The organism is Streptomyces sp. NPDC091287 (genome assembly GCF_044768525.1).
GTDB lineage: Bacteria > Actinomycetota > Actinomycetes > Streptomycetales > Streptomycetaceae > Streptomyces.
Map to the genome: position 1 here is coordinate 112,673 of NZ_JBIVUV010000006.1, position 227,298 is coordinate 339,970.

Genomic DNA, 227,298 nt, shown 5'->3' on the forward strand with positions numbered 1-227,298 from the left:
CGACACCGATGGCCCGTATGCACCTGGGGTTCGTCCTCGGGCTCCAGGGGAGGGTCGACGAGGCCCGCCGGCAGGCGCACCTGGTCCGCGAGGACTTCAGGTCCCGCGATGTCGCCATCTTCGGCGGATTCGTCTACGGCGTGCTGGCCTGGCTGGACAACCTCGACGGCGCCCACGCCTCCGCCCTCGACAACGCGCTGATCGCGCTGGAAGGTGCTCGGGAGCCGCTGTCGATGATGGTGGCCCCGCAGATGCCCTCGGCCCACCTGACGGCCATCGCCCACGCGCTCGCCGGATTCGGCGGCCCCGGAGCGGCCGAGGACGCCGCCCGACTGCTGGCGTTCCAGGCGACCCTCCTCCCGAAGGGGCACGTGCCGAGCATGATGGAGCAGCGCAACTCGGTGCTCGCCGAGCAGGCCGCCCGGGACCGGCTCGACGACGACGCGGCGTACGCGGCGGCGTACGAGGAGGGCGGCGGCCTCACTCTCGACGAGGCCACCGCCCTGGCGGAGACGTACCGGCGCAGCCCTCCGGCGTAACGCTTCTGCGCTCGGGCCCACTTGCTCAGGCCACTTGCTCAGGCCCACTCGCTCAGGCCACTTGCTCAGGCCCACTCGCTCAGGCCACTTGCTCAGGCCCACTCGCTCAGGCTCAGGCCACTTGCTCAGGCCTGCTGGCTCAGGCCCACTCGCTCAGGCCTTCTTGCGGAACTTGGACACCGCCAGCGGAGCCATCACCAGCGTGATGCCCGCCGCCCAGGCGAGCGTCACCCAGACGGAGTTCGCGACCGGGCCGCCCATCATCAGGCCCCGCACCGCGTCGGCCAGATTGGACAGCGGGTTGTAGTCGGTGAACGTCTGGAGCCAGCCCGGCATGGTCGTGGGCGGCGCGAAGATGGAGGATCCGAACTGCAGGGGCATCAGCACCAGCATTCCCATCCCCTGGACCGCCTGGGCCGTCTTCATGGCCAGCCCGAGCACGATGAAGATCCACATGATGGCGGCGCCGAACACCGCCGACAGTGCGACCGCCGCCAGGAGTCCGAGCACGGACGTGCCGAGGCTCATGCCGAGGGCGAAGCCCATCGCGAGCAGGATGGTGATGGCGACCATCATCCGGCCCAGCTCGACCACGATCTTGGCGATCAGCACCGAGGAGCGGGCTATCGGCATCGTCCGGAACCGGTCCATGACGCCCTTGCGGAAGTCGTCGTTGACCCCGGTGCCGACGGCCATGGCGATGTTCATGCCCATCATCGCCATGAGCCCGGGAACCAGATAGTTCAGGTAGTCCTGCCGGTTCCCGCCGAGGCTGCCGCCGACCGAGCCGCCGAAGACGTACACGAACAGCAGGGTGAAGATGATCGGCATCAGAAGGACGTCGAACATCGACTCGGGGTCCTTCTTGATCTGGAGCAGATTGCGCCGCGCCAGCGCCCCGATGTGCCGCAGATTGGCCCGCAGACCGATGCGGCCCTCGTCGGCCACCGCGGGCTTCGACGGCGCGGGGCCCGCGGCCCCGGCGGGGGCGGGGGGCAGTGTCGTGGTGCTCATGCGGCGACCTCCTGGGGAGCCTGGTCGGAGAGGGGCGTGGCCTTGTCGCCGGTGATCGCGAGGAACACCTCGTCGAGGCTGGGCAGGGCGGTTGCGACATGGGCGAGGGAGAAGCCCCGGACGCCCAGCAGCCCGATGACGGCGGTCAGCTGCTCGTCGCTGAGGATCGGCACGTACAGCAGGCCCTCGTCCGGCACCGCCTGCGCACCGGCGACGCCGTCGAGGCCCGCCTCCCGGATCGCCTGCGCCATCGCGGCCAGCTCCGACGGGTCCGAGGGCCGGATCTGGAGGGTGCGTCCGCCGACCTTCGCCTTCAGTTCGTCGACCCCGCCCCGGGCGATGATCTTCCCGCGGTCGATCACGGTCAGCTCCTTGGCGAGCTGCTCCGCCTCCTCCATGTACTGGGTGGTCAGCAGGACGGTCGCGCCCTCGGCGACCATCCGCTGCACCTCGTCCCAGACCTCGTTACGGGTCCGGGGGTCGAGCCCCGTCGTCGGCTCGTCCAGGTAGAGAACGGAGGGGCTGCCGATCATGGAGGCGGCCAGGTCGAGCCGGCGGCGCATCCCGCCGGAGTACTCCATGCAGGCCCGCTTGGCGGCCTCGGTGAGCGAGAACCGCTCCAGCAGCTCGTCGGCGCGGGCCCGCGCCTTCTTGCGGGGCAGATCGAGCAGCCGCCCGATCATGTAGAGGTTCTCCCAGCCGGAGAGCTTCTCGTCGACCGAGGCGTACTGCCCGGTGAGGCCGATGGTGCGGCGGAGCTGCCGGGGCTGCCTCACCACGTCGAAGCCCGCGACGACCGCGTGGCCGGAGTCGGGGGTGATCAGGGTGGACAGGCAGCGTACGAGGGTGGTCTTGCCGGCGCCGTTGGGGCCGAGCACACCGAGGACGGTGCCTTCGCGGACGTCGAGGTCCACGCCGTCCAGTGCTTTGGTCTCGCCGTAGTGCTTGACCAGCCCCCGCACCTCGACGGCGTTCCGGCCGCTGCTGGGGTTCTTGTCGATTCGTTCCATGTCCACCAGCAGACCAGCGCCCACCGACAGCTCGCCGACAGGCCGCCGACACGGCCGGGAACCGGGCGTCGGACGGGCGACAGCCCGCCGATGGGGGATGTCGGCGGGCTGTCGGTGGTGCGGGAAATGGCTGGTGGGCGCGGGACGAAAGCGCGTCGGAAGGCCCGTGGGTCAGTGCGCGGGCATCAGTGGAAGGTGTGCTCCGGCGCCGGGAACGTGGAGCCGACGACCTCGTCCGCGAACTCCTTCGCGGCGTCGCCGAGCACCTGGCGCAGGTTCGCGTACTGCTTGGTGAAGCGCGGCACCTTGCCGCCGGTCAGTCCGACCATGTCCGTGTAGACGAGGACCTGGGCGTCGGTCGCGGAACCGGCGCCGATGCCGACGGTCGGGATGTGCAGCGTACGGGTGACCTCGGCGGCCAGCTCGGCGGGCACCAGCTCCAGCACGACGGCGAACGCGCCCGCGTCCTGCACGGCCTTGGCGTCGCGCAGCAGCTGCTGGGCGGCCTCCTCGCCGCGCCCCTGGACCCGGTAGCCCATCGCGTTGACGGACTGCGGGGTCAGGCCGATGTGGCCCATGACGGGGATGCCGGCCTCGACCAGCAGCCGGATCTGCTCGTGGGACCGCTCGCCGCCCTCCAGCTTGACCGCGCCGACGCCCGACTCCTTGACCAGCCGGGTGGCGTTGCGCAGCGCCTGGACGGGACCCTCCTGGTACGAGCCGAAGGGCAGGTCGCCGACGACGAGGGCGCGCTTGGTGCCCCGGACGACGGCGGCGGACAGCATGGCGATCTCGTCCATCGTGACGGGCACGGTGGTCTCGTAGCCGAGGTGGCAGTTGCCCATGGAGTCCCCGACGAGCATGACCGGGATGCCGACCTCGTCGAAGACGGACGCGGTCATCGCGTCGTAGGCGGTGAGCATCGGCCACTTCTCGCCGCGCTCCGTGGCGGCGGCGATGTCGTGAACGGTGATGCGGCGGGTGGACTTCCCTCCGTACAGCGCCTTGCTGCTGTCGGCGGACGCACCTGCGGGGGAGGCTGAGGTGCCCGTGGGGGAAGTGGGAGTGCCCGTGGGGGAAGACGGATTCTGTGCAGCCTGAAGCGACATGGCCGGTGGCTCCTTCGTCATCTCGAGGCGCCCTGACGGCGTCCCCGGATCCCTTCCATGGTGGCATCCCGCCCCATCACTCGGGAAGTGGGCCCGCACACGTGTCCGAGCGGTGGCCGACGGGAGAACTTTTAACAATACGAGACGGTCTCGTATCGAAATGAGGCTAGGATCCTCCCCATGTCCATACCGTCCGGCGCTCCCGCCGCCGCGCCCCGTGTTCCCGAGGCGATCCACCGCCGCCGCTGGTGGATCCTCTCCGTCCTCATGTTCAGCCTGCTCATCGTGGTGCTGGACAACTCGATCCTGAACGTCGCGGTCAAGACGATCGCGAGCCCCGCCCCCACCGGCATCGGCGCCACCCAGAGCGAGCTGGAGTGGGCGATCAACTCCTACACGCTCGTCTTCGCCGGGCTGCTGTTCACCGCGGGCCTGCTCGGCGACCGGATCGGCCGCAAGAAGGTCCTCCTCGCCGGCATCCTGGTCTTCGGCATCGGCTCGGCACTGGCCGCCTTCTCCGCCTCGCCCGGTGAGCTCATCACCTGGCGTGCGCTGATGGGCTTCGGCGCGGCCTTCGTGATGCCCGCCACCCTCGCCGTCCTGATGAACGTCTTCGAGCGCGACGAGCAGCCCAAGGCCATAGGCATCTGGGCGGGCAGCGTCGGGCTCGGCATCGCCATCGGCCCGATCACCGGCGGGCTGCTCCTGGAGCACTTCTGGTGGGGCTCGATCTTCCTGGTGAACGTCCCGGTGGTCGTGATCGCCCTCGTCGCCATGGCGATCCTGGTCCCCGACTCCCGCGACCCGAAGCCCGGCAAGGTCGACCCCGTGGGTGTCGCGCTGTCCATCGTGGGCCTGGTCCTGCTGGTGTACGGGATCATCCGGGGCGGCGAACTGGCCGACTTCACCGACACCACCGTCCTTCTCGCCATCGTGGGCGGACTGCTGGTGCTGGCCGGATTCGTCTGGCACGAGAAGCGCAGCAGCCACCCGGCCATCGACGTCACGTACTTCCGCGAGCCCGCGTTCTCCGCCGCCGTCGCCGCCATCGCGCTGGTCTTCTTCGCGCTCATGGGCGTGACCTTCTTCTCCGCCTTCTACCTCCAGAGCGTGCGCGGTTACACCGCCCTGGAGTCGGGCCTGCTGATCGTTCCGCTCGCCGCCGCCCAGATGATCTTCGCGCCCCGGGCCCGGCTGGTCGTCGACCGCTTCGGCGCCCGCGCGGTCTGCACGGTCGGCATGCTGCTCGTCGCCGCCGGACTCGCGTCGTTCGCCCTGTTCGACACGGGTACGCCGGTGTGGGTGATGTGCCTCGTCTTCTTCGTCCAGGGCACCGGGATGGCGCACATCATGCCGCCCGTCACCGTCGCCGTGATGCAGGCGCTGCCCCGCGAGAAGGCCGGTTCCGGATCCGCCGTCAACAACACCTTCCGCCAGGTCGGCGGGGCGCTCGGGATCGCGGTGCTCGGCTCGGTGCTGTCCACCGTCTACCGGGGCGACATCGAGGGTCACCTCGGCGCCGTCCCGGCCGGGGTCAGGGACGTGGCGGGCGAGTCCATCGAGGCCACCCTCGGCGTCGCCGAGAAGCTCGGCCCGGTGGCCGGAAAGCCGCTGGTCGCCGCCGCCAACGACGCGTTCATCAGCGCCATGCACGTGACCGCGCTCGGCTCGGCGGCCGTCGCCCTGATCGGCGCCGTCGTCGTCGGCCTGTTCCTGCCCGGCCGGACCCCGGCAGCGACCGGGGCCCCCGGGACCGCGGAAGCCCCGCCCGCGAAGGAGAAGCTGCACCGCTGACGCCCGGTGCGCCGGGGCGGGTCCTGTGGGCCGCGGCCGGCCCCGTGGGAACGGCCGCGGCTGTTCCCACGGGGACCGGGGCAGGCGGGCCCCGCAGGCCGCGGTCGGCCGGCGGGGCCGTCGCTCCGGGCCTCCCGGGTCGGCGAGAATCGGGGCGATGTACGTACCGGGGCGACAGCCGCGGACGTACGCGGGACGACAGCGCGGCGAGAGGCGGCTTCAGGTGCAAGGCCAGGACGGCGAGCGGGACCGGTGCGGGGCACGGGACGGCGGCGAGCCGCCGGCCGGGGCGGCGGATCCGGAGCCCCGCCGCGGACGGCCCCGCTCCGCCGCGGCGGAGCGGGCGATTCTGGACGCCGTCATCGCCCTCCTGGAGGCGGGCGAGCCACTGGCGGGCCTCTCCATCGAGCGCATCGCGCGCACCGCGGGCGTCGGCAAGGCCACCATCTACCGGCGCTGGAGCGGAAAGGAGGAGCTCTTCGTCGACGTCGTACGCGACATGGAGCCCACCGACCCGCCCGTCTCCGGCACCGCCGGACTCGCCGACGTGCGCGTGATGCTGGAATCGATGCGCACCCGGGGCCTCGCCCAGCGTTCCTCGGTGCTCCTGGTCAACATCTTCGCCCAGATGAAGAGCCATCCGAAGCTGTGGGAGGAGTACTTCGGCACGGTGATCGCCCCCCGTCGGGTCGCGATGCTGGAGGCGGTGGGGCGCGCCGTCGCCGCGGGGGAACTCCGCGACGACCTCGACGTGGAGCTGATCGACGACCTGTTCGTCGGCCCCATGCTCGTCCGCACGGTGCACCGCCCAGACGCGCCGCTCCCCGAGGACCTCGTGGACCGTGTCATCGCCGCCCTGCTGGGAGGGCTCGCCCCCGTACGAGTGTGACCGTTCTGTCACAGGAGCCCCCTGGCCGGCCCCGTACCGGAACCCGGCGTCCCGCCTCCGTCGTCCTGCTTTCCGTACGGGCACTCCGTACGGTCGTGGGGACGTCGGGCGGGTCCGGGGGCCGACGGCCGGAAAGACGCCGCTCATCGCCTAGGGTCGAGGGCGCGGCGATGTGCAGGGCAAGGCAGTGAGGACAGCGCGATGGTGCAGGCGTACGGAGCGGACACGGACCACGGCAGCACGGGGCAGCCGGAGGCCGGCGGGTCCCGCTTCCGGGGCCTGTGGGACAGGCTGAGGTCCGACCGGGGTGTCTGGCGGCGCGGGATCGTGCTGGCCCTCTGCTCGGTGCTGCTGACCCTGCTGATGGTCGTCCACGCGCAGATCCCCAACCGGCTCGGCAACCTCGGCAGCCTCGTCGAGACGTTCCTGCCGTGGGTCGCGCTCTTCATCCCGGTGCTGCTGATCCTCGGCCTGCTGCGGCGCTCGGCGACCGCCGTGATCGCGCTGCTGCTGCCCGCCGTGGTCTGGCTCAACGTCTTCGGGGGCCTGCTCACCGACAAGTCCGGCGGCGGCGGCGACCTCACCGTCGCCACCCACAACGTCAACGCGGGCAACCCCGACCCCGACGGCACCGCCCAGCAGGTCGCCGGTTCCGGGGCGGACGTCGTGGCCCTCCAGGAACTCCCGGGCAGGCAGGTCTCCACGTACGAGAAGTCGCTGGCCGACCGCTACCCGTACCACTCCGTCCAGGGCACCGTGGGCCTGTGGAGCAAGTACCCGCTGGCCGACACCAAGCCCGTCGACATCAAGATGGGCTGGACCCGGGCGATGCGCTCGACGGTCAGGACCCCGCAGGGCGACGTCGCGGTGTACGTGGCCCACCTGCCGTCCGTCCGCGTGAAGCTGCACGCCGGGTTCACCGCCAACCAGCGCGACAACAGCGCCGACGCGCTCGGCGAGGCCATCGCGGACGAACGGGTGGAGCGCGTCGTCCTGCTCGGCGACCTGAACGGCACGATGAACGACCGCTCGCTGAACGCGGTCACCGCGCAGATGCGCTCCACCCAGGGCGCGGCGGGCGACGGCTTCGGATTCAGCTGGCCGGCCTCGTTCCCGATGGCCCGGATCGACCAGATCATGGTCAAGGGCGTCGAGCCGTTGGCCTCCTGGACCCTCGCGGCGACCGACAGCGACCACCTCCCGATCGCGGCCCGCGTGGAGCTGTGACGTATCCGGCGGGTCCGGTGGGCCCGGTGGGTCCGTGGGCCGGGTGGGTCCGTGGGCCGGGGTGGGTCCGGCGGGACGGCCGCAACGAGCCGTTCACCTGCCGGTAGGCGCCCCGGCATAAACATCTGCGAGAATTTGTTCCGGTAACTTACATATGGCGTGAGCCGTTGTCCGGCACCCCGCGTGCCCCGGCAACGGCTTCCTGCTGTTCCCGGCGCGCGCCCCGGGCCTCCCGCGTCCCCAGCCTCCCGTTTCGATGAAAGGTCCCCTCCCCATGCCCCTGGCTCTCCTCGCCCTGGCCGTGAGCGCCTTCGGCATAGGCACGACGGAGTTCGTCATGATGGGGCTGCTGCCCAACGTGGCGGACGACCTCGGCACGTCCGTGCCCACCGCCGGATACCTCGTGTCGGCATATGCGATCGGCGTCGTCCTCGGTGCGCCCCTGCTCACCGGCCTCGGCTCACGGGTCCCGCGCAAGCGGATGCTCCTGCTCCTGATGGCACTGTTCACCGTCGGCAACCTGGCCTCCGCGCTCGCCCCGGACTTCGGCTGGCTGATCGCGGGCCGCTTCCTCGCCGGCCTCCCGCACGGCGCGTTCTTCGGCGTCGGCGCGGTCGTCGCCGCCCGGCTGGTCTCCGAGGGCCGCCAGGCGCGGGCCGTCGCGACGATGTTCCTCGGCCTGACCGTCGCCAACATCGTCGGCGTCCCCGCGGCGACCCTGCTCGGCCAGCACCTCGGCTGGCGGGCCACCTTCCTCGTGGTCGCGGCGATCGGCCTCGCCGCGATGGCGGCCCTCACCCGTCTGGTCCCGCACATCCCCGTCGAGGCGCACCAGGACGTCCGCCGCGAACTGCGCGCCCTCGGCAACCGTCAGGTGATCCTCGGCCTGCTCACCGCCGTCTTCGGCTTCGCCGGGGTCTTCGCGGTGTACTCGTACCTCTCGGCCATGACCACGAAGGCGATGGGCTTCGGCGAATCCTCGGTCACCCTGGTCCTGGCCCTCTTCGGCATCGGGATGACCCTGGGCGCCCTGGCCGCGGGCCCCCTCACGGACCGGGCGCTGCGCCCGACCCTGTACGGATCGCTCGGCGCGCTCGCGGTGATCCTGGTGGTGTTCCCGTTCACGGTGCACGTCCAGTGGGCGGCGCTGGTGATGGTGGTGCTGCTGGGCGGAGTCGGCTTCATGACGACGACCCCGCTCCAGATGCTGGTGATGAACAAGGCGAAGGACGCCCCGACGCTGGCCTCCGCCTCCAACCACTCCGCGTTCAACCTGGCCAACGCGGGCGGCGCCTGGCTGGGCGGCGTGGCCATCGCGGCGGGCTGGGGCTGGACATCCCCGGCCCTGGTCGGCGCGGTGCTGGCCGTGATCGGCCTGGCCGTCGCGGCGACAGCGGGCTACCTGGACCGGGACGCGCCGAAGACGTCACGGGTGGTCGCCGGGGCCGGCCCGGCACCCACTCCAGCCCGTCCGGCGTTTGAGGACGGAACCGTTACGGCGGACGGGCGTGCGGCGAAGTAGGCCCGGCCCCGACGGGCCACTCGGGCCGGCCCGGCACCCACTCCAGCCCGTCCGGCGTTCGAGGGCGGAATGCCTGGGCGGGGTGGGCCCGCACGCTCGCCCCCGCTGGGCCCGCCCGGCCATTCCAGCCCGTCCGGCGATTGAGGACAGAACGAAGCGCCGGACGGGCCAGGTACACACTCAGCCCGTCCGGCGCTTGAGGACAGAGGCGGCCACCGGACGCCCCCGGTAACCGCCCGCCACCCGCTACGACGACTCGCGCCAGCGATTCGTGATCGGCAGCCGCCGGTCCTTCCCGAACCCCTTGGGCGAGATCTTCGTCCCCGGCGGATACTGCCGCCGCTTGTACTCGGCCGCGTCCACCATCCGCAGCGTCTTCGCCACCAGCTCCGCGTCGAACCCGGCCGCCACGATGGCGTCAAGACCCTGGTCCCGGTCCACGTACATCTCCAGGATCGCGTCCAGGACGTCGTAGTCCGGCAGCGAGTCCGTGTCGACCTGCCCCGGCCGCAGCTCCGCGCTCGGCGGCTTGGTGATCGAGGCCTCCGGGATCGGCGGGGTCTGCCCCCGCTCCTCGGCGGCCCGGTTGCGCCACTTCGCCAGCCGGAAGACCGACGACTTGTAGACGTCCTTGATCGGCCCGTACGCGCCGACCGCGTCCCCGTACAGCGTGGAGTAGCCGACCGCCAGCTCGGACTTGTTGCCCGGCGCCAGCACGATCTGCCCCTCCTGGTTGGACAGGGCCATCAGCATCGTGCCGCGCAGCCGCGCCTGGAGGTTCTCCTCGGCGAGCCCGGTGAGCTGGAGCGACCCCATGTACGCGTCGAACATCGGCTCGATCGGCACCGTGCGGAAGTTGAGCCCGGTCCGCCGCGCCAGCTCGGCCGCGTCGCCCTTGGAGTGGTCCGAGGAGTACTTCGACGGCATCGAGACCCCGTACACGTGCTGAGCGCCGAGCGCGTCGCAGGCGATGGCCGCGCAGATCGCCGAGTCGATGCCGCCGGAGAGCCCGATCAGCACGCTGCTGAAACCGTTCTTCGCGGCGTACGCGCGCAGCCCGACGACCAGCGCGGAGTAGATCTCCTCCTCGTCGCCCAGCCGCTCCGCGTACCCGCCCGCCAGCTCCGGCTCGTACGCGTCCAGGGGCCGGTCGGACAGCACCACATGGTCGATGCGCAGCCCGTCGTCCACCACACCGGAGGGCGCCACGGCCTCGGCGGCGGGCAGCTCCAGATCGAGGATGACGCTGCCCTCGGAGAACTGCGGGGCGCGGGCGATGACCTCGCCCTCCTTGTCGACGACGATCGAGTCGCCGTCGAAGACCAGCTCGTCCTGGCCGCCGATCATCGCCAGATAGGCCGTCGTGCAGCCGGCCTCCTGGGCCCGCTTGCGGACCAGCTCCAGCCGGGTGTCGTCCTTGTCCCGCTCGTACGGCGAGGCGTTGATCGACAGCAGCAGCCCGGCCCCGGCGGACCGGGCGGCCGGGACGCGCCCGCCGTCCTGCCACAGGTCCTCGCAGATCGCGAGGGCCACGTCGATGCCGTGGATCCGGACGACGGGCATCGAGTCGCCCGGCACGAAGTACCGGAACTCGTCGAACACCCCGTAGTTCGGCAGGTGGTGCTTGGCGAAGTTGAGCGCGATCCCGCCGCGGTGCAGCACGGCGGCGGCGTTGCGCGGGGAGCCGGCGGGCTGCCCGTAGCGCGCCGCGGCGTGCTCGGAGCGGTCCAGGTAGCCGACGACGACCGGCAGTTCGCCGAAGCCCTCCGCGTCGAGCCGGGCGGCCAGCGCGCGGAGCGCCTGACGCGAGGCCTCGACGAAGGACGACCGCAGGGCCAGGTCCTCGACGGGGTATCCGGTCAGCACCATCTCGGGGAACGCCACCAGGTGAGCGCCCTGCTCGGCGGCGTGCCGGGTCCAGTGGACGATCGCCTCAGCGTTGCCGGCGAGGTCGCCGACGGTGGAGTCGATCTGATTCAGTGCGAGGCGTAGTTGAGGCACGCCGCCCAGTGTAATCGTCTTTCTGACGCGATGTCCCGGTGGGCCGGGCAAAATCTGCTCCGGCCCACCGAAACCGCAGGTCGAAGCGGCTATCAGCCCCGACCCGCCAAGAATCGCAGGGTCAGCCGCGATACCCGATGACCGTCATCATCCCCGCCTCCGCGTGGTAGACGTTGTGGCAGTGGACCATCCACAGCCCCGGGTTGTCCGCGTCGAACTCCACGGTCAGCGACCGGTGCGGCAGCACGATCGCGGTGTCCTTGCGGGCCCCGGCGGCGTTCCCGCCGAGCGCGAAGGTGTGCCCGTGCAGATGGAGGGGATGCCACATGGCCGTCCCGTTGTCGAAGACACCCGCACCCGCTCGCCCGCCTCCACCGGCCGCCGGTGCTTCGCGCTGTACGGCTGCCCGTCGAAGGCCCAGTCGTACTTCGCCATCCCGCCGGTGAGCCGCATCCGGATCGTCCGGTCCGGCGCCCGGGCGGGCAGCGCCACCGACGGGTCCGGCGCCAGCCGCCCCGCCTCCACCAGCTTCCCGTCCAGCTCCTTCGGCCGTACGGAGGCGGCGGGCGCGGCCCCGCTGCCGGTCCGCAGCAAGGCCAGCGCCGACGCCTCCTTCTTCCCGGCCTTCTTCCCCTCGGCCAGCGCGGTCAGAGGGAAGACCCCGTCGCCGGCGGTGACGAGGACGTCGTACCGCTCACCCATCCCCAGCAGCAGCGCGTCACCCGTGGTGTGCCGGACCGGGAACCCGTCGGTGTGCGTCACGGTCATCCGGTGCCCGCCGAGCGCGACCCGGAAGGCGGTGTCGCCACCGGCGTTGATGATCCGCAGCCGGATACGGTCGCCGGGCCGCGCGGAGAAGGAGGACGGGTCCTGCGGCACCCGCCCGTTGACCAGGTAGTGCGGGTAGGCCACATCACCGGCGTCCCCGCCGAGCAGGTCACTGGTGGCCCCCATCATCATCCGCGAGGGCCCGTCACCGCTCCCGGCCGCCGCGTCCGTCTCGTCCCCCTCGCCCGACATGGTGTGCGCGCCGTGATCCATCCCGCCGCCCATGCCCCCGGACAGCTCCTTGAGGACGGCGTCCGGAGTGGACCCGTCCACCCCGTCGACCCAGTCGTCGAGGACGACGACCCACTCCTTGTCGTACGCCAACGGCTCCTTCGGGTCCTCGACGATCAGCGGCGCGTACAGCCCCCGGTCCTGCTGGACGCCGGAGTGCGGGTGGAACCAGTACGTCCCCGGGTGCGGCACGGCGAACCGGTAGGCGAAGTCGGCCCCCGGCGCGATGTCCCGCTGGGTCAGCCCGGGGACCCCGTCCATGTCGTTGCGCAGGGCGAGGCCGTGCCAGTGCAGGGAGGTGGGCTCCGGCAGATGGTTGGCGAGGGTGAGGGCGAGCGTGTCGCCGGCCGTCACTCGCACCTCGCGCCCGGGAAGCCGGTCCCCGTACGCCCAGGAGGCGACGGTCCGCCCGCCGCCGAGGTCGAGCCGGGCACGGGTGGCGGTGAGGGAGACCTTGCGCACGGGTCCGGAGCCGCGCGCCGCCTCGGCCGCCTCGACTTCCTTGCCGCCGGGCGAGACGTACCTCTGGGAGTCCTGCGCTCCGCCGGGGGAGTGGCCTCCGCCGTGATCGCCGCCGCCGTCGGAACAGGCGGCGAGGGCTCCCGTGCCGGCGACGGCGAGAGCGGCGCCGAGCACGGCGCGTCGAGTGGGTTGCGTGGGCATGCTGAATACACCTCGGAAGAACTGAAGAACTGAAGGACTGTTGTGACGGAGATGTCACGTGTCAAGGAGGGAGGGCGGAGGTGAAACGCCCACTCCTAAATACGCAGCACCGAGACGCTGGCCAGCACCGATATCCGGGGCGGCGGAACCGGCCGCAGGGCCCGCAGCAGCCCCGCACCCACCGGCGTACCGAGAGGCCGTCCGTCGGCGCGCAGCCCGAGCAGCCAGGAACCGAGGAGAGCGAGGCCCCAGGCACCGAGGACGGCGAGGCAGACGGAGAGCGGATCCATGCCGCTCATGGGCGCGCCGGAGCCGGGGGAGTCGTGCGGCGGCTGCTGCTGCTGAGCGTCGGCGACGCCCGAAGGCAGGGCGTGGGCCGGGCCCTGGGCCGGGCTTTGAGCCGGGATCAGGGCCCGGTCCTGAGCCGGGTTCATGACCGGGTTCATGACCGGGTTCATGACCGGGTTCTGCGCCGGGCCGGGGGCCTGGGCCATGTGCTCGCTCAAGGCGGGGGGCGAGGGCGTCGAGCCGCCGTGCTCCGCCGGATGCCCGACCGTATGCATGGTGACGATGCCGAACAGCAGAGCGGCGAACAGCATCAGCTGCCCGTACGTCACGCTCCTGCTCCGCGTCCTGCCCGCCATGCGGGCCACCCTACCCCCGGCGGGTATGCGGCCCCGGGGTGGGGGCGGCCCGGCATCTTCCCATCACACTTCCGTCACTCCGCCGGAGCGGGGTGGGCGCCGGGCCGTAGTCGTACGGGCGCTCAGCTGCGGGAGTAGACCTTCTCCGCCCAGCCCGCGATCTGCTCCTCGGAGAGGTGCTGCGCGAGGTCGGCCTCGCTGATCATGCCGACGAGCTTCTTGTTCTCGACGACGGGCAGCCGGCGGATGCGATGGGTCTGCATCTCCTCCAGGACCGCGTTCACATCGGCCTCCGCCTCGATCCAGCGGGGCGTGCCCTGCGCGAGATCGCCCGCCGTGACCTTCGCCGGGTCGTGGCCCTTGGCCACACAGCCGACGACGATGTCGCGGTCGGTGATGATGCCGACCATCCGGTCGGAGTCACCGTTGGCGGACACCGGGAGCGCGCCCACGTTGTGCTCGCGCATCAGCTGCGCCGCACGGTCGAGCGTCTCGTGGGCCGGGATCCAGCGGGCCCCGCTGTGCATGATGTCTTTGGCGGTCGTCATGGGGGATTTCCTCCTGCGTGCCGATGGCACTGCCGTACGGCCCCGAGCGCAACCCATCGTCACCGGCCCGCCGGGGCCGCGCGACCGCAATCACCCGTTCGGGTGCGCCGACGCAAGGACGAAAGCTGACACACCCGTCGTCCGGCGGGCTCAGGGTCGTCCGGGCCGCGGCCCGGACGACGGGCTCCAGGGCCCGGGGCTCGGGGTCGAGGCTCGTCTCAGGGCCGCGGGCTCAGGGCGCAGGGCCGCAGGCTCAGGCTCCCGGAGCCCCAGCCCCCGGGCTCCGGCTCAGGACCGAGGCGTGGCACCCCGCTCGGCCAGCATGTCCCGCATCAGCCCCAGCTCGGACTGCTGGCCCTCGACCATGCCCCGGGCGAGCCGCCGCTCGGCCGGGACCGCGCACAGGGACGCACAGGCCTCGGCCATGTTGACACCGCCCTTGTGGTGATCCGTCATCAACTGGAGGAAGAACACCTCGGCCTGCTCACCGTCGAGGCGGTTGAGCCGCGCCAGCTCCGAGCGGCTCGCCATGCCCGCCATGAGCACCCCGTCCGCACCGGAACCCGCTTCGGCGCCGCCCGAGCCGTGCCCACCGTGCCCGTGCCCGCCCGTATCGGTCCCACCGTGCTCGTGCCCACCCGTACCGGCCATCCACGCCATGGGCTGCTCCCCGCCCGGGGCGACCTTCGGCAGCTCCCACAGGTCGAGCCAGCCCAGCAGCATGCCGCGCTGGTTGGCCTGGGTGTTGGCGATGTCGTAGGCGAGACGGCGTACGTCCTCGTCGTCCGTGCGGTCGCGGACGATGAACGACATCTCGACGGCCTGCTGATGGTGGACGGCCATGTCCCGGGCGAACCCGGCGTCGGCGGACGAGGCCCCCGGAACGCGAACAGGGTCGGCTCCCACCCCCGCTCCCGCTCCCGAGCCGTCCCCGTCGCCCCGCGCGGAGGCGACGGTGGCCGCCCCCGCGAAGAGCAGGGCGAGGGCCACGGCGGCACCGGCCGCCCGGCGGACACGCCGGGTCTTCCGCCGCTCCACGAGGGAGTGAGAATCCTCGGTGGCGTCGCTCTCGTCCGTCCGTTCCCCGGCCGTCACCGCGGCACCGTCGCCAGCCCGCCGGTGCAGGGTGCGCCGGGCTCGGGGGTCTGCGCGCCCTGGACGTACTGGGCGAGGAACTGGTCCACCCGCTTGTCGTCGGCGGAGTCGACGGCGACCTGCTTGCCCCAGGCGCTGAGCATGATCGCGCCCTCCTGACCCGCGTACGGGCTCATCAGCGTGAACGGGGTCTTCTTGACGCGCTCGGCCAGCGCGGCGACATCGGCGTCGGCGGCCTTGCCGTTGTAGGTGACCCAGACCGCGCCGTGCTCCAGGGAGTGCACGGCGTTCACGTCCGGGAGGGCCTTTTCGTATACGTCGCCGTCGCAGTTCATCCAGGACTGGTTGTGGTCGCCGCCGACCGGAGGCTTCATCGGGTAGTCCACCGAGCCCGCGACGTGCTCGCGGCCGAGCTTCGCCGCGTCCCAGGACTTCAGCCCCTCGATGGCCCCGCCCGTGGCGTTGCCGTGGGAGTCGCCGTGACCGCCCGGGTGCTTGCCGTCCTGCGCCGCCGAGGCGTCGTCGGACTTCTCGTTCGCCTCGGAGTTCTCCAGCAGCAGGTACGAGCCGAAGGCGACGAGACCGGCCACGACGGCAGCGCTCAGCCCTATGGCGATGGCCCGGTTGCGGGTGGCGCGGGCGCGCGGGTCGGGGGCCTGCGGCTGGGGGGACCGGGGGTCGATGCTCATGTCGTCGAGTCCTTCTGCGAAGGGGCCGGGAGGAGGGGGGACGGTCCGTGAACCGATGCGGGCGCACGGGCGGAAAGCCGGGAGAGAAGCCGGGCGGAAAGCCGGCCACTGCTCGGCTGCCGCCCCCGTGCGCCACGGTCGCCGATCGTAGTGGGTGGCCGAGTGCTCTCTCTCACACCGTGTGCGTAATCTGGGGGAAATCCCGGGTCGCGATACTGAAGTGTCCCCCTACCCCGGGCGGTGGTGCACGGACCGTCTGAACTGCAAGGATGTGGCAATGGACAAGCAGCAGGAATTCGTCCTCAGGACCCTTGAGGAGCGCGACATCCGCTTCGTGCGGCTGTGGTTCACCGACGTCCTCGGGTTCCTCAAGTCCGTCGCCGTGGCTCCGGCCGAGCTGGAGCAGGCGTTCGACGAGGGCATCGGCTTCGACGGCTCGGCGATCGAGGGCTTCGCCCGCGTGTACGAATCGGACATGATCGCCAAGCCGGACCCGGGCACCTTCCAGATCCTGCCCTGGCGCGCGGAGGCCCCCGGAACGGCGCGGATGTTCTGCGACATCCTGATGCCGGACGGCTCCCCGTCCTTCGCGGACCCGCGCTACGTCCTCAAGCGCATCCTCGCCAAGACGTCCGACCTCGGCTTCACCTTCTACACCCACCCCGAGATCGAGTTCTTCCTGCTGAAGAACAAGCCGGTCGACGGCACCCGTCCGACCCCGGCGGACAGCTCGGGCTACTTCGACCACACGCCGCAGAACGTCGGCATGGACTTCCGCCGCCAGGCGATCACCATGCTCGAATCGATGGGCATCTCGGTCGAGTTCAGCCACCACGAGGGCGCCCCCGGCCAGCAGGAGATCGACCTGCGGTACGCGGACGCGCTCTCCACGGCGGACAACATCATGACGTTCCGTCTGGTGATGAAGCAGGTGGCGCTGGAGCAGGGCGTCCAGGCCACGTTCATGCCGAAGCCGTTCTCGGAGTACCCGGGTTCGGGCATGCACACCCACCTCTCCCTCTTCGAGGGCGACCGCAACGCCTTCTACGAGTCGGGCGCGGAGTACCAGCTTTCGAAGGTGGGCCGCTCCTTCATCGCGGGCCTGCTGACGCACGCGGCGGAGATCTCGGCCGTCACCAACCAGTGGGTCAACTCCTACAAGCGCATCTGGGGCGGCTCGTCCCGCGCGGCCGGCGCGGGCGGCGAGGCCCCCTCGTACATCTGCTGGGGCCACAACAACCGCTCCGCCCTCATCCGCGTCCCGATGTACAAGCCCGGCAAGACCGGCTCGGCCCGGGTCGAGGTCCGCTCCATCGACTCCGGCGCCAACCCGTACCTCACCTACGCGGTCCTGCTCGCCGCGGGCCTCAAGGGCATCGAGGAGGGCTACGAACTCCCGGCCGGCGCCGACGACGACGTCTGGGCCCTCTCCGACGCCGAACGCCGCGCGATGGGCATCGAGCCCCTCCCGCAGAACCTGGGCGAGGCGATCTCGCTGATGGAGAAGAGCGAACTGGTCGCCGAGACGCTGGGCGAGCACGTCTTCGACTTCTTCCTCCGCAACAAGAAGCAGGAGTGGGAGGAGTACCGCAGCGAGGTCACGGCCTTCGAGCTGAAGAACCTGCTGCCGGTGCTGTAGCCGCGGGGCAGCGGCTCGGAGAACGCACTGCGGGCGGGGCGCCTCGGTTCAACCGAGGCGCCCCGCCCGCAGTCATGAGCAACTCTGGTCCGCCCAGGGGCCGTCAGGCCCGGACGGGCGGCCAAGTACATGCAGGAACCGGGGAACATGCCGCATCGACCAGCGCGGATTGCCGTTCAGCCAGCTCTGCGGAGTGTGTGCCAGGCGCTGGAGGCAGTCGCGAGGCGCAGGGTCCACGGGGTGGGGTCGGTTTTGCTGATCTCGGACCAGAGAGTGGCGTTGGCGGTGGCGAAGGCGGTGATGCCTTCGGCGGGGGCGGTGTGCCAGGAGGGGATCTCGGCGGCCCACTGCTCGGCGGATGCGGGGGTGTGGCCGGTGGCGATGAGCCAGATGATCCAGTAGCCGGCGTCGAGCCAGGCTGCTCCGCGGGTTGCCCAGGCCCAGTCGACCAGGCGGGCTCGAATGCCTTGGGGGGCATGGTCGTCGACGAGGGCGTTGGCGTTGTTCAGGTCGGTGTGCAGGAGATGGGTTCCGGCGAAGAAGCGGAGGTCGTCGGGGTGGGCGGCGTAGTGCTCCAGGCGCTGTTCGGCATGGCGCAGTTCGATGCCGGGGCAGGGGGTCTCGCCGAGGCGGCGCAGGAGGGCAGCGACTTCGGGGAGGTCCGGTGAGCCGGGGGCGTAGTCGGCGTGGTGGCCGCCGAGGGCTTCGAAGCCGAGGAGGTTCCACCCGGCGGTTTCGACTTGCCAGCGGAGGACGGGGGCCAGGCCGGCGAGGAAGGGGGCGACGGCGGCCTCCCGGCGCTGGGTCCAGGCGCGGGGGTGGTCGGTGCGCAGGCCCTTGATGTGCCAGGTGCCCGTGGCGGAGCTGATGCGGGCCGCGATCTCGCTGTTGAAACCCTCGTCTGCCTCCTCGACCGAGAGAAGGGGGCCGGTGTGCTCTTCGACGGCGGCGCGGGCGGCGGACGGCAGCCGGCCGAGGCCGATGCGGGCGGTGGCCATGGGGCTTCACTCTTCCTCGGGTGCGGGCATGTGGGTGCGCGGTGGTGCGGGGGCTTCGGGTGGAAGAACGTCCCGAAGCCCCCGCGGTTCTTCCGGCCGGGTGTCTACCGGTACGGGTTGTCGTCGTTGCAGCCCGGGATGGCGCCTTCGGTCAGCACCTCCAGGTCGTCCAGGAGGATCACTCCCTCGGGCTCTTCCGGAGCCGGCGGCCGGGGGCTGATCTTCACCATGACAGCGGTCATGACGCTTCCTCGCTTCCGTGTTGGCAGTAGGTGTTCAGTGGTGCCTTCGCCTCCTGGTAGGCCTTGGCGAGCGGTCGGCAGACCCGGCAGGTGCCGGAGAGCTGACAGCCGCCGCAGCCACCGGTGCGAAGCATCTGGACATCGGCGATGCCGGGCAGACGGAGGAGCCCGTCCAGGCCCTCGGTCATGAGGTCGATGGGGTTCTCGCGGCCGACCTTGCACATGGTCGCCAGGCCATGCGGGTCGACGTGGAAGAAGGTATGGCCGGCCGGGCAGCCCTTGAAGACGCTGTTCTTGTCCAGGAAGCCGGGTGCCTGCGCGGCCAGCGGTTCGGGCGTGCCGGTGTACGTGGGGGAGATCGTGCCGTACTCCTGGCGGTCCGCCCCGTACTGATCGGCGAGGGCGCGCATGGCGTCCAGCTCGTGAGCGTTGTGCCGGGTGATGATCAGCGCCAGTTCCAGCGCGATGCCGGCCTCGCGCGCCGCGACGAGCCCCTTCTCGACCAGCTTGAACGCTCCCGGCTTGCGGGTGAGCGAGTCGAAGCTGTCCGGGGTCGCCCCGTAGAGGGAGACGGTCACCTTGTGCGGCGGCAGGTCGCGCAGCAGGTCGATGATCTCGGGACGGTGGAGCCGGGAGCCGTTGGTCAGGATCTCGATCAGCATCCCGGATCCGTGAGCGAGCGTGTACGCGTCCACGAAGTCTCGGTCGATCAGCGGCTCACCGCCGGTGAACTGGAGCCACAGCACCCCGGCATCCCGCAGCAGGTGCAGGAGTCGGACCTTGTCCGGCCAGGGCAGCCCCTCGAACTTCCGCTCCGCTAGGTAGCAGTGCTCGCAGTTGAAGTTGCAGCCCTTGTTGATCTCGTACGTGGCGCGGCCATAGCCGAGACGGGTCTCAGGGCGTACGAGAACAGCGTCGCGCATCACCGCGTCGGCCAGGCTCAGGCCCCAGACCGTACGGGCGTGGGTGAGGAGCCAGATGGGCAGAGGGCTATTGCTCTCGGCGGTCGAGGCCAGTTCTTCGTACAGTGCCCGGGGGATACGCATGCCGCCCTTGGAGCCGGGGCGGGCGATCAGGAACGTTCCGTTGTACGGGGTCGCGATCAGCTGGTGCACAGGACCTCCTCCGAGGTGTCGTCCCAGCTGTGCTGTTCGGTGTGGCCGGCGAACAGACAGCAGCCGTCACCGTCGGGACCCGGCCCGGCCACCGGGCAGTCCCGCAGTACGACCAGGTCCGCGTGGGCCCCGCGCCAGCGGAGCCAGAGGGCGGTGCCGTACGTGTCGAGTTCGGCCAGGAGGCCGTAGTGCTCGTCGCCCTCATGGGCCGACAGCTGGCACTGGGCAGCCCGGTCGACGCATCCGGTCGGGGCCTTCTGCCGAGCCTCCTGCGCCAGTCGGCGCCAGTGCTTGCACCGCATCACGACACCATCCGCAGGCAGCTAGCGAAGTTCCGCTCCGCGCACCGAGTGCATGCGCAGGGCGGGAAGCCGCCGGGGTTGTCGGGGAGCACGGGGTGGTCGCCCACGCGTACCTCCGTGAGAGATCCCCACGTCCGGCCCGAGTCACGCGAGACCCGCAGCGTCATCCGTACCTCAGCAACCTTGATCGACTGCATGAGCACCTCATATGCAAGAGACAATCTCCTTCACTCATGTACATGAGTGATAGCCGAAAGAGTGCCTCACTCCTGTATATGAGTCAAGTGGTAGTCAACGGCGCTGCCGTCGGGTCCGCGGCCTCTGATGTCGCCTCAGTCTTCGGCTGCGAAGCGGTAGTCCAGGACGAACTGGTCGGCAGCCATGATGGTGTCGCACACCTCCACGACACGTCCGGACTCCGTTTCCGCGTTCCGCACGAGGTGGATCACGGGGGAGCCCGGGCTCAGTGCGAGTGCGGAGGCCTCGGCCTTGGTCGCGAGGCGCGCCCGGACGGTTTCGCTGAACTCTGCGAGGATTTGGCCGTGCTCTTCGAGGCGGGCGTAGATCCCGCCGCCACCCGGGTTCTCGGCGAACATCTCCGGGATGTTCTTTGCGACGTCCCACGGGATGTACGAGGTGGCCTCCTCCGTGGGTACGCCTTCCCGGAAGTAGCGGCGCTTGCGGGCGAGTACCTGGGAGCCGGCGGGAACGCCCAACCGCTCAGCGATCTCCGCAGGTGCCTCGGTGGGGCCGATGAAGAGGACGGTCACGGACGGCTTGCCGCCGGACTGCTCCGCTTCCGCGAGGTAGGCCGCCTTGCCCGCCTTTCGGTGCGTACGACGGAACCGGTCGGATGACTTCCGCTGCACGGGTGGCCGGGAGCGGACGAACGAGCCCCGCCCGTGGTGAGTCTCGATCAGCTGGGTCGCCCGTAGTTCGGCAACTGCCTTGCGTACGGTGCCCGAGGCGACGCCGTAGCGTTCCATGAGCGCCGTCTCGCTCGGCACGGAGTCCCCGGCTCCCAGGACGCCGGACCGAATCTGTGCGGCGAGATCGTCGGCGATCTGGAGATACTTCGCCTTGGCCGAAGAGGTCACATCGCTACTCGCCATAGTCCTTCTGAGTCTCCTATTCTCATGTACATGAGTAGCATCAGCCCCGAGTCCCCGTCAACGCCGCTCCACTCCGTGTCCGTAGCCGGAATCGTCGTCCGGGAGGACGGCCGCGTGCTCACGATCAAGCGGGCCGACAATGGGACCTGGGAGCCGCCTGGAGGCGTGCTTGAACTGGCCGAGGCTCCTGAGGACGGCGTCCGACGCGAGGTCTACGAGGAGACCGGCATCAAGGTCCAGGTGGACCGGCTTACCGGGGTCTACAAGAACACCTCCCGCGGCATCGTTGCTCTGGTCTTCCGCTGCCGCGTCGAAGGCGGTCATGAGCAGCTGTCCGACGAATCCGCGGCAGTCGAGTGGCTCACCCCCGACGAGGTGACCAGCCGCATGGCCGAGGTCTATGCGGTCCGGGTCACCGACGCCCTGCTGGACGGCGCGCCCCGGGTGCGCGCGCATGACGGCCGGAAGCTCGCCCGGAACCTGTGAGCTGGTCCAGAACTACGGCTCTGCCCCGCTCGCGTGTGTCTCGTCGCCAACTCACCCGATCCGTGACGAGCGTGCTGCCCACTCCGATGACCGCACCCACCACTGCGGCCACTAACGCTGTCCACTCCATGGCTCGGAGACCAGGAGTTCGCCGGGTCGGTGGCCAGAGGCTGTGAGTTCTCTGCCATCTCCCGATCGAGCGATCTCGGGGCGTCGGCCGGGAGTAGCCCCACGTGGGTGCTGGGCAGTGCGCGCAGTTGGTAGTCGCCCAGGGTCGGCGAGGGTTGCTCAGTAGATGCCGGTCCGTTGTCAGTGCTCGTTCGTATGCTCCTGCTATGACGGAGGCGGAGACCGCAGAGACCGCAGCACCACGCGAACAGGGCAGGGCCTGGTCGTTCCTTGTTGCAGGGGACGACCGTCAATTCCAGGGGAATGCCGGCTATGAGGACATCGTCGAGGAGTCCTACAGCTACGACTCGACCGTGAGCAACCATCAACACGTGGCGGTCGGCGACCTGGTGGTGGTGCGGAACGGCAAGGAGGCCCTCGGGGCGGGATACGTGGAAGCGTTGCAGGTGCTGCCCCACCAGGAGAAGGTGCGCAGCCGGTGTCGCTTCTGCGGAAGTACGGGTTTCAAGGAGAGAGCCACGATGCTGCCCCGCTTCTGGTGCAGCCGTTGCAAGAAGGCCTTCGACGACCCCGTGGTCGAAACGCTTCCGATCACTGCGTTCCGAGCGCACTACGGAGGGACCTGGCAGCCGCTGGACGGCTGCCTGGACAAGGTGCAGTTGAGCGAGCTCAGCCCGAGCCGCTCCCACCAGCAGTCGATCAGGAAGATGCACCGGCACCGGACCTTGGAGGCCATCAAGGCCCGGGGCGTCCGGTTTCCGGGCCAACGCGAAGTGGATGGTGAGGGAGGACATCGACCACAGGAGCTGCCGGGTGGAAGCCGACGGGCGACCGCATCGGTACGGCGTGGCCAGGATGCCTTCCGCAAGGCGTTGGTCCGTCAGTACGGATTGATCTGTGCCGTTACGGGTGCGGCGCCCGCGGAGGTGCTGGAAGCGGCTCACTTGCGGCCGTTCTCGAACACGCAGCATCACCGCCTTGAAGAGGGGCTGATGTTGCGGTCGGACGTGCACCGCCTGTTCGACAGCGGCCTGCTGGCCATCGACTCCCGTTTGGTGGTGCACGTCGCGCCGAGCCTGGCGGGGCACGAGCTGTACAGCGCGCTGGAGGGAACGCCTCTGCGCATTGCGCATGACGCACCGGTAGACCGCGCAGTCATCGCGGATCACCACGCGGCGACCGTCGCCACTTGGTGAGGTCTGGCGTGGCCGTGACGCGATCTCCGCGCCTGTCGGCCCGCACCCGTGCTGCGGAGGGTACGGGCCCACGGGCGGGCCTGGGCGCTACACCGGCGGTGTTCCTCGCGGCGACGGCGCGGGTGGCGGGTTCGGCAGGGGAGGGCCCGGGTTCGGCGGGGTTTTCGGGGGGCCGCTGCCGTGTTTGCCGTCGTTCAGGAGCTTGCGGGTCGTCAGGCCGTAGATGCCGAACGGCGGGAAGAGGTCGACGCGGCGCGGGTAGTCGCCCGCCGCGCACTCCTCGCAGAGCAGGTCGCGGCCGGTGGGGGTGTGGCGGGCGGCGGTGACCGGGGCGTTCCAGCATGCCTCGCAGTCGAGGACGTCCGCCGTGGAGAGGGCGATCATCCGGGCCTCCCGGGTGGTGCCGGTAACGCCTGGTGGGTCCTGCGCATCAGGTGCCTCCGTCTCTGGTGAGGGGGTGGCGATCCGGCCCGGCCGTTGTTCTGCCGAGGAAGGGACGGCCGAAGGATGGACGGCCGGGGGCGGGTCGGATCGGGGGTTCGCCCGGGCGTGCGCCGTCGGGTCGCCGTGGCCGCGGCCCGTTCCCGTCGGCGCACCGCACCGCGTCTCATCGGCGGGTCTCCCGCCAGACGCGGACGAGCTTCGCCGCGGCGGGGCAGATCGCGCCGGTCCGGCACGCGGTGCAGGTCATGGTGTGGCCGAGCAGGGCGCGGTACGCCGTGTCCGGGGATTCGGTCGTGGTCACGTTCGCCTCTCTGCTGATCTCGGCCCACACGTATTCGGCGGTGCGGTTGAGCGTGTGGCCGTAGCGATCCGCCGTGGCCAGGGCGGCCAGGACGGCCGAGTGCGCGGTCGCGCTCAACTCGGAGGGGAGGTCGGCCTCGACACGGAACGTGTCCAGGCCGGTGGTGACGCGCGGTTCGGTGCCCGTGGCGGCGGCGAGCATGCCGGTCAGCGCCGCGACCCGCGCTTGTGCAGAGCGCACACTTCTCCCCTGATGACCCGAATGTCACTCCATGTAATGCTGAATACTCAGCTTCAACCTGATGGGTTAGCTTTGTCAACAGCGACGCCCCTATCGACGCCGAACACACGGAGCTGCTCAAATGCCACGTGATACGCCGTACTTGCAGGTGGCGGATGCTCTGCGGGCTCGTGTCCGGGCCGGTGAATGGGCAGTGGGGGACAAGCTGCCGTCCCGGGCCCGGTTCGCGGAGGAGTACGGCGTCGGTCAGTCCGTGGCGCAGCGGGCCATGGAGCGCCTGATCATCGAGGGCATCCTCGAAGGTCGCGCCGGCTCCGGCACCTACGTTCGCCGGGCCCGCGAGCGCCGGCGCATGGTCCGCTCGCGCCACCGTGAGCAGCGCGGCAACAGCCCCTTCGCCTCGGACATGAGCGAGCTCGACCACGAGGCCGACTGGGAGTGCACCAGCACGGCACGCGTTCCCGCGCCGGAGGACATCGCCGAACGGCTGGCGATCGAGCCCGGCGACCTCTGTGTCGTGACCGACTACGAGTTCCTCGCCGACGGCCTGCCCGTACAACTCGCCAAGAGCTGGGAGCCGATGGCCATCACCGACGGCACCCCGGTCCTGCTCCCCGAGATGGGTCCGCACGGCAAGATCGGTGTCGTGGAGCGGATGCGGTCGATCGGCGTGAACATCGCCACCGGCATCGAGCTTCCCCGCCCGGCCCGCGCGACGCGGGAGCAGGCGAATCTGCTCGGGATCACCATCGGTGACCTGGTCATCGAGGTGGAGCGCACGTACTTCGACCGCGAGGGGCGCCCCGTGGAGACGGCCGACATCATCGTGCCGGACATCCGCTGGGAGATCGCCTATGAGATCCGCGTGGACCAGCCTGATTCCTGAGCCGGGGGCTGAAGGCTGGGCTCCCGGTGGAGCCCGGTGCGGCGCGCCGACGGGTCGCTGAGTTGTTGGTCGTGAGCGGGGAGGCCGGGGGCTGCCCCGGCCCCTCTCTCACGCGAACCCCCGCCCCATCTCGTCCAGGATCTCGTCGATCACCGCCGCCGGCTCCCGTGCCAGGTCCTCCTCGATCCACATGCGCATCGCGATCCGCAGTGAGGAGAGGAAGCCCGCCGCCAGGACGATCGGGCGGACCGGGGCCGACGGGCCGGGGCGGGCGGCCACCGCTTCGGCCAGGTCGCGTTCCAGGGTCGCGTGGTTGGCCAACTGGCGGGCCAACAGCGAGGGGTGACGCATTGCCAGACGTGTGCGCACCGCCCACTCGCGCTCCGGGGGCGCCACGCGTTCCGCGAACTGGGCCACCGCCGCGCGCAGGGCCGGCCAGGCGGGTTCGTCGGCGGGCCGGTCCCTCACCGTGCGGACCAGGGCCCTGATCTGCTGCTCCTCGCCGTAGAGGAGGGCGTCCTCCTTGTTGGTGAAGTAGTTGGAGAACGTCCTGCGGGAGATCCCGGCCGCGTCCGCCACCGCCTCGACCGTGACCTGGTCGAAACCGTGCTCCACCGTCAGGCGCAGGGTCGCCTCGTGCACGGCCTGCCGGGTGGCTTCCTTCTTGCGTTCCCGGAGTCCCGGTCCCGCGGTGCTGCTGTCCATGGGGGCATTATCCCCCGAGCGTGAGATTGTTGCGCAGTGGGCAAAATTGCCCAGTGTGCATGTATGGTGAAGCCTTCTTCCTCCCGTACCCGGCGCGCGGAAATCGTGACGACCGCCCCGTACGGGCCTCTCGTACGAACCTTCCGGAGGTTGCGCGTGAGCGCAGCAGACACCGCCACCGCCCCGGCCGGGGCCCCCGCCGCCGCACCCATGGATCACCGGCACGTCCTGCGGGCCCTGAGCGGACTGCTCATCGTGCTGTTCGTGGCGATGATCAGCAGCACCGTGGTCTCGGTCGCGCTCCCGCAGATCATCGGGTCCCTCGACGGCACGCAGTCGCAGTACACCTGGGTCGTCACCGCGACCCTGCTCGCCTCCACGGCCTCCACCCCGATCTGGGGCAAGCTCGCCGACCTGTTCAGCAAGAAGCTGCTGCTCCAGATAGCCATCGGGCTCTTCGTCGTCTCGTCGGTCGCCTGCGGATTCGCCCAGTCCACCGAGCAGTTGATCGCCTTCCGCGCCGTACAGGGGCTCGGTATGGGCGCGCTCCAGGTGCTCGTCCAGGTGATCATCGCCGCGATGATCAGCCCGAAGGAGCGCGGCCGCTACAACGGCTACCTCGGCGGTGTCATGGCCGTCGCCACCGTCGGCGGGCCGCTGCTCGGCGGGTTCATCACCGACGCCTCCTGGCTCGGCTGGCGCTGGTGCTTCTTCATCGCCGTGCCCTTCACGCTGGTCGCCTCCGTGATCCTCGCCCGCACCCTGCACCTCGCCGAGGTCCGCAGGCCCGACACCAAGGTCGACTACCTCGGCGCGTCGCTGATCGCCGCCGGGGTCAGCCTCCTGCTCCTCTGGGTCACCTTCGTCGGCACCGACTTCGACTGGATCTCCTGGCAGAGCGGCCTCATGGTCGGCGGAAGCGCACTCATCCTCGGTGCGGCCGTTCTCGTCGAGACCCGGGTCAAGGAGCCCGTCGTCCCGATGCACGTCGTCCGCCGCCGGGACCCCGCCCTCGCCATCGTCGCCAGCCTCGCCGTCGGCATGGCCATGTTCGGCGGCGCGGTCTTCCTCGGCCAGTACTTCCAGATCGGCCGCGGCTACTCACCCACCGAGGCCGGACTGCTCACCATCCCGCTGATGGCCGGCGTACTCGTCTCCTCGACCGTCGCCGGACGCCTCGTGTCGAAGACCGGCAAGGTCAAGCCGTTCATCGTCGCGGGTGTGATCGTTCTCGCCCTCGGCTTCCTCGGGCTGTCCTTCATCGACCACCGGACCTCGCTCGTCCTGGTGTCGCTGGGGATGCTGGGCGTGGGTGCCGGTGTCGGTCTGTCGATGCAGAACCTGGTGCTCGTCCTCCAGAACACCGTCCCGCTCAGCGAGATCGGGGCGGCCAGCGGGGCGATCACCTTCTTCCGTTCCCTCGGCGGCACCATGGGCGTCTCGGTGCTCGGCGCGGTCCTCGCCCACCAGGTCGCCACCAGGATCACCGACGGGCTGACGAAGCTCGGCGTCGACCCGGCCGCGTCCGGCTCCAGCGGCTCCACCCTCAATGTCGCCGCCATGCCGCCCCAGGTCCAGGGCGTCGTGCGGGCCGCGTACGGGGAGGCGACCGGCCACATCTTCCTCATCTCGGCCGGCATCGCCGTGATCGGTGTGATCGCCTCCCTGTTCCTGACGCCCACCAAGCTGCGGGACAGCGTCGATCTGTAGGACAGCGACACCGGATCCGGGCCAACAGCCCGTTCTCGCGCCCCGTACGGGCGCGGGAGCGGGCTGTTGTAGTGTTACCACCCCCGTACGCCACGGGGATCGACGAGATCGACCGAGGAGGTGAGACCCATTACCGCTGGATCAGGCTGGGTGCTCACCCGCGCGATCGCGTCGTACGACCGGCAGTAGCCGACCGGACGGTATAAGTCGATCGCGGAGCGCCCATCGGTTTTCCCGAAAGGCTTCGCTCGTATGCCGGTTCACCCGCTGAGCTCCCTCTCCTCCACCGTCCACGCCCTCCGCCGCGCCGGCTGCGTCTTCGCCGAGGACGAGGCCCGTCTCCTCCACGAGGCCGCCGCCTCCGTCGACGAACTGTCCTCCCTCGTCGAGCGCCGCGCCGCCGGGCTGCCGCTCGAACACGTCCTGGGCTGGGCGGATTTCCACGGCCGCCGCTTCGCCGTGGACGCGGGTGTCTTCGTGCCCCGCCGCCGTACGGAGTTCCTGGTCGCGCAGGCCGCCGCCCTCGCACCCCGCCGGGCCGTCGTCGTCGACCTCTGCTGCGGTTCCGGTGCGCTCGGCGTCGCCCTCGCCTCCGCTTCGGACGCGGCCGAACTGCACGCCTGTGACGTCGAACCCGCCGCCGTGCGCTGCGCCCGGCGCAACATCGGCGACCTGGGGCACGTCTACGAGGGCGACCTGTTCGCCCCGCTGCCCGCCACCCTGCGCGGCCGGGTCGACGTACTGCTGGCCAACGTCCCCTACGTCCCCACCGACGACGTCGAGCTGCTGCCCGCCGAGGCCCGCATCCATGAACCCCGCGTCGCCCTGGACGGGGGCGGCGACGGGCTCGACGTCATGCGCCGGGTCGCCGCCGAGGCGCCCCGGTGGCTCGCGCCCGGCGGCAGCCTGCTCGTGGAGGCGAGCGAGCGGCAGCGGGACACGGCGGTCGAGGTCCTGCGCGCCGCCGGGCTGACCCCCCGGGTCCTGGTCTCCGAGGAGTTGTACGCCACCGTCCTCGTCGGGACGGTCCCCGCCGGGGAGGCGGAACACCTGGGGTTTTCTCCGTGGGGCGACCCCGCCACCGCCCCGAATCCGCCGGCACAGGACTAGGCTCGGAGGGCCCCTGGGCGGCGACGGAGCCGCGCCGGGGCGACGCACGGGGACAGGGTTCGGTTCGGCTGGCGGGAGAGCACGGAATGACGACGGTGCCGGGGCGCAGAAGCAGTACGTTCACCAGACTGCTGCGGCACGGATTCACCGACCCGTCCGCAGCGGACCAGCTCCTCAACCTGGACGCGCTGGCCTCCGTACGGTCCGATCCCGTCCTCCTGGAGGCGCTCGGGGCCACCGCCGACCCGGACCTGGCCCTGCGCGGCCTGGTCCGGATCGCCGAGGCCGAGGAGGAGAACGAGCGCCAGGTGCTGCTCGACACCCTCGTCACCGCCAAGCCCCTGCGCGACCGGCTCCTCGGCGTCCTCGGCGCATCGGAGGCGCTCGGGGACCATCTGGCCCGGCACCCGCGCGACTGGCAGGCGCTCGTGACCTACGAGGCGGTCGACCTGCACCCCGGGGTCGCCGACTTCGAGCGCGGGCTCGCCGCCGCCGTCGACCCGGACTCGCTGCGGGTCGCCTACCGCCGGTGTCTGCTCACCCTCGCCGCCCGGGACGTGTGCGGTACGACCGACCTCGCGCAGACCGCCGCCGAACTGGCCGACCTCGCCACCGCCACCCTGCGCGCCGCTCTCGCCATCGCCCGGACGGCCGCACCCGAGGACGCGGCCCGGTGCCGGCTCGCCGTCGTCGCGATGGGCAAGTGCGGCGGGCGCGAGCTGAACTACGTCTCCGACGTCGACGTGATCTTCGTCGGGGAGGCGCGCGACGGGGTCGACGAGACCAAGGCCATGCAGGCCGCCACCCGGCTGGCCGCCCACATGATGAGGATCTGCTCCGAGACCACCGCCGAGGGCACCATCTGGGAGGTCGACGCCAACCTCCGCCCCGAGGGCCGCAACGGGCCGCTCGTGCGCACCCTCACCTCCCACCTCGCCTACTACCAGCGCTGGGCCAAGACCTGGGAGTTCCAGGCCCTGCTGAAGGCCCGCGCGGTGGCCGGCGACCCCGAGCTGGGCGCGGCGTACGTCGAGGCGGTGTCGCCGCTCGTCTGGGGGGCCGCCGACCGGGAGAACTTCGTCCCCGACGTGCAGAGGATGCGCCGTCGAGTCGTCGACAACATCCCCGTCGACCGGATCGAGCGGGAGCTGAAGCTCGGCCCCGGCGGACTGCGCGACGTCGAGTTCGCGGTGCAGCTCCTCCAGCTGGTGCACGGGCGCAGCGACGCCTCCCTGCACAGCGGCTCCACCCTCAAGGCGCTGGGGGCGCTCGCCGAGGGCGGGTACGTGGGGCGCGCGGACGCCGCCCAGCTCGACGAGGCGTACCGCTTCCTGCGCTCCATGGAGCACCGCATCCAGCTGTACCGGCTGCGCCGCACCCACCTCGTCCCCGACGACGAGGCGGATCTGCGGCGGCTCGGCCGGTCGCTCGGGATGCGTACCGATCCGGTGACCGAGCTGAACAAGGCCTGGAAGCGGCACGCCTCCGTCGTGCGGCGGCTGCACGAGAAGATCTTCTACCGGCCGCTGCTGGACGCCGTCGCCCAGCTGGCCCCCGCCGAGTCCCGGCTCAGCGCGAAGGCCGCCGCGATCCGCCTGGAGGCCCTCGGGTACGCCGACCCGGCGGCCGCCCTGCGGCACCTGGAGGCCCTCTCCTCGGGGGTCTCCCGCAAGGCCGCCATCCAGCGCACCCTGCTGCCGGTGCTGCTCGGCTGGTTCGCGGACTCCGCCGACCCGGACGCCGGGCTCCTCGGCTTCCGCAAGGTGTCCGACGCGCTCGGCAAGACCCCGTGGTATCTACGGCTCCTGCGCGACGAGGGTGCCGCCGCGGAGAACCTCGCCCGGGTCCTCTCCGCCGGCCGCCTCGCCCCGGACCTGCTGATGCGGGCCCCGGAAGCGGTGGCGATCCTCGGCGACCCGGAGGGGCTCAGGCCCCGCACCCGGGCCCACCTGGAGCAGGAGGTGCTGGCCGCGGTGGGGCGTGCCGGGGACGCGGAGTCGGCCGTCGCGGTGGTACGCGGGGTGCGCCGCCGCGAGCTTTTCCGCACGACGGCCGCCGACCTCATCGGCTCGTACGGTACCGAGGACAACCCCGCCGAGCAGGATCACGGGGCCCTCGTCGACCGCGTCGGCTCGGCCGTCAGCGACCTCAACGCCGTCACCGTCGCGGGCGCGCTGCGGGCCGCCGTCCGCGCGCAGTGGGGCGACACCCTGCCGACCCGGTTCGCCGTCATCGGCATGGGCCGCTTCGGCGGGCACGAGCTGAGTTACGGCTCCGACGCCGACGTCCTCTTCGTCCACCGGCCGCGCGAGGGCGTGAGCGATGAGGAGGCGGCCCGGGCCGCCAACACGGTCATCGCGGAGATGCGCCGGCTGCTTCAGCTGCCGACCGCCGATCCGCCGCTGCTGATCGACGCCGACCTGCGCCCGGAGGGCAAGAGCGGGCCGCTGGTCCGCACGCTGAAGTCGTACGGGGCCTACTACCGGCGCTGGTCGCTGGTCTGGGAGAGCCAGGCGCTGCTGCGGGCCGAACCGGTGGCGGGCGACGAGGAGCTGGGGCGCGACTTCATCGAGCTGGTCGCTCCGCTGCGGTATCCGATGGAAGGGCTCGGCGAGGACGCCGTACGGGAGATCCGCAGGCTCAAGGCGCGGATGGAGTCCGAGCGGATGCCGCGCGGCGCGGACCCCACGCTCCACACGAAGCTGGGGCGGGGCGGGCTGAGCGACGTCGAGTGGACCGTGCAGCTGATGCAGATGCAGCACGGCTGGGCGGAGCCGGGGCTGCGCACGACGCGTACGCGTGAGGCGCTGGCCGCCGCGTGTGCGGCGGAGCTGATTCCGGCGGAGGACGCGCAGACGCTGGACGAGGCGTGGGTCCTGGCGACACGGGTCCGCAACGCGGTGATGCTGGTGCGGGGGCGGCCGGGCGACACGTTTCCGTCCGACCCGCGGGAGATGGCGGCGGTCGGGCGGTACCTGGGGTACGAACCGGGGCATGTCGGGGACATGCTGGACGACTACCGGCGGATCACGCGGCGGGCGCGGGCGGTGATGGAGGAGCGGTTCTACGGGGCGGCTTCATAAGGGCTGTCCGGATCGAGCCCGGCATGATCCGAACGAAAGGCCCCGGGCGCCCCGCAGTCCTGCGCCGCCTGCTCACGCGCTCCGTCACGACCTGCGCGTTCTTCGACCGCCACCCCGACCGCCGACCACGCCTCCGCCCACGACTGTGACGTTGTGGACCCCGCCCTCGAAGCGGTGTCGGCGGTCCTCGCCCGGGAGTACCCGGGCCTCTGTGCTGAGCACACCGAGGGGCTGTGAGGCCGGCGCCCTGTGAGGAACCCGGGGTTCCCCGCTGTCGATCCGGTGATCCCGCTGACCCGCCCCCGGCCCGGCTGCCATCATCGGAAGCCGGTCGGCGAGGCGTCCTGCCCGTGGACCGTGGGCACGGGTGACGACGGGGCGGCGAAGTTGAACACCATCGCGTGCGCCACGGCCGACGGCCGGTCGTTCGCGGTCACCGGCTATTTCGGCGGGGCCGTCAGCGGGCGCGCGCGGGTCGAGCCCGTGCCGCGGATCTGGGACCTGACCCGCCGCCGCCCGGAGCCGGTGCCGCTCCTCGGGCACACCGGATGGGTGACAGCCACGGCGTTCACGGTGCGCGGCGGGCGTCCGGTGGCCGTGACGGGCGGCCAGGACGCATCGGTGAAACTGTGGGACGTCGACGGCACCTGTCTCGCCACGCTGGAGATGCCCGCGTCCGTGTCGCGCCTCGCGGTGGCCGAGTCCGGCGAACTGGCCGTGGTGGTCCGCTCTGGAGACCTGATCGTCATGGAACCTGCCTGGGAGAAGCTGTGACCCGAGTCGTCGGCGTACACGGGATCGGGAACTACCGGCCGGGCGAGTCCGCGCGGGAGGCGGCCGTGCGTCTGGCCGCGATCTGGGACACGGCGCTCGACCGGGGGCACACAGCCGCGGGCCACGACGGCCCCGCCCGCCGGGCGCCCCGCGACATGCGCGTGGCGTACTACGCCGACCTGCTGCACGCCGCCGGGCGGCAGAGCGGCCCGGCGGACCTGGAGAGCCTGGACGGTTTCGAGCGGGAACTGCTCGACGCCTGGCTGGCGGAGCTCCCGCTGCCCGGCAACACCGCTGCCGGGCGGGCCACCTGGGCTCCCCGGCAGGCCGTGTCCTGGCTGGCCCGCACCCGCTTCCCCGGCAGAACGGTCACCGAGTGGTTCGTGGCGACCTTCGTGCGCGAGGTCGCCACGTACCTGCGGGCCGACGCGGGCGTGCGCGACGCGGTGCGCGACCACGTGGCCCGGGTCATCGACGAACATCGGGCGGACGTGGTGATCGCGCACTCGTTGGGCTCGGTCGTGGCCTACGAAGCGCTCTGGAGGCACCAGCACCTCACGGTCCCCTCGCTGATCACCCTGGGCTCCCCGTTGGCCCTTCCGCACGCGGTCCTCCACCGGCTGGACCCGGCGCCCGTGCCCTCCGGAGCCCCCGGGTCCTCCGGGCTCCCGCAAGGCGCACGCCCGCCCGGGGTGCGGCACTGGACCAACCTCGCCGACCCCGGGGACATCGTGGCCATTCCGCCGCGCGGGGTGGGCCGCCACTTCGACCGGGTCGATGTGGACGAGCACACGGTGATCAACGCCTTCGACTTCCACACCGTCCGGAACTACCTCGCCTCCCCGCTGGTGGCCCGCGCGCTGCTGTGGGAGACCGGCTGAGGGGCTCCGGCCCGAGCCCCTACGCCCTTCGTGCCCCGGCCGTCTCCGGCTCGGGCTCCGGCTTCCGTTCCGAAGCCGGACGTGGCAGCCGGGCGGCGCGCAGGCCGGTCAGCCGCCCCCGCCCGGACCCGGCGGGCACCCACTTCGGCAGCCGGTGCGGCAGTGAGCCGTACCAGACGCGGGAGACCGTGTAGCCGAACGCGAGGCAGGCCATGCCGCCCACCGCGTCCAGCCAGAAGTGGTTGGCGGTGGCCACGATGACGACCAGGGTGAGCGTCGGGTAGAGCAGGCCCAGGATGCGGGCCCAGGGCGCCGAGGCCAGGGCGAAGATCGTCAGGCCGCACCAGAGCGACCAGCCGATGTGCATCGACGGCATCGCCGCGTACTGGTTCGACATGTTCTTGAAGTTGCCCGAGGCCATCGAGCCCCACGTCTCGTGCAGGAGCACGGTGTCGATGAAGTTCGCGCCGTTCATCAGACGGGGTGGCGCCAGCGGGTAGAGGTAGTAGCCGAGCAGGGCCACGCCCGTCGTCGCGAAGAGGACCAGCCGCGTCGCCGCGTAACGACCCGGGTGTCGGCGGAACAGCCAGACGAGGACGCCGATGGTCACGACGAAATGCAGCGTCGCGTAGTAGTAGTTCATCGACACGATCAGCCATGTCACGGAGTTGACCGCGTGGTTGACCGTTTCCTCGAAGGCGAGGCCCAGGGACTTCTCCGCCGACCAGATCCAGTCCGCGTTGCGCAGCGCCTGGGCCTTCTGCTCCGGAACGGCATTGCGCACGAGTGAGTACAGCCAGTAACTGACCGCGATGAGCAGGATCTCGAACCAGAGCCGGGGGCGGCGGGGCATTCGCAGGGAGCGGAGCCGGGCGAGCAGCCGGCCGGTCTTCCCGGAAGCGGGGGGAGGGGTGGACGCGGTGGCGGCCTCGGGGGCCGTCCGGGCCGCGATGGGTGAAGGATCGGCCGTTGACCGGCCTTCGTGCGTGCTCACCTGTGTTTCACCCATAGGCAGAGAGTCTTCCATAGTGGTTCCCCTGCCCCCGATCATCCTCCGGTCGGGTTCCGGTCGCACATTCTGCGTCTCAAGGACGAGAGGCCGACCCTGAGCCGCCTGCGGGGCCCGAGGCCGTCGAGCCGCGAACCACCAGCTCAGGCATGAAGACGAACTCGCTGTGCGGTGCCGGGGTTCCGCCGATCTCCTCCAGGAGCGTGCGGACGGCGGCCTGGCCCATCGCCGTCACCGGCTGCCGGATCGTCGTCAGCGGCGGGTCCGTGAACGCTATGAGCGGCGAGTCGTCGTAGCCCACGACCGAGAGATCGCGCGGCACGTCCTTCAACAGCCGACGGGCCGCCCGGATCGCCCCGAGCGCCATCATGTCGCTCGCGCACACCACCGCCGTGCAGCCGCGCTCCATCAGGGCGGAGGCGGCGGCCTGGCCGCCCTCCAGCGTGTACAGGGAGTGCTGGATCAACTCCTCCACCTCGTCCGGGGCGAGGCCGAGCTGCTCCCGCATCGTCGAGTGGAAGCCCTCGATCTTGCGGAGCACCGGCACGAAGCGCTTGGGGCCGACCGCCAGGCCGATACGGGTGTGGCCCAGGGCCACCAGATGCGTCACCGCGAGGCGCATCGCCGCCCGGTCGTCCGGTGAGATGAACGGCGCCTGCACCTTGGCGGAGAAGCCGTTCACCAGGACGAACGGGACGCCCTGGCCGCGCAGTTGCTCGTAGCGTTGCATGTCGGCGGAGGTGTCCGCGTGCAGCCCGGAGACGAAGATGATGCCGGAAACGCCTCGGTCCACCAGCATTTCGGTGAGTTCGTCCTCGGTGGAGCCGCCGGGTGTCTGGGTCGCCAGCACCGGGGTGTAGCCCTGCCGGGTCAGCGCCTGGCCGATGACCTGCGCCAGCGCCGGGAAGATCGGGTTCTCCAACTCCGGGGTGATCAGGCCGACCAGTCCCGCGCTGCGCCTGCGCAGCCGCACCGGGCGTTCGTACCCCAGTACGTCGAGCGCCGCGAGGACGGATTCGCGGGTGGTCGCCGCGACTCCGGGCTTGCCGTTCAGGACCCGGCTGACCGTTGCTTCGCTGACCCCCGCCTGAGTTGCGATATCGGCAAGCCGTGCGGTCATGGGATGGGACTGTACCGGGCCCGTGTCGGATTGCCCACCGTGCGCGAGGTGGCGCGGGGGAGGGCGCCGGAGCGTTCTCCGGCAACACCTTGCAAGGACTTGCGGCCCCGGATCGCGGGCTGCGGTCGGATCGTCGCACTGCGGATATGCCGTGCCCCGCCTGCCCCTGCCAGGGGTGAGTGCCCCTCGTCAAGGGGCTTGACGGCAACCTTGAGGACACGCGAATGTAACGATCACCAAGGCTTGCAGAAATCTTCCGCAAGGTCTTTCGGTCGTCTTTCATCCTTGTTACGTTCACGTCGACCCGGCGCCGCGACGGAGCGGTACGGCAGTTGAAGGAGTTCAGATGCGACGTGGCATAACGGCCACCGCCCTGGTCGCGGCCCTGGCGCTCGCGGCGACCGCCTGCGGCAGCGACGACGAGTCCGCCGGCGGCAAGAGCTCGGGCGAGCTCTCCGGCACGGTGACCTGGTGGGACACCTCCAGCGTCGGCAGTGAGGACAAGGTCTTCAAGAAGCTGGCCGAGGGCTTCGAGAAGAAGCACCCGAAGGTCGACGTCAAGTACGTCAACGTGCCCTTCGGCGACGCCCAGAACAAGTTCAAGAACGCCGCCCAGGCCGGCGACGGCGCCCCCGACGTGATCCGCTCCGAGGTCGCCTGGACGCCGGACTTCGCCAACCTCGGCTACCTGGCCCCGCTGGACGGCACCGCCGCCCTGAAGAACCAGGACGACTTCCTCAAGCAGGCCGTCGCCTCCACCAAGTACGACGGCAAGACCTTCGCCGTCCCGCAGGTCATCGACTCCATGGGCGTCTTCTACAACAAGAAGCTGTTCAAGGAGGCCGGCGTCGAGGCGCCCGCCAACCTGGACGACCTCAAGACCGTGGCCAAGAAGATCAAGGACAAGACCGGCAAGACCGGCCTCTACCTCCGCGGCGACGACCCGTACTACTTCCTCTCCTTCCTGTACGGCGAGGGCGGCGACATGGTCGACGCCGGCTCCAAGAGCGTCACCATCGACAAGCCCGAGGGCGTCAAGGCGTTCAAGGCGGTCAAGGCACTGGTCGACGACGGCACCGCGAAGACGGACGCCTCGGACGGCTGGGAGAACATGATGCAGTCGTTCAAGAACGGCGACGTCGCGATGATGATCAACGGCCCCTGGGCCGTCGCCGACACCCTGACCGGCAAGGAGTTCACGGACAAGGACAACCTGGGCGTCGCCCCGGTCCCGGCCGGCTCCGCCGCCCAGGGCGCCCCGCAGGGCGGCCACAACCTGGCCGTCTACGCCGGCTCCAAGAACCTCGAAGCCTCCTACGCCTTCGTCGAGTACATGACGTCCGTGGACAGCCAGGCCACCGCCGCCGGCGAGCTGAACCTGCTGCCCACCCGCACCTCCGCGTACGCCAAGCAGGAGGCCGTGGACAGCGAGATCGTCGGCTTCTTCAAGCCGGTCGTCGAGACCGCCGTCGAGCGCCCCTGGATCCCCGAGGGCGGCAGCCTCTTCGAGCCGCTGCGCATCGAGTACACCAAGGTCCTCACCGGCCAGACCACGCCGGAGAAGGCCGCCAAGGCCACCGGCGACTCCTACCGCAAGCTCCTCGAGGGCTGGAAGTAACAGGAAGGTTGGCCGACTGATGGCTGTCCACACCAGCCAGTCGGTGGTGAAGGCCGCGGGCGAGAACGTCGCCCGCGGCCGGAGCCGCGGTACTGGCACCCCACCACCGAAGCCCGGCCGTCTGAGGCGGGCGCTGTCGGTCCACTGGTACGCCTGGGCCATGGTCGCCCCGGTCGTCGTCGTGATCGGCGTGATCATCGGCTATCCGCTGGTCCGTGGCATCTACCTCTCGATGACCGACGCGGACGAGCGCAACGTCGCCCGCTCCATCGGCGTCAACGAGATCCCCGCCACCTACGAGTTCGTCGGCGCGGACAACTACATCGACGCGCTGACCGGCTCGCAGTTCCTCGGCACGCTCGGCTGGACGCTGGTGTGGACCGTCTCCTGCGTGAGCGTCACGTTCGTCCTCGGCATGGCCCTGGCGAACATCCTCAACCGCCGCATCGCCGGACGCTCCGCCTACCGCATGGCCCTCATCCTGCCCTGGGCCATCCCCGGCTTCGTCTCCGTCTTCGCCTGGCGCTTCCTCTACAACGAGGAGCGCGGTCTGCTCAACAAGGTCCTCGGCGGCGCCGGCATCGACGCCGTGCCGTGGCTGAACGACCCGACCTGGGCCAAGTTCGCGGTCATCGCCGTCAACGTCTGGCTCGGCATCCCGTTCATGATGGTCGCCCTCCTCGGCGGACTCCAGTCCATCCCCTCCGAGCAGTACGAGGCGGCCGAGATGGACGGCGCCACCGCCTGGCAGCGCTTCCGCCACATCACGCTGCCCGGACTGCGCCCGGTCTCCACCACGGTGGTCCTGCTCTCCACCATCTGGACCTTCAACATGTTCCCGGTGATCTTCCTGCTGACCCGCGGCGGACCCGGCGAGGCCACCCAGATCCTCGTGACCCAGGCGTACAAGTTCTCCTTCGAGATCAGCCCGCGCGACTACGCGCAGTCCTCCACCTGGGGCGTGCTGATCCTCGTACTCCTGATGCTCTTCGCCGTCGTCTACCGGCGAGTCCTGCGCTCCCAGGGAGACAACTGGTGACCACCGCGACCGACACCCCCGCCCGGCACGGCGCCCCCAAGGTCCGGCTGCGCGGCGAGCGCTCCCCGCTCGCCTCCGTCGCCCTGCACCTCACCCTGATCATCGCCTCGGTGATCGCGGTCTTCCCGGTGCTGTGGGTCCTGCTGACCTCGCTCAAGCCCGCCAAGTTCGCGACCACCACGGACTTCTTCCGCGAGACGACGTTCGTCAACTACACGAACCTGATCCGCGACACGGAGTTCCTCAACTGGTTCGCCAACTCCGTGATCATCTCCGCGCTCTCCACCGTGATCGGCGTCTTCGTCGCCGCCACCACCGGATACGCGGTGAGCCGCTTCCGCTTCCCCGGCAAGCGCGGGCTGATGTGGACGCTGCTGATCACCCAGATGTTCCCGGTCGCCGTCCTCATCGTGCCGATCTACAACATCATGTCGAGCCTGGGGCTGCTCAACCAGCCCATGGGACTCGTCATCACCTACCTCACCATCTCGGTGCCGTTCTGCGCCTGGATGATGAAGGGCTTCTTCGACACCATCCCGCGCGAGATCGACGAGTCGGGCGAGGTCGACGGCCTCACCCCGTTCGGCACCTTCTTCCGGCTGATCCTGCCGCTGGCCAAGCCGGGCCTCGCGGTCACCGCGTTCTACTCCTTCATCACCGCCTGGGGTGAGGTGGCGTACGCCTCCGCCTTCCTGGTCGGCGACGAGAACCTCACGCTGGCCGGCGGACTCCAGAAGTTCGTCAACCAGTACGGAGCCCAGTGGGGCCCCATGACCGCGGCCTCCGTGCTCATCGCCATCCCGGCCGCCCTGGTGTTCCTCTTCGCCCAGAAGCACCTGGTCACCGGAATGTCCGCCGGAGCCGTCAAGGGCTGACCCCCCCTGGCCACCCGCACCAGCACCCGCACGCACCACCGCACCCGTCACGGCGGCGCCGGAAACCCCGACCCGGTCCCCGGCGCCGCTCCCCACCCAGACACCCCAGGGACGACATGACCCAGCACCTCGCTGCCCCCTCCACCGGCACGTCCGACGACGCCCCGGGCCACCGCACCGGCTGGTGGCAGGACGCGGTGATCTACCAGGTCTATCCGCGGAGCTTCGCCGACGGCAACGGAGACGGCATGGGCGACCTCGCCGGCGTCACCGCCCGCCTGCCCCACCTGAAGGACCTGGGCGTCGACGCGGTCTGGCTCAGCCCCTTCTACGCCTCCCCGCAGGCCGACGCGGGCTACGACGTCGCCGACTACCGGGCCATCGACCCGATGTTCGGCAACCTGCTGGACGCCGACGCGCTGATCCGCGAGGCCCACGGCCTGGGCCTGCGCATCATCGTCGACCTGGTCCCCAACCACTCCTCCGACCAGCACGAGTGGTTCAAGCGCGCCCTGGCCGAGGGCCCCGGCTCCGCCCTGCGCGAGCGCTACCACTTCCGCCCCGGAAAGGGCGCCGACGGCGAACTCCCGCCCAACGACTGGGAGTCCATCTTCGGCGGCCCCGCCTGGACCCGTACGGTGAACCCGGGCGGCACCCCCGGCGACTGGTACCTCCACCTCTTCGCCCCCGAGCAGCCGGACTTCAACTGGGAGCACCCGGCCGTCGCCGACGAGTTCCGCTCCATCCTGCGCTTCTGGCTCGACATGGGCGTCGACGGCTTCCGCGTCGACGTCGCCCACGGCCTCGTCAAGGCCGAGGGGCTGCCCGACCTCGGCTCCCACGACCAGCTCAGGCTGCTCGGCAACGACATCATGCCGTTCTTCGACCAGGACGGCGTGCACGCGATCTACCGCAGCTGGCGCACCATCCTCGACGAGTACCCGGGCGAGAGGATCGCCGTCGCCGAGGCCTGGACCCCGACCGTCGAGCGCACCGCCAACTACGTGCGCCCCGACGAGATGCACCAGGCGTTCAACTTCCAGTACCTCGCCACCGCCTGGGACGCCGCCGAACTGCGCGAGGTCATCGACGTCTCGCTCGCCGCGATGCGCCCGGTCGGCGCGCCCGCCACCTGGGTGCTCTCCAACCACGACGTCACCCGGCACGCCACCCGCTTCGCCAACCCGGCGGGCCTCGGCACCCAGATCCGCACCCCCGGCGACCGTGAGCTGGGCCTGCGCCGGGCCCGCGCCGCCTCCCTGCTGATGCTCGCCCTGCCCGGCTCCGCCTACGTCTACCAGGGCGAGGAGCTCGGCCTGCCCGACGTCACCGACCTGCCCGACGAGGCCCGCCAGGACCCCTCGTTCTTCCGCGCCGACGGCCAGGACGGCTTCCGCGACGGCTGCCGCGTCCCGATCCCGTGGACCCGCGAGGGCAGTTCGTACGGCTTCGGCGAGGGCGGCAGCTGGCTCCCGCAGCCCGCCGGCTGGGGCGAGCTGTCCGTCGAGGCGCAGACCGGCGTGGAGGGCTCCACCCTGGAGCTGTACCGGGCCGCCATCGCCGCCCGCCGGGAGCACCCGGGCCTCGGCGCGGGCACGGACGTCGAGTGGCTGGAGGGCCCCGAGGGCGTCCTCGTCTTCTCCCGCCCGGGCTTCGTCTGCACCGTCAACACCACCGGCGCCCCCGTCCGCATCGCCGCCCGCGGCCGGGTGCTGCTCGCCAGCTCCCCGGTCACCGTGGACGGCGCCGAGGCCGAGCTGCCCGCCGACACCACGGTGTGGTGGACGGTGTGACACTGCCCGCGCCCAGGGCCGCGGCCGCGCCCCGCCTCTCCGACATCGCCGCTCAGGCGACGGTCAGCGAGGCGACGGTCAGCCGGGTCCTGAACGGGAAGCAGGGCGTCGCGGACTCCACGCGTCAGCGGGTGCTCGCGGCGCTCGACATCCTGGGCTACGAACGGCCCGTACGGCTGCGGCAGCGCAGCGCCGGACTGATCGGTCTGGTGACGCCCGAACTCACCAACCCGATCTTCCCGGCGTTCGCACAGTCCGTCGAACAGGTGCTGGCCGGCCACGGCTACACCCCCGTGCTCTGCACTCAACTGCCGGGCGGTGCGACGGAGGACGAACTCGTCGAGCAGCTCGTCGAGCGCGGCGTCGGCGGCATCGTCTTCCTCTCCGGGCTGCACGCGGACACCTCCGCCGACCCGGGCCGGTACGCCGCGCTCACCGAGCGCGGCGTACCGTTCGTCCTGATCAACGGCTACAACGAGCGCATCAGCGCCCCGTTCGTCTCGCCCGATGACAACGCTGCCGTACGGATGGCCCTGGGGCACCTCGCCGACCTCGGCCACCGCCGGATCGGCCTGGCCATCGGCCCGCAGCGCTACGTCCCCTCCCGCCGCAAGCGCGACGGCTTCGTGGAGGCGGCGGTCTCGGTGCTCGGCATGGACCGGTCCGAGGCCGAACTGCTCGTCTGCTCCACGCTGTTCAGCGTCGAGGGCGGCCAGGTGGCGGCCGGCGCCCTGCTGGACGCGGGCTGCACGGGCATCGTCTGCGGCAGTGACCTGATGGCCCTCGGCGTGGTCCGCGCCGCCCGGGGGAGGGGCCTCGACGTGCCCCGTGACGTCTCGGTCGTCGGCTTCGACGACTCGCAGCTCATCGCGTTCACCGACCCGCCGCTGACCACGGTGCGTCAGCCCGTGCAGGCGATGGCGGCGGCGGCCGTGGGCGCGCTGCTGGAGGAGATCGGCGGGAGCCCGGTGCAGCGCACCGAGTACGTCTTCCAGCCGGAGCTGGTGGTACGGGGCTCGACGGCGGCGGTACGCAACAGCTGACCGCGACGCGGAAGCGGGCCCGTACGGGAACGGAAAGCGGAAGCGGGCACGTCCGGAAACGGGAACGGCCACGTACGGCAACGGACACGTGCAGGAGAGGCACCAGGAGTCGGCCCAGGGAGGGCCGGCGGGGAGTTGTAGCGACTCCGGGTGCCTCTCTTGCCGTGACCGGCCCGGCCGGCCGGGCGCGTGGGGTCCGACGACGTGAAGCGGTGCCGGATCCCCCGGCCGACCGGACCGGAGTCGGGATGAAACGTAACAGGCCCGCAATATCTTGCGAAAGACCTTGCAGCGAGAAATCGCGGAGAAGTCAGGAAGAAAACTCCGCTGTTTCGCGGATGTGAGCGGGAGATGTCCAAAGGGTTGACCGGTGACGGGAGGGCTCGTACGGTCTGCTCCGCAGCAAGGTTTGCATTCTTGCAGCAAGAACCTTCAGGAGCCTTGAGGGCACGGCGCGTTGCCGACCGAGGCTGCACCGTCATCCCCGTTTTCCCCCACCCGCAGGAGGAAAGACATGGCACGCAGACCCCTGTCTGCCGCGCTCGCCCTCGTGGCCGCCGCAGCAGCCGCCCTGGTCGTCCCCACCGGATTCGGCGCCGCGGGCACCGCGCGGGCCGCCGCTCCGGGCGACAAGGACGTCACCGCCGTGATGTTCGAGTGGAAGTTCTCCTCCATAGCCAAGGCCTGCACGGACACCCTCGGTCCGGCGGGCTACGGCTACGTCCAGGTCTCGCCGCCCCAGGAGCACATCCAGGGCGGCCAGTGGTGGACGTCCTACCAGCCCGTCAGCTACAGGATCGCCGGCCGGCTCGGCGACCGGGCCGCCTTCTCCGCCATGGTGAACACGTGTCACTCGGCCGGGGTCAAGGTCATCGCCGACTCGGTCATCAACCACATGTCGGCGGGCAGCGGCACCGGCACCGGAGGCTCCGCGTACTCCAAGTACGACTACCCGGGCATCTACTCCGGCAACGACATGGACGACTGCCGGGCCCAGATCAACAACTACAACGACCGAGGCAACGTCCAGAACTGCGAACTGGTCGGCCTGGCCGACCTGGACACCGGCGAGGACTACGTACGCGGCAGGATCGCCGGCTATCTCAACGACCTGCTGTCGCTCGGCGTCGACGGCTTCCGGATCGACGCCGCCAAGCACATGCCCGCCGGCGACCTCGCCAACATCAAGTCCCGGCTGAGCAACCCGAACGTCTACTGGAAGCACGAGGCGATCTTCGGGGCCGGTGAGGCCGTCTCGCCCTCCGAGTACCTCGGCAGCGGAGACGTCCAGGAGTTCCGGTACGGACGGAGCCTCAAGCAGGTCTTCCTCAACGAGAACCTCGCCCACCTGAAGAACTTCGGCGAGGGCTGGGGCTTCATGGAGTCCGGCAAGTCCGCCGTCTTCGTCGACAACCACGACACCGAGCGCGGCGGCGACACCCTCAACTACAAGAACGGCTCCGCCTACACCCTGGCCGGCGTCTTCATGCTGGCCTACCCCTATGGCTCCCCGGACGTCCACTCCGGCTACGAGTTCAGCAACCATGACGCCGGACCGCCGAACGGCGGCCAGGTGAACGCCTGCTACAGCGACGGCTGGAAGTGCCAGCACGCCTGGCGCGAGATCTCCTCCATGGTCGGCTTCCGCAACACCGCACGCGGTCAGGGAGTCACCAACTGGTGGGACAACGGCGGCGACCAGATCGCCTTCGGCCGGGGGAACAAGGCGTACGTCGCCATCAACCACGAGGGCTCCGCACTGAACCGGACCTTCCAGACCTCGCTGCCCGCCGGTGACTACTGCGACGTCCAGTCCGGCAGGGGCGTCCAGGTCAACGGCTCCGGCCAGTTCACCGCCACCGTCCCGGCCGGTACCGCCGTCGCTCTGCACACCGGCGCCCGGACGTGCGGGGGCGGCGGCACGAACCCCGACCCGGACCCCGGCAACGGCACCTCCGGCGCCTCCTTCGGCGTCAACGCCACCACCCAGCTCGGCCAGAACATCCACGTCACCGGCGACCAGGCCGCCCTCGGCAACTGGAACCCGGCGAACGCGCCGAAGCTCGACCCGGCGGCGTACCCCGTCTGGAAGCTGGACGTGAACCTGCCCGCCGGGACCACGTTCGCCTACAAGTACGTCCGCAAGGACGCGAACGGCAGCGTCACCTGGGAGAGCGGCGCCAACCGCACCGCCACCGTCCCGGCCTCCGGGAAGGTCACGCTGACCGCCGACGTCTGGCGCAGCTGACCCCCCCAGCGGGCCGGTGGCACCGCCACCGGCCCGCTTCCCCGCTGATCGACCCAGCGCTCGACCCACCGATGGACCGACCGATCAAGCCCTGAGGAGCACCCTCCGTGTCCCGAACCATCCTCGGACGATGGACGGTGGCCGCCCTGTGCGCGGCGCTGCTGCCCGTCGTCCCGGCGGCCACCGCCGCCGCGTCGCCCCGGCCGCCGGCCCCGCCCTCGGACGCGAAACTCGCCCGTGAGGCGGACCGGCACGACCTCACGCGCGAGCAGTTCTACTTCGTGCTGCCCGACCGGTTCGCCAACGGCGACACCTCCAACGACCGGGGCGGGCTGACCGGATCGCGGCTGGAGCACGGCTACGACCCCACCGACAAGGGGTTCTATCAGGGCGGCGACCTCAAGGGCCTCACCCGGAAACTCGACTACATCAAGGAGCTCGGCACCACCGCCATCTGGATGGCGCCGATCTTCAAGAACCGGCCCGTGCAGGGCACCGGCAAGGACGCCTCGGCGGGCTACCACGGCTACTGGATCACCGACTTCACCCAGGTCGACCCGCACTTCGGCACCAACGCCGACCTGGAGAAGCTGATCGACAAGGCCCACGCCAAGGGCATGAAGGTCTTCTTCGACGTCATCACCAACCACACCGCCGACACCGTCGACCACGCGGAGAAGGCCTACGGCTACAAGCCCAAGGGCGCCTTCCCCTACCTCGACGAGGACGGCCGCCCCTTCGACGACCGCGACGGCGTCGAAGAGGTCGACGAGGACTCCTTCCCGTACACCCCGGTGCGGACGCCCGGCACCGGCGAGAAGGTCCCCTCCTGGCTCAACGACCCGACGATGTACCACAACCGGGGCGACTCGACGTGGGCCGGCGAGTCCAATGAGTACGGCGACTTCTCCGGGCTCGACGACCTGTGGACCGAGCGTCCCGAGGTCGTGAAGGGCATGGCGAAGATCTACGAGAAGTGGGTCCGCGACTTCGACATCGACGGCTTCCGCATCGACACGGTCAAACACGTCGACCTGGACTTCTGGACCCAGTGGGCCACCGCCCTCGACACGTACGCGGCGAAGCGCGGCCGGGACGACTTCTTCATGTTCGGCGAGGTCTACTCCGCCGACACCGAGGTGACCTCCCCGTACGTCACCCGGGGCCGCCTGGACTCCACGCTGGACTTCCCGTTCCAGGACGCCGCCCGGCAGTTCGCCTCCCAGGGCGCGCCCGCCGACCGGCTCGCCTCGGTGTACGGCAACGACTACCGCTACACCACCGACAAGGCCAACGCCTACGAGCAGGTCACCTTCCTCGGCAACCACGACATGGGCCGCATCGGGACCTTCCTGAAGCAGGACAACCCGAAGGCCGACGACGCCGAGCTGCTGAAGCGGGCCCGGCTCGCCAACGAGCTGATGTTCCTCGGCCGGGGCAACCCGGTGATCTACTACGGCGACGAACAGGGCTTCACCGGAGCCGGCGGCGACAAGGACTCCCGCCAGACGCTCTTCGCCTCGAAGACCGCCGACTACCTCGACGACGACCAGCTCGGCACCGATCGGACGCACGCCTCGGACGCGTACGACACGGAGCACCCGGTCTACCGCTCCATCGCCGCCCTCTCCAAGCTCACCAAGGCCCACGCGGCGCTGCGCGACGGCACCCAGATCGAGCGGTTCGCGGAAGGCTCGGTGTATGCCACCTCGCGCATCGACACCGAGCGGCCCTACGAGTACCTCGTCGCCTCCAACAACGGCACGAGCCCGAGGAAGGTCCAGCTGGCCACCGAGTCGGCCGGCATGAACTTCCGTACCCTGTACGGCGGTTCCGGCTCGGCCCGCAGCGGCGAGGACAAGAAGGTCACCGTCACCGTGCCCGCCCTCTCCAGCATCGTGCTGAAGGCGGACCGGATCGTGGCCGCTCCCGCCGCCAAGCCCACGATCGCGCTGAAGGCCCCGGCCGCCGGCGCCACCGGCACCGTCGAGATCACCGCCGACGTGGACGGCGGACAGCTCAACCGGGTCGTCTTCGCCGCCCAGGTGGGCAACGGGAAGTGGAAGACGCTCGGTTCGGCCGACCACGCCCCGTACAAGGTCACCCAGTACCTCGACGAGACGGTGAAGGCGGGAACGCCGCTGCGCTACAAGGCCGTCGTCGTCGACCGGGCGGGCCGCACCGCCGGCGCCCTCGCCGCGACCACCGCGGGAGCGACCCCGCCGAAGCCGAAGCCCGTCGCCGTCGAGCGCGACCGGGCGGTCGTCCACTACCAGCGCCCCGACGGCGACTACGAGGGCTGGCAGCTGAAGTCCGGCGGGAGGACCGCCGAGTTCATCGGCCGTGACGCCTACGGCGCGTTCGCCTGGCTCGACCTGGAGAAGGGCACCGACTCCGTCCCGTACACCGTCGAGAAGAACGGCACGGCCGACGGCCCGCAGCGGACCGTCGACCTCGGCGTGACCGGACAGGTCTGGATCGAGCAGGGCAAGGACGGGCAGCGGGCCGAAGCCCCCGAGACCCCGCCGCAGGACACCGGCAAGGCGGTCCTCAACTACCACCGCCCGGACGGGAACTACGACGGCTGGGGGCTGCACACCTGGGCCGGGGCCAAGGAACCCACCGACTGGTCCAAGCCGCTGATGCCGGTGAAGAAGAACGCCTACGGGGTCACCTTCGAGGTGCCGCTCGTGGACGGGGCCACCACACTCAGCTACATCCTGCACAAGGGCGACGAGAAGGACCTGCCCAGCGACCAGTCCCTCGACCTCGCCACCTACGGCCACGAGGTCTGGATGCTCGGCGGCAAGCCCGGCTACCTCCTGCCGCAGACCGGCGGCGGCGCGGCCCCCGACCTGTCCAAGGCCGAGGCGCAGTGGATCGACACGGACACCGTCGTGTGGAAGGTGAAGGCCACCGACGCCACCAGCCAGCAGCTCGTGTACGCGGAGAAGGGCGGCATCTCCGTCGTCGACGGGGCGCTCTCCGACGAGGGCCAGTGGCTGCGGCTGACACAGTCCGCGCTGAGTGACGCGCAGAAGGCCGAGTACCCGCACCTGAAGGACTACCCGGCGTTCACCGTGGACGCCCGCGACCGGGACCGCGTCCGCGCGTCCCTGCGCGGCCAGATCGTCGCCACCCAGCGCGCCGCCAACGGCGCTCTGCTCGCCGCCACCGGCGTACAGACCGCCGGCATCCTGGACGACCTGTACGGGAAGAAGGCGGCCTCCTCCGAACTCGGCCCGGTCTTCCGCAAGTCGACGCCCACGCTCTCCGTGTGGGCCCCCACCGCCCGGACCGTCTCGCTCGAACTCGACGGCCGCACCCACCCGATGAAACGCGACGACCGCACCGGCGTCTGGTCGGTAACCGGAAAGAAGAGCTGGCGGGGCAAGCCCTACCGGTACGCCGTGACCGTCTGGGCTCCCACCGTCCAGAAGATGGTCACCAACAAGGTCACCGACCCCTACTCCACGGCCCTGACCGCCGACTCCGCCCACAGCCTCGTCGTCGACCTCACCGACCCCAAGCTCGCCCCGCGCGGCTGGTCCGGTCTGAGGAAGCCCGCCGCCACCCCGCTGCGGGACGCCCAGATCCAGGAGCTGCACGTCCGCGACTTCTCCGTCACGGACCGCACGGCGACCCACCCCGGTGAATACCTCGCCTTCACCGACACCCGCTCCCAGGGCATGAAGCACCTCAAGAAGCTCGCCGACTCCGGCACCAGCTACGTCCACCTGCTGCCCGTCTTCGACATCGGGACGATCCCGGAGAAGAAGAAGGACCAGCAGAAGCCCGCCTGCGATCTCGATGTCCACGCCCCCGACTCCGAGGAGCAGCAGGCCTGCGTCAGCAAGGCCGCCGCCAAGGACGGCTTCAACTGGGGCTACGACCCGCTGCACTACACCGTCCCCGAGGGCTCCTACGCCTCCGACCCGGACGGCACCGAGCGCACGGTCGAGTTCCGGCAGATGGTCCAGGGCCTCAACCAGGCCGGACTGCGCACCGTCATGGACGTCGTCTACAACCACACCGTCGCCTCCGGGCAGGACGACAAGTCGGTCCTCGACAAGGTCGTGCCCGGCTACTACCAGCGGCTCCTGGAGGACGGCAGCGTCGCCACCTCCACATGCTGCGCCAACACCGCGCCCGAGAACACCATGATGGGCAAGCTCGTCGTCGACTCGATCGTCACCTGGGCGAAGGAGTACAAGGTCGACGGCTTCCGCTTCGACCTGATGGGCCACCACCCCAAGGACAACATCCTCGCCGTCCGCGCGGCGCTGGACGGGCTGACCCTCGCGAAGGACGGCGTCGACGGCAAGAAGATCATCCTGTACGGCGAGGGCTGGAACTTCGGCGAGATCGCGGACGACGCCCGCTTCGTCCAGGCCACCCAGAAGAACATGGCCGGCACCGGCATCGCCACCTTCTCCGACCGGGCCCGCGACGCCGTGCGCGGCGGCGGCCCCTTCGACGAGGACCCCGGCGTCCAGGGCTTCGCCACCGGCCTCTACACCGATCCCAACTCCTCCCCGGCCAACGGCACCCGCGCCGAGCAGAAGGCCCGGCTGCTGCACTACCAGGACCTGATCAAGGTCGGCCTCACCGGCAACCTCGCCGACTACACCTTCACCGACACCTCCGGCCGCACGGTCAAGGGCTCCGAGGTCGACTACAACGGGGCGCCCGCCGGATACGCGGCCGCACCCGGCGACGCGCTGGCCTACTCCGACGCCCACGACAACGAGACCCTCTTCGACACCCTCGCCTTCAAACTCCCGGCCTCCACCACGGCCGCCGAACGGGCCAGGGCCCAGGTGGTGGCGATGGCCGCCTCCGTCCTCTCCCAGGGGCCCTCGCTCTCCCAGGCCGGCACCGACCTGCTGCGCTCCAAGTCCCTGGACCGCAACTCCTACGACAGCGGCGACTGGTTCAACGCCCTGCACTGGGACTGCCGCGACGGCAACGGCTTCGGCCGGGGCCTGCCGCCCGCCGCCGACAACCAGGACAAGTGGGCGTACGCGAAGCCGCTCCTGGCCGCCACCGGCACCATCGCCCCGAAGTGCGCGCAGATCGACGGAGCCTCGGCCGCCTACCGCGACCTGCTCACCATCCGCTCCACCGAGAAGGAGTTCTCCCTGCGCACCGCCGGCCAAGTGCGGTCCGCCCTGTCCTTCCCGCTCTCCGGCACGACCGAGACCCCCGGCGTGATCACCATGCGCCTCGGCGAGCTGGTCGTCGTCCTCAACGCCGGGCCGACCACCGCCGACCAGCGGCTCGCCGCGCCGGAGGGGAAGACGTACGCACTGCACCCCGTCCAGGCCAAGGGTGCGGACCCTACTGTCAAACGAGCCAGGTACGACGGGAAATCGGCCACTTTCACCGTCCCGGGACGCACGGCGGCCGTCTTCACGCTGCGCTGACCTCCGGCAGCACTACGGTGACGGCAGACGTCGGCAATGGAGCCGCGACAGCCGTCCTGGTTCACCGGGCCGGTCCCGCTCTCCCCCCTCGGGGAGGCGGGGCCGGCCCGGTGCGTGCGGCAGGAGCCCCACCCGGGGCGGTCGGCTCGCCGGCGCACCCTGCCCCAGCGCCCGGACGGTGATGATGACCAAGGTGGGATACCTTCCCGACGAGACGAGCAGCTTCGTCGGGAGGCGGGCCGAACTGGCCCGGCTGGGGACCGCGTTGACCACCCGGCGGATGACCACCCTGATCGGCCCCGGCGGCGTCGGCAAGACCCGGCTCGCGCTCCGGGCCGCCCGCGCCGCCGCCGACCGTTACCCGGACGGCGCCTGGTGGGCCGACCTCTCCCCGCTCTACGACGACGGGCTGCTGCTCCCCACCGTCTCGGACGCGGTCGGACTCGCCGACCACACCCTGCGGATGCCCGTCGAGGCGCTCTGCGAATGGCTCGGCGACAAACGCCTCCTGCTGGTCCTCGACTCCGCCGAACACCTCCGCGCCGCCTGCTCCCATCTGCTGGCCGAGATCCTGACCACCTCGTCCGGCCTGACCGTCCTGGTCACCAGCAGACAGCCGCTCGGCACCCGGGGCGAGTACGTCGTCGAGGTGCCGCCGCTCCCGGTCGACGGCGCGCCCGACGCCCTCCAGCTCTTCGCCGACCGGCTGCGCGCGGCCGACCCCCGGGCCGGTCTCGACGCCCCCGGCGACGAGGCGGCCGCCGCCGAGATCTGCCGCCGCCTCGAAGGCATCCCCCTCGCCATCGAACTGGCCGCCGCGGGCATCGGCCGGCACAGCGTGGCCCAGCTCGCCACCCGGATCGGCAGCCGCTTCGACGCCCGGAGCACCGGCCTCGCCCTTGCCCCGGGCTTCGGAGCCCCCGGCTTCGGAGCCCCCGGCCACGGCGCACCGGGCGCGATCGGGCCGGACGGGGCCGACGAGAGCCCGGACACGGCCCGCCTCGACCTCCTCGCCGACGCGACGGTGTGGCCCCGCCGCCACCGCACCCTGCGCACCGCCATCGGCTGGTCCCACGAGCTGTGCACCCCGCTGGAGCGCCTCCTGTGGGCCCGCCTCACCCCGCTGCGGACCGACTTCGACGAGGCGGTCGCCCGCGAGGTCTGCGCGGGCGGCCCGCTCACCCCGGACGAGGTGGACCGGGCGCTCCAGGGCCTCGTCGCCCAGTCCGTCGTCCAGCGCGACGGCGACCGCTACCGGATGCTCGACACCCTCCGCGAGTACGGCCGGATGTGGCTCACCGAGCTGGGCGAGGCCCGCGACGCCGCCGACCGGCACGCGAGAAGCTTCCTCGGCCTCGCCCGCCGCGCCCACGACGGCTGGACCGGCCCGGACCAGGTGTCCTGGTACCACAAGGTGTCCGACACCCACCTCGACCTGTGCGCCGCCCTGGAGCACCTGCTCGTCCACGACGTCGGCGGGGCCCAGGAGATGGCGGGTCGCGTCGGCTTCTTCTGGGCCTGCTGCGGCCACCTCTCCGAGGCCCGGAGCTACGCCCAGCGCGCCCTGGACGCGGGCCCCGTCGACGGACCCCACCGGACCAGGCTGCAATGGGTCCTCGGCGTCGCGGCCCTGCTCCAGGGCGACTTCGCGACCGCCGAGAAGTACGGCGCGCTCTGCACGGCCATCGCCCTGTACGACCGGGACGACGAGGGCATGCTCGGCGCGGCCTATCTCTCCGGCCTCACCCAGCTGATGACCGGGGAGCCCGAGGCGGCGCTGGAAGCGGCCGGGCGGGTGCTGCGGATGACCGAGGGCGTCCCGGTGGACTCTGCCCACCGGCTGCGCTGCCACCTCATCACCGTCTTCGCGCTCACCGCGCTCGGCCGGCTCACGGAGTCCGAGGCGGCGGCCACCACCCTGCGCCGGGCCTGCGAACGCGGCGGCGAATACTGGACCCGCTCCTACGCGGACTACCAACTCGCCCTGATCGCCCTGTTCCAGGACCGCCCGGCCGCCTCCGCCGCGCACGCCCGGTCGATGCTCGCGGGCAAGCACCGGCTCGGCGACAGCTTCGGCATCGCGCTGGGACTGGACATCCTGGCCGCCGCCATCGCCGCCCAGGGCGCCGGCGCGCAGGCCGCCCGGGTCTACGGCACCGGACACGCGTACTGGCGCATGGTCGGCCATCCCCAGCGCGGTACGCCCGAGCTGGGGCCGGTCCGCGAGAGATGCGAGCTCCAGGCGCGGGCGGCCGTCGGCGACGAGGCCTACCAGCGCGCCTTCGAGCGCGGCCAGTCGGACAACGCGGAGGTCGGCCTCGCCGCCGCGCTCCGCACCGAGCTACAGCTCTGACCCGGGCGGGAGCGGGGGCCGGAGCACGGATGGCGTCCCCGGACTACCCACACCCGGACCATGTGAGTAAGGTTAGGCATACCTAAGTAGCTGCTTGGGTTCCGCTGCCCCCTCCTGGAGAACTCGGATGCGTCTTTCCCGCCCCCGCGCCACGCGGCCGACCCGCGCCGAGCGCGTCCGGTCGATCCTGACCGTCGCCCACTCCATGACGGTGGTCAGCGACGGACTGCACACCGAAGTCCGCCGCCTCGACGGCACGGGCGCGATGGGCCACATCCACCTGCACGCCCCGAACGACGGCGGCCACGCGCCGAGCGCCGAACGCGTCCCGGCCCGCCTGGAGTTCACGGACATCGCCCCCACCCCCGTACGCGACCGGCTGCGCGCCCGCGTCACCGTCACCGGACTGCTCGCCGCCCCGTACGCCACCGACACCGAGCAGAGCACCTGCATGGAGTTCGGGCAGGCCGTCCTGGAGGACGCCGAGGGACGCACCTTCATCACCCTGGAGGAGCTCGAAGAGGTGGAGACCGACCCGATCGCCGCCTGCGAGGCGGGCATGCTCACCCATCTCGTGGACGACCACGCCGAACTCGTCCCGCTGCTCCTGCGCCTCGTCCACCCCCGCCCCGAGCGCGGCATGACGCGGGCCGTGCCGCTGGCGATGGACCGCTTCGGGCTGACCCTGCGGCTCGAATACCCCAACACCCACGAGGACGTCACGCTGCCGTTCCCGCGCCCGGTCACCGAGATCGACCAGGCGGGCCCGCAGATCCACGCCCTGCTGGCCGCCGCCCGCCGCGTCTCCCACCGCAACGGCCTGCCGGCCTGACCCCGCTTCCCGCCCGGGGTGCTCAGTGCGGCAGTCGCTGCGCGGGCACGGCGGGCACGTCCGGGGCGAACGCGGAGAGCCGGGCGAGCAGGTCCCCGAACGGGCCGTCCGCCGGCTCCTGGGACAGCACCCGCAGCACGATGCCCGCCATCTCCTGGTCGTACGCGGCGCTGACCGCGGCGAGCGCCGCGAAGTCGTGCACCAGCTGTGTCTCCAGCTCGGCGCGCGGGATGCGCCGCCCGTCCAGCCAGATCAGCGCCGTCGACTCGGCGAGCGAGACCCAGGAGCGGACCACCAGTTCCAGCCGGGCAGGTGGTTCGGTCACTCCGAGGTGCGTGATGATCTGCTCGTACGCCGCCTGCCGCACCCCGTCGATCATGGCGTTCGCCGTCGAGGAACCGACCGCAGGCCCGCCCCGCATCAGCGCCGAGAAGCCGGGGCCGTGCTCGTCGACGAAGTCGAAGAACCGCCCCATCACCCGGAGCAGCCGCGCGCCCAGGGGCCCCTCCAGAGGCTCCAGGAAGCGGGCCGCCAGCTCGTCCGCGGCCCGCCGCAGCGCCGCCTCGTACAGGCTCTGCTTCCCGGGGAAGTAGTGGTAGACCAGCGGACGGGAGATACCCGCGGCCGCGGCGATCTCGTCGATCGACACATCCTCGGGCGAGCGACGGCTGAACAAGTCCAGCGCCACGCCGATCAGTTGCTGTCTGCGCTCGTCGACGCCCATCCTGCGCCGCACCCCGGTCGTCATACGGACAGCCTATCCGGGAGCGCGTGCGGGCGTCGCGGGGCCGACGCCCGGCCCCGAGGGCCCTACAGATCCAGAACGAGACGCCCGCGGCACCGCGAGACGCAGATCAGCATCGAGTCGCCCCGCTCGTCGTCGGTCAGCAGATCGTCCCGGTGGTCGATCTCGCCCTCCAGGACTCGCTGTTGGCAGGTCCCGCAGAACCCCTGCTCGCAGGAGTACGCGACATGGGGCGCCGCCGTGCGGACAGCGGCCAGCACCGACTGCCCGGCCGCGACCTGCACCGTGCGCCCGCTGCGCCGCAACTCCACCTCGAACGCCCCGGAACCGGGGTCGGCCGCGTCCCCCGTCGCGGCCGAGAACCGCTCCAGGTGCAGGGGGTGTTCCTCCGGGAGGGCCGCGGCCACGGCGTCCATCAGCGGCTCGGGCCCGCAGCAGTAGACCGCCGTGCCCGGGGCGAGTTCGGCCAGCGCCGCCGCGACGTCCGGGTGGCCCGCCTCGTCCTGGGCGACGACCGTGACCCGGTCCCCGTCCGCGCCGAGCTTCTCGATCTCCTCCAGGAACGGCATCGACCCGCGCGACCGGCCCCCGTACAGCAGCCGCCAGTCGGCCCCCGACGCGGACAGCGACCGCAGCATCGGCAGGACCGGGGTGATCCCGATGCCGCCGACGACGAAGACGTAAGCCCTGGCCCCGGTCAGCGGGAAGCGGTTGCGCGGCCCGCGCACCTCGACCTCCAGTCCCTCCTGGAGCTGTTCGTGCACCTCCCGCGACCCGCCCCGGCCGTCCTCCACCAGCCGGGTCGCCACGGTGTACGCACCGGAGTCCTCCGGGTCGCCGCACAGCGAGTACTGCCGCACCAGACCGGACGGCAGCACCAGGTCCAGATGGGCCCCCGGCTCCCAGCGCGGCAGTCCGGCGCCCTCCAGCCGGAGCTGGACGACACCGTCGGCGACCTCGCTCCGTCCGGTGATCAGCAGTCGGCGGACCGAGGTCGCGCGCCGCTTCGAGTGGCCCGATATCGGCTCGGGCAGGGCGGGCAGCGGCCACAGCGGGGACCGGGCGATCCGGCGTTTCAGGGCGCGCCGGGTGAGCAGGGCGGCGCCGGAGACGAGCACGACGGTACGCAGACGGGGCAGCGCCATGGGTCAGGCCCCTCCCGTCGTGGCGGCCTCGGCGGCGAGCGCCGCGGGGGAGTGGGCGAGGTAGTCGACGGCCTGGGCCGTACTGCCCTCCCGCGACGGGTGGTACGACCGGCTGAGGTAGCTCGGCACGGACCGCAGGATCGCGCCCGTGCTGGGCAGCGTGCCCTGCTTCCCGCTCGCGTGGAACGCCTTGAGCGAGGCCTTGCCGCCCAGCAGTGTGGGGTCGTTCTCCATGAAGAAGCGGGTGCCGCGCTGCCAGAGGAACACCAGCGCGGAGAACGCCGCCGCCCAGGTGCGCACCCGCCGCCGGTAGCCGCCGTCCACGTGCATGAAGACGTCGAAGGCCACCGACCGGTGCTCGACCTCCTCCGCCCCGTGCCAGCGCAGCAGATCGAGCATCGTCGGATCCGCGCCCCGGCGGTCCAGGGCATCGGCGTTGAGGATCCAGTCGCCGAGGAACGCGGTGTAGTGCTCGATCGCCGCGATCGTCGCCACCCGCTCCATCAGCCACCACTTCGAGGCCCGCCCCGGCGGCAGTGTCCGGTCCCCGAGCAGCTTCTCGAAGAACCAGTCGACCTGCGCGGTGTACGGGGTCGGGTCGAGGCCCAACTCCCGCAGATGCGGCAGCACATCGTCGTGGGCCTGCGAGTGCACGGCCTCCTGGCCGATGAACCCGATGACGTCCTCGCGCAGTTGGTCGTCGTGTATGTACGGGAGTATCTGCCGGTAAACGTGGATGAACCAGCGTTCCCCGGCCGGGAGCAGCAGGTGGAGCACGTTGATGGTGTGCGTGGTGAACGGGTCGCCCGGCACCCAGTGCAGGGGGGTCTTCTCCCAGGCGAAGGACACCTTGCGGGCCTTGAGGGGCGTCCGCTCCGACGCGACCGCCGCTGGCTGCGTGTTAGACATGGTGTCAATGTACTGACGGGTATGCGGCGGGACCAGAGGCGTGCGGAGATTTCCGTGCCGTTCCCGGAGGTCCCGCGCGATGATCGCTTGCATGACGAAACCTGTGCAGGCCCGCTCCTTCGACGCCATCGCCGCCGCCTATGACGCGCACCGCCCCTCCTACCCGCCCGCCCTGTTCGACGCCGTCGAGGAGCTGGCCGGACTGCCGCTCGCCGGAGCCCGGGTCGCGGACGTCGGAGCGGGGACCGGACTCGGCACGGCACGGCTGTACGAGCGCGGGGCCCGGGTCACGGCGGTGGAGCCGGGCGACGGGATGGCCGAGCAGTTCCGCCGGGGGCTGCCGGACGTGCCGCTGGTCCGGGGCGACGGGAACAACCTTCCGCTGCGGACCGGTTCCATGGACCTGATCACGTACGCCCAGGCCTGGCACTGGACCGACCCGGCACGCTCGATACCCGAGGCCCGCCGGGTACTGCGCCCGGGCGGGGCGCTGGCGCTCTGGTGGAACGACGGCGACCCGTCCGTGGAGTGGCTCGTCGACCAGGAGAACCGGATGCGGGTCTTCTTCGGGGTGGAGGTCCCCGCCGTCCCGTCCCACCGGGCCCGCTTCCGGGCCGCACTGCCCGACGGGCTCGACTTCCGCACCCGGCAGGTGGCATGGAGCCGTCGCGTACCGGTCGACGCCCATGTCGCCAACCTGGCCACCCACTCCGACTTCCTGATCGGCGACCCGGTCGAGGTCCGCGACTTCTTCGACCGCGAACGGGCCCTGCTGGCCGCCCTGTTCCCGGACGGCGAGGTCGTGGAGGCCTATGTCGTGAGTCTCGCCGTAGCCCACCCCTGAGCCCGGATCCGGGTGCAGGATGGGCCGATGGCGATACAACCGGAAGGGCGAGGCACACGGCACGGCGGTGCCGTCGCGGCCGTCCTGGCAGGGCTTCTGCTCCTGGCCGGGTGCAGCACGGAACCGGCCGACGACGGCGACGGTGGCCGGGAGCGGCCCACGCCGAAGCCGGCCGCGACGGGCACGCTGGAACAGCTCGCGGAGAAGGCCGGCTGCGACCCGAACGTGCAGACCGACGCCGCCGAGCTGCGTCAGGCCAACTGCACGACGGGCGAAGGCCGTTACGTACTGACCACCTTCGCCACCGACCGCGGCCAGCGCGAGTGGATCAACGAGGCCAAGGATTACGGCGGCACCTACCTCGTCGGACGGCAGTGGGTGGCCGTCGGTGATCCGGACGTGGTCGCGGCGCTGCGCGGCCGGCTCGGGGGGACGGTGGAGACCGCCTCGCCGCACCACTCGGGGGACAGTGGTGGAGGGGGGAGCGAGGACGGGCACTCCGGTCACCGCGGGAGCTGACCGCGCAGGTTCACGGGGGCCGTGCGCGCCGCGTCAGCGGCAGCGGCGGCCGTCGTTGATGCACCGCACCACGTTCCTCATCAGCCGTTCGTCGAAGACGTTGATGAAGTCACCGTGGTCGGTGATCGGCTTGTGCAGCTGCTCGGGGAAGGAGTCGACGGCGAAGCCCGGCCCCGGCGGAACGTCGTAGACGATGCGCTGCACCAGCTGCGGCACCGCCCGGAACCCGCTCGGGCACCGCCCGTCGTCCTGGGCGAACGCCACATGGGTGCGGTGGTTGGCGCTGTCGGTGTTCTGCCCGTCCCAGCAGTTCTGGAAGGCGAACGTACGCACCACCTGACTGCCCTCGGGACAGATCGGATACTTGTCCTTCACCTGCCGGTCCTCGAAGCCGGTGCAACTCCATGAGGCGTTGGCGTTCGCGTCGCCGTTGGTGAACGCCTTCGCGTCCCCGGTGATGATCCGCAGGAAACGCGGCATCGCCGTGACCCTGCCGACGGGCGAGCCGACGAACTTCAGCGTCACCCGGGACGGGGTCTGGATCTCCCCGACGTTCTGGTCCCGGCCGCCGCCGTCGGCGTCCACGTCGTTCTCGTCCTGCCCGTTCTGCAGGCGCAGGACCGGCCAGTAGTAGGTCGACCGGTCGCCCTGGTTGCGGCAGGTGGTCGCGCCGTCCGCCAGATCGTCGTCGCTCGCGAAGGCGTCGTTGGCCTGGTTGCCGACGTAATCGTGCATATGGTGCGCGCCGTTGCTCACGCCGGGCGCGACGATGACGTTGTCCGGGTTGAACTTCCCGTTCTCGTTACGGCCGCAGTCGGTGGTGAAGGTGCCCCGGGACGCGCCGCGGCGCTTGCGGGGCCGGTCGGCGTCGGGCTGGACGGACCGGATGTCGACGAAGTCGGCGGCCTCGGGCCCATTGCCGCCCTGTCCCCGGCCGGGATCCTCGCCCTGGCCGGGGTCCTGATCGCCCGGGTCCTGATCGCCGGGGTCCTGGCCAGGGTCTTCCCCTTGACCGGGGTCCTGATCGCCGGGGTCCTGATCGTCCGGGTCCGGACCCTGTCCCGCGCTCTGCCCCTGCCCGTCGTCGGCGCGCAGGCTGCACCCGGCGAGGCTCTCCAGTCCTTCCGGCCGCTGCGCCACGCGGCCGATGGCGATGCCGATGCGGTCGAGGCTCGCGGCCCGCTTGCCGCGCAGCGGGCCCAGGACCGCGTTCTCCGCCAGCCCGGGGTCCCGGGCGAGCTGCTCCTTCCGGTCCGCGAACTGCCGGTAGGCGTCGGTGATCTGGGTATCCATCGCCGCGAGTTCGCGGTCGACCTCCTCGCGTGCCTGATCCGGCACCTCGGGCAGTCCGTTGACGGCTTCGGGGCAGTCGATGGTGGACAACTGGCGGCCGGCGTTCTGCGCCCGGGTGGGCGGAGAACCGGACGGTCCTTCCCCCGCGGAGGCGTGGACGTTGACCGCGACCAGCCCGCCTCCCCCCAGGATCAGGGCCGCGGAGGCGGCGATGGCCCGGTTGGCGAGCGTGGAACGTTTCTTGCGCGATGTGCGTCGCATGGGACTCCTCTGCTTCGAGGGAGAAGCGTGACGTCCCATACGTGAGGGCCGGGCGTCCCGTTCAGCGTCCCGGCCGATTCGTGGGAAGCTCCGGCCCGAAAGCGGACCGGACCACCGACTCTCAGGCGAAGGCGGCCAAGGGGGCGTCCACGGGGGCTCCGGTGAGCCGGTTGGCCAGGGTCGACAGGGTGTACGCGCCGATCCCCAGGACCACTTCGAGGGCGTTCTGCTCGGTGTAGCCGTACGCCAGGAAGTCCCGCAGGGTCGCGTCGTCCACCGCGCCCGCCGAGGCGAGCACCGCCAGGGTGAACCGCCGCACGGCTTCCAGGCGTTCGTCCGGAAGCGGAGCCCCGGCGCGGTCGCGCAGGGCGGTGACGAGCGCCGGATCGGCGTCCAGGGCGGTCAGCTTCGCGGTGTGCATCGCGACGCACAGGTGACAGCCGTTGCGGGTGGCCATCGTCATGATCAGGATCTCGCGGGAGAGCGGGTCCAGGGTGCAGGCCTCGAAGATCGCGCTGATCTTCAGGAAGCCGTCCAGGGCATGGGGCGAGGCGGCGAGCCGGGCGATGGCGGCGGGCCGGTAGCCCAGCCGCTCGGTCACCGCCTCCATGGCACGCCGGGAACCGGGCGGGGCGGTCTCGGGGGTGAGATCGGGAAAGGGCATGGCGGGGCCTCTCTACGCAGGGCGGATCGGGCAGGGCCAGCTACGATCGACAACATGGTTGACGAAAAAAAGGTAAACCAGGTTGTCGAATCTGGCAATGGCTTCGAGCTGCCGCTGCTGCTCCTCGCCGGCTTCCGCTCGATCATCGATGCCCTGCACCGGGACCTGGCCGAGCACGGACACCCCGAGACCCGGCCCGCGTACGGCTTCGCCCTCCAGGCGGTGGGACGCGACGGCGCGGCCATCAGCGAGATCGGACGGCGGCTCGGGGTCTCCAAACAGGCCGCCGGAAAGACCGTCGAGAAGCTGGAGGCGCTCGGTTACGTGGAGCGCGCCCCGGACCCCGCCGACGGCCGGCGCACCCTGATCCGCCTCACCCCGCACGGCGACGACCTGCTGGCCCGCTCCGCCGACGGCTTCGACCGGCTGCGGGCGGACTGGGCCCGGACGCTCGGCGAGGAGCGGCTGGCCGCCCTGGAGCGGGACCTGCGCGCGATGGCCCCCACCGGCGCGTTCCGGCTGGACGCGGCGGGCTGGTTCACGGGCTGATCAACGCCCTGCGCACCCCGGCCGCGTACGACGGATCAGCCGTGGTCCAGATAGGCCAGCACCGCCAGCACCCGGCGGTTGTCGTCGTCCGACGGCGGCAGGTCGAGCTTGCCGAAGATGTTCGACGTGTGCTTGGCCACCGCCCGCTCCGTGATCACCAGTTGCGAGGCGATGGCGGCGTTCGAGCGGCCCTGGGCCACCAGCTCCATCACCTCCCGCTCGCGCGGGGTGAGGCCGCCCATCGGCCTGTCCTGCGAACGGCGCGACAGGAGCTGGGAGATGACCTGCGGGTCCATCGCCGTGCCGCCCGCCGCCACCCGCCGTACCGCGTCGATGAACTGGTCCGCGTCGAAGACCCGGTCCTTCAGCAGATAGCCGATGCCGCCGTCGCCGTCCGCCAGCAACTCCCGTGCGTACAACTGCTCCACGTGCTGCGAGAGCACCAGCACCGGAAGCCCCGGCCGGGCCCGGCGGGCGGCCAGGGCACACTGGAGGCCCTCGTCCGTGTGGGACGGCGGGAGCCGGACGTCGACGACGGCGACGTCCGGCTTCAACTCGGCCAGGGCCTTGGTCAGTTCGGGCCCGGTCTCCACAGCCGCGGCGATCTCGAAGTCGTACGCCTCCAGCATGCGCACCAGGCCGTCGCGCAGCAGGAAGAGATCTTCGGCTAGGACAACTCGCAAGGAATCTCCATGGTCACCATGGTGGGACCGCCCGCGGGACTGCTGACGGCCAGTACGCCGTCGAATGTACCCAGTCGCCGTTCGATTCCGCTCAGCCCCGAGCCGGACCCGACGACCGCACCACCCCTGCCGTCGTCCGTCACGGAGATCCGCAGCATTCCCTCCGCGTGGTGCAGGTCCACATAGATCCGCTCCGCCTCCGCGTGCTTCACCGTGTTCGTCAGGGCCTCGCTGACCGCGAAGTACGCCGCCGACTCCACCGGGGCCTGCGCCCGCCCCGGCAGCTCCACCGTCACCTCGGAGGCGACCGGCAGCCGCAGGGCCAGCGCCCGGACCGCGTCGCCGAGGCCCCGCTCCGCGAGGACCGGCGGGTGGATGCCCCGGACCAGGTCCCGCAGCTCGGTGAGAGCCTCCGCGGACGACTCCCGGGCCATCGCCAGCATCTTCTTCGCCTGCGCCGGGTCCTTCTCGATCAGCGCCTCGATCGTGCCCAGGTTCATACCCATCGCGACCAGCCGGGCCTGCGCCCCGTCGTGCAGGTCCCGCTCGATGCGGCGCAGCTCGGACGCGGCGGTGTCCACCGCCTCGTGCCGGGTCTCGGTGAGCCGCTGGACGCGCTGCGCCAGCTTCTCGTCCCGGCTCGGCCCCAGCAGCGTACGGGCGAGCAGGAAGTGCGCCCGGAGCACCGGCTCGGTACCGCGCAGGCCGAAGTGGAAGAGCACGATCCCCAGCGCCAGGGCGGCCAGACCGGTCAGCTGGCTGCTCACCGGCACGAACATGTACCAGTACGGCTCGTCCTGGAACACCCGCCACAGCCCCGCCGCCAGGACCACCGATTCGATCGGGTAGAGCATCAGCCCGGCGGCCACCACGGCCAGCACCGTGCCTGCCGTCATGTCCATCAGCAGCCACAGCAGGTCCCGCCAGGTCGCCGGGTCCTTCAGCATCAGCGTGGTGCGCTCCACCTGACCGGTGACGCCCGGCCGCAGATCCTTCGGGAACGGCCGGTACGGGACCGGAATCCGCACGTACGACCACGTCGCCGCCCACAGCCGCCGCTGGTTGGCGTGCTTGCGCACCGCCTCCAGCACCACCGGGGTGGTGAACACGCCGATGCCCAGCAGGATGAAGGCGATCGAGAGCACCGCGAGCACGAACAGGGTGATGGACCCCGCCAGACCGACCACCGACAGGAACAGCCCCCGCCCCGCCGCCAGCATCGACGACCGTAGCCGCCCCGAGAACACCTTCATCGCGATCCCTCTCCCCTCACCGGAACCAGGACGGTTCTCCCGGGCCCCACTCCCCGTCGGAGCCGGGCGGTCCCCGGTCCGGAGCCAGTCTCACCCGGCCCCGCCCCGCCGCGTCAGCCGGTCCGCCACCCGGAGGGGGTGTACCTGGCACCACCCCCGCACCCGCCCCCTACGCCTCCGCGACCGGGGACTCCGACGGCTGGGGCGGACCGCGTCCGGTTCCTAGATTCGAAGCGTCCCGATCACTTACCTGACGCTTACCTCCGGGGGAGAACCGCATGAGGCGCAATCTCGCCGCACGCATCGGCGTGTGGAGCACCCACCATCGCAAGACGGCCGTTCTCGGCTGGCTGCTCTTCGTCGTGCTCGCCACAAGCATCGGCGGGGCGACCGGCATGGTCGAGATGACCAATGCGGAGAGCGGCGCGGGCGAGTCCGCCCGCGCCGAGCAGATCCTCCTCGACGCCGGACTCGACAAGCCCGCGGGCGAACTCGTCATGGTCTCCGCCCCAGCCGCGGGGGACTGGAAGCCGGCCGCCGAAGCCCTCGCCGACGCCGTACGGCAGACCGGCGAAGCACAGAACATCGCCCCGCCCGTCGCCTCCGAGGACGGCAAGGAGGCCCTGATCGCCTTCGAAATGAAGGGTGAGGCCGCCACCTCCTCCGACCGGATCCAGCCCGTCCTGGACGCGGTCGCCGCCGTGGGCGAGGACCACCGGGACGCCGAGATCCACCAGTTCGGCGAGGCCAGCGCGGGCAAGTGGCTCGGCGACCTGCTGGCCGAGGACTTCAAGAAGGCCGAGTTCACCGCCGTACCCCTGGCCCTCGGCATCCTCCTCGTCGCCTTCGGCGCGGTGGTCGCGGCCCTGCTCCCGGTCGGGCTCGCCCTCACCGCGTGCATGGCCGCCTTCGGCCTCCTGTCCATCGCCAGCCACCAGCTGCACCTGTTCCAGACCACCTACTCGGTGATGTTCCTGATGGGCTTCGCCGTCGGCGTCGACTACTGCCTTTTCTATCTGCGTCGCGAACGCGACGAACGCGCCGCCGGACGGGACGCCGAGACCGCGTTGCGCATCGCGGCCGCCACCAGCGGCCGGGCGGTGCTCGTCTCCGGCCTCACCGTGATGGTCGCGATGGGCGGCATGTTCCTCTCCGGGCTCCTGCTGTTCAAGGGGTTCGCGCTCGCCACGATCATCGTCGTGTTCATCGCCATGCTCGGCTCGGTCACCGTCCTGCCCGCCCTGCTCTCCTGGCTCGGCGACCGGATCGACGCGGGCCGCATCCCGCTGCTCAACCGCCGCGCCAAGCACGGCCAGGCCGGCAGCGGCCGGATCGTCGGCCGGGTGCTGGGCCCCGTACTCGCCCGGCCCCGCGCCTTCGCCGTCGCCGCCGTCGTCCTGCTCCTCGCGCTCGCCGCGCCCGCCCTCGGCATGAAGACCGAATCCCTCGGCCTGGAGAAGCAGTTCGGCTCCGACTCGCAGCTCTCCATCGCCCACAGCCGGATCACCGAGAGCTTCCCCGGCGGCCCGGCCCCCGCCCTCGTCGTCGTCACCGCGCCCGACATCACCGCCCCGGAGGTCACCAAGGCCCTCGGCGGCTTCAAGGACGTCACCGTCCACCAGGACAAGAACGTCGCCGAGATCGAGATCCCCCTCCCGGACGGCACCGCCGGCCTCACCGAACTGCGCGAGAAGATCCTGCCCACCGCGTTCGACGGCACCGGGGCGAAGGCTCACGTCACCGGCGAGACCGCGGGCTCCGTCGACTTCAACGACCAGCTGCGGCGCGGCATCGTCCCGGTCTTCGCCTTCATCACGGCGGTCACCTTCCTGCTGATGCTGTTCTGCTTCCGCAGCTACGTCATCGCCGTGACGTCCATCGCCCTCAACCTGCTCTCGGTGGCCGCCTCCTACGGCGTGATGACCGCCGTCTTCCAGCACGGCTGGGGCGCGTCGCTCATCGGCTCGGAGGGAGTCGGGGCGATCGAGGCCTGGATGCCGCTGTTCGTCCTCGTCGTCCTGTTCGGCCTGTCCATGGACTACCACGTGTTCGTCGTCTCCCGGATCCGGGAGGCGCGCGGCGGTGGCCTGGACAACCGGGCCGCGATCGAGACCGGCATCCGGCGCACGGCCGGGGCGGTCACCGGAGCGGCGGCCATCATGGTCGCGGTGTTCGCGGTGTTCGGCACCCTGTCCATGCAGGACATGCAGCAGATGGGCGTCGGCCTGGCCGTCGCGGTGCTGCTGGACGCCACCGTCGTACGGATGGTGCTGCTGCCCTCCGTGATGCTGCTTCTGGGCGAGCGCAACTGGCGTACTCCGCGCGGACTTTCGCGCCTGCCGAGCCTGGAGGACGACGGCTACGACAGCCATGACGGCTACGACGGCTACGACAGCCATGACGGCCATGCCGGCCACGGAGATCCGACCGGGCCGGTGCACGCGCCCGCCCCGGCGGCCCCGCAGCTCTGAGACGCCCGTACGGCCCCGGACCACGGTGAGGAGGAACCGTGGTCCGGGGCCGCCGGACGTGCCGGGTGGACCGAGCGGGTCAGGGTGTGTACTTGTACCCGACCCGCCGGACCGTCTGGATCGAACGGCGGTACTCCGCACCGAGCTTGCGGCGGAGCCGGGCGACATGGACGTCGACGGTGCGCCCGTCGCCCACATGCCCGTAACCCCACACCGTCGTCACCAACTGGTCGCGGGTGTGCACCCGGTGCGGGTGCGCCACCAGATGCGACAGCAGCTCGAACTCCAGGTACGTGAGGTCGAGGGCGACGCCGTCGACCGAAGCCGTACGCCGGGTGGCGTCGATCCGGACCGGGCCGCCGGGCGCCCCCTCGTCGGCCGCCCGGTCGGGCTCCGGCTGCTGGGTGAAGGGCGTGCCGCCGGGTCGGAGCCGGGAGGCCGCGACGGCCCCCGCGAGCGCCGGCTGCTGATCGGCCGGCACGAGCACCAGGTAACCGATCATCGGCGGCTGACCGGGCAGGGCGGGCAGGGTGTGCTGCGGGGCGGGCAGCCAGGTGGCCCCGGGCGGGAGGAAGTCCGCCACGTCGGCCGGCCCGGCGACCTCGTCACGGTCGACCGCGCGCAGCCGGTGCCGGTTCGGGTGGGCGGGGAGGGAGCGGGCGGTGGGACGGGCCGCAGCGGGCGCCGGGGACGCCGCGGTGGCGGCGGACGCGGCGGAGAAAGTACGGGTGTTCGCCATGAGGGTCAGCTCTTTCGCGCGAGGAGTCGTCAGGGACGGACTTACGTCGTGCGCGCGGACCGAAGGCCGGGGTGAGCGGCTTTAGTGGGCCTGCGCGTTCCACGCGCGGCAACACACCCGGTCGAAATCATGGTGCTGACGGGAAGGCCAGAACGGTTCGAGGTCGCTGCGACCCGACGCGATGTGCTGGTAGCTGGCCATGTGCACCATTGAAGCAGACATCGCGGCCGTGCATCAGACTCCTCTCACCCGTCGATACGGACCCTTTGCGTTACGTTCCTCACGCCCGGCCCACACCACACGTGCCGGAGGGGCCCGCCGAACCGGCGGGCCCCTCCTTGCGTGAACGGCGTCGGGATCAGACCTGGCCGGCCTTCTCCAGCGCGGCGCAGCAGGTGTCGACGATCAGCCGTGTGACGACGTACGGGTCGACGTTGGCGTTGGGACGGCGGTCCTCGATGTAGCCCTTCCGGTCCTGCTCGACCTGCCACGGGATACGGACCGAGGCGCCGCGGTTGGAGACGCCGTAGCTGTACTCGTTCCACGGGGCGGTCTCGTGCAGGCCGGTGAGCCGGTCGTCGATGCCCGCACCGTAGTTCTTCACGTGGTCCATCGGCTTCGAGCCCTCGCCCAGCGACTCGCAGGCGGTGATGATCGCGTCGTAGCCCTCACGCATCGCCCCGGTGGAGAAGTTGGTGTGCGCGCCCGCGCCGTTCCAGTCGCCCTTGACCGGCTTCGGGTCCAGGGTGGCGGAGACGTTGAAGTCCTCGGCGGTGCGGTAGAGCAGCCAACGGGCCACCCACAGCTGGTCGGAGACCTCCAGCGGGGACAGCGGGCCCACCTGGAACTCCCACTGGCCGGGCATGACCTCGGCGTTGATGCCGGAGATGCCGAGCCCCGCCACCAGGCAGTTGTCGAGGTGCTTCTCCACGATGTCCCGGCCGAAGATCTCGTCCGCGCCGACACCGCAGTAGTAGCCGCCCTGCGCGGCCGGGAAGCCGCCCTCGGGGAAGCCGAGCGGCCGGTGGCCGTCGAAGAAGGTGTACTCCTGCTCGATGCCGAAGATCGGGGCCTGGCCCGCGAACCGCTCGGCGACCGGACGCAGCGCGGCACGGGTGTTGGACTCGTGCGGCGTCATGTCGATGTTGAAGACCTCGCACAGGACCAGGATGTCCGCGCCACCGCGGATCGGGTCCGGACAGGTGAAGACGGGCTTCAGCACCCGGTCGGACGCGTGGCCCTCGGCCTGGTTGGTGCTGGAGCCGTCAAATCCCCAGATGGGCAGATCCGCCACGTCCCCCGACGGCGCGCCGTCCATGATCTTCGTCTTGGAACGGAGCTTGGCGGTCGGCTCGGTGCCGTCTATCCAGATGTACTCAGCCTTGAACGTCACGGACGCCATCCTTTGCGGGTGCAGCGGTCTATGCGCCGCAGCTTGGCAAGACGCGATTTCCCGTCCGTTGCCCGGATGTGAACCCCGTGTTACCGAGGTTTCCTGCGATACGGAAGAGCCGCATCCGGACCGTCGCCCGCTGCCCGGGGGCTCGGGGGGCTGCCTCGGACGCTACGGGGGTACGCCTCGGAGGCTGCGGGGGCACGCCTCAGACACCGCCCTTGAGCAGGGCCGAGAACCCGGCCGCCCGCATCCGGCGGATCAGCTCCTCCCGGCTCGACCCCAGCGCGGCGGCAGCCCTGTCCAGCTCCCAGCCGGCCCCGGCCAGGGTCCGCAGGAGGTGGCCCCGGCGGATCTGGGCGTCGGAGAGCCGGAACGTCTTGAGGTAGGCGACCCGCCCCCGGTGATCGGTGATCGTCTCCCCGATGTGCTGCCCGCCCCCGTCCCGGACGAACGGCGGCAGGAAGCGCCACAGGGTGAAGGACTTCATCCGGTACACCCGGTCGAACGCGTACGAGGTGTCCAGCAGCTCCCGCGCGAACAAGGTCTCGTGCGCCTCCTCCCACGCCCGCTCCTGCGCCCGCGCCGCCGACCGCAGCTCGCCGAGGTCACGGATGTGCTCCTCGCCCCCGATCCGCACCGGCACCCGGGGCACCGGCGCCCCGTACAGCGCGTACTGGTGCACCAGCTCCCCGTAGAGGTCCTCCACCAGCGAGGCGTGCAGGAGGCGGTAGTCGTCCGGGTGCGGGACGACGAAGGCGGCGGCGAGCGCGTCGGAGACGTACACCATCACCCCGCACTGGCCCGGGTGGATCTCGAAGATCCGCAGCGCGTCCGCGAGCCCGCGCACCGACCGCCCGAGGTAGGCGTCCTCGGCGCGCGGCGACAGCCCGTCGCGCAGGGCCGTCCGCGACCACTCCTCCCAGGCGGTCGACGGGCCGCCGAAGTGCAGTGCGAGATACCCCTCCAGCGCCAGATGCAACGGCAGGAACCGCAGCCGGTCGCCGGGGCGCCGCTTGGCCGGCCGGTGATGCGGCAGCGGCGGCAGTGGGACGGCCCGGGGCGCGCCGCCCCCGCCGAACTGGGTGCCGTACGCGGCCGACCGGCGGCCCGCCTCCGGGGCCTGGCCGTCCTCGCCCGACCAGTCGGCGACCAGACCGTGCGGGATGTACGAGACATAGCGGGCCCGGGGCCCGAGTTCGACGATCCCCGCGCCGAGACCCTCGTACACCTCGCGGTGCAGCCGCAGCCCCTCCACCGGCGTCCCGCGGACCAGCGGGACGAGACGGACACCGCCCCACACCTGCGAGGGCCGGGCGGTGAGCCCGGTCAGCTCCAGCCGGTTCACGGGGCCACCCCTTCTTCTTCGTCTTCTCCGGTGAACTCTTCTTCGCCTTCTCCGGTGAACCGGGCCACCTGCCGGTCCAGATACGCGTACAGCTCCGCCGGCCCCGTGCGCCCCTCCGCGAACCGGGCGATCTCCACCAGCGCGGGCAGATCCTCCGCGTCCCTGATCCCGGCCGTCGCGACCCCCGCCGCCAGCCGCCGCACGTCGAAACCCTCCGCGTCGTATACGGGGTTGACGTGCACCACCGCCGTCCGCCGCTCCGGATCCAGCCGACGCCGCCACACCCGCAACACCTCGCCGGCCAGGCCCGCCGGAGCGTTGTCCCAGCCGTCCGACACGATCACCAGCCGGTCCGGCCCCGCGCCACCTGGGCCCGGCTCCAGCGCGTCCAGGACCCGCATTCCCAGCGGGGTCGGCCCCCACGGGCGTACGAGCAACGCGTCGCCCGCGCCCGAGGTCCACAGCCCCCGGTAGGCGCCCGGCGCGGCGAGCGCCTCCAGCAGGTGGTGGCAGGCCAGCGCCACGGCGAGCGGCCGCCGCCGCTTCTGCCCCGAACCGGACGAGGAGAAGCTGTCGTCCAGCACCGCGTGCACCCGCCCCCAGCTCCCCGCGTGCCCGCCCGCCGCCCGACGGGCCGCCGCGCGCAGGGTGCCGGTCAGCTCGGCGCGCCGCTCGGCACGCTGCTCGAAGCCGAGCGACAGCACGTACAGGGCGAGCCGGGTCAGCGGCATCACGGTCAGATCCACCCGCGCCGTCGCCGGGGCGTCTCGCCGCCGGACCGCCGCCCGCTGCTCCTGGGTGCGCAGCCGCTCCAGCCGGGTCATCCGGGGCGCGGCCCGCTTCAGGAGCACCTCGCGCTTCATCCCGTGCTTGGCGGCGAACCCCTCCGCCACCGTGAACGGCAGCTCGGCCAGAGCCCCCTGCTCGTAGTGGGCGCGCCGCCAGGCATCGAGCATCCCGTGCTCGTAGCGCGGCAGCCGGCCGGGCCGGAACAGGAACGCCCCGACCTCGGCGAGCGGTTCGCCCCCGTCCGGGCAGGGCAGGTGGATGTGGCGGGCGGCCGTCTTCAGACCGGCCCGGTACTTCACCGCGTCATGGCCCAGGTCCGGCCGGGCCGCCAGCCAGTCCCGCATGATCGCCCGGGTGCGCCGGTTGTTGACCTTGCCGCGGCGCAGCTCGCCGAAGAGCCGGTAGACGCGCGGCGGCGGCAGCAGCGCCAGCCGGGCGGCGATGAGCCGCCCTTCGGTACGCCGCTCGTCGGGGCTCGCCTCGCCCGCCGTCTCCAGCAGCCGGCGCACGATGAGGGCCGCGTTGTGGTGGTTGATGTCCAGGGCCAGCGAAGCGGCGTACACCCGGCGGTAGTTGACCCGTACGTAGGTGTGCAGGAAGTCCAGGGACAGCTGCTGGTCGGCGGCGCCCGAGCGGAACTCGCGCTGCCCGGTCGCGGTGATCGCCGCGTTCACGAAGAGCAGGACGTCCTCGGCGGCGACGAGGTCGGCGACGGTCGCGGCCGCGCCTACGACCGCGGCCGCGCCTACGGACTCGGACGCGCGTACGGACTCGGACGCGCGTACGGACTCGGACGCGCGTACGGACTCGGGCGTGTTCATGGAATCCCCCGGGAGAAACAGAGAGGCCGGCCGGGGAATGGAGGCACGAACAACGAAATCATCGCTTCATAGGCACGTCTCGGAAGTCGCGCCGGAGTCCCGCGGCCGGCCCCGGAAACGTAACGGGGCGGGGCCGCTCCGCGCCACCGCATTCGGTGCCCGGCGACGTCCCGCGCGAAGAGCCGGCTCCCCGTGCCCGGGCGGGCCCGTTCGCGGGCGGCGGACGCCCCGGCCCCGCGCACGGCCGGCCGGCGCACCCGGCACACTGGCCCCATGGACTCACCTGCCGGCATCACCGCCCCCCTCCGCATCGGCCTCCTGGGCACCGGCCCCTGGGCGCACAACACCCAGGCCCCCGCGCTGGCCGCCCATCCCGGCGTCGAACTGAGCGGGGTGTGGGGCCGCAGGGCCGAGGCGGCGGATGCCCTCGCCGCCGCCCACGGGACCCGCGCGTACACCGGGGAGGAGGGCATCGACGCGCTTCTGGAGGCGAGCGACGCGGTGGCCTTCGCGCTGCCGCCGGACGTGCAGGCCCCGCTCGCGGTCCGCGCCGCCGAGGCGGGCTGCCACCTCCTGATGGACAAGCCGGTGGCCACGACGGTGGAAGGGGCCCGTGCGGTGGCCGGGGCGGCGGAGAAGGCGGGGGTCGCCTCGGTCGTCTTCTGCACGCTCCGGTTCGCGCCCGAGACCTCCGCGTGGATCGCCGAACAGGCCGCGGTGGGCGGCTGGTTCACGGCTCGCGCCCAGTGGCTGGGATCGCTCTACGCGGCGGGTTCGACCAGCGCGTACGCGGACTCCCCGTGGCGGCGCGAGAAGGGCGGCCTGTGGGACGTCGGCCCGCACGCGCTCTCCGTGCTGATCCCGATCCTGGGCGACGTGGAGCACCTGACCGCAGCCCGGGGACCGGCCGACACCACACACCTGATCCTGCGCCACACCTCCGGCGCGTCCAGCACGGTGACCCTCGGGCTGAGCGCCCCGCCCGGCGCGGCGGGCGTCGAGATCGAGTTCCGGGGCGAGCGGGGCACGGCGTCGGTCCCCGGCTGGGACGGCGCGGAGACCGCGTTCCGGGGCGCGGTGGACGCCCTGGCCGAAGCGGTACGCACGGGGGTGCCGCACGCCTGCGACGCGCGCTTCGGCCTCCACCTCACGGAGCTGCTGGTGGCGGCGGAGACGCAGGCACAGGCGGGCTGACCGGCGGGATCGAGGGGCGTGGGCGTGCGGCACCCACGGGGCGCGGGCGTGCGGCACCCACGGGGCGTGGGCGTGCGGCACCCACCGGCGTGGGCGTGCGGCACCCACGGGGCGCGGGCGTGCGGCGCCCACGGGGCTCCTGGGCTCCGGGACTCCAAGGCCTCCAACGCCTCCAGGCACGCGGGCGCGCGCTCCGCGGCCCCCGGCCGGCTCACCCCGGCGGCAGGGCCCGGCACAGGGCCTCCAACGCCTCCGGGTAGGCGGGCTCGGCGGGCGTCGCGTATCCGATGACCAGCCCGTCCCGGGAGCCCTCCGCCTGCCCCGCGCCCGGATGCAGGTAGTCGGCGAGGCCCTCGACCGCCAGCCCCTGCCAGGCCGCCGCCCGGACCGCCGAGCGCTCGGAGCCGGGCGGCAGTTCCAGCACCGCGTGCAGGCCGGCCGCGATCCCGGTGACCCGGACGTGCGGGGCGCGCCGCTCCAGGGCCGCCACCAGTTGGTCCCGGCGGCGGCGGTGGCGCTGCCGCATCCGGCGTACCTGCCGGTCGTACGCGCCCGACTCGACGAAGTCCGCGAGCGTCAACTGCTCGGTGGCGCTGGAGAACTGCTCCCGCTCGCCCTTCGCCGCGACGACGGGGCCCACGAGCCGCTGGGGCAGCACCATCCACCCGATCCGCAGGGTGGGGGAGAGACTCTTGCTCACCGACCCGACCAACACCACATGCTCGGGATCGAGCCCTTGAACAGCACCCACGGGCTGCCGGTCGTAGCGGAACTCCCCGTCGTAGTCGTCCTCCACGACGAGCCCGCCGGTGGCCCGGGCCCAGTCGACGACGGCTGCCCGCCGCGCGGGGTGCAGTGGTCCGCCGGTGGGGAACTGGTGGGCGGGTGTGAGGAGTACGGCACGGTCGTGGCGGGTGAGCCCGTCGACCCGGGCGCCGTCCGCGTCCACGCCGAGCGGCCGGGTGCCGACCCCGTGGGAGGCGAGCAGCGCGCGGTGGAAGGGCAGGCCGTACTCCTCCGCCGCCCACGGACCGCCCACCACCTCCGCCAACAGCCGCAGCCCGTGCGCGGCCCCCGAGCACAGCACGATCCGCTCCGGCGCGGCCCGCACCCCGCGCACCCGGGCCAGATAGCCGGCGAGGGCCCGCCGCAACTCGGGCCGCCCGTGCGGATCGCCGGGCCCGAACGCGTCGTCGGGGGCGGCGGCGAGAGCACGCCGCGCCGAGGCCAGCCAGGCGGTGCGCGGGAAGACCGAGGGGTCCGGCTGCCCCTGGACCAGGTCATGGACCGGGCGGGCGGCGCGCTCGGGGGTGCGCGGCCGGTGCACGGGGGTGACCGGGACGGCCCGCTCGGCGACCCGGGTCCCCGAGCCCTGCCGGGCGGCCAGCCACCCCTCCGCGACCAGCTCGGCGTACGCGTCGGCGACGGTGTTGCGGGCCAGGCCGAGATCGGCGGCGAGGGAACGGTAGGGCGGCAGCCGGGTACCGGGGGCGAGCCGTCCGCTGCGCACGGCCTCGCGCAGCGCCGCCATCAGCAGGGCCCGGCGGTTGCCCGTGCCGGAGAGTTCCAGCGGCAGATCGCTGCCCAGGATCTCCGCGGAATTGACCCATGAATCCGTCATAGAAATGCACCCCACACCCAGTCGCCCGTCGCTCTAGATTCGTACCCATGACGACGACGCAGATCAAGACGAACGACCGCACCACCACCCCGGCCACCACCGTCCGGAGCAACACCGCCACAGGCAGGCTCGACTTCGCGAGGAGCGCCCCGAAGGTCTTCCGGGCCGTGATCGGCCTGGACGCGGCGGCCCGCGCGGGCCTGGACCCGACGCTGGTCGAACTGGTCCAGATCCGCGCCTCGCACCTGAACCGCTGCGCGTACTGCCTGCACATGCACACCACGGACGCGCGGAAGGCGGGCGAGAGCGAGGAGCGCCTGCACATGGTCGCGGTGTGGCACGAGGCGGACCACTTCTTCACCGAGCAGGAACAGGCCGCCCTGGCCCTGACGGACGCGGTCACCCGGATCGGGGACGCCGGCGTCCCGGACGAGGTCTACGACCGGGCGGCGGCCCACTTCGACGAGGAGGAGCTGGCCCACCTGCTGGCCCTGATCTTCACGATCAACACCTGGAACCGCATAGCCCTGTCCACCGCCAAGCGCGCGGGCACGGACGAACGCTGAGGGCCCCCGCGGGGGGCCGCCCCGGGCGGCCGGGCCCGGATCGGCGCCGGGCGCCGAGGTCACTTCCAGCGGGGCCGGGGACCGCTACCGCGCCAGCGCGTCCCGCACCGCTTCCTCGCTCCGCGCCACCACGGCCGTGCCGTCCTCGGCGGTGATGATCGGCCGCTGGATCAGCTTCGGGTGCTCCGACAGCGCGACGATCCACCGCTCCCGCGAACCGGCCTCCCGCGGCCACTCCTTCAGCCCCAGCTCCTTCGCCGCCGCCTCCTGCGTCCGCGTGATGTCCCACGGCTCCAGACCGAGCCGCTCCAGCACGGCCCGGATCTCCTCGGGCGAGGGCACGTCCTCCAGGTAACGGCGGACGGTGTAGTCGGCCCCTTCGGCGTCCAGCAGAGTCACCGCGCTGCGGCACTTGGAACAGGCGGGATTGATCCAGATCTCCATGGGGCCAAGGGTACGCGAGGGACTGCCGAAAACGCCTCTGGCCAGGGGCGATTGTCAGTGGGGGGCAGTAAAATGGAGGGAGTTCGTGAGGGTTCCACCACGCTGCCAGGAGGATGCCGAATGGCTGTTGCCACAGTCACGACCGAGCCGCTCGACCGACAGCTCCCGATGCCCTTCCACCCGCCGCTTCCCACCCCGCCGACGAAGAAGCGACTGCCCGCGGGCCGCCCCCGCGAGTGGTACGTCTCCCACAACCGCCGCCTCAAGGCCATGCGCCTGGCCATCGCCCTGCTCGACAGCGGGGTCTACCAGCCCTCCAGCGCCGGTAACCACCGGATACGGGTCACCGCCGAGCGCCTGGGCATCCACCCGCCGTCCGACACCACCTGCCGCATGGTCCGCGCCCTGATCCGTTACGGCCGCTGACCGGAGCGGATCAGCCCGGCCCGTCGATCGCCCTGTGCCCCCGGCCCGCTCGTCCGGCCGGGGGCACAGGCCTGCCCCCCACCCGCCCCCGGTAGGCTCCCGAACCCATGAAGGCACTCATCTCGGTCGACATGGAAGGCATCTCGGGGATCGTCCACTCCTCCGAGACGAACCCCGAGCGCTACGACTACCAGCGCGGCCGGGAGTTGATGACGGCAGAAGCGAACGCGGTGATCGCGGGCGTCCTGGACGCCGAACCCACGGCCGAGGTGCTGGTCGCCGACGCGCACGGCACCTTCCGCAACCTCCTGCCGGAACGGCTCGACCGCCGGGCCCGCCTGGTCCGGGGCAAGCCGCGCGCGCTGAACATGCTCGCCGGGCTCGACGAGGGGACCGACGCGGCGCTGTTCGTCGGCTACCACGTCCGCGCGGGCGAGGGGCCGGGCGTGCTGGCGCACACCATGAACGGCGAGATCCTCGACGTACGGGTGGCCGGCCGCTCCCTGGGCGAGACCGGGCTCAACGCCGCCATGGCCGGCCACCTCGGCGTACCGGTCGTCCTGTTCAGCGGCGACGACGCGGCCTGCGCCGAGATGACCGGCCTGGTCCCCGGGACGGTCACCGTCGCGGTCAAGGAGGCCCTGGGCATGGCGGCCGCCGTGACGCTGCACCCGGAGGAGGCCCGGGACCGGCTGCGCGGGGCGGCGGCGGACGCGGTGACCCGCCGCGCGGCCATCGAGCCCCTGACGCTCGCCCCCGCCCCGCTGGACGTGGAGGTCGACCTCGCGAGCCCCCACACCATCGATCTGGCGACCCTCGTGCCGGGCGTCTCACGCGCCGGGGGAGCTCGTACGGTCACCTTCACGTCCCCCGACTACGCGACGGCGTACCGGCTGATCCTGCTGCTCGCCCAGCTCGCCACGATCAAGCCCGCCTGAAGGGCGTGCGGCCGTCCTCGGCGGGACGGTGCTCAGGGGGTGCCGAAGTCGAGTGCCGTCCCGTACAGCCGGGACACCGCGAGCCGGATGACCACCCGCCGCTCGGCCACCAGCTGTTCCAGGAAGGCTGCCTCGTCCGCGGGCCGAACGGACGTGAGAGCGATGTCCAGCAGCTCCCGACCGGTCGCGTCTCCCGGGACGGTGGTGATGTCGGAGATCTCCGCCTCGCCCTCGGCCACGGCGAACGACCACACGTCACCGCCCGGGACGTGCAGGGCCGCGCGCGGGTCCCGCCGTAGCTGCTTGACCTTGACGCGGTCGGCGGTACTGGAGAACCGCAGGATGCGCGCAGCGGCGTCCCAGTGGTAGCCCATGGTGGTCAGGTGAGGATGACCACTGCGCTTGTTGGTGGCGAGGGTGCCGAACTGCTGCGTGCCCAGTAGTTCGGACAGCTCGTCCTCCGACAGGGCGCGGGGTGCGGGGCCTTGAGTCATGCCGGCCTCAACTCCTGCCTGTGCGGGTGTATTCCGCGTGGTGCGGGCCCTGCCGGCCGGGGCAGGTCGAGCCGACCACGCCTCGGGAGCGAGTGCCGGATCCACCACCGGACCGAAAGTGCCTGGGACACCGCCCGGGTTGCCTCTACGATCACCGGATGACGACCCAGGTGATCGTGGTGAACGGTGGCTCCAGCTCGGGCAAGTCCGGCATCGTCCGCTGCCTCCAGGCGGAGCTGCCGGACCCCTGGCTCGCCGCCGCGATCGACACGTTCGTGGACTCGCTGCCCGCGTCGCTGCGCACGACGGAGGCGGGCATCGCGTTCGCCCCGGACGGCGGCGTGGCCGTCGGCGAGCAGTTCCGCAGGCTGGAGGCGGCCTGGCGCGAGGGCGTCGCCGCGATGGCCCGGGCGGGCGCGAGGGTCATCGTCGACGACGTGTTCCTCGGCGGCCCGGCCTCCCAGGAGCCGTGGCGCAAGGCGCTCACGGGCTTGGACGTCCTCTGGGTGGGCGTCCGGTGCGAGAGCAGCGTCGCCGGGGCCCGCGAGATCGCCCGGGGCGACCGCCCGAGGGGCATGGCCGCAGCACAGGCGGAGAAGGTGCACCGAGGGGTGTCGTACGACGTGGAGGTGGACACGACACATACGGAGTCCCTGGCCTGCGCACGGGCCATCGCGGCCCACGTAGCCCGACCGACCGACTGACCGACCGACCTGTCCCTGCACCTCACCTACCTGGCTGGAGCGAGATGACCGACCTGTGGACCGGCGAGAGGGTACGCCTGCGGGGCGTCGAACCCCAGGACTGGGAGGGCTTTAGGGCCCTGGCGCTGCACACCGTGGACGCCCGCAACGCCGATGTGGTCGAGCCACCCCGCTCGGACGAGAGCTTCCGCGCCTGGGCCACCGAGCGCGCCGGCCGGACCCCGAACCCGGCCGCGTACCAACTGGTCATCGAGACCCGCTTCGAGCACGCCTTCGTCGGCGCGGTGTCGGTCGGCGAGACGGACGCCCGGGCAGGCCGCTTCCGTACGGGCATCGAGGTCACCCGGGAACACCGCCGTCAGGGTTACGCGGCCGAGGCCTCCGAACTGGTCCTCACCTACATGTTCGCCGAACAGCGCTCCCACAAGTGCGAGGTGGAGGTCTACGCCTTCAACGACGCCTCCCTGGCCCTCTACCGCAGACTCGGCTTCGTGGAGGAGGGCCGCCTGCGCCAGCACGAGTTCTTCGCGGGCACGTACCACGACGTGGTCCTGCTGGGCATCACGGCGGACGAGTACTGGGCGGGACGGGCACGGCCTTCGTTGCGGTGAGGCGGTGCCGCCGGCGGCGTAGGCCCGTCCAGGGACGACCGTACGGGGAGCCTCAGTCGGCCCACTGCTCGGCGGTGCTGCGCGGGTCCTCCGCCAGGATCGCCGCCGGGCGACGGTGTCCATCGGCTCTTCCCACGTCAAGTCGGCTGCTGCGCCGGCCAGTTCGGCGTCGTACTGGGCGGCGTCGAAATGGAGGTCGTCCGAAGCGCGGCGTGGACGCTGCTGGTGTTCTTCCAGGACGACCAGAGCACTCGGTCGCCCGCACGCCGGATATCGACGAGGAGCGCTCCGCAGCACCGCGGACAGCAGTCGGGTTCGCCCAGATGACGAGCCCGGAATTCTGCGTCGGCGCTAATGACTGCTGAACGGCCGCGAAGACGCTCCTCGGCACCAGGCCATCGACGCGGCGTTCGGCCCGGCCGCCGAGGACGACGGCGACGACGGTGCGGGGCCCGTCGCGGTGCGACGGAAGGAGAAAAGGCCGTCGGCCGTACCCCCGGAGGGATACGGCCGACGGCCCACAGACGGCCCAGGTGCGAGGAGAACCCCCTGACCTGCGGCGGTCCTAGATGTCGAAGTACAGCTCGAACTCGTGCGGGTGCGGCCGCAGCTGGATCGGGGCGATCTCGTGCGTGCGCTTGTAGTCGATCCACGTCTCGATCAGGTCCGACGTGAAGACGCCGCCCGCCTGGAGGTACTCGTTGTCCGCCTCCAGGGCGTCGAGCACCGCCGGGAGGGACGTCGGGACCTGCTGGACGTTGGCGTGCTCCTCGGGAGCCAGCTCGTAGAGGTCCTTGTCGATCGGCTCGGCCGGCTCGATCTTGTTCTTCACGCCGTCCAGGCCCGCCATCAGCAGAGCCGAGAACGCGAGGTACGGGTTCGAGGACGGGTCCGGGGCGCGGAACTCGACGCGCTTGGCCTTCGGGTTCGAGCCGGTGATCGGGATGCGCATCGCGGCGGAGCGGTTGCGCTGCGAGTACACCATGTTGACCGGGGCCTCGAAGCCGGGGACCAGGCGGTGGTAGGAGTTCACCGTCGGGTTGGTGAAGGCCAGCAGCGACGGGGCGTGCTTCAGGATGCCGCCGATGTAGTAGCGGGCCATGTCCGAGAGGCCGGCGTAACCCTGCTCGTCGTAGAAGAGCGGAACGCCGCCCTGCCACAGCGACTGGTGCACGTGCATGCCCGAGCCGTTGTCGCCGAAGATCGGCTTCGGCATGAAGGTCGCGGTCTTGCCGTTGCGCCAGGCGACGTTCTTCACGATGTACTTGAAGAGCATGAGGTCGTCGGCCGCGGCGAGCAGCGTGTTGAACTTGTAGTTGATCTCGGCCTGGCCGGCCGTGCCGACCTCGTGGTGCTGGCGCTCGACCTGGAGGCCGTTCTTGTCCAGCTCCAGGGAGATCTCGGCACGCAGGTCGGCGAAGTGGTCGACCGGAGGGGTCGGGAAGTAGCCGCCCTTGTAACGGACCTTGTAGCCGCGGTTGTTCTCCTCCGACCCGGTGTTCCAGGCGCCGGCCTCGGAGTCGATGTGGTAGAAGCTCTCGTTCGCCGACGTCTGGAAGCGGACGTTGTCGAAGACGTAGAACTCGGCCTCCGGGCCGAAGTACGCGGTGTCCGCGAAGCCGGTCGAGGCGAGGTAGGCCTCGGCCTTCTTGGCGATGTTGCGCGGGTCACGGCTGTACTGCTCGCCCGTGATCGGGTCGTGGATGAAGAAGTTGATGTTGACGGTCTTGTCACGGCGGAAGGGGTCCACCCGAGCCGTCGACAGGTCCGCGCGCAGCGCCATGTCCGACTCGTGGATGGCCTGGAAGCCGCGGATCGACGAACCGTCGAAGGCCAGTTCCTCGGCCGGGTCGAAGGTCGCTGCCGGGATCGTGAAGTGCTGCATCACCCCGGGCAGGTCGCAGAACCGGACATCGATGAACTTGACGTCGTTGTCCGCTACGTACTTCTGCACTTCGTCGGCGTTCTGGAACATCCAACTCCTCCTACTCCCGGCCCGGGAGGGACGGGGTTGTAGCTCGTGGTGCGGCCAGTGCGGTGGCACACGCTGGACCCGACCATAGGCAGGCGTGATTTCTCAAGCGTGACCCATTTGTTTCGCCCAAGTTAACCGGGGCGGTGGCGGGCGGCATCTCCGCGACTGTTTCCGGTGCCCCGCCCGGCCGGGGGCAAACATGGGCGCAGTACCGTGGACGGGTGGACAACAGGCAAGCAATCGGATCGTGGCTCTCGGGGCCCCGCGCGGCCGCCGAGGAGATGGGCGCCGACTTCGGCTACCGGGGCAAGGGGCTCGGGCTGCCCGAGGAGGGGCCCGGCTCGGTCGCTCCGCTCGGACGGCGCTTCGGGGCCCTCTTCATCGACTGGACGCTCTGCATGCTGATCGCATACGGGCTGCTCGCTCGCGGTGACCAGCAGGCGGCGGGGAACTGGGCGCTCGGGGTCTTCCTCGTGATGAGCCTGCTGACCGTCGGCACCATCGGCTGCACGCCCGGGAAGCGCCTCCTGGGCGTACGGGTGGTCGCCGACGACGGCGGGCGGCTCGGGTTCGTGCGGGTCGTCGTGCGGACCGTCCTGCTGCTGCTCGTCATTCCCGCGCTGGTCTGGGACCGCGACGGGCGCGGACTGCACGACCGGCTGTCGCGAGCCGTGCAGGTCCGGATGTGACACCCCCGGTACGGACATGAGAAACGGGAGTTGACACCCCCGGTACGGACATGAGAAACGGGGCGGCCCCGGGACCGTTCACCGGTCCGGGGCCGCCCCGTTTCACGTCTGTCGCCGTGGTCAGCGCATCTTCCCGCCGCGCGGCATCCGCATGCCCTTGGGCATCGGGCCCTTCGGCAGCGGCATGTTGCTCATCAGGTCGCCCATCGCGCGCAGCCGGTCGTTGGTGGAGGTCACCTGCGGGCCGGTCAGGACGCGGGGGAGCTTCAGCATCTTGGTGCGGACCTTCTTCAGGGGCACCTGGCCCTCGCCGTTGCCGACGATGATGTCGTGCACCGGCACGTCCACCACGATGCGGGCCATCTTCTTCTTCTCGGCGGCCAGCAGGCCCTTCACCCGGTTCGGGTTGCCTTCTGCCACCAGGACGATGCCGGCCTTGCCGACCGCCCGGTGGACGACGTCCTGGCTGCGGTTCATCGCCACCGCGGGGGTGGTGGTCCAGCCGCGTCCGATCCGGTCCAGGACGGCGGCCGCCGCTCCGGGCTGGCCCTCCATCTGTCCGAAGGCCGCCCGCTCGGCGCGCCGGCCGAAGATGATCGCCATCGCGAGGATGGCCAGGACGAAGCCCAGGATGCCCAGATAGACCGGGTGTCCGATCGCGAAGCCGATGCCGAGGAGGACACCGAACGTGACGATTCCGACACCCGCGACGACAAGACCGATCTTGCTGTCGGTCCGCCTGGTCATCTTGTAGGTCAGGGCGATCTGCTTGAGCCGCCCTGCGTTCTCGGCGCTGTCCGCGCCTTCAGTTTTTGCCTTCCTCGCCATGTACTGAAGTTTACGTGGCGTGGGAGCGACCTAGGAACGGTGGTCGGCCACGGCTTCCAGCACGTGCTGGGCCTCCACTCGGTCCTTGGCACGGCGGCGGTCCTCCAGGACGGCCGTCCAGGCGTTGCGGCGGGCGGTGCGCTGGCCGCTGCTCAGCAGCAGCGACTCGACGGCGCGCAGGGCGGTGGTGACGGACGGAAGGGCGTGGGCGCGGACCGGTGCGGCCTGCATCGTGGTGTTCCCCCTCGGAATGGATGCGCCCCCGGGGCGCGGATGAGTGTGGGAAGCAGTGACGGCGGCGGCTGCTGGAGTCGCTGCCGCACGTGTACCTAGGGTCACTGCTTGGTGTTACCAGCGCATGACCGGACGGTCAAACACCAATGAAGCCTTGATTCCGGCGCCGCGCACGCCGAAGCGGTCCGTACGCGTCCCCGACCTGCGGGGAGCGTCCGGACCGCTTCGACGGTGCGGTTACTGCTCGGTATGCGCTCGTGAGCGGATTCACACGGCCTGTGCGGCCTGAGTGCTGCCGGCGGCGGCGACGCCGCGCGCCTCCATCGCCTGCTGGAAGAGACGTCCCGCGCGGTACGAGGACCGCACCAGCGGGCCCGACATCACGCCGGAGTAGCCGATCGCGTCGGCCTCGTCCTTCAGCTCGACGAACTCGTGCGGCTTCACCCAGCGCTCGACCGGGTGGTGCCGTACGGAGGGGCGCAGGTACTGCGTAATCGTGATGAGCTCGCAACCTGCGTCGTACAGGTCCTGGAGCGCCTCGCTGACTTCCTCGCGGGTCTCGCCCATGCCGAGGATCAGGTTCGACTTGGTGATCAGACCGGCCTCGCGGGCCCGGGTGATGACCTCCAGGGAACGCTCGTAACGGAAGCCGGGGCGGATCCGCTTGAAGATCCGCGGCACCGTCTCCACGTTGTGCGCGAGCACCTCGGGGCGCGAGGAGAAGACCTCGGCGAGCTGCTCGGGCTCGGCGTTGAAGTCGGGGATCAGCAGCTCGACCTTGGTCGCGCCCGCCTCCCGCTCCGCGGTGAGCGTGTGGATCTGGCGGACGGTCTCGGCGTACAGCCAGGCGCCGCCGTCCTCCAGGTCGTCGCGGGCGACGCCGGTGATGGTGGCGTAGTTCAGATCCATCGTGACGACCGACTCGCCGACGCGGCGGGGCTCGTCACGGTCCAGCGCCTGTGGCTTGCCCGTGTCGATCTGGCAGAAGTCGCAGCGCCGGGTGCACTGGTCGCCGCCGATGAGGAAGGTGGCCTCGCGGTCCTCCCAGCACTCGAAGATGTTGGGGCAGCCCGCCTCCTGGCAGACCGTGTGCAGCCCTTCGCCCTTCACCAGCTGCTGCAGCTGCTTGTACTCGGGGCCCATCTTCGCCCGCGTTTTGATCCACTCGGGCTTGCGCTCGATGGGGGTCTGGCTGTTCCGGACCTCCAGGCGCAGCATCTTGCGCCCGTCGGGTGCGACAGCGGACACTCCGGCTCCCCTTTGCTCTCTGCTGCGTTGGATTCGCGTCGGGTTCGCGTGGGATGCGCGAGCGATGCGCGAGGGAATCGCTTTGGATTCTTTGGCGAACACCAGGGTACGCCCGTACATCAAACGGCCTTACGCCTGCCCAACCTGCGGCCGACGGGGCCTATTCCCCGGCCGGCGGCGGCGGTCGGTGCTACTGGTCGGTACGGCCGGCAGGGTCGGTACGGCCTAGGCGGGGGCCGGAGCCGGAGCCGGAGCCGTGGATGTGGCCTTCGGCTGCTCGACCACGCGAGGCGTGAGCTCCGCGTTCTCCAGGATGTCCCGCAGATGTTTCTCGGCGACCGGCAGCACCTCCGCGATGGTGATCTCCCGGCCCAGTTCGTTCGACAGGGACGTGACCCCCGCGTCGCGGATGCCGCACGGCACGATCCGGTCGAACCAGGTGTTGTCCGGGTTCACGTTGAGGGCGAAGCCGTGCATCGTGACGCCCTTGGCGACCCGGATCCCGATCGCGGCCAGCTTGCGGTCCTCGCGGCGCTGGCCCGCGTTGGACGGGGCGTACTCGGGGCCGTTCAGCCGCGGGTCGAACTCCTCGTCCTGGAGTCTCGGGTCGAAGTCCAGCGAGAGGCCGCCCAGCGCCTGGCGCTGCTCGACCGGGTCGCCGAGCACCCAGACGCCGCTGCGGCCCTCGACCCGGGAGGTCTCCACGCCGAAGTCGGCGGCCGTACGGATCAGCGCGTCCTCCAGCCGACGGACGTGCGCGACGACGTCGACCGGGCGCGGCAGCTTCTGGATCGGGTAGCCGACGAGCTGCCCGGGGCCGTGCCAGGTGATCTTCCCGCCGCGGTCCACGTCGATGACCGGGGTGCCGTCCAGCGGGCGCTCGCTCTCCGCCGTGCGGCGCCCCGCGGTGTAGACGGGCGGATGCTCCAGGAGCAGACAGGTGTCCGGCACCCGGTCCTCGAACCGGTCGGCGTGCACCTCGCGCTGCTTCTGCCAAGCCTCCGTGTACTCGACGGCCTGTTCGCCGAAGCCCAGACGGACGAACCGCAGTTCGCTCACCGATGCCTCCCTACGTGGGTCCCGCGTGCCCGGAGGGGTGTCCCCGGGGTGACGGAACCCTGCACTGATCGCGCCCACATCCACTGTACGACCGTCGCCCGAACAGCCCCCCGGCAGGTGCGGGGGCTGGTGCGGGGGCCCGGGCCCGGACCGTCCACAGGCCGGACGTTTCCGTCAGCTCTGTCCGGAATCCTCACACGATCGGATGAACGTGGAGCAAAGGGGGACGGTGACCGCTCCGGTGGCCGCTAAATTCGCGCCGTTCCCATGAGGGCTGCCCGTCCGGCCCCGAAGGCAGGAGACCGTACAGCTGATGTCGGAACGACCCCCGCAGCGCACGCCCAACCGCCGACTCGCCTCACTCATCGCGGAAGCCGGTTTCTCGCACGCCGGCCTGGCCCGCCGGGTCGATCAGCTCGGCCTCGAACACGGCCTCGACCTGCGGTACGACAAGACCTCGGTCACTCGCTGGCTGCGGGGGCAGCAGCCGCGCGGCACCACGCCCGCGCTGATCGCCGAGGTGTTCACCCGGCGGCTGGGGCGGCGGCTCTCCGCGCAGGACCTCGGGCTCGACGCCTGTGCGCCCGTCTACGCGGGTCTGGAGTTCGCGGCCACCCCCGCCGAGGCGGTCGACATCGTCAGCGGTCTCTGGCGCAAGGACTCCGGCACCCACATCGAGCTGCGCAAGATCGCCTTCACCCCGGCCGGACTCGTCGTCCCCAGCCGTGACTGGCTGATCGGCCGGGCCGACGAATGGGTGGCCCGGGACGCCGCCGCCGCCCGCCGGGCCGGGGGAGAGGCCACTGCCCCCTCGCCCGGCCGCCCGGACGGGGCGCCGCGCACCGAGGCCCGGGTACTCCCGCGCCCGGCCTCCGGGCCGCTGCGGCCCACGCCCCCGGGCCCGTCCGCCACGCACCCGTCCGCCACGCACCCGTCCGCCACGCACCCTTCCGTTACGCACCCGCCCGCCGCCGGGGCGTCGCCCGGGGCAGGGGTGCTGCCCATGGTCCCGCGCCAGCGCCAGACGGACCGCGGCCCAGGCCAGCGGGTCGGCGGCGGGGACGTCGCCGCGCTGCGCTCGGTCGGCGAGCTGTTCCGCACCCTCGACCACGCCTACGGCGGCGGCCATGCCCGGCAGGCTCTCGTGCGGTATCTGGAACACGAGGCCGAGCCGATGCTCCGGGGCACGTACGGCGAGGCCACCGGACGGCGGCTGTTCGCCGCGGTGGCCGACCTGACCCGGCTGGCCGGCTGGACCTCGTACGACATCGCCGCCCACGGCCTGGCCCAGCGGTACTTCGTCCAGGCGCTGCGGCTCGCCCAGGCCGCCGGGGACCGCGGGTACGGCGCCTACGTCCTGATCACGATGAGCCGCCAGGCGGTCTACCTGGGGCACGGCAGGGAGGCCGTCCAGCTCGCCCGCGTGGCCCAGCAGGGCGTCGGCTCGGCCGCCCCGCTCCTCGTCCAGGCGCTGCTGCACGCGGTCGAGGCGCGCGGGCACGGCGTGCTCGGCGAGGCGCGCTCCTGCACGGCCGCCCTGACCCGGGCCGAACACGCCCTGGAGACCGCACGCCCCGGCGACGAGGTGCCGCACTGGGCCCGCACCTTCGACGAGGCGCAGCTCGCCGACGAGCTGGGCCACTGCCATCGCGACCTCCAGCAGTACCGGGCCGCCGCCCAGCACGCCGAACGCTCGCTCCAGCTGCGCGCACCGGCGTACGCCCGCAGCAGGCTGTTCTGCCGGGTGGTCCTCGCCTCGGCCCGGCTGGGCCTGGGCGAGCTGGACCAGGCCTGTGTGCTGGGCGCGGAGGCGGCCCAGCAGGCGGCCGAGATGCGCTCGGTGCGCGCCACGGAGTACGTACGCGCCTTCGAGCGCAGCCTGGAGCCCTACCGGGACGCGGTCGCCGTACGCGGCTACCGCGACCGGGTCGCCGCCCTCGGCTGAACCGCCCTCGGCCGCACCGGTCGGGTTTCGTCACGCGGCCTCCGGCAGGCGCGGGCTCCCCTCGTGCGTGCCCGGGACCGCCAGGTCGGTCAGGATCGCCTCGGCCGCCCGCCGCCCCGAGTGCAGCGCGCCCTGGACCGTGCTCGTGTCGCGGTGGTCGCCGCACACGTACAGCCCGGCCAGCACCCGCACCGGGCGGCGCGGATCGTGCGGGGCCTCCATCGCGGGCACCGCCTCCGGGTCGTGATGGGCCGCCAGCAGCTCCCAGCCGTACGTCGCAACGCCGTACAGCGCCGCCAGGTGGGCCCGCACCGAGCGGTCCAGGTCCGGCGGCGGGGTCCCGAGCACCGTCGAGGTGATCAGCGTCCGGCCCTCCGGCGCCCGCGAGGGGTCGACCTCGCTCATCACCGCGGTGTACGCCACCGGGCCCGACCGGTCGCCGTCCAGCACCAGCGACCTGCCCGTGGGCGGCGGGGCGGGCGCGGTGTGGTGAAGGACCGTCACCGGATGGAAGGACGGCACCCGCAGACCGGGCAGCAGCTCGGCCGCGGCCCCCGCGCCGGTCGCCAGCAGCAGGGAGCGGCACCCCAGTTCACCATGCTCCTTGGTGCGTACGGAGGTGATGTCGGCGGCCGTGACATGCACCCCGGTCCGGACCGTGCCCGGCGGCAGCGCGGCCGCCAGCAGCTCCGGCAGCGCGGACGACCCGCCCGCCGGTACGCACAGGCCGCCGCGCGCGTAGTCCCGCAGGGCGAGATCGGCGCGCCGGCTCGACGTGGTGAGGACGGGGTCGCTGAGCAGGGCCGTGAGCAGGGGGCGCAGGACGACGTCCACCGTACGGGCGGGCAGGCCGACGCCGGGCAGGGCGCCGACGACGGTCCGCTCCGGGCGGGCCAGGAGCCGGGCCTCCGGGGTGGCCGCCAGCCGGGACAGCGCCGCGCCCAGCCGGGCCCGGTCGATCGCGCCGGTCACCACGCCGCCCCGGCCGCCCCCGCGCGCCGGGGCACCGTGCTCGTGCCCGTACGCGCTCTGCGCCGCCCAGGGCGCGCGGGGAGCCCGGGCGGCTCGGGGGGCGCTCGAACGGGTGCGCACTGCCTTGAGTGCGCCCCTCGCGCTCCGTATGTCGCCGGTGAGCTGGCGACGACCCTCGCTGTGGACCAGGACGCCCGGCGCGAACTCCCGCAGCTCCGGAGCGCCGAGCCCGGGGGTGCCGGTCAGCTCGGGCCAGGACGTGCAGAGGAGCGGGCCGAGCCGGTCGAGCCGGAACCCGTCCATCTCGTCGGTGGTGAGCCGGCCGCCCACCCGGGGCTCGGCCTCCAGGACACTGACGCCGAGCCCCGCCCGGATGAGCAGGTGGGCCGCTGACAGGCCGGCGATTCCGGCTCCGATGATGACCACGTCTGCGTGGTGTGCCGTGCTGCGCACGTGCCCCTCCCCGAGTCGGTGCGACTGGTGGGAGGCTCATGCCCCCAACAGGCCCCCGGAATGCCGGAGTTCGCAACGAGGCTAGGAGGATGGCTGATACCGCGTCAGACGCGCGCGCCGGGGAGCACCGGGGCACGGGGTCGCACGCACCGCGCCCGGCAGGTGGTGAAGGGCGCGCGGACCCGGTCCTCCGGCACGGAAGCGGCCCCCTCGCCCCGCCCGCTCAGCGCAGCGCGGCGCGGATCGCCCCGTCGATGCCGGGGAAGGCGAACGAGAAGCCGGAGTCCAGCAGCTTCGCCGGGATCACCCGCTGGCTGCCCAGCACATCCTCCGCGAAGTCACCGAGCGCGAGCCGCAACGCGGGCGCCGGCACGGGGAACAGCGTCGGGCGGCGCAGCACCCGCCCCATCGCGGCGGTCACCTCCGCGTTGGTGACGGGCTCCGGCCCGGTCAGGTTCACCGGGCCGGTCAGCGCCTCGGTGTCCAGGATGTGGCGCAGCGCCGCGACATGGTCGTGCAGCGCGATGAAGCTCCAGTACTGGCGGCCGTTGCCCAGCTTCCCGCCCACCCCCGCCTTGAACAGCGGGAACAGCCGCCCCCAGGCCCCGCCCTCGCGGCCGACGACCAGCCCGGTCCGCGCGTGCACCGTGCGGACACCCGCTTCCTCGGCGGCGGCGGTGGCCGCCTCCCACTCCTCGCAGACCGAGGGCAGGAACCCGTCCCCGGGCGGCGCGTCCTCGTCCACCGGGCGGTCCCCGGTGTCGCCGTAGAAGCCGATGGCGGACCCGGCGAGCAGCACGCGGGGCGGGGTGTCGAGCGAGGCGACGGCCTCGGCGACGGCGGCGGTTCCCAGGACCCGGCTGTCCCGGATCTCCCGCTTGTAGGCGTCGGTCCAGCGGTGGTCGCCCACCCCGGCCCCGGCCAGGTGCACGACGGCGTCGCAGCCGACGAGGCCGGCCGCGTCCACGTAACCGCGCTTGGGGTCCCACTCGACCTCGTCGCCGGTTCTGGCGGGGCGGCGCACCAGGCGGGCCACCTCGTGCCCGTCGGCGCGCAGCGAGCGCACCAGCGCCGCTCCGATGAGTCCGGACGATCCGCTGACGGCGATACGGGAGCTCGGCATGGGCCCATCCTGCCCCATGAAATGCCTCGAACACCGGGCGCACCGCGTGACAAAGTGACCCCATGGCCGTACTCACCCTCCGCCCCGTCCGCACCGCCGTGCCCGCCGACGACGATCAGCTCGCCGAGCTCGACCGGTCCACCTGGTCGACGCTGCACGCGGTCCTGCCGAAGCCCGTGCCCCCGTTCGACCCCTTCTTCGGGGAGCGGAACCCGCCGGAGGACGTCCTCGTGGTGGAGGCGGACGCGGAGACAGAGGGCGGCACCGCCCGGATCGCCGGGTACATACGTCTCGTCCCGCCCACCCCGCTCGCCGCCAACGCCCATGTCCGCCAGATACGGGGCCTCGCCGTGGCGACCTGGGCGCGCGGGGCCGGTGTCGGGCGGACCCTGCTGCGGGCCTCGTTCGCCGAGGCCCGCCGCCAGGGCGCCAACCGGATCACGCTGCGGGTGCTCGCGCACAACGACCCCGCCCGCGCCCTGTACGCCTCCGAGGGCTTCGCCGTCGAAGGGGTGCTGCCCGGGGAGTTCTTCCTGAACGGACGTTACGTCGACGACGTCTGCATGGGGCGCCCGCTCGGCCCCGCCTGAGCGCCGGGTGCCCGAGCACCGAGGATCTGAGCGCCGGGGGTCACCGGGGCCCGAAGCGGTCCCACAGCTCGGGGAAGCGGGCGGCGAGCGCCTCCTCGTCCTCGAAGTCGACGGGGGAGCCCAGCGGCTCCGCGGCCTGCGGCGGCAGCCCCAGGTCCGGCGCGACCACACCGGTGAGCTGCTCGTACGCCTCGTCGGCCGCGTAGCCCAGCTCCTCGCCGTCCCCGTCGATCTGCTCGTCGAAGTCCTCCAGCAGCTCCGCCAGGCCGTCCGGATCGTGCAGCGCCCCCTCGAAGACCTCCCGGCCCTGGCCGATCAGCCAGCAGCGGAAGTAGTCGAACGCGTCGTCGCTCGCCCCGCCCAGCAGCACGGCCGCCGCGCCCCACAGATCCCAGTGGTAGGCGCGGTTGTAGCGGGCCTCGAAGTGCCGGGCGAAGTCCAGCACGGAATCGGGATCGAGCTGCACCAGCCGTTCCACCAGCAGGTCGGCGTGGTCCTCGGGGTCGCCCTCGGCGGCCTCGCGGGTGCTGTCGATGATCTCCCAGAATTCCGTTTCGTCCATCACGGGTCCAGCATCGTGCCTGCCGGGGGCTCCCGCACGCGCAGACACCGAATTGAAGCCTTTCAGCGATACATCTCGCGCAGGCGTTCGGCGGCGTCCGCGAACCGGACCCGCAGCGACTCGGGCGCCAGGACCTCCAACTCGGGCCCCAGCGCCAGCAGCTGGCCGTAGGCCACGTCCAGTGATTCCACCGGCAGCGTGAGGGTGCGCAGGCCGTCAGGACCCGGCTCGGAGGCCTCCGCGAGCGCGGCGGCGGCCGCCGCCCGGTCACCGGTGTACGCCAGCATCCGCGCCCCGCGCCCGGACACCCGTACGGTCACCTCGGTACGCAGCAGGGACCGGGCGAACCCGGCGGCCCGCTCCTCCCAGAACCCGGGCAGGTCGAAGGTCTCGTCCCGGTCGAAGCGTGTCTCGGCGGGCTCCACGGCGGTGAAGCGGTCGATCCGGTAGACCCGGAAGTCCTCGCCCGCCCGGGCGCAGAGGTACCAGACCCCGGCCTTGAGGACGAGACCGTACGGAGCCAGCTCCCGTGCCACCTCCGGCCCCTCCTGCGCGCGGCCCCCGCCCCGGCGGTAGCGGGCCCGCAGCAGCCGGTCGTCCCAGACCGCGTCGGCGATGACGGGCAGCAGTTCGGGGGTCTCCGGCTCGTGGTACCAGGAGGGGGCGTCCAGGTGGAAGCGCCGGGCGGCGGAGGAGGAGGCGTCACGCAGGGAGGGCAGCAGCGCCGCCGACACCTTGAGGCGGGCGGCCGACCCCGCGTCCTCCAGCCCCATCTCGCGCAGCGCGGCGGGCAGCCCGGAGAGGAACAGCGCCTCCGCCTCGTCCCGGGCGAGGCCGGTCAGCCGGGTCCGGTAGCCACCGACGAGCCGGTAGCCGCCGGTCCGGCCGCGCTCCGCGTACACCGGGACGCCCGCGTCGGAGAGCGCCTGCGCGTCCCGGGTGACCGTACGCTCCGACACCTCCAGCTCGGCCGCCAACTCGGCGGCGGTCATCGCGGGGCGGGCCTGAAGGAGCAGCACCATCTTGATCAGCCGGGCAGCACGCATGGGCCCATTGTGGCGGCAGCGGCACGGTGGACCACGCCGGAACCCCCAGCCCCCACCCCGCGCCGATACGCCGGAACCCCCGACCGCCGGGGCGGAAGCGCTGTCGGGCACTTCCGCCCCGGGGACCGGGGGTCAGGGTCGGGCTGACGGCTCAGAGCCCGTAGCGCTCCCGGGCCTCCTTGATCGCGGAGGCCGGGACCTCGCCGCGCTTGGCGAGCTGGGCCAGCGAGGCCACCACGATCGACTGGGCGTCGACGCCGAAGTGGCGGCGGGCCGCGGCGCGGGTGTCGGAGAGGCCGAAGCCGTCCGTGCCGAGCGAGGACCAGTCCTGCTCCACCCACTGGCTGATCTGGTCCGGGACCTGGCGCATCCAGTCGCTGACCGCGAGCACCGGGCCCGGCGCACCGGAGAGCGCCTGCGTCACGTACGGGACCCGCTGCTCACCGCGGAGCAGCGCCTCGTCGGCCTCCAGCGCGTCGCGGCGCAGCTCGCCCCACGAGGTGGCGGACCAGACGTCGGCCGTGACACCCCAGTCGGCGGCCAGCAACTCCTGGGCCTCCAGGGCCCAGTGGATCGCGGTACCGGAGGAGAGCAGTTGGATACGTGGTGCGTCCGCCTTCGCGGGCGTGCCCTCCTTGAAGCGGTACAGGCCCTTGACGATGCCCTCCTCGACGCCCTCGGGCATCGCGGGCTGGGGCTTCGGCTCGTTGTAGACCGTCAGGTAGTAGAAGACGTTCTCGGCCTCGGGGCCGTACATCCGGCGCAGACCGTCCTTGACGATCACCGCGACCTCGTACGCGAACGCCGGGTCGTAGTTGAGCGAGGCCGGGTTGGTGGCCGCGATCAGGTGCGAGTGGCCGTCCGCGTGCTGGAGGCCCTCACCCGTCAGGGTCGTACGGCCCGCCGTCGCGCCGACGATGAAGCCCTTGCCGAGCTGGTCGGCGAGCTGCCACATCTGGTCGCCGGTCCGCTGCCAGCCGAACATCGAGTAGAAGATGTAGAACGGGATCATCGTCTCGCCGTGCGTCGCGTACGACGTCGAGGCGGCGATGAAGTCGGCCATGGCCCCGGCCTCGGTGATCCCCTCGTTGAGGATCTGGCCGTCCTTGGCTTCCTTGTAGTACATCAGCTGGTCGCGGTCGACCGGATCGTACGTCTGGCCCATCGGCGAGTAGATGCCGGCGGACGGGAAGAGGGACTCCATACCGAAGGTACGGGCCTCGTCGGGGACGATCGGCACCCAGCGCTTGCCGGTCTCCTTGTCCCGCATCAGGTCCTTCACCAGGCGGACGAACGCCATGGTGGTGGCCATCTCCTGCTTGCCGGACCCCTTGTACAGGGCCTTGAACGCGCGCTCCTCGGGCTGCGGAAGCGGCGCGGAAGCGTGCATCCGGCGGGCCGGGGCGGGGCCGCCGAGGGCGGCACGGCGCTCCTGGAGGTAGCGGACCTCGGGGGAGTCGGCGCCGGGGTGGCCGTAGGGGACGAGACCGTCCTCGAAGGCGCTGTCGGGGATCGGGAGGCCGAGCAGCTCGCGCATGCCCTTGAACTCGTCGATCGACAGCTTCTTCATCTGGTGGTTGGCGTTCTTGGACTCGAAGCCCTTGCCGAGGGTGTAGCCCTTGACCGTCTGGGCCAGGATCACGGTCGGCGCGCCCTTGTGCTCCACGGCCGCCTTGTACGCCGCGTACACCTTGCGGGCCTCGTGGCCGCCGCGCGAGGTGTAGAAACACTCGCCGATCTTCGCGTCCGTGAGCAGCTTCGCCAGCTCGGCGAGCGCGGGCTCGGCGCCGAAGAAGTGCTCGCGTATGTAGGCGACGTCGCGGGTGGCGTACGTCTGGAACTGCGCGTCCGGGACCTCGCGCAGGCGACGCAGCAGCGCGCCCGTGGTGTCCAGCTGGAACAGCTCGTCCCAGGCGTTGCCCCAGAGCGTCTTGACGACGTTCCAGCCGGCCCCGCGGAACTGCGCCTCCAGCTCCTGGACCACGCGGAAGTTGGCGCGGACCGGGCCGTCGAGACGCTGCAGGTTGCAGTTGATGACGAAGGTCAGGTTGTCGAGCTGCTCACGGGAGGCCAGCGCGAGGGCCGCGGTCGACTCGGGCTCGTCCATCTCGCCGTCGCCCAGGAAGGCCCAGACGTGCGAGTTGGCCGTGTCCTTGATGGAGCGGTGGGCCAGATAGCGGTTGAAGCGCGCCTGGTAGATGGCCGAGAGGGGGCCGAGGCCCATCGACACGGTGGGGAACTCCCACAGCCAGGGCAGCCGCCGGGGGTGCGGGTAGGAGGGCAGACCGTCGCCGCCCGCCTCCTGGCGGAAGTTGTCCAGCTGCCGCTCGCTGAGCCGGCCGTCGAGGAAGGCGCGGGCGTAGATGCCGGGGGAGGCGTGGCCCTGGATGTAGAGCTGGTCGCCGGAGCCGTCCCCCTCCTTGCCGCGGAAGAAGTGGTTGAAGCCGGTCTCGTAGAGCCAGGCCGCCGAGGCGAAGGTGGCGATGTGGCCACCGACCCCGTACCTGGCGCCCCGGGTGACCATCGCGGCCGCGTTCCAGCGGTTCCACGCGGTGATCCTCGACTCCATCTCCAGGTCGCCGTCGAACTCGGGCTCGGCGGCGGTCGGGATGGAGTTGACGTAATCGGTCTCCAGCAGCTTGGGCAGCGCGAGACCGGCGCCCTCGGCGTGCTGCAGCGAGCGGCGCATCAGGTACGTGGCACGGTGCGGGCCGGCGGCCTGGGTGACGGCGTCCAGGGAGGCCGCCCATTCGGCGGTCTCCTCGGGGTCACGGTCCGGGAGCTGGTCGAGCTCGCTCGGAAGCTTTCCTACGGGGTCGGTCATGATCGCCGCCTTCCGGAGAGGAGGGGGGTGGAGAAGGCCCTGGCTGGCAGGACAGGGCGATGGGGCCGGTGGGCCCGCGAGATGAACTGTAAGGCGCTGATCGATGATCGATCAAAGGATTGAAGGCAAAACTTCTCGATACGAAGAAAAGTGGCATGGGGTGCCTCGAAAGGGGGCACGGAGTGACGCGAAATAGCGTGCAAATAGGGCGCTGACCTGCACGGAAGAGCAGGCCGGGCGCCAGATGATCGGAGCCTCGCAGGAGGGGTCAGGCGCGGGGCGCGCAGCCCAGCACGTGCGCCTTCACCAGGGCCCCGATCTCCGGGTCCTCGGCGAGGAACGCGTCGATGAGCGCCTGGTGCTCCTCCGCGTACGACTTCTGCACCGTGCCCAGCCAGCGGATCGACAGGGCCGTGAACACCTCGATGCCCAGCCCCTCCCAGGTGTGCAGCAGCACCGCGTTCCCGGCCGCCCGCACCATCTCCCGGTGGAAGCCGACCGTGTGCCGCACCTGCGCCTCGCCGTCGGCCAGCCGGTCCGCTTCGTACAGCGCGGCCACGTGCGGGGCCAGCGCCGAGCAGTCCCGGCCGAGCCGCGGGGCCGCCAGCTCCGCCGCGATCTGCTCCAGGCCGGCCCGGACCGGGTAGCTCTCCTCCAGATCGGCCGCGGTGAGATTGCGGACGCGGACGCCCTTGTTGGGGGCCGACTCGATCAGCCGGAGCGTCTCCAGCTCGCGCAGCGCCTCGCGCACGGGCGTCTGGCTGACCTCCAGCTCGGTGGCGATGCGGCGCTCCACGATCCGCTCACCCGGCTTCCAGCGCCCGCTGACGATCCCCTCCACGATGTGCTCGCGGATCTGTTCGCGCAGCGAGTGGACGACGGGCGGGGTCATGAGGGGCTCCTTCAGGGCAGACCGGTGCTGCCTACATCATCACGGCCGCGCGGGCGGCCGGGGGTGCTTAGACAATACGGCGGCGCCCCCGCCCGGAAGAGTTCCGGACGGGGGCGCCGCTGGTGAGGCTGGTTACAGCAGGGGAGTTCAGAGGCCGAGCTCGACCTCGAACTCACCCGCCTCAAGGATCGCCTTGACCGACGTCAGGTAGCGGGCGGCGTCCGCGCCGTCCACCAGACGGTGGTCGTAGGAGAGCGAGAGGTACGTCATGTCGCGCACCGCGATGGTCTCGCCGAGGTCCGGGTGGTCGATGACCACCGGGCGGCGGACCGTGGCGCCGATGCCCAGGATGGCGGCCTGGTTCGGCGGCACGATGACCGTGTCGAACAGGGCCCCGCGCGAACCGGTGTTGCTGATGGTGAAGGTGGCGCCGGACATGTCGTCCGGCTTCAGGCCGCCACCGCGCGCCTTGCCCGCGAGCTCCGCGGTCTTCTTGGCGATGCCGGCGATGTTCAGGTCGCCCGCACCCTTGATGACCGGGGTCATCAGACCCTTCTCGGCGTCCACGGCGATGCCGATGTTCTCCGAGTCGAAGTACGTGATGGTGCCCTCGTCCTCGTTGATCCGGGCGTTGACGACCGGGTGGGCCTTCAGCGCCTGGGCCGCCGCCTTCACGAAGAACGGCATCGGGGACAGCTTGACGCCCTCGCGGGCGGCGAAGGAGGCCTTCGCCTGGTTGCGCAGCTTCATCAGCTTGGTGATGTCGACCTCGAGGACCGTGGTCAGCTGGGCCTGCGAGTGCAGCGCCTTCATCATGTTCTCGCCGATGACCTTGCGCATGCGGGTCATCTTGACCGTCTGACCGCGCAGCGGGGACGCCTCCAGCTTCGGCGCCTTGGCAGCTGCCGGAGCAACGGCCGGGGCCGGAGCGGCTGCGGCGGCCTTGGCGGCCTCCGCTGCGGCGACGACGTCCTGCTTGCGGATACGGCCACCGACGCCGGTGCCCTTGACCGAGCTCAGGTCCACGTTGTTCTCGGACGCGAGCTTGCGGACCAGCGGCGTGACGTACGCGCCGTCGTCACCGGAGGGCGCGGCCGGGGCGGCCGGCGCCGGGGTGACCGGGGCGGGCTGCGCCGGAGCCGGGGCGGCGGGAGCCGCCGGGGCCTGGGCCGGAGCGGCCGGAGCCGGAGCCGCGGGGGCGGCCGGAGCGGCGGGGGCGGCCGGAGCGGGAGCCGCGGGGGCCTCCTGCTTCGGCGCCTCGGCCTTCGGGGCCTCCTGCTTCGGGGCCTCCTGGGCCGGGGCGGCGGGCTGCGCCGGAGCGGCGGCCGGAGCCGCGCCCGGAGCGCCGATGACGGCGAGCTTGGCGCCGACCTCGGCGGTCTCGTCCTCGCCGACCACGATCTCCAGCAGCACACCGGCGACCGGGGCGGGGATCTCGGTGTCGACCTTGTCCGTGGAGACCTCCAGCAGCGGCTCGTCCTCGGCCACCTCCTCGCCGACCTCCTTGAGCCAGCGGGTGACGGTGCCCTCGGTGACGCTCTCACCGAGCGCCGGGAGGGTGACGTCGGTGCCCTCGGCGGACGAACCACCGGTGGTCGCCTCGGCGGTCGGGGCCTGGGCCGGAGCCTCGGTCTCGGTCGACGGGGCGGTGGGCGCCTCCTCGGCCTGCGGGGCCGGGGTGGAGGCGGGCTCGGCGGCCGGGGCCTCGGCTGCGGGGGCCTCGGCTGCGGGGGCCTCGGCCTCGGCCGGAGCGCCCGAGCCGTCGTCGATGACGGCCAGCTCGGCGCCGACCTCGACGGTCTCGTCCTCGGCGACCTTGATGGAGGCCAGAACACCGGACGCGGGGGCCGGGATCTCGGTGTCGACCTTGTCGGTCGAGACCTCGAGCAACGGCTCGTCGGCCTCGACGCGCTCGCCCTCGGCCTTCAGCCAACGGGTGACAGTGCCCTCGGTGACGCTCTCGCCGAGCGCCGGAAGGGTTACGGAAACCGACATGGTTTCAGTTGCTCCTTACGAAATTGCGGAAGTGGTCGGTCGTCGCGCCCGGGACCGGGGGATCAGTCGTGGGCGTGGAGAGGCTTGCCGGCCAGCGCCAGGTGAGCCTCGCCCATCGCCTCGTTCTGCGTCGGGTGTGCGTGGATGAGCTGGGCGACCTCGGAGGGCAGCGCCTCCCAGTTGTAGATCAGCTGGGCTTCGCCGACCTGCTCGCCCATGCGGTCGCCCACCATGTGGACGCCGACCACGGCACCGTCCTTGACCTGGACGAGCTTGATCTCGCCCGCGGTCTTCAGGATCTTGCTCTTGCCGTTGCCCGCGAGGTTGTACTTGAGGGCGACGACCTTGTCCGCGCCGTAGATCTCCTTGGCCTTGGCCTCGGTGATGCCGACGGAGGCGACCTCGGGGTGGCAGTACGTCACCTTGGGCACGCCGTCGTAGTCGATCGGAACGGTCTTCAGACCGGCGAGACGCTCCGCCACCAGGATGCCCTCGGCGAAGCCGACGTGGGCGAGCTGGAGGGTAGGGACGAGGTCGCCCACGGCCGAGATGGTCGGGACGTTGGTCTGCATGTACTCGTCGACCAGGACATAGCCGCGGTCCATCGCGACGCCCTGCTCCTCGTAGCCCAGGCCCTGCGAGACCGGGCCGCGGCCGATGGCGACGAGCAGCAGCTCCGCCTCGAAGGTCTTGCCGTCGGCGAGCGTCACGCGGACGCCGTCCTGCGTGTACTCGGCCTTCTCGAAGAAGGTGCCGAGGTTGAACTTGATGCCGCGCTTGCGGAACGCGCGCTCAAGAAGCTTGGAGCTGTTCTCGTCCTCGACCGGGACGAGGTGCTTGAGGCCCTCGACGATGGTGATCTCGGTGCCGAAGGACTTCCACGCCGAGGCGAACTCGACGCCGATGACGCCGCCGCCCAGCACGATCGCGGACTTCGGGACGCGGTCCATCTTCAGCGCGTGGTCCGAGGAGATGATCCGGTTGCCGTCGATCTCCAGGCCGGGCAGCGACTTCGGCACGGAGCCGGTCGCCAGCAGCACGTGGCGGCCCTGGACACGCTGGCCGTTCACGTCCACGGAGGTGGGGGAGGAGAGCTTGCCCTCACCCTCGATGTAGTGGACCTTGCGCGAGGCGATGAGTCCCTGGAGACCCTTGTACAGGCCCGAGATCACCTCGTCCTTGTACTTGTTGACGGCCTCCATGTCGATGCCCTCGAAGGTCGCCTTCACGCCGAACTGGGCCGACTCGCGGGCCTGGTCCGCGATCTCGCCCGCGTGCAGCAGTGCCTTCGTGGGAATGCAGCCGTTGTGCAGGCAGGTGCCGCCGACCTTGCCCTTCTCGATCAGGGCGACGTCCAGGCCCAGCTGCGCTCCGCGCAGGGCCGCGGCGTAACCGCCACTGCCACCGCCGAGGATCACTAGGTCGAAAACGGTGCTGGCGTCGTTCGCCACGTCACGTCCTCCATGCATGTGCGCCGTACGCCGGGCCCCGTCGCTGGGGTGTGACCGGCCGGTCGGCTGGTGTGCGGCCGCTTGTCTCGGCCCTGTGGTGGGGGCCCTGTCCTGCCGAGAACCCATCTTCGCACTTGTCGACGGCGGGCGGGACGCGGGGCCCGGGTCCGGAACGGATGATCGTCCGTTCCGGAGGGTTACTGCTGCGTAGATACCTACGGATTCGGGCGGTGTTCGTCGAGAGCGAAACCCGCTCGCCCTTCGTCGTCCATCCGTCCTGTCCCGCTCATCCTTGCCGCTTCCGCTCGGAGAACACGTACGGCCCCGGACCTATGCCCGGGGCCGTACGTGACGGAAGGCGGGAACTCAGCCGAGGTCGCCGGCGGCGGTGCGCTCGGCGAGCCGCACCAGGGTGCGGACCGCGGAGCCGGTGCCGCCCTTGGGCGTGTAGCCGTACGGCGCGCCCTCGTGGAAGGCCGGGCCCGCGATGTCCAGGTGCGCCCAGGCGATGCCCTCGCCCACGAACTCCTTCAGGAACAGGCCGGCCACCAGGCCGCCGCCCATCCGCTCGCCCATGTTGGCGATGTCGGCGGTGGGGGAGTCCATGCCCTTGCGCAGGTCGGCGGGGAGTGGCATCGGCCAGGACGGCTCGCCGACCTCCTCGGCGATCTCGTGGATCGACGTGCGGAAGGCGTCGTCGTTGGCCATCACACCGAAGGTGCGGTTGCCGAGCGCCATCACCATCGCGCCGGTCAGGGTCGCCACGTCGACGATCGCGTCCGGCTTCTCCTCCGAGGCGCGGGTCAGCGCGTCGGCCAGGACGAGCCGGCCCTCGGCGTCGGTGTTGAGGACCTCGACGGTCTTGCCGCTGTACATGCGGAGCACGTCACCGGGGCGGGTGGCGTTGCCGGAGGGCATGTTCTCGGCCAGCGCCAGCCAGCCGGTGACGTTGACCTTGAGGCCGAGGCGGGCGGCCGTGACGACGGCGGCGAACACGGCGGCGGCGCCGGCCATGTCGCACTTCATCGTCTCGTTGTGGCCGGCCGGCTTGAGCGAGATGCCGCCCGAGTCGTAGGTGATGCCCTTGCCCACCAGGGCCAGGGTCTTCTCCGCCTTGGGGTGCGTGTAGGCGAGCTTCACCAGGCGCGGGCCGCGCTCGGCGCCCTGGCCGACGCCGAGGATGCCGCCGTAGCCGCCCTTGACCAGGGCCTTCTCGTCGAGGACCTGGACCTTGACGCCGTGCTCCTTGCCCGCGGCGGTGGCCACGGCGGCGAAGGACTCCGGGTACAGGTCGTTCGGCGGGGTGTTGATCAGGTCGCGGGCCCGGTTGATCTCCTCGACCAGGGCGAGGGCGCGCTCGACGGCGGCCTTGTAGGCCTTGTCGCGCGGCTTGGCGCCGAGCAGGGTCACCTCGGCGAGCGGCAGTTTCGGGCCACTGTCCTTGGACTTCGCGTCCTTGGGGGCGAGCTTGTTCTCGCCGCCCTGGTAGGCGGTGAAGGCGTACGCGCCCAGGAGCGCGCCCTCGGCGACGGCGGCGGCGTCCTCGACGGAGGCGGCGGGCAGCGCGAAGCCGGCCTTCTTGGAGCCGGTCAGCGCACGGGCGGCGGTGCCCGCCGCGCGGCGCAGCGCCTCGGCGTCGTAGGCGTCCTCCTTGTCCGGGACCGGACCGAGACCGACCGCGACGACGACCGGGGCCTTGAGGCCGGACGCGGCGGGCAGCTTGGTCAGTTCGCCCTCGGCACCGGTGGCACCCAGGGTCGCGAGGACTGCGGCGAGCTTTCCGTCGAACGCCTTGTCCACGGCCTCGGAGCCGGGTGCCAGGACCGGCCCCGGCTTCGACCCAGCGCCCTTGGCGACGCCGACGACGAGTGCGTCGGCGCGCAGCGTCGCCGCACCGGCAGTGCTGAGAGTGAGAGCAGTCACGGTGGTGAAATCTCGCTTCCGTTGAGTTCGAGTTCGGTCGAGGGGTGGGCCGACCGTGCCCGGCGCATCGTAGACGCCCCGACGATGTGCCGGGAATGAGCCTACGCGCGCGGTTCCTGCTCCGTGACGTCGGCGGGGCTTCCCGGACCTTTTCCGGCCGTTGCGGCGGTCCGGAACGGCCCTCGGGAAGCACGGCGGACGATGTGCCCCTCCGTCAGGTCCCGAGCGCCAGCGCCACCAGGGCCGCCGTCGCCGCCGTCTCCTCGACGCCCCCGAAGACGTCCCCGGTGACCCCGCCGAACCGCCGCACGCAGTGCCGCAGCAGCAGTTCGCCCGCGGCGAGCGCGACGAGCACCGCGAGCGCGTGGTGCAGCGCCCCGTACGGGCCCAGCGGCGCGCCCGCCACCGCGCACAGCGCCACCGTCACCGCCGCCGCGAGCAGCGCCCACCCGGCCGGGACGGTGGACGCCACCACCGCGCCGAGCCCCTCCGGCCGGGCCGCCGGGACGCCCTGACGGGACGCCAGGGTCAGCGCGAGGCGGGCGGCGACGCCCGCGACGACGGCCCCGAGGGCCCCGTGCGCCCAGCCCTCCCCGTACAGCTCGAAGAGGACGGCGACCTGGGCCAGCAGGACCAGGAGCAGCGTGATGACACCGAACGGCCCAATGTCGGACTGCTTCATGATCCGCAGCGCGTCCTCGGCCGGCTTCCCGCTGCCGAGGCCGTCCGCCGTGTCCGCCAGACCGTCCAGGTGCAGCCCCCGGGTGAGGGCGGCGGGCACCGCGACGGAGACGACCGCCGCGAGCAGCGGCCCCGAGCCCGCCAGCAGCGACAGCGAGCCGAGGGCCCCGGCGAGCAGCCCCACGACGAGCCCGGCGAGCGGGGCGCAGAGCATTCCGGAGCGGGCGGTCGCGCGGTCCCAAAGGGTCACGCGGACGGGCAGCACGGTCAGGGTGCCGAAGGCGAAACGTATGCCGTGGCTGTTCAGGGAGGTCACCGCGCGCAGGCTAGCCGCTGGGCCCCACCGATAGATTGGGCGAAACGCATCAATCGCCGTGAAACCTGACGTATCGGGAGTGGGTGGCATGGGTCACTGGTGGCACGACAACATCGCGGAGCCGGGCAAGATGCCGCTGCTCCTCGCACTGGCCGCCTTCGTCCTGACCTTCGCGATCACCCGCACCATCACCCGCATGATCCGCGCCGGCAAGGGCCCGTTCCGCAACATCACCCCGGGCGGGGTGCACATCCACCACGTGGTGCCCGGGGTCGTGCTGTCGGTGATCGGCGGATTCGGCGCGGTCGCCGGCGGGCGGCACGGCGTGACCGCCGGGATCTGCGCGGTGGTCTTCGGGGTGGGGGCCGGTCTGGTGCTGGACGAGTTCGCCCTGATCCTGCATCTGGACGACGTGTACTGGACCGAGGAGGGCCGCCAGAGCGTGGAGGTGGTCGTGCTGACCGTCTCGCTGGTGGCGCTGGTCCTGGCGGGCTTCTCGCCGCTCGGCGTCGACGACGTCACCGACGAGGAGGAACAGGGGAGGCTCAGCCTCATCACGAGCTACGTGATCAACTTCTGCTTCGTCCTGATCGCCCTGTTCAAGGGCAAGCTGCGGATGGCGGTGCTCGGCACCCTCGTCCCGTTCGTCGCCCTGGTCGGCGCGATCCGGCTGGCCCGCCCCACCTCGCCCTGGGCCAGGCGCTTCTACCGCCACCGCCACCGGGCCCGCTCCCGGGCACTGCTGCGGGCCTACCACCACGACGTGCGCTGGGCCGGGCCGCGCCGGAAGTTCCAGGACCTCATCGGCGGCGCCCCGGACCGCGCCCCGCAGCCGCCCGCGCCCCGGTCCTGAACGCGCCGCCGCCCGCGCCACTCCCGTACGCGGCACACCACCAGGACGACGACGATGGCGGCCAGATGCTCACGGCCCGCCAGGTTGTCCTTGACCAGGACCTCCACGACCATCGCGAGGACCACCAGCGACCCGGTGAACCGGGCGCGATGCCGGTGGCAGACGTACACCGCGAGCCCCACGACGGCCGCCGAAGGGCCGGTGTCCACCACCTGCGCGTCGGATGCGGGCAGCCCGAGGAACACCTCCGGCCCGAGCGCGATGCCGATCCGCGCGTACAGCGTCCCGGCCAGCGTCGCCAGATACGCCACCGCGAGCGTGCGCCGGCGCCCCAGGCACACCTCCGCGACGCCGAACACCAGCAGGATCTGGGCCAGCGCGCCCCACACCGGCAGATCGAGCGCGGGCACGAACAGGGACAGCGGGGTGCGCGCGAGGGCGAGCCAGAGCGGGTCCTCGGCCCGTACGGCTCCGAGAAGCCGCACCGGCCGGTAGCCCCAGGGCTGGTTCTGCACCAGCTGCACGGTCGCGGTCAGCGCCACCGCGACCGTCGTCAGCGCGAGCGCCCGCGCACCGCGTCCGGCGAGCCCCCGCCGTACGGTCGTGAACAGCGGGCCCCACTCCCGTACCGCCGCCCGGCGCAGGGCGGGGAGACGGCTCATCCGCTCTTCTCGAACAGCATGGAACGGGCCCCCGGTCGGTCGGTACGCGGCTTCGGCGAGGAAGCGCGCCGAGCCGCGATCCCCTCTCGAAGACGGACCGGGAGACGGCGCAGTTGAGCGACACCCGAGTGATGCCGATCTCGTCCGCGCGGTGGGGAGCCGGGAGCCTCGGACCCCGTCGAGGGCAACTGCCTCCTACTCGGGCCCCGACTCCGGGGCTTCCACGCCTTCCGCGTCCTTCTCGTCCTTCTCGTCCACAGTCTTCTCCGGTTCCCGCTCCGGCAGTTCGGCGGCCAGCGCCGCCGCCGCCTGCACCAGCGGCAGCGCCAGCAGCGCACCGCTGCCCTCGCCCACCGTCACGCCGTGGTCCAGCAGCGGGGTCAGCGCCATCCGGTCCAGCGCCTTCGTCTGCGCGGGCTCCCCGCTGACCTGACCGGCCAGCCACCAGTCCGGCGCCCGGAACGCCGCCCGCTGCGCCACCAGGGCGCAGGCCGCCGAGACGACCCCGTCCAGGATCACCGGCATCCGGCGCACCGCGCTCTGCAACAGGAAGCCCGTCATCGCCGCCAGATCCGCCCCGCCCGACGTCGCCAGCAGCTCCAGCTGGTCGCCGAGCACCGGCCGGGCCCGGCGCAGCGCGTCCCGGATCGCCGCGCACTTGACCATCCACGCCAGGTCGTCGATGCCCGCACCGCCGCGACCGGTCACCACGGAGGCGTCCGTTCCGCAGAGCGCCGCGACGAGGGTGGCCGCGGCCGTGGTCCCGCCCACGCTGAGGTCGCCGAGCACCACCAGATCGGTGCCGGAATCCGCCTCCTCGTCGGCGATCGCCATGCCCAGACGGACCGCCTGCCCGGCCTCCTCCGCGCTGATCGCGTCCTCGACGTCGATCCGCCCCGAACCCCGCCGCACCCGGTGCCGCACCACGGACTCGGGCAGCAGCTCCGGATCGCAGTCCAGGGAGACGTCCACGATCCGCATCGGCACCGAGAAGCGCCGCGCCAGCACCGAGACCGGGCTCGCTCCGTCGAGGGCGGAGCGCACCAGCTCGTACGCGCTTCCCGCGGGCCGGCCGGAGACGCCCAGTTCCGCCACCCCGTGGTCACCGGCGAAGAGCACCAGACGCGGCTGCTCGACGGCCCTGACCGGCACGGACTGCTGCGCGGCGCTGAGCCACTCGGCCAGCTCGTCGAGCCGTCCGAGCGCCCCCGGGGGTACGGTCAGCCGCTCGCGCCGCTCCTCGGCATCGCGCCGCACACCCCCGTCGGGGCGTTGGATCAGGTCGGAGAAGTCGTCCAGGTTCACGGAGGTCTGCCTCGCGGGTCGTCACGTCGGGTCCGGTCCGGGAACCCGGCGGCGGGCCCCCGGGGCGTGTCCGGCGGATCAGGACCGGACAGCCCCCAGCCGGAACAGTACCGGTCGGCCCACCCCCGAGAACCGTGCCGTGAACCGGGAGAGGGCGGGAGGCCGGGCGGCCCACGGCGCCCCCGGCAGCCGCCCTCACCGCCGCAGCACCAGCACCTGCCCCGCCACCACCAGCAGCACCTGCTCGCACTCGGCCGCCACCGCCGCGTTCAACCGCCCCAGCTCGTCCCGGAACCGCCGCCCCGCCGACGTCGCCGGCACCACCCCGGACCCCACCTCGTTGGTCACCAGCACCACCGGCCGCCGGGTCCCGCGCACCGCGGCGACCAGCTCCACGACCCGCTCCCGCAACGCCGCCTCGCCGCCGTCGTGCCAGCGTTCGTCCTCCCAGGCCTCCACCCGGTCCATCGCGTCGGTCAGCCACAGCGACAGGCAGTCGATCAGCAGCGGCGGCCCGTCCGCCCGCAGCAGCTCCGCGATCTCGCAGCTCTCCTCGGTCCGCCAGGCGCCGGGCCTGCGCTCCCGGTGCAGTCCGATCCGGGCCGCCCACTCCCGGTCCCCGTCGCGGCGGCCGCCGGTCGCCACGTACACCACCTCCGGGAACGTCTCCATGCGCTGCTCCGCCTCCAGCGACTTCCCCGACCGCGCGCCCCCCGTCACCAGCACCCGGCGCGGCACGTCCGGCACCGCGTGGTACTCGCCCACCACCAGCGTCGTCCCGTCCGGCACCGCCCGCGCACCGGCCGCCGCCAGCCGCCGGTCCAGCGCCGGGCCCGGCGGGGCGTCGTGGTCCAGGTGGACCGCGATCACCTCGGTGGCCGGCCCGACCGCTCCGGCCGCCCGCAGCCGGGCCACCGCGTCGGGCCGCCCGATCACATCGAGGACGACCATGTCCAGCGGCCGGTCCACCTGTTCGGACAGGCCGGAGGGGGCGGCCCCCGGCGGCAGGTACAGCAGCCGCTCGCCCTCCGGGGCGGTCACCTCGTACCCGGTCCCCGGGGCGTCCATCGCCATCGCCCGCACCCGGTGCCCGCTGATCAGCGTCAGGACCTGGCCGTCCGGCACCCGGCCGGCCGCCGGCAGCAGGGCGGGCAGCTCGACGGCGGGCCCGTCGTGCGGGTGCGTGAGCAGCACCTGCCGGACCGCGCCCAGCGAACGCCCCGCACGGGCGGTGGCGAACACCGCCCCGGGCGTGAGGTCCAGCAGCAGCGCGTCGTCGACCAGCAGCGCCGTCGCGGCCCGCGCCCACGGGCCGCGGGCCGAGGCGCAGGCGGCGCAGGGACAGGAGGGGCGCGGCAGCCCGTCGGGGGCTCCGGTGCCGAGCAGAGTCAGTTCCACACCTTGATCCTCCCGTGTCCCCGCGCGAGGTGCGCGTCCGGCTACGCTTCGGGAAGCAACGTGACCCAGGAGGCTGGCATGGCGTGGACGTGGCGGTTCGAGAAGTCCGACGGTACGGAGACGGAGCCGGCGTTGCAGCCGGAGGAGTTCACCACCCAGGGCGACGCGGAGTCCTGGATCGGTGAGTTCTGGAAGGAGCTCCTGGAGGGCGGCGCCGCACAGGTGACGCTCTTCGAGGACACCACCAAGATCTACGGCCCGATGAGCCTGAAGGCCGACAGCGCCTGACCCTCAGCGCCCCCGGGGCGGGAACGGGCGGTGAAAGGGCGGGCGGTACGGGGGTCTCCCCGTACCGCCCGCCCTTTCGGCCGTACGGGCTCGGCTTTCCCTGAGCCTTTGGCTCTCCCTGAGCCCTCGGCTCTCCCCGAGCGCTCAGATCTCCCCGAGCGTGACCTCCGCCGTCCGGCTGTCGCCGTCGCGGGTGTACGTCACGGTCACCTTCTGTCCCGGCTTGTCGCCGGCCAGCGCCTCGGAGAGCGAGGTGATCGTGGTGACCTCGCTGTCCCCGATCTTCGTGATGGTGTCCCCGGGCCTCAGCCCCGCGTCGTCCGCCGCGCCGCCCCGGTCCACGCTGACCAGCGCCACCCCGGCGGGGCGGTAGTTGTCGTCGACGACCGTACGGCCCGTGATGTTCAGCGCGGCACGGCCCGAATCGGTGACCTTGCCGTCCTTGATGATCTGGTCGGCGACCGTCTTCACCATCGAGACGGGGATCGCGAAGCCGATGCCCGGCGCAGCGCTGTCGCCCATCTGCGGGTCGGTCGCCGCGAGGGTCGGAATGCCGACCACCTGGCTGTCGAGGTTGACGAGCGCCCCGCCGCTGTTGCCCGGGTTGATCGCCGCGGACGTCTGCACCATGTTGGCGATCGTCGCGCCCGTGCCGCCGCCCGCCCGGCTCTCGCTCACGGTCCGGCCGAGCGCCGAGACGATGCCCTGGGTGACGCTGCTGGACAGGCCCAGCGGCGAGCCCATCGCCAGCACGATCTGCCCCACCTCGACCTGCTCCGCGTCGCCGAACGTCGCGGGCTTCAGCCCGTCCGGCACCTCGTCGAGCTTGATCACGGCCAGGTCCTGCTCCGGGTAGGAGGAGACCAGCGAGGCGCTCAGCACCGCCTCCCCGGTGGCGACGCTGACCTTGAACGTCTTCTCGTCGCCGACCACATGGGCGTTGGTGACGATGTGCCCCTTGTCGTCGTAGACGACCCCGGAACCGAGGCCTTCCGAGGCGTCGATCTGCACCACCGACGGCAGTACGTCGTTGATGACGTCCTGGTAGGCGTTCTCCAGGTCGTCGGGGGCGCGCTTCACCGAACCCTGCGCCGTACCGGACGCACTGGTTTCGGGGGCCGGAGCCGCCGGACTCGTACCGGAGCAACCGCCCGCCAGGGCGATGGCACAGACGGCCGCGGACAGGGGAAGCAGCAGCCTGCGCGCCCGGCTGCGGGAGGGGGATACGTCCATATCCGGAGTCTGGGGCCCGCCCCGTTCGGGTGCCCGAACTGATGAGCCGAACGGGCCCGCCCCCGTGATGCCCGCGTCAGCCGCGCACGCCGCACAGATGCAGCAGCGCCGCCACACCCCGGTAGGGGTCGGTCCGCCCGGCCCGGTCCTCCAGGGTCAGGGCCCGCTCCAGCTCCTCGGCCGGCAGCTCGGCCCCGTCCGGCACGTTGTCCGTGAAGACCCGCACCCCGTACCAGGCGTGCAGCGGCGCGGCGATCCCCGCGAGCGTGGCCCGCAGCGCGTCGAGCCGGTCGGCCCGCACGGTGAGGCCGAGGCGGTTGGTGTACGTGGCGGTGTCGAAGGCGGTCAGGGCCGCGCCGAAGTCACCGGCGAGCCCCGGGCGCATCGCGAGCGCGTCCGCGTTCCGTACGAGCAGGGAGAGCAGGCCGCCGGGGGCCAGCATCCGGGCGAGCCCGGCCAGCATCGGGTCCGGCTCCTCGACGTACATCAGGACGCCGTGGCACAGCACCACGTCGAAACTGCCGGGCAGGAAGTGCACACCGGTGTCCCGGCCGTCGCCCTCGATGAGCCTGACCCGCTCCCGGATGCCCTCCGGCTCGGTCGCCAGGGACTCACGGGCCGCCGACAGCATCTCCGCGTCCGACTCCAGGCCGGTCACCGAGTGACCGGCCCGCGCCAGGCGCAGGGCCTGGGTGCCCTGGCCCATACCGACGTCCAGGACGCGCAGCCGCCGGCCCACCGGGAAACGCCCGGCTATCTGCTCGTCCAGCTGCCGCGCGACGAGCTCCTGACGGACCCGGTTGCGTACGCCGCCGAGACCTGCCATCCACGCCGAGGAGACCCCGGTGAAGCCGGAGGCCTCCGTGCTCAGGGCCGCTCTCCGCGCTTGACCTGCGGCTTCGGAAGCCGCAGTCGGCGCATCTGGAGCGTGCGCATCAGGCCGTACGCCACGGCTCCGCGCTTCGGCGTGTCCGGGAAGCGCTCGCGCAGCTGCTTCTTCAGGCGCATCGACAGACCGATCGAGTCGATCACGATCAGGATGATCACGCCGAGCCAGAGCAGCAACGAGATGCTCTGGATGTTCTGCACCTGGATCACGCTGAGGATCAGGATGATCACGGCGAGCGGCAGGAACCACTCGGCGATGCAGAAGCGCGAGTCCACGTAATCGCGGACGAAGCGCCTGACCGGTCCCTTGTCGCGGACCGGGAGGTAGCGCTCGTCGCCCGAGGCGAGCGCCTCGCGCTGCCTGGCCAGGTCGGTGCGCCGCGCTTCGCGCTGGCGCTTCATGGCCGCCTTGCGGTCGGTCGGCGCACTGGACGCGGCGCGACGGCGCTGCGTCTGGGCCTCGCTGCGCTTGGGGGTGGGGCGACCCTTGGGAGCCTGCGGGTCGCGGGGCTGCTGGGAGAGGTCCGCCGTCACCTTGTCGGTGGGGGCCTTCTCTGTCTTGGCACGGCTACGGAACACAAAACCCAAGGGTACGGGGTCGGCGCGCGGGCCCGGAGACCCGGGCGGGAACGATCCGGCAACGGACGGCATCCCCACAGGTGTCCCGCCGGGGCGAGACGGGGTGATACGGGTGTCAACCGCCCGTTCCCGCACTCGTCACCAGAATGTCCCGGGGCCTCACCTACACCCTGGGCGGGAGTGTTCACGGGGCGCACTCGTCCTTGGGGAGGAGCACATCGGGTCTCGGACAGTGCGGTAATAGAGACAGGGCCCGTACTGTGGGTTCTATCGGGAGTGCTGGAGCTCAGTCCGTCAGAAGGGGGCGCGCGAAGCCCATGAGCGGTGTCATGAAGCGTATGGGGATGCTTTTCCGCGCGAAGGCAAACAAGGCCCTTGACCGGGCCGAGGATCCGCGCGAGACCCTCGACTACTCGTACCAGAAGCAGCTGGAGCTGCTTCAGAAGGTGCGCCGCGGCGTCGCCGATGTGGCGACGTCCCGCAAGCGCCTGGAGCTGCAGCTGAACCAGCTGCAGGGCCAGTCGTCCAAGCTGGAGGACCAGGGCCGCAAGGCGCTGGCGCTGGGTCGCGAGGACCTGGCGCGCGAAGCGCTGTCCCGGCGCGCCGCCCTCCAGCAGCAGGTCACCGACCTGGAGACGCAGCACACGACGCTGCAGGGCGAGGAGGAGAAGCTCACCCTCGCGGCCCAGCGCCTCCAGGCCAAGGTCGACGCCTTCCGCACCAAGAAGGAGACCATCAAGGCCACCTACACGGCGGCCCAGGCCCAGACCCGGATCGGCGAGGCCTTCTCCGGCATCTCCGAGGAGATGGGCGATGTCGGCCTCGCGATCCAGCGGGCCGAGGACAAGACGCAGCAGCTCCAGGCGCGGGCCGGCGCCATCGACGAGCTGCTCGCCTCCGGCGCCCTGGACGACCCGACCGGCACGGCGAAGGACGACATCGCCGCCGAGCTGGACCGGATCTCCGGCGGCAGCGACGTGGAGCTGGAGCTGCAGCGCATGAAGGCCGAGCTGGCCGGCGGCTCCTCGTCCTCGCAGCAGGCCATCGAGGGCGGCGCACAGGACAGCGCGCAGCAGTCGCAGCAGTCGTCCCCGCACAAGTTCGACAAGCAGTAAGGCAGCGTCATGATCGTACGGATCATGGGGGAGGGCCAGGTCAAGCTGGCCGACAGTCACGTCGTCGAACTGAACGAGCTCGACGACGTCCTGCTCAAGGAGATGGAGAGCGGCGACGGCCCCGGCTTTCGCACGACCCTCCACGCGCTCCTGGACAAGGTGCGCGAGCTCGGCACTCCGCTGCCGGACGACTCCCTGGAGCCGTCCGAGCTGATCCTGCCGGCGCCCGACGCCACCCTCGAAGACGTCACCGCCATGCTCAGCGACGGCGGGCTCATCCCCAACTGAGACCGACCGGGGCGGGCCCGTGGATCGCCGCACCAGCACCCCGCATCGCTGCCCCGCGCCCGGTCCGCCGGACGCGGGGCAGCGGTGCTCCGGGCCCCTCCCCGGAGAAGGTCCCGTCCCCGAGCGGGGGCCGCGTACCGTAGCTGGACGTGACCACCCTCTCGTCCGGCTTCGCGCGCGCCCGCCGCTGGCTCCGGGACCATCCCCTCGCGTTCGACGCGACCCTCGCCCTCGGCTCCCTCGTCGCGATGATCGCCGGCTCGTTCGCGGACCCGGGCACCGGACACGGGCCGACCTTCGGCACCCGCACCCCCGAGCCGTTCAGCGTGCTCCTGATGGTCCTCGCCGCCGTGGCCCTCGTCCTGCGGCGACGGCGTCCGATGGCGGTGCTCGCCGCCACCGGGGTCCTCTCGGCCACCGAGTACATCCTGATGGACCCGCCCGCCCCGGTCGTCATGAGCACGGTCATCGCCCTCTACACCGTCGCCTCGCGCACCGACCGCCCCACCACCTGGCGGGTCGGGCTGCTGACCATGGGGGCGCTCACGGCGGCCGCCATGTTCTTCGGCTCGACGCCCTGGTACAGCCAGGAGAACCTCGGCGTGTTCGCCTGGACCGGGATGGCCGGGGCCGCCGGGGACGCCGTACGCAGCAGACGCGCGTTCGTCGACGCCATCCGGGAACGCGCCGAGCGTGCCGAGCGCACCCGCGAGGAGGAGGCCCGCCGCCGGGTCGCCGAGGAGCGGCTGCGGATCGCGCGGGACCTCCACGACGTCGTCGCCCACCACATCGCCCTGGTCAACGTCCAGGCCGGGGTCGCCGCCCACGTCATGGACAAGCGCCCGGACCAGGCCAAGGAAGCACTCGCCCACGTCCGCGACGCCAGCCGCTCCGCGCTCAACGAACTCCGGGTCACCGTCGGCCTCCTGCGCCAGCAGGGCGACCCCGAGGCGCCCACCGAACCGGCCCCCGGGCTCGCCGTCCTCGGCGAACTGGTCGACACCTTCCGCAACGCCGGGCTCCCCGTCGAGGTGGCCGGCTCCGACCACGGGAACCGGTTGCCCGCCGCCGTCGACCTGGCCGCCTACCGGGTCATCCAGGAGGCCCTGACCAACGTCCGCAAGCACGCGGGCGCCGGGGCCAGGGCCGAGGTGAGCGTCGTACGGGTGGGCGCCACCGCCGAGGTCACCGTGCTCGACAACGGCCGGGGGTGCGCCCCCCGTCGGCCCGGCGCCGGAGCCGACGACGACCTGGACAGCGGCGGTCACGGCCTGATCGGCATGCGCGAACGTGTCACCGCCCTCGGCGGGGCCCTCACCGCGGGTCCTCGGTACGGCGGCGGATTCCGGGTCCATGCGATCCTTCCGGTCGAGGCCCGCAAGGGTGAACCGGAGCGGCCGGGCACAGCGGGCGGAACGAGGCTCTGCCGATGACCCAGCCGACACCGGCACCGGAAGCGACGACTGCGCCGCAGCAGGCTCCCATCAAGGTGCTGCTCGCCGACGACCAGGCGCTGCTGCGCAGCGCGTTCCGGGTGCTGGTGGACTCCGAGCCGGACATGGAAGTGGTCGGCGAGGCCGCCGACGGGGCCCAGGCCGTCGAGCTGGCCCGCGCCTCGGGCGCCGACGTGGTGCTCATGGACATCCGGATGCCGGGCACCGACGGACTCGCCGCCACCCGCATGATCAGCGCCGACCCGGAGCTGTCCGCGGTGCGGGTGGTCATGCTCACCACCTTCGAGGTCGACGAGTACGTGGTGCAGTCGCTGCGTGCCGGAGCCTCCGGCTTTCTCGGCAAGGGCGCGGAGCCGGAGGAGCTCCTCAACGCCATCCGGATCGCCGCGGCCGGCGAGGCGCTGCTCTCGCCCGCCGCGACCAAGGGGCTCATCGCCACGTTCCTGGCCCAGGGCGGCAGTTCGGGGGAGGGGCCGGACAGCGCGGAGTACGCGGAGCGGCTGGCGGCGCTCACCGGCCGCGAACGCGAGGTGCTGGTGCAGGTCGCGGGCGGCCACTCGAACGACCAGATCGCCGAGCGGCTGTCGGTCAGCCCGCTCACCGTCAAGACCCATGTGAACCGGGCGATGGCGAAGCTGGGAGCCCGGGACCGGGCTCAATTGGTGGTAATCGCCTACGAATCGGGCCTGGTGCGTCCCCGGGCGGACTGACCGGGTGGAGTTTCGGCGTACTGCGGCGTACTCCACCTGCGGTATGCGCGGCATAAGAAAGCAGCCCGGGGGGCGACGTTTCGGCGGCCCGGAGCGGAGATCGTAGGACTGGGCTGGAGGTGTAGGTCCCTGACGTTTTCCCCCTCCCCGCCCTCTGCCGCGTACGCCACAGAAGAGAGACCCTACCCATGTCCTGGCTGTCCAGATTCAGCCTCGCGCAAAGGGCCCTGATCGGGCTGATCTCGATTGTCGCGCTGGTCTTCGGCGCGATAGCGATCCCGCAGCTCAAGCAGCAGCTGCTGCCCACCATCGAACTGCCGATGGTCTCGGTGCTGGCGCCCTACCAGGGTGCGTCTCCCGATGTGGTCGAGAAGCAGGTCGTCGAGCCGCTGGAGAACTCCCTCAAGGCCGTCGACGGCGTCGAGGGCATCACCTCCACCGCCAGTGAGGGCAACGCCCTCATCATGGCGACCTTCGACTTCGGCGACGAGGGCACCAAGCAGCTCGTCGCCGACATCCAGCAGGCGGTCAACCGGGCCCGCGCCCAGCTGCCCGACGGCGTCGACCCCCAGGTCGTCGCCGGTTCCACGGACGACATCCCGACCGTGGTCCTCGCCGTCACCTCCGACAAGGACCAGCAGGTCCTGGCCGACCAGCTCGACCGCACGGTCGTCCCGGCCCTCCAGGACATCGAGGGCGTCGGCCAGGTCACGGTGGACGGCGTGCGGGACCTCCAGGTCTCCGTCGTCCCCGACGACAAGAAGCTCGCCAAGGCCGGCCTGAACGCGGGCGCGCTCGCCCAGGCCCTCCAGGCGGGCGGCGCGACCCTGCCGGCCGGCGCCTTCTCCGAGTCCGGCAAGAGCCGCACCATCCAGGTCGGCGGGGCCTACACCTCGCTGAAGCAGATCGAGGACCTCCAGGTCGTCGCCAAGGACCCGGCGGGCGGCGCGCCCGGAAAGCCGGTGCGCATCGGCGACGTCGCCGAGGTGAAGCAGGAGCCGTCCACGGCGGTCTCCATCACCCGCACCAACGGCCGGCCGAGCCTCGCCGTGATGGCGACGATGGACAAGGACGGCAGCGCCGTCGCCATCTCGGACGCCGTCAAGGACAAGCTCCCCGACCTCCGCAAGGACCTCGGCAAGGGCGCGGAGCTGACGGTCGTCTCCGACCAGGGCCCCGCCGTCTCCAAGTCGATCTCGGGCCTGACCACGGAGGGTGCGCTCGGCCTGGTCTTCGCGGTCGTCGTGATCCTGGTCTTCCTCGCCTCGATCCGCTCGACGCTGGTCACCGCGGTCTCCATCCCGCTCTCGATCGTCCTCGCGCTGATCGTCCTCTGGACCCGCGACCTGTCGCTCAACATGCTCACGCTCGGCGCGCTCACCATCGCCATCGGCCGGGTCGTCGACGACTCGATCGTGGTCCTGGAGAACATCAAGCGTCACCTCGGCTACGGCGAGGAGCGCCACGCGGCGATCATCAACGCGGTCAAGGAGGTCGCCGGAGCGGTCACCTCAGCCACGCTCACCACCGTCGCGGTCTTCCTGCCCATCGGGCTGGTCGGCGGCATGGTCGGCCAGCTCTTCGGTTCGTTCTCGCTGACCATCACCGCGGCGCTGCTGGCCTCCCTGCTGGTCTCGCTGACCGTCGTTCCGGTGCTGTCGTACTGGTTCCTGCGCGCGCCCAAGGGCACCCCCGAGGACGCGGCGGAGGCCCGCCGCCTCGCCGAGGAGAAGGAAGCGGCGAGCAGGCTCCAGCGGATCTACGTCCCGGTCCTGCGCTTCGCGACCCGCCGCCGGATCACCAGCCTCGTCATCGCCGTCGCCGTGCTCTTCGGCACCTTCGGGATGGTCCCGCTGCTCAAGACGAACTTCTTCGACGCCGGTGAGCAGGAAGTCCTGAGCGTCAAGCAGGAACTCACCCCCGGCACCAGCCTGGAAGCCGCCGACGAGGCGGCCCGCAAGGTCGAGAAGGTCATCGAGCAGGACAAGGGCGTCAAGGACTACCAGGTCACCGTCGGCTCCTCCGGCTTCATGGCCGCCTTCGGCGGCGGCACCGGCGCCAACCAGGCGACCTACCAGGTCACCCTGAAGGACGCCGCGGACTACGAGGACGCCCAGGACCGCATCGACGAGGCCCTCGGCAAGCTCGACGGCATCGGCGACACCACCATCGCCGCCGGCGACGGCTTCGGTTCCCAGGACCTGAGCGTCGTGGTCAAGGCCGCCGACGGGGACGCCCTGAAGAAGGCGGCCGAGGCGGTCCGCGCCGAGGTCGACACCATCAAGGACGTCACCGACGTCCAGAGCGACCTGGCGCAGAGTGTCCCGCGCATCTCGGTCACCGCCAACGACAAGGCGGCCGCCGCCGGATTCGACTCCGCCACGCTGGGTGGCATCGTCGCCGGAGCCGTACGCGGCACGCCCGCCGGCACCGCGACGCTGGACGACACCGAGCGCGACGTCGTCATCCGGTCCTCCGCCCCTGCCGCTACCGTGGCCGAGCTGAAGGCCCTGCCGCTCGGCCCGGTCAAGCTCGGCGACATCGCCGACGTGAAGGTCGTCCCCGGCCCGGTCTCGATGACCCGGATCGACGGACAGCGCTCGGCGACGATCACCGCCAAGCCCGTCGGCGACAACACCGGCGCGGTCAGCACCGATCTCGCCAAGAAGATCGACGCCCTGGACCTCCCGGACGGCGCCACCGCCACCATCGGAGGCGTCACCGAGGACCAGAACGAAGCCTTCGCGCAGCTCGGCCTCGCCATGCTGGCGGCCATCGCGATCGTCTTCATGCTGCTGGTGGCCACCTTCCGGTCGCTCGTCCAGCCGCTGATCCTGCTGGTCTCCGTCCCGTTCGCGGCGACCGGCGCGCTGGCCCTCCTGCTCATCACGGGCACCCCGCTGGGTGTCCCCGCGATGATCGGCATGCTGATGCTCATCGGCATCGTGGTCACCAACGCGATCGTGCTGATCGACCTGATCAACCAGTACCGGGCCCAGGGCCTCGGCATCGTGGAAGCCGTCATCGAGGGCGGCCGCCACCGCTTCCGCCCGATCCTGATGACGGCGCTCGCGACCATCTTCGCCCTGCTCCCGATGGCGCTCGGCGTCACCGGCGAGGGCGGCTTCATCTCGCAGCCGCTGGGCGTCGTGGTGATCGGCGGTCTGATCAGCTCCACGCTGCTGACCCTGCTGCTGGTGCCGACGCTGTACGCGATGGTCGAGCTCCGCAAGGAGCGCCGCGCCAAGAAGAAGGCGGCCAAGCGCGCCGCCAAGACGGGCGTACCGGACCGGGCGGAGCCGGAGGAGGCCCGCGAGGCCGAGCCGGCGAAGGCCTGACCTCACAACCCGGAAGGGGCCTGTCCCACGCAGCCGCGTGGGACAGGCCCCTTCCGCGTTTCCCGCATCGGAGCCGGCCTACAGGCGATACTCGATCATTGCGTTCACCTCCCCGACCCGTGTGAAGCCTGCCTTCATGAGTACCCGTCCCGAGGCGGGGTTGTCGGGACGATGCCTGGCACCGAGGGAATCGAGGCCGGCGGTGGCGAAGGCGAAGGTGACGAGTTCCTCGACGGCCCCCGTCGCGTAGCCCTGGCCCCAGCGGTCCTCGCGCAGGACGTAGCTCACTCGACCGTGACCGCTGGGTCGGCGACCGAGCTTGACGACGCCGAGCAGGTCTCCGGATACGTCCACGCCGAGGACGTACTGCTCGACCGGTGCGGCTGCAGCCCACTCGCGCACACGCGACACGTACTCCCCGGCCTCCTGGGAGGTCATCGCGGAGCGCCCCAGGAACCTGGTGGCGGCTCCGCTGTAGACGCGGCGGACGGCTGGGGCATCGGTGGCCGTGAGGAACCTGAGCATGATCATGAGGCGCTGAGGAGTGCGGCCAAGTCGTTCGCGGACGGCCGGTCCTCCGGTGCCGGGGCAAGGCATGCGCGGATCACGTTCTCGAACTCGCTGAACGCCCACGGGCGGACGTCGTCGAGCGGAAAGGTGGCGGCCTTCGAGATGGCGTTGAGCTTGTCCTCTCGCGGGGCCCCGTCCTCGTAGGAGACCGGCCGGTGTCCTGTCCAGCACCAGAACAGCGACGCACCCAGTCCCCAGATGTCCGCCGGCGGCTCCGCCCGGATGTGGATGTCGGCGCTGGTGGAGAGGATGACATCCGCGATCTCGGGTGCGGTGGTGTGAGTGAGCGCGCCTCGATAGGGGAGATGGGGCCGGTCGCCGGGGCCGCAGGCGAGGGCGTAGTCGATGACCGCAGCGGCCCCGGCCTTCGTGATCAGGGTGTTGGTCGGCTGGACGTCCGCGTGCGCCCACCCGGCGGCGTGCAACAGTGCCAGCCGCTCGGCCCACGTCCGGGCGATGCCCAGAAGCCAGGGGCGCAGGGAAGGGCGATCGCTTTTGGGCCCGCGTGCAGGGGCGAACGCGCGCCACACAGGGATGCCGTCGACCCATCGCACAGCGAGCCAGTTCCCACCCTCCCAGGTTCCGGCGTCGACCCGGTAGCCGGGAGAGATCGCACCCGCGTCGGTGAGGCGGACGAGGTGACCGTCCTCCTGCGCCATCTCGGCGGCCTTGTCACGGGCGGTGTCGTCGTCCGGGTTGTTGGCTTTCAACGCGACGACGCCCCGGGGGCCTTCGATCTTCCAGGCCCGTGAGCCGCGTCGGTCGCTCAGGAGCCGAGTAGCGACGGGCTCGCCGACGTGGACCTTGAGGAAGCCGACTGCTTCACCGGGGGGAGGAAGCGTTGGGTCCATGTGCGGATCTCCTGCCATTCGTCGGGGAGTTGCTCGAAGACATCGCGGCCGTCGTCGTCCGCCACCGAGAGCGCGGCGGCCAAGTCAGGGGTCGCGCGGAGGAACTGCGGGTCGCGTCGGCGGATGGCGGCCCTCACGGGAAGATACGAAACCGGGGCGACAGGGAGGGGCTCGCCGGCCCGCGTGGCCTCTTCCTCGTCGGCGTAGAACTTGCCGAACATGACCCCGACGGGGCCGTACAAGTTCTTGAGGGCCCAGTGCGGCCATGCCAACAGATCGCGGTGCCGGACGTCGGGCACCGCGCCCAGGAGGACGACGTTCTCGCACCGCAGGAACCCGTACGGCCTGTGGATCAGAGGCCGCAGCCACTCGGCGGCCTGCGCCCCGGCATGAAACAGTCCGGCTTCCACGGCATCCGCGCTGCCATCGGCACGGTAGACGGTCCAGGTGGTCAACCCTCGCTCGATGGAGGGTGACAAATAGGGGCAGTGAGCCATCATCCGCTCCACGTACCCCGTGATGTCGATGGACTTCGGCCTGTCCGTGCTGGCTTCGACGAGGCGGAGCGCCCCAGCGGTGGGCCGGGACGCTCCATCGGTCCGCGTAGAGGTCACCGACTGCCCGGCGCGGCGTCGTCGCCGTCCCCAGTGGTGGGGCCGCAGTCCCACTCGGCCACGACATTGCCCGTCTCCTTGTACCGGGCGAGGGCGCCTTCGTCGAGAAGGCCGTCGGCGTTGGTGAACCAGATCTCGGGCAGGGGCCCGTACGCCTTCTCGTACGTGGTCACCCAGCCAATCAGGCCGGAGCCGTTCATCTCGCGGTGCCTCAGGACGGTCCCGGCGTGCTCGGTGCTGAACGCCTCGTACTCGTGGCTGCCGAGCATCTGGTGCCAGGCTGCGTCCACGGCTCGGGAGAACATCTCGGCGGGGCCCCCGCCGTCGGTGAACTGCTGCCCGGCGACAGCCAGGAAGCGGCCGAGTTCGCGGTGTTCGATGGTGGTCCTGCTCATGGTGGTGCTCCTCTCAACGGCCTTTCGAGTGGTGCTTGGTGGTGGGTCCGCCCCGCTCGCCTCAGGGAGGCCGTCACTACGCTAGGGAGAGTGGGGAGCTGCCTCCAACGAAGTTGCGACTTCTTGCGGGGCGTCACCCAAGTGCGTTGATCGCGGCACGAATCAGGCAGCGGGCCTGTGTGCCGTGTACGGCCATGTTCGCCATGTCGATGAAGGCGCGGGTGTAGTCGGCGACCTCCCGAGGCTGGGTGATGCGGAGGTAGCCGGACGTCAACTCGACGGCCACCTCGGCTTCGTCGAACAGGTAAAAGTCTTCGGCCGGCAGATGAGCGCGGCCGACGCCGATGGGGATGATGCCGAGGCTGACGAACGGCTTGGTCCCGACCGCGATCAGGTGGTCGAGTTGGGCGGCCATGACGCGTCGGTCGCACACGGCGGAGCGTAGAACGTACTCCTCGACCAGCAGACCGAACCGGTGGCGGCCGGAGAAGAGGGAATCCTGGCGCTCCATGCGTGCCTGCACGGCTTCGTCCACGTCGTCGACAGCGACGCGCTCGCGCTGGATCGAGCGCAGCACGGCATCGGTGTACTCGGCGGTCTGCACCATGCCAGGCAGTACACGACTGGAGTAGACGCGGAACAGGCCGGTGCGTTCGTAGAGGCTGGAGACGGACTCTTGAGCGGCCCGGAGTCCGTTGCGCTCCATCTGCCGCCACTCGGTGTACATCGACTCCACGGCGCGTGCGGCAGCGATCAGGTCGGGTATCTCCTTCTCCGCTCCGCACACCATGCACCAGGTCCTGATGTCGGTCTCGGAAGGAGCCTTTTTCGCACTCTGGATGCGGCTCGTCTTCGCGGCGTTCCACCCGCACCGGAGAGATACCTCTTCCCCAGTGAGACCAGCATCCTTGCGGATGTTGATCAGACGGTGAGCGAGGGCCTTGCGAGCCTCGACGACACTCGATGAAGGGGACGAAGACATGCTGAGTGTCCGGTGCGGGTGAGTCGGCGGGCCTAGACCACGAACTCCTCGTGAGGGATGGCGCGGTCCCACAGAGCCTCAACTGAAGCGACGACCATTTTCACTGTGGCGTGGTCTTCGTTGACCTCATGTCCGGCCCACTCGCCGTCGCCGGTGAACCAGTGGAAGAGCACCCGCTCGTCGTCGATCGACCAGAGGTCATTCCCCGGCAGTGCGAGGTCGGAGGAAAGTCGCCTGGGGAGCCAGCGCACGATCTCGCCGGCTGCGATGTTGTGGCGCGCGGTCAAGGAGTGCTCCCACCGGATGTAGTCAGTCACCGGCTCCGAGACGATCCGAACCCGCCGCAGTGTCACGCCGCGGGCCGTTGTTTCCCCTACCAGCTCCTGCCACTGACGGTATTCCTCGGGCAGTTCGACGTCGCGTCCTTCTCGCCACGCGTCGAACAGCGGGTCTGCCATGTAGGAGTCGCGCATCTCCAAGTGAACGGCCGAGCGCTCAGCGCTCCTCAGCAGGGCGGTGAAGTCCGGCACGTTCTGCTGCATCGCACGCCTTCCTCAGGGTCGGGATCATTCGGGCGGGGATGCGCACCACGGTTTCGTGGTCGGGCACACCCTTGGGGTGACCCGGTACCCACTCCGTCTCGTTGATCTTCGCGTACATCTCGAGGCCAGGAAGCCAACCCTGGACGACGATCTCGGCCGTCTCGTCCTCCACCCACACCGTGGGCGAGCCGCCGTTGGGCGAGTTCGGGTCTTTCCCGAAGAATTGTAGAGCCATGATTCCCTCCCGTGCCGTGTTGGACTGCGTACTTTCGCGGTGACGCTCCCTCAGGCGGTGGTGACGGTCAAGGTCGAGGGGGTGATTGGCGGGTTCAGGTCGATCCACGAAAGGACGAAAGGCCGACCGTCTGTAGTCCCGGTGAGGCGAGGGGTCTGTCCCACGCAGCCGCGTGGGACAGACCCCTTCCGTCGTTTCCCGCCTACTTGACCGAGGAGACGAACGCGTCCCAGGCGGCGGCCTGGAGGACGAGTGCGGGTCCGGTGGGGTTCTTGCTGTCGCGTACGGGGACGAGTCCGGGGAAGTCGTCGCTGATCTGGACGCACTCACCCCCGTTCGTGTTGCTGTAGCTGCTGCTGCGCCAGTGGGCGGTGCTCAGCTCCGGGGAGTGGGTCATGGTCGGTAGCCCTCCATCGCGGTACGAATCCGGTCCGCCGACTCGTCCAGCGTGAGGGAGTTGGCCCGCAGTACGTCGTACTGCCGCCGCCACTTCTTCACGGCGACCGGGTCCTCGTAGAGATGACCGGCCTGGATGCCTTCCTCGTACGCCACCGAAGTGCCATCCGGCAGGGCCAGCAGAGTCAGCGCGCCACCCAGCAACGAGTGCGGCCCCGCACTGAACGGCATCACCTGAACCTTACTGCTCGGCGTGTCCACCTGCCCCAGCAGCGAGGCCAGTTGCTCGTGCATGCAGTCAGAGCTGCCGACCTGCCGCCGCAGTACCGCTTCGTCGATGATCGCCCATCGGAGAGGCGGATCGTCCGACCTCAGCCGCACCTGGCGGGACATCCGCGCGGCGACGCGTTCCTCGACCTGCTCGGGGCTGAGGGACTCCTGGCAGCGGAGCAACCCTCGCGCGTACTCCTCCGTCTGCAACAACCCCGGCAACGCCTGCGCCCCGTACTGCTCTATCACCTCCGCCCGGAACTCGAAGTCCATGTACCGCTGGTACTGGTCCGGATGGATCTCCCGCCGGGCCAGCTCGTAGAGCCCGTGGAAGTGCTTGTCCGTGCCGAAGGCGATGTCCAGGCGGCTCGGGATGTCCGGCGGCGGCATCAACTCGGCCGTCTCGATGCGGCCCAGCGTGCTCTTGCTGGAGTTCACGATGCCCGCGAGCTGGACCAGGGACAGGCCCGCCCGCTCACGGTGGCGGCGCTGCTCGGAGCCGAAGTAGTGGCGGGCGGACACATAGGGAGTGAGGGGCTGGGGCTTGAACGTCACGGTGCGTGCCTTTCGTGTGTCCCGTTCCCAAGGCCGGGACAGCTGCGCTCTGTTGAGGTCACGTTCCTCAGGGCGACGATTGCGGCACACACCGTAACCGCCCTCTCGTGCGGTGCACCAGAGGGCCTTCTCCGGAGGTAGCGACCGAGATGATGTTCGACGGCAAGGGCCGGGCCCTGCGACTGCTCCCGTGGACCAACGACTTCGGGGGGCCGTGTTGGCTCAGCACGACGGACCCGGGCAGTCGAGTCTCCCGGATGGCGGACGAACTGGAGGCAGCCATGATCGCCTCGGCCGAGGAAGTGCTCATCGAAGCGCGGGAGTTGCTGGCGGAGTCAGTGGTGGGGGAACGGGAGCTGCGGTTCGCGGGCACCCGGCTCGCCGAGTCGCTGGGAGATACCCTGCGGATCGCGGCGAGCCGGGGCGGGCGGCTGGAGAACACCGACTGACGGGTGCGGGGCCCGCTAGGTTACGGCCATGGAGATACAGCCCCGCCCCTACCGTCACCCGCACGTCTCCCAGCTGGTCGACCGGTTGCAGGCGGAGTACGTCGAGATCTACGGGGCACCGGACGACAGCCCCACCGATCCGGGGCAGTTCTCGCCCCCTCGCGGCTCGTTCGCGGTGGGGTACGCCGACGGGGTGCCCGTCGCCATGGGCGGCTGGCGTTTCCGCGAGGACGGACGCGCGGAACTCAAGCGCATGTACGTCACCGACGAGCACCGGGGCAAGGGCCATTCCCGCACCACCCTGGCGTGGCTGGAGGACTCGGCCGCCGCCGCGGGAGCGTCGGCCATGGTTCTGGAGACGAACCAGCGGCACCCGGCGGCGCTCGGCCTGTACCGCTCGTGCGGCTACACCGAAACGCCTGCTTTCGGCCACTACACCGACGACCCGCTCACCGTCTGCCTGGGCCGGTCGCTCCAGCCCCATCGGGTCCGCCCGACCGGCCCGCCGTCGCCCACGGCGGGCCGCTGACCCTCAGACGTCCCCGCCCAGCGCCTGAATGATCCGGTGCCACGACTTCCCCCGCTGGTCGGGGAGCCGGACGCTGAGGGCGGCCGTCTCCCGGACCAGCCGGGCTCGGGTCTCCTCGGGGGCCTTGTGCAGGAGCGCGGTCAGGTCGTCCGGTTCGAAGCCCTCCGTGGCCCCCGCGAGCACCAGGGCGACCTGGGCGTGGGTGAGCGAGGAGAGCCGGTCGCCGAATACCTGGCCCTCGATGCCCCCGCCGTGCATCAGCGCGACGCCGTCCCCGGCCTCCAACGCCCGGTCCACGTACGCCTGGAGGGCCTCGCGGTCCTCGACCAGGCGGTACGCGGCGTCCAGGCCCTCGGCGCGGCCGATGTCGAGCATCGCGACGTGGGCCAGCGGGGTGTCCTCGGGCGGCTGGACGGTCAGCAGGCGCGGGTGCTCCGCCAGGTAGGCCCGTGACTCCGTCCAGTCCGCGCACTCCAGCCACTGCGCCAACTGCTCCTGGAGGATCAGCGGGTCGTAGGCGGCGGTCACCCCGTGGACGAGGACGGCCTCCCGGAGCAGGGCGTGCCGCCGCGCGCCGTGCGGGTCCAGGACGGCCAGCTCGTCCAGGGCCGTCGCCGCCTCCTCGCCGCCGAGGGCCTCGGCGTGCTCGGACCAGAAGTCGCGGGACCGGGGCCAGTCGGGTGCGAACATCCACGCACCGACGAGGTCCAGCGTCCCCGGCGACAGGGCGAGCCACTCCGGCACGGGCGTGAAGGTCTCGTCCTCCCAGGCCGTGTGCACCGCCGCGATGTCACCGTACGCGCGCAGCGCCTGCCGGGCCCGTACGGTCACGGTGTCCGGGCTGCCGGTCCTCTCCGCGTCCTCGTCGAGCCAGTTCACCAGCTCGGTCACCCCCGTCGCGGGCCAGGGGTCCGGGCAGCGCAGCAGGAAGGCGCTCCGCTCCACGACCAGACGCCGGGCGGTCGCCGGGCCGGCCCCGGCGAACTCCTTGACGGTCTCGTCGAACTCCTCGATCGCCGCCGCGTGCTCGCCGGTACGGGCGAGCGCCCGGGCCAGGCCGTCGAGGGCGGAGACCAGGGCGGCGTCCGGGGCGCCGGGAGTCTCCAGTGCGAGCGACCGGTGGAGGGCCACCGCTTCCCGGAACGCCTCCACCGCCCCCTCGGCGTCCCCGTTCAGCTCCACGTACGTGCCGAGCACCTGGAGGGAGTCGGCCAGATCGGCCAGGACCGCGTCCCCCTGTTCGCGCAGGAGGTCGACGGCCTCCCGCGCCGGGGGCAGGGCCTCCTGCGGGTCGCCGGTGCCGGCCAGGCTCCGGGCCAGGGTACGCAGCGCGGCGGCGAGGCCGGGGCGGCAGCCCGAGGGGTGACGGGCGGCCGGCTCGCGGCACAGGGCGACGGCTTCCTCGGCCGCCCGGAGGCCCGCCCCCGCGTCACCGGCCTTGTCGAGGTGACCGGCCAGGCCGCCGAGCGCCGTGGCCAGCTCCGGGCGGAAGACGTCCGGTTGCCGCGCGGCGAGCGCGCGGAAGCGGCCGCACGCCTCCTGGGCCGCTTCGACCGCCCCGGAGACGTCGCTCACGGCCGCGCGGTGGTTGCCGAGGGCATGGAGAGCCGCGGCGAGTCGGGGGAGGAAGGTCTCCGGATCCTCCTCGGCCAGGCCCCGGAGGAGACCGACCGCCTCCTCGGCCTGAGGCACGGCCTCCACGGCCTCCCCGGCCCCCGCCAGCCGTGCGGCGTAGTTCAGGAGGTACGCGGCGAGCGCCGGGACGGACGCGCCCGGCTGCTCCTCCTCGACCAGCTCGCGCTGGAGCCGCACGGACTGCTTCGCGAACGGCACGGCGGCCGCCCGGTCCCCGGTGTCGGCGACGCGGTCACCCAGGGCGCCCATGGTCAGGGCCAGCTCCGCCTGGAAATCGCCGGGGCGCTCCATGCCGAGCTCGGCGTAGATCCGCGCGGCCTCCTTCGCCGGGGGCAGCGCGCCGGTGCTGTCCCCGGCGGCGGAGAGCAGGTTCGACAGCCGGTGCAGGGCGCCGGCCAGCGCGGGCAGGCCGGTGGCGGGATCCTCCTCGGCGGCGGCCCGCAGGCCGCTCACCTCCTCCCGCGCACGCGCCAGCTCCGCACGCGCCGACACGTCGGAGGCGGCGTCGTCCTGCCGGACCTCGTGCCCCGCGCCCGCTTCCACCGCCTCGTGCCCCGCGCCCGCTCCCACCGCCTCGTGCCCCGCGCCCGCTCCCACCGCCTCGTCGCCGACGCCCGTCCCACGGTCCTCGTAACCCATGCCCGCCCCACCGTTCTCGCCGTTCGTTCCGGTCGGCCTCCTTGGCCTCACCGGTCCCGCCCGCACCAAGAGGCGCTGCGGTGAGTAGCAGCGTAGTTACGCGGTGGTGTCATCGGTCGCCGTACGGGAGAACCGGCCCGACCGGAACGTTCCTGCCCACCCACCCCGACCGGAGCGTCTGGGCGGGTACATCCCGGGCGTACGGGAAAGCCCCGGTACGCCGACCTGCGGCATACCGGGGCTTCTCGGTTCTCGGGGACCCGCGCGGCTCTACGGCAGCGCCAGCATCCGCTCCAGCGCGAGCTTCGCGTACTTCTCCGTCTCCGGGTCGACCTCGATCCGGTTGACCAGCTTGCCCTCGGCCAGCGACTCCAGGGTCCAGACCAGGTGCGGCAGGTCGATGCGGTTCATCGTCGAGCAGAAGCAGACCGTCTTGTCGAGGAACACGATCTCCTTGTCCTCCGCGGCGAAACGGTTCGCCAGCCGCTGGACCAGGTTCAGCTCCGTGCCGATGGCCCACTTCGAGCCGGCCGGGGCCGCCTCCAGAGCCTTGATGATGTACTCCGTCGAGCCCACGTAGTCCGCGGCGGCGACGACCTCGTGCTTGCACTCCGGGTGCACCAGCACGTTGACGCCGGGCATCCGGGCCCGGACGTCCTCGACCGACTCGACCGAGAAGCGGCCGTGGACCGAGCAGTGCCCGCGCCACAGGATCATCTTCGCGTCGCGCAGCTGCTCGGCGGTGAGGCCGCCGTTCGGCTTGTGCGGGTTGTAGAGGACGCAGTCCTCCAGGGCCAGGCCCAGGTCCCGCACGGCCGTGTTGCGGCCCAGGTGCTGGTCGGGGAGGAAGAGGATCTTCTCGCCCTGCTCGAAAGCCCACTCCAGGGCCCGCTTCGCGTTCGACGACGTGCAGATCGTGCCGCCGTGCTTGCCGGTGAAGGCCTTGATGTCGGCGGAGGAGTTCATGTACGAGACGGGCACCACCTGATCGGCGACCCCGGCCTCCGTCAGCACGTCCCAGCACTCGGCGACCTGCTCGGCGGTTGCCATGTCGGCCATCGAGCAGCCGGCCGCCAGGTCGGGCAGGACGACCGCCTGGGCGTCCGTGGTCAGGATGTCCGCGGACTCCGCCATGAAGTGGACGCCGCAGAAGACGATGTACTCGGCCTCCGGACGCGCGGCCGCGTCGCGGGCCAGCTTGAACGAGTCGCCGGTGACGTCCGCGAACTGGATGACCTCGTCGCGCTGGTAGTGGTGGCCGAGGACGAACACCTTGTCCCCGAGCTTCTCCTTCGCGACACGGGCGCGCTCCACCAGGTCCGGGTCGGACGGGGAGGGCAGGTCGCCGGGGCATTCGACGCCGCGCTCGCTCCTCGGGTCGGCCTCGCGGCCGAGCAGCAGCAGCGCGAGCGGTGTCGGCTGTACGTCCAGGGGCTGGGCCGTGGTCACGTCACGCACCCTTTCTAGTCTGCGAACTCAAGATCACTCCGCGAACTTCCGCGAAGAGCTTCGGCGAACTCGCCTTTTCGTCTATTTGACGCTATCTATCATAGCCGCTTCGTGTCAGTTTGACGATGCCGATAGCGTCGATGTGACGCATCCCCCGGGCGGCCCGGTGTGCGAGCATGAAAAGGAACAGACAAGCGCTTGGCCCGGAATGTTTCCGCGGCTGAGGCGGTTGAACCGTCGGCAAGCAGTCCGTACAACCCGGGAGAGAAGCAGATGTCCGTATCGGACGAGACCACCACCGTGAGCGACGGCATCCTCCTGTCCGACGCCGCCGCCGCCAAGGTCAAGGGCCTGCTGGAGCAGGAAGGCCGCGAGGACCTGGCGCTGCGCGTCGCCGTTCAGCCCGGCGGTTGCTCGGGCCTGCGTTACCAGCTCTTCTTCGACGAGCGTTCGCTCGACGGTGATGTCGTGAAGGACTTCGACGGCGTCAAGGTCGTCACTGACCGGATGAGCGCCCCGTACCTGGGCGGCGCCTCCATCGACTTCGTCGACACCATCGAGAAGCAGGGCTTCACGATCGACAACCCGAACGCCTCCGGCTCCTGCGCCTGCGGCGACTCGTTCAGCTAAGCGCTGCGCGTACGGCATACGGAGGCGGCCCCGGGATCACTCCCGGGGCCGCCTCCGTACGTACACCCGCCCATCCGCTCAGCCGCGCGGCACCGCACCGCCCGACGCCGCGTCGATCACCGTGCGGTCGCCCAGCGGCTTCTCCAGTGTCACCGTCCGGGTCAGCTCCTTGGCGATCATGATGCAGGCCTTCTTGCCCTCCTGCGGCTTCTCCGCGATCGAGATCCGCACCTGGCCCGCACTCTCCTTCGCGCTCGCCGTGTACGTACTGCACACGCCGCCCCAGAACGTCACCTCAAGGGTCCGCCCGTCCGCGCCGTACGACGTCACCTTCCGGTCCCCGGAGGGGGCGGGCGTCTCCGGCTTCTCGATGAACTTCGGGTCCACGGCGACCTGCGTGACCGTGTTCTCCGGGCCGCCCGGGGCCTGGCGGACCGTGAACAGCCAGGACGGCACCAGCGTCTGCCGGCCGTCCACGTAGTTCAGCGCCAGACCGAACACCGCGTCCTCGACCGTCTGCTCCACCGGCGCCCGCTTGCCGTTCGACGGCACGCACTGGGGGTCCGAGGGCTTCGGCTCACCCTGGTGCGGTACGGGAGTGCCGCAGCCGCCGATGTCCCGGTCGGCGTCGCCCGTGCCCCGGCTCACCGCGTTCAGCTGCTTCAGCGCCTCGTCCGCGCCGACCGCCGGGTAGGTGTCGCCCTTCTCCAGCGCCTTCAGATGTCCGCTGCCGCCGGTCACCTTGCCGTCCGGGCCCACCTGGACACCGGTCGACCAGCCGTACGTCGGGAGCCCGTCGATCCTCGGATCGGCGTTCACCACGCGGACGTCGCCCATCAGCTGGCCCGCGTTCAGCGCCGCGTCGTCCTGCCCGGCCGCCTCGAGTACCGGGACCGCGGCCGCCTTCGCCGCCTTCTCGCTCACCGGCTCGCCGCCCGGCTCCGAGGCCCCGTTCGCGCACATCGTCCCCGGCTCACAGGGCTTGGCCGGGGTGGTGCGGGCGAACGTCCAGGTACCCGGGGCCTGCTTCGTCACCTTCAGGAAAGCCCCGGGACCGTCGTCGTCGCCGACCACCCAGGACGTGCCCTCGGTGCGCGGCGAGCCCGGGATGCCCAGTGCCTTCGCCAGCCGGGCGACGTCGGCCGACGCGACCGTGCCCTTCGCATGGTGGACCGCCGCCTCGTCCGGGCCGTCCGGGAGGTCGCCCGCGGCCCGGTAGATCACGGGCGGACCGCCCGGGTCCGGTTCGCCGGGTGCGATGCCCGCAGGAGGGGCGTCCGAGGCCGGGGACGTGGAGCCCGGGCCGTCGCCGACGGGAGCGTCCAGGGCCAGCGGCAGGGCCTCGCCCCGCGCCGACGAACCGCTGTCCGCCGCGCCGCCGTCGCCCGCGGCCGTCGAGGCCCAGTACGCCCCACCGCCTCCGGCCAGCAGCACGGCCGCGGCCACCGAGGCCACCGCGAGCGGCGGACGCCGCCGCCGGGGGCCGGTCACGTCGTTGTCGGGTCGCTCGGTGCTCACCGGATCGCTCCTTCGACTGCGTTGCCGTCGCGGTGCCTACCGCGTGTCCCCGGACGGGGACACCGGTGGGACGGAGCGGAGGAGCGTGCGGTTCCCCGGCCCGGGCCGCCCGGACACGAGCACCGTACGGTCCCGCCGGAACCCGTACGGAAAAGGCCGAAATGTGATGTCGTCGGGGCCGGCCCGCGGGCCTCAGTCGCCGTACTCGGACATCGCGTCGATCAGCCGCGCCGACGAGGGCGGGACCGTCACCCCGTTGATCAGGGACGGCTTCACCGGGACCGGGGCGCTCTTCACGGCCGCCGTCCAGTGCGGCGCCATCCGCGCACAGTCACCGCGCAGTGCGGCCAGGCTCAATTCCGACTCGGGCAATGCGGTGTGCTTCGACATATCCGCACCGTAACCACGGTCGAGCTCAGGTAGAAAGGCCTACTATCGGGTAGTTTTCCCTTTTCCTGGCCGTCGCCTCACCCGGTAGCGTGAACTGTCACGTCGTCCCGGAGGGCGCACTCACGGCCCTTCGCCTTCCGCAGGAGCAGCCTCCCCGTGCGTATTGCAGTCACCGGCTCGATCGCCACCGACCACCTCATGACCTTCCCCGGCCGCTTCGCCGACCAGCTGGTCGCGGATCAGCTGCACACGGTCTCCCTCTCCTTCCTGGTCGACAACCTCGATGTCCGCCGGGGCGGTGTCGCCGCCAACATCTGCTTCGGGATGGGCCTGCTCGGCACCCGCCCGATCCTGGTCGGCGCCGCGGGCTCGGACTTCGACGAGTACCGCGCCTGGCTCGACCGGCACGGCGTCGAGACCGGCTCGGTCCGCATCTCCGAGGTACTGCACACCGCCCGCTTCGTCTGCACCACCGACGCCGACCACAACCAGATCGGCTCCTTCTACACGGGCGCGATGAGCGAGGCCCGCCTCATCGAGCTGAAGAGCGTCGCCGACCGCGTCGGCGGCCTCGACCTCGTCTCCATCGGAGCCGACGACCCCGAGGCGATGCTCCGCCACACCGAGGAGTGCCGCTCCCGGAACATCCCGTTCGCCGCCGACTTCTCGCAGCAGATCGCGCGGATGGACGGCGAAGAGATCCGCATCCTCCTCGACGGCGCCACCTACCTCTTCTCCAACGAGTACGAGAAGGGGCTCATCGAGTCCAAGACCGGCTGGAGCGACGAGGAGATCCTCGCCAAGGTCGGCCACCGCGTCACCACCCTCGGCGCCCGCGGTGTCCGGATCGAGCGGGTCGGCGAGCCGGTCATCGAGGTCGGCTGCCCCGAGGAGGACACCAAGGCCGACCCCACCGGCGTCGGCGACGCCTTCCGGGCCGGCTTCCTCTCCGGCCTCGCCTGGGGCGTCGGCCTGGAGCGCGCCGCCCAGGTCGGCTGCATGCTCGCCACCCTGGTCATCGAGACGGTCGGCACCCAGGAGTACACGCTGCGCCGCACCCCCTTCATGGACCGTTTCACCAAGGCGTACGGCCATGAGGCCGCCACCGAGGTCCGGCAGCACCTGGTGTGATCAGCTGAGCCGGCGGACCACATAGGCCGAGCCGCGGTCCGCCGGCTCCTCGCCCACGTACTCCTGGCCCCGCATCTCGCACCAGGCCGGGATGTCCAGTCGCGCCGCCTCGTCGTCGGCGAGCACCGTCACCGTGGAGCCCACCGCTACCTCCCCGATCACCTTTGCGAGCTCGATCACCGGGATCGGGCAGCGACGGCCCAGCGCGTCGACCACCAGGGACGCGGCGGGACCGGGGGAGAGGGGTGCGGCGACCGGGGCGCCGAGCCGCTCGCGCACCTCGGCGACCACCCCGGGCAGGACCTCCAGGAAGCGGTCGACGTCCGCCCCGGCCGTGCCCGGCGGCAGCGACACCCGGACGTTCCCCTCCGAGAGCACCCCCATCGCCTTGAGCACATGGCTCGGAATCAGGGTGCTGCTCGTGCAGGACGAGCCGGACGACACGGAGAACTCCCTCCGGTCCAGCTCGTGCAGGAGGGTCTCCCCGTCGACATAGAGACAGGAGAAGGTGACCAGATGCGGCAGCCGCCGCTCCGGATCACCCACCACCTCGACATCGGGCACCCGCTCGGCCACGACGGTCCGGATCCGGTCCACCAGGGCCCGCAGCCGCGCCGACTCCGCCGCCGCCTCGCTCCGTACCGCGCGCAACGAGGCCGCCGCCGCCACGATCGCCGGCAGGTTCTCGAACCCTGCCGCCCGCCCCGACTCCCGCTCCCCGGCCGGTCCTTGGGGTGCGAACCGCACCCCTTTGCGGACCGCGAGCAGCCCGACCCCGGCCGGACCGCCCCACTTGTGCGCGCTCGCCGTCAGCAGCGACCAGCCCGCCGGGACCGGACCCCAGCCGAGCGACTGGGCCGCGTCCACCAGCAGCGGCACCCCGGCGTCCGCACAGCGCGCGGCGACCTCGGCGACGGGCTGCTCGGTGCCCACCTCGTGGTTGGCCGACTGGAGGCAGGCCAGCGCGGTGTCCGCCCGCAGCGCCCCGGCGTACACCGCCGGGTCCACCGCCCCCGTGCGGTCCACCGGGACCTCGGTGAACGAGCCGCCCGCCGCCTCGTGGGCCGCCGCCGAATGGAGCACCGACGAGTGTTCGACCGCCGAGAGGGCCAGATGGCGGCCGACACGCCGACGCCCCGAAAGAGCCCCGGCAATTCCCGTGTGCACCGCCGTCGTCCCGGACGAGGTGAAGACCAGTTCGTCGGGGCGGCATCCGACGGCCTCCGCGGCGGCCTCCCGGGCCGCGTCCAGGAGCAGCCTGGCCCGCCGCCCCTCCCGGTACAGGCGGGCGGGATCGGCCCAGCCCTCGTCGAGCGCGGCAAGCAGCGCCTGGCGTGCGACGGGGTGCAGGGGGGCGGCGGAGGCGGCATCGAAGTAGGGCACCCCGCCACGCTAGCCCGCACCCGGCCCCACCTCGCCGGGGGCCGTTCCTCCCGGACGGGCGAGTGGCCGTCAGATGGGGTCCGGAGGCCCGTATTCCACCCCATGGGCGTGTCGGGCGGCGCGTTGGGCACCCTCCCCGCGCGACCCTAAATAGCGTCCAGTAGGGTTTGGTCCGCATAAACATCCAAACCCCTGCCCGCGTCAGGGCCGGCGACCGACCAGAGACATACGGGCGCGCCGACCGTGCGGGCGAGACTCTCGGGAAGGCGCTACGTGAGTCCCAACGGCTCCGACCGCTCGTCGCGGCGCCCGATGCGGCGGAAGCTGCCGCAGGTGCTGACTGCGGGCCTGGTCCTGGCGACGGCCTCCGGTTGTTCATACAACTGGGAGGATTTCCCCCGCCTCGGAATGCCCACTCCGGTTACGGAAGAGGCCCCTCGGATCCTCTCCCTCTGGCAAGGCTCGTGGGCGGCAGCGCTCGTCACGGGTGTCCTTGTCTGGGGGCTGATCCTCTGGAGCGTCTTCTTCCACCGGCGTAGCAGGACCAAGGTGGAGGTACCTCCGCAGACCAGGTACAACATGCCCATCGAGGCGTTGTACACAGTGGTTCCCCTCATCATCGTCTCGGTGCTCTTCTACTTCACCGCACGTGATGAGTCGAAGCTCCTCGAGCTCTCCGACAAGCCCGCCCACACCATCAACGTGGTCGGCTTCCAGTGGAGCTGGGGCTTCAACTACATCGAGAAGGTGGATGGCCAGCCCGCGGCGGGCCCCGAGATCCCCAAGGAACTCGACGCCATCCCCGACCGGTTCCACAAGGACTTCCCCGAAGGCGCCGGCGGCGTCTACGACGTGGGCATCCCCGGGACCCGTAACCCGCAGAACGGCAACCCGGGTCCGACCCTGTGGCTGCCGAAGGGTGAGAAGGTCCGCTTTGTCCTCACTTCGCGTGACGTCATCCACTCCTTCTGGGTGGTGCCGTTCCTCATGAAGCAGGACGTCATCCCGGGCCACACCAACGCGTTCGAGGTCACTCCCAACCGGGAGGGCACCTTCATGGGCAAGTGCGCCGAGCTCTGTGGCGCCGACCACTCCCGGATGCTCTTCAACGTCAAGGTCGTCTCCCCGGAGCGTTACCAGCAGCACCTCAAGGAGCTGGCTGAGAAGGGTCAGACGGGCTACGTGCCGGCAGGCATCGCGCAGACGGACCCGGCCAGGAATGCGGAGAAGAACCAACTGTGAGCATCCTCAACGAACCTCAGGGTGCCGCTCCGGCAGACGACTCGTACGAGGACGAGCTGCCCGTGCGGCGTAAGCAGCCGGGAAACATCGTCGTGAAGTGGCTGACCACCACTGACCACAAGACGATCGGTACGCTCTACCTGGTCACGTCGTTCGTGTTCTTCTGCATCGGCGGACTCATGGCGCTCTTCATGCGCGCCGAGCTGGCCCGTCCGGGCACGCAGATCATGTCGAACGAACAGTTCAACCAGGCGTTCACGATGCACGGCACGATCATGCTGCTGATGTTCGCGACGCCGCTGTTCGCCGGATTCGCGAACTGGATCATGCCGCTGCAGATCGGCGCGCCCGATGTGGCGTTCCCGCGGCTGAACATGTTCGCGTACTGGCTGTACCTCTTCGGCTCGCTCATCGCGGTGGCCGGCTTCCTCACCCCGCAGGGTGCGGCCGACTTCGGCTGGTTCGCCTACTCCCCGCTCTCGGACGCGGTCCGTTCGCCGGGCGTCGGCGCCGACATGTGGATCATGGGTCTGGCCTTCTCCGGCTTCGGCACGATCCTCGGCTCGGTCAACTTCATCACCACGATCATCTGCATGCGCGCACCCGGCATGACGATGTTCCGCATGCCGATCTTCACCTGGAACGTCCTGCTGACCGGTGTCCTGGTCCTGCTGGCCTTCCCGGTCCTCGCCGCCGCGCTCTTCGCGCTGGAGGCGGACCGAAAATTCGGTGCGCATATCTTCGACGCGGCCAATGGCGGCGCATTGCTCTGGCAACACCTCTTCTGGTTCTTCGGCCATCCAGAGGTGTACATCATCGCGTTGCCATTCTTCGGAATCATTTCCGAGGTCATCCCGGTATTCAGCCGCAAGCCGATGTTCGGCTACATCGGCCTGATCTCCGCGACGATCGCCATCGCCGGTCTTTCCGTGACGGTGTGGGCGCACCACATGTACGTCACGGGCGGTGTGCTGTTGCCGTTCTTCTCCTTCATGACGTTCCTCATCGCCGTACCGACAGGCGTGAAGTTCTTCAACTGGATCGGCACGATGTGGAAGGGGTCGTTGTCCTTCGAGACACCGATGCTCTGGGCCGTCGGCTTCCTGATCACCTTCACCTTCGGTGGTCTGACCGGCGTCATCCTCGCCTCGCCCCCGATGGACTTCCACGTCTCGGACTCGTACTTCGTCGTCGCGCACTTCCACTACGTCATCTTCGGCACCGTGGTCTTCGCGATGTTCTCCGGATTCCACTTCTGGTGGCCGAAGTTCACCGGCAAGATGCTGGACGAGCGACTCGGCAAGATCACGTTCTGGACGCTGTTCGTGGGCTTCCACGGCACGTTCCTGGTGCAGCACTGGCTCGGTGCCGAGGGCATGCCGCGTCGTTACGCGGACTATCTCGACGCCGACGGCTTCACCGCGCTGAACACGATCTCGACGATCTCCTCGTTCCTCCTCGGCCTGTCGATGCTGCCGTTCTTCTACAACGTCTGGAAGACCGCGAAGTACGGCAAGAAGATCGAGGTCGACGACCCGTGGGGTTACGGCCGTTCGCTGGAGTGGGCGACCTCCTGCCCGCCGCCGCGGCACAACTTCCTCACGCTGCCGCGGATCCGTTCCGAATCCCCGGCGTTCGACCTGCACCACCCGGAGATCACGGCGCTCGAACAGCTCGATCACCTCTCCGAGTCGGACAAGGCCCTCGCCGGCGGCAAGGAGGCAGGCAAGTGAAGATCCAGGGACAGATGTTCATCTGGCTGAGCGTCTTCATCCTCGCCATGGCCGTCGTGTACGGCGTGTGGTCCAAGGAGCCGGTCGGCACCACGGCCCTCTTCCTGGCCTTCGGGCTGTCCATCATGATCGGCTTCTACCTGGCCTTCACGGCCAACCGGGTCGACGCCATGGCCCAGGACAACAAGGAAGCGGACGTCGCCGACGAGGCGGGCGAGCTGGGGTTCTTCTCCCCGCACAGCTGGCAGCCGCTCTCCCTGGCGGTCGGCGGAGCCTTCGCCTTCATGGGCGTCGTCTTCGGCTGGTGGCTGCTGTACTTCTCCGCCCCCCTGCTCCTGATCGGCCTCTTCGGCTGGGTCTTCGAGTACTACCGGGGCGAGAACCGCACCCAGTGACACCGCACCCCGTGACACCGCACCCCGGGTGACACGCGCTACACCACGAAGGGCCCGCATCGCCGACAGCGACGCGGGCCCTTCGCTCGTTTGCAGTCACTGAACGCGCTGGAACGGATGAATCTTCTTAGCGTGGACGGCATGAACCACACGCCGCGCATCCGCACCGTAGTGAGCTGCACCCTGCTGGTCGTGACCCTCGCCGCGGGTGCGACCGCCTGTGGCTCGCCCGACGGCCACCCGCTCTCCACGAAGCCCTACGACGCGGGCGACCAGGTCTCCTTCAACGGCCCCTCCAAGGAGGAGAAGGCCGACCCCGACAAGCCCCTGGAAGTCACCGTCAAGGGGGACGACGGGCGCATCACCGACGTCAGCGCCGTGGACACCGGCGGCCGCCACCTCGCGGGAGAGCTCTCCGCCGACGGGAAGCGCTGGCGCTCCACCGCCCCGCTCGCGGCCGGCACCGGATACACCGTCAGGGTCGCCACGGAGAACGGCGACGGCGCCCCAGGCGTCCGTACGCTCTCCTTCGACACCTCATCGCCCAAGAAGTTGCTCAAGGTGGCCTTCGGCCCGGAGACGGGCACCTACGGCGTCGGACAGCCCATCACGGCGGAACTCAGCGCTCCGATCACCGACAAGGCGGCCAGGGCCACCGTCGAGCGCGCCCTGAAGGTCCGCTCCACCCCGGCGGTCACCGGCTCCTGGTACTGGGTCGACGACAAGAAGCTCCACTACCGCCCGCAGGAGTACTGGCCCGCGAACGCGACCATCGAGGTCCGCTCCAATCTGGCGGGCATCAAGGTGACCAACGCGCTCTACGGAGCCGAGGCCAAGCCGCTGAAGCTCACCACCGGCGACCGGATCGAGGCCATCACCGACGCCGCGGACCACACCCTGACGGTGTACCGCAACGGAGAAGTGATCAACACCATTCCGGTCACCACCGGCAAGCCCGGCTTCTCCACCCGCAACGGGATCAAGGTGGTGCTCGCCAAGGAGCAGTTCGTCCGTATGCGCGGGGAGACCGTCGGCATCGCCGCCGGCTCGTCGGAGTCGTACGACCTGCCGGTCTACTGGGCCACCCGGGTGACCTGGAGCGGCGAGTACGTCCACGCCGCCCCCTGGTCCACCGGCTCCCAGGGCAACGCCAACGTCAGCCACGGCTGCACCGGCATGAGCACCGGCAACGCCGAATGGTTCTTCGACACCGTGCGCGAGGGCGACATCGTCAAGGTCGTCGGCAGCCAGGGCGAGGACATGGACCCGTTCGGCAACGGGTTCGGCGACTGGAACCTCTCCTGGGAGAAGTGGCAGAAGGGCAGCGCCCTCCACGAGGGGGCCCCGGACAGCCCGGGGACACTCCAGGCCGCCCGGCTGCGTCCCCACGTCTGACCCCGGGCCAGGAGTGGCTCGCGGCGCGGAACGTCCCTCAGCGGGCCACAGGGGCCCCTCAGGCCTCCACGGCGAGCCGGCGGCGCAGCAGCGCCGCCAGCGCGTCGGCGAACTCCACCGGGTCCACCGGGAGCGTCACAGCGGCCTCCGCCCGGCTCCAGGTGGCCAGCCACGCGTCCTGCGGGCGGCCGATCAGCAGGAGCACCGGCGGGCAGCGGAAGATCTCGTCCTTGATCTGGCGGCAGACCCCCATGCCGCCGACGGGAGCCGTCTCCCCGTCCAGCACGCAGACGTCGACGCCGCCGTTGTCCAGCGCCGCGAGGACGGCCGGGAGCGTCGCGCACTCGAGGAACTCCACCGGTGGAACGTCCGCGGCAGGCCTGCGACCGGCTGCCAGCCTCACCTGCTCGCGGATGTTGGCATCGTCGCTGTAGACCAGGACCGTGGCGGTCGCCTGCATTGTTCCTCCGTGACATCGACGTCGTCGGGGCTCTCGGGGCATGAACCGATGCGCGGATCGTACTCCGCCCGACCGGCCGTCAGCACCGGTAATGACGACCTTCCGATGGGCCGTTCGGCGCAGGGTGCGACCCCTGCAGACGGTACGGACACACCGAACGGCACCCCCCGGGGTGAGGGCGGGATAAGCGACCGACATAATGTCGGTCGTGGCGACAGCAACGACAGTAGAAACCGGGCACGCGCACCCGTCGGTCAATCGGCCGAACCTCACCAGCGTCGGAACCATCATCTGGTTGAGTTCCGAGCTGATGTTCTTCGCGGCCCTCTTCGCGATGTACTTCACCCTGCGATCGGTGATGGGACCCGATTACTGGAAGGAGATGTCCGATCATCTGAACTTCCCGTTCTCGGCGACGAACACCACGATCCTGGTGCTCTCCTCACTCACCTGCCAGCTCGGTGTTTTCGCAGCCGAGCGGGGCGATGTGAAGAAGCTCCGCACCTGGTTCATCATCACGTTCGTGATGGGTGCGATCTTCATCGGCGGCCAGGTCCTGGAGTACACCGAGCTGGTCAAGGACGCGGGGCTCTCCCTGTCGTCCGACCCGTACGGCTCGGTGTTCTACCTGACCACCGGCTTCCACGGTCTGCACGTGACAGGCGGTCTCATCGCCTTCCTGCTGGTCCTCGGCAGAACGTACGCGGCCAAGAGGTTCACCCACGATCAGGCCACCGCCGCCATCGTCGTGTCCTACTACTGGCACTTCGTCGATGTCGTATGGATCGGCCTGTTCGCAACGATCTACATGATCAAGTAACCGGGCTCGCACCCGCCCACCATCGACGCAGAAGATCCTGACACCGGGGTAATCCGTGAAAAAGCTCTCCGCACGACGACGCCATCCGCTGGCGGCGGTCGTCGTACTACTCCTCGCGCTGGCGGCTACCGGGGGGCTGTACGCCGCGTTTGCGCCTGCGGGCAAGGCGCAGGCCGATGAAACCGCCCAGTCCCTCGCCATCGAAGAGGGCAAGAAGCTCTACTCCGTAGGCTGCGCCAGCTGCCACGGAACCGGCGGTCAGGGCACCACCGACGGGCCGTCCCTCGTGGGCGTGGGCTCCGCCGCCGTCGACTTCCAGGTCGGTACGGGCCGTATGCCCGCGCAGCAGCCGGGCGCCCAGGTACCGAAGAAGAAGGTCATCTACACCCAGGCGGAGATCGACCAGCTCGCGGCGTACGTCGCGTCGCTCGGCGCCGGTCCCATCACGCCGACCGACAAGCAGGTCGACCCCGCGGGCGCGGACGTCGCCAACGGTGGCGAACTGTTCCGCACCAACTGCGCCCAGTGCCACAACTTCACCGGTAAGGGCGGAGCCCTGACGGAGGGCAAGTACGCCCCCGACCTCGAAGGCGTGAGCCCGAAGCACATCTACGAGGCCATGCAGACCGGCCCGCAGAGCATGCCCTCCTTCCCCGACACGACGATGCCGGAGCAGGAGAAGAAGGACATCATCGCGTACATCGAGACCGTGAACGGTGACGAGACGGAGAGCCCCGGCGGCCTGGCCCTCGGCGGTCTCGGTCCGGTCAGCGAAGGTCTGTTCGCGTGGGTCTTCGGACTCGGTGCGCTCGTCGCAGTCGCCGTTTGGGTCGCGGCCCACACCGCTAAGGCCAAGAAGTCATGAGTAGCCAACAGATTCCAGAAGACAACCTGCCTGTGGTGCAGGAGACCGCGCACGGCGCGGTGGAGCGTCACGACGACCCGTTCGCCGACCCGGGACTGCCGGCCCACCAGCCGCGCATCCAGGACCTCGACGAACGCGCCGCGAACCGCTCGGAACGCGCCGTCGCGTTCATGTTCACCCTCTCGATGCTGGCGACGGTGGGCTTCATCGCCTCCTACGTCATCTTCCCGGTGGACAAGATCGTCTACATCTGGCCCTTCGGCCATGTGAGCGCGCTCAACTTCTCCCTGGGGCTCACCCTGGGTGCGGCGCTCTTCTTCATCGGCGCGGGAGCCGTCCACTGGGCGCGCACCCTGATGTCCGACGTCGAGGTCGCCGCCGACCGCCACCCGATCGAGGCCCCGCCCGAGGTCAAGGCGCAGGTCCTGGCCGACTTCAAGGCCGGTGCCGAGGAGTCCGCGATCGGTCGGCGCAAGCTGATCCGCAACACCATGTTCGGTGCGCTGGCCCTGGTGCCGCTCTCCGGAGTGGTCCTGCTGCGCGACCTCGGTCCGCTGCCGGAGAAGAAGCTCCGCACCACTCTGTGGGCCGAGGGCAAGCAGCTCATCAACATGAACACGATGAAGCCGCTGCGCCCCGAGCACATCACCGTCGGGTCGCTGGCCTTCGCCATGCCCGAGGGGCTCGACCCGGAGTCGCACGACTTCCAGACGCAGATGGGCAAGGCTGCCCTGATGATCGTCCGCATCGAGCCGGACGACATCAAGGACAAGCGCCAGCGTGACTGGGCCCACGAGGGCATCGTCGCGTTCTCCAAGATCTGCACCCACGTCGGCTGCCCGATCAGCCTGTACGAGCAGCAGACGCACCACGTGCTCTGCCCGTGCCACCAGTCCACCTTCGACCTCTCCGACGGCGCTCGCGTCATCTTCGGTCCGGCCGGCCACCCCCTTCCGCAGCTGCGGATCGGTGTCAACAGCGAGGGCAACCTCGAGGCGCTCGGCGACTTCGACGAGCCCGTCGGTGCTGCCTTCTGGGAGCGCGGATGAGTACTGCGACAAAGAACCCCTCCGCCGCCGGACCGGCGAGCGGGCGCAAGGCTCCGGCCGGCGAGCGGGTGGCCGACTGGGCGGACGGCCGGCTGGGCATCTACGGCCTCGCCAAGGCCAACATGCGCAAGATCTTCCCGGACCACTGGTCCTTCATGCTCGGTGAGGTCGCGCTCTACAGCTTCATCATCATCATCCTCACGGGTGTGTATCTGACGCTGTTCTTCCAGCCGAGCATGGGCGAGATCGTCTACCACGGTCCGTACGAGCCCATGCAGGGCATCCGGATGTCCGAGGCCTACGCCTCGACCCTGAAGATCAGCTTCGAGGTCCGCGGTGGTCTGCTCGTCCGGCAGATCCACCACTGGGCCGCGCTGATCTTTCTGGCCGCCATGTTCGTGCACATGATGCGCGTCTTCTTCACGGGCGCGTTCCGCAAGCCGCGCGAGATCAACTGGCTCTTCGGCTTCCTGCTGTTCGTGCTCGGCATGTTCACCGGGTTCACCGGCTACTCCCTGCCGGACGACCTGCTCTCCGGTACGGGTGTCCGCTTCACCCAGGGCGCGATCCTGTCGGTGCCGATCGTCGGTACGTACATCTCGATGTTCCTGTTCGGCGGCGAGTTCCCCGGCCACGACTTCGTGGCCCGGTTCTACTCGATCCACATCCTGCTGCTGCCGGGCATCATGCTCGGCCTGCTGGTGGCGCACCTGATCCTGGTCTTCTACCACAAGCACACGCAGTTCGCGGGTCCCGGCCGGACCAACAAGAACGTCGTCGGCATGCCGCTGCTGCCCGTGTACATGGCGAAGGCCGGAGGGTTCTTCTTCCTCGTCTTCGGCGTCATCGCGGCCATCTCGGCCATCGCCACGATCAACCCGATCTGGGCCATCGGCCCGTACCGGGTCGACCAGGTGTCCACCGGCGCCCAGCCCGACTGGTACATGGGCTTCGCCGAGGGTCTGGTCCGTGTGATGCCGGGCTGGGAGATCAACCTGTGGGGCCACACGCTCGCCCTGGGCGTGTTCATCCCGCTGGTCGGGTTCGGCGTGGTCCTCACCGCGATCGCGGTGTACCCGTTCATCGAGTCCTGGGTCACCGGCGACAAGCGCGAGCACCACATCCTGGACCGCCCGCGCAACGTCCCGACCCGTACGGGCTTCGGCGTCGCCTGGATCACGGCGTACTTCATCGGCCTCGTCGGCGGTGGAAACGACCTGTGGGCCACGCACTTCCACCTGTCGATCAACTCGATCACCTGGTTCGTCCGGATCTTCTTCTTCGTCGGACCGGTCATCGCGTTCATCGTCACCAAGCGGATCTGCCTCGGCCTCCAGCGCCGCGACCGGGAGAAGGTGCTGCACGGTCGCGAGACCGGCATCATCAAGCGCCTGCCGCACGGTGAGTTCGTCGAGATCCACGAGCCGCTCAGCCCCGGGCAGCTGCACACGCTCACGGCGCACGAGCAGTACCAGCCGCTCGACCTCGGCCCCGCGGTCGACGAGAACGGCGTCAAGCGCAGGATCTCCCCGGTGCAGAAGCTGCGCGCCAAGCTCAGCAAGGGGTACTACGCCGACGGGAACCAGATCCCCAAGGCCACCCCCGAGGAGTACAAGGAGATCAGCGAGGGCCACGGCCACCACTGATCACCTGAACTGATCGCCACCGTGAGAGCCCCGTCCATTCGATGGACGGGGCTCTTCGCGGTCTGCCCGGCTGGATAGGGTGGAGCCATCTTTCCTGACCGGCTGTGGACCCTGGAGCGGACCATGAACGTTGTGACCCCGAACGGCGGCGACAGCGTGGCGGACCGTTCCTGGCCCGGCCTCCTGAACCCCCTCCTGCGCGGCGAGAACCTCAGCTCCGAGGAGACCGCCTGGGCCATGGACCGGATCATGAGCGGCGAGGCCACCGACGCGCAGATCGCCGGGTTCGCCGTCGCGCTGCGGGCCAAGGGCGAGACCGTCGACGAGGTCACCGGACTCGTCCGCGCGATGTACGCCCACGCCAACACCATCCACGTGCCGGGCCGCACCGTCGACATCGTCGGCACCGGCGGCGACCTCGCCAAGACGGTCAACATCTCGACCATGTCCGCGATCGTCATCGCCGGCACCGGTGCCAAGGTCGTCAAGCACGGCAACCGGGCCGCCTCCTCCGCGAGCGGCTCCTCCGACGTGCTGGAGAAGCTCGGCGTCAACCTGGAGCTGACCCCGCAGCGGGTCGTCGAGGTCGCCGAAGCGGCGGGCATCACCTTCTGCTTCGCCGTGAAGTTCCACCCCGCCCTGCGGTACGCCGCCAAGGCCCGCAAGGAACTCGGCGCGCAGACCACGTTCAACATCCTGGGCCCCCTCACCAACCCGGCCCAGGTCCGCGCCCAGGCGGTCGGCGTCGCCGACGCCCGGATGGCGCCCATCGTCGCGGGCGTGCTGGCCGATCGGGGCAACTCCGCCTTGGTCTTCCGCGGTGACGACGGCCTCGACGAGCTGACCACCACCGCCACCTCCCGGGTCTGGGTGGTGCGCGACGGCGCGGTCCGCGAGGAGCCCTTCGACCCGCGCGACGTCGGGCTGCCCATCGTCCCCGTCGAGGCGCTGCGCGGCGCCGACGCCTCGTACAACGCCGATGTGGCCCGCCGACTGCTGGACGGCGAGGGCGGCGCGGTACGGGAAGCGGTGCTGCTCAACTCGGCGGCGGCCCTGGTCGCCCTGGACCCGGGCCCCGGCACGCTGACCGAACAGCTCGCGGCGAAGATCCTCGTCGCGGCCGAGGCCATCGACTCCGGGGCCGCCAAGCGGGCCCTGGAGCGCTGGGTGGCGGCCAGCAACGCCTGAGCGTGCGACGGGGACGGCTCCGGCCCGCACGGTGTGACACAGGGCGCAGTCCGGATGCCGGACTGCGCCCTTGCGCGTGTGCACACGTATGGCAAGATGCTGCGCAGGTCATGAGTGACAGCGACTACGGCCCCGGCCCGCTGTCCGGCAACCCTCCGTCCGTGGCGGGGTGCCCCGGGTGAAGACCAGGCCGCAGGCAGCGAGGTCTGCGGCAAGCGCGGGCCCCTCGGCATCCAGCGGATGCCAGCCCCCGGGGTCCTGGTCCCTAGGGAGTCTTCTGTGAGCAAGCGAATGCGCTAGGGCTTGTCGCCCTCCTTCCGCGCACCCTTTTCTCTTCCCCCCTCCCTGCGCTGCCGCGTACTGCCGGCGCATGGATTTCGCCTGCCTTTTACGGGAGTTCGCCATGTCTGTCCCCACCGCTGCCCTCGACTCGTCGGTTTGTGCCCCGCTGCCCGTTCTGGGGCAGAACGTCACGGTCCCGCTCGTCACCGGCGGTGAGGTCACCTACGCCGCGCTCGACTACGCCGCGAGCGCCCCGGCCCTCCAGCGCGTCTGGGACGACGTCGCCGCGTACGCCCCGTACTACGGCAGCGTCCACCGCGGCGCCGGCTACCTCTCGCAGCTCTCCACCGACCTCTTCGAGAACAGCCGCCGCACGGTCGCTGAGTTCCTCGGCTGCCGCGCGGAGGACCAGGTGGTCTTCACCCGCTCCACGACCGACTCCCTCAACCTGCTGGCCGCCGCGATCCCCGCCGACTGCCAGGTCTTCGTCTACGAGACCGAGCACCACGCGTCCCTGCTGCCCTGGCGCGACGCCCAGGTCACCTACCTCAACGCGCCCCGCACCCCGGCCCAGGCCGTCGAGACCCTGGAGCGCGCGCTCGCCGACCGCGACCCCTACGGCCCCGCCCTCGTCTGCGTCACGGGCGCGTCCAACGTGACCGGCGAGCTGTGGCCGGTGCGGGAACTGGCCGCCGCCGCCCACGCGCACGGCGCCCGGATCGTCCTGGACGCCGCGCAGCTGGCCCCGCACCACCCCGTGGACATCGCCGAACTGGACGTCGACTGGGTCGCGTTCTCCGGCCACAAGCTGTACGCGCCCTTCGGCTCCGGCGTCCTGGCCGGCCGCGCCGACTGGCTCCAGGCCGCCGAGCCGTACCTCGCCGGTGGCGGCGCGTCCCGGAAGGTCGCCCGGCGCGCCGACGGCGGCGTGGACGTCGACTGGCACACCACCCCCGCCCGCCACGAGGCAGGTTCGCCCAACGTCATCGGCGTCTACTCCATCGCCTCCGCCTGCAAGGCCCTGACCGAGGCCGGCTTCGAGGGCCTGGTCGCCCGGGAGCAGGAGCTCGTGGGCCGGGTCCGGGAGGGTCTCGCCGAGGTGCCCGAGGTGCAGGTGCTCTCGCTGTTCGGCGACGACGCCCCCCGGGTCGGCGTCATCTCCTTCGTGGTGCGCGGCTGGAACAGCTCGCACTTCGCCGCCGCCCTCTCCGCCGAGTACGGCATCGGCGTGCGCGACGGCCTCTTCTGCGCCCACCCGCTGGTGCGCACCCTGCTCGGCAGCGACCCGCAGGACCCGGGCGAGTGCGGCGCGCCGGAGGCCGAGCCGGGCGAGCGCTCGCTCAACGCGATCCGCGTCAGCTTCGGCGCCGGTACGCCCGACGAGCACATCGACCGGTTCCTGCGCGCGGTCTCCGAGCTGGTCCGTGAGGGCGCCCGGTGGAACTACCGCACCGAGGACGGCCGCTGCGTCCCGGACCGCGGCGAAGCCGCCCAGGTCCGAGACACGTTCTGATGAAACACCTCGGCCGGGGACGGGCGCGCTGCCCGTCCCCGGCCGAGGTGCGTCGCCGGTGTGCCTACGCGTCGAGGCCGATGGCGAAGGCCGCTTCCAGGTCGTGCTGGGAGTACGTACGGAACGCCACATGGGTGTCGGTGCCCTCGACGCCCGGGATCTTGCTGATCCGGCCGGGAATGACATCGGCGAGGTCGTCGTGCCTGGCGACCCGGACCATGGCGATCAGGTCGTAGGTGCCGGTCACGGAGAAGACCTCGCTGACGCTGTCCAGCGCGGCGATGGCCTCGGCGATCTCCGGAATCCGGTCCACGCTGGTCTTGATGAGCACGATCGCGGTGATCACGGCTGGCTGTCTCCCTCGGTGGCTGGAACCCTCACTCTAGTCCTACGCCCATGGAGCCCCCAGGCATACAGGAACCCGGCCCCGAAGCCCGCCACATGCGCCAGGTACGCCACCCCGGGACCGCTGCCCGCCCCCTGCGCCGCCGCCCACTGGAGCCCGAACCAGAAGACCAGCACGATCCAGGCGGGGAAGCGCAGCGGCAGGAAGAAGAGGAACGGGAACAGGCTGGTCACCCGGGTCCTGGGGAACAGGTAGAGGAACGCGCCGAGCACCGCGGAGATCGCCCCCGACGCCCCGACCAGCGTCTGCTCGGAGTCCGCGTGCGCCGCCGCGTAGCAGACCAGGGCCGCATAGCCGCAGCCCACGTAGAACAGGGCGAACCGCAACCGGCCCATGCGCTCCTCGGCCATCGCGCCGAACACGTAGAGGAACAACAGGTTCCCCAGCAGGTGCAGCCAGCTGCCGTGCACGAACAGCGCGGTGAACGGTGTGATGAGCGCATGCGCGGACCCCTCCCACAGCTCGGCGGGGATCACTCCCCACCGCTCGAAGTACCCGGCCTGCGCGGCGAGCAGCGCGTCCTCGCTCCCGTAGGCGGCGCCGCCGAACCCGGAGAGCGGGCTGATCAGGAAGATCACACCGCAGACGGCGATCAGCCCGTACGTGACCGGGGCGCCGCTCGACGCCGCCGCGTCCCGGATCCTCCCGGCCGTGGTCCGCCAGTCGGCCTGCCGCCCATCGATCATGTACAGAGCATGACGTACCGGTGGGGAACGGGACGGAGCGCCTCGCCGTGCCGATGCCTATACGCGAGGCCGTAGGGTTACGCCAGGACTTCCGCAGTTCGACGGCGCACCGCGAGATCCTTGACGTAGACAGGTGGAGACGCGGCGGCGCGCCCGGCGCGGGCTTCTGGCGACGACGAAAGAGGACCCAACGATGACGACGGTTCCCCTGCCGACCGACTCGACCCGCTGGCGCTGCACGCTGTGCGGCAATCTCACGCGCTTCGACGTGACCCGCTCCTCCAAGGTCGTGGAGTACGTGCATCTCGACCTGGCCGGTGAGTCGAGTGTCGAGGAGCGGGAGGTCGTCAGTGAGACCATCGAGTCGGTCCGCTGTCGTTGGTGCAACGCGGTGGACCAGATCGAACTGGTGGACAGGCCGGGTGCCGCTTCCTGAGGGAGCGCACCCTTCGACATATCTATGGGGTGACGGACGGTGGATCAGCCGACCAGCGGCGCCGGACCGGCCGATGAGGCCGACGGCGGTGCGGAGGTGCTCGGCCGTCCGCTGCCCGAGGGTGTCCGGCGGCGGGTGATCGCGCTGGTCTCGGACGCCTTCGGTGGCCTGACCGTCTCCGAACTGCCCGGCCAGCTACGGCAGTACGCCCGGTTCACCCCGACCCGGCGGGCGAAGTTCGCGGGGAACGCGATGGCCGCCGCGCTGGAGAGCGACGCCGTCTTCCGGCAGCGCATCGGGGAGCGGCTCGGCCAGTCCCAGCCCGAGCTGACCGGCGCCCTGGAGGCGGGTTCGCCGCCCGCCGCCGCCGATCCCCTCGATGTGGCCGCGGCCGCCTACGTGCTGCGCCCGGTCGGCTGGGTCAAGCTGGTCGAATCGGCCGGCGAGGAGGTCCAGCGCGCCGACGCGGAACGGGCCGACGAGGAGACCCGCCGCGAACTGGAGCACCTGCGCGAGGAGCTGGAACGGGCCCGCGCCCACACCCGCGCCGAGACCGAGCGGCTGCGCACCGAGCTGGAGGCGGCCCGCAAGGAGGCCGAGTCGCTGCACCGCAAGCTGCGCAGCGCCCTGAGCGAGGTGAAGCGGGGCGAGGCCGCCCTGCGCCGCGGCGCCGCCGAGGCCGACACCGTACGCGCCGAGTCGGCAGCCCAGCTCTCCGCCGCAGAGAGCGAGTCGCGCCGGCTCAAGGGACGGCTGGGGGAGGCCGAGGCGGCCCTGGAGGCGAGCCGCCGGGCCGCCCGTGAGGGCCGCTCGGTGGAGGACATGCGGCTGCGGCTGCTCCTGGACACCGTGCTGGACGCGGCCTCGGGGCTGCGCCGGGAGCTGGCGCTTCCCCCAGCGACGACGCGTCCCGCCGACACCGTGGACGCGGTGGAACCCGGCCGGATGTCACCCAAGGACATTGCGGCCAGGGCCCTTTCGGAGACCGATCCGGCGCTGCTCGACCAACTGCTGGCGCTGCCGCAGGCCCACCTCATCGTGGACGGCTACAACGTCACCAAGACCGGCTATCCCCAGATGCCGCTGGAGAAGCAGCGGTTGCGGCTGCTGGGCGGGCTCTCGGTGCTCGCGGCGCAGACCGGCGCCGAGATGACCTGCGTCTTCGACGGGGCCGAACTGGCCGCCCCGGTGCTGCTGGCCCCGCCCCGGGGCGTACGGGTGCTGTTCAGCAAGGCCGGGGTCACGGCGGACGAGCTGATCCGTCAACTGGCCCGCGCGGAACCGCCGGGGCGGCCCGTGGTGGTCGTCTCCACCGACCGGGAGGTGGCGGACGGCGTGGCCAAGGCCGGTGCGCGACCGGTCGCGTCCGTCTTGCTCCTCAAGCGCCTTTCGCGCGTCTAACGGGATATGCGCGACATGTGTGGCATGCCGTATTTCTGGGAACGTACCGTCAAGTCGCCGCTACACGCGGTGGGGTGAGAGTAAAGAAGTGCCTGGTGTGACGAGAAAAATCCTGTGAGGATTTGAACTGATCACAAGATGGTCACTAAGGTCAGGCCTCGAACCTTCGCACGGTTGATCACCCATTGGGGGTGACGGCGAAGGAACCGCCGAGTCCGTCATGTGCACGGAGCCGGGGAATCTTTCCCCCACAGCCCGGTAGGCGGCTCTGAGGAAGAAGGAGCTCGCCTTCGTGGCGTCCCACCGTCGTCCCAAGCAGCCGAGCCGCACCCGCGTGACCGTGCTCACCGCGACCGCCGCCGCGGCTGTGGCCCTGACCTCTCAGGCCGCCCACGCCGACCCCAAGCCGAGCAAGAGCGAGGTCAAGGCGAAGGTCGACAAGCTCTACCACGAGGCCGAGGCGGCCACCGAGAAGTACAACGGGGCCAAGGAGCAGCAGGACAACCTGAAGAAGGAAGTCGACGCGCTCCAGGACAAGGTCGCCCGCGGCCAGGCCGAGCTCAACACCCTGCGCACCGAACTCGGTTCGATCGCCACCGCGCAGTACCGCTCCGGCGGAATCGACCCCTCCGTGGCCCTCTTCCTCGCCTCGGACCCGGACAGCTTCCTCGACCAGGCCTCCGCGCTCGACCAGCTGACGGTCAAGCAGACGGAGTCGCTGCAGAAGATCCAGTCCAAGCAGCGCACCCTCGCCCAGCAGCGCAAGGAAGCCCAGGACAAGCTCGGCGACCTCGCCGACGTCCGCAAGGCGCTCGGCGAGAACAAGAAGAAGTACCAGGGCAAACTGGCCGACGCCCAGCAGCTGCTCAACACGCTGACCCAGGCCGAGCGCGCCAAGATGGCCCAGGACGAGCAGCGCGCCAGCCGCGCCGCCAGCGACCGGGTCGAACTCGGCAACGAGTCCCCCGCGTCCGGCCGTGGAGCCGCCGCCCTGGCCGCCGCCGCCACGCAGATCGGCAAGCCGTACGTCTCCGGCGGCTCGGGCCCCAACTCCTACGACTGCTCCGGGCTGACCCAGTGGGCCTTTGCCCAGGCCGGCGTCTCCATCACCCGGACCACGTTCACCCAGCACAACGACGGCACGAAGATCGGCCGCAGCCAGCTCAAGCCGGGCGACCTGGTCTTCTTCAACAACCTGGCGCACGTCGGCTTCTACGCCGGCAACAACCAGATCCTGCACGCCCCGAAGCCGGGCACCGTCGTCCGCTACGAGTCGATGGACTACATGGGCACCTTCCAGTTCGGCGTCCGCATCTGACGGCACGGCATGCCCGCGGCACGCCCGAACGAGGGAATCGCCGCGCACCACACTGACGCCCCGCCCCGCCGGAGACCAAGGTCACCGGCGGGGCGGCGGCGTCTGCCCCTCTGTCGCCACCGGCGCGGTCTTTTGCCGGTGCGTAGTCGCGCGATTACTGTCTGGCTGCCGCGCAGCTCCCGGTCTCCGTCCGCCCGTCCCGGGCGGCAGGGGCTGCGCACTACCGCGTCAGCGGAAGGGAGTGCGGCTACCTGTGGTGTCCCATCGCCGTTCCACACAGTCCGGCTTCACCAGAGGCGTCCGGGTCACGGTCATCTCGGCGGCCGCCGCCACCGCGGCCGCGACCCTGACCGGGGCCCCCGCGAGCGCCGACCCGAAGGACACCCGGGAGAGCGCCAAGGCAGCCGTCGACCGCCTCTACGGGGAGGCCGAGCAGGCCACCGAGCGCTACAACGAGGCCGGGGAACGCGTGGACCGGCTGCGCGGCGAGGCGGACCGCTCCCAGGACGCCACGGCCCGGGGCCAGGAACGCGTCAACCGGATGCGCGACGCGCTGGGCGCGATGGCGGGCGCGCAGTACCGCACCGGAACCATCGACCCGGCGCTCGCCCTGCTGCTCTCCGCCGACCCGGACACCTACCTGGAGCGGGCCGCGGCCCTCGACCGGGCCGGCGCCCGCCAGGCGATGACCCTGGACAAGCTGCGGCACGCGCAGCGCAAGCTCGCCCAGACCCGCGCGGAGACCACCCGCGCCCTGACCGAGCTGGAGCGCAACAGGGCCGCCGTCACCCGCCACAAGCACGCCGTCGAGGGCAAGCTCCGCGAGGCCCGCCGGCTGCTGGACTCGCTGCCGCCCGAGGAGCGCGCCACCTTCGACCGGGCCTCCCGCTCCGGCCGCGACCAACTGCCCGACCTCTCCGGCGTCGCCCCCGGCTCGGCCCGCGCGATGTCCGCCGTGGCCGCCGCCCACCAGGCGCTCGGGAGACCCTACGTCTGGGGCGCCAACGGGCCCTCCGGATTCGACTGTTCCGGCCTGATGCAGTGGGCGTACTCCCAGGCCGGGGTGAGCCTGCCCCGCACCTCCCAGGCCCAGCGCTACGCGGGCCGCATGGTGCCCCTCTCCCAGGCGCAGCCAGGGGACCTGGTCGCCTACCGCGCGGACGCCAGCCACATCGCCATGTACGTCGGCAACGGCCAGGTCATCCACGCCCCCTACCCGGGCGCCCCGGTCCGCTACGATCCGGTCGGCATGATGCCCGTCTCCTCCGTGACCCGGATCTGACCGTACGATCGGCAGGGTGGCCGTACGAGGACGTGACGCGCGAGGGGGACGCCCCCGGGGACGACGGCGTGCGGCGGGCCCGCTGCTCGCCGTGCTCCTGACCGCCTCCGCCTGCACGGCCCCCGCCGACACGGACACCTTCCTCACCACCGGCGCCCTCGACGCCACCCTGGAACGCCGCGCGGCCGCCGTCCTCGCCCACGACCCGGCGGGCTACGTCGAGGGCCTCGCGCCCGACGCCGCGAAGTTGCGGGCCACCCAGCGCACCGAGCTGGACCGGCTCGCCGACGTGCCCCTGAAGTCCTGGACCTACGACGTCAAGGACATCACCGAGCAGGACGGGCAGTGGGCCACCGCCGACGTGGAGCTGCGCTACCGCATCGACGGGTACGACACCGCCCCGGTCGCCACCCGCCGCGTCCTGGAGCTGATGCGCGACGGCGAGCGCTGGTACATCACCGCCGACCGGCCCGCCAAGGGAGCCTCCGGGCAGCTGTGGCAGCAGGGGGACGTCGAGGTCGTCGAGGGCGAGCACAGCATCGTCCTGGGCGTCGGACGGTCGGAGAGCGAGCTGCGCCAGGTCGCCGACACCGTGGACCTCGCCGTGCCGGCCGTCTCGGACGCCTGGCCGAGGCCCTGGACCCGCCGGGTGGTCGTCCTCGTCCCGGACTCCGTCGAGGACATGGCGGGGTTGCTGGGCTCGCCGGAGGCCAGCTACCGGGGCATCGCCGCCGTCACCACCGGCGAGGTCGGCGGCACCGGAGAGCGCCCGGCCATCGCCGACCGGGTGATCGTCAACCCACAGGCGTACGCCACCCTGGGCAGCTTCGGGCAGCGGATCGTCCTGACCCATGAGACGACCCATGTCGCCACCCGGACCAGCACCTCCACCGCCACCCCGGTCTGGCTCTCCGAGGGCTTCGCCGACTGGACCGCCTACCGGGGCGAGGACCGCGCCGCCGACACCATCGCCCCCGAGCTGGCCGACGCCGTCCGCAGCGGCCGGACCCCCGCCGAGCTCCCCGCCGACCCGGACTTCGGCTTCGACGGCGACCCGGCGAAGCTCGCGGGGGCCTACGAGGGCGGCTGGCTGGCCTGCGAGCTGATCGCGGAGCGGTGGGGCAAGGAGAAGCTGATCGCCTTCTACGAGGCCGTCGGCGCGCACGACGGGCGCGAGGGGGCGGTGGAGCAGGCGCTGAACGCCGTGCTCGACACCACCCCCGAGCAGTTCACCGCCGACTGGCGCGACTACCTCGCCACCCGGCTCGGCTGACCCCCGCCCGCGAGAAGAGCGCCCTGGGCACGCGGCCTGCCCGGCACCGTCGACCGCCACAGCCGCCGCGCCGCGGTCAGCGAGGCCGCCACCAGCAGCCCGTTCCGTACGAGAAGGAGCGCCACCCCCCACGCGTCGCTCGCCACCACATGGCCGAAGCCCACCGGGAACTCCAGCAGCGTCACCCCCGCCGCCACCAGCACCAGCACGGCCGGAAGCGTCATCGCCGCCCCCCGGAACACCAGGCACACCGCCGCGAGTCCGACCAGCCACACCACGTACTGCGGGCTGATCACCCGGCTGGTGACCGTGAACAGCAGCACCGCGGTGAACGCCGCCTCGGCCGGGGTGTGCGCGGCGAACGTCCGGGCCCGCAGCCGCCACAGCAGCAGCCAGCCCAGCGCCAGGACGCCGAGCCCCAACGCCAGCGTCGACACCAGCTCCACGCGCGGGCCGACGAACTCCAGCGAGCCGTAGCGCAGCTCCACCCGCCCCTCCCAGCCGAACCGCCCCGCGATGTGGAAGACCAGCGCCCCCAGGGACTCGATCTCGGTGCCCCGGTCCCGCTGGAAGGCCAGGAACGCGAACGCCCCCGGCATCCACAGCGCGAACGCCGCCGCGAGCCCCGCCGCCGTCAGCGCCGCCGACATCCACGCGGCCCGGGTCGGACGCCCCTTGCGCACCCCGGCCAGCAGCAGCGCGGGCCACCCCTTCAGCAGCGCGCCGAACGCCGCCAGCGCCCCCAGCGCACGGGGCCGGCGCACCCCCGCCAGCAGCGCCGCCACCGCGACCGCCGTCACCATCAGGTCGTAGCGGGCGTAGACCGTCGGACCCAGCAGCGGCACCCCCGCGATCCACACCCACGCGCCCGCCGCCCTTATGCCCGGCCGCCGACCCGCGTACAGCAGCAGCCCCAGCACCAGCGCGTCGCAGAGCAGCACCAGCACGAAGAACGCGGTCGCGTACTCCAGGAACGGCAGCACGGCGGGGGAGAGGATCGCCAGAGCGGCCCCGGGCGGATACTGCCAGGTGACGTCGTCCAGCGGATACGTGCCGCTGAGCAGCACCTCGTACCAGCTCTGGTAGATCACCGACACGTCCACCGTGACGTCCGGGCCGGGCACGGTGACCACCTTGAACACGCAGGCCAGCAGCCATGCCCGGGTCAGCGCCCACAGCGCGTACGGCCACGGCCCGGCGCCGATGGGTTCTCGTGCCGCCATCGCCGTCATCGCCGCCTCTTCGTCGCTCGTGTCCGGCCGGGTTTCCCGGCGGCTCATGATGCCGCCGGGAGAGCGCGTCAGCGGTGAAGCGCGGCCGTTCGGTACTGTCGGCGACGATGGACAAGACCTTGATCGTGACCAACGACTTCCCGCCCCGCCCCGGTGGCATCCAGGCGTTCCTGCACAACATGGCGCTGCGCCTGGATCCCGACCGGGTCGTCGTCTACGCCTCCACCTGGAAGCGCGGCGAGGAGGGCGCGGCGGCCACCGCCGCCTTCGACGCCGAGCAGCCGTTCCCCGTGGTCCGCGACCGGACGACGATGCTGCTGCCGACTCCGCGCGTCACCGGCCGGGCCACCGGTCTGCTGCGCGAACACGGCTGCACCTCCGTCTGGTTCGGCGCCGCCGCCCCGCTCGGCCTGATGGCCCCCGCGCTGCGCCGCGCGGGCGCCCGGCGGCTCGTCGCCACCACCCACGGCCACGAGGCCGGCTGGGCGCAACTGCCCGCCTCCCGACAGCTGCTGCGCCGGATCGGCGATGCCACGGACACGATCACCTATCTCGGTGAGTACACCCGCTCCCGGATCGCCGGGGCCCTCACCCCCGAGGCCGCCGGGCGCATGGTCCAACTGCCGCCCGGCGTCGACGAGGAGACCTTTCACCCGGCGTCCGGCGGGGACCGGGTCCGGGCCCGCCTCGGGCTCTCCGACCGCCCCGTGGTCGTCTGCGTCTCCCGCCTGGTGCCGCGCAAGGGCCAGGACACGCTGATCCTGGCCATGCCCGCGATCCTCGCGCAGATCCCGGACGCGGTGCTGCTGATCGTCGGCGGCGGACCGTACGCCAAGGGCCTGGAGCGGCTCGCGGCCCAGACCGGGGTCCAGGACTCGGTGCGCTTCACCGGTCCGGTGCCCTGGGCCGAACTGCCCGCGCACTACGGGGCCGGGGACGTCTTCGCGATGCCCTGCCGCACCCGGCGCGGCGGCCTCGACGTGGAGGGCCTCGGGATCGTCTATCTGGAGGCGTCCGCGACCGGGCTGCCCGTGGTGGCCGGCGACTCGGGCGGCGCCCCGGACGCGGTGCTCGACGGGGAGACCGGCTGGGTGGTGCGCGGCGGCAGCGCCGAGGAGTCGGCGGACCGGATCGTGACGCTGCTCGGGGACGCGGAGCTGCGGCAGCGGATGGGGGAGCGGGGCCGGGCCTGGGTCGAGGAGAAGTGGCGCTGGGACCTGCTGGCGGAGAAGCTCAAGACCCTGCTGTGAACACGCGGTACGACGGAGGAGCCCGCACCGACTCCCGGTGCGGGCCCCTCCGTACGCGTAACACCGCTCAGGCGCGGTAGATCGACTCCACCTCGTCCGCGAAGTCCTTCGCCACCACGTTCCGCTTCAGCTTCAGCGACGGCGTGATGTGGCCCGCCTCCTCGGTGAACTGGGCCGGCAGGATACGGAACTTGCGCACCGACTCCGCCTTGGAGACCGCCGCGTTCCCGTCGTCCACCGCCCGCTGCACCTCGGCCAGCAGCTCCGCGTCCTCGCGCAGCGACAGGGCCGTCGAGCCGGCCGGCTTGCCGTGCTCCTCGGCCCAGCGGCTCAGGAACTCCTCGTCCAGCGTGACCAGCGCGCCGACGAACGGACGGCCGTCGCCGACCACCATGCACTCCGCGACCAGGGCGTGCGCGCGGATGCGGTCCTCGATCACCGCGGGGGCGACGTTCTTGCCGCCCGCCGTCACGATGATCTCCTTCTTGCGGCCGGTGATCGCGAGGTAGCCGTCCTCGTCGAGCGTGCCGATGTCCCCGGTGTGGAACCAGCCGTCGGCCAGCGCCTCGGCCGAGGCCGACTCGTTCTTCCAGTAACCGGTGAACAGGTGCTCGCCGTGCAGCAGCACCTCGCCGTCGTCCGCGATCCGCACGACCGAACCGGGCAGCGGCTGGCCGACCGTGCCGATCTTCGGCCGGTCCCACGGGTTGAACGCGGTCGCCGCGCAGGTCTCGGTCAGGCCGTAGCCCTCCAGGACCGTGAAGCCGATGCCCCGGTAGAAGTGACCGAGCCGCTCGCCCAGCGGCGCGCCGCCCGAGATCGCGTACTCGCCCCGGCCGCCGAGGACGGCGCGGAGCTTGCCGAAGACCAGCTTGTCGAAGAGCTTGTGCTTGAGCTTCAGCCCCAGCGCGGGGCCCTGCGGGGTGCTCAGCGCCCGGCTGTAGGCGATCGCCGTGTCGGCTGCCCGGTCGAAGATCTTGCCCTTGCCGTCGGCCTGCGCCTTGGCGCGGGCCGCGTTGTAGACCTTCTCGAAGACCCGGGGCACGCCCAGGATCAGCGTCGGCCGGAACGAGGCCAGCTCGTCCGTGAGGTTCTTGATGTCCGGCACACAGCCGAGCTTGATCGGGGCCATCACCGAGGCCACCTCGACCAGCCGGCCGAAGACGTGCGCTGCGGGCAGGAACAGCAGCACCGAGCACTCGCCCGTACGGAAGAGGGGCTTCAGCCGCTCCACCACGTTGCCGCACTCCGCGAAGAAGCTGCGGTGGGTGAGCACACAGCCCTTGGGGCGGCCCGTGGTGCCCGAGGTGTAGACGATCGTCGCCGGGTCGTCGGCCTTGGCGCTGCGCGTGCGCAGGTCCATGGTCTCCTCCGAGACCTCGGCACCCGCCCTGCCCAGCGCGTCCACCGCGCCCGCGTCGATCTGCCAGACGTGTTCCAGCTCCGGCAGCGCGTCCCGTACGGAGGCCACGGATGCGGCGTGCGCGTCGCTCTCCACGAGCACCGCCACCGCCCCGGAGTCACCGAGAATCCACTGCACCTGCTCGGCGGAGCTGGTCTCGTACACCGGCACGGTCACCGCGCCCGCGCTCCAGATCGCGAAGTCCAGCAGCACCCACTCGAAACGGGTGCGCGACATCAGGGCGACCCGGTCGCCGGGCTGCACGCCCGAGGCGATCAGACCTTTGGCGGCGGCTCTCACCTCGGCCAGGAACTGCGTGGCACTGACGTCCGTCCAGACGCCGGCCACCTTGCGGCTCATCACCGCGACTTCGGGATGCTGAGCGGCATTGCGGCGGATGAGATCCGTCAGGTTGCCGTCCGTCGGGACCTCGTACAGGGCCGGAAGGCTGAACTCGCGCAAGACTGCTGCTCCTCATCGGGCTCCGGTGCCACGGCTCTGTGTGACGCACCGGCTGCGGTCCAAGATTGGCGGGTGCTCAGTGGGGTGAGCACGACTGGACTGCCCGGACGTTACCCACCGGTACTCGGTTCCGGATAGGGGGTTCCCGCCAGATGTCTTATGCATCACACATATAAATGGCCCTTTCGCGCACAGTAGTCCACTGCCGTCCCGACGTGGAAGTAACCGCAGGTCCGGACGGTCTACCAGCGACGGAAGCGGCACCCTAGGGTGATCCCATGCGAGGCAGCGAACCGGACAGCCGGGACCGGGCCGGAGGATCGACCCGGATTCACGTGGTCAGCGACGTACACGGAAACACCGAGGCCCTGGCCCGCGCCGGGGACGGCGCGGACGCCCTGGTCTGCCTCGGTGACCTGGTGCTCTTCCTCGACTACGCCGACCACTCGCGCGGAATCTTCCCCGACCTGTTCGGCAAGGAGAACGCCGACCGCATCGTCGCCCTGCGCACCGCCCGCCGCTACGACGAGGCCCGCGCCTTCGGCCGCGAGCTGTGGGCGGGCCGCGACCGCAACACCGAGATCCTCGGCGCGGTGCGCAAGCAGTACGCCGAACTCTTCGCCGCCTTCCCCACTCCGACGTACGCCACCTACGGCAACGTCGACGTCCCCGGCCTCTGGCCCGAGTACGCCCGCCCCGGCACCACCGTGCTCGACGGCGAACGCGTCGAGATCGGCGGCCGGGTCTTCGGCTTCGTCGGCGGCGGCCTCAGGACCCCGATGAACACCCCGTACGAGATCAGCGACGAGGAGTACGCCGCCAAGGTCGAGGCGCTCGGCCCGGTCGACGTCCTCTGCTCGCACATCCCGCCCGAGGTCCCCGAGCTGACGTACGACACCGTCGCCCGCCGCTTCGAACGCGGCAGCCGCGCTCTGCTGGAGGCGATCCGCACCACCCGCCCCCGGTACGCGCTTTTCGGCCATGTTCACCAGCCGTTGGTCCGCCGGATGCGGATCGGTACCACCGAGTGCGTCAACGTCGGCCACTTCGCCTCGACCGGAACACCCTGGGCGCTGAGCTGGTGACCGCGGGCGGCCGGGGCGTGGACCGGAGCGCCCCGGGCACGCGATAGCCTGCACAGCGGCAGGCTCCTGCCGAACGCGACCGGTTACACCGCACTGGAGGGCCACGGCGATGGCTGAACACACCAGCTCGAGCATCACGATCGAGGCGGCACCGGCCGACGTCATGGGCGTGATCGCGGACTTCGCCCGCTACCCGGAGTGGACCGGCGAGGTCAAGGAGGCCGAAGTCCTCTCCACCGACGACCAGGGCCGCGCCGAGCAGGTCCGCCTCGTCCTGGACGCCGGAGCGATCAAGGACGACCACGTCCTCTCCTACACCTGGACCGGCGCGAACGAGGTCAGCTGGAGCCTCGTCAAGTCCCAGATGCTGCGCTCCCTGGACGGCACCTACGCCCTCGCCCCGCTCGGCGGCGGCGAGCGCACCGAGGTCACCTACAAGCTCGCCGTCGACGTCAAGATCCCGCTGCTCGGCATGATCAAGCGCAAGGCCGAGAAGGTCATCATCGACCGCGCCCTCGCCGGTCTGAAGAAGCGCGTCGAGTCCGCACCGGGGAACTGAGGGCCGTGCGTACGGTCCTGGTCACCGGCCCCGGCGGCGCGGGCCGCACCACCGTCGCCGCGGCCACCGCACTGGCCGCGGCCGCGAGCGGCAGCCGCACCCTGCTGATCTCCGCCGAGGCCGTACCCGGCTTCCCGGCCGCCGCGGAACCGACCCGGGCCGCCGACGGCCTCGACCACGCCCGCATCGACTCCGGCGAGCACTTCCGCGCCGAACTCACCGAGCTCCAGAAGCGCGCCTCCGGCGTCCTGGACCTGCTCGGCGCCGGCCGGCTCGACGGCGAGGAGCTCACCGAACTCCCCGGCTCCCCGCAGCTCGCCCTGCTGCACACCCTGCGCCGGGCCGCCGAGGGCGACTGGTCCGGCTACGACACCCTCGTCGTCGACCTCCCGCCGCTCGCCGAAGCCCTGGCCCTGCTCGCCCTGCCGGAACAGCTGCGCCGCTACCTGCGCCGGCTGCTCCCCGCCGAACGCCAGGCCGCCCGCGCCCTGCGCCCGGTCCTCGCCCAGCTCGCCGGGGTCCCGATGCCCGCGCAGTGGCTGTACGAGGCCGCCGCCCGCAAGGACGCCGAGCTGGCCGCCGTCCAGGCCCTGATCGAGGACGGGGCCACCACGCTCCGCCTGGTCGCGGAGCCGGGACCCGCCGGCGAGGACACCCTGCGCGCCGCCCGTACCGGCCTCGCCCTGCACGGACTGAGCGCCGACCTGCTGGTCGCCTCCCGCGTGCTGCCCCGGCACTCGCCCGACCCCTGGTTCGCCGCGCTCGCCGCCCAGCAGGAGAAGTGCCTGGACCACTGGCACCAGGACATGGCCCCGGACCTCCCCGTGCACGAGGCCGCCCACCTGGGCCGCGACCCGCAGGGCCCGGACGACCTGGCCGCGCTGGAGATACCCGCCCCCGACGACCGGACGCCCGGCCGGGCCGAGGACCCCTGGTGGATCGAGGAGGACCCGGACGCCGAGGACGGGCCCCTCACCCTCACCTGGTGCCTTCCCCTGCCCGGGGCCGCCAAGGAGAACCTGCGCCTGGTCCGCCGGGGCGACGAACTGCTCCTGACCGTCGGCCCCTTCCACCGCATCGTGCGGATCGCCTCCGCGCTGCGCCGCTGCACCGTCTCCGGCGCGGCCCTGGCCGACGGGGTGCTGCGGGTGCGGTTCACGCCGGATCCGGCCCTGTGGCCGCGCACCTCCTGAACGGCCTGCGCCCATTCGGGTAACGTCGGTAGTACGTGTACCGCAGGCCGACCGTCGGCCGCCCCGCGTAGCAGGAGTCCGCCATGAGTGAAGCCACCGATCGTCCCGTCGACGGCGACGCGTGGGCCGACGCCTGCGCCGAGGACCTCGCGGCCGAGAAGGCCCGCCGACGGGCGCAGTACGGCCCCCAGCCCGGATCCGCCGCCGAGGAACTGCGCAAGCTGGTCGACGCGGTCGCCGACAAGGTCTCCTCGCTCCAGACCCCGCTGCTGGGCGTTGCCGCCCAGGGCGCGGTCCAGCAGGCCATCCGGCAGGCGAAGTCCGCCGTCGAACCGGTCATCGAACGCAACCCCCAGCTCTTCGACCACCTCGCCGCCGCGGGCAGCGAACTGCTGGCCGCCTATCGCTCCGCGGTCGAGGGCCAGGAGAGCCGCTGGACCCGCACCACCGAGGGAGCATCGGGTGCCGAGCGTTCCGCGGACCCCGCGAAGAAGGCCGCCGACGACCCGTCCGACCCCCGGGACGAAGGCCCCTCCGGCACCGAACGCATCGACCTGGACTGACCGGACGACCGGCCGGTACCGACCGGACACATCTGCCGGGACCGACCGGCCCCGGCCGGGCCGGGCCACGCCTCGGGTACGGTTGCCCCTAGCGGGGCTCGACCGAAACTGAGGGATTCATGGGACTCACCATCGGCGTCGATATCGGCGGCACGAAGATCGCGGCTGGAGTGGTCGACGAAGAGGGCCGGATCCTCTCGACGTTCAAGGTGGCGACCCCGCCGACGGCCGAAGGCATCGTCGACGCGATCTGCGCGGCGGTGGCCGGCGCGAGCGAGGGACACGAGGTGGAGGCCGTCGGCATCGGCGCCGCCGGTTACGTCGACGACAAGCGCGCCACCGTGCTCTTCGCACCGAACATCAATTGGCGTCACGAGCCGCTCAAGGACAAGGTCGAGCAGCGCGTCGGCCTGCCTGTCGTCGTCGAGAACGACGCCAACGCCGCGGCCTGGGGCGAGTATCGCTTCGGGGCCGGCCAGGGTCATGACGACGTCATCTGCATCACGCTCGGCACCGGCCTCGGCGGCGGCATCATCATCGGCAACAAGCTGCGCCGCGGACGCTTCGGCGTGGCCGCCGAGTTCGGCCACATCCGGGTCGTCCCGGACGGACTGCTCTGCGGCTGCGGCAGCCAGGGCTGCTGGGAGCAGTACGCCTCCGGCCGCGCGCTCGTCCGGTACGCGAAGCAGCGCGCCAACGCCACCCCCGAGAACGCCGCCGTGCTGCTCGGCCTCGGCGACGGCTCGGTGGACGGCATCGAGGGCAAGCACATCAGCGAGGCCGCCCGCCAGGGCGACCCGGTGGCCGTCGACTCGTTCCGCGAGCTGGCCCGCTGGGCCGGTGCCGGACTGGCGGACCTCGCCTCGCTGTTCGACCCGTCCGCGTTCATCGTCGGCGGCGGCGTGTCGGACGAGGGCGAGCTCGTCCTCGACCCGATCCGCAAGTCGTTCCGGCGCTGGCTGATCGGCGGCGAATGGCGCCCGCACGCCCAGGTGCTGGCCGCCCAACTCGGCGGCAAGGCAGGGCTCGTGGGCGCGGCCGACCTGGCCCGCCAGGGCTGAGAACGGCTTCGTTCGACCCACCGGACGCCCGTCGCCGCCCTCCGGGGCAGCGGCGGGCGTCCGTCGTATCGTGGCCCGCATGGTCCTGACGCCCCTGCCCGTCTCCCGTACCGAGCCGGACGGTTCAGCCGTCATCAGAGTGCTGAGCTACAACGTCCGGTCGATGCACGACGACACCGCCGCGCTGGCCCGCGTCATCCGCGCCTGCGCGCCCGACCTGGTCCTCGTCCAGGAGGCCCCGCGCTTCTTCCGCTGGCGCAAGGCCGCGGCCAGGCTCGCGAAGAGCAGCGGCCTGGTGGTGCTGAGCGGCGGGGCCACCGCCGCCGGACCGCTGCTGCTGTGCTCGCTCCGGGTGGCCGTCGAGCACACCGAGGACGTCCTGCTGCCGCTCACCCCCGGCCTGCACCGCAGGGGCTTCGCCACCGCCGTGGTGCGGATCGCCGGGACCAGGCTCGGGGTGCTGAGCTGCCATCTGAGCCTCCAGCGCGACGAACGCCTCGCCCAGGCCGGCCTGTTGCTGGAACGGCTGGCGGCGATGGGCGTGGACCACGCCGTGGCGGGTGGCGACCTCAACGACGTACCGACCGGCAAGGCGTTCCGGCACCTGGCCGGGCCGCTCCAGGACTGCCGGGCCGTCGCTCCGTGGGGCGGCGAGCTGACGTTCCCGCCCGACGAACCCCGTAAGCGCATCGACGCCGTCTTCGCGACCCCGGGCATCGAGGTGCTCGGCTGCGGCGTCCCGACCGGGCTGGACGGGGTGAGCGGGGACGACCTGAGGGCGGCCACGGACCATCTGCCGGTCCTGGCCGCCCTCAGAATCCCCGTCGCGAGGTGACCTACACGACCGCGCCGCGCCCCGGGTCGCCGTAGGTGTCGTCATCGTCGTCGTGCGGCATCCGGGCCACCAGGGTCGCGAAGCCGCCGAGGAAGCCGCCGATGCAGAGCGTGGTGAGCCACCACGTCATCTCCCAGCGGAGCATCACCGCGATCAGCATCAGGACCGGCCCGCCGATCACCGCGAGCCAGGCGAACTTCGCCGTGACGTCGGCCTCCGGCAGCGGCGGCGGCTCCGGGGGCACGAAATGGCCCTCGTCCCCGTCGTCCGGCTCGCCGACGCCGTCGTCCTTGGACTCGGGCAGCTCGTAGTCGCGGGGGCCGGCGACACCGGGCGCGAACACCACGGAGCTGCCGAGCGGCTTCTTCTCCGGCGGCTTCGGGGGAGTCTTGCCCGACCCCTTGTCCGCCGGATCACCGGCGGAGCCGTCCTTCGGCCCCACCACATTGAGCTGATCGTCCTCCAGCAGGGCCAGGTCCTCGATGGACTTGAACGGCTTGGCGCCCGGCGGGTCCGGCGGCTCCTCCCCGTACCCCTCGACGATCGCGGCCCACGCCGCGTCCTCGTCGATCGCCCGCTCCTGCTCCGCTCCCTCCGCCCCCGCCGGCTTCGTCCCCTCCGGGACGGCCGCGGGCTCCGTGGGGCGCGGTTCGCGCTCCTCGTCGCTGCCTGTGCGTTCCGCGTCGTGCTCAGCCACCGGACGTGCTCCCCTTCATCCCGACGCTCGGTGCGAGACGGCCGATGAACCGGTAGCTCTCATCGAAGATCCGCTCCGCATCATGGTCCAACGTCGCCACGTGGTAGCTCTGTTCCAACAGGATCTCCGAGACGTCCGTCGAGGAGATCCGGCTCAGGATCCGCGCGCTGTCCGCGGGCGGCACGACATGGTCCTGCGGGCTGTGCAGCAGCACCACCGGCTGGGTCACCTGGGGCAGCTCCCCGTCGACCAGCCGGAAGAACCTCCGCACCGAGTGCGCGGCGTGCAGCGGCACCTTGTCGTAGCCCACCTCGTGCGAGCCCGGGAGCGCGATGTCGTCGACCAGGCCCTTGGTCGTCCGCACCAGATGACGGGCCACCGGCAGGGCGTACGCCGACAGGCCGTGCACCTTGTTGGCCGGGTTGACCAGCACCAGACCGCTGATCGCGTCCCCGTGCTTGGCCGCGAGCCGCAGGCTCAGCGCGCCGCCCATGGACAGACCGAAGACGAAGACCCGCTCGCACTTCTCCCCGAGGACCCGCAGCTCCCGGTCCACCTCCGCGTACCAGTCCTGCCAGCCGGTGACCGCCATGTCCTCCCAGCGGGTGCCGTGGCCCGGCAGCAGCGGCAGCGAGACCGTCAGCCCGCGCTCGGCGAGATAGTCCGCCCAGGGGCGCAGCGACTGCGGCGATCCGGTGAAGCCATGACAGAGCAGGACGCCGACCTCTCCGCCCTCGTGGCGGAACGGCTCGGCTCCAGGGAGGACCGGCACCAGGGTCTCCTGTTCGTGGGACGGGGCGGGCGGGCACCTGGGGGAGTGCTTGACGGATGACTTCACCGTACGCGACCGGACCGACACCGACCAGGGCCGTCACGCCCCCCGGGACCGCCCCGCACGGCCCGCCGGGGCAGGCCGGTCCTCCCCTGCCGGGCACAGGCCGCGACGAGCTCACAGGCTAAGGTCTCCACGACAGCACACAGGAGGCACAAGAGTTGATCTACGGCGCAATGAAGTTCTCCATCGGCGGGTCCCTGAAGCTCGCCTTCCGGCCGTGGGTGGAGGGCCTGGAGAACATCCCCGAGCGCGGCCCGGCGATCCTCGCGAGCAACCACCTGTCGTTCTCCGACTCGTTCTTCCTCCCGGCCGTGCTGGACCGCAAGGTCACCTTCATCGCCAAGGCCGAGTACTTCACCGCCCCCGGGGTCAAGGGCAAGCTCACCGCCGCCTTCTTCAAGGGCGTCGGCCAGCTCCCCGTCGACCGCTCCGGAGCGCGCGGCGCGGGCGAGGCGGCGATCAAGGCGGGCATCCAGGTCGTCGAGAGCGGCGGCCTCTTCGGTATCTACCCCGAGGGCACCCGCTCGCCCGACGGCCGCCTCTACCGGGGCAAGCCCGGCGGTCTGGCCCGGGTCGCGCTGGCCACCGGAGCGCCCGTGATCCCGGTCGCCATGATCGACACCGAGAAGATCCAGCCGCCCGGCCAGGTGATGCCCAAGCTGATGCGCCCCGGCATCCGGATCGGCAAGCCGCTGGACTTCAGCCGCTACCAGGGCATGGACGGCGACCGCTTCATCCTGCGCTCGGTGACCGACGAGGTCATGTACGAGATCATGAAGCTCTCCGGCCAGGAGTACGTGGACGTCTACGCCACCGCCGCCAAGCGCCAGATCGCCGACGAGGCGAAGGCCCGGGCGGAGGAGGCGAAGGCCAGGTCCGAAGAGGCCAAGCGCGCCCAGAAGCAGGCCGCCGCGAGCAACGAGAACGGAACGGAACGGTCCGGCGCGTAACCGCGTCGTTCACCGTCCGGGGGGTGTGGGGGCATGGCCAAGCGTGAGCGGGTCGTACGGATGTCGGTCGAGCTGCCGCTCTGGCGCGCGCTGACGGGCTACCGCGTCCTGACGATGATCTACGCGGTGCTGCTCGCGATCTTCGGGAAGGACAACTTCGGCCAGCAGAGGTTCGAGCGGCCCTGGGTGGCCGTCGCGTATCTGGCGTTCCTCTTCGTCTGGACGCTCGCCACGCTGCCGAAGGTCCGCTCGGCGGCGAGCTGCACCAAACGCTTCCTCGTGGCGGACCTGGTCGTCGCGCTGACCGGCATCCTGCTCACCCCGCTCGCCGACTTCGACTCCCAGTCGTTCGACGGCCCGACGCTGCCGTCGATCTGGACGGCCGGCGCGGTCCTCGCCTTCGCGATCAAGGGCGGCTGGCGGTGGGCGGCCTTCGCCTCCACGTTCGTCGCCGCCGCCAACATCATCCAGCGCGGCGAGCCCAGCCGGGACACCTACCACAACGTCCTGCTCGTCTGGGTCGCCTCCATCGCCATCGGGTACGTCGTCGAGGTCGCCCGCGCCAGTGAACGCACCCTGGCCCGCGCCCTGGAGATCGAGGCCACCACCCGCGAACGCGAACGGCTGGCCCGCGACATCCACGACAGCGTGCTCCAGGTCCTCGCCATGGTCCAGCGCCGGGGCACCGCCATCGGCGGCGAGGCGGCCGAGCTGGGCCGGATGGCCGGGGAGCAGGAGGTCGCCCTGCGCACCCTGGTCTCCAGCGGCCTGGTCCCACCGACCCGGGTCTCCGAGGACGCCGCCGAGGGGGCCGTGGTCCGCACGGTCGACGTGGACGACGACGAAGGCTCCGGCGCCGCCTGCGACCTGCGCGCCCTGCTCGCCCCGCACGCGGGATCCCGCACGAGCTTCGCGGAGCCGGGCGCCCCGGTGCTGCTCCCCGCCGAGTCGGCCCGTGAGCTGGCCGCCGCCGTCAGCGCCGCGCTGGACAACGTGACCGTGCACGCCGGTCCGGACGCCCAGGCGTGGATCCTGGTCGAGGACGAGCCGGACGAGGTGATCGTCACCGTCCGGGACGACGGCCCCGGCATCCCGGAGGGGCGGCTCGCCCAGGCGGAGGGGGAGGGGCGGCTCGGCGTCGCGCTGTCCATCCGGGGCCGGCTGCGCGACCTGGGCGGCACGGCAGAGCTGATCTCGGTGCCCGGACAGGGCTGCGAGGTCGAGTTGAAGGTTCCCAAAGCACCGAGGGTTTCCCGGGGGAAGGCAGGATCGGCCCGATGAGTACACAGAGCACGACACAGGACGAGCAGGGGGCCGCGGACCGGCCCATCAGGGTCATGGTCGTCGACGACCACCCCATGTGGCGCGACGCGGTCGCCCGCGATCTGGCCGAGTCCGGCTTCGACGTCGTCGCGACCGCCGGGGACGGCCCGCAGGCGGTCCGCCGGGCCAAGGCCGTGAGCCCGGACGTCCTGGTCCTCGACCTGAACCTCCCCGGCATGCCCGGCGTCCAGGTCTGCAAGGAGCTCGTCGGCTCCCACCCGGGCCTGCGGGTCCTGGTCCTCTCCGCGAGCGGCGAGCACGCCGACGTCCTGGAGGCGGTGAAGTCCGGGGCAACCGGCTATCTGCTGAAGTCCGCCTCCACCCAGGAGCTGACCGACGCGGTCCGCTCCACCGCGGCAGGCGACCCGGTCTTCACCCCGGGCCTGGCGGGTCTGGTCCTCGGCGAGTACCGCCGACTCGCCTCCGACCCCGTACCCGTGGCGTCGAACGAGCCCAAGGCCCCGCAGCTCACCGACCGGGAGACCGAGGTGCTGCGACTGGTCGCCAAGGGACTCTCGTACAAGCAGATCGCCGAACGCCTGGTCATCTCGCACCGCACCGTGCAGAACCATGTGCAGAACACCCTCGGCAAGCTCCAACTGCACAACCGGGTGGAGCTCGTGCGGTACGCCATCGAGCGCGGCCTCGACGACGTCTGACCGGCGGGCCCGGGGGCGGAGCCGTATATTCGCGGTGTCCGGCCCCGCCTTCGGAAACAGATCGGGAGTACCCGTGGAAATCCTGGCCTTCGGTGTGCAGTCCGACGAGAAGCCCCTGATCGAGAAGGCCTTCGAGGGGCTGCACGAGGTCCGGTGCCTGGACGTCTTCCTGAACCGGGACACCGCACCCATCGCGGCCGGCTATGAAGCCGTCTCCACCAGCGTCAACGCCGACCTCGGCGCCCAGGTGCTCCAGACGCTCGCCGCCGGCGGCACGCAGATGATCGCCCAGCGCTCCACCGGGTTCAACAACATCGACCTGGAGGTCGCCGAGCGCCTCGCCCTGCGCGTCGCCCGGGTCTCGTACTACTCCCCGTACTCGGTCGCCGAATTCGCCTGGACGCTCGCCATGGCCGTCAACCGGCGCATCATCCGCGCCGCGAGCCGCACCCGGGACTTCGACTTCCGCCTGGACGGGCTGCTCGGCCGGGACATGCGCGGCCGGACCGTCGGGGTGCTCGGCACCGGGAAGATCGGCGAGGCGTTCACCCGGATCGCCCACGGCTTCGGCATGAAGCTGCTCGGCTGGGACGTGGCGGAGAATCCGGCCTGCGTCGAGCTGGGCATGGAGTACGTCGACAAGGAGCGGCTGTTCGCCGAGGCCGACCTGATCAGCCTGCACGTGCCGCTGCTCCCCAGCACCCACCACATCATCGACGAGGCCGCCCTCAAGGCGATGAAGGACGACGCGATCCTCGTCAACTCCAGCCGCGGCGGCCTCATCGACACCGCCGCCCTGGTCACCGAGTTGCGCGCGGGCCGCTTCCTCGGCGTGGGACTCGACGTGTACGAGGCGGAGGCCGGGCTGTTCTTCCTCGACAAGTCCCTGGAGGGCATCGACGACGACACCCTCGCCCGTCTGGTGACCTTCCCCAACGTCGTCGTCACCTCCCACCAGGCGTACTACACCGAGGACGCGGTGGGCCAGATCATCGACGCGACCGTCAAGAACGTCACCGACTACCTGGCCCGCCGCCACAGCGAGAACGTCCTCGTGCCGAGGGCGTGAAGCCGCCCCTCAGCTGGGCACCACCGGCAGCCCCGCCAGCAGCTCCGTCACGATCACCGAGCCCCGCACCGTCAGCACCGACTCCGGGTGGAACTGCACCGAGGCGAAACCGGGACCGCGCAGCGCGTGCAGCTCACCGCTGTCCTCGTCGCGGCTCACCTCGATCCCGTGCGCGGCCAGCTCGACGGCGGCCGGACCGTCGCACCGCCCGGTGAAGCTGTTGTAGAAGCCCACGGTCTCCGGCCGGCCGAACAGCTCGATCCGGGTCTGTGCCCCCTGGTACGGCACGGCCTTGCGCACGATCTCAAGCCCCAGCTCCGCCGCGATCAGCTCGTGCCCGAGGCAGACCCCCAGCAGGCCGTGCCGGTGGTCCCGCACCAGCTCGGCGGTGATCTCCCGCAGCAGCCGCATCTTCGGATCGGTGAGATCGCCCGGATTGCCCGGCCCCGGACCCAGCACCACCGGCCCTTCGTGCGCGCGGACCACCTGGCGCAGCCCCGGCTCGTCGTAGCGGCGCACCGAGACGTCAAGACCGGACGACCGCAGCAGATGGGCCAGCATCGCGGTGAACGTGTCCTCGCCGTCCACCACCAGCGCATGCCCCGAAAGATCCCGGGTGCGCTCCTGCATCCGCAGCCAGAACGGCGCGAGCCCTCCGCGCCGGTCGTCCAGCGCCGCCTGCACCCGGGGGTCCGATGCCAGCCGCGGGCGGTCCGCCTCCGCCCCGGGCCGGCCCGGCCGCACCCCCAGCGCGGCCAGCACCCCGGCAGCCTTCGCATGCGTCTCGGCGACCTCGCCCTCCGGGTCCGAGTGGCGGACGAGGGTGGCCCCGACGGGCACCTTCAGCGAGCCGTCCGCGGCGATGTCGGCCGTACGGATCAGGATCGGCGAGTCCAGGGTCTGCGCCCCGCTCGCGTCCCGGCCCAGCAGGGCCAGCGCGCCCGCGTAGTAGCCGCGCCCCCCGGACTCGTACCGCTCGATGACCCGGCACGCGTTCTGCACCGGGGAGCCGGTGACGGTCGCCGCGAACATCGTCTCGCGCAGCACGTCCCGCACATCCAGCGAGGACTTCCCGCGCAGCTCGTACTCGGTGTGCGCGAGGTGCGCCATCTCCTTGAGCCGGGGCCCGACCACCACCCCGCCCATGTCGCCCACCGTGCACATCATCTTCAGCTCCTCGTCGACCACCATGGACAGCTCCTCGCTCTCCTTGCGGTCGCCCAGGAACGCCAGCAGGCTTGTCGCGGTGGGCCCATCGGCCGGGTAGCGGTACGTCCCGCTGATCGGGTTCATCACGACCGTCCCGCCGGACATCCGCACATGCACCTCCGGGCTGGCCCCCACCAGCGTCCTGTCCCCGGTGTGGACGACGAACGTCCAGTACGCGCCCCGCTCGCCCGCCAGCAGCCGCCGGAACAGCGCCAGCGCGTCCGCCCGCCCGAACCCGGGGATCTCGCCCCGGAACGTCCGCCGGATCACGAAGTTCGCGCCCTCGCCCTGCCCGATCTCGTCCCGGATGACCCGCCGCACGATGTCCGCGTACTCCGCGTCCGCCACGTCGAAGCCCCGGTCCTCCACCCGCACGTCATGGGCGGGCAGCGCCGCCAGCAGCTCCGCGAGCTCCAGCTCGTGCGTCTCGTCGGCGACCAGCACGCTCAGCGGGGTGCCGTCGTCGCGCACGTCGAAGCCGCGCTCGGCGATCTGCCGGAACGGCACCAGGGCCAGCGCGGGCGCCGCGCCCACCGGCAGGTCGGCCAACCGGTCCGCCTCCCGCACCCCGCCGATCAGCAGTTCGACGTGATCGTGGTCACGGCCGGGCGTGCGCCGGCGCAGCAGGGCGAACGGCGGGGCGTCGTCGGCCAGCAGCCGGCGGATGAGACCGGAGGCGGAGCGGGATGCGGTCTGTGACATGGGAGCAGGTTCCTTCCGGACGGCCCGCACGGGATTCCGTACGGGATTCACAGGGGGAGGAACGGCTCCGCAACGCAGAAAGGCCGCCCCTCGGGCGGCCTTCGCGAAGTGTCAGCGCGATGAATCAGCGGGCCGCCGGATGAGCGGTCCACCACCAGTTCTGGATCGAGATCTCGATCAGTCGCGTCGACATGCCCCGACCCTAGCGGACCGGTCCGAGCGTCGGAGCGTGTGTCTCATCTGTTGAGCGCACGGCTGGACGCCCCTTCCGACCCCGTAATGTTGTGCTCGTGACCGTGAACGCCAATACCTCCGTCGCCGGTGGCAACACCTGGCGAGACCTTCCCGCGGCGCAGCAGCCCGAGTACCCCGACTCCGAGGCCCTGCGCGATGTACTCGCGGACCTCGCGTCGTATCCGCCGCTCGTCTTCGCCGGCGAGTGCGACCAGCTGCGCGCCCGCCTGGGAGCCGTCGCCAAGGGCGAGGCGTTCCTGCTGCAGGGCGGCGACTGCGCCGAGGCCTTCGACGCCGTGTCCGCCGAGCACATCCGGGCCAAGCTGAAGACGCTGCTCCAGATGAGCGCCGTCCTGACCTACGCGGCCTCCGTGCCCGTGGTGAAGGTCGGCCGCATCGCGGGCCAGTACTCCAAGCCGCGCTCCAAGTCGACCGAGACCCGCGACGGCGTGACCCTGCCGACCTACCGCGGCGACTCGGTGAACGGCTTCGCCTTCACCGAGGAGGCCCGGATCCCGGACCCCGCGCGGCTGAAGCAGATGTACCACGCGTCCTCCTCCACGCTGAACCTGGTGCGCGCCTTCACCACCGGCGGTTACGCCGACCTGCGCCAGGTCCACGCCTGGAACCAGGACTTCGTGAAGTCGTCCCCCGCCGGTCAGCGCTACGAGGCGCTGGCCCGCGAGATCGACAACGCGCTGAACTTCATGAAGGCGTGCGGCACCGACCCGGCCGAGTTCAAGGCGGTCGAGTTCTACGCCTCGCACGAGGCCCTGCTGCTGGACTACGAGTCGGCGCTGACCCGTACGGACTCGCGCACCGGCGAGCTGTACGACACCTCCGCCCACATGGTGTGGATCGGTGAGCGCACCCGCCAGATGGACGGCGCGCACATCGAGTTCGCCGCCCGGATCAGCAACCCGATCGGCATCAAGCTCGGCCCGACGACCACCGTCGACGAGGCGCTCGGCTACATCGACCGCCTCGACCCCGAGCGCGAGCCGGGCCGGCTGACCTTCGTCGTCCGGATGGGCGCCGACAAGGTCCGCGACAAGCTCCCCGAGCTGGTCGAGAAGGTCACCGCCTCCGGCGCGACCGTCGCCTGGGTGACCGACCCGATGCACGGCAACACCTTCGAGGCCGCCTCCGGCCACAAGACGCGCCGTTTCGACGACGTCCTGGACGAGGTCAAGGGCTTCTTCGAGGTCCACAAGGGCCTCGGCACCCACCCGGGCGGCATCCACGTGGAGCTGACCGGCGACGACGTCACCGAGTGCGTGGGCGGCGGCCACGAGATCTTCGTGGACGATCTGCACCAGCGCTACGAGACGGCCTGCGACCCCCGGCTCAACCGCAGCCAGTCCCTCGACCTGGCCTTCCTCGTCGCCGAGATGTACCGCGACCAGTAGTCCGGCGGGCCGGGAGAATTCCCGGCAGTCGCACCTGTGGGGCACGGATCCATGTGATCCGTGCCCCACAGTCGTATCCGGGCTTTTACGCCGGTTGAGCGGCGGGTAAGGTTAGGTTAGCCTCACCGTGGAAATCGGAGCGGCGCCCGTGATCGACCCGCAGGGAGGTGAACCGCATGTACGTCTGTTCCTGCTTCGGCGTCACGGAAGCACAGGTCAAGAAGCATGCGGACGCCGGAGCCTGCACACCCCGGCAGATCGCCTCGGCCTGCAAGGCCGGGACGGACTGTGGTGGATGTGTACGCCGCATCCAGGCGCTGCTGGGCCGGGGCGACTGCCCCCGCCGCGAGCTGCTCGACCAGCGACAGGAACCCGCGACCGTGAGTGCGCTCGGGGACGTACGCCTTCCCGAGGCCGCCTGACGGTCAGCTCTCCGGCTGCTCGATCAGCTGGGCGATGTAGAGCGGCTCACCGAGCTTCTCGACCAGCTCCAGCTGGGTGTCGAGATAGTCGATGTGGTGCTCCTCGTCCGCCAGGATCGACTCGAAGATGTTCGCGGACGTGATGTCGCCCTTGCCGCGCATCACCTCGATGCCGCGCTTGAGGCGGTCGATCGCCTCCACCTCGACCTGGCGGTCCGCCTGGAACATCTCGGTGACCGTCTGGCCCACCCGCACATGGAAGAGCCGCTGGTAGTTCGGCAGCCCTTCGAGGAACAGGATCCGGTCGGTGAGGATCTCGGCGTGCTTCATCTCGTCGAAGGACTCGGCCCGGGTGTATTTGGCGAGCTTCGTCCACCCGAAGTTGTCCTGCATCTTGGCGTGCAGGAAGTACTGATTGATGGCAGTCAATTCGGCGGTCAGCTGCTCATTGAGAAACTCAAGGACCTCGGGGTCGCCCTGCATGGCAAAGGCTCCTTCCAACCGGTGATCGATCTGGCGAGTTGGCGAGATCCTCGCACCGCGCCCGGCGGCCGTCCAGTAAGTGCACGCTTAGTACGAGTTGCCCGGATGGGGTACTCCCTGGTCATGACCACCACTGCCTGTCTGTCACCATGGAGGCATGGGTCAGCCGGAAAGCCGGGAGAACCGCGAGACAGAGCAGTCCGAGCTTCCGCCGGGACAGCGACTGCAACGCGGATGGCCGGTCACCCACTACGGGCCCGTTCCCAAGTTCAAGCCCGACCGCTGGGAGTTCCGGGTCTTCGGGGCCACCGTCGACGGTGACAAACACTGCTGGAACCATCAGGAGTTCTCGGCGCTGCCGTTCTCCTCGGTCGTCGCCGATCTGCACTGCGTGACGAAGTTCAGCATGATCGGCGCCGAATGGGGCGGGATCCCCGCCCGTACGGTCCTCGAACTGGCGCCCCCCGCCCCCGACGCCACCCATGTGATGGTCTGGGCGGAATACGGCTTCTCATCGAACCTGCGCCTCGACGACTTCGCCTCCGAGCACACCCTGTTCGCCACCCACAAGGACGGCGAACTCCTCACCGCCGAGCACGGCTTCCCGCTCCGCCTCGTCGTCCCGCACCTGTATGCCTGGAAAGGCCCTAAATGGGTCCGGGGCATCGAGTACATGACGGCGGACCGGCGCGGCTTCTGGGAGGAGCGGGGCTACCACAACATCGGCGACCCCTGGGGCGAGCAGCGCTACTCCTATCAGGAGGAGCCCGGGGACGGCCCCGAGCTCTGACTCGGCTCCCGGAGGGCCTTCAACCGGGCCACGTCCGCCGCGTGCCCCTCCTTGCCGCCGGGCGTCTCGATGATCAGCGGCACGCCTTGGGTCGCCGGATGCGCGAGCAGCTCCCGGAAGGGCTCCACTCCGATGTGACCGGCGCCGATGTTCTCGTGCCGGTCCTTGTGGGCGCCCACGACGTCCTTGGAGTCATTGGCGTGGATCAGCTTGAGCCGCCCCTCGCCGACCGTGTCCACCAGCAGGTCGAGTGTCTGCCGCATCCCCGAGGGGCCGGCCAGGTCGTGTCCGGCGGCGTAGATGTGGCACGTGTCCAGGCAGATGCCCAGCTTCGGGTGGGAGTCCAGCGCCTCGAAGTACGGACCGAAGTCCCAGGTCCGCGAGCAGAGCGAGAAGCCCTGGCCGGCCGTCGACTCCAGCAGCAGGTCCGGGGAGTCGTCGTGGGTCAGCTCGTCCAGCAGCGGGCGCATGTGCTCGCGCACCTGGGCCAGCGCCTCGGCGCGCGGCCGTCCGCCGGTCGCCGAACCGGTGTGCACCACCACGCCCAGCGCGCCGATCTCCCGGGCCCGCCGCAGTGAGTGGCGCAGGGACTCCACGGACTTCTCGACCGTCGCCTCGGTGTGCGAGCCGAAGTTGATCAGATACGGGGCGTGGACGTACGCCGGGATCGAGGCTGCCCGGCACTCGGCCCGGAACAGCTCGTCCTGTGCTGGGTTCCCGGCGGGCGTGGCCCAGCCGCGCGGATTGGCCACGAAGACCTGCACGGTCTCCGCCGCCAGCTCACGGGCGTACTCCAGGCCGACCTTGGCCAGGCCGCCGGCGACCGGAACGTGTCCGCCCACCGGATTGCGCAGCGTGTGCATCTGGTTCTAGAACCCCTTGGTCTTGATCGTGATGGTGGACCCCTCGGGGGCCTGCTCGCCGCCGTCCACGGACTGGCTCGCGATCGTGTCGCTGAAGGAGAGGAACGGCCGGTCGACCTTCACGTCGAAGCCCGCCTCCTCCAGGGTGCTCCGCGCCTCGTCGACGTCCCGGCCGGTGACGTCCGGGACGTCCAGCATCCGGGGGCCCTTGGAGACGGTCAGCTCGATCGTGTCGCCCTCGGCGGCCTCGGTCCCTCCGCCGGGGGACTGCTCGGCCACATCGCCCTCGACCTCGGCGGAGTGGACCCGGCCCGGCAGCACCTCGGCCTTCAGCCCCTCGGCCTCCAGCTCGGCGGTGGCCTCCTCGGCGGAGAGCCCGGTGACGTCCGGGACGTCGATCGGGGCGCCCTTGCTGACGACGAGCGCCACGGCCGTGTCCGGGTTGCGGTCCGTGCCCGCGCGGGGATCCGTGCGGATCACCTCGCCGCGGGCCACGTCCTCGCTGAACTCCCTGGTCACCATCCCGGGGACCAGGCCCACCTTCTTCAGGGAGCGCCGGGCGTCCGCGAGGGAGCGGCCCACGACATCGGGCACCCGCACGATCTCCGGACCCCGCGAGACGACCAGTTTCACCGAGCCGTTGCCCCGGATCCGGTCGCCCGAGGCGGGGTCGCTGTTCACGACCGAGCCCCGCTCGACGGTGTCGCTGAAGACCCGCTCCACGCCCTTCAGTCCGAGCCCCTCGTCGGAGAGCCGCTTCTCGGCGGTCTGCTGGGTCTGGCCCAGCAGCGAGGGGACCTGGGTGAACTGCCCCGAGTTGATGTACCAGACGCCCGTCCCGATGCCCAGCGTCAGCAGTACGGCGGCGAGCACCGTGATCAGCTTGCGGTGCGGCCCGCCGAACGGGCCGCGGCGGCCGGTCCCGCGCCGGGGAGCGGCGGGTCCCGCGGGCGGCATCTCCAGCCGGCTGGTGCGGTGCACGCCGTCGCCGTCCGCCGGGAGGGCCCGCGGGATCACGCTCGTACGGTCGTCCGCGCCGTCATGAGTATCCGACAGGGCCCCGGGCGGTACGGCGTCCAGCTCGGCGTCGGTCAGCGTGGCACGGGCCTCACGCGCCTCGGCCAGCAGCAGCACCGCGTCGTGCGGGCGCACCTCGGGATTGCGGGCGGTCGCGCTCGCCACCAGGCTGTCCAGCGCGACCGGGAGCCCCGGCACGACGGCGGACGGGGCCGGGACGTCGGAGTTGAGGTGCCGGTAGATGACCTGGGCGGCGTTCTCGCCGGTGTGCGGCTTGACGCCGGTCAGCATCTCGTAGAGCACGACCCCGCAGGCGTACACATCGCTGCGGGTGTCGGCGCTGCCGTGCTCGATCTGCTCGGGGGCCAGATACGACACGGTGCCCAGCAGGGAGCCGGTGCTGTCGGTGGTCGTGCCGACCGCTCTGACCAGACCGAAGTCGGCGACCTTCACCCGGCCGTCGTCCCCTATCAGGACGTTCTCCGGCTTCATGTCGCGGTGCACGAACCCCGCCCGGTGCGCGGCGCCGAGCGCGGCGAGGACCGGCTCCAGGATGTCCAGCGCCGCCCGGGGCTGCAGGGCCCCGCGCTCGCGCAGCACGTCGCGCAGGGTGCAGCCCGCCACGTACTCCATCGCGAGATAGACATACGCGCCCTCGGCACCCTGGTCGAAGACCGCGACGACATTGGGATGCGCCAGGCGGGCCACTGACTTGGCCTCACGGATGAAGCGCTCGACGAACGAGACGTCGGTGGCGAGCGCCGGGTGCATCACCTTGAGGGCGAGCACCCGGTCCAGGCGGGTGTCCACGGCCCGGTAGACCGTGGCCATCCCGCCGACGGCGATGCGCGCCTCAATGCGATACCGGCCGTCGAGCAGCTGCCCGACGAGAGGGTCCTGGAGGGTCGTGTCCACCCCGAGAGTCTACGAGCCGCCGCCGACACCCCGGACGGGCGAGGGCGTTCCCGGGGCCGTTCTGCAGCCGATCCGTGACAGGCACACGCCCTGCGGCCGGGGCAGTTCAAGCCCCTCCGACGACCAGTTCAAGCCCCTCCGGCGATTGAGGAGCGGGGTTCGGGGCGGCGCCCCGAACGCGTACCGGCGCTCAGAACGCGGGCCGCTCCGGATCCAGCGCCGCCCGCCCGTCCACGGGCGAGGACGCCTCGGCGAAGTGGCGGCGCGGAATCCGGCCCGCCCGGTACGCGAGCCGCCCGCCCTCCACCGCGTGACGCATCGCACCCGCCATCAGCTCCGGCTCCTGGGCCCGGGTCACCGCCGAGGCGAGCATCACGGCGGCGCACCCCAGCTCCATCGCCTGCGCCGCGTCCGAGGCGGTCCCGGCCCCCGCGTCGAGGATCACCGGCACCCCGGCCCGCTCGACGATCAGCTCGAAGTTGTGCGGGTTGCGGATGCCGAGCCCGGAGCCGATGGGGGAGCCGAGCGGCATGATCGCCGCGCACCCCACGTCCTCCAGCTTCCGGGCCAGGACCGGATCGTCGTTGGTGTAGGGCAGCACGGTGAACCCGTCGTCGACCAGGACCTCCGCCGCGTCCAGCAGCTCGATCGGATCGGGCAGGAGGGTCCGCTCGTCGGCCACCACCTCCAGCTTCACCCAGTCGGTGCCGAGCGCCTCCCTGGCCAGCCGGGCGGTCAGCACCGCCTCGCCCGCGGTGAAGCAGCCGGCGGTGTTCGGCAGGACCTGGATGGAGAGCCGCTCCAGCACCGAGAGCACCGAACCCCGCACGGTCGGGTCCAGCCGGCGCATCGCGACCGTCGTCAGCTCGGTGCCGGAGGCGATCAGCGAGCGCTCCAGCACCTCCAGGCTCGGGGCCCCGCCGGTGCCCATGATCAGCCGGGAGCCATACGTGGCGGGCCCCAGCGTGAAGACGTCGTCCGACATGGTCAGCCCCCCTGCACGGCGGTCAGGACCTCGACGCGGTCGCCCTCGCCGAGCCTCGTCGTGGCCCACTGGCCGCGCGGGACGACGCTCTCGTTGACGGCGGCGGCGACCCCGGAGCGGGCCGGGGTCAGCGTGGTGACGAGGGCGTCCAGGTCCGTCCCGGCGGGAACGGCGCGGACTTCCCCGTTCACCGAGACGGAGACGGTGGCGGCGGATTCCGGTACGGCGTGCTGCTGGGTCATACGGGCTGCTCCTGGAGTACGGGGGCGGCGAGGGCGGCGGGTTCGAAACGGCCGGGGGTGAAGGGGCGGACCGTCTCGGGCAGCTCGCCGGTGGTCAGGACGTCGGCCATCGCGTCCCCGGTGACGGGCGTCAGCAGGACGCCGTTGCGGTGGTGGCCGGTGGCGAGCAGCAGACCGGGCAGGGCGGTCGGGCCGAGCAGCGGGGCGTTGTCGGGCGACGCGGGACGCAGACCGGCCCGGGTCTCGGTGAGCGGCAGCTCGGTGATGCCCGGGACCAGCTCGTGGGCGTCGCGCAGCAGCTCGTACACCCCACCGGCGGTGACCGTGGTGTCCCAGCCCATCTCCTCGCTGGTGGCGCCGACGACCAGCTCGCCGTTCTCGCGCGGCACGAGGTAGAGGTGGCCGCCCCGGACCACGGCGCGCACGGTGCGGCTGAGGAAGGGGGCGTACGCCCGGGGCACGGTGAGCCGGAGCACCTGGCCCTTGACCGGGCGGACCGGCGGTACGAGCTCCGGCGGGAGCCCGGCGAGCCGGCCGCTGAGACTGCCCGCGGCGAGCACGACCTGATCGGCCGCGAATTCCGTACCGTCGCCGAGCAGCGCCCCGGCGGCCCGGCCCCCGGCGACGGTGAGCCGCTCGGCGGTCGTCCGGCGGAACGCGACCCCGGCCCGTTCGCACGCGGTCAGCAGCGCCGCGGCGAGGCGGCGGGGATCCACCTGGTGGTCGCCGTCGACCCGGAGGCCGCCCCGGACGCCCGGGGCCAGCATCGGCTCCAGGCGGCGGCACTCACGGCCGCTGAGCCAGACCGACTCCAGGCCCGAACGCTCCTGGAGGGCGTGCAGTTCGCGCAGATGCGCCCGGTCGTCGGAGTCCAGTGCGACGGCGAGCGTGCCGCAGGTCCGGAAGCCGGTGTCCCGGCCGCTCGCCTCCTCCAGCTCGGCGACGAACGAGGGATAACGGGCGGCGGAGGCGAGGTTGAGCCCGAGCAGCATCTGCTCGCCGTAGTGCAGTTCGGTGACGGCGGCCAGCATGCCCGCCGCGACCTGTGCGGCGCCGCCGCCCGGTTCCGGGTCCGCGACCGTGACGCGCAGCCCCCGCTGGGCGGCCCGCCACGCCGTGACCAGACCGATGATTCCGCCCCCGATGACGAGGACGTCGGATCCGGAGCTTCTCTCCGAGACGCGCATGAGTGTCCAGCCCCTCCCTTCGCCGGCATGACCCGGAGCAGGTTCGTACGGTCGGAGGCCGTCCAGCCTCCCTCTCAGCCCGGTGCGTCCGGGCTCCCGCGAGTGTTCTACCTTGGCCACCCTAAACCCCTCCGCCCCCCGGCCAGTAGAGGAGCGCCCGCCATGGCCCGTTCGCTCGACGGACTCGTCCTGTCACCCGTCGCCGACCAGGCCCCGGGCCAGGTCGGCACCCGCACCCGCTTCACGTACCACGAGTCGGACGGCCGGATCTGGGCCGAGTACGCGGGCGGCGACGTGGTGCGCGGTCATCTCGTCGGCACCCGCGACGGGGACGCGCTGGACTTCCGCTACGTGCAGCTCAAGCAGGACGGAACGACCTCGTCCGGGCACTGCCTCTCCACGGTCGTCGAGCTCGCCGACGGCCGGGTGCGGCTGGAGGAGCGATGGGCCTGGGAGTCCCAGGAGGGCAGCGGCACCAGCGTGGTGGAACAGCTTCCCTCCTGAGCTCCCAGGCGCTTCCCGGGTTCCTTCCCCGCACCCCTCTACCTGACGATCCGTCAGTTGATTAAGGTGGACGGGTGAGCGAGCAGACGGAACAGCGGGCGGCGCGGCAGGCACGGCACGTCGTGGTCGTCGGGGCGGGCATGGCAGGCGTGCAGAGCGCCGTGGCCCTGCGCGAGGCGGGCTTCACCGGGCCCGTCACCCTGATCGGCGCCGAACCCCACCAGCCCTACGACCGCCCGCCGTTGTCCAAGGCCGTCCTGCTGGGCCAGGCCGAGCACTCCGCCTTCGACGTCGACTTCGAGGCGTTGGACATCACCCTGCGCCTCGGCCTGGACGTCACCGCTCTGCGCGCCGCCGACCATGTGCTGGACACCGCCGCCGGGCCGGTGCCCTACGACGCCCTGGTCCTCGCGACCGGTGCGGAGCCCATGACCCTGCCCGGCGCCGCGGGCGTGCCCGGCGTCCACCTGCTGCGCACCCTCGACGACGCCGCCCGGCTGCGGCCCGTCCTGGACCGGCAGCACGACGTGGTCGTCGTCGGGGCGGGCTGGATCGGCGCGGAGTTCGCCACCGCCGCCCGCGCGGCGGGCTGCGCCGTCACCGTCGTCGAGGCCGCCGCCCGCCCGCTCGCGGGCACCCTGCCCGCCGAGGTGGCCGCCCCGATGGCCGCCTGGTACGCCGACAGCGGCGCCGAACTCCTCACCGGGACCCGGGTCGACCGCGTCGAGGAGGGGGCCGTCGTCCTCGACGACGGCCGGGTCCTGCCCGCCGGGGCCGTGGTCGTCGGCATCGGCGCGCGCCCCGCCACCCGCTGGCTGGCCGGCTCCGGGGTCGCGCTCGGCCCGGACGGCTCGGTCACCGCCGACAGTGCGCTGCGCACCTCGGTGCCCGATGTGTACGCGGTCGGGGACTGCGCCTCCTTCCCCTCCGCCCGCTACGGGACGCGCCTGCTGGTCCACCACTGGGACAACGCCCTCCAGGGCCCACGCACCGCCGCCGCCGCGATCATGGCCGCCCAGGGCGGGGAGCCGCTCCCCGTCTACGACCCCGTCCCGTACTTCTGGTCCGAGCAGTTCGGCCGCTTCGTGCAGTACGCCGGCCACCACGCGGACGCCGACACCCTGGTGTGGCGCGGCGACGGGACGGACGCCGCCTGGTCGGTGTGCTGGCTGCGCGACGGCGCGCTGGTGGCCGTGCTCGCCGTGGGCCGCCCGCGTGACCTCGCCCAGGGCCGCAGGCTCATCGGGTCGGGGGCCGCCCTCGACCCGGAGAGGGTGGCCGACCCCGCCGTACCGCTGAAGTCCGCCGCCCTGTGACGCACCCGGAACCGCCGGGCCGGCCCCGTACGGTCGGGCCCGGCTACCGGCTGTCGGTCCTGGATGGCACGCTTGTCCCTGTGACCGAGATTGACGCAAAGACCGATGCTCTCGTCCCCGCCTGGCTCCACCTTCCCGACATCGCGGAAATGCTCGATGTCCAGGTGACGCGCGTACGGCAGCTGGTCAGGGATGGCCAGCTCATCGCCGTACGCCGTGGTGAGAACCGGGCGCTCCAGGTGCCCGCCGCCTTCATCGACGGCGACAAGGTGGTCAAGGGCCTCTCCGGCACCCTGACCCTCCTGAGGGACGACGGCTATTCCGACGAAGAGATGCTGGAGTGGCTCTTCACTCCCGATCCGACCCTGCCCGGCACCCCCGCGCAGGCGCTGAGCGAGAATCGCGGTACGGAGGTGAAGCGCCGCGCCCAGGCGCTCGCCGTCTGACCGACACGACAGGAAGCGGAGCACGGGCCGCCCCGCGCGGCCCGTGCACCGTCACGACCACGGGGGAGTCCACCCATGTCCACGCCTCGCGAGCAGCTGTCCGATGCCCGGCTCTACCTGTGCACGGACGCCCGCAAGGTCCAGGGTGACCTCCCGGCCTTCCTGGACGCCGTGCTCGCCGCCGGCGTCGACATCGTCCAGCTCCGGGACAAGGGCCTGGAGGCCGCCGAGGAGCTGGAGCACCTCGCCGTGTTCGCCGACGCCTGCCGCCGGCACGGCAAGCTCCTCGCGGTGAACGACCGCGCCGACGTCGCCCACGCCATCGGCGCCGACGTGCTCCACCTCGGCCAGGGCGACCTCCCGGTCCCCGCCGCCCGGGCGATCATCGGCGCCGACCGGATGATCGGCCGCTCCACGCACGCCGAGGCCGAGGTCGACGCGGCGCTCGCCCAGGACGGTGTGGACTACTTCTGCACCGGCCCCTGCTGGCCCACCCCCACCAAGCCCGGCCGCCACGCCCCCGGCCTCGACCTCGTGCGCTACACCGCCTCCCTCGGCGGGTCGCGGCCCTGGTTCGCGATCGGCGGGATCGACGCGGGCAATCTGGACCAGGTGCTGGACGCCGGAGCCCGCCGTGTCGTCGTCGTCCGGGCCATCACCGAGGCCGACGATCCCGCCGCCGCCACCGCCGACCTGGCCCGACGCGTCAGGGCCCGCGCGCTCTGATTCTCCGCGCGCCGACCAACGCACCGACCAACGCACCGACCAACGCACCGACCAACGCACCGACCAACGGGCCGACCGGCGCCCCGGCCCGCACGTCGGCCGGCGCACCGACTGATCTGTCGGCTCGCATGCCGATGCGGGACATCTCGGGCACTTGTCCGAGGGATGGACAACAGTCCGGCAAAACGAGACAAAGTCGGTTGCTCCGGTTGGGGGAGCGTCCACCCCCTGGTTAACCTCCCCTTATGGCCCTTGGCACACCCTCCACCAGGACGGATCACGCGCGCACCGTGCGTGACCTGCTAGCGACCGGCAAGATGTCGTACTCCTTCGAGTTCTGGGCGCCCAAGACGGAGAAGGGCGAGCGGAACCTCTGGAACGCGCTCCGCCGCGTCGAGGCGGTCCGTCCCAGCTTCGTCTCCGTGACGTACGGCGCCGGCGGCTCCACCCGCGCCGGGACGGTCCGGGCCACCCAGCAGATCGCCGCCGACTCCACCCTCACCCCGGTCGCCCACCTCACCGCGGTGAACCACTCCGTCGCCGAGCTGCGCAACATGGTCGGGCAGTACGCCGACGCGGGCATCAGGAACATCCTCGCGGTCCGCGGCGACCCGCCGGGCGACCCGATGGGCGAGTGGGTCGAGCACCCGCAGGGGGTGAAGTACGCCGCCGACCTGGTCCGTCTCATCAAGGAGTCGGGTGACTTCTGCGTCGGCGTGGCGGCATTTCCCGAAATGCACCCCCGGTCGTCCGACTGGGAGACGGACATCGGCCATTTCGTGGACAAGTGCCGGGCGGGCGCGGATTATGCGATCACTCAGATGTTCTTCCGCCCGGAGGACTATCTCCGGATGCGTGACCGTGTGGTCGCCGCGGGTTGCGAAACGCCGGTGATCCCCGAGGTCATGCCCCTTACCAGCGTGAAGCAACTGGAAAAGTTCTCCCAGCTCAGCAACGCGACCGTGCCCGCGTCGTTGAAAGAGCGCATCCTCGCGGCCAAGGACGATCCAGCCGCTGTACGCTCCATTGGCATCGAGTTCGCAACGGAGTTCTGCGCGAAGCTGCTGTCCGAGGGTGTGCCCGGACTGCACTTCATCACGCTCAACAACTCGACGGCTACGCTCGAAATCTACGAAAAACTCGGACTGCACAAGCAGTCGTGACCGGTCGTACCCGCCGCCGACGCGGCTACGGCCGAAGGAGGGGGCGGGCGTGGGCTGGACGGTCCTCTACATCGCTTTCGGTCTGGTGGCCCTGTGGCTGCTCGGCGAGGTGCTGTTGCAGTACAAGGCACGACTGCGCTGGCGGCTCCTCGCCTTCGCCGGCTTCCTCGGCGTGGTGGTCGGGGTGCTGCTGGCCTCCGTTCCGGTCATCGTCGTCGGGACGCTCGCCTTCGCCACCGGCCAGACCTTTGTGACGCTGTCCTTCCGGCGCGGCTTCTCCACCGGCTGGGCCATAGGCGGCAGTCCGGGGGAGAGCCGTCGGCGCAGGGGCGGCGGCGAGGGCGCCGCCGTGAAGGAACCCACGCTGGAGGTCTCGGACCTGGAGGTCACAGGACCCGGGTACGACCGGCCCCCGGCCGCCCCGCCCGCCCAGTCCGTCTACGAACCGCAGCCCCTGCCCGACGACACCGGCCAGTACGGCGTGTACGGGAACACGGGCTACGACGCGAACGGCGGCGCCCGCCAGGACCACGCCCACGAGGCAGACCCCTCGGCCCAGCCGCAGTACGCCGCGTACGACCCGTACACCGGCTACGAACAGCCCCCGGCCCAGGACCCCTACGCCGGAACGTACGACTACGGCACCGACCCGCAGAGCTACGCCGCCTACTCCGACCCGTACATCGGCACCACCAACGGAGCCCCCTCCTACGGCGGTTACGACGCCTACGGCCATGGCGGCGACGGCTACGACAGCCAGGGCGGGCAGCAGAGCTACCCCGACCCCTACGCCCAGGGCTACGTCGCGGACACCCCGCCCGGCGGCGTCTGGGTCCCGCAGCAGCGCGACACCGAGCAGTACCCCCCGATGGAGCCGGAGCAGCCCGCGACGCCCGCTCCGTACGCCAACGGCAACGGCTACGACACCGGCCAGAACGAGCAGTACCGCTACTGAGGCCGCTACTGAGGCCGCGCCGCTGCCGGGGGAAGGGCCCATCGGCAGCGGCACACGCTCGGACCCCTCCCGCTCAGCGTGAGCCGCGGAAGCCGTCGCCCTCCACGACGAGCCCGGCCACCAGAGTCCCGGACATCCCGGCGTGCGCGAGCCCGCCGCCCGGGTGCGACCAGCCGCCCGCGAGATACAGCCCCGGCAGCCGTGTGAGGTTGCCCGGGTGCAGATACGCTCCGCCGGCCCCGGCCAGCGCGGGCGGGGGCACCGCACCGCCCTCGGCCCCCGTTTCGGCCTCGGTCTCCGCGGGCGTGCGGACCTCGGTGTGCAGGATCCGCTCCCGCAGCCCGGGCACGGCCGCCGCCGCCCGCTCCACCAGGACCTCGGCGAACCGCTGCCGCACCCCGGCGTCCCGCCAGTCGACCGGCCCCTGCGGAGCCACCGTCGCGGTGAGCGTCACCGCCTCGTGCTCCGCGTCCGGACGGGTCGCCGGATCGTCGGGGCGCAGCACCGTCACCGTGGGGTGGACGCCGACCCGGCCCCCGAACACCGCCTCCTGCTCCGCCGTCCCGTCGCCGTGCACCACCGTCCGGTGCACCGCCTCCGCCTCCCGGGCCCCGCGCAGCGACAGCAGCACCGTGAACCGGCCCGCCGCGCCCGCGCCGGAGCCCGGCCGGACCGTCACATCGCCCGCGCCCCAGGTCCCCCGACCCGGCACCAGACCCGAGCGCGGACGGACCCCGAGCACCACCCGGTCCGCCTCGGCCACCTCACCGTCCGCCAGCTCCACACCCGCCGCCCGGCCGTCCTTCTCGACGACCCGGACCACCTCGGCCCCGAAGACGAACCGCACCCTGCGGGCCACGCACCGCTCGTACACCGCCCGCGCCAGCTCGCGCATCCCGCCCATCACGTACCAGCTGCCGAAGGTCTGCTCCATGTACGGCAGCAGCGCGGTGCTCGCGGGGGCGGTGCGCGGGTCGAGACCGTGGGACAGCGCGTACCCGTCGAGCAGGGCGGCGAGCCGGGCGTCCGCCAGCTCCCACGCGCCGATCTCCGCGACCGTGGCCGCCTGCCGGGAGCCGCGCAGCAGGCGTCGCTGGAGCACCGCCGGATACGGATCGCGCCCCAGCACCTGGTGGTCCGCCCGCAGGGGCTCCTCCAGGAGCGGCCGCCGCGACCGGTCCCAGGCGTCCCTGGCCCGGTCCATGAAGTCGCTCCAGCGTGCTCCGGCGCCCGTACCGAGGGCGTCGTCCAGGGCCGTGGCCACCCCGGCCCGGGAGGCGTTGGGCAGGGACACGGCCGTGCCGTCCGCGAAGAGATGGCGGCTCGCCGGATCGACCTGCGTCAGGGTCACGGACTGCTCCAGCGACTCCTTGCCGGTCTTCACGAAGAGGTCCCGCTGGACGGCGGGGAGGTGCAGCAGCCCGGGACCGGTGTCGAAGACGAAGCCCTCGTGCTCATGGCGGCCGACCGAGCCGCCGTAGCTCGCGGACCGCTCGTAGACCGTCACCGTCTCGCCCGCCACGGCGAGCCGGGCGGCCGCCCCCATCGCGCCCGTCCCGGCGCCGATCACCGCAATTCGTGCCATGCCGGTGACTTTATCGACCGGCGCCGACAGGTCAGCCCGGAGGCCAGGGCCCACCCGTGCCGGCCAGGCGTTTCTCCTCGCGGCGCCAGGGCCCGGCGGCGCAGGAAACGGCGGATCCGCGAGGCGAGGAAGAGCACGGTGACGATCCCGAGCACCAGCAGCACGGCCGCGATCACCGCGGCCGCCACCGGATTGAATATCGCGAAGGTGATGACTCCGGCGACCCCGAGGTCCTCGGCGACGCTCATTCCGACGTTGCTGAAGGGCTCCGGGGAGGTGTTGACGGCCATCCGCGTGCCGGCCTTCACCAGATGGCTCAACAGCGCCGTGGACCCACCGATCGCACCGGCGGCCAGCTCCGGGAGCGAACCGCTCTCCCCGGCCAGCAGCGCGGCGATCACCGCCCCGGCCACCGGCCGGATCACGGTGTGCGCGGTGTCCCAGACCGAGTCCACGTAGGGGATCTTGTCCGCCACCGCCTCGCAGAGGAACAGCACACCGGCCACGATCAGGACGTCGGTGCGCTGGAGAGCGGCGGGCACCTCGTCGGACACGCCGGTCGCGCCGAACAGACCGAGCAGCAGGACCACCGCGTACGCGTTGATTCCGCTCGCCCAGCCGCTTGTGAACACCAGGGGGATTACCGACACGCAGGCGATCGTAACGACCCCGCGCGGGGCCCGGGTGGGGTGCGGCGCGGGGCCCTGAGTATCCGTACTCAGGGACGTAGATGAGTAGCTACGCGGATAGGCCCCCACCTGCGAGGACGGCAGAGTGATGACCACGGAAGGGGCGCTGCGCCAGGACCGCCGGCACGGGGCGGCGGAACGGTGCGGTTCCCCCGACGCAACGGGGGTGCACGACGGAGGCCCGGGGACCACGGGGGATACGGGGTCACGGGGAACGGGTTTCCGGAAGCACGGAAGACGCCGGTCCGGTGAGGTTCGCGGGGGATGCGAACTCCAGCGGCCGGCGTCTTCGGCTTTCCCGGTACGTTCCCGGACCCGGATCCGGACCCGGAGCGCCCGGCGGGTCTCAGTGCCCGCTGACCCGCCCGTGCAGCAGCAGGGACAGCGCCGAGTGGACCTCGTCGATCGAGCGCTCCGGCTGGAACGCCTGCCAGTCCAGCGCCGCGACCAGCACCATTCCGACCAGCGCGGCGGCCGTCAGCGGGATGTCGATCTCCTCGCTCAGCTCACCGCTGCTCACGGCCTCCCGCAGCACGTCCTCGACGACCGCGACGGCCTCCTGACGTACCACCAGCAGCGTGGACTGCCAGGCGCGGTTGGTGCGCCAGAGCTCGGCCACGTACAGCTGGGTGAAGGCCGGGTAGCGGTCGATGAAGGCGAGCCCGGCCCGGATCATCGCGTCCAGCGCCTCGACCTGGGTGCCCCCGCGCTCCTCGGACTCCTCGGCGGCGGCCCGCAGCGAGGCCGTGAGCAGCCCCACGCCGTGCCGGAGCAGCTCCTCGAACAGCTCGGTCTTGCTCTTGAAGTTGTAATAGACCGTGCCCTTGGCGACCCCGGCCCGCTCGGCGATCTCGTCGACGGTGGTCGCCGAGAAGCCCTTCTCGGCGATGAGCGTCACCGCCGCCTCGTAGAGCTTCTGCCGGGTGGCCTGGCGGCGCGTGGTGCCACTGCTTTCCATGAGGCCGATTCTTCCAGGCCCCGCCGTGCTCGCAGGCGCGGCTCCGGGCGCGCTCACAGGCTCAGCTCCGGGTGCAGCCGGCTCAGGCTCCACACCTGCTTGCGGCGGGCGGTGAACGCGGTCAGGGCCAGCGCGCCGACGGTGAAGGCCCCCAGCACCGCGCAGCCCAGCCACACCGGGCCGAGAGGGCCGCCCGTGATCAGCCTGCGCAGCCCCTCGACGACGTACGTCATGGGGAGGTACGGATGGATCGCGCCGAAGAAGCCGGGGCTGGTCTGGACGGGGTACGTGCCCCCGGCCGAGGTCAGCTGGAGCATCAGCACCACCAGCACCAGGATCCGCCCGGCCGCCCCGAAGCAGGCGTTCAGCCACTGCACGATCGCGGCGAAGCAGCAGGTCACCAGGGCCAGGAAGCCGATCGTTCCGGCGGCGTCGGTCATCTGGAGGCCGAGGCCCCAGTGCAGGACGGCCATCAGGGCGCCGACCTGGAGCGTGCCGATGGCGGCGACCGGGAGCCAGCCGGCGAGCGCGATCCGCCACGAGGAGGCCCCGGCGGCGAGCGCCCGCTTGTTGAGCGGCTGGATCAGCATGTACGCCACCATCGCGCCGACCCACAGGGAGAGCGGGATGAAGTACGGGGCGAAGCCGGTGCCGTAATTGGGTGCCTCGTGCAGCGACTTGGAGGCCAGCTGGACCGGGTCGGCCATGACGTCGGTCCGCGCGTCGCGGTCCTTCTTGTCGTAGTCCGGGATCTTGTCGACGCCGTCGTTGAGGCCCCGGGCCAGCTCGGTCGAGCCGTCGCCGAGCCGGAAGAGCCCGCCGTCCAGGTTCTCCGCGCCGGTCTTCAGCTTGCCGACGCCGGTGTCCAGATCGCTGGAGCCGGTCTGCGCGCCGCCGAGTCCCGTGTGCAGCGCCTGCGCGCCCTTGGCGACCTTCTGGGCGCCGGTGTTCAGCTCATTGACCTTCGCTACGGCCGACGCCAGATCGTCATCCAGTGTCGGCGCGCGCTTCGCGAGGTCGTCGGCCTGCTTCTGGAAGGCGGTCAGCTGGCTGCTCAGCTTCTTCAGGTCGCCGTTCTGGTTCGTGACCAGGGTGTTCACATCGGCGGCTATCTTCGCGACATCGACGGCCGTGACCTTCGCGCGCTCCAGCGGGGGGCAGACCGCGGTGTCGGGCTCCTCGGCCTCCTCGCACCGGGTGCGGTGGATCTCGGTCAGCTCGTCGGCCGCCTCCTTGGCGCCTACGGCGGCGGTGGGCGCGCTCTTCACCAGCAGGTCGAGGTTGTGCCGTACGGCCCCGGAGGTGTCGGCGACCAGCCGGGCCGTGTCGCGGATGGACTTCCCGTTGTCCCGGAAGAAGGGGCGCACGTCATCGGCGATCCCGTTGACCTTGTCGGCCAGGACCTGGGTGCCTCCGGCCACCTGGGCGGAACCCGTGGCGAGATCCCGCGAGCCCTGGTTCAGCTTCACGATCCCGTCGGAGAGCTTCTTGCTGCCCGCCTTGGAATCCTTGAGACCGTCCGCGAGGTCCTTGGAACCCTGCTTCGCCTTCGAGATGCCGCCCTTGAGGTCGTCGGCGCCCTTGGCCGCCTCGGCGGTCTTGTCGTGCAGATCCGAGAAGTTGATGAAGATGCGGTCGAGGAAGCCCCGGGAGGCGTTCGTGGAGGCGGCGTTGCGCACCTCTCCGAAGACCGTCCTGGAGATCTGCCCGACGATGTAGTTGTTCGCGTCGTTCGTCCGCACCTGGAGCGCGCCGGTCTCGGGGGAGTCCCCGCCGCTGGACGCGATCTTCTTGCTGAAGTCCGACGGCATCGTCAGCGAGAGGTAGTACGTACCCTCCTCGACGCCCTTCTCGGCCTCGGCGGAGCTCACCTCGTGCCAGTCGAAGACCTTGGAGTCGAGCAGCTTCTCGCTGATCTCGTCCCCGGCCGCGACGCGCTTGCCATCACTGGTGGCCCCCCTGTCGTCGTTGACCAGGGCGACGGGCAGCTTGTCGAGCTTCCCGTACGGGTCCCAGAAGGAGTACAGGTACAGAGCGCCGTAGAGCAGGGGCAGGAGCAGCAGGGCCACCAGCGCGGCGGCCGGCAGCTTCCCCCTCCCGAACCGCTTCAGCTCAAGCGCGGCGAGCTTCGGCGAACGCATCAGCCGTCTCCTCATCGGTGGTGGTCGCGGGGGCGGTGCGAACGACCTGGGTGTCCTCGGGGGCCTCGCTGCACACGGCGAGCACGGTCGTCCCGGCGTCGGCCACGGAGCGCAGCAGCGCCCAGGCCCGGTCGCGTTCGGCGTCCGAGAGCTTGAGGTCGGTGTCGTCGACGGCGAGCAGCCGCGGCTCGCCGATCAGCGCCAGCGCCACGGACAGCCGCAGCGCCTCCAGACGCTCCAGATGCCGTACGGAGGTGCGCCCCGCCTTCGGCAGCGTGGCGAGGTCGAGGCCCGCGGCCTCAAGAGCCTCGTCGACCCGTGCCCGGGCCGCCGCCCGGCGTTCGGCGCGCGGGCGCAGCAGGGTGCGCAGGGAGGCGCCGTAGCGGCCCTGGAGAAGGGCGCGTTCGCCCAGGTGCTCGGCGACGGTGAAGGCGGGGTCCAGCTCGCTGACGCCCGGGACCGGCCCCAGGGCGGCGATCCGGCGGACGGCGGCGGCCTGCTCGGGCAGTCGCAGTCCGCCGGTCTCGGCGCGGCCCCCGGTGGGGCGCATCCGGCCGGTCAGGGCGAGCAACAGGCAGGTGCGGCCCGATCCCGACGGTCCCTCGATGGCCACCAGCGTTCCTGGCTCGGCACTGAACGTCACGTTCCGGAAGACCCGGCCGCGCGGCCCTTCCAGTCCGAAGTCCTCGGCGGCGACAGCCGCGCCGTGCGGGCTCTCCACAGACCCTCCCCTTTTTTTTGCACTGACCAGTCAGTGCAAAAAGGTAGTCCGAACTCGCGCTCGAAGCAAAACGGCAGGTCAGGGGCGTATAGAGGTCGATTGTCAGTGGGGCCCGCCACCATGGACACAGACGGCCACGAAGCCGTCACACGACGACAGGAGGTTCGTCATGGCCAGCTCGTCCGCAGCCGCCGCCCCGCGGCGCCGCGCAGGCAGCCCTGCCCCCTCACTGACCGGTCCGGCCGGCGATGTCCACCCCGTGCTGCGCCGCAGCACGGCGCCGCCCGCCGCTCTCGAACTGCTCGCCAAGGCCCGCTCCGGCCTCGACGAGGCCGCCGTGCTCCACGAGCCGAACGAGCGGTACGCCACCGCGCACCTCGCCGCCCTGCGCACCGCGGCGGCCGTGCTGGCCGCCCGAGGCCGCCCCGAGACGAACAAGCGCCGCCGCGAACGCATCCGCAGTGCCTGGGAGGTCCTCCCGGAGATAGCACCGGAACTGACCGAATGGAGCGCCCTCTTCGCCTCGGGGGCCCTGCGCCGGGCCCGTGCGGAGGCCGGTATGCCGGGAGCCGCCAGCGGGCGCGACGCCGACGACCTGCTGCGCGACGCTGCCATGTTCCTGCGCCTGGTGGAACGGCTCCTGGTCCTCCAGCCGGTGCTCCCACAACCACGCCCGGAGCGGCCGGGCGGCGGGTGACCCGAGGCCGGGCGCCGGACCGACGCCCGCCGGGCGACCGCGCCGGACCGACGCCGGGCCCGGGACTGCGGTGCGAGGCAATAGGGTGGTGACCGCTCACATCACCACCGCACTGTTCACGCTCCGCCGTCCCCGGCGGCACGTTGCCGAGGAGTCATCTGCCGTGTCGGACCAGCTGCGCCCCCGCGCCTCCCTCCGTACCGCCGTGGTCTGGGAGGTCCTCAAGGACGCTCTGGACCGTCAGGCCAAGGCGACCGGCAGGGAGGCCCTGGATGTTCTGGACACCGGCGGCGGCACCGGCAACTTCGCGGTGCCCGCGGCCCGGCTCGGCCACCGGGTCACCGTCGTCGACCCCAGCCCCAACGCGCTCTTCGCGCTGGAGCGCCGCGCGGCCGAGGCCGGGGTCGCCGACCGGGTCCGGGGAGTCCAGGGCGACATCCTCGGCCTGTTCGACGTCGTGGAGCGCGACGGCTTCGACGCGGTGCTCTGCCACGGCGTCCTGGAGTACGTCGACGAGCCCGCCGAGGGCGTGCGCAACGCGGTCGAGGCGCTGCGGCCCTCCGGCGCGCTCAGCCTGCTGGCCGCCGGCCTGGGCGGAGCCGTCCTGGCCCGCGCGCTCGCCGGACATTTCACGGAGGCCCGCCAAGCGCTCACCGACCCGGCGGGCCGTTGGGGCGAGGGGGACCCGGTGCCCCGCAGGTTCACCGCCGAGCAGCTCTCCGACCTGGTCTCCTCGGCCGGTCTGGAGATCGCCGCGGTGCACGGGGTCCGGGTCTTCGCCGACCTCGTGCCGGGCGTCCTGGTGGACACCGAGCCCGGCGCCGTGGAGGCGCTCCTCAAGCTCGAAGCGGCCGTCGCCGAGCAGCCCGCGTTCCACTCCGTCGCCACCCAGCTCCATGTTCTGGGCGAGAAGCGCCGCTGATCAGCAACGCAAGCGCGGACGGAGTGGGACTCAGGACCCCCGTACCGGGCGTACGCCCCGTATGATCGGGTGACACCATCCGGCATGGCGGATCGGTCGTCGGGGAATCTACGCCTCAACAGCCGAGCCGACATAGCGGTCCGGACTGGCTGAGCGCTAGAGGGCAGGGTTTCACGGGGGCGAATCCCTGCCTATCCTGGAAGGGCCGCATACCGGTCGCCCCCGCGGCCGACGACGAGGAGGATCCCGTGCCGCTCTCGGAGCACGAGCAGCGCATGCTCGAGCAGATGGAGCGAGCGCTGTACGCCGAAGATCCCAAGTTCGCGACAGCGCTCGAGGGAAGCGGACTGCGTACGTACACCCGGAAAAGGGTCTATCAGGCGGTCGCTGGCTTCCTGGTGGGTATCGCGCTCCTCATGGCCGGAATGGTCGCCCAGCAGATCTGGATCAGCGTGGTGGGGTTCCTCGTCATGCTCGGCTGTGCCGTGCTCGCGGTCACCGGATGGCGCAAGGCGCCCAAGCCCGGTGAACAACAGCCGGCTGCCGCGGGCAGCGGGGACAGCGGCGCAGGCCGCCGACCGAGACAACGCCGGTCGATGATGAACCGCATCGAGCAGCGGTGGCAGCGCCGCCGCGACGAACAGGGCCAGTAGACGCCTCGGTCCTGCTCTTCTCCGCAGGACCGGGCGATGGCACGTGACACCGATGGCTGAGGGGTGGCCGCATTTTCTGCGGCCACCCCTCAGCCATTGCCCGACGCGCCGCTTGAGCCGCTGCCCGCGCTGCCCACGGTGCCCTTGCCCGACCGTGCCGTCGGCCGTGGCGCTGCTGTCCCACAGCGCTGAGCCTCCGGTTCCGACCCCTGCCCGGGGTCGGGACCGGAGGCTCTGTCGTGCTTCGCCCCCGACCGCCTCAGCCGTGCTGACGTGTGAGGCGGCGCAGCCGGGCCGTCCAGCGACCGGCTCCCGGGCGGCCCGCCCATCGCTCACCGAGCGCCGCCCGGCGCTCGGTGAGGGCCCACACCACCCGGACGGACGATCGGGGCAGGAGCGTCGCCCGCAGCCGGGTCCCGCGGTCGGCCGATGCCCGCAGACCCGCCCGTACCACCTGCGCGTCCTCGGCCAGTCCGGACGCGGGGCGCGGCTCGGGGGCGTACAGCACCTGCTCCACCGAGCTCGCGATCCGGTGCACCGCCTCGGCCGCGGTGGTGTCGAGGCGGCCCAGCCGCACGATCCTGGCCGCCGCCTTCCGTGGCGTCAGCGACTCGTCCGGCGCGATGCCGTGGTCCCAGGCCGTGTCGGTGAGCTCCCGCCAGGCGGCCAGCGTCCGGGCGGCGGCGTCCGCGGCCGTCCGGCCCCTGGAGCCCAGTCGGCGGTTCCGCGTCCGGAGTCGCCACAGGAGCGGCGACAACACCAGCGCCGCCACCAGCAGGAGCGCCGCGTGAACCACCAGCAGGACCTTCCAGAGCGGAGTGCCCCGGTCGGTCGGCAGCGCCGCTCCAGGCTCCTGCGAGGGACCGCACCCGCCTTCCTGACGCAACTGCGGCGGGCAGCTGTCCTCGGCGGAGGGTGCCGCGGACGGCTCGTCGGAGGTGTCCGCGGAGGGCTCGGCGACGTCGCTCGCACTGTCCGAGGGCACCTCGGGGCGGGTCCACGAGGGGGTGCTGCCCCGGCTCGGGGTGGGTTCGAACCGGGTCCACCCGACCCCCTCGAAATACAGCTCGGGCCAGGCGTGGGCGTCGCGCAGCCCGACCGAGATCGCCCCGTCCGCCTTCATGGTCCCCGGGGTGAAGCCCACCGCCACCCGGGCCGGGATACCCAGCGTCCGCGCCATCGCGGCCATCGAGAACGAGAAGTGGACGCAGAAGCCCTCCTTGTCGCGGAGGAACCGAGCGATGGCGGACGACCCCGTCCCCGAGGTGACCGTCGTGTCGTACGTGAAGCCACCGTCGGACGCGAACCAGTCCTGGAGCTTCACGGCCTGCTCGTAGGCGTTGGACGCGCCTTCGGTGACCTGCTCGGCGGTCTCGGCGACCACCTTGGGCAGGGAGCCGGGAACCCGGGTGTACTCGCGGACCAGCTCCTGGGGCGGTGAACCCGCGGCCGCGAGCTGGTCCGCCGTGGGTTCGACGACCAGACTGCCGACCTCGTACTGCGCGCCGCGCGTGGTCTGTCCGTCGTCGCCGACCAGGGTGCGGCCCTCGGGCTCGTACCGCCAGCGACCGCCGACGCGGACCTCGCTGGCCGGGTAGGGGAGCGGCAGATAGGTCTGCTGGTAGGAGCGCGATGCGGAGATGTTCGTCCGGACCTCGGTGACGGAGACGTCCCTGCCCAGCCCGGTGGGTTGCGGGAGGCGGTCGGGAACGTCCGTCAGCCGGCGGGTGGAGGACCTCCACTCGCTGCCGTTGAACTCGTCCAGGGCCAGGATCCGGAGGTAGAGACTCTGCGGGTCCTCGATGTTGCTGCGGTACGTCATCACCTCCCGGTTGTCCGGCTGGTTGAGGTTGTTCTGCAGCGAGACCAGCGGATTCACCGCGGAGATGGTGCCGCCGCCGCTGCCCCTGCCGGTCCCCGGGCCGTCGCCGCCCAGCAGTCCGCTGTCCAGGGCGGGCAGGGCCAGGGGGGCCACCAGGGCGATGCCGAGCGCGAACACGCCGATCCGCCGCCCGGTGCGGACGGGGGAGGAGCCGCCGCTCACCCCGGCCAGCCCGTCGGCCAGACCGCCCGAATTCCGTGTGGCGCCACCGAAGACGCGGCCCCACTGGGAGAGCCGGTCCCGGCCCTCCGCCAGCAGGAGCAGGAGATAGCCGGAGGCGGCCAGCAGGAACCACAGCCAGCTCGCTCCGCCGTCGGAGAGACCGGCCGCGACCGAATACAGGGCGAGGAGGGGCAGTCCGGCGGGGGCCGCGCTGCGGAAGGTCACCGCCAGGGCGTCCACGGCAAGACCGATCAGGACCACCCCGCCGACCACCATCAGCTTGATGCCGTCGGTCATCGGGGCCGGGATGGCGTACGTGCCGACGTCCTCCCCGCCCGCCACCAGCAGCTCACCGAGCCGCATGAGGGCCGTCGGCCCTGGCACCACCCCGAACAGGGCGTGGTCCCGGACGAACACCAGCGTCAGCAGCAGCAGGGTGACCAGCGTCTGGACGCCGATGGTCAGCATCCTCGCCAGCGGCACCCGGCGCGCGAGGGCGCCCACCCCGCTCTGGACGGCGAGCAGCACCGCCGCCTGCACCAGCCAGCCGACCCCCTCCACCAGCGGGATCAGCGCCCCCGCCGCCAGCAGCGACGCCGCATAGGCGCACAGCGCCAGCCTGGCCCGCCCGCTCATGACCATCCCCCCGTGAAACCTGTGGCGCCGCCGCTCGTGGCCGACGGCGAATCCGTGCGCATCCCGCCCGCCAGCTGCCACAGTGCGGGCAGCTCGGCCCCCGGCTCCACGGGCACCGCGATCCAGCCCGCCTCGCGCAGCCGCCGCAGCCGCTCCCCGGCCCGCCCCGCGCCGTCCTCGTCGCCGGCCCAGGCGGCGCTGTCCAGGACGAAGGCGACCCCCGCCCCGGCCCGCTGCCGCATCCGTGCCGCGACCGCGGCCTGTTCCTCGTCCAGATCGCCGAAGAAGGCGATGAGCAGTCCCTCGTTGCCGCCGCGCAGCACGTCATGGGCGCGCGAGAGGCCCCCGCCGTCGGAATGGCCGACCACCGCGAGCGTGTCGAGCATCAGGCCCGCCGAGTCCGCGGACTCCTGGGTCGAGCCCGCGTAACCGCCCGACCCCTCGCCGGGCACCGCGTTCCCGTCGTCCGTGAGCAGCCGTACGGCGAAGCCGCGCTCCAGCATGTGCACGAGCGCCGAGGCCGCCCCGGAGACCGCCCATTCGAAGGCCGAGTCGGGTCCGGCGCCCTGGTAGCCGATCCCCCGGGTGTCCAGCAGGACCGTGCACCTGGCCCGCTGCGGCTGTTCCTCACGGCGCACCATCAGCTCGCCGTAGCGGGCGGTGGAGCGCCAGTGGACCCGGCGCAGATCGTCGCCGTGCCGGTAGCCGCGCGGAATGATGTCGTCCTCACCGGCCAGCGCGAGGGACCGCTGCCGCCCGTCGCCGTATCCGGAGGCCTCGCCCGCCAGCCGCAGTACGGGCAGCGGCACCGTGCGCGGAATGACGACGAGGGTGTCGTACGCGCTGAAGGAGCGGGTCAGCTCGCACATCCCGAACGGGTCGCTGAGCCGCAGTTGCAGCGGGCCCAGCGGATAGCGTCCGCGCAGGTCGGAGCGGACCCGATAGGACACCTCGCGCCGGCCGCCCGCCTCCACCCGGTCCAGGACGAAGCGGGGGCGCGGGCCGAGGACGTACGGAACACGGTCCTGGAGCATCAGCAGTCCGGTGGGCAGCCGGGAGACGTTCTCCATCCGCAGGTGCACCCGGGCCTCCGCGCCCGCGGGCACGCGCGACGGTGAGAGCCGCCGGGTGCCCGTCACCCGGTAGCGGGTGCGGTAGAGCACGGTCACGCAGACCAGGGGCAGCACGGCCAGCAGCAGCCCGACCCGCAGCAGATCGCCCTGGCCCAGGACGTACGCGCAGACGGCGGCGGCGAGACCGGCGGCCAGGAACGAGCGTCCCCGGGTGGTCAGTCCGCCCAAGGCCGCCCGGAGGCCGCCCTTCCTGTCGCCGTCCTCCACGGCGCCGGGCTCGCCGGCCGCCATCACAGCCGCCGTGCCCCGGGCTGCTGCTGGTGGTACAGCGGGCGGCCCGGCTCCTGCCCGCCCGGCGCGGGCGGCGCGGTGCCACCGGCCGAGGTCGGTACGGGGGTGCGCTGGATGATCTCCAGGACCACCTGCTCCGCCGTGCGGCGGTTCAGCTGGGCCTGGGCGGTGGGCAGCAGCCGGTGCGCGAGCACCGGCGTGGCCAGCGCCTGCACGTCGTCCGGCAGGGCGTAGTCGCGCCCGCTGAGCGCGGCGGACGCCTTCGCGGCGCGCAGCAGGTGCAGCGTCGCGCGCGGGGAGGCGCCGAGTCTGAGATCGGGGTGGCTCCGGGTGGCCCCGACGAGCTCCACGGCGTAGCGCCGCACGGCGTCGGCGACATGCACCGTACGGACGGCGTCGATCAGCTTCACGATGTCGTGGGCGTGGGCCACCGGCTGGAGGTCGTCCAGCGGGGAGACGCCCCCGTGCACGTCGAGCATCTGGAGCTCGGCCTCCGGGCTGGGGTAGCCGATGGAGACCCGGGCCATGAAGCGGTCGCGCTGGGCCTCGGGCAGCGGGTAGGTGCCCTCCATCTCGACCGGGTTCTGGGTGGCCACCACCATGAACGGGTCGGGCAGCTCGTAGGAGTGCCCGTCGATGGTGACCTGGCGCTCCTCCATCGACTCCAGCAGCGCCGACTGCGTCTTCGGCGAGGCGCGGTTGATCTCGTCGCCGATCACGATCTGGGCGAAGATCGCGCCCGGCTTGAACTCGAAGTCCCGCCGCTGCTGGTCGAAGATCGACACACCGGTGATGTCCGAGGGCAGCAGGTCCGGTGTGAACTGGATCCGTCGCACCGAACAGTCGATGGACCGCGCCAGCGCCTTGGCCAACATGGTCTTGCCGACACCGGGGACGTCCTCGATGAGGAGATGCCCCTCGGCGAGGAGCACCGTCAGCGAGAGCCGTACGACCTCGGGCTTGCCCTCGATCACACCCTCCACCGACCTGCGTACCCGCTCTGCTGTGGTGGTCAGATCCGTGAGGCTCGCTCGATCGTCATAGGTCGTCACCCGGCCCTCCTCGGCCCTTTTGCGCAGGGGCCGTCGCGCGTACCCGCGCGGCCCACCCCGAAAAATCGGACACTCCTCCGGAAGACCCGGGGATGTCACACCCGCATTCTTGTTGCCGTTACCGCTTCGTGTCACTCGCCTGTGGATAAGTGGGTGTGAAATGTCAGCGTCTGTCGCGATTTCGGCACCGCGAGGCGCGGTGATGAGTGCGTGAGGTGCGGCGGAGGGCCGGGAAGCGAGGTGAGTGCGTTCAGGAAACGGAGTGGATCTCGCGCAGCAGACCGGTGGTCACGTCGAAGACGAACCCGCGCACGTCGTCGGTGTGGAGCAGGAACGGCGAGGTGCGCACCCGCTGCATCGACTGGCGCACGTCCTGGTCGGCGTCCGTGTAGGCCTCGACCGCCCAGACCGGACGCTGGCCCACCTCGCGCTCCAGCTCCTGCCGGAAGTCCTCGGTGAGGGACTCCAGGCCGCAGTTGGTGTGGTGGATGAGGACCACGCTGCGGGTGCCGAGCGCCCGCTGGCTGATGGTCAGCGAGCGGATCACGTCGTCGGTGACCACGCCGCCCGCGTTACGGATGGTGTGGCAGTCGCCGAGCTCCAGGCCGAGCGCCGCGTGCAGGTCGAGACGGGCGTCCATGCACGCGACCACGGCCACCTGGAGGACGGGACGCGCGTCCATGCCCGGATCCCGGAAATCCTTCGCGTACCCGGCGTTCAGCGCGACGAGCCGGTCGGTGACCTGGCCCCCCTCGCGGACCGCCGCAGCGGTGGACGTCACGGACTCGGCGGGAGAGTGAGCAGAAGTCGACATGGATACGACGTTAGCCTTCCCGCCTGGCCCGGGCGTGCTGTGAGAGCGGACAAAAAACGCCAACTCGGCTTGTTGTGAGCTAACCCACAGGACTCACAGGGATGCACCCGTTCGGGTGGGTTCGCCGCATCCGGACGGGTGGCGCGACTCGCTGCCCGGTTCGTTGATCGCGAATCGATCGAATGGCAGGGTGGACTAAAGTAACGCGAAGTCACCAACCACCTCCGTACCCACTGCCCCATCGCACCCCCTGCACCTCCTGCATATTCCGTATTTCCCCCGTGATGTGCGGCGTACGTGCGACCCGGCCCTCTCCCGCTCTCGGTCGGCCGACGCCTCTTCCCCGGCGCCGGCGGACCTCCCCTTCAGAGCGGGCGGGGACCAGGACGTACGTGCCGGCCGCGCGGGACAGAGCCTGAGAGGGCGCCTTGAGCCAGACCCGACACGTCCCCGTGATGCTCCAGAGGTGTCTGGACCTGTTGGCCCCGGCTCTCCAGGACCCGGCCCACCCGGAGCCCGTGGTCGTCGACTGCACCCTCGGCCTCGGCGGTCACAGCGAGGCGCTGCTCGCCTCCTTCCCCACCGCCCGGCTGATCGCCCTGGACCGCGACAAGGAGGCGCTCCGCCTCTCCGGTGAACGACTCGCCCCCTACGGCGACCGCGCCACCCTCGTCCACGCGGTCTACGACGAGCTCCCCGAGGTCCTCGCGCGGCTCGGGATCCCGAAGGTCCAGGGCGTGCTGTTCGACCTCGGCGTCTCCTCCATGCAACTGGACGAGGCCGACCGCGGATTCGCGTACGCCCAGGACGCCCCGCTCGACATGCGGATGGACCAGAGCACCGGCATGGGCGCCGCCGAGGTGCTCAACACCTACCCGCCCGGCGAACTGGTCCGGATCCTGCGCGCGTACGGCGAGGAGAAGCAGGCCAAGCGGATCGTCTCCGCCGTCGTCCGCGAACGCGAGAAGGAGCCGTTCAGCAACAGCGCCCGGCTCGTCGAGCTGATCCGCGACGCGCTGCCGCAGGCCGCCAAGCGCACCGGTGGCAACCCCGCGAAGCGGACCTTCCAGGCCCTGCGCATCGAGGTCAACGGCGAGCTGAGCGTCCTGGAGCGGGCCATTCCGGCCGCCGTCCAGTGCCTCGACGTCGGCGGCCGCATCGCCGTGCTGGCCTACCACTCGCTGGAGGACCGGCTGGTCAAGCAGGTCTTCGCGGCCGGCGCCGCCAACACCGCGCCCCCCGGACTGCCCGTCGTCCCCGAGCGCTACCAGCCCCGGCTGAAGCAGCTCACCCGGGGCGCCGAGCTGCCCACCGAGGAGGAGGTCGCCGAGAACCGGCGCGCCGCCCCCGCCCGGCTGCGCGGCGCCCAGCGCATCCGCGCGGAGGAGCGATGAGCGCCCGGCGTCGCCCGACGCGAAGCGGCCGCCCGGCACCGGGCGACAGGGGAGCCGTGCGGTGAGCAAACCGGCCGCACCGCTGAAGGGGCGGGCCGCGCGGCTCGCCCGGCTGATGCCGTCCACCGGGCCCAGCACCGCGGCCCGCACCCCCTTCGTGCTGCTGGTCGTCCTGCTCCTGGGCGGCGGGCTCATCACCCTGCTCCTGCTGAACTCCGCGCTCAACGAAGGATCGTTCAGGCTCAGCGAGCTGAAGCGGGACACCACCGAGCTCACCGACGAGCAGCAGGCGCTCCAGCGCGACGTCGACAGCCGTTCCCAGCCCGACGCCCTGGAGCGCCGGGCCCGGGAGCTGGGCATGGTCCCCGGCGGCAGCCCCGCCTTCCTGAACCCCGACGGCACGGTCCGCGGCAACCCCACCGAGGCCACCGCCCCGCCGCCGAGCCCCACGCCGAGCCCCAGCGCCGGGACCCCCGCCGCCGGGGCCCCGGCCGGGCCCTCCGGCTCCACGCCGCCCTCCGGATCCGTCCCCGCGACCGTCCCCGCGACCGAGCCCGACCCCGCAACCGCCCCCGCGGCGGAGAGCACCCCGCCCCCGACGAGCCCCGGCAGGTGACGCAGTGCCGCCCAAGGAACCGCCGCGCCGCCGCGTACCCGGCCCGGCCCGCCCCCGTAACGGGGCATCAGGCTCCGGCCGCTCCGGCCCGCGCCCACCGGCCCGCCGCCCCCGTTCCGCCCCGGGGCGCACCACCGCGCGCCCAGGCGCACAGCGCGCCCTGCGCCTCGGCAGCCCCCGCCCCCGGCTGCGGCTGGTCAGCCTCGGGCTGACGCTGGTCATGCTGGCCTTCGTGGCCCGGCTGCTCCAGGTCCAGGCCGTCGACGCCAGCGCGTACGCGGCCAAGGCCGAGAAGAACCGCTACCTGGAGTACACGGTCGCCGCCGAGCGCGGCGAGATCACCGACCGCAAGGGCGTCGCGCTCGCCACCAGCGTGGACGCGCACAACATCACGGCCGACCCGAAGATGTTCACGCCCGAGGACAGCAAGGCCCCCGACGCGCCCCAGCAGGCGGCGGCCCTGCTCGCCCCGATCCTCGGCAAGGACGTCGACGAGCTCGTCAAGAAGCTCTCGGCGCCGGGGTCCCGCTACACCGTGCTCGCCTACCGGCAGACCCCCCAGGTCTGGAAGCAGATCAAGGACCTCAAGTCCGTCTTCGCCGAGAAGGCGTACGAGGACAAGCTGAAGGGTGGCCCGGGAGCCAACGTCCTGGCCGGCGTCCTCCAGGTGCCGACCACCAAGCGCGTCTATCCCAACGGGGATCTCGCCGCCGGGATACTGGGATTCGTCAGCGCCGACGGCAAGGGCGGCGGCGGCCTCGAATCGCAGCTCAACAAGGAACTCGCGGGCGAGGACGGCAAGATCCGCTACGCCCAGGCCGGCGGCCGCCGGGTTCCCACCGCGGGCGGCAGCGAGATTCCGGCCGTGCCCGGCTCCGACATCGAGCTGACCATCGACCGCGACATCCAGTGGGCCGCCCAGAAGGCCATCAGCGACCAGGTCGAGAAGTCCAAGGCCGACCGCGGCTACGTCATCGTGCAGAACACACGGACCGGCGAGCTGCTGGCCATGGCCAACGCCCCCGGCTACGACCCCAACGACCTCTCCCAGGCGACCTCCGCCTCCCTCGGCAACGCCGCCCTCCAGGACGTGTACGAGCCCGGCTCCACCAGCAAGGTCATGTCCATGGCCGCCGTACTGGAGGAGAAGGCCGCCACGCCCGGCACCCACGTCACCGTCCCCAACCGGCTGCACCGCGGCGACCGGCTCTTCAAGGACGACGTGGACCACCCCACCTGGTACCTCACGCTCAACGGGGTCCTCGCCAAGTCCAGCAACATCGGCACCATCCTGGCGACCGGTCAGCTCGGCAAGACCCAGGCGGAGTCCAACCAGGTCCTCTACTCCTACCTGCGCAAGTTCGGCCTCGGCTCCAAGACCGGGCTCGGCTACCCCGGGGAGTCGCCGGGCCTCCTGGCCCACCCCAAGGACTGGTCGACCTCGCAGCAGTACACGATCCCCTTCGGCCAGGGCCTCTCGCTCAACGCCGTCCAGGCCGCCTCGGTCTACTCCACCATCGCCAACGGCGGCGTACGGATCGCCCCCACCCTCGTCCGCGGTGCCAAGGGCTCCGACGGGCGCTTCACCGCCGCCGAGGCCCCCGAGGAGAACCGGGTGGTCAGCGAGAAGACCGCCAAGGCCCTGGCGACGATGCTGGAGTCCGTCGTCGACGACCGGGAAGGGACGGGCACCAAGGCCGCCATCCCCGGATACCGGGTCGCGGGCAAGACCGGCACCGCCAACCGCGTCGACCCCGTCCGCGGCGTCTACAAGGGCTACACCGCCTCCTTCGCGGGCTTCGCCCCCGCCGACAACCCGCAGATCACCGTCTACTGCGCGATCCAGAACCCCACCAAGGGCAGCTACTTCGGCGGCCAGATCTGCGGCCCGATCTACAAGCAGGTCATGGAGTTCGCGCTCAAGACGCTCCAGACCCCACCGTCCGGCAGCGAGCCGCCCCGGCTGCCGGTGTCCTTCAAGCCCGGCGAGTGAACACGGGGATGCGCGAGCATCTCCTCCAAGGGAACCCTCAGTGACAACCATCACCCCCGACCCCGGGAACCGGAACGAGAACCGCCGGAACCAGGGTCCCTCGCTTCGCGAGACGCCGCACCGGCCCGGTACGCTCACCGCCGTGCCCCACGCTGATCAGTCCCAAACCTCTCAGAAGGACGCGCCTGTGACCTACCCGGGAGCGCCCCGACCGGACCGGCTCCGGCCCACCCCTCTCGGCGAGCTGGCAGACCGGCTCGGCGTCGAAGCGGCCGGGTCCGGTGAGGTCACCGGCATCACCCACGACTCACGGGCCGTGCGACCCGGAGACGTGTACGCGGCCCTGCCCGGCGCCCGCTTCCACGGCGCCGACTTCGCGGCCCAGGCCGCCGGCCTCGGCGCCGCCGCCGTCCTCACCGACCCCGCCGGCGCCGAACGCGCCGCGGCCACCGGCCTGCCGGTGCTGGTCAGCGAGGACCCCCGCGCCGTCATGGGCGAGCTGGCCGCCGACATCTACGGGCGGCCCGGCATCGGCCTGCTCCAGCTCGGCATCACCGGCACCTCCGGCAAGACCACCACCGCGTACCTCGTCGAGGGCGGACTGCGCGCCGCCGGGCGCCCCACCGGGCTGATCGGCACCGTCGAGATGCGGATCGGCGACGAGCGCATCAAGTCCGAGCGCACCACCCCCGAAGCCACCGACCTCCAGGCCCTGTTCGCCGTCATGCGCGAACGCGGCGTCGAGGCCGTCGCGATGGAGGTCTCCAGCCACGCCCTGGTGCTCGGCCGGGTCGACGGCTGCGTCTTCGACGTCGCCGTCTTCAACAACCTCAGCCCGGAGCACATGGAGTTCCACTCCGGCATGGAGGACTACTTCCAGGCCAAGGCCCAGCTCTTCACCCCCGAACGCAGCCACCGCGGCGTCGTGAACTTCGACGACGAGTACGGCCGCAGGCTCCTGACCGAGTCCGGGGTGCCGGTCACCAGCTTCTCCGCCGAGGGCCACCCGGACGCCGACTGGCACGCCGAGGACGTCGAGGTCGGACCGCAGGACAGCACCTTCACCGCCGTCGGACCGAAGGGCGAGCGGATCACCGCCCGCGCCCCGCTGCCCGGCCCGTTCAACGTCGCCAACACCCTCGCCGCGATCGTCACGCTGGCCGTCGCGGGCGTCGACCCGCAGACCGCCGCCGACGGCATCGCGGCCGTCCCCGGGGTCCCCGGCCGGCTGGAGCGGGTGGACGCCGGACAGCCCTACCTCGCCGTCGTCGACTACGCGCACAAGACCGACGCCGTCGAGTCCGTACTGCGCTCCCTGCGCAAGGTCACCGAGGGCAAGGTGCACATCGTCCTCGGCTGCGGCGGCGACCGCGACACCACCAAGCGCGGCCCGATGGGGGCGGCAGCCGCCCGGCTCGCCGACACCGCCGTGCTGACCTCCGACAACCCCCGCTCCGAGGACCCCCTCGCGATCCTCGCCGCGATGCTCTCCGGCGCCGCCGAAGTACCCGTCCACGAGCGCGGCGACGTGCTGGTCGACGCCGACCGCGCCTCGGCCATCGCCGCCGCCGTCGCCCGCGCCGAAGCGGGCGACACCGTCCTCGTCGCGGGCAAGGGGCACGAACAGGGCCAGGACATCCACGGGGTGGTACGCGCCTTCGACGACCGCAAGGTCCTGCACGCAGCCATCGAGCGGTCCCTCACGCGCCCCGGCGCCGCGGACCGCGCCCCTCACCTCGAGAACAACAGTCAGGGATGACCAAGTGATCACCCTTTCCCTCGCCGAGATCGCCGAAATCGTCGGCGGGCAGTCGTACGACATACCGGATCCGGCAGTCACCGTGACCGGACCCGTCGTCATCGACTCCCGCGAGGTCGCGCCAGGCAGCCTGTTCGCCGCGTTCGCCGGCGAACGGGTCGACGGCCACGACTACGCCCGGCGCGCCGTCGAGGCGGGTGCCGCGGCCGTACTGGCGGCCCGCCCCGTCGGCGTTCCGGCGATCGTCGTGGACGATGTCGTCGGCGCGCTCGGAGCCCTCGCCCGTGCCGTGGTGGAACGCCTCGGCACCACCGTCGTCGGACTCACCGGATCCGCCGGCAAGACGTCCACCAAGGACCTGATCGCGCAGCTCCTCCAGCGCAAGGGGCCGACCGTCTGGACGCCCGGCTCCCTCAACAACGAGATCGGCCTGCCGGTCACAGCGCTGACCGCCACCGCCGAGACCGAGCACCTGGTCCTGGAGATGGGGGCCCGCGGCGTCGGCCACATCCACTACCTGGCCAACCTCACCCCGCCCCGCATCGGCCTCGTCCTGAACGTCGGCTCCGCGCACCTCGGCGAGTTCGGCAGCCGGGAGGCCATCGCCCAGGCCAAGGGCGAGCTGGTCGAGGTCCTGCCCGAGGACGGCTGCGCCGTGCTCAACGCGGACGACCCGCTCGTCCGCGCCATGGCCTCGCGCACCAAGGCCCGCGTCCTGCTCTTCGGAGAAGCCCCGGAAGCGGACGTACGGGGCGAGAAGGTCAGGATGACCGCCGACGGACGGCCCGCCTTCGAGCTCCACACACCCACCGGGTGCAGCGACGTGACCATGCGCCTGTACGGTGAGCACCACGTGTCGAACGCGCTCGCCGCGGCCGCCGTCGCCCATGAGTTGGGCATGTCCGTGACCGAGATCGCCGAGGCGCTCTCGGAGGCGGGCACCCTCTCCCGCTGGCGCATGGAGGTCACCGAGCGTCCGGACGGTGTGACGGTCGTCAACGACGCCTACAACGCGAACCCCGAATCCATGAGAGCCGCACTGCGTGCGCTGGCTGCCATGGGCCAGGCCCGAGGGGCCGACGGGGGACGTACCTGGGCGGTGCTCGGTCAGATGGCCGAGCTCGGTGACGCGTCGCTCGCCGAGCACGACGCGGTCGGACGGCTCGCCGTCCGGCTCAACGTCAGCAAGCTCGTCGCTGTCGGGGGGAGAGAAGCCTCCTGGCTGCAACTGGGCGCATATAACGAGGGTTCGTGGGGTGAGGAGTCGGTGCACGTGTCCGACGCACAGGCGGCCGTCGACCTGTTGCGCAGTGAACTGCGCCCGGGAGACGTCGTGCTGGTGAAGGCGTCCCGGTCGGTCGGCCTGGAGAAGGTCGCCCTGGCACTGCTGGAGAACTCGACCGAGGGCGAGGTCGCCGGCCGATGAGGCAGATCCTCTTCGCGGGGGCCATCGGGCTCTTTCTGACCCTGGTCGGTACTCCGCTGCTGATCAAGCTGCTGGCCCGCAAGGGATACGGGCAGTTCATCCGGGACGACGGCCCGCGCACGCACGGCAGCAAGCAGGGCACGCCCACGATGGGCGGCATCGCCTTCATCATGGCGACGATCATCGCGTACCTCCTCGCGAAGGTCATCACGGGTGAGGACATCCGCTACTCCGGCGTTCTCGTGCTGTTCCTCATGGCGGGAATGGGCCTCGTCGGGTTCCTCGACGACTACATCAAGATCGTCAAGCAGCGTTCGCTCGGTCTGCGGGCCAAGGCGAAGATGGCGGGACAGCTGATCGTCGGTATCGCCTTCGCGGTGCTCTCGCTCCAGTTCCCCAACTCCATGGACTACACCCCGGCCTCAACCCGGCTCTCGTTCGTCGAGGACTTCGGCTGGTCGATCGGCCCGGTGCTGTTCTGCGTCTGGGCGCTGTTCATGATCCTCGCCATGTCCAACGGCGTGAACCTCACCGACGGTCTCGACGGGCTGGCCACCGGCGCCTCCGTGATGGTCTTCGGCGCCTACACCTTCATCGGCCTCTGGCAGTTCCAGGAGTCCTGCGCCAACGCGGACAACCTGACCAACCCGAGCGCCTGTTACGAGGTGCGCGACCCGCTCGACCTCGCCGTCGTCGCCGCCGCCCTGATGGGCGCCTGCTTCGGCTTCCTGTGGTGGAACACCTCGCCCGCCAAGATCTTCATGGGCGACACCGGCTCGCTCGCCCTCGGCGGTGCGCTCGCGGGTCTCGCGATCCTGTCCCGCACCGAGTTCCTCCTCGCCATCCTCGGCGGCCTCTTCGTGATGATCACCATGTCCGTGGTCATCCAGGTCGGTTCGTTCAAGATGACCGGCAAGCGAGTGTTCCGGATGGCGCCGCTCCAGCACCACTTCGAACTCAAGGGGTGGTCCGAAGTCCTTGTCGTGGTCCGCTTCTGGATCATCCAGGGCATGTGCGTGATCGTCGGCCTCGGCCTCTTCTACGCGGGATGGGCAGCCAAGAAGTGAGCAGCACCGTGGACTGGCAGGGCAAGCACGTCACCGTCGCCGGGCTCGGCGTCAGCGGGATCCCCGCGGCCCGCGCCCTGCACGAGCGCGGCGCGCTCGTCACCGTCGTCAACGACGGCGACGACGAGCGCGCCCGCGCGCAGGCGGCCGAACTGGAGGCGCTCGGCATCACCGTGCGCCTCGGCGACGGCGCGACCCTGCCGCCGTCCACGGAACTCGTCGTCACCGCCCCCGGCTGGCAGCCGGACAAGCCGCTCTTCCTGGCTGCCGCCGAGGCGGGCGTCCCGGTCTGGGGCGACGTCGAACTGGCCTGGCGACTGCGCGGGACCAACGGCCGCGAGGCCGCCCCCTGGCTCGCGGTCACCGGCACCAACGGCAAGACCACGACCGTACGGATGCTGGCCTCGATCCTTCAGGCCGCGGGCCTGCGCACCGCGGCCGTCGGCAACATCGGCGTATCGCTGCTGGACGCGGTGCTCGGGGAGACCGAGTACGACGTCCTCGCCGTCGAACTCTCCAGCTACCAGCTGCACTGGGCGCCCTCGCTGCGCGCCCACTCCGCCGCCGTCCTCAACCTGGCCCCGGACCACCTCGACTGGCACGGCTCGATGGAGGCGTACGCCGCCGACAAGGGCCGCGTCTACGAGGGCAACACGGTCGCCTGCGTCTACAACGCGGCCGACCCGGCCACCGAGGACCTGGTGCGCGAGGCGGACGTCGAAGAGGGCTGCCGAGCCATCGGCTTCACCCTCGGCGCCCCCGGCCCCTCGCAGCTCGGCGTCGTCGACGGCATTCTCGTCGACCGGGCGTTCGTCGCCAACCGCCAGAAGCAGGCCCAGGAACTGGCCGAGGTCACCGACGTCAATCCGCCGGCCCCGCACAACATCGCCAACGCCCTCGCGGCCGCCGCCCTCGCCCGCGCCTTCGGCGTGGAACCGGCCGCGGTCCGGGACGGACTGCGCGCCTTCCGGCCGGACGCCCACCGCATCGAACACGTCGCGGACATCGGCGAAGTCCGTTACGTGGACGACTCCAAGGCCACCAACACCCATGCCACCGAGGCCTCCCTCGCCGCCTACGACTCCATCGTCTGGATCGCGGGCGGACTGGCGAAGGGCGCCACGTTCGACGAGCTGGTCACCGGCGCGGCGAAGCGGCTGCGCGGGGTCGTGCTGATCGGCGCCGACCGGGCACTGATCCACGAAGCCCTGACGCGACACGCCCCCGAAGTCCCGGTGGTCGACCTCGACCGGACCGACACTGGGGCGATGTCCGAAGCGGTCGGGCGGGCGGCCGAGCTCGCCCGGCCGGGCGATACGGTACTGCTGGCCCCGGCCTGTGCCTCGATGGACATGTTCACCAACTACAACAAGCGGGGCGAGGCGTTCGCGGACGCGGTCCGCGCACGCGCCGACGAGAGCGCCTGACCGACCGGGCCTCCGCGCCCGGGGTTCACGGGCCCCGGGCACGAGCAGTGGAGGGGACAGCGACAATGCCGGCCGACGAGAGATTCGCCGTACGCCGGGACCGCGCAAGGACCTCGGTTCCCCGCCCCCTCACCGCGACACCCGCCCCCTCCGGAGTAGCGCTGCCTCCCGGACTCGCCCTGCGCGGACGCCTCGCCACCGGAGCCCGGCGTCCCGAGACACCCCGCGGCTCCGGACGCGGCGGCTCGGCGCCCCGCCCCCCGCGCACCGGGCGCGGCGGTGGACCCCGCCGTACCTACGAGCGGGCACGGCGGGCCTGGGACCGCCCCCTGACCGCCTACTACGTGATCCTCGGCTCCAGCCTCCTGATCACCGTGCTGGGCCTGGTGATGGTCTACTCCGCCTCGATGATCAAGGCGCTGGACATCAGCAAGCCCTCGACCTACTTCTTCGGCAAGCAGTTCCTCGCCGCCGTCATCGGTGGCGCGCTGATGCTGCTCGCCGCCCGGATGCCGGTGAAGCTCCACCGGGCGCTGGCCTACCCGATACTGATGGTCACCGTCTTCCTGATGGTCCTGGTCCAGGTGCCGGGGATAGGGATGTCGGTCAACGGCAACCAGAACTGGCTCTACCTGGGCGGCCCGTTCCAGCTCCAGCCCAGCGAGTTCGGCAAGCTGGCCCTCATCCTGTGGGGGGCGGACCTGCTGGCCCGCAAGCAGGACAAGCGGTTGCTGACGCAGTGGAAGCACATGCTGGTGCCGCTCGTGCCGGTCGCGTTCATGCTGCTCGGGCTGATCATGCTCGGCGGCGACATGGGAACCGCGATCATTCTCACGGCGATCCTGTTCGGTCTGCTCTGGCTGGCGGGCGCCCCCACCCGGCTGTTCGCCGGGGTGCTCGGCTTCGCCGCCGTCATCGCGTTCCTGCTGATCAGGACCAGCCCCAACCGGATGTCCCGGCTCGCCTGCATGGGGGTGAGCGAACCCGATCCGGAGGGCGGTTGCTGGCAGGCCGCACACGGGATCTATGCTCTGGCGTCCGGCGGATGGTTCGGTTCCGGACTGGGTGCGAGTGTGGAAAAATGGGGTCAACTCCCGGAACCGCACACCGACTTCATCTTCGCCATCACCGGTGAGGAACTGGGGCTGGCGGGGACGCTGTCCGTGCTCGCCCTGTTCGCGGCTCTAGGCTATGCGGGTATCCGCGTGGCCGGACGCACGGAGGACCCCTTCGTGAGGTTTGCCGCGGGAGGCGTGACCACGTGGATCACGGCCCAGGCCGTGATCAACATCGGTGCGGTGCTCGGCCTGTTGCCGATCGCCGGGGTTCCGCTCCCGCTGTTCTCCTACGGGGGGTCGGCCCTGCTGCCGACGATGTTCGCGGTCGGGCTGATGATCGCCTTCGCACGGGAGGACCCAGCCGCCAAGGCGGCCCTGGCCACGCGGAAGCCCGGGGTGAGATGGAAGACGATGAGACGGCGCGTCAAGAAGCGTCCGTCCGGAGAGCGGTGAATTTCGGTGCATGTCGTACTCGCCGGCGGGGGGACCGCCGGACACATCGAGCCCGCGCTTGCCCTCGCAGACGCCCTGCGCAGGCAGGACCCGACCGTGGGAATCACTGCCCTCGGCACGGAACGCGGACTGGAGACCAGGCTCGTGCCCGAGCGGGGGTACGAGCTGGCGCTCATTCCCGCCGTGCCACTGCCCCGTAAGCCCACACCCGAACTGATCACCGTCCCGGGCCGACTGCGCGGCACCATCAAGGCCGCCGAGCAGATCCTGTTGCGCACCAAGGCGGACTGCGTGGTCGGCTTCGGCGGCTACGTCGCACTGCCCGGCTATCTGGCGGCCAAGCGGGCCGGTGTGCCGATCGTGGTCCACGAGGCCAACGCCCGCCCGGGCCTGGCCAACAAGATCGGTTCGCGGTACGCCCACGGGGTCGCCGTCTCCACGCCCGACAGCAAGCTGCGCGGCGCCCGCTACATCGGCATCCCGCTGCGCCGCACCATCGCCACCCTGGACCGCGCCCGGGTCCGCCCGGAGGCCCGCGCCTCCTTCGGCCTCGACCCCAACCTGCCCACGCTGCTGGTCTCCGGCGGCTCACAGGGCGCGCGGCACCTCAACGAGGTGGTCCAGCGGGTCGCGCCGCTGCTTCAGCGCTCCGGGATCCAGATCCTCCATGTGGTCGGCCCGAAGAACGAATTGCCGCGCATCGACAACATGCCCGGGATGCCGCCCTACATCCCGGTACCGTACGTGGACCGGATGGACCTTGCGTACGCCGCGGCCGACATGATGCTCTGTCGCGCGGGCGCGATGACCGTCGCCGAACTCTCCGCCGTCGGGCTCCCCGCCGCCTACGTCCCGCTGCCCATCGGCAACGGCGAACAGCGGCTCAACGCCCAGCCGGTGGTCAACGCCGGCGGCGGCCTGCTGGTGGACGACGCGGCGCTCACCCCGGAGTGGGTGCAGGGCAACGTCCTGCCGGTACTGTCGGACCCCCACCGGCTGTACGAAATGTCCCGCGCCGCGGCCGAGTTCGGCCGGCGCGACGCCGACGACCTGCTCGTCGGCATGGTGTACGAAGCGATTGCCGCGCGCCGCTAGGCGCCCGGCGCGATGCGGTGCGGACCCGGGGCGGGTGCCCCGGGTCCGTCGAAGGAGCGAGCGTGGCCGGACCGACGACCGCCCAGCGCGGCGCACCCGGGCGGGCGGACGCCTCCGCCGGCCCGCCGCACAGCGGCCCCGAGGGGCCCCGGATCGGGCGCCGCACTCTGCTGATCCTGATCGGCGTCGCGGTCGCCCTCCTCACCGCGTTCGTGATCTGGGTGCTCTACGGCTCCTCCTGGCTCCGCGTCGAGAAGGTCAGCACGAGCGGCGTCGAGGTCCTGACCCGCGAGGAAGTGGAAGCGGTTGCCGCCACACCGATCGGCGCTCCGCTGGTCTCCGTGGACACCGATGCCATGGAGCGCCGGTTGCGCCAGAAGTTGCCTCGTATCGACACAGTTGATGTCGTTCGGTCCTGGCCGGACGGCATCGGCCTTAAGGTGACCGAACGGAAGCCGGTCCTGCTGGTCGAAAAGGGCGGCGCGTTCGTGGAAGTGGATGCCGAGGGCGTGCGCTTCGCCACCGTGGAGAAGGCGCCGAAGGGCGTGCCCCTGCTGGAGCTGACTCCCGAACCGTCCGCGAGCCTTCGCCGCTTCGGGGGTGACGGTCTGTTGCGGGAAGCGGTCCGGGTCGCCGGCGACCTTCCGGCAGGTGTGGCCGAGGACACCGAGGTCGTACGGGTCACCTCGTACGACGCGATCTCCTTGCGGCTCACCCGGGATCGTGTGGTGACCTGGGGGAGTGGGGAAGACGGGCCGGTGAAGGCGCGCGTCCTCGCCGCACTCATGAAAGCGGCCCCCAAATCGGAACAGTTCGACGTAAGTGCTCCCACCGCCCCGGCGGTATCGGTGAGTTGACGGGTATTTGTGCTGGCCAGCACCCTGGTTGGTCAGCGCTACGGGTGATCACATAGGGTGAAAAGAAAAACGGGAGGTTCGGCGTGTTCGTTGAACGTGCGCCACTTGTCGACTTAGTGTCCTGTTCGGAAGAGTCCAGGAAGCAGACACACTGGTAACCCTAAACTTCAACGTTAGGGTTTGGGTCGGCGTTCGGACCGTCCCCATCGACATCAGTCGTCGCCGCGGGGCTACCGCAGAGCGACGACACGTAACTCGAGGCGAGAGGCCTTCGACGTGGCAGCACCGCAGAACTACCTCGCAGTCATCAAGGTCATCGGTGTCGGCGGCGGTGGTGTCAATGCCATCAACCGAATGATCGAGGTCGGTCTCAAGGGCGTCGAGTTCATCGCGATCAACACGGACGCACAAGCCCTGTTGATGAGCGACGCCGACGTCAAGCTCGACGTCGGCCGCGAACTCACCCGGGGCCTCGGCGCCGGGGCGAACCCGGCCGTCGGTCGTAAGGCGGCAGAGGACCACCGTGAGGAGATCGAGGAGGTCCTCAAGGGGGCCGACATGGTCTTCGTCACCGCCGGAGAGGGCGGCGGCACCGGCACCGGCGGCGCACCCGTCGTCGCCAACATCGCGCGCTCGCTCGGCGCCCTGACGATCGGAGTGGTCACCCGCCCGTTCACCTTCGAGGGCCGACGACGCGCGAACCAGGCGGAGGACGGCATCGCCGAACTCCGCGAAGAGGTCGACACCCTCATCGTCATTCCCAACGACCGCCTGCTGTCCATCTCGGACCGCCAGGTCAGCGTGCTCGACGCGTTCAAGTCGGCCGACCAGGTGCTGCTCTCGGGTGTCCAGGGCATCACCGACCTCATCACCACCCCGGGTCTGATCAACCTCGACTTCGCCGACGTCAAGTCGGTCATGTCCGAGGCCGGATCGGCGCTCATGGGCATCGGCTCGGCGCGCGGCGACGACCGCGCGGTGGCGGCTGCGGAGATGGCGATCTCCTCGCCCCTCCTGGAAGCCTCCATCGACGGCGCCCGCGGTGTCCTCCTCTCCATCTCCGGCGGCAGCGACCTCGGTCTCTTCGAGATCAACGAGGCCGCCCAGCTGGTGAGCGAGGCCGCGCACCCCGAGGCCAACATCATCTTCGGCGCCGTCATCGACGACGCCCTGGGCGACGAGGTGCGGGTCACCGTGATCGCGGCGGGATTCGACGGCGGACAGCCGCCTGCCCGCCGTGAGAACGTCCTCGGCGCGAACAGCAACAAGCGCGAGGAGCCGGCCGCTCCGGCCAGGTCCTCCGCCGAGTCCACGCGCCCGACGGGCGGACTCGGTTCCGTACCTCCGCGCGAGGAGAGCCCGGCTCCGGCCGAGCCCGCCCCCGCGTCGGCTTCGAGTGAGAGCGCGCTCGGGCCGGTCTCGCCGCCGCACGTCCCGCCGGCCCGTCCCTACCAGGACACCCAGGCCGAAGAGCTGGATGTTCCGGACTTCTTGAAGTGATAGGTCAGCACCGGGCGGCACCCGTCACGGGCAGCGCTCATTTCGCCTTCACCGACCGGTGGGGCGGAGTGAGCGCCGCTCCGTACGGTGAGCTCAACCTCGGCGGCGCGGTCGGCGACGACCCCGCCGCCGTCGGCGCGAACCGGGAGCGCGCGGCCCGTCGCCTCGGCCTCGACCCGGCCCACGTCGTCTGGATGAACCAGGTGCACGGCCGGGACGTCGCGGTGGTGGACGGACCCTGGGGCGCGGACGCGGAGATTCCGGCCGTGGACGCGGTGGTGACCGCCCGGCGCGGACTGGCGCTCGCGGTCCTCACCGCCGACTGCACTCCCGTTCTTCTCGCCGACCCGGTCGCCGGGGTCGTCGGGGCGGCGCACGCCGGGCGGCCGGGACTGGTCGCCGGAGTCGTTCCGGCGGTGGTCGAGGCCATGGTCGCGCTCGGCGCACACCCCTCCCGGATCACCGCGCACACCGGGCCGGCCGTCTGCGGACGGTGTTACGAAGTGCCGGAGGCGATGCGGGCCGAGGTCGCCGACGCCGTTTCCGGCACTTGGTCCGAGACCAGCTGGGGAACCCCGGCGGTCGACGTCACCGGCGGAGTCCACGCCCAGCTCACCGCCCTCGGTGTCACGGACCGGCACTCCTCGCCGTACTGCACCTTGGAATCGGGCGACCACTTCTCGTACCGCCGCGACCGCACCACCGGGCGGCTCGCCGGATATGTCTGGTTGGACTGATAGGGCATGACGGACCGTAAGGCTGAACTCGCCGCGAATCTGGCACAGGTGGAGGAAAGGATCGTCTCCTCCTGCGCCGCGGCCGGACGCAAGCGCGAGGAAGTGACCCTGATCGTGGTCACCAAGACCTACCCCGCGAGCGATGTGCGGATCCTGCATGAACTCGGTGTGCGCCATGTCGCGGAGAATCGTGACCAGGACGCCGCCCCCAAAGCCACCGCTTGTGCGGATCTTTCGCTGACATGGCACTTTGTCGGACAATTGCAGACGAACAAGGTTCGTTCTGTGACCAGTTATGCCGGTGTCGTGCAGTCGGTGGACCGCGCCAAGCTGGTCACCGCCCTCTCCGCCGCCGCGGTGCGCGGGGAGCGTGAACTCGGCTGCCTGATCCAGGTCGCCCTGGACGCGGAGAGCGGTGAGCGCGGTGAGCGCGGCGGCGTCGCGCCGGACGGGGTCGAGGAGTTGGCGGCCGTGATCGGCGCGGCTCCCGGACTGCGGCTCGACGGACTGATGACCGTGGCACCGCTGGCCGGGGAGTACGCCGGCCGGCAACGGGCCGCGTTCGACCGGCTGATGGAAATCTCATCCAGCCTGCGCGCAGGTCATCCGGCTGCGAACATGGTCTCCGCAGGTATGAGCGGGGACCTGGAGGGCGCGGTGGCGGCCGGAGCGACACATGTACGCGTCGGTACGGCGGTACTCGGAGTCCGACCCCGGCTCGGGTAACGTCGCGAAGCAAGTCGGACCACAGCAGAAAATATGGTCATTACCGCTCACAGCGGGCAGACCACAGTGGATCGCGGGCACTTGGTGACGAATGCCGATCCACCACAGAGCGGAGGACTCGGAGCATGGCCGGCGCGATGCGCAAGATGGCGGTCTACCTCGGCCTCGTGGAGGACGATGGGTACGACGGTCCGGGGTTCGACCCCGATGACGAATTCGAACCTGAGCCGGAGCCGGAGCGTGACCGGCGGCGGCATCAGCCCCCACACCAGGCGGAGCGGGAACGCGAGCGCGAGCGCGAAAGGGACGAACCGGTGCGAGTGGTGCAACCGCCCGCCCAGCGCGAGCCGGTTCAGCTCCCCGCGGAAAGCGTGCGACCCGCCCGGATCGCCCCCGTGGCATCCATCACACCTGAACGCCCGAACATGGAGAAGAACGCACCGGTGATCATGCCCAAGGTCGTGTCCGAGCGGGAGCCGTACCGCATCACCACGCTGCACCCCAGGACCTACAACGAGGCCCGTACCATCGGGGAACACTTCCGTGAGGGCACTCCGGTGATCATGAATCTCACGGAGATGGACGACACGGACGCGAAGCGACTTGTCGACTTTGCCGCGGGACTCGTCTTCGGTCTCCATGGCAGCATTGAACGCGTGACGCAGAAGGTGTTCCTGTTGTCGCCTGCTAACGTCGATGTCACGGCGGAGGACAAGGCCCGCATCGCAGAGGGCGGATTCTTCAACCAGAGCTGAGAACACGACACCGGGAACAACCCGGCCGAGAGGCCGGTGCCGGCCACGAGGCCGGAGCTGACGAGAGCCAGGGGAGAGGGAACCGCGGGACATGGGCGTCGCACTGGATGTGGTCTATATCGCGCTGATGTGTTTCCTCATCGTGCTGATCTTCCGGCTGGTCATGGACTACGTCTTCCAGTTCGCACGTTCATGGCAACCCGGCAAGGCGATGGTGGTCGTACTTGAGGCCACCTACACAGTCACCGATCCACCGCTCAAGCTTCTGCGGCGGTTCATTCCGCCGCTGCGTCTCGGGGGCGTGGCACTCGACCTGTCCTTCTTCGTTCTGATGATCATCGTCTACATCCTGATCAGCGTTGTGGTCAGGTTGTGAGCGATACGGTCTTGCCGACTGCCGACGACTACGTAGAGGTGAAGAAGAGATGCCGTTGACCCCCGAGGACGTGCGGAACAAGCAGTTCACGACCGTCCGCCTCCGAGAAGGCTATGACGAGGACGAGGTCGATGCCTTTCTCGACGAGGTCGAATCGGAGCTGACCCGTCTGCTCCGTGAGAACGAGGACCTGCGCGCCAAGCTGGCCGCCGCGACGCGTGCCGCCGCGCAGAACCAGCAGCAGCAACAGCAGCAGGGTATGCGCAAGCCTCCGGAGCAGCAGGATCGCCCGGGTGCGCCCGTTCCCGCCGCCATATCAGGACCGCCGCAGCAGCAGCAGCCCCCGCAGATGGGTCCGCCCCAGCTGCCCGTTGGCGCGCCGCAGCTGCCCGCAGGTCCCAGTGGCCACGGCCCCCAGGGTGGCCATGGTCCCGGTCCGCAGGGCCCGCACGGCCCCGGCCCGATGCAGGGCGGCCCCATGGGTGGCCCGATGGGCGGCCCCATGGGCCAGCACCCCCAGCAGCAGCAGATGCAGCAGATGCAGCCGCCGCAGATGCAGCAGCAGCAGGGCCCCGGTGGCGACAGCGCCGCCCGTGTCCTCTCGCTCGCACAGCAGACCGCCGACCAGGCGATCGCGGAGGCCCGTTCCGAGGCCAACAAGATCGTCGGCGAGGCGCGCAGCCGTGCCGAGGGCCTGGAGCGCGACGCGCGTGCCAAGGCCGACGCCCTGGAGCGGGACGCGCAGGAGAAGCACCGCGTGGCGATGGGCTCGCTGGAGTCGGCCCGCGCGACGCTGGAGCGCAAGGTCGAGGACCTGCGTGGCTTCGAGCGCGAGTACCGCACGCGGCTGAAGTCCTACCTGGAGAGCCAGCTGCGTCAGCTGGAGACCCAGGCGGACGACTCGCTCGCCCCGCCGCGGACTCCGGCAGCGGCTTCGCTGCCGCCGTCCCCCTCGCTGGCCCCGGCCGGTGCGGGTGCGATGGGTCACTCCATGGGCGGCTCCAACCACGGTGGCCACGGCGGCCAGCAGATGGGTGGCGGCCCGTCCACGATGGGCGGCGCGCCGTCCTACGGTGGCCAGCAGCAGATGTCGCCCGCGATGACGCAGCCGATGGCGCCGGTGCGGCCGCAGGCGCCGCAGCCGATGCAGCAGGCGCCTTCGCCGATGCGTGGGTTCCTGATCGACGAGGACGACAACTGAGCGGTTCGCGCTCGCTGAGCGCGTAGCCGTCGGCAGGCAGAGGGCCGGGCCCCGGGGTTTCCCCGGGGCCCGGCCCTCTGGCGTGGGCTCGGCCGCGTCTGGCGGTGCGGTGCGGGTGGGGCGCCTGCGGCGGGCGGTTCCCCGCCCCGCCCCTTCCCGAAACCAGGGCTCCGCCCCGGGCCCCTCTGCCCTCAAGCGCCGGGCGGGCTTGGAATTCGGGGCTCCGCCCCGGACCCCGCTCCTCAAACGCCGGAGGGGCTGGAGGGGCGCCGGACGGGCTGCGTACTCCAGCCCGTCCGGCGATTGAGGACATCTTTCAGCCTCGCCGGCGTTTGAGGCGCGGGGGTACGCGGAAGGGCCCGCCGGAAATCCGTTCCGGCGGGCCCTTCCGGTCCTGCGGGCTACCGCTACCGCTTCCGCAGGCGGAACGTCAGCTCCAGGCCCTCGTCCGTGAACACCTCGCCGTACGTCTCGTCCGCCTCGCCCTCCGCGTAGTCCAGGGCGAGCACCTCCTCGGAGATCAGCGGGGTGTGCTCGGTGAGGGCTTCCACCGTTGCCGGGGACGTCGAGGTCCAGCGGACGGCGATGCGGTCCGCGACGTCCAGGCCGCTGTTCTTGCGGGCCTCCTGGATCAGGCGGATCGCGTCACGGGCCAGGCCCGCGCGGCGCAGTTCCGGGGTGATCTCCAGGTCCAGGGCGACCGTCGCGCCCGAGTCCGAGGCGACCGACCAGCCCTCGCGCGGGGTCTCCGTGATGATGACCTCGTCGGGGGAGAGGGTGATCTGCTCGCCGTCGACCTCCACCGATGCCGTGCCCTCGCGCAGGGCCAGGGACAGCGCGGCCGCGTCCGTGTTCGCCACCGCCTTGGCCACCGCCTGGACGCCCTTGCCGAACCGCTTGCCCAGGGCGCGGAAGTTGGCCTTCGCCGTCGTGTCGACCAGGGAGCCGCCCACCTCCGAGAGCGAGGCCAGCGACGTGACGTTCAGCTCCTCCGTGATCTGGGCGCGCAGTTCGGGGGAAAGGGCCCCGAAGCCCGTCGCCGCCACCAGCGCACGCGACAGGGGCTGACGGGTCTTCACGCCCGACTCGGCGCGCGTGGCCCGGCCCAGCTCCACCAGGCGGCGCACCAGCGCCATCTGGGAGGAGAGGGTGGGGTCGATCGCCGTCAGGTCCGGCTTCGGCCAGGTGGACAGGTGGACCGACTCCGGGGCGTCCGGGGTCACCGGCGCGACCAGGTCCTGCCAGACCCGCTCGGTGATGAACGGGGTCAGCGGGGCCATCAGCCGGGTCACCGTCTCGACGGCCTCGTGCAGCGTGCGCAGCGCCGCCTTGTCGCCCTGCCAGAAGCGGCGGCGCGAGCGACGTACGTACCAGTTGGAGAGGTCGTCCACGAACGCCGAGAGCAGCTTGCCGGCGCGCTGGGTGTCGTAGCCGTCCATCGCGACGGTCATCTGGTCGACCAGCGCGTTCAGTTCGCTCAGCAGCCAGCGGTCCAGGACCGTGCGGTCCTCCGGGGCCGGGTCGGCCTCGGAGGGTGCCCAGCCCGATGTGCGCGCGTACAGGGCCTGGAAGGCGACCGTGTTCCAGTAGGTGAGGAGCGTCTTGCGGACGACCTCCTGGATCGTGCCGTGGCCCACGCGCCGTGCCGCCCACGGGGAGCCGCCGGCCGCCATGAACCACCGCACCGCGTCCGCCCCGTGCTGGTCCATCAGCGGGATCGGCTGGAGGATGTTCCCCAGGTGCTTGGACATCTTGCGGCCGTCCTCGGCGAGGATGTGGCCCAGGCAGACGACGTTCTCGTAACTCGACTTGTCGAAGACCAGGGTGCCCACCGCCATCAGCGTGTAGAACCAGCCGCGGGTCTGGTCGATGGCCTCCGAGATGAACTGCGCCGGGTAGCGGCTCTCGAAGACCTCCTTGTTCTTGTACGGGTAGCCCCACTGCGCGAACGGCATCGAACCCGAGTCGTACCAGGCGTCGATGACCTCCGGGACGCGGTACGCCTCCAGCTGGCAGTTCTCGTGCGAGCAGGTGAAGGTGATCTCGTCGATGAACGGGCGGTGGGGGTCAAGACCTGATTGGTCGGTGCCCGTGAGTTCCGTCAGCTCGGCGCGTGAGCCCACGCAGGTGAGGTGGTTGTCCTCGCAGCGCCAGATCGGCAGCGGCGTGCCCCAGTAGCGGTTGCGGGAGAGCGCCCAGTCGACGTTGTTGTTCAGCCAGTCGCCGAAGCGGCCGTTCTTGACCGAGTCCGGGAACCAGTTGGTCTTCTCGTTCTCCTGGAGGAGCCGGTCCTTGATCGCCGTCGTCCTGATGTACCAGGAGGGCTGCGCGTAGTAGAGCAGCGCCGTGTGGCAGCGCCAGCAGTGCGGGTAGCTGTGCTCGTAGGGGACGTGACGGAAGAGCTTGCCGCGTGCGTCCAGGTCCGCGGTGAGCGCCTCGTCGGCCTTCTTGAAGAAGACACCGCCGACCAGGGGGAGATCCTCCTCGAAGGTGCCGTCCGGGCGGACCGGGTTGACCACCGGGAGGCCGTACGCACGGCAGACCACGAGGTCGTCGGCGCCGAACGCGGGGGACTGGTGGACCAGACCCGTACCGTCCTCGGTCGTCACGTACTCGGCGTTCACCACGTAGTGGGCTTCCGCGGGGAAGTCGACCAGGGCGAAGGGGCGCTCGTAGTTCCAGCGCTCCATCTCCGCGCCGGTGAACGACTGGCCCGTCACCTCCCAGCCCTCGCCGAGGGCCTTCTCCAGGAGCGGTTCGGCGACGACGAGCTTCTCCTCGCCGTTCGTCGCGACGACGTAGCGGACCTCGGGGTGGGCGGCGACCGCCGTGTTGGAGACCAGCGTCCAGGGGGTGGTCGTCCAGACCAGGAGGGCCGCCTCGCCGGCCAGCGGACCGGAGGTGAGCGGGAAGCGGACGAAGACCGAGGGGTCGACGACCGTCTCGTAGCCCTGGGCCAGCTCGTGGTCGGACAGGCCGGTGCCGCAACGCGGGCACCAGGGGGCGACGCGGTGGTCCTGGACCAGCAGGTCCTTGTTGAAGATCTCCTTGAGTGACCACCACACGGAGTCCACGTACTCCGGGTCCATCGTGCGGTACGCGTCGTCCAGGTCGACCCAGTAGCCCATGCGGGTCGTGAGCTCGGCGAACGCGTCGGTGTGCCGGGTCACCGACTCACGGCACTTGGCGTTGAACTCGGCGATGCCGAACGCCTCGATGTCCTTCTTGCCGTTGAAGCCCAGTTCCTTCTCCACCGCGAGCTCGACCGGCAGGCCGTGGCAGTCCCAGCCGGCCTTGCGGCCGACGTGGTAGCCCTGCATGGTGCGGAAGCGGGGGAAGACGTCCTTGAAGACGCGGGCCTCGATGTGGTGGGCGCCCGGCATGCCGTTGGCGGTGGGCGGACCCTCGTAGAAGACCCACTCGGGGCGGCCCTCGGACTGGTCGAGGCTCTTGGCGAAGACCTTGCTCTCGCGCCAGAAGTCGAGCACGGCGTGCTCGAGCGCGGGCAGGTCGACCTGGGCGGGTACCTGGCGGTACTGCGGCGATGTCATGTGCGGCTTCCTCCGGCGGACGTCTTCCACTTCCGTCGGAGGGACGAGAGCGTCTCGGCTCCCGCGGTACCACCCTCCTTGGCCCCGGGCGCAGCCCTTGGCCCCCTCATTGGGGTCGCGATGCCGGGTCTAGTGGCCTTGCGTCGGCGGGCGGGGCCCATCGGTCAAAGCGTTCTTCCGGCGGCTCCGGGGTGATCTTCACGGCGCGCTCGCCCCCGGGCTCCCACCGTCCCCGGGTCGCTACTGGCTGCGTACGACGCTACTCGTCCCATCAAAGCCTCTCGCCGGGCCCAGTGTACGGGCCCGTACGGGCGACGGCCGACCGGTTATCCGCGGCGCGTGGGCGTGACCCGAGTGGCGGGACGGGGTACAAGGACTTCCCGGCGGGGCCCGAGGGCCGGATTACCGGACGGGGAGCTGGGAACAACGGAGGCAGGCGCGCCACGACCGGGTACGGGGAGGGGCGAGAAGGCGGCGTGCCCCGTTGCCGCGGGGCTGGAGTCGATTTATCGTCCCAGCACGATTCGCGAGCAAGATCACAATATGTGAAGGGGCCGCGGCCATGGTGGCGAAGAAGACGGCGGAAGAGACCGCGGCCGAGCACGACGGCACCCACGAGTCGCCGGCCGAGCAGGCGTCCGCGCCCGCGAAGAGGACGGCGAAGAAGGCCGCCGCCAAGAAGGCGTCCGCCAAGAAGACAGCGGCGAAGAAAACCGCCGCCAAGAAGAGCACCGCCAAGAAGAGCGCGGCCAAGAAGGCCTCGGAAAAGGCCACGGAGGCGGCCCGGGCCGCCGATCAGACGGGAGCCCACACGGTGGTAGCCAAGAAGAGCGCGAGTCGTCACGCAGCAGGCGCACAGGCCACGGCCCCCGTGCCGCCGGCCCGCGCCGCCGCCCCCGGCGAGCTGGCCGTCCGGCCCGGGGAGGAGCCCTGGACGCCGGAGGAGGTCACCGAGGCGCGCACCCTGCTGACGAGCGAGACGCTGCGGCTCCGCAGCGAGCTGGAGGCCTCCGGCGCGGCGCTCGCCGGGCTGATGCGGGACTCCGGCGACGGCGCGGGCGACGACGAGGCCGACACCGGCACCAAGAACATCACCCGCGAGCACGAGCTGTCGCTGGCCGCCAACGCCCAGGAGATGCTGGAGCAGACCGAGCGGGCGCTTGCCCGGCTGGAGGCGGGGACGTACGGGCTCTGCGAGGTCTGCGGCAAACCGATCGGAAAGGCGCGCATGCAGGCCTTCCCCCGGGCCACGCTGTGCGTCGAGGACAAGCAGAAGCAGGAGCGGCGCGGCTGATCCGCACAGGTGTGTCGTACCCTCATCCTCAGGCAGGCACCTAGGTTGAGGGACTCACGTGGCAGAGGCGGAGCGCATCATCGGTACGCCGGAAAACCCCGAGGTCGACGGCACGGACGAAGGCGGCAGCACCGCGGCCGACGCGGCCGTGAACGCGGGCCGTGGCAAGCGCAAGATCCTCGCCCTTCTGAGCGTGGCCGTCGTGGCCTATCTGCTGGACCTGGGCACCAAGATGCTCGTGGTCGCGAAGCTGGAGCACCAGCCGCCGATCGACATCATCGGGGACTGGCTGCAGTTCCGGGCGATCCGGAACGCGGGCGCCGCGTTCGGGATCGGCGAGGCGTTCACGGTGATCTTCACCATCATCGCCACCGGAGTGATCGTCGTCATCTTCCGGATCGCCCGCAAGCTCTACAGCCTGCCGTGGGCCATCGCCCTGGGCCTCCTCCTGGGCGGTGCGCTCGGCAACCTCACCGACCGCATCTTCCGGGCGCCCGGCGTGTTCGAGGGCGCGGTGGTGGACTTCATCGCCCCCAAGAACTCCGCCGTCTTCAACCTCGCCGACTCCGCCATCGTGTGCGGCGGCATCCTCATCGTGATCCTCTCCTTCAAGGGCCTGGACCCCGACGGGACCGTGCACAAGGACTAGGCCTCTCGTCCGGGGGCGCCCGGGCTGCGCGGAGAGCGTTCCGCGCAAGGCATACTCGACAGGTGAGTACGCACCCCGAGATCCGCACCCTGCCCGTACCGGACGGCCTGGAAGGCGAGCGCGTCGACGCCGCCATCTCCCGGATGTTCGGTTTCTCCCGCACCAAGGCCGCCGAGCTGGCCGCAGCCGGGAAGGTCCAGGTGGACGGTTCGGTGGCCGGGAAGTCCGAGCGGGTCCACGGAGGCGCCTGGCTGGAAGTGGAGATGCCGGGGGCGCCCGCCCCCGTCCAGATCGTCGCCGAGCCCGTCGAGGGCATGGAGATCGTCCACGATGACGACGACATCGTCGTCATCATGAAGCCGGTCGGCGTCGCCGCCCACCCCAGCCCCGGCTGGACCGGCACCACCGTCATCGGCGGCCTCGCCGCCGCCGGCTACCGGATCTCGACGTCCGGCGCCGCCGAGCGCCAGGGCATCGTCCACCGCCTCGACGTCGGCACCTCCGGCCTGATGGTCGTCGCCAAGTCCGAGCGCGCCTACACCCTGCTCAAGGCCCAGTTCCGCGACCGGGTCGTCGACAAGAAGTACCACGCCCTCGTCCAGGGCCACCCGGACCCGATGAGCGGCACCATCGACGCCCCCATCGGGCGTCACCCCAACCACGACTACAAGTGGGCGGTCACCGCCGAGGGCAAGCCGTCGGTGACCCACTACGACCTGATCGAGGCCTACCGCGCCGCCAGCCTCCTCGACATCAAGCTGGAGACCGGCCGCACCCACCAGATCCGGGTCCACATGTCCGCCCACCGCCACCCCTGCGTCGGCGACCTCACCTACGGTGCGGACCCGACCCTGGCCAAGCGCCTCGGGCTGACCCGCCAGTGGCTGCACGCCGTGCGCCTGGGCTTCGAGCACCCGAGCGACGGCAGCTGGGTGGAGTTCGCCAGCACCTACCCGGCCGACCTCCAGCACGCACTCGACACCATCTCCGCGGAGAGTCAGTGACCGCCGTTCCCGCCCCGTACAGCACCCGCAGGGCCGTCGAGGAGAGCGACCTCCAAGCCTGCTTCCAGGTCCGCAAAGAGGTCTTCGTCGGCGAGCAGAACGTGCCCGAGGAGCTGGAGTACGACGCCCACGACGCGACCGCGGTGCATGTCCTGGCCGTCGCGGCGGACGGCACCGCCCTCGGCACGGGCCGGCTGCTGCACGGCGCCGACGCGGCCGGGAAGACCGGCGGCGACCCCGCCGTGGGCTCGCTGGGCCGGCTCGCCGTGAGCCGGGAGGCCCGTGGCCTCGGGGTCGGCGCCGCCCTCGTGCGGGCCATCGAGGACGAGGCGCGGACGCTGGGCCTGGCCGCCGTCGACCTGCACGCCCAGACGCACGCCCTCGGCTTCTACGAGCGGCTCGGATATGTCGCGTACGGCCCCGAGTTCCCCGACGCGGGCATGGAGCACCGGGCCATGCGGCGGGAGATCCGCCCGGCCTGAGCGCCGGTAGCGGGGGGTATCGGCCGAATCGCGCACCCCGCGTGGCAGGGTGGGAGCCCTGTTCGGCCGCTCGTGGTGTGCCGGACCCGCACGCTCCGGAAGGCACCTCGTGGAACAGATGTCCCTGCTGCTCCTGCTGCTGCTCGGAGCCGTGGTCACGGTGCCGCTCGGCGACCGGCTGGGGCTGCCCGCGCCGGTGCTGATGACCCTCATCGGCATCGCGATGGCCTTCATGCCGTTCGTGCCGAACGTCGACATCCCACCGGAGATCATCCTCCCCGCGCTGCTTCCGCCGCTGCTCTACGCCACCGTGCAGCGCACCTCCTGGCGGCAGTTCGCCGCCAACAGACGCCCGATCTTCCTGCTGGCCGTCGCCCTCGTCTTCGTCACCACCGCCGCCGTCGCCGCGGTCGCCAACTCGATCGTGCCGGGGCTGCCCATCGCCGCCGCCGTCGCCCTCGGCGCTCTCGTCGCCCCGCCCGATCCGGTCGCGGCGACGGCCGTGGCGGGCTCCGTGGGACTGCCGCGCCGGCTGGTGTCGATCCTGGAGGGCGAGGGGCTCTTCAACGACGTGACCGCCATCGTGCTTTACCACGTGGCCATCGCCGCCGCCGTCAGCGGCACCTTCTCGCTCCCCGAGGCCTTCGGACTGCTGGTCCTCTCCGCCGTCGTCGCGGTCGCCGTCGGCCTCGCGCTCGGCTGGCTCACCATCAAGCTGATGAACCTCCTGGGCGACGCCACCCTCCAGGTCGGGCTGACCCTGCTGGTGCCGTTCGTCGCCTACGTCCTCGCGGAGGAGCTGATGGGCTCCGGCGTGCTGGCCGTCCTGACCGTCGCGCTGTTCCTCGCCGAGCACACCGCCGACGCCGACGACGTGCTGGGCCGGCTCACCGGAGTCACGTTCTGGGACATCGTCGACACCCTGGTGACCGGCGTGGCCTTCGGCCTGATCGGCCTGGAGCTGCACAGCGTGTTCGGCACCGCCGACGGACACGCCCTGGAGATGGTCGGCTGGGGGCTCGCGATCGTCGCGGTCGTCGTCGGCGTACGGCTGCTGTACCTGCTGCCGGCGACCTGGCTGGCCAAGCGGCTCCACACCCGCCGCGACGTCAGCGAGGAGATCCCCACCAGCTGGCGGGAGACCGTCGTGATGTGGTGGGCCGGGATGCGCGGGGTGGCCTCGGTCGCCCTGGCGCTGGCGATCCCGCTGGAGACCGACGACGGGCAGCCCTTCCCCGGCCGTGACGAGATCATCTTCATCGCGTTCGCCGTGATCATGGCCACCCTCGTCTTCCAGGGGCTCACCCTGCCCTGGCTGGTGCGCAAGCTGAGGGTCCGGGCCGACACCGACGCCGAAGAGGCACTGGAGCGGGACCTCGCCGTCCGCGCCGCCAAGGCCGCCAAGTTCCGCCTCAAGGAGATCCAGGAGGTCGAGGAGTTCCCCGAGGAGGTCGTGGAGCGGCTCCAGCGCGCCGCGTACGACATCGGAGCCCGGATCAGCCCGGACATGGTCGACGAGGAGCGGCGCGAGGCCTACGCCCGGCGCGCGGAACGCTTCAAGGCGATCAGCCGTGTCCAGCGCGAGATGATGTCGGCCGCCCGCCACGAGGTGCTCTCCGCGCGCAGCGAGCCCGGCTCCGACCCGGAGGTCGTGGACCGGGTGCTGCGGTACCTGGACTTCCGCTCGCTGCGCTGAGGGCCGTCGCGGGGCAGCCTCAGCCGCGGCCCGTGCGCGGGGCCTTGGAGTCGTCCCCGTCGGAGGGCGCCGCCTTGTCGTGGCCCGCCCGGGTACCGGCGCCCGTCAGCTCCGCCCACTGCTCGCCCGGCGGCAGTACGGCGGGGCCGGTGGCGATCCGCGGCAGCGCGTACGGGTGGTGGTCGCGCAGCCAGCAGATCAGCTGCTCACGCACCGCGCAGCGCACCGTCCAGATGTCGTCCGCGTCCTTCGCCGTGACCACCGCCCGCACCTGGATCGTGGACGGCGTCGTGTCGGTGACGGCCAGCGACCAGTCGCGGCCGTCCCAGGCGGCGATGTCCCCGAGGAGGTCCCGCAGCTTCTCCCGCATCGCGGCGATCGGAGCGGAGTGGTCGAGGTGGAAGAAGACCGTGCCCGTCATCTGCACCCCGCCGCGCGACCAGTTCTCGAACGGCTGGCTGGTGAAGTACGAGACCGGCATCGTGATCCGCCGTTCGTCCCAGGTCCGTACCGCCAGGAACGTCAGCGTGATCTCGTCGATCGTGCCCCACTCGCCGTCCACCACCACGGTGTCGCCGAGCCGCACCATGTCGCCGAACGCGATCTGGAATCCGGCGAAGAGATTTCCGAGCGTCGACTGGGCGGCGACACCCGCGACGATGCCGAGCAGACCGGCCGAGGCGAGCATCGACGTGCCGACCGCCCGCATCGGCGGGAACGTCAGCAGCATCGCCGCGATGGCGACCACCGTCACCACCGCGATGACCACCCGCTGGATCAGCGTGACCTGCGTACGGACCCGGCGGACCCGGGCCGGGTCGCGGCTGCCCGTCGCGTACCGGGCGTAACTGGCCTCCACGACCGTCGCCGCGATCCGCACCACCAGCCAGGCGGACGCGCCGATCAGCACCAGGGTCAGCACCTGGCCGATTCCGGCGCGGTGGTCACGAATCCAGTCGATGCCCATCTGGCGGTAGCTGCTGCGCAGCAGCGCGGTGATGAGCACCACCTGCAGGGGAGGGCGGCAGCGCCGCAACAGCCCCCACAGCGGGGTCTCGTGGTGTCGGCTGTCGGCCCGCCGCAGCAGCCGGTCGACCAGCCAGCCGACGATCAGGGTGATCACCACGGAACCGCCGATGACGATCAGCGGGCGCAGCACGCTCTCCATTCCCTCGTCCTCCAAGCTGTAGGGCGGGCCCCAGGGCACAAATGGCACCATGGGCCTCATGAACATCATGCTTTTCCACTCGACGTACGGGCTCAGGCCCGCCGTGCACGCCGCGGCCGCGCGCCTCAGGGACGCCGGCCACGAGGTGCGCGTGCCCGATCTGTTCGAGGGGCACACCTTTGACACGGTGGAAGAGGGCATGGCCCACAAGGACGAGATCGGCAAGGAGGAGCTGCTGAAGCGCGCCGTGCTGGCCGCCGCGCCCTACTCCGACCAGGGGCTCGTCTACGCCGGCTTCTCCCTCGGGGCGGCGACCGCGCAGACCCTGGCGCTCGGTGACGCGAAGGCCCGCGGGCTGCTGCTGTTCCACGGCACCTCGGACATCGCCGAGAACGCCTCGGTGGACGAGCTCCCCGTGCAGCTGCACGTCGCGGACCCGGACCCCTTCGAGTCCCACGACTGGCTGAACAGCTGGTACCTCCAGATGCAGCGCACCGGCGCGGACGTCGAGGTCTACCGCTACCCCGGGGCCGGGCACCTGTTCACCGACCCCGATCTGCACGACTACGACCAGGCGGCCGCCGAGCAGACCTGGAAGGTCGCGCTCGGCTTCCTCGCCACCCTGTAGACCCGGCCGTCCCGTAGCCCTGGTCACCCTGGAGCCCTGGTCACCCTGGAGAAACGCGCGACACCCGGCGCGTCCGGGCGGTCGGCCCGCCCGGTGCGCCGGGTGTCACGGAAGGCGAAGGCCGTTACGCCTTGAGCGCCTTGTCGATGGCCTTCGTGAACTCGTCGGCCGTCATCGGGGCGTTCTCGCTGCCCTCGGCCGTGATCTTCTTGTCGTCCATCTTCAGCGTCGGTGTGCCCTGCACCCCGCTCTTGTCGAACGTCTTGGACATCTTCATGGCCCAGGCGTCGTACGTGCCGTCCTCGACGTCCTTCTGGAAGTCCTTGTTCCCCTTCAGCGCGTCGACCGAGTCCGCGACCTCGATGAGGTAGCTGTCCTTGGCGAACTTGTCGTCGCTCTCCTCGGGGTGGAACTTCGCCGAGTACAGCGCGGCCTTGTACTCCATGAACGCCTCGGGGCTCACGTCCAGCGCCGCACCGAGCGCGCTCAGGGCGTTCTTGGAGCCCTCGCCGTTGTCGGTGTTGTCGATGAAGGTCGCGCCGACGTACTTGACCTTGTACTTGCCGGCCTCGACGTCCTTCGAGACGGTCTCGCCGACGCCCTGCTCGAACGTGGCGCAGACCGGGCAGCGCGAGTCCTCGTACAGCTCCAGGGTCTTCTTCGCGCCCGACTCGCCGATCACCACGGTGGTGCCGTCGTCGCCCGAGGTGTTCTTCGGCGCGGTGACGTTCTTCGCGTCGGCGGCCGTCTCCCAGGCGTCCGGCTTGTTCAGCTGCATCACGCCGTAGCTGATGCCGCCGACCACGGCGAGGGCGGCGACGACCGAGACCGCCACGACGAGCTGCTTGCGGGTCTTGTCCTTCTTGGCCTGGGCCTCGCGCTCGGCGCGCAGCCGCTCGCGGGCCGCTGCCTTGTTCGCATGGGTGTTGCGCTTGCTCATGATCGTTCTCCGTGAGTACGTGTGTGGGGAGTGGGCGGGTGCTGCCGTCGTCGCGTGGCCGTGCCCTCAGGCGGCGGCGTACGTCGCGAGCGGCGGGCCCCTGCGTCCCACACAGTGCACGAGGAAGCGGGCGGTCAGCGGCGGGTGCGGACGCCCGGCGGGCCGGGAGGGACGGGCCGAGGCCCGGACGCCCGCGCGCACCACGGCGACCGCGACCAGCAGCGGCCGGAACGCCAGCAGGGCCGCCGCGCGCAGCAGCCCGGCCAGGGCCGCCTCGCCGCGTCGCAGCCAGGCCGCGGCGAGCAGCCCGACCGCCACATGGGCGACGAGCAGCAGCCAGGGCACGGCCGGTCCCGGCTGCGCCAGCAGCGCCGCCGCACGGTCGCCCGCACCGGCCACATCGGCCAGCGGGGTGCCCACCGCGCCGACGCCCGCGATCCGGGCCCCGCCCGCGCCGACCTCGCCGCCGCACAGGACGTCGAAGCCCACCGCGCGCAGCGTGCCCGCGACCGGGCCGCCTGCCGCCCCGTAACAGAGGTGCTGGCCCGTGGTGAAGAGCGTGTCGGCGGCCAGCTCCAGCGGGACCAGCAGGCCCGCGATCGCCCCGAAGCCGCGCTCCCGGCCGGCCAGCGCGTACGCCACCGCGAAGACCGCCGCGGCGAGCAGCGCGACCGCGGTCAGCGGCAGGGGGACCCGGGAGAGCAGCACATGGGACGCCGTGGACAAGGTGACGACGAGCGCGGTGAAGACCGCCGCGCGCGCGACCCTGAGCTGCGTCCCTGAGATGTCCATCGCCGGAAAGTGTGTCATGCGCCGAGGTAGGCGGACCTTAAAAGAGGCTGAGAGTCCCCGGGGTGGCTTCCCGGGGCTCCGGCGCCCTACAGACCCGGGATCCGGCCGTTGCGGAAGAGGTCCACGAAGATCTGGTGGTCCGCGCGGGCCCTCGCCCCGTAGCTGTGGGCGAAGTCGACCAGCATCGGCGCGAAGCTCTCCTCGTCGGCCGCGATGGCCGCGTCGATCGCCCGCTCGGTGGAGAACGGCACCAGTGAGTGCCCGCTCTCGTCGTCGGCGGCCGCGTGCATCGTGGCCGTCGCCCGGCCCAGATCCGCGACGACCGCCGCGATCTCGTCCACCTCGTCGATGTCGGACCAGTCCAGGTCGACCGCGTACGGCGAGACCTCGGCGACCAGCTGACCCGAGCCGTCCAGCTCGGTCCAGCCCAGCCACGGGTCCGCGTGTGCCTGGAGCGCGCGCTGCGAGATCACCGTGCGGTGCCCCTCGTGCTGGAAGTACTCCCGCACGGCGGCGTCTGTGATGTGCCGGGAGACCGCCGGGGTCTGCGCCTGCTTGAGGTAGATCACCACGTCGTTCTCCAGGGCGTCGCTGTTGCCCTCCAGAAGGATGTTGTACGAGGGCAGCCCGGCGGACCCTATGCCGATGCCCCGGCGGCCCACCACGTCCTTGACCCGGTAGGAGTCGGGACGGGTCAGGCTCGACTCGGGCAGCGTCTCCAGATAGCCGTCGAACGCGGCCAGCACCTTGTAGCGCGTCGCGGCGTCCAGGTCGATCGACCCGCCGCCGTCCGCGAACCGGCGCTCGAAGTCCCGGATCACCGTCATCGAGTCCAGCAGCGAGAACCGCGTGCGCGCCCGGGCGGCGCGCAGCGCGCCCAGCAGCGGGCCGTCCGCGGTGTCCAGCGTGAACGGCGGCACCTCGTCGTTCTTCGCACCCGTCGCCAGCGCGCGGATCCGATCGCGGTAGGAGACGGCGAAGATCGTCACCAGCTCGCTGATCTGCTCGTCGGCCAGCGCCTTCGCGTAACCGATCAGCGCCACGGAGGCGGCGAAGCGCTTCAGGTCCCAGGTGAAGGGGCCCACGTACGCCTCGTCGAAGTCGTTGACGTTGAAGACGAGGCGGCCGTTGGCGTCCATGTAGGTGCCGAAGTTCTCCGCGTGGAGATCGCCGTGGATCCACACCCGGCCGGTGCGCTCGTCCAGGAACGGGCCGCCGTGCCGCTCCCGCTCCAGGTCGCCGTAGAACAGGCAGGCCGTGCCCCGGTAGAAGGCGAAGGCCGAGCCCGCCATCTTGCGGAACTTGACCCGGAAAGCGGCCGGATCGGCGGCCAGCAGCTCCCCGAAGGCGGTGTCGAAAACGGCGAGAATCTGCTCCCCGCGCTGCGCTGCGCCGGTCTGCGTTTCCGACATTTCTTGCTGCCTCCTGCTGTAGCTGGCGTGTCTGGCCGGACCGTGGGCCCGCCTGATGGAGTCCTGACCGAGTGCATGACAAAACGGACAGGTGTCCCGCTCTCTCCAACGCTCGGCGGAAGCCGGGAGTGCCCGTCGTTCGACTCCGTCACGTCGTAGACTTCCACGCTGTCCCCCCGTCCGTCATCGCCCGACTTCCCGGAGGCCCGACGCCGTGACCAAGCCGCCCTTCACGCACCTGCACGTTCACACCCAGTACTCGCTGCTGGACGGTGCGGCGCGGCTCAAGGACATGTTCGAGGCCTGCAACGAGATGGGCATGTCGCACATCGCGATGACCGACCACGGCAACCTCCACGGGGCCTACGACTTCTTCCACTCGGCGACGAAGGCGGGCGTCACGCCGATCATCGGCATCGAGGCGTATGTCGCCCCGGAGTCGCGCAAACACAAGCGCAAGGTGCAGTGGGGACAGCCGCACCAGAAGCGTGACGATGTGTCCGGATCCGGTGGGTACACCCACAAGACGATCTGGGCGTCCAACAAGACCGGACTGCACAACCTCTTCCGGCTCTCCTCCGACGCGTACGCCGAGGGCTGGCTCCAGAAGTGGCCCCGGATGGACAAGGAGACCATCTCCCAGTGGTCCGAGGGCCTCATCGCCTCCACCGGCTGCCCCTCCGGCGAGGTGCAGACCCGGCTGCGGCTCGGCCAGTTCGACGAGGCGGTCCAGGCGGCCTCCGACTACAAGGACATCTTCGGGGCGGACAAGTACTTCCTGGAGCTGATGGACCACGGCATCGAGATCGAGCGCCGGGTCCGCGACGGGCTGCTGGAGATCGGCAAGAAGCTCGACATCCCGCCGCTCGTGACGAACGACTCCCACTACACGTACGCCCACGAGGCCACCGCCCACGACGCCCTGCTCTGCATCCAGACCGGCAAGAACCTCTCGGACCCCGACCGCTTCCGCTTCGACGGCACGGGCTACTACCTCAAGACGACGGACGAGATGTACGCCGTCGACTCCTCCGACGCCTGGCAGCAGGGCTGCGCCAACACGCTCCTGGTCGCCCAGCAGATCGACACCACCGGCATGTTCGAGGCGAAGAACCTCATGCCGAAGTTCGAGATCCCGGACGGCTTCACGGAGATCACCTGGTTCCAGGAGGAGGTCCGGGTCGGCATGGGCCGCCGCTTCCCGAACGGCGTCCCCGACGACCGGCAGAAGCAGGTCGAGTACGAGATGGACATCATCATCCAGATGGGGTTCCCGGGGTACTTCCTGGTCGTCGCCGACTTCATCATGTGGGCCAAGAACAACGGCATCGCGGTGGGCCCCGGCCGTGGTTCCGCCGCCGGATCGATCGTCTCGTACGCCATGGGCATCACCGACCTCGACCCGATCGAGCACGGGCTGATCTTCGAGCGGTTCCTCAACCCCGAGCGCGTCTCCATGCCCGACGTCGACATCGACTTCGACGAGCGTCGGCGCGTCGAGGTGATCCGGTACGTGACCGAGAAGTACGGGGCCGACAAGGTCGCCATGATCGGCACCTACGGCAAGATCAAGGCCAAGAACGCCATCAAGGACTCCGCCCGCGTGCTGGGCTACCCGTACGCGATGGGCGACCGGCTCACCAAGGCCATGCCCGCCGACGTCCTCGGCAAGGGCATCGACCTCAACGGCATCACCGACCCCAAGCACCCGCGCTACAGCGAGGCGGGCGAGATCCGGGGGATGTACGAGAGCGAACCGGACGTCAAGAAGGTCATCGACACCGCCAAGGGCGTCGAGGGCCTGGTCCGGCAGATGGGCGTGCACGCCGCCGGCGTGATCATGTCCAGCGAGCCGATCGTCGACCACGCGCCGCTCTGGACGCGACACACCGACGGCGTCACCATCACGCAGTGGGACTACCCGCAGTGCGAGTCGCTCGGCCTGCTGAAGATGGACTTCCTGGGCCTGCGCAACCTGACGATCATGGACGACGCCATCAAGATGGTGAAGTCCAACAAGGGCGTCGACCTGGAGATGCTCTCCCTCCCGCTGGACGACCCCAAGACGTACGAACTGCTCTGCCGCGGCGACACGCTCGGCGTCTTCCAGTTCGACGGCGGGCCGATGCGCTCCCTGCTGCGCCAGATGCAGCCCGACAACTTCGAGGACATCTCCGCCGTCTCGGCCCTCTACCGGCCGGGCCCGATGGGCATGAACTCGCACACGAACTACGCGGAGCGCAAGAACGGCCGCCAGGAGATCACCCCGATCCACCCGGAGCTGGAGGAGCCCCTCAAGGAGGTCCTCGGCCTCACGTACGGCCTGATCGTCTACCAGGAGCAGGTCCAGAAGGCCGCCCAGATCGTCGCCGGGTACTCGCTGGGCGAGGCCGACATCCTGCGCCGTGTGATGGGCAAGAAGAAGCCCGAGGAACTGGCGAAGAACTTCGTCCTCTTCGAGGCGGGCGCCAAGAAGAACGGCTTCTCCGACGCCGCGATCAAGGCGCTGTGGGACGTGCTGGTCCCGTTCGCCGGTTACGCCTTCAACAAGGCGCACTCCTCCGCGTACGGGCTGGTCACCTACTGGACCGGATACCTCAAGGCCAACTACCCCGCCGAGTACATGGCCGCCCTGCTGACCTCGGTCAAGGACGACAAGGACAAGTCCGCGGTCTACCTCAACGAGTGCCGCCGCATGGGCATCAAGGTGCTCCCCCCCAACGTCAACGAGTCGCTGTCCAACTTCGCCGCCCAGGGTGACGACGTGATCCTCTTCGGCCTGACCGCCATCCGCAACGTCGGCCAGAACGTCGTCGA

At 71.4% G+C, this 227,298-nt stretch carries 204 protein-coding genes, 2 pseudogenes and 2 riboswitches (2 of these 208 only partly in view); of the genes and pseudogenes, 109 read left to right on the forward strand and 97 right to left on the reverse strand.

Annotation, left to right across the window (positions count from 1 at the left end):
* Nucleotides 1-539 carry the 3' portion of an AfsR/SARP family transcriptional regulator gene (locus ACIQRW_RS11630; RefSeq protein ID WP_403757709.1) on the forward strand. Its footprint begins 2,857 nt before the window's first position, so the window shows 539 of its 3,396 coding nt (coding positions 2,858-3,396); its start codon lies off the left edge, out of view; it ends in the stop codon at nt 537-539.
* A 153-nt stretch (nt 540-692) separates the two neighbouring features.
* On the opposite strand, the gene ACIQRW_RS11635 is transcribed toward ACIQRW_RS11630, so the two are convergent.
* The 3 genes from ACIQRW_RS11635 to panB all read right to left on the reverse strand — a co-directional run bounded on the left by ACIQRW_RS11635 (nt 693) and on the right by panB (nt 3,672).
* Nucleotides 693-1,553, reverse strand: a complete 861-nt coding sequence (locus tag ACIQRW_RS11635) for an ABC transporter permease (protein WP_403757711.1) — start codon at nt 1,551-1,553, stop codon at nt 693-695.
* A complete protein-coding gene (locus tag ACIQRW_RS11640; RefSeq protein WP_403757714.1) occupies nt 1,550-2,563 on the reverse strand; it encodes an ATP-binding cassette domain-containing protein in 1,014 nt (337 codons plus the stop codon). The genes ACIQRW_RS11635 and ACIQRW_RS11640 overlap by 4 nt, the downstream gene beginning before the upstream one ends.
* 185 nt (nt 2,564-2,748) lie before the next feature.
* Nucleotides 2,749-3,672, reverse strand: coding sequence for a 3-methyl-2-oxobutanoate hydroxymethyltransferase (gene panB, locus ACIQRW_RS11645; RefSeq protein ID WP_403757717.1), 924 nt, complete (start codon nt 3,670-3,672; stop codon nt 2,749-2,751).
* A 180-nt stretch (nt 3,673-3,852) separates the two neighbouring features.
* Between panB and ACIQRW_RS11650 the strand changes: the two genes are divergently transcribed.
* The 4 genes from ACIQRW_RS11650 (at nt 3,853) to ACIQRW_RS11665 (ending at nt 9,104) form a co-directional block, all read left to right on the forward strand.
* Nucleotides 3,853-5,466 carry a DHA2 family efflux MFS transporter permease subunit gene (locus ACIQRW_RS11650; RefSeq protein WP_403757719.1) on the forward strand — a complete coding sequence of 538 codons (1,614 nt, stop codon included), beginning with the start codon at nt 3,853-3,855 and terminating at the stop codon, nt 5,464-5,466.
* Between the two features lie 223 nt (nt 5,467-5,689).
* A complete protein-coding gene (locus ACIQRW_RS11655; protein WP_403757722.1) occupies nt 5,690-6,355 on the forward strand; it encodes a TetR/AcrR family transcriptional regulator in 666 nt (221 codons plus the stop codon).
* 201 nt (nt 6,356-6,556) lie between these two features.
* On the forward strand, nt 6,557-7,582 hold the full coding sequence (locus ACIQRW_RS11660; RefSeq protein ID WP_403757725.1) for an endonuclease/exonuclease/phosphatase family protein: 1,026 nt from the start codon (nt 6,557-6,559) through the stop codon (nt 7,580-7,582).
* Nucleotides 7,583-7,856: 274 nt separating this feature from the next.
* The gene (locus ACIQRW_RS11665; RefSeq protein ID WP_403757728.1) at nt 7,857-9,104 is read left to right on the forward strand and encodes an MFS transporter; all 1,248 of its coding nucleotides are present in this window, start codon (nt 7,857-7,859) and stop codon (nt 9,102-9,104) included.
* Between the two features lie 246 nt (nt 9,105-9,350).
* On the opposite strand, the gene ACIQRW_RS11670 is transcribed toward ACIQRW_RS11665, so the two are convergent.
* The 6 genes and pseudogenes from ACIQRW_RS11670 to ACIQRW_RS11695 all read right to left on the reverse strand — a co-directional run bounded on the left by ACIQRW_RS11670 (nt 9,351) and on the right by ACIQRW_RS11695 (nt 15,803).
* A complete protein-coding gene (locus ACIQRW_RS11670) occupies nt 9,351-11,105 on the reverse strand; it encodes an NAD+ synthase (protein WP_097964690.1) in 1,755 nt (584 codons plus the stop codon).
* A gap of 121 nt (nt 11,106-11,226) precedes the next feature.
* Nucleotides 11,227-12,827 (reverse strand): annotated as a pseudogene (locus tag ACIQRW_RS11675) (multicopper oxidase family protein).
* Nucleotides 12,828-12,922: 95 nt separating this feature from the next.
* On the reverse strand, nt 12,923-13,471 hold the full coding sequence (locus ACIQRW_RS11680; RefSeq protein ID WP_403757731.1) for a hypothetical protein: 549 nt from the start codon (nt 13,469-13,471) through the stop codon (nt 12,923-12,925).
* Between the two features lie 122 nt (nt 13,472-13,593).
* Complete coding sequence (locus tag ACIQRW_RS11685) at nt 13,594-14,019, reverse strand: CBS domain-containing protein (RefSeq protein ID WP_403757734.1); 426 nt, start codon at nt 14,017-14,019, stop codon at nt 13,594-13,596.
* A gap of 288 nt (nt 14,020-14,307) precedes the next feature.
* Nucleotides 14,308-15,057, reverse strand: coding sequence for a DUF305 domain-containing protein (locus ACIQRW_RS11690; protein WP_403758426.1), 750 nt, complete (start codon nt 15,055-15,057; stop codon nt 14,308-14,310).
* A 53-nt stretch (nt 15,058-15,110) separates the two neighbouring features.
* Nucleotides 15,111-15,803 (reverse strand): DUF3105 domain-containing protein, encoded by a 693-nt coding sequence (locus ACIQRW_RS11695; RefSeq protein ID WP_403757736.1) that lies wholly within the window; start codon nt 15,801-15,803, stop codon nt 15,111-15,113.
* A 277-nt stretch (nt 15,804-16,080) separates the two neighbouring features.
* Between ACIQRW_RS11695 and glnA (ACIQRW_RS11700) the strand changes: the two genes are divergently transcribed.
* Nucleotides 16,081-17,442: a type I glutamate--ammonia ligase gene (gene glnA / locus ACIQRW_RS11700; RefSeq protein WP_003969536.1), complete on the forward strand. Its 1,362-nt coding sequence runs from the start codon at nt 16,081-16,083 to the stop codon at nt 17,440-17,442.
* A 176-nt stretch (nt 17,443-17,618) separates the two neighbouring features.
* On the opposite strand, the gene ACIQRW_RS11705 is transcribed toward glnA (ACIQRW_RS11700), so the two are convergent.
* From ACIQRW_RS11705 to ACIQRW_RS11725, 5 genes are all read right to left on the reverse strand, one after another.
* Nucleotides 17,619-18,440 (reverse strand): aminoglycoside phosphotransferase, encoded by an 822-nt coding sequence (locus ACIQRW_RS11705; protein WP_403757739.1) that lies wholly within the window; start codon nt 18,438-18,440, stop codon nt 17,619-17,621.
* A 104-nt stretch (nt 18,441-18,544) separates the two neighbouring features.
* On the reverse strand, nt 18,545-18,682 hold the full coding sequence (locus tag ACIQRW_RS11710) for a hypothetical protein (protein ID WP_359765675.1): 138 nt from the start codon (nt 18,680-18,682) through the stop codon (nt 18,545-18,547).
* On the reverse strand, nt 18,679-19,797 hold the full coding sequence (locus tag ACIQRW_RS11715; protein WP_403757742.1) for a radical SAM protein: 1,119 nt from the start codon (nt 19,795-19,797) through the stop codon (nt 18,679-18,681). Before ACIQRW_RS11715 ends, ACIQRW_RS11710 begins: the two co-directional genes overlap by 4 nt.
* Complete coding sequence (locus ACIQRW_RS11720) at nt 19,785-20,099, reverse strand: hypothetical protein (RefSeq protein ID WP_403757745.1); 315 nt, start codon at nt 20,097-20,099, stop codon at nt 19,785-19,787. Before ACIQRW_RS11720 ends, ACIQRW_RS11715 begins: the two co-directional genes overlap by 13 nt.
* Nucleotides 20,100-20,431: 332 nt before the next feature.
* The gene (locus tag ACIQRW_RS11725; protein WP_403757748.1) at nt 20,432-21,211 is read right to left on the reverse strand and encodes a GntR family transcriptional regulator; all 780 of its coding nucleotides are present in this window, start codon (nt 21,209-21,211) and stop codon (nt 20,432-20,434) included.
* Nucleotides 21,212-21,229: 18 nt separating this feature from the next.
* On the opposite strand from ACIQRW_RS11725, the gene ACIQRW_RS11730 reads away from it, so the two are divergent.
* The gene (locus ACIQRW_RS11730) at nt 21,230-21,697 is read left to right on the forward strand and encodes an NUDIX hydrolase (RefSeq protein WP_403758429.1); all 468 of its coding nucleotides are present in this window, start codon (nt 21,230-21,232) and stop codon (nt 21,695-21,697) included.
* A gap of 335 nt (nt 21,698-22,032) precedes the next feature.
* A complete protein-coding gene (locus ACIQRW_RS11735) occupies nt 22,033-23,022 on the forward strand; it encodes an HNH endonuclease (RefSeq protein ID WP_403757751.1) in 990 nt (329 codons plus the stop codon).
* An 87-nt stretch (nt 23,023-23,109) separates the two neighbouring features.
* Here ACIQRW_RS11735 and ACIQRW_RS11740 read toward each other — a convergent pair whose 3' ends face one another.
* Together ACIQRW_RS11740 and ACIQRW_RS11745 are read right to left on the reverse strand one after the other, a co-directional pair.
* The gene (locus ACIQRW_RS11740) at nt 23,110-23,406 is read right to left on the reverse strand and encodes a hypothetical protein (protein WP_228923426.1); all 297 of its coding nucleotides are present in this window, start codon (nt 23,404-23,406) and stop codon (nt 23,110-23,112) included.
* A 223-nt stretch (nt 23,407-23,629) separates the two neighbouring features.
* Nucleotides 23,630-23,968 carry a hypothetical protein gene (locus tag ACIQRW_RS11745; protein ID WP_403758432.1) on the reverse strand — a complete coding sequence of 113 codons (339 nt, stop codon included), beginning with the start codon at nt 23,966-23,968 and terminating at the stop codon, nt 23,630-23,632.
* A 160-nt stretch (nt 23,969-24,128) separates the two neighbouring features.
* Here ACIQRW_RS11745 and ACIQRW_RS11750 point away from each other — a divergent pair, with 160 nt between their 5' ends.
* A complete protein-coding gene (locus tag ACIQRW_RS11750; protein ID WP_403757754.1) occupies nt 24,129-24,893 on the forward strand; it encodes a GntR family transcriptional regulator in 765 nt (254 codons plus the stop codon).
* A gap of 108 nt (nt 24,894-25,001) precedes the next feature.
* Here the strand turns inward: ACIQRW_RS11750 and ACIQRW_RS11755 are convergent, their stop codons facing one another.
* Nucleotides 25,002-25,598, reverse strand: coding sequence for a TetR family transcriptional regulator (locus tag ACIQRW_RS11755; RefSeq protein ID WP_403757757.1), 597 nt, complete (start codon nt 25,596-25,598; stop codon nt 25,002-25,004).
* 210 nt (nt 25,599-25,808) lie between these two features.
* Between ACIQRW_RS11755 and ACIQRW_RS11760 the strand changes: the two genes are divergently transcribed.
* The 5 genes from ACIQRW_RS11760 to ACIQRW_RS11780 all read left to right on the forward strand — a co-directional run bounded on the left by ACIQRW_RS11760 (nt 25,809) and on the right by ACIQRW_RS11780 (nt 33,156).
* Nucleotides 25,809-27,308: an MDR family MFS transporter gene (locus tag ACIQRW_RS11760; protein WP_403758435.1), complete on the forward strand. Its 1,500-nt coding sequence runs from the start codon at nt 25,809-25,811 to the stop codon at nt 27,306-27,308.
* Between the two features lie 252 nt (nt 27,309-27,560).
* Nucleotides 27,561-28,418, forward strand: a complete 858-nt coding sequence (locus ACIQRW_RS11765) for a putative protein N(5)-glutamine methyltransferase (RefSeq protein WP_403757760.1) — start codon at nt 27,561-27,563, stop codon at nt 28,416-28,418.
* An 86-nt stretch (nt 28,419-28,504) separates the two neighbouring features.
* On the forward strand, nt 28,505-31,501 hold the full coding sequence (locus ACIQRW_RS11770; RefSeq protein WP_403757763.1) for a bifunctional [glutamine synthetase] adenylyltransferase/[glutamine synthetase]-adenylyl-L-tyrosine phosphorylase: 2,997 nt from the start codon (nt 28,505-28,507) through the stop codon (nt 31,499-31,501).
* Between the two features lie 249 nt (nt 31,502-31,750).
* Nucleotides 31,751-32,275 (forward strand): hypothetical protein, encoded by a 525-nt coding sequence (locus ACIQRW_RS11775; RefSeq protein WP_403757765.1) that lies wholly within the window; start codon nt 31,751-31,753, stop codon nt 32,273-32,275.
* Complete coding sequence (locus tag ACIQRW_RS11780) at nt 32,272-33,156, forward strand: serine peptidase (RefSeq protein ID WP_403757766.1); 885 nt, start codon at nt 32,272-32,274, stop codon at nt 33,154-33,156. The genes ACIQRW_RS11775 and ACIQRW_RS11780 overlap by 4 nt, the downstream gene beginning before the upstream one ends.
* A 19-nt stretch (nt 33,157-33,175) precedes the next feature.
* Here the strand turns inward: ACIQRW_RS11780 and ACIQRW_RS11785 are convergent, their stop codons facing one another.
* Both ACIQRW_RS11785 and ACIQRW_RS11790 read right to left on the reverse strand, forming a co-directional pair.
* Nucleotides 33,176-34,165, reverse strand: coding sequence for a phosphatase PAP2 family protein (locus tag ACIQRW_RS11785; RefSeq protein WP_403757768.1), 990 nt, complete (start codon nt 34,163-34,165; stop codon nt 33,176-33,178).
* A 76-nt stretch (nt 34,166-34,241) separates the two neighbouring features.
* Nucleotides 34,242-35,285, reverse strand: coding sequence for a LacI family DNA-binding transcriptional regulator (locus ACIQRW_RS11790; RefSeq protein WP_403757770.1), 1,044 nt, complete (start codon nt 35,283-35,285; stop codon nt 34,242-34,244).
* Nucleotides 35,286-35,631: 346 nt separating this feature from the next.
* On the opposite strand from ACIQRW_RS11790, the gene ACIQRW_RS11795 reads away from it, so the two are divergent.
* From ACIQRW_RS11795 to ACIQRW_RS11835, 9 genes are all read left to right on the forward strand, one after another.
* Nucleotides 35,632-36,903 carry an extracellular solute-binding protein gene (locus tag ACIQRW_RS11795; protein WP_403757772.1) on the forward strand — a complete coding sequence of 424 codons (1,272 nt, stop codon included), beginning with the start codon at nt 35,632-35,634 and terminating at the stop codon, nt 36,901-36,903.
* Nucleotides 36,904-36,922: 19 nt separating this feature from the next.
* A complete protein-coding gene (locus ACIQRW_RS11800) occupies nt 36,923-37,942 on the forward strand; it encodes a carbohydrate ABC transporter permease (protein ID WP_381748415.1) in 1,020 nt (339 codons plus the stop codon).
* Nucleotides 37,939-38,817, forward strand: coding sequence for a sugar ABC transporter permease (locus tag ACIQRW_RS11805; protein ID WP_265602038.1), 879 nt, complete (start codon nt 37,939-37,941; stop codon nt 38,815-38,817). The genes ACIQRW_RS11800 and ACIQRW_RS11805 overlap by 4 nt, the downstream gene beginning before the upstream one ends.
* A 116-nt stretch (nt 38,818-38,933) precedes the next feature.
* Nucleotides 38,934-40,610, forward strand: coding sequence for a glycoside hydrolase family 13 protein (locus ACIQRW_RS11810; protein WP_403757776.1), 1,677 nt, complete (start codon nt 38,934-38,936; stop codon nt 40,608-40,610).
* Nucleotides 40,595-41,653 carry a LacI family DNA-binding transcriptional regulator gene (locus ACIQRW_RS11815; RefSeq protein WP_403757779.1) on the forward strand — a complete coding sequence of 353 codons (1,059 nt, stop codon included), beginning with the start codon at nt 40,595-40,597 and terminating at the stop codon, nt 41,651-41,653. Before ACIQRW_RS11810 ends, ACIQRW_RS11815 begins: the two co-directional genes overlap by 16 nt.
* A gap of 514 nt (nt 41,654-42,167) precedes the next feature.
* Complete coding sequence (locus ACIQRW_RS11820; RefSeq protein WP_403757782.1) at nt 42,168-43,901, forward strand: carbohydrate-binding module family 20 domain-containing protein; 1,734 nt, start codon at nt 42,168-42,170, stop codon at nt 43,899-43,901.
* Between the two features lie 107 nt (nt 43,902-44,008).
* Nucleotides 44,009-49,327: a pullulanase-type alpha-1,6-glucosidase gene (gene pulA, locus ACIQRW_RS11825; RefSeq protein WP_403757783.1), complete on the forward strand. Its 5,319-nt coding sequence runs from the start codon at nt 44,009-44,011 to the stop codon at nt 49,325-49,327.
* A 181-nt stretch (nt 49,328-49,508) separates the two neighbouring features.
* Complete coding sequence (locus ACIQRW_RS11830) at nt 49,509-51,680, forward strand: ATP-binding protein (protein WP_403757786.1); 2,172 nt, start codon at nt 49,509-49,511, stop codon at nt 51,678-51,680.
* 127 nt (nt 51,681-51,807) lie between these two features.
* Entirely contained in the window at nt 51,808-52,512 is a 705-nt protein-coding gene (locus tag ACIQRW_RS11835) for a DUF2470 domain-containing protein (RefSeq protein WP_403757789.1), read from the forward strand.
* Between the two features lie 22 nt (nt 52,513-52,534).
* On the opposite strand, the gene ACIQRW_RS11840 is transcribed toward ACIQRW_RS11835, so the two are convergent.
* The 3 genes from ACIQRW_RS11840 to ACIQRW_RS11850 all read right to left on the reverse strand — a co-directional run bounded on the left by ACIQRW_RS11840 (nt 52,535) and on the right by ACIQRW_RS11850 (nt 55,311).
* Nucleotides 52,535-53,260 (reverse strand): TetR/AcrR family transcriptional regulator, encoded by a 726-nt coding sequence (locus ACIQRW_RS11840; RefSeq protein ID WP_403757792.1) that lies wholly within the window; start codon nt 53,258-53,260, stop codon nt 52,535-52,537.
* 62 nt (nt 53,261-53,322) lie between these two features.
* The gene (locus tag ACIQRW_RS11845; protein ID WP_403757795.1) at nt 53,323-54,402 is read right to left on the reverse strand and encodes a PDR/VanB family oxidoreductase; all 1,080 of its coding nucleotides are present in this window, start codon (nt 54,400-54,402) and stop codon (nt 53,323-53,325) included.
* Nucleotides 54,403-54,405: 3 nt separating this feature from the next.
* Nucleotides 54,406-55,311 carry a metal-dependent hydrolase gene (locus ACIQRW_RS11850; protein WP_403757798.1) on the reverse strand — a complete coding sequence of 302 codons (906 nt, stop codon included), beginning with the start codon at nt 55,309-55,311 and terminating at the stop codon, nt 54,406-54,408.
* A 91-nt stretch (nt 55,312-55,402) separates the two neighbouring features.
* Between ACIQRW_RS11850 and ACIQRW_RS11855 the strand changes: the two genes are divergently transcribed.
* Entirely contained in the window at nt 55,403-56,155 is a 753-nt protein-coding gene (locus ACIQRW_RS11855) for a class I SAM-dependent methyltransferase (RefSeq protein ID WP_403757801.1), read from the forward strand.
* 27 nt (nt 56,156-56,182) lie between these two features.
* The gene (locus tag ACIQRW_RS11860; protein ID WP_403757804.1) at nt 56,183-56,674 is read left to right on the forward strand and encodes a hypothetical protein; all 492 of its coding nucleotides are present in this window, start codon (nt 56,183-56,185) and stop codon (nt 56,672-56,674) included.
* A 33-nt stretch (nt 56,675-56,707) separates the two neighbouring features.
* On the opposite strand, the gene ACIQRW_RS11865 is transcribed toward ACIQRW_RS11860, so the two are convergent.
* Together ACIQRW_RS11865 and ACIQRW_RS11870 are read right to left on the reverse strand one after the other, a co-directional pair.
* A complete protein-coding gene (locus ACIQRW_RS11865; protein ID WP_403757807.1) occupies nt 56,708-58,228 on the reverse strand; it encodes a DUF1996 domain-containing protein in 1,521 nt (506 codons plus the stop codon).
* 121 nt (nt 58,229-58,349) lie between these two features.
* Nucleotides 58,350-58,892 carry a carboxymuconolactone decarboxylase family protein gene (locus ACIQRW_RS11870; protein ID WP_403757810.1) on the reverse strand — a complete coding sequence of 181 codons (543 nt, stop codon included), beginning with the start codon at nt 58,890-58,892 and terminating at the stop codon, nt 58,350-58,352.
* Between the two features lie 54 nt (nt 58,893-58,946).
* Between ACIQRW_RS11870 and ACIQRW_RS11875 the strand changes: the two genes are divergently transcribed.
* Complete coding sequence (locus ACIQRW_RS11875) at nt 58,947-59,441, forward strand: MarR family winged helix-turn-helix transcriptional regulator (protein ID WP_403757813.1); 495 nt, start codon at nt 58,947-58,949, stop codon at nt 59,439-59,441.
* A 35-nt stretch (nt 59,442-59,476) separates the two neighbouring features.
* On the opposite strand, the gene ACIQRW_RS11880 is transcribed toward ACIQRW_RS11875, so the two are convergent.
* Nucleotides 59,477-60,124: a LuxR C-terminal-related transcriptional regulator gene (locus tag ACIQRW_RS11880; protein ID WP_403757816.1), complete on the reverse strand. Its 648-nt coding sequence runs from the start codon at nt 60,122-60,124 to the stop codon at nt 59,477-59,479.
* Nucleotides 60,109-61,377, reverse strand: a complete 1,269-nt coding sequence (locus ACIQRW_RS11885; RefSeq protein ID WP_403757818.1) for a sensor histidine kinase — start codon at nt 61,375-61,377, stop codon at nt 60,109-60,111. The genes ACIQRW_RS11880 and ACIQRW_RS11885 overlap by 16 nt, the downstream gene beginning before the upstream one ends.
* A gap of 278 nt (nt 61,378-61,655) precedes the next feature.
* On the opposite strand from ACIQRW_RS11885, the gene ACIQRW_RS11890 reads away from it, so the two are divergent.
* Complete coding sequence (locus ACIQRW_RS11890; RefSeq protein ID WP_403757821.1) at nt 61,656-63,848, forward strand: MMPL family transporter; 2,193 nt, start codon at nt 61,656-61,658, stop codon at nt 63,846-63,848.
* A gap of 79 nt (nt 63,849-63,927) precedes the next feature.
* Here the strand turns inward: ACIQRW_RS11890 and ACIQRW_RS11895 are convergent, their stop codons facing one another.
* From ACIQRW_RS11895 to ACIQRW_RS11910, 4 genes are all read right to left on the reverse strand, one after another.
* A complete protein-coding gene (locus ACIQRW_RS11895) occupies nt 63,928-64,587 on the reverse strand; it encodes a winged helix-turn-helix domain-containing protein (protein WP_403757824.1) in 660 nt (219 codons plus the stop codon).
* A gap of 358 nt (nt 64,588-64,945) precedes the next feature.
* A complete protein-coding gene (gene glnII / locus ACIQRW_RS11900) occupies nt 64,946-65,980 on the reverse strand; it encodes a glutamine synthetase (RefSeq protein WP_403757827.1) in 1,035 nt (344 codons plus the stop codon).
* Between the two features lie 208 nt (nt 65,981-66,188).
* Complete coding sequence (locus ACIQRW_RS11905; protein ID WP_403757830.1) at nt 66,189-67,328, reverse strand: ARPP-2 domain-containing protein; 1,140 nt, start codon at nt 67,326-67,328, stop codon at nt 66,189-66,191.
* Nucleotides 67,325-68,938, reverse strand: coding sequence for a hypothetical protein (locus ACIQRW_RS11910; protein ID WP_403757833.1), 1,614 nt, complete (start codon nt 68,936-68,938; stop codon nt 67,325-67,327). The genes ACIQRW_RS11905 and ACIQRW_RS11910 overlap by 4 nt, the downstream gene beginning before the upstream one ends.
* Before the next feature lie 273 nt (nt 68,939-69,211).
* On the opposite strand from ACIQRW_RS11910, the gene ACIQRW_RS11915 reads away from it, so the two are divergent.
* Entirely contained in the window at nt 69,212-70,132 is a 921-nt protein-coding gene (locus ACIQRW_RS11915) for a Gfo/Idh/MocA family protein (RefSeq protein ID WP_403757836.1), read from the forward strand.
* Nucleotides 70,133-70,343: 211 nt separating this feature from the next.
* On the opposite strand, the gene ACIQRW_RS11920 is transcribed toward ACIQRW_RS11915, so the two are convergent.
* Complete coding sequence (locus ACIQRW_RS11920; protein WP_403757839.1) at nt 70,344-71,753, reverse strand: PLP-dependent aminotransferase family protein; 1,410 nt, start codon at nt 71,751-71,753, stop codon at nt 70,344-70,346.
* Nucleotides 71,754-71,800: 47 nt separating this feature from the next.
* On the opposite strand from ACIQRW_RS11920, the gene ACIQRW_RS11925 reads away from it, so the two are divergent.
* A complete protein-coding gene (locus ACIQRW_RS11925) occupies nt 71,801-72,319 on the forward strand; it encodes a carboxymuconolactone decarboxylase family protein (RefSeq protein ID WP_403757841.1) in 519 nt (172 codons plus the stop codon).
* 84 nt (nt 72,320-72,403) lie between these two features.
* On the opposite strand, the gene ACIQRW_RS11930 is transcribed toward ACIQRW_RS11925, so the two are convergent.
* The gene (locus tag ACIQRW_RS11930) at nt 72,404-72,763 is read right to left on the reverse strand and encodes an ArsC/Spx/MgsR family protein (protein WP_403757843.1); all 360 of its coding nucleotides are present in this window, start codon (nt 72,761-72,763) and stop codon (nt 72,404-72,406) included.
* A 120-nt stretch (nt 72,764-72,883) separates the two neighbouring features.
* Between ACIQRW_RS11930 and ACIQRW_RS11935 the strand changes: the two genes are divergently transcribed.
* Nucleotides 72,884-73,189: a hypothetical protein gene (locus ACIQRW_RS11935; protein WP_403757846.1), complete on the forward strand. Its 306-nt coding sequence runs from the start codon at nt 72,884-72,886 to the stop codon at nt 73,187-73,189.
* A 107-nt stretch (nt 73,190-73,296) separates the two neighbouring features.
* Nucleotides 73,297-74,127, forward strand: coding sequence for a M55 family metallopeptidase (locus ACIQRW_RS11940; protein ID WP_403757849.1), 831 nt, complete (start codon nt 73,297-73,299; stop codon nt 74,125-74,127).
* Nucleotides 74,128-74,159: 32 nt separating this feature from the next.
* Here ACIQRW_RS11940 and ACIQRW_RS11945 read toward each other — a convergent pair whose 3' ends face one another.
* Complete coding sequence (locus ACIQRW_RS11945; RefSeq protein ID WP_403757852.1) at nt 74,160-74,621, reverse strand: pyridoxamine 5'-phosphate oxidase family protein; 462 nt, start codon at nt 74,619-74,621, stop codon at nt 74,160-74,162.
* 158 nt (nt 74,622-74,779) lie between these two features.
* Between ACIQRW_RS11945 and cpt the strand changes: the two genes are divergently transcribed.
* Nucleotides 74,780-75,325, forward strand: a complete 546-nt coding sequence (gene cpt / locus ACIQRW_RS11950) for a chloramphenicol phosphotransferase CPT (RefSeq protein WP_403757855.1) — start codon at nt 74,780-74,782, stop codon at nt 75,323-75,325.
* Nucleotides 75,326-75,369: 44 nt separating this feature from the next.
* Nucleotides 75,370-75,936 (forward strand): GNAT family N-acetyltransferase, encoded by a 567-nt coding sequence (locus ACIQRW_RS11955; RefSeq protein WP_403757858.1) that lies wholly within the window; start codon nt 75,370-75,372, stop codon nt 75,934-75,936.
* A gap of 565 nt (nt 75,937-76,501) precedes the next feature.
* Here the strand turns inward: ACIQRW_RS11955 and glnA (ACIQRW_RS11960) are convergent.
* On the reverse strand, nt 76,502-77,911 hold the full coding sequence (gene glnA, locus ACIQRW_RS11960) for a type I glutamate--ammonia ligase (protein ID WP_069757482.1): 1,410 nt from the start codon (nt 77,909-77,911) through the stop codon (nt 76,502-76,504).
* A gap of 281 nt (nt 77,912-78,192) precedes the next feature.
* Here glnA (ACIQRW_RS11960) and ACIQRW_RS11965 point away from each other — a divergent pair, with 281 nt between their 5' ends.
* Nucleotides 78,193-78,600: an RDD family protein gene (locus ACIQRW_RS11965; RefSeq protein WP_403758438.1), complete on the forward strand. Its 408-nt coding sequence runs from the start codon at nt 78,193-78,195 to the stop codon at nt 78,598-78,600.
* Nucleotides 78,601-78,720: 120 nt separating this feature from the next.
* On the opposite strand, the gene ACIQRW_RS11970 is transcribed toward ACIQRW_RS11965, so the two are convergent.
* The 4 genes from ACIQRW_RS11970 to lipB all read right to left on the reverse strand — a co-directional run bounded on the left by ACIQRW_RS11970 (nt 78,721) and on the right by lipB (nt 81,969).
* Entirely contained in the window at nt 78,721-79,428 is a 708-nt protein-coding gene (locus tag ACIQRW_RS11970) for a DUF4191 domain-containing protein (RefSeq protein ID WP_403757862.1), read from the reverse strand.
* 30 nt (nt 79,429-79,458) lie between these two features.
* Nucleotides 79,459-79,659, reverse strand: a complete 201-nt coding sequence (locus ACIQRW_RS11975) for a hypothetical protein (RefSeq protein ID WP_003969591.1) — start codon at nt 79,657-79,659, stop codon at nt 79,459-79,461.
* A gap of 270 nt (nt 79,660-79,929) precedes the next feature.
* Nucleotides 79,930-80,910 (reverse strand): lipoyl synthase, encoded by a 981-nt coding sequence (gene lipA, locus ACIQRW_RS11980; RefSeq protein WP_007450206.1) that lies wholly within the window; start codon nt 80,908-80,910, stop codon nt 79,930-79,932.
* A 225-nt stretch (nt 80,911-81,135) separates the two neighbouring features.
* A complete protein-coding gene (gene lipB, locus ACIQRW_RS11985; protein WP_403757866.1) occupies nt 81,136-81,969 on the reverse strand; it encodes a lipoyl(octanoyl) transferase LipB in 834 nt (277 codons plus the stop codon).
* Nucleotides 81,970-82,282: 313 nt separating this feature from the next.
* Between lipB and ACIQRW_RS11990 the strand changes: the two genes are divergently transcribed.
* The gene (locus ACIQRW_RS11990; RefSeq protein WP_403757868.1) at nt 82,283-83,914 is read left to right on the forward strand and encodes a regulator; all 1,632 of its coding nucleotides are present in this window, start codon (nt 82,283-82,285) and stop codon (nt 83,912-83,914) included.
* Between the two features lie 30 nt (nt 83,915-83,944).
* Here the strand turns inward: ACIQRW_RS11990 and ACIQRW_RS11995 are convergent, their stop codons facing one another.
* Nucleotides 83,945-85,339, reverse strand: coding sequence for an FAD-dependent oxidoreductase (locus tag ACIQRW_RS11995; RefSeq protein WP_403757871.1), 1,395 nt, complete (start codon nt 85,337-85,339; stop codon nt 83,945-83,947).
* Between the two features lie 223 nt (nt 85,340-85,562).
* Nucleotides 85,563-86,462, reverse strand: a complete 900-nt coding sequence (locus ACIQRW_RS12000) for a TIGR01777 family oxidoreductase (protein WP_403757874.1) — start codon at nt 86,460-86,462, stop codon at nt 85,563-85,565.
* 62 nt (nt 86,463-86,524) lie between these two features.
* Here ACIQRW_RS12000 and ACIQRW_RS12005 point away from each other — a divergent pair, with 62 nt between their 5' ends.
* Nucleotides 86,525-87,052: a GNAT family N-acetyltransferase gene (locus ACIQRW_RS12005; RefSeq protein ID WP_403757877.1), complete on the forward strand. Its 528-nt coding sequence runs from the start codon at nt 86,525-86,527 to the stop codon at nt 87,050-87,052.
* A 40-nt stretch (nt 87,053-87,092) separates the two neighbouring features.
* Here ACIQRW_RS12005 and ACIQRW_RS12010 read toward each other — a convergent pair whose 3' ends face one another.
* The 8 genes from ACIQRW_RS12010 to ACIQRW_RS12045 form a co-directional block, all read right to left on the reverse strand.
* A complete protein-coding gene (locus ACIQRW_RS12010; RefSeq protein ID WP_265602072.1) occupies nt 87,093-87,614 on the reverse strand; it encodes a DUF4240 domain-containing protein in 522 nt (173 codons plus the stop codon).
* A gap of 62 nt (nt 87,615-87,676) precedes the next feature.
* Entirely contained in the window at nt 87,677-88,660 is a 984-nt protein-coding gene (locus ACIQRW_RS12015; protein WP_403757880.1) for a helix-turn-helix transcriptional regulator, read from the reverse strand.
* 151 nt (nt 88,661-88,811) lie between these two features.
* Nucleotides 88,812-91,484: a pyruvate dehydrogenase (acetyl-transferring), homodimeric type gene (gene aceE / locus ACIQRW_RS12020; RefSeq protein WP_403757883.1), complete on the reverse strand. Its 2,673-nt coding sequence runs from the start codon at nt 91,482-91,484 to the stop codon at nt 88,812-88,814.
* 268 nt (nt 91,485-91,752) lie between these two features.
* Complete coding sequence (locus ACIQRW_RS12025; protein ID WP_210993055.1) at nt 91,753-92,376, reverse strand: GntR family transcriptional regulator; 624 nt, start codon at nt 92,374-92,376, stop codon at nt 91,753-91,755.
* A gap of 147 nt (nt 92,377-92,523) precedes the next feature.
* On the reverse strand, nt 92,524-94,371 hold the full coding sequence (gene sucB, locus ACIQRW_RS12030; protein ID WP_403757886.1) for a 2-oxoglutarate dehydrogenase, E2 component, dihydrolipoamide succinyltransferase: 1,848 nt from the start codon (nt 94,369-94,371) through the stop codon (nt 92,524-92,526).
* Nucleotides 94,372-94,433: 62 nt separating this feature from the next.
* Nucleotides 94,434-95,822, reverse strand: coding sequence for a dihydrolipoyl dehydrogenase (lpdA, locus tag ACIQRW_RS12035; RefSeq protein ID WP_403757889.1), 1,389 nt, complete (start codon nt 95,820-95,822; stop codon nt 94,434-94,436).
* A 366-nt stretch (nt 95,823-96,188) separates the two neighbouring features.
* Nucleotides 96,189-97,745, reverse strand: a complete 1,557-nt coding sequence (locus tag ACIQRW_RS12040) for a leucyl aminopeptidase (protein ID WP_403757892.1) — start codon at nt 97,743-97,745, stop codon at nt 96,189-96,191.
* 214 nt (nt 97,746-97,959) lie between these two features.
* Nucleotides 97,960-98,742, reverse strand: coding sequence for an adenosylcobinamide-GDP ribazoletransferase (locus ACIQRW_RS12045; protein ID WP_403757895.1), 783 nt, complete (start codon nt 98,740-98,742; stop codon nt 97,960-97,962).
* An 88-nt stretch (nt 98,743-98,830) separates the two neighbouring features.
* On the opposite strand from ACIQRW_RS12045, the gene ACIQRW_RS12050 reads away from it, so the two are divergent.
* The gene (locus ACIQRW_RS12050) at nt 98,831-99,595 is read left to right on the forward strand and encodes a hypothetical protein (RefSeq protein ID WP_403757898.1); all 765 of its coding nucleotides are present in this window, start codon (nt 98,831-98,833) and stop codon (nt 99,593-99,595) included.
* Here the strand turns inward: ACIQRW_RS12050 and ACIQRW_RS12055 are convergent.
* The 3 genes from ACIQRW_RS12055 to ACIQRW_RS12065 all read right to left on the reverse strand — a co-directional run bounded on the left by ACIQRW_RS12055 (nt 99,493) and on the right by ACIQRW_RS12065 (nt 102,960).
* The gene (locus ACIQRW_RS12055) at nt 99,493-100,257 is read right to left on the reverse strand and encodes a hypothetical protein (protein WP_403757902.1); all 765 of its coding nucleotides are present in this window, start codon (nt 100,255-100,257) and stop codon (nt 99,493-99,495) included. The genes ACIQRW_RS12050 and ACIQRW_RS12055 overlap by 103 nt on opposite strands.
* Nucleotides 100,258-100,452: 195 nt before the next feature.
* Nucleotides 100,453-101,562 carry a nicotinate-nucleotide--dimethylbenzimidazole phosphoribosyltransferase gene (gene cobT / locus ACIQRW_RS12060; RefSeq protein WP_403757904.1) on the reverse strand — a complete coding sequence of 370 codons (1,110 nt, stop codon included), beginning with the start codon at nt 101,560-101,562 and terminating at the stop codon, nt 100,453-100,455.
* A gap of 195 nt (nt 101,563-101,757) precedes the next feature.
* A complete protein-coding gene (locus ACIQRW_RS12065) occupies nt 101,758-102,960 on the reverse strand; it encodes a bifunctional adenosylcobinamide kinase/adenosylcobinamide-phosphate guanylyltransferase (RefSeq protein ID WP_403757907.1) in 1,203 nt (400 codons plus the stop codon).
* Between the two features lie 78 nt (nt 102,961-103,038).
* Between ACIQRW_RS12065 and ACIQRW_RS12070 the strand changes: the two genes are divergently transcribed.
* The gene (locus ACIQRW_RS12070; RefSeq protein ID WP_018958100.1) at nt 103,039-103,248 is read left to right on the forward strand and encodes a hypothetical protein; all 210 of its coding nucleotides are present in this window, start codon (nt 103,039-103,041) and stop codon (nt 103,246-103,248) included.
* A gap of 144 nt (nt 103,249-103,392) precedes the next feature.
* Here the strand turns inward: ACIQRW_RS12070 and ACIQRW_RS12075 are convergent, their stop codons facing one another.
* The 3 genes from ACIQRW_RS12075 to ACIQRW_RS12085 form a co-directional block, all read right to left on the reverse strand.
* On the reverse strand, nt 103,393-104,481 hold the full coding sequence (locus ACIQRW_RS12075; RefSeq protein ID WP_403757910.1) for a S1C family serine protease: 1,089 nt from the start codon (nt 104,479-104,481) through the stop codon (nt 103,393-103,395).
* Nucleotides 104,482-104,557: 76 nt separating this feature from the next.
* On the reverse strand, nt 104,558-105,307 hold the full coding sequence (locus tag ACIQRW_RS12080; protein WP_403757913.1) for a class I SAM-dependent methyltransferase: 750 nt from the start codon (nt 105,305-105,307) through the stop codon (nt 104,558-104,560).
* Between the two features lie 41 nt (nt 105,308-105,348).
* Nucleotides 105,349-105,948: a DUF3043 domain-containing protein gene (locus ACIQRW_RS12085; RefSeq protein ID WP_007451204.1), complete on the reverse strand. Its 600-nt coding sequence runs from the start codon at nt 105,946-105,948 to the stop codon at nt 105,349-105,351.
* A gap of 329 nt (nt 105,949-106,277) precedes the next feature.
* Here ACIQRW_RS12085 and ACIQRW_RS12090 point away from each other — a divergent pair, with 329 nt between their 5' ends.
* The 5 genes from ACIQRW_RS12090 (at nt 106,278) to ACIQRW_RS12110 (ending at nt 112,853) form a co-directional block, all read left to right on the forward strand.
* The gene (locus ACIQRW_RS12090) at nt 106,278-107,063 is read left to right on the forward strand and encodes a PspA/IM30 family protein (protein ID WP_403757916.1); all 786 of its coding nucleotides are present in this window, start codon (nt 106,278-106,280) and stop codon (nt 107,061-107,063) included.
* A 9-nt stretch (nt 107,064-107,072) separates the two neighbouring features.
* Nucleotides 107,073-107,351, forward strand: coding sequence for a hypothetical protein (locus ACIQRW_RS12095; protein ID WP_361867267.1), 279 nt, complete (start codon nt 107,073-107,075; stop codon nt 107,349-107,351).
* Nucleotides 107,352-107,500: 149 nt separating this feature from the next.
* Nucleotides 107,501-108,784 carry a sensor histidine kinase gene (locus ACIQRW_RS12100; RefSeq protein ID WP_403757920.1) on the forward strand — a complete coding sequence of 428 codons (1,284 nt, stop codon included), beginning with the start codon at nt 107,501-107,503 and terminating at the stop codon, nt 108,782-108,784.
* Complete coding sequence (locus tag ACIQRW_RS12105) at nt 108,781-109,515, forward strand: response regulator (protein WP_403757923.1); 735 nt, start codon at nt 108,781-108,783, stop codon at nt 109,513-109,515. Before ACIQRW_RS12100 ends, ACIQRW_RS12105 begins: the two co-directional genes overlap by 4 nt.
* A 188-nt stretch (nt 109,516-109,703) precedes the next feature.
* Nucleotides 109,704-112,853: an efflux RND transporter permease subunit gene (locus tag ACIQRW_RS12110; protein ID WP_403757926.1), complete on the forward strand. Its 3,150-nt coding sequence runs from the start codon at nt 109,704-109,706 to the stop codon at nt 112,851-112,853.
* A 78-nt stretch (nt 112,854-112,931) separates the two neighbouring features.
* On the opposite strand, the gene ACIQRW_RS12115 is transcribed toward ACIQRW_RS12110, so the two are convergent.
* The 9 genes from ACIQRW_RS12115 to ACIQRW_RS12155 all read right to left on the reverse strand — a co-directional run bounded on the left by ACIQRW_RS12115 (nt 112,932) and on the right by ACIQRW_RS12155 (nt 118,263).
* Complete coding sequence (locus tag ACIQRW_RS12115; RefSeq protein WP_403757929.1) at nt 112,932-113,384, reverse strand: GNAT family N-acetyltransferase; 453 nt, start codon at nt 113,382-113,384, stop codon at nt 112,932-112,934.
* On the reverse strand, nt 113,381-114,274 hold the full coding sequence (locus ACIQRW_RS12120) for a hypothetical protein (protein ID WP_403757932.1): 894 nt from the start codon (nt 114,272-114,274) through the stop codon (nt 113,381-113,383). Before ACIQRW_RS12120 ends, ACIQRW_RS12115 begins: the two co-directional genes overlap by 4 nt.
* A complete protein-coding gene (locus ACIQRW_RS12125) occupies nt 114,190-114,888 on the reverse strand; it encodes a DUF6875 domain-containing protein (RefSeq protein ID WP_403758441.1) in 699 nt (232 codons plus the stop codon). Before ACIQRW_RS12125 ends, ACIQRW_RS12120 begins: the two co-directional genes overlap by 85 nt.
* On the reverse strand, nt 114,885-115,283 hold the full coding sequence (locus ACIQRW_RS12130; RefSeq protein WP_403757935.1) for a hypothetical protein: 399 nt from the start codon (nt 115,281-115,283) through the stop codon (nt 114,885-114,887). Before ACIQRW_RS12130 ends, ACIQRW_RS12125 begins: the two co-directional genes overlap by 4 nt.
* 133 nt (nt 115,284-115,416) lie before the next feature.
* Nucleotides 115,417-116,265: a DUF5753 domain-containing protein gene (locus tag ACIQRW_RS12135; RefSeq protein ID WP_403757938.1), complete on the reverse strand. Its 849-nt coding sequence runs from the start codon at nt 116,263-116,265 to the stop codon at nt 115,417-115,419.
* Nucleotides 116,266-116,297: 32 nt separating this feature from the next.
* A complete protein-coding gene (locus tag ACIQRW_RS12140) occupies nt 116,298-116,807 on the reverse strand; it encodes a DUF6879 family protein (protein ID WP_403757941.1) in 510 nt (169 codons plus the stop codon).
* A complete protein-coding gene (locus tag ACIQRW_RS12145) occupies nt 116,761-117,150 on the reverse strand; it encodes a hypothetical protein (RefSeq protein ID WP_403757944.1) in 390 nt (129 codons plus the stop codon). Before ACIQRW_RS12145 ends, ACIQRW_RS12140 begins: the two co-directional genes overlap by 47 nt.
* A gap of 94 nt (nt 117,151-117,244) precedes the next feature.
* On the reverse strand, nt 117,245-117,439 hold the full coding sequence (locus ACIQRW_RS12150) for a DUF397 domain-containing protein (RefSeq protein ID WP_403757947.1): 195 nt from the start codon (nt 117,437-117,439) through the stop codon (nt 117,245-117,247).
* The gene (locus ACIQRW_RS12155) at nt 117,436-118,263 is read right to left on the reverse strand and encodes a Scr1 family TA system antitoxin-like transcriptional regulator (protein ID WP_403757950.1); all 828 of its coding nucleotides are present in this window, start codon (nt 118,261-118,263) and stop codon (nt 117,436-117,438) included. The genes ACIQRW_RS12150 and ACIQRW_RS12155 overlap by 4 nt, the downstream gene beginning before the upstream one ends.
* A 149-nt stretch (nt 118,264-118,412) precedes the next feature.
* Between ACIQRW_RS12155 and ACIQRW_RS12160 the strand changes: the two genes are divergently transcribed.
* Together ACIQRW_RS12160 and ACIQRW_RS12165 are read left to right on the forward strand one after the other, a co-directional pair.
* Nucleotides 118,413-118,712 carry a hypothetical protein gene (locus tag ACIQRW_RS12160; protein WP_403757953.1) on the forward strand — a complete coding sequence of 100 codons (300 nt, stop codon included), beginning with the start codon at nt 118,413-118,415 and terminating at the stop codon, nt 118,710-118,712.
* Nucleotides 118,713-118,740: 28 nt separating this feature from the next.
* Nucleotides 118,741-119,241 (forward strand): GNAT family N-acetyltransferase, encoded by a 501-nt coding sequence (locus ACIQRW_RS12165; protein ID WP_403757956.1) that lies wholly within the window; start codon nt 118,741-118,743, stop codon nt 119,239-119,241.
* 3 nt (nt 119,242-119,244) lie between these two features.
* Here ACIQRW_RS12165 and ACIQRW_RS12170 read toward each other — a convergent pair whose 3' ends face one another.
* Nucleotides 119,245-121,515 (reverse strand): tetratricopeptide repeat protein, encoded by a 2,271-nt coding sequence (locus ACIQRW_RS12170; RefSeq protein ID WP_403757958.1) that lies wholly within the window; start codon nt 121,513-121,515, stop codon nt 119,245-119,247.
* Nucleotides 121,516-121,785: 270 nt separating this feature from the next.
* Nucleotides 121,786-122,973: a quinolinate synthase NadA gene (gene nadA, locus ACIQRW_RS12175; RefSeq protein WP_403757961.1), complete on the reverse strand. Its 1,188-nt coding sequence runs from the start codon at nt 122,971-122,973 to the stop codon at nt 121,786-121,788.
* A gap of 264 nt (nt 122,974-123,237) precedes the next feature.
* Here nadA and ACIQRW_RS12180 point away from each other — a divergent pair, with 264 nt between their 5' ends.
* A complete protein-coding gene (locus tag ACIQRW_RS12180; protein ID WP_007451212.1) occupies nt 123,238-123,594 on the forward strand; it encodes an iron-sulfur cluster assembly accessory protein in 357 nt (118 codons plus the stop codon).
* Nucleotides 123,595-123,672: 78 nt separating this feature from the next.
* Here ACIQRW_RS12180 and ACIQRW_RS12185 read toward each other — a convergent pair whose 3' ends face one another.
* Together ACIQRW_RS12185 and ACIQRW_RS12190 are read right to left on the reverse strand one after the other, a co-directional pair.
* On the reverse strand, nt 123,673-125,112 hold the full coding sequence (locus ACIQRW_RS12185) for a hypothetical protein (protein WP_403757964.1): 1,440 nt from the start codon (nt 125,110-125,112) through the stop codon (nt 123,673-123,675).
* 192 nt (nt 125,113-125,304) lie between these two features.
* Nucleotides 125,305-125,502, reverse strand: coding sequence for a hypothetical protein (locus tag ACIQRW_RS12190; protein WP_265602094.1), 198 nt, complete (start codon nt 125,500-125,502; stop codon nt 125,305-125,307).
* A gap of 156 nt (nt 125,503-125,658) precedes the next feature.
* Here ACIQRW_RS12190 and ACIQRW_RS12195 point away from each other — a divergent pair, with 156 nt between their 5' ends.
* Nucleotides 125,659-126,633 (forward strand): carbohydrate kinase family protein, encoded by a 975-nt coding sequence (locus ACIQRW_RS12195; protein ID WP_403757967.1) that lies wholly within the window; start codon nt 125,659-125,661, stop codon nt 126,631-126,633.
* Here the strand turns inward: ACIQRW_RS12195 and ACIQRW_RS12200 are convergent, their stop codons facing one another.
* On the reverse strand, nt 126,634-128,016 hold the full coding sequence (locus ACIQRW_RS12200; RefSeq protein ID WP_403757972.1) for a cysteine desulfurase/sulfurtransferase TusA family protein: 1,383 nt from the start codon (nt 128,014-128,016) through the stop codon (nt 126,634-126,636).
* A gap of 273 nt (nt 128,017-128,289) precedes the next feature.
* On the opposite strand from ACIQRW_RS12200, the gene coxB reads away from it, so the two are divergent.
* The 4 genes from coxB to ACIQRW_RS12220 all read left to right on the forward strand — a co-directional run bounded on the left by coxB (nt 128,290) and on the right by ACIQRW_RS12220 (nt 132,781).
* On the forward strand, nt 128,290-129,258 hold the full coding sequence (coxB, locus tag ACIQRW_RS12205) for a cytochrome c oxidase subunit II (protein ID WP_215102967.1): 969 nt from the start codon (nt 128,290-128,292) through the stop codon (nt 129,256-129,258).
* A complete protein-coding gene (ctaD, locus tag ACIQRW_RS12210; protein WP_050358013.1) occupies nt 129,255-130,991 on the forward strand; it encodes a cytochrome c oxidase subunit I in 1,737 nt (578 codons plus the stop codon). The genes coxB and ctaD overlap by 4 nt, the downstream gene beginning before the upstream one ends.
* A complete protein-coding gene (locus tag ACIQRW_RS12215; RefSeq protein ID WP_007451224.1) occupies nt 130,988-131,386 on the forward strand; it encodes a cytochrome c oxidase subunit 4 in 399 nt (132 codons plus the stop codon). The genes ctaD and ACIQRW_RS12215 overlap by 4 nt, the downstream gene beginning before the upstream one ends.
* Nucleotides 131,387-131,527: 141 nt before the next feature.
* Nucleotides 131,528-132,781: an Ig-like domain-containing protein gene (locus ACIQRW_RS12220; protein WP_403757976.1), complete on the forward strand. Its 1,254-nt coding sequence runs from the start codon at nt 131,528-131,530 to the stop codon at nt 132,779-132,781.
* Nucleotides 132,782-132,839: 58 nt separating this feature from the next.
* Here ACIQRW_RS12220 and ACIQRW_RS12225 read toward each other — a convergent pair whose 3' ends face one another.
* Nucleotides 132,840-133,241, reverse strand: a complete 402-nt coding sequence (locus ACIQRW_RS12225; RefSeq protein ID WP_398613752.1) for a hypothetical protein — start codon at nt 133,239-133,241, stop codon at nt 132,840-132,842.
* A gap of 199 nt (nt 133,242-133,440) precedes the next feature.
* Between ACIQRW_RS12225 and ACIQRW_RS12230 the strand changes: the two genes are divergently transcribed.
* The 6 genes from ACIQRW_RS12230 to ACIQRW_RS12255 all read left to right on the forward strand — a co-directional run bounded on the left by ACIQRW_RS12230 (nt 133,441) and on the right by ACIQRW_RS12255 (nt 140,604).
* The gene (locus ACIQRW_RS12230; protein ID WP_003969635.1) at nt 133,441-134,061 is read left to right on the forward strand and encodes a heme-copper oxidase subunit III; all 621 of its coding nucleotides are present in this window, start codon (nt 133,441-133,443) and stop codon (nt 134,059-134,061) included.
* 55 nt (nt 134,062-134,116) lie between these two features.
* Entirely contained in the window at nt 134,117-134,926 is an 810-nt protein-coding gene (locus ACIQRW_RS12235; protein WP_403757979.1) for a c-type cytochrome, read from the forward strand.
* Nucleotides 134,923-135,975 (forward strand): ubiquinol-cytochrome c reductase iron-sulfur subunit, encoded by a 1,053-nt coding sequence (locus tag ACIQRW_RS12240; protein WP_215102947.1) that lies wholly within the window; start codon nt 134,923-134,925, stop codon nt 135,973-135,975. Before ACIQRW_RS12235 ends, ACIQRW_RS12240 begins: the two co-directional genes overlap by 4 nt.
* Nucleotides 135,972-137,621 (forward strand): cytochrome bc complex cytochrome b subunit, encoded by a 1,650-nt coding sequence (locus ACIQRW_RS12245; RefSeq protein WP_403757982.1) that lies wholly within the window; start codon nt 135,972-135,974, stop codon nt 137,619-137,621. The genes ACIQRW_RS12240 and ACIQRW_RS12245 overlap by 4 nt, the downstream gene beginning before the upstream one ends.
* Nucleotides 137,622-137,744: 123 nt before the next feature.
* Entirely contained in the window at nt 137,745-138,809 is a 1,065-nt protein-coding gene (gene trpD, locus ACIQRW_RS12250) for an anthranilate phosphoribosyltransferase (RefSeq protein ID WP_403757985.1), read from the forward strand.
* A gap of 106 nt (nt 138,810-138,915) precedes the next feature.
* Nucleotides 138,916-139,033, forward strand: a riboswitch (SAM riboswitch).
* Between the two features lie 179 nt (nt 139,034-139,212).
* On the forward strand, nt 139,213-140,604 hold the full coding sequence (locus ACIQRW_RS12255) for an aminotransferase class V-fold PLP-dependent enzyme (RefSeq protein ID WP_403757987.1): 1,392 nt from the start codon (nt 139,213-139,215) through the stop codon (nt 140,602-140,604).
* Between the two features lie 64 nt (nt 140,605-140,668).
* Here the strand turns inward: ACIQRW_RS12255 and ACIQRW_RS12260 are convergent, their stop codons facing one another.
* Nucleotides 140,669-140,950 (reverse strand): Lrp/AsnC family transcriptional regulator, encoded by a 282-nt coding sequence (locus ACIQRW_RS12260; RefSeq protein ID WP_003969641.1) that lies wholly within the window; start codon nt 140,948-140,950, stop codon nt 140,669-140,671.
* The gene (locus tag ACIQRW_RS12265) at nt 140,947-141,696 is read right to left on the reverse strand and encodes a rhomboid family intramembrane serine protease (protein ID WP_403757990.1); all 750 of its coding nucleotides are present in this window, start codon (nt 141,694-141,696) and stop codon (nt 140,947-140,949) included. The genes ACIQRW_RS12260 and ACIQRW_RS12265 overlap by 4 nt, the downstream gene beginning before the upstream one ends.
* A gap of 193 nt (nt 141,697-141,889) precedes the next feature.
* Between ACIQRW_RS12265 and ACIQRW_RS12270 the strand changes: the two genes are divergently transcribed.
* From ACIQRW_RS12270 to ACIQRW_RS12290, 5 genes are all read left to right on the forward strand, one after another.
* Entirely contained in the window at nt 141,890-142,132 is a 243-nt protein-coding gene (locus tag ACIQRW_RS12270) for a hypothetical protein (protein WP_003969643.1), read from the forward strand.
* 39 nt (nt 142,133-142,171) lie between these two features.
* Entirely contained in the window at nt 142,172-143,533 is a 1,362-nt protein-coding gene (locus tag ACIQRW_RS12275; protein WP_403757993.1) for an NYN domain-containing protein, read from the forward strand.
* A gap of 292 nt (nt 143,534-143,825) precedes the next feature.
* The gene (locus tag ACIQRW_RS12280) at nt 143,826-144,851 is read left to right on the forward strand and encodes an NlpC/P60 family protein (protein ID WP_403757996.1); all 1,026 of its coding nucleotides are present in this window, start codon (nt 143,826-143,828) and stop codon (nt 144,849-144,851) included.
* Nucleotides 144,852-145,104: 253 nt separating this feature from the next.
* The gene (locus tag ACIQRW_RS12285) at nt 145,105-146,133 is read left to right on the forward strand and encodes an NlpC/P60 family protein (RefSeq protein ID WP_403757998.1); all 1,029 of its coding nucleotides are present in this window, start codon (nt 145,105-145,107) and stop codon (nt 146,131-146,133) included.
* 16 nt (nt 146,134-146,149) lie between these two features.
* Nucleotides 146,150-147,406 carry a hypothetical protein gene (locus ACIQRW_RS12290; protein WP_403758001.1) on the forward strand — a complete coding sequence of 419 codons (1,257 nt, stop codon included), beginning with the start codon at nt 146,150-146,152 and terminating at the stop codon, nt 147,404-147,406.
* Here ACIQRW_RS12290 and ACIQRW_RS12295 read toward each other — a convergent pair.
* Nucleotides 147,382-148,629, reverse strand: coding sequence for a glycosyltransferase 87 family protein (locus ACIQRW_RS12295; protein ID WP_403758444.1), 1,248 nt, complete (start codon nt 148,627-148,629; stop codon nt 147,382-147,384). The two genes, ACIQRW_RS12290 and ACIQRW_RS12295, sit on opposite strands and share 25 nt — an antisense overlap.
* A 116-nt stretch (nt 148,630-148,745) precedes the next feature.
* On the opposite strand from ACIQRW_RS12295, the gene ACIQRW_RS12300 reads away from it, so the two are divergent.
* Complete coding sequence (locus ACIQRW_RS12300) at nt 148,746-149,888, forward strand: glycosyltransferase family 4 protein (RefSeq protein WP_403758003.1); 1,143 nt, start codon at nt 148,746-148,748, stop codon at nt 149,886-149,888.
* Between the two features lie 67 nt (nt 149,889-149,955).
* On the opposite strand, the gene ACIQRW_RS12305 is transcribed toward ACIQRW_RS12300, so the two are convergent.
* The gene (locus tag ACIQRW_RS12305; RefSeq protein WP_403758006.1) at nt 149,956-151,752 is read right to left on the reverse strand and encodes an AMP-dependent synthetase/ligase; all 1,797 of its coding nucleotides are present in this window, start codon (nt 151,750-151,752) and stop codon (nt 149,956-149,958) included.
* 278 nt (nt 151,753-152,030) lie between these two features.
* Here ACIQRW_RS12305 and ACIQRW_RS12310 point away from each other — a divergent pair, with 278 nt between their 5' ends.
* The 6 genes from ACIQRW_RS12310 (at nt 152,031) to ACIQRW_RS12335 (ending at nt 157,048) form a co-directional block, all read left to right on the forward strand.
* A complete protein-coding gene (locus ACIQRW_RS12310) occupies nt 152,031-152,837 on the forward strand; it encodes a metallophosphoesterase (protein WP_403758009.1) in 807 nt (268 codons plus the stop codon).
* A 109-nt stretch (nt 152,838-152,946) separates the two neighbouring features.
* The gene (locus tag ACIQRW_RS12315) at nt 152,947-153,396 is read left to right on the forward strand and encodes an SRPBCC family protein (protein ID WP_018957439.1); all 450 of its coding nucleotides are present in this window, start codon (nt 152,947-152,949) and stop codon (nt 153,394-153,396) included.
* A gap of 5 nt (nt 153,397-153,401) precedes the next feature.
* Nucleotides 153,402-154,589, forward strand: coding sequence for an ArsA-related P-loop ATPase (locus tag ACIQRW_RS12320; protein ID WP_403758012.1), 1,188 nt, complete (start codon nt 153,402-153,404; stop codon nt 154,587-154,589).
* 83 nt (nt 154,590-154,672) lie between these two features.
* A complete protein-coding gene (locus tag ACIQRW_RS12325; RefSeq protein ID WP_403758015.1) occupies nt 154,673-155,152 on the forward strand; it encodes a DUF5304 domain-containing protein in 480 nt (159 codons plus the stop codon).
* A 119-nt stretch (nt 155,153-155,271) separates the two neighbouring features.
* On the forward strand, nt 155,272-156,213 hold the full coding sequence (locus tag ACIQRW_RS12330) for an ROK family glucokinase (protein ID WP_018957442.1): 942 nt from the start codon (nt 155,272-155,274) through the stop codon (nt 156,211-156,213).
* A 79-nt stretch (nt 156,214-156,292) separates the two neighbouring features.
* Nucleotides 156,293-157,048, forward strand: coding sequence for an endonuclease/exonuclease/phosphatase family protein (locus ACIQRW_RS12335; RefSeq protein ID WP_403758018.1), 756 nt, complete (start codon nt 156,293-156,295; stop codon nt 157,046-157,048).
* 1 nt (nt 157,049) lies between these two features.
* Here the strand turns inward: ACIQRW_RS12335 and ACIQRW_RS12340 are convergent, their stop codons facing one another.
* Both ACIQRW_RS12340 and ACIQRW_RS12345 read right to left on the reverse strand, forming a co-directional pair.
* Nucleotides 157,050-157,745 carry a hypothetical protein gene (locus ACIQRW_RS12340; protein WP_403758020.1) on the reverse strand — a complete coding sequence of 232 codons (696 nt, stop codon included), beginning with the start codon at nt 157,743-157,745 and terminating at the stop codon, nt 157,050-157,052.
* The gene (locus ACIQRW_RS12345) at nt 157,738-158,517 is read right to left on the reverse strand and encodes an alpha/beta hydrolase (protein WP_403758023.1); all 780 of its coding nucleotides are present in this window, start codon (nt 158,515-158,517) and stop codon (nt 157,738-157,740) included. Before ACIQRW_RS12345 ends, ACIQRW_RS12340 begins: the two co-directional genes overlap by 8 nt.
* A gap of 221 nt (nt 158,518-158,738) precedes the next feature.
* Between ACIQRW_RS12345 and ACIQRW_RS12350 the strand changes: the two genes are divergently transcribed.
* The 4 genes from ACIQRW_RS12350 (at nt 158,739) to ACIQRW_RS12365 (ending at nt 162,581) form a co-directional block, all read left to right on the forward strand.
* Entirely contained in the window at nt 158,739-159,530 is a 792-nt protein-coding gene (locus ACIQRW_RS12350; protein WP_403758025.1) for a lysophospholipid acyltransferase family protein, read from the forward strand.
* 33 nt (nt 159,531-159,563) lie between these two features.
* A complete protein-coding gene (gene macS, locus ACIQRW_RS12355; protein WP_403758028.1) occupies nt 159,564-160,811 on the forward strand; it encodes a MacS family sensor histidine kinase in 1,248 nt (415 codons plus the stop codon).
* On the forward strand, nt 160,808-161,512 hold the full coding sequence (locus ACIQRW_RS12360; RefSeq protein ID WP_403758031.1) for a response regulator: 705 nt from the start codon (nt 160,808-160,810) through the stop codon (nt 161,510-161,512). Before macS ends, ACIQRW_RS12360 begins: the two co-directional genes overlap by 4 nt.
* A 73-nt stretch (nt 161,513-161,585) precedes the next feature.
* The gene (locus ACIQRW_RS12365; RefSeq protein WP_403758033.1) at nt 161,586-162,581 is read left to right on the forward strand and encodes a 2-hydroxyacid dehydrogenase; all 996 of its coding nucleotides are present in this window, start codon (nt 161,586-161,588) and stop codon (nt 162,579-162,581) included.
* Nucleotides 162,582-162,590: 9 nt separating this feature from the next.
* Here ACIQRW_RS12365 and ACIQRW_RS12370 read toward each other — a convergent pair whose 3' ends face one another.
* Complete coding sequence (locus ACIQRW_RS12370; RefSeq protein WP_403758036.1) at nt 162,591-164,492, reverse strand: anthranilate synthase family protein; 1,902 nt, start codon at nt 164,490-164,492, stop codon at nt 162,591-162,593.
* A gap of 124 nt (nt 164,493-164,616) precedes the next feature.
* A complete protein-coding gene (locus ACIQRW_RS12375) occupies nt 164,617-164,685 on the reverse strand; it encodes a trp operon leader peptide (protein WP_106431529.1) in 69 nt (22 codons plus the stop codon).
* Between the two features lie 103 nt (nt 164,686-164,788).
* Here ACIQRW_RS12375 and ACIQRW_RS12380 point away from each other — a divergent pair, with 103 nt between their 5' ends.
* Together ACIQRW_RS12380 and ACIQRW_RS12385 are read left to right on the forward strand one after the other, a co-directional pair.
* Nucleotides 164,789-166,135 carry a class II 3-deoxy-7-phosphoheptulonate synthase gene (locus ACIQRW_RS12380; RefSeq protein ID WP_403758447.1) on the forward strand — a complete coding sequence of 449 codons (1,347 nt, stop codon included), beginning with the start codon at nt 164,789-164,791 and terminating at the stop codon, nt 166,133-166,135.
* Between the two features lie 176 nt (nt 166,136-166,311).
* The gene (locus tag ACIQRW_RS12385; RefSeq protein WP_403758039.1) at nt 166,312-166,557 is read left to right on the forward strand and encodes a bacterioferritin-associated ferredoxin; all 246 of its coding nucleotides are present in this window, start codon (nt 166,312-166,314) and stop codon (nt 166,555-166,557) included.
* 3 nt (nt 166,558-166,560) lie between these two features.
* Here ACIQRW_RS12385 and bfr read toward each other — a convergent pair whose 3' ends face one another.
* Nucleotides 166,561-167,040, reverse strand: coding sequence for a bacterioferritin (gene bfr, locus ACIQRW_RS12390; protein ID WP_215104479.1), 480 nt, complete (start codon nt 167,038-167,040; stop codon nt 166,561-166,563).
* A 157-nt stretch (nt 167,041-167,197) separates the two neighbouring features.
* Between bfr and ACIQRW_RS12395 the strand changes: the two genes are divergently transcribed.
* Nucleotides 167,198-167,830, forward strand: a complete 633-nt coding sequence (locus ACIQRW_RS12395) for a sulfite oxidase-like oxidoreductase (RefSeq protein ID WP_403758042.1) — start codon at nt 167,198-167,200, stop codon at nt 167,828-167,830.
* On the opposite strand, the gene ACIQRW_RS12400 is transcribed toward ACIQRW_RS12395, so the two are convergent.
* The 5 genes from ACIQRW_RS12400 to thiO form a co-directional block, all read right to left on the reverse strand.
* Nucleotides 167,797-168,693 (reverse strand): deoxyribonuclease IV, encoded by an 897-nt coding sequence (locus ACIQRW_RS12400; protein WP_403758045.1) that lies wholly within the window; start codon nt 168,691-168,693, stop codon nt 167,797-167,799. The genes ACIQRW_RS12395 and ACIQRW_RS12400 overlap by 34 nt on opposite strands.
* Before the next feature lie 6 nt (nt 168,694-168,699).
* Complete coding sequence (gene pknB / locus ACIQRW_RS12405; protein ID WP_403758048.1) at nt 168,700-170,625, reverse strand: Stk1 family PASTA domain-containing Ser/Thr kinase; 1,926 nt, start codon at nt 170,623-170,625, stop codon at nt 168,700-168,702.
* A gap of 190 nt (nt 170,626-170,815) precedes the next feature.
* A complete protein-coding gene (locus ACIQRW_RS12410; RefSeq protein ID WP_018957457.1) occupies nt 170,816-171,610 on the reverse strand; it encodes a thiazole synthase in 795 nt (264 codons plus the stop codon).
* Nucleotides 171,611-171,612: 2 nt separating this feature from the next.
* The gene (thiS, locus tag ACIQRW_RS12415; RefSeq protein ID WP_403758051.1) at nt 171,613-171,852 is read right to left on the reverse strand and encodes a sulfur carrier protein ThiS; all 240 of its coding nucleotides are present in this window, start codon (nt 171,850-171,852) and stop codon (nt 171,613-171,615) included.
* Complete coding sequence (gene thiO, locus ACIQRW_RS12420; protein ID WP_403758054.1) at nt 171,849-173,039, reverse strand: glycine oxidase ThiO; 1,191 nt, start codon at nt 173,037-173,039, stop codon at nt 171,849-171,851. The genes thiS and thiO overlap by 4 nt, the downstream gene beginning before the upstream one ends.
* Nucleotides 173,037-173,149, reverse strand: a riboswitch (TPP riboswitch). (Overlaps the previous gene by 3 nt.)
* Nucleotides 173,150-173,201: 52 nt before the next feature.
* Between thiO and ACIQRW_RS12425 the strand changes: the two genes are divergently transcribed.
* From ACIQRW_RS12425 to ACIQRW_RS12455, 7 genes are all read left to right on the forward strand, one after another.
* Nucleotides 173,202-173,543: a hypothetical protein gene (locus ACIQRW_RS12425; protein WP_403758057.1), complete on the forward strand. Its 342-nt coding sequence runs from the start codon at nt 173,202-173,204 to the stop codon at nt 173,541-173,543.
* Between the two features lie 74 nt (nt 173,544-173,617).
* The gene (locus tag ACIQRW_RS12430) at nt 173,618-174,859 is read left to right on the forward strand and encodes an NAD(P)/FAD-dependent oxidoreductase (protein WP_403758060.1); all 1,242 of its coding nucleotides are present in this window, start codon (nt 173,618-173,620) and stop codon (nt 174,857-174,859) included.
* A gap of 80 nt (nt 174,860-174,939) precedes the next feature.
* Nucleotides 174,940-175,305: an Rv2175c family DNA-binding protein gene (locus ACIQRW_RS12435; protein ID WP_007451303.1), complete on the forward strand. Its 366-nt coding sequence runs from the start codon at nt 174,940-174,942 to the stop codon at nt 175,303-175,305.
* A gap of 75 nt (nt 175,306-175,380) precedes the next feature.
* A complete protein-coding gene (thiE, locus tag ACIQRW_RS12440) occupies nt 175,381-176,031 on the forward strand; it encodes a thiamine phosphate synthase (protein WP_403758064.1) in 651 nt (216 codons plus the stop codon).
* Entirely contained in the window at nt 176,031-176,267 is a 237-nt protein-coding gene (locus tag ACIQRW_RS12445; protein ID WP_403758450.1) for a PT domain-containing protein, read from the forward strand. The genes thiE and ACIQRW_RS12445 overlap by 1 nt, the downstream gene beginning before the upstream one ends.
* A 9-nt stretch (nt 176,268-176,276) precedes the next feature.
* Nucleotides 176,277-177,194, forward strand: a complete 918-nt coding sequence (metF, locus tag ACIQRW_RS12450) for a methylenetetrahydrofolate reductase [NAD(P)H] (RefSeq protein ID WP_403758067.1) — start codon at nt 176,277-176,279, stop codon at nt 177,192-177,194.
* A 49-nt stretch (nt 177,195-177,243) separates the two neighbouring features.
* Nucleotides 177,244-178,149: a hypothetical protein gene (locus ACIQRW_RS12455; protein ID WP_403758070.1), complete on the forward strand. Its 906-nt coding sequence runs from the start codon at nt 177,244-177,246 to the stop codon at nt 178,147-178,149.
* Between the two features lie 73 nt (nt 178,150-178,222).
* Here the strand turns inward: ACIQRW_RS12455 and ACIQRW_RS12460 are convergent, their stop codons facing one another.
* The 5 genes and pseudogenes from ACIQRW_RS12460 to ACIQRW_RS12480 all read right to left on the reverse strand — a co-directional run bounded on the left by ACIQRW_RS12460 (nt 178,223) and on the right by ACIQRW_RS12480 (nt 184,243).
* Nucleotides 178,223-179,734, reverse strand: a complete 1,512-nt coding sequence (locus ACIQRW_RS12460) for a phytoene desaturase family protein (protein ID WP_403758073.1) — start codon at nt 179,732-179,734, stop codon at nt 178,223-178,225.
* A 31-nt stretch (nt 179,735-179,765) separates the two neighbouring features.
* A pseudogene (locus tag ACIQRW_RS12465) lies at nt 179,766-180,384 on the reverse strand (DUF4126 domain-containing protein).
* 385 nt (nt 180,385-180,769) lie between these two features.
* The gene (locus tag ACIQRW_RS12470; protein ID WP_398613713.1) at nt 180,770-181,381 is read right to left on the reverse strand and encodes a TetR/AcrR family transcriptional regulator; all 612 of its coding nucleotides are present in this window, start codon (nt 181,379-181,381) and stop codon (nt 180,770-180,772) included.
* A 53-nt stretch (nt 181,382-181,434) separates the two neighbouring features.
* Nucleotides 181,435-183,522, reverse strand: a complete 2,088-nt coding sequence (locus ACIQRW_RS12475) for a YhgE/Pip family protein (protein ID WP_403758076.1) — start codon at nt 183,520-183,522, stop codon at nt 181,435-181,437.
* Nucleotides 183,494-184,243 (reverse strand): ATP-binding cassette domain-containing protein, encoded by a 750-nt coding sequence (locus ACIQRW_RS12480; RefSeq protein WP_403758079.1) that lies wholly within the window; start codon nt 184,241-184,243, stop codon nt 183,494-183,496. The genes ACIQRW_RS12475 and ACIQRW_RS12480 overlap by 29 nt, the downstream gene beginning before the upstream one ends.
* A gap of 169 nt (nt 184,244-184,412) precedes the next feature.
* Here ACIQRW_RS12480 and ACIQRW_RS12485 point away from each other — a divergent pair, with 169 nt between their 5' ends.
* The 3 genes from ACIQRW_RS12485 to ACIQRW_RS12495 all read left to right on the forward strand — a co-directional run bounded on the left by ACIQRW_RS12485 (nt 184,413) and on the right by ACIQRW_RS12495 (nt 186,515).
* The gene (locus ACIQRW_RS12485; protein WP_361867347.1) at nt 184,413-184,940 is read left to right on the forward strand and encodes an SAV_6107 family HEPN domain-containing protein; all 528 of its coding nucleotides are present in this window, start codon (nt 184,413-184,415) and stop codon (nt 184,938-184,940) included.
* A gap of 163 nt (nt 184,941-185,103) precedes the next feature.
* On the forward strand, nt 185,104-185,862 hold the full coding sequence (locus ACIQRW_RS12490; RefSeq protein ID WP_403758082.1) for a methyltransferase: 759 nt from the start codon (nt 185,104-185,106) through the stop codon (nt 185,860-185,862).
* Nucleotides 185,863-186,110: 248 nt separating this feature from the next.
* Nucleotides 186,111-186,515: a DUF3040 domain-containing protein gene (locus ACIQRW_RS12495; protein WP_018957470.1), complete on the forward strand. Its 405-nt coding sequence runs from the start codon at nt 186,111-186,113 to the stop codon at nt 186,513-186,515.
* A 259-nt stretch (nt 186,516-186,774) separates the two neighbouring features.
* Here the strand turns inward: ACIQRW_RS12495 and ACIQRW_RS12500 are convergent, their stop codons facing one another.
* The 4 genes from ACIQRW_RS12500 to ACIQRW_RS12515 all read right to left on the reverse strand — a co-directional run bounded on the left by ACIQRW_RS12500 (nt 186,775) and on the right by ACIQRW_RS12515 (nt 192,425).
* Complete coding sequence (locus ACIQRW_RS12500) at nt 186,775-189,195, reverse strand: DUF3488 and DUF4129 domain-containing transglutaminase family protein (protein WP_403758084.1); 2,421 nt, start codon at nt 189,193-189,195, stop codon at nt 186,775-186,777.
* Nucleotides 189,192-190,559, reverse strand: coding sequence for a DUF58 domain-containing protein (locus ACIQRW_RS12505; protein WP_403758087.1), 1,368 nt, complete (start codon nt 190,557-190,559; stop codon nt 189,192-189,194). Before ACIQRW_RS12505 ends, ACIQRW_RS12500 begins: the two co-directional genes overlap by 4 nt.
* The gene (locus ACIQRW_RS12510; RefSeq protein ID WP_359621675.1) at nt 190,559-191,611 is read right to left on the reverse strand and encodes a MoxR family ATPase; all 1,053 of its coding nucleotides are present in this window, start codon (nt 191,609-191,611) and stop codon (nt 190,559-190,561) included. The genes ACIQRW_RS12505 and ACIQRW_RS12510 overlap by 1 nt, the downstream gene beginning before the upstream one ends.
* Nucleotides 191,612-191,861: 250 nt before the next feature.
* On the reverse strand, nt 191,862-192,425 hold the full coding sequence (locus tag ACIQRW_RS12515; protein WP_361867353.1) for a carbonic anhydrase: 564 nt from the start codon (nt 192,423-192,425) through the stop codon (nt 191,862-191,864).
* Between the two features lie 428 nt (nt 192,426-192,853).
* Here ACIQRW_RS12515 and rsmH point away from each other — a divergent pair, with 428 nt between their 5' ends.
* The 16 genes from rsmH (at nt 192,854) to ACIQRW_RS12595 (ending at nt 210,865) form a co-directional block, all read left to right on the forward strand.
* Nucleotides 192,854-193,819 carry a 16S rRNA (cytosine(1402)-N(4))-methyltransferase RsmH gene (gene rsmH, locus ACIQRW_RS12520; protein WP_403758089.1) on the forward strand — a complete coding sequence of 322 codons (966 nt, stop codon included), beginning with the start codon at nt 192,854-192,856 and terminating at the stop codon, nt 193,817-193,819.
* A gap of 61 nt (nt 193,820-193,880) precedes the next feature.
* Entirely contained in the window at nt 193,881-194,435 is a 555-nt protein-coding gene (locus ACIQRW_RS12525; protein ID WP_403758092.1) for a septum formation initiator family protein, read from the forward strand.
* Between the two features lie 4 nt (nt 194,436-194,439).
* On the forward strand, nt 194,440-196,428 hold the full coding sequence (locus ACIQRW_RS12530; RefSeq protein WP_403758095.1) for a peptidoglycan D,D-transpeptidase FtsI family protein: 1,989 nt from the start codon (nt 194,440-194,442) through the stop codon (nt 196,426-196,428).
* Between the two features lie 40 nt (nt 196,429-196,468).
* On the forward strand, nt 196,469-198,187 hold the full coding sequence (locus ACIQRW_RS12535; RefSeq protein WP_403758097.1) for a UDP-N-acetylmuramoyl-L-alanyl-D-glutamate--2,6-diaminopimelate ligase: 1,719 nt from the start codon (nt 196,469-196,471) through the stop codon (nt 198,185-198,187).
* Between the two features lie 4 nt (nt 198,188-198,191).
* The gene (gene murF, locus ACIQRW_RS12540; RefSeq protein WP_215111059.1) at nt 198,192-199,613 is read left to right on the forward strand and encodes a UDP-N-acetylmuramoyl-tripeptide--D-alanyl-D-alanine ligase; all 1,422 of its coding nucleotides are present in this window, start codon (nt 198,192-198,194) and stop codon (nt 199,611-199,613) included.
* Nucleotides 199,610-200,680, forward strand: coding sequence for a phospho-N-acetylmuramoyl-pentapeptide-transferase (mraY, locus tag ACIQRW_RS12545; RefSeq protein ID WP_403758100.1), 1,071 nt, complete (start codon nt 199,610-199,612; stop codon nt 200,678-200,680). The genes murF and mraY overlap by 4 nt, the downstream gene beginning before the upstream one ends.
* Nucleotides 200,662-202,107, forward strand: a complete 1,446-nt coding sequence (gene murD, locus ACIQRW_RS12550; RefSeq protein WP_403758103.1) for a UDP-N-acetylmuramoyl-L-alanine--D-glutamate ligase — start codon at nt 200,662-200,664, stop codon at nt 202,105-202,107. The genes mraY and murD overlap by 19 nt, the downstream gene beginning before the upstream one ends.
* Before the next feature lie 65 nt (nt 202,108-202,172).
* Nucleotides 202,173-203,618, forward strand: coding sequence for a putative lipid II flippase FtsW (gene ftsW, locus ACIQRW_RS12555; protein ID WP_403758106.1), 1,446 nt, complete (start codon nt 202,173-202,175; stop codon nt 203,616-203,618).
* Nucleotides 203,619-203,624: 6 nt separating this feature from the next.
* Nucleotides 203,625-204,713: an undecaprenyldiphospho-muramoylpentapeptide beta-N-acetylglucosaminyltransferase gene (murG, locus tag ACIQRW_RS12560; protein ID WP_403758109.1), complete on the forward strand. Its 1,089-nt coding sequence runs from the start codon at nt 203,625-203,627 to the stop codon at nt 204,711-204,713.
* Between the two features lie 62 nt (nt 204,714-204,775).
* A complete protein-coding gene (locus ACIQRW_RS12565; RefSeq protein ID WP_403758112.1) occupies nt 204,776-205,570 on the forward strand; it encodes a cell division protein FtsQ/DivIB in 795 nt (264 codons plus the stop codon).
* Nucleotides 205,571-205,846: 276 nt separating this feature from the next.
* Complete coding sequence (ftsZ, locus tag ACIQRW_RS12570; protein ID WP_403758115.1) at nt 205,847-207,070, forward strand: cell division protein FtsZ; 1,224 nt, start codon at nt 205,847-205,849, stop codon at nt 207,068-207,070.
* On the forward strand, nt 207,067-207,807 hold the full coding sequence (gene pgeF, locus ACIQRW_RS12575; RefSeq protein WP_403758118.1) for a peptidoglycan editing factor PgeF: 741 nt from the start codon (nt 207,067-207,069) through the stop codon (nt 207,805-207,807). Before ftsZ ends, pgeF begins: the two co-directional genes overlap by 4 nt.
* 6 nt (nt 207,808-207,813) lie before the next feature.
* Nucleotides 207,814-208,533 (forward strand): YggS family pyridoxal phosphate-dependent enzyme, encoded by a 720-nt coding sequence (locus ACIQRW_RS12580; RefSeq protein ID WP_403758121.1) that lies wholly within the window; start codon nt 207,814-207,816, stop codon nt 208,531-208,533.
* Between the two features lie 125 nt (nt 208,534-208,658).
* A complete protein-coding gene (locus ACIQRW_RS12585; RefSeq protein WP_274029587.1) occupies nt 208,659-209,288 on the forward strand; it encodes a cell division protein SepF in 630 nt (209 codons plus the stop codon).
* A 91-nt stretch (nt 209,289-209,379) separates the two neighbouring features.
* Nucleotides 209,380-209,664 carry a YggT family protein gene (locus ACIQRW_RS12590; protein WP_006123846.1) on the forward strand — a complete coding sequence of 95 codons (285 nt, stop codon included), beginning with the start codon at nt 209,380-209,382 and terminating at the stop codon, nt 209,662-209,664.
* A 49-nt stretch (nt 209,665-209,713) separates the two neighbouring features.
* On the forward strand, nt 209,714-210,865 hold the full coding sequence (locus ACIQRW_RS12595) for a DivIVA domain-containing protein (RefSeq protein ID WP_403758124.1): 1,152 nt from the start codon (nt 209,714-209,716) through the stop codon (nt 210,863-210,865).
* Between the two features lie 407 nt (nt 210,866-211,272).
* Here the strand turns inward: ACIQRW_RS12595 and ileS are convergent, their stop codons facing one another.
* Nucleotides 211,273-214,416 (reverse strand): isoleucine--tRNA ligase, encoded by a 3,144-nt coding sequence (ileS, locus tag ACIQRW_RS12600; protein ID WP_403758127.1) that lies wholly within the window; start codon nt 214,414-214,416, stop codon nt 211,273-211,275.
* Nucleotides 214,417-214,978: 562 nt separating this feature from the next.
* Between ileS and ACIQRW_RS12605 the strand changes: the two genes are divergently transcribed.
* From ACIQRW_RS12605 to ACIQRW_RS12625, 5 genes are all read left to right on the forward strand, one after another.
* Complete coding sequence (locus ACIQRW_RS12605; RefSeq protein WP_403758129.1) at nt 214,979-215,710, forward strand: TraR/DksA family transcriptional regulator; 732 nt, start codon at nt 214,979-214,981, stop codon at nt 215,708-215,710.
* 58 nt (nt 215,711-215,768) lie between these two features.
* Nucleotides 215,769-216,359 carry a signal peptidase II gene (gene lspA / locus ACIQRW_RS12610; RefSeq protein ID WP_403758132.1) on the forward strand — a complete coding sequence of 197 codons (591 nt, stop codon included), beginning with the start codon at nt 215,769-215,771 and terminating at the stop codon, nt 216,357-216,359.
* A gap of 62 nt (nt 216,360-216,421) precedes the next feature.
* Nucleotides 216,422-217,363, forward strand: a complete 942-nt coding sequence (locus ACIQRW_RS12615; protein ID WP_392952756.1) for an RluA family pseudouridine synthase — start codon at nt 216,422-216,424, stop codon at nt 217,361-217,363.
* Nucleotides 217,360-217,845: a GNAT family N-acetyltransferase gene (locus ACIQRW_RS12620; protein WP_403758135.1), complete on the forward strand. Its 486-nt coding sequence runs from the start codon at nt 217,360-217,362 to the stop codon at nt 217,843-217,845. The genes ACIQRW_RS12615 and ACIQRW_RS12620 overlap by 4 nt, the downstream gene beginning before the upstream one ends.
* Nucleotides 217,846-217,954: 109 nt before the next feature.
* A complete protein-coding gene (locus tag ACIQRW_RS12625) occupies nt 217,955-219,541 on the forward strand; it encodes a Na+/H+ antiporter (RefSeq protein WP_403758138.1) in 1,587 nt (528 codons plus the stop codon).
* 19 nt (nt 219,542-219,560) lie between these two features.
* On the opposite strand, the gene ACIQRW_RS12630 is transcribed toward ACIQRW_RS12625, so the two are convergent.
* Nucleotides 219,561-220,709, reverse strand: coding sequence for a mechanosensitive ion channel family protein (locus ACIQRW_RS12630; RefSeq protein WP_403758141.1), 1,149 nt, complete (start codon nt 220,707-220,709; stop codon nt 219,561-219,563).
* A gap of 49 nt (nt 220,710-220,758) precedes the next feature.
* On the opposite strand from ACIQRW_RS12630, the gene ACIQRW_RS12635 reads away from it, so the two are divergent.
* On the forward strand, nt 220,759-221,337 hold the full coding sequence (locus ACIQRW_RS12635) for a dienelactone hydrolase family protein (RefSeq protein WP_403758144.1): 579 nt from the start codon (nt 220,759-220,761) through the stop codon (nt 221,335-221,337).
* Nucleotides 221,338-221,461: 124 nt separating this feature from the next.
* Here the strand turns inward: ACIQRW_RS12635 and ACIQRW_RS12640 are convergent, their stop codons facing one another.
* The 3 genes from ACIQRW_RS12640 to ACIQRW_RS12650 all read right to left on the reverse strand — a co-directional run bounded on the left by ACIQRW_RS12640 (nt 221,462) and on the right by ACIQRW_RS12650 (nt 224,481).
* Complete coding sequence (locus ACIQRW_RS12640; protein ID WP_403758147.1) at nt 221,462-222,277, reverse strand: DsbA family protein; 816 nt, start codon at nt 222,275-222,277, stop codon at nt 221,462-221,464.
* A gap of 66 nt (nt 222,278-222,343) precedes the next feature.
* On the reverse strand, nt 222,344-223,069 hold the full coding sequence (locus ACIQRW_RS12645) for a hypothetical protein (RefSeq protein WP_403758150.1): 726 nt from the start codon (nt 223,067-223,069) through the stop codon (nt 222,344-222,346).
* Between the two features lie 86 nt (nt 223,070-223,155).
* Nucleotides 223,156-224,481 (reverse strand): DUF2252 domain-containing protein, encoded by a 1,326-nt coding sequence (locus ACIQRW_RS12650; protein WP_403758153.1) that lies wholly within the window; start codon nt 224,479-224,481, stop codon nt 223,156-223,158.
* 214 nt (nt 224,482-224,695) lie between these two features.
* Here ACIQRW_RS12650 and dnaE point away from each other — a divergent pair, with 214 nt between their 5' ends.
* On the forward strand, nt 224,696-227,298 hold the 5' portion of the coding sequence (gene dnaE / locus ACIQRW_RS12655; RefSeq protein ID WP_361867381.1) for a DNA polymerase III subunit alpha. It continues 934 nt past the right edge of the window; 2,603 of the gene's 3,537 nt are visible here — the first part of the coding sequence; the start codon lies at nt 224,696-224,698; the stop codon falls past the right edge of the window.

Bases quoted from the DNA above. Each gene is read 5' to 3' on its own strand.
- ACIQRW_RS11635 (WP_403757711.1), bottom strand. From the start codon at position 1,553: ATGAGCACCACGACACTGCCCCCCGCCCCCGCCGGGGCCGCGGGCCCC.
- ACIQRW_RS11640 (WP_403757714.1), bottom strand. From the start codon at position 2,563: ATGGAACGAATCGACAAGAACCCCAGCAGCGGCCGGAACGCCGTCGAG.
- panB (WP_403757717.1), bottom strand. From the start codon at position 3,672: ATGTCGCTTCAGGCTGCACAGAATCCGTCTTCCCCCACGGGCACTCCC.
- ACIQRW_RS11650 (WP_403757719.1), top strand. From the start codon at position 3,853: ATGTCCATACCGTCCGGCGCTCCCGCCGCCGCGCCCCGTGTTCCCGAG.
- ACIQRW_RS11660 (WP_403757725.1), top strand. From the start codon at position 6,557: ATGGTGCAGGCGTACGGAGCGGACACGGACCACGGCAGCACGGGGCAG.
- ACIQRW_RS11665 (WP_403757728.1), top strand. From the start codon at position 7,857: ATGCCCCTGGCTCTCCTCGCCCTGGCCGTGAGCGCCTTCGGCATAGGC.
- ACIQRW_RS11680 (WP_403757731.1), bottom strand. From the start codon at position 13,471: ATGGCGGGCAGGACGCGGAGCAGGAGCGTGACGTACGGGCAGCTGATG.
- ACIQRW_RS11685 (WP_403757734.1), bottom strand. From the start codon at position 14,019: ATGACGACCGCCAAAGACATCATGCACAGCGGGGCCCGCTGGATCCCG.
- ACIQRW_RS11695 (WP_403757736.1), bottom strand. From the start codon at position 15,803: ATGAGCATCGACCCCCGGTCCCCCCAGCCGCAGGCCCCCGACCCGCGC.
- glnA (WP_003969536.1), top strand. From the start codon at position 16,081: ATGGACAAGCAGCAGGAATTCGTCCTCAGGACCCTTGAGGAGCGCGAC.
- ACIQRW_RS11705 (WP_403757739.1), bottom strand. From the start codon at position 18,440: ATGGCCACCGCCCGCATCGGCCTCGGCCGGCTGCCGTCCGCCGCCCGC.
- ACIQRW_RS11710 (WP_359765675.1), bottom strand. From the start codon at position 18,682: ATGACCGCTGTCATGGTGAAGATCAGCCCCCGGCCGCCGGCTCCGGAA.
- ACIQRW_RS11720 (WP_403757745.1), bottom strand. From the start codon at position 20,099: ATGCGGTGCAAGCACTGGCGCCGACTGGCGCAGGAGGCTCGGCAGAAG.
- ACIQRW_RS11725 (WP_403757748.1), bottom strand. From the start codon at position 21,211: ATGGCGAGTAGCGATGTGACCTCTTCGGCCAAGGCGAAGTATCTCCAG.
- ACIQRW_RS11735 (WP_403757751.1), top strand. From the start codon at position 22,033: ATGACGGAGGCGGAGACCGCAGAGACCGCAGCACCACGCGAACAGGGC.
- ACIQRW_RS11740 (WP_228923426.1), bottom strand. From the start codon at position 23,406: ATGATCGCCCTCTCCACGGCGGACGTCCTCGACTGCGAGGCATGCTGG.
- ACIQRW_RS11745 (WP_403758432.1), bottom strand. From the start codon at position 23,968: ATGCTCGCCGCCGCCACGGGCACCGAACCGCGCGTCACCACCGGCCTG.
- ACIQRW_RS11750 (WP_403757754.1), top strand. From the start codon at position 24,129: ATGCCACGTGATACGCCGTACTTGCAGGTGGCGGATGCTCTGCGGGCT.
- ACIQRW_RS11755 (WP_403757757.1), bottom strand. From the start codon at position 25,598: ATGGACAGCAGCACCGCGGGACCGGGACTCCGGGAACGCAAGAAGGAA.
- ACIQRW_RS11760 (WP_403758435.1), top strand. From the start codon at position 25,809: ATGGATCACCGGCACGTCCTGCGGGCCCTGAGCGGACTGCTCATCGTG.
- ACIQRW_RS11765 (WP_403757760.1), top strand. From the start codon at position 27,561: ATGCCGGTTCACCCGCTGAGCTCCCTCTCCTCCACCGTCCACGCCCTC.
- ACIQRW_RS11770 (WP_403757763.1), top strand. From the start codon at position 28,505: ATGACGACGGTGCCGGGGCGCAGAAGCAGTACGTTCACCAGACTGCTG.
- ACIQRW_RS11785 (WP_403757768.1), bottom strand. From the start codon at position 34,165: ATGGGTGAAACACAGGTGAGCACGCACGAAGGCCGGTCAACGGCCGAT.
- ACIQRW_RS11790 (WP_403757770.1), bottom strand. From the start codon at position 35,285: ATGACCGCACGGCTTGCCGATATCGCAACTCAGGCGGGGGTCAGCGAA.
- ACIQRW_RS11795 (WP_403757772.1), top strand. From the start codon at position 35,632: ATGCGACGTGGCATAACGGCCACCGCCCTGGTCGCGGCCCTGGCGCTC.
- ACIQRW_RS11800 (WP_381748415.1), top strand. From the start codon at position 36,923: ATGGCTGTCCACACCAGCCAGTCGGTGGTGAAGGCCGCGGGCGAGAAC.
- ACIQRW_RS11810 (WP_403757776.1), top strand. From the start codon at position 38,934: ATGACCCAGCACCTCGCTGCCCCCTCCACCGGCACGTCCGACGACGCC.
- ACIQRW_RS11820 (WP_403757782.1), top strand. From the start codon at position 42,168: ATGGCACGCAGACCCCTGTCTGCCGCGCTCGCCCTCGTGGCCGCCGCA.
- ACIQRW_RS11830 (WP_403757786.1), top strand. From the start codon at position 49,509: ATGATGACCAAGGTGGGATACCTTCCCGACGAGACGAGCAGCTTCGTC.
- ACIQRW_RS11835 (WP_403757789.1), top strand. From the start codon at position 51,808: ATGCGTCTTTCCCGCCCCCGCGCCACGCGGCCGACCCGCGCCGAGCGC.
- ACIQRW_RS11840 (WP_403757792.1), bottom strand. From the start codon at position 53,260: ATGACGACCGGGGTGCGGCGCAGGATGGGCGTCGACGAGCGCAGACAG.
- ACIQRW_RS11845 (WP_403757795.1), bottom strand. From the start codon at position 54,402: ATGGCGCTGCCCCGTCTGCGTACCGTCGTGCTCGTCTCCGGCGCCGCC.
- ACIQRW_RS11850 (WP_403757798.1), bottom strand. From the start codon at position 55,311: ATGTCTAACACGCAGCCAGCGGCGGTCGCGTCGGAGCGGACGCCCCTC.
- ACIQRW_RS11855 (WP_403757801.1), top strand. From the start codon at position 55,403: ATGACGAAACCTGTGCAGGCCCGCTCCTTCGACGCCATCGCCGCCGCC.
- ACIQRW_RS11860 (WP_403757804.1), top strand. From the start codon at position 56,183: ATGGCGATACAACCGGAAGGGCGAGGCACACGGCACGGCGGTGCCGTC.
- ACIQRW_RS11865 (WP_403757807.1), bottom strand. From the start codon at position 58,228: ATGCGACGCACATCGCGCAAGAAACGTTCCACGCTCGCCAACCGGGCC.
- ACIQRW_RS11870 (WP_403757810.1), bottom strand. From the start codon at position 58,892: ATGCCCTTTCCCGATCTCACCCCCGAGACCGCCCCGCCCGGTTCCCGG.
- ACIQRW_RS11875 (WP_403757813.1), top strand. From the start codon at position 58,947: ATGGTTGACGAAAAAAAGGTAAACCAGGTTGTCGAATCTGGCAATGGC.
- ACIQRW_RS11885 (WP_403757818.1), bottom strand. From the start codon at position 61,377: ATGAAGGTGTTCTCGGGGCGGCTACGGTCGTCGATGCTGGCGGCGGGG.
- ACIQRW_RS11890 (WP_403757821.1), top strand. From the start codon at position 61,656: ATGAGGCGCAATCTCGCCGCACGCATCGGCGTGTGGAGCACCCACCAT.
- ACIQRW_RS11895 (WP_403757824.1), bottom strand. From the start codon at position 64,587: ATGGCGAACACCCGTACTTTCTCCGCCGCGTCCGCCGCCACCGCGGCG.
- ACIQRW_RS11910 (WP_403757833.1), bottom strand. From the start codon at position 68,938: ATGAACACGCCCGAGTCCGTACGCGCGTCCGAGTCCGTACGCGCGTCC.
- ACIQRW_RS11915 (WP_403757836.1), top strand. From the start codon at position 69,212: ATGGACTCACCTGCCGGCATCACCGCCCCCCTCCGCATCGGCCTCCTG.
- ACIQRW_RS11920 (WP_403757839.1), bottom strand. From the start codon at position 71,753: ATGACGGATTCATGGGTCAATTCCGCGGAGATCCTGGGCAGCGATCTG.
- ACIQRW_RS11925 (WP_403757841.1), top strand. From the start codon at position 71,801: ATGACGACGACGCAGATCAAGACGAACGACCGCACCACCACCCCGGCC.
- ACIQRW_RS11930 (WP_403757843.1), bottom strand. From the start codon at position 72,763: ATGGAGATCTGGATCAATCCCGCCTGTTCCAAGTGCCGCAGCGCGGTG.
- ACIQRW_RS11935 (WP_403757846.1), top strand. From the start codon at position 72,884: ATGGCTGTTGCCACAGTCACGACCGAGCCGCTCGACCGACAGCTCCCG.
- ACIQRW_RS11940 (WP_403757849.1), top strand. From the start codon at position 73,297: ATGAAGGCACTCATCTCGGTCGACATGGAAGGCATCTCGGGGATCGTC.
- ACIQRW_RS11945 (WP_403757852.1), bottom strand. From the start codon at position 74,621: ATGACTCAAGGCCCCGCACCCCGCGCCCTGTCGGAGGACGAGCTGTCC.
- cpt (WP_403757855.1), top strand. From the start codon at position 74,780: ATGACGACCCAGGTGATCGTGGTGAACGGTGGCTCCAGCTCGGGCAAG.
- ACIQRW_RS11955 (WP_403757858.1), top strand. From the start codon at position 75,370: ATGACCGACCTGTGGACCGGCGAGAGGGTACGCCTGCGGGGCGTCGAA.
- glnA (WP_069757482.1), bottom strand. From the start codon at position 77,911: ATGTTCCAGAACGCCGACGAAGTGCAGAAGTACGTAGCGGACAACGAC.
- ACIQRW_RS11965 (WP_403758438.1), top strand. From the start codon at position 78,193: ATGGGCGCCGACTTCGGCTACCGGGGCAAGGGGCTCGGGCTGCCCGAG.
- ACIQRW_RS11970 (WP_403757862.1), bottom strand. From the start codon at position 79,428: ATGGCGAGGAAGGCAAAAACTGAAGGCGCGGACAGCGCCGAGAACGCA.
- ACIQRW_RS11975 (WP_003969591.1), bottom strand. From the start codon at position 79,659: ATGCAGGCCGCACCGGTCCGCGCCCACGCCCTTCCGTCCGTCACCACC.
- ACIQRW_RS11990 (WP_403757868.1), top strand. From the start codon at position 82,283: ATGTCGGAACGACCCCCGCAGCGCACGCCCAACCGCCGACTCGCCTCA.
- ACIQRW_RS12000 (WP_403757874.1), bottom strand. From the start codon at position 86,462: ATGCCGAGCTCCCGTATCGCCGTCAGCGGATCGTCCGGACTCATCGGA.
- ACIQRW_RS12005 (WP_403757877.1), top strand. From the start codon at position 86,525: ATGGCCGTACTCACCCTCCGCCCCGTCCGCACCGCCGTGCCCGCCGAC.
- ACIQRW_RS12010 (WP_265602072.1), bottom strand. From the start codon at position 87,614: ATGGACGAAACGGAATTCTGGGAGATCATCGACAGCACCCGCGAGGCC.
- ACIQRW_RS12015 (WP_403757880.1), bottom strand. From the start codon at position 88,660: ATGCGTGCTGCCCGGCTGATCAAGATGGTGCTGCTCCTTCAGGCCCGC.
- aceE (WP_403757883.1), bottom strand. From the start codon at position 91,484: ATGACCGACCCCGTAGGAAAGCTTCCGAGCGAGCTCGACCAGCTCCCG.
- ACIQRW_RS12025 (WP_210993055.1), bottom strand. From the start codon at position 92,376: ATGACCCCGCCCGTCGTCCACTCGCTGCGCGAACAGATCCGCGAGCAC.
- sucB (WP_403757886.1), bottom strand. From the start codon at position 94,371: ATGTCGGTTTCCGTAACCCTTCCGGCGCTCGGCGAGAGCGTCACCGAG.
- ACIQRW_RS12050 (WP_403757898.1), top strand. From the start codon at position 98,831: ATGGGTCACTGGTGGCACGACAACATCGCGGAGCCGGGCAAGATGCCG.
- ACIQRW_RS12055 (WP_403757902.1), bottom strand. From the start codon at position 100,257: ATGAGCCGTCTCCCCGCCCTGCGCCGGGCGGCGGTACGGGAGTGGGGC.
- ACIQRW_RS12070 (WP_018958100.1), top strand. From the start codon at position 103,039: ATGGCGTGGACGTGGCGGTTCGAGAAGTCCGACGGTACGGAGACGGAG.
- ACIQRW_RS12075 (WP_403757910.1), bottom strand. From the start codon at position 104,481: ATGGACGTATCCCCCTCCCGCAGCCGGGCGCGCAGGCTGCTGCTTCCC.
- ACIQRW_RS12080 (WP_403757913.1), bottom strand. From the start codon at position 105,307: ATGGCAGGTCTCGGCGGCGTACGCAACCGGGTCCGTCAGGAGCTCGTC.
- ACIQRW_RS12090 (WP_403757916.1), top strand. From the start codon at position 106,278: ATGAAGCGTATGGGGATGCTTTTCCGCGCGAAGGCAAACAAGGCCCTT.
- ACIQRW_RS12095 (WP_361867267.1), top strand. From the start codon at position 107,073: ATGATCGTACGGATCATGGGGGAGGGCCAGGTCAAGCTGGCCGACAGT.
- ACIQRW_RS12105 (WP_403757923.1), top strand. From the start codon at position 108,781: ATGACCCAGCCGACACCGGCACCGGAAGCGACGACTGCGCCGCAGCAG.
- ACIQRW_RS12110 (WP_403757926.1), top strand. From the start codon at position 109,704: ATGTCCTGGCTGTCCAGATTCAGCCTCGCGCAAAGGGCCCTGATCGGG.
- ACIQRW_RS12115 (WP_403757929.1), bottom strand. From the start codon at position 113,384: ATGATCATGCTCAGGTTCCTCACGGCCACCGATGCCCCAGCCGTCCGC.
- ACIQRW_RS12120 (WP_403757932.1), bottom strand. From the start codon at position 114,274: ATGGACCCAACGCTTCCTCCCCCCGGTGAAGCAGTCGGCTTCCTCAAG.
- ACIQRW_RS12130 (WP_403757935.1), bottom strand. From the start codon at position 115,283: ATGAGCAGGACCACCATCGAACACCGCGAACTCGGCCGCTTCCTGGCT.
- ACIQRW_RS12135 (WP_403757938.1), bottom strand. From the start codon at position 116,265: ATGTCTTCGTCCCCTTCATCGAGTGTCGTCGAGGCTCGCAAGGCCCTC.
- ACIQRW_RS12140 (WP_403757941.1), bottom strand. From the start codon at position 116,807: ATGCAGCAGAACGTGCCGGACTTCACCGCCCTGCTGAGGAGCGCTGAG.
- ACIQRW_RS12150 (WP_403757947.1), bottom strand. From the start codon at position 117,439: ATGACCCACTCCCCGGAGCTGAGCACCGCCCACTGGCGCAGCAGCAGC.
- ACIQRW_RS12160 (WP_403757953.1), top strand. From the start codon at position 118,413: ATGATGTTCGACGGCAAGGGCCGGGCCCTGCGACTGCTCCCGTGGACC.
- ACIQRW_RS12165 (WP_403757956.1), top strand. From the start codon at position 118,741: ATGGAGATACAGCCCCGCCCCTACCGTCACCCGCACGTCTCCCAGCTG.
- ACIQRW_RS12170 (WP_403757958.1), bottom strand. From the start codon at position 121,515: ATGGGTTACGAGGACCGTGGGACGGGCGTCGGCGACGAGGCGGTGGGA.
- ACIQRW_RS12180 (WP_007451212.1), top strand. From the start codon at position 123,238: ATGTCCGTATCGGACGAGACCACCACCGTGAGCGACGGCATCCTCCTG.
- ACIQRW_RS12190 (WP_265602094.1), bottom strand. From the start codon at position 125,502: ATGTCGAAGCACACCGCATTGCCCGAGTCGGAATTGAGCCTGGCCGCA.
- ACIQRW_RS12220 (WP_403757976.1), top strand. From the start codon at position 131,528: ATGAACCACACGCCGCGCATCCGCACCGTAGTGAGCTGCACCCTGCTG.
- ACIQRW_RS12225 (WP_398613752.1), bottom strand. From the start codon at position 133,241: ATGCAGGCGACCGCCACGGTCCTGGTCTACAGCGACGATGCCAACATC.
- ACIQRW_RS12230 (WP_003969635.1), top strand. From the start codon at position 133,441: ATGTCGGTCGTGGCGACAGCAACGACAGTAGAAACCGGGCACGCGCAC.
- ACIQRW_RS12240 (WP_215102947.1), top strand. From the start codon at position 134,923: ATGAGTAGCCAACAGATTCCAGAAGACAACCTGCCTGTGGTGCAGGAG.
- ACIQRW_RS12245 (WP_403757982.1), top strand. From the start codon at position 135,972: ATGAGTACTGCGACAAAGAACCCCTCCGCCGCCGGACCGGCGAGCGGG.
- trpD (WP_403757985.1), top strand. From the start codon at position 137,745: ATGAACGTTGTGACCCCGAACGGCGGCGACAGCGTGGCGGACCGTTCC.
- ACIQRW_RS12255 (WP_403757987.1), top strand. From the start codon at position 139,213: ATGTCTGTCCCCACCGCTGCCCTCGACTCGTCGGTTTGTGCCCCGCTG.
- ACIQRW_RS12265 (WP_403757990.1), bottom strand. From the start codon at position 141,696: ATGATCGATGGGCGGCAGGCCGACTGGCGGACCACGGCCGGGAGGATC.
- ACIQRW_RS12270 (WP_003969643.1), top strand. From the start codon at position 141,890: ATGACGACGGTTCCCCTGCCGACCGACTCGACCCGCTGGCGCTGCACG.
- ACIQRW_RS12295 (WP_403758444.1), bottom strand. From the start codon at position 148,629: ATGGCGGCACGAGAACCCATCGGCGCCGGGCCGTGGCCGTACGCGCTG.
- ACIQRW_RS12300 (WP_403758003.1), top strand. From the start codon at position 148,746: ATGGACAAGACCTTGATCGTGACCAACGACTTCCCGCCCCGCCCCGGT.
- ACIQRW_RS12310 (WP_403758009.1), top strand. From the start codon at position 152,031: ATGCGAGGCAGCGAACCGGACAGCCGGGACCGGGCCGGAGGATCGACC.
- ACIQRW_RS12315 (WP_018957439.1), top strand. From the start codon at position 152,947: ATGGCTGAACACACCAGCTCGAGCATCACGATCGAGGCGGCACCGGCC.
- ACIQRW_RS12325 (WP_403758015.1), top strand. From the start codon at position 154,673: ATGAGTGAAGCCACCGATCGTCCCGTCGACGGCGACGCGTGGGCCGAC.
- ACIQRW_RS12330 (WP_018957442.1), top strand. From the start codon at position 155,272: ATGGGACTCACCATCGGCGTCGATATCGGCGGCACGAAGATCGCGGCT.
- ACIQRW_RS12335 (WP_403758018.1), top strand. From the start codon at position 156,293: ATGGTCCTGACGCCCCTGCCCGTCTCCCGTACCGAGCCGGACGGTTCA.
- macS (WP_403758028.1), top strand. From the start codon at position 159,564: ATGGCCAAGCGTGAGCGGGTCGTACGGATGTCGGTCGAGCTGCCGCTC.
- ACIQRW_RS12360 (WP_403758031.1), top strand. From the start codon at position 160,808: ATGAGTACACAGAGCACGACACAGGACGAGCAGGGGGCCGCGGACCGG.
- ACIQRW_RS12370 (WP_403758036.1), bottom strand. From the start codon at position 164,492: ATGTCACAGACCGCATCCCGCTCCGCCTCCGGTCTCATCCGCCGGCTG.
- ACIQRW_RS12385 (WP_403758039.1), top strand. From the start codon at position 166,312: ATGTACGTCTGTTCCTGCTTCGGCGTCACGGAAGCACAGGTCAAGAAG.
- bfr (WP_215104479.1), bottom strand. From the start codon at position 167,040: ATGCAGGGCGACCCCGAGGTCCTTGAGTTTCTCAATGAGCAGCTGACC.
- ACIQRW_RS12395 (WP_403758042.1), top strand. From the start codon at position 167,198: ATGGGTCAGCCGGAAAGCCGGGAGAACCGCGAGACAGAGCAGTCCGAG.
- ACIQRW_RS12400 (WP_403758045.1), bottom strand. From the start codon at position 168,693: ATGCACACGCTGCGCAATCCGGTGGGCGGACACGTTCCGGTCGCCGGC.
- ACIQRW_RS12410 (WP_018957457.1), bottom strand. From the start codon at position 171,610: ATGTCGGACGACGTCTTCACGCTGGGGCCCGCCACGTATGGCTCCCGG.
- thiS (WP_403758051.1), bottom strand. From the start codon at position 171,852: ATGACCCAGCAGCACGCCGTACCGGAATCCGCCGCCACCGTCTCCGTC.
- thiO (WP_403758054.1), bottom strand. From the start codon at position 173,039: ATGCGCGTCTCGGAGAGAAGCTCCGGATCCGACGTCCTCGTCATCGGG.
- ACIQRW_RS12425 (WP_403758057.1), top strand. From the start codon at position 173,202: ATGGCCCGTTCGCTCGACGGACTCGTCCTGTCACCCGTCGCCGACCAG.
- thiE (WP_403758064.1), top strand. From the start codon at position 175,381: ATGTCCACGCCTCGCGAGCAGCTGTCCGATGCCCGGCTCTACCTGTGC.
- metF (WP_403758067.1), top strand. From the start codon at position 176,277: ATGGCCCTTGGCACACCCTCCACCAGGACGGATCACGCGCGCACCGTG.
- ACIQRW_RS12460 (WP_403758073.1), bottom strand. From the start codon at position 179,734: ATGGCACGAATTGCGGTGATCGGCGCCGGGACGGGCGCGATGGGGGCG.
- ACIQRW_RS12470 (WP_398613713.1), bottom strand. From the start codon at position 181,381: ATGGAAAGCAGTGGCACCACGCGCCGCCAGGCCACCCGGCAGAAGCTC.
- ACIQRW_RS12475 (WP_403758076.1), bottom strand. From the start codon at position 183,522: ATGCGTTCGCCGAAGCTCGCCGCGCTTGAGCTGAAGCGGTTCGGGAGG.
- ACIQRW_RS12485 (WP_361867347.1), top strand. From the start codon at position 184,413: ATGGCCAGCTCGTCCGCAGCCGCCGCCCCGCGGCGCCGCGCAGGCAGC.
- ACIQRW_RS12500 (WP_403758084.1), bottom strand. From the start codon at position 189,195: ATGAGCGGGCGGGCCAGGCTGGCGCTGTGCGCCTATGCGGCGTCGCTG.
- ACIQRW_RS12505 (WP_403758087.1), bottom strand. From the start codon at position 190,559: ATGGCGGCCGGCGAGCCCGGCGCCGTGGAGGACGGCGACAGGAAGGGC.
- ACIQRW_RS12515 (WP_361867353.1), bottom strand. From the start codon at position 192,425: ATGTCGACTTCTGCTCACTCTCCCGCCGAGTCCGTGACGTCCACCGCT.
- mraY (WP_403758100.1), top strand. From the start codon at position 199,610: ATGAGGCAGATCCTCTTCGCGGGGGCCATCGGGCTCTTTCTGACCCTG.
- murD (WP_403758103.1), top strand. From the start codon at position 200,662: ATGGGCAGCCAAGAAGTGAGCAGCACCGTGGACTGGCAGGGCAAGCAC.
- ftsW (WP_403758106.1), top strand. From the start codon at position 202,173: ATGCCGGCCGACGAGAGATTCGCCGTACGCCGGGACCGCGCAAGGACC.
- ACIQRW_RS12580 (WP_403758121.1), top strand. From the start codon at position 207,814: ATGACGGACCGTAAGGCTGAACTCGCCGCGAATCTGGCACAGGTGGAG.
- ACIQRW_RS12585 (WP_274029587.1), top strand. From the start codon at position 208,659: ATGGCCGGCGCGATGCGCAAGATGGCGGTCTACCTCGGCCTCGTGGAG.
- ACIQRW_RS12590 (WP_006123846.1), top strand. From the start codon at position 209,380: ATGGGCGTCGCACTGGATGTGGTCTATATCGCGCTGATGTGTTTCCTC.
- ACIQRW_RS12595 (WP_403758124.1), top strand. From the start codon at position 209,714: ATGCCGTTGACCCCCGAGGACGTGCGGAACAAGCAGTTCACGACCGTC.
- ileS (WP_403758127.1), bottom strand. From the start codon at position 214,416: ATGACATCGCCGCAGTACCGCCAGGTACCCGCCCAGGTCGACCTGCCC.
- ACIQRW_RS12605 (WP_403758129.1), top strand. From the start codon at position 214,979: ATGGTGGCGAAGAAGACGGCGGAAGAGACCGCGGCCGAGCACGACGGC.
- ACIQRW_RS12630 (WP_403758141.1), bottom strand. From the start codon at position 220,709: ATGGAGAGCGTGCTGCGCCCGCTGATCGTCATCGGCGGTTCCGTGGTG.
- ACIQRW_RS12635 (WP_403758144.1), top strand. From the start codon at position 220,759: ATGGGCCTCATGAACATCATGCTTTTCCACTCGACGTACGGGCTCAGG.
- ACIQRW_RS12640 (WP_403758147.1), bottom strand. From the start codon at position 222,277: ATGAGCAAGCGCAACACCCATGCGAACAAGGCAGCGGCCCGCGAGCGG.
- ACIQRW_RS12645 (WP_403758150.1), bottom strand. From the start codon at position 223,069: ATGGACATCTCAGGGACGCAGCTCAGGGTCGCGCGCGCGGCGGTCTTC.
- ACIQRW_RS12650 (WP_403758153.1), bottom strand. From the start codon at position 224,481: ATGTCGGAAACGCAGACCGGCGCAGCGCAGCGCGGGGAGCAGATTCTC.